At 62.6% G+C, this 186,202-nt stretch carries 174 protein-coding genes, 1 other RNA gene and 3 pseudogenes (1 of these 178 running past the window's edge); 101 read left to right on the top strand and 77 right to left on the bottom strand.

What is annotated here, in order from left to right; all coding sequences use genetic code 11:
- Positions 1–116: 116 nt before the first annotated feature.
- The 6 genes from recC (at position 117) to MFF34_RS01375 (ending at position 11,748) form a co-directional block, all read left to right on the top strand.
- Positions 117–3,599 (top strand): exodeoxyribonuclease V subunit gamma, encoded by a 3,483-nt coding sequence (recC, locus tag MFF34_RS01400; protein WP_238209747.1) that lies wholly within the window; start codon positions 117–119, stop codon positions 3,597–3,599.
- Positions 3,596–7,273, top strand: coding sequence for an exodeoxyribonuclease V subunit beta (gene recB / locus MFF34_RS01395; protein WP_238209745.1), 3,678 nt, complete (start codon positions 3,596–3,598; stop codon positions 7,271–7,273). Before recC ends, recB begins: the two co-directional genes overlap by 4 nt.
- The gene (gene recD / locus MFF34_RS01390) at positions 7,270–9,345 is read left to right on the top strand and encodes an exodeoxyribonuclease V subunit alpha (RefSeq protein ID WP_238209737.1); all 2,076 of its coding nucleotides are present in this window, start codon (positions 7,270–7,272) and stop codon (positions 9,343–9,345) included. The genes recB and recD overlap by 4 nt, the downstream gene beginning before the upstream one ends.
- A gap of 78 nt (positions 9,346–9,423) precedes the next feature.
- Positions 9,424–9,990 (top strand): YfiR family protein, encoded by a 567-nt coding sequence (locus tag MFF34_RS01385; protein WP_099430460.1) that lies wholly within the window; start codon positions 9,424–9,426, stop codon positions 9,988–9,990.
- Entirely contained in the window at positions 9,987–11,255 is a 1,269-nt protein-coding gene (locus MFF34_RS01380) for a diguanylate cyclase domain-containing protein (RefSeq protein WP_238209735.1), read from the top strand. The genes MFF34_RS01385 and MFF34_RS01380 overlap by 4 nt, the downstream gene beginning before the upstream one ends.
- 4 nt (positions 11,256–11,259) lie before the next feature.
- Positions 11,260–11,748, top strand: coding sequence for an OmpA family protein (locus MFF34_RS01375; protein ID WP_238209726.1), 489 nt, complete (start codon positions 11,260–11,262; stop codon positions 11,746–11,748).
- Between the two features lie 141 nt (positions 11,749–11,889).
- On the opposite strand, the gene MFF34_RS01370 is transcribed toward MFF34_RS01375, so the two are convergent.
- Positions 11,890–12,840, bottom strand: coding sequence for a LysR family transcriptional regulator (locus MFF34_RS01370; RefSeq protein ID WP_238209724.1), 951 nt, complete (start codon positions 12,838–12,840; stop codon positions 11,890–11,892).
- Between the two features lie 132 nt (positions 12,841–12,972).
- On the opposite strand from MFF34_RS01370, the gene MFF34_RS01365 reads away from it, so the two are divergent.
- A complete protein-coding gene (locus MFF34_RS01365) occupies positions 12,973–14,499 on the top strand; it encodes a CoA-acylating methylmalonate-semialdehyde dehydrogenase (protein WP_085273919.1) in 1,527 nt (508 codons plus the stop codon).
- A 10-nt stretch (positions 14,500–14,509) separates the two neighbouring features.
- Positions 14,510–15,397: a 3-hydroxyisobutyrate dehydrogenase gene (mmsB, locus tag MFF34_RS01360; RefSeq protein WP_027595454.1), complete on the top strand. Its 888-nt coding sequence runs from the start codon at positions 14,510–14,512 to the stop codon at positions 15,395–15,397.
- Positions 15,398–15,632: 235 nt separating this feature from the next.
- On the opposite strand, the gene MFF34_RS01355 is transcribed toward mmsB, so the two are convergent.
- Complete coding sequence (locus tag MFF34_RS01355; protein ID WP_003251579.1) at positions 15,633–15,977, bottom strand: cupin domain-containing protein; 345 nt, start codon at positions 15,975–15,977, stop codon at positions 15,633–15,635.
- Positions 15,978–16,222: 245 nt separating this feature from the next.
- Here MFF34_RS01355 and MFF34_RS01350 point away from each other — a divergent pair.
- From MFF34_RS01350 to MFF34_RS01340, 3 genes and pseudogenes are all read left to right on the top strand, one after another.
- Positions 16,223–16,486 (top strand): annotated as a pseudogene (locus tag MFF34_RS01350) (type II toxin-antitoxin system HicB family antitoxin); the annotation flags it as partial.
- Positions 16,487–16,888: 402 nt separating this feature from the next.
- Entirely contained in the window at positions 16,889–17,107 is a 219-nt protein-coding gene (locus MFF34_RS01345) for a hypothetical protein (RefSeq protein ID WP_238209722.1), read from the top strand.
- Positions 17,098–17,385, top strand: a complete 288-nt coding sequence (locus tag MFF34_RS01340; protein ID WP_238209720.1) for a DUF3077 domain-containing protein — start codon at positions 17,098–17,100, stop codon at positions 17,383–17,385. Before MFF34_RS01345 ends, MFF34_RS01340 begins: the two co-directional genes overlap by 10 nt.
- Before the next feature lie 104 nt (positions 17,386–17,489).
- On the opposite strand, the gene MFF34_RS01335 is transcribed toward MFF34_RS01340, so the two are convergent.
- The 7 genes from MFF34_RS01335 to MFF34_RS01305 form a co-directional block, all read right to left on the bottom strand.
- A complete protein-coding gene (locus tag MFF34_RS01335; RefSeq protein WP_027595453.1) occupies positions 17,490–18,422 on the bottom strand; it encodes a phosphatidate cytidylyltransferase in 933 nt (310 codons plus the stop codon).
- Between the two features lies 1 nt (position 18,423).
- The gene (locus tag MFF34_RS01330) at positions 18,424–19,047 is read right to left on the bottom strand and encodes a lysophospholipid acyltransferase family protein (protein ID WP_238209718.1); all 624 of its coding nucleotides are present in this window, start codon (positions 19,045–19,047) and stop codon (positions 18,424–18,426) included.
- A 10-nt stretch (positions 19,048–19,057) separates the two neighbouring features.
- Complete coding sequence (locus MFF34_RS01325) at positions 19,058–19,489, bottom strand: hypothetical protein (RefSeq protein ID WP_238209715.1); 432 nt, start codon at positions 19,487–19,489, stop codon at positions 19,058–19,060.
- On the bottom strand, positions 19,486–20,808 hold the full coding sequence (locus MFF34_RS01320) for a phosphatase PAP2/dual specificity phosphatase family protein (protein ID WP_238209713.1): 1,323 nt from the start codon (positions 20,806–20,808) through the stop codon (positions 19,486–19,488). The genes MFF34_RS01325 and MFF34_RS01320 overlap by 4 nt, the downstream gene beginning before the upstream one ends.
- Complete coding sequence (locus MFF34_RS01315; RefSeq protein WP_238209711.1) at positions 20,805–22,562, bottom strand: bifunctional alpha/beta hydrolase/class I SAM-dependent methyltransferase; 1,758 nt, start codon at positions 22,560–22,562, stop codon at positions 20,805–20,807. The genes MFF34_RS01320 and MFF34_RS01315 overlap by 4 nt, the downstream gene beginning before the upstream one ends.
- A gap of 30 nt (positions 22,563–22,592) precedes the next feature.
- Positions 22,593–23,198 (bottom strand): CDP-alcohol phosphatidyltransferase family protein, encoded by a 606-nt coding sequence (locus tag MFF34_RS01310; protein ID WP_238209709.1) that lies wholly within the window; start codon positions 23,196–23,198, stop codon positions 22,593–22,595.
- A gap of 78 nt (positions 23,199–23,276) precedes the next feature.
- Positions 23,277–24,188 carry a LysR substrate-binding domain-containing protein gene (locus MFF34_RS01305; protein ID WP_238209708.1) on the bottom strand — a complete coding sequence of 304 codons (912 nt, stop codon included), beginning with the start codon at positions 24,186–24,188 and terminating at the stop codon, positions 23,277–23,279.
- Positions 24,189–24,265: 77 nt separating this feature from the next.
- Here MFF34_RS01305 and MFF34_RS01300 point away from each other — a divergent pair, with 77 nt between their 5' ends.
- Positions 24,266–25,030 (top strand): sulfite exporter TauE/SafE family protein, encoded by a 765-nt coding sequence (locus MFF34_RS01300; protein WP_238209700.1) that lies wholly within the window; start codon positions 24,266–24,268, stop codon positions 25,028–25,030.
- On the opposite strand, the gene MFF34_RS01295 is transcribed toward MFF34_RS01300, so the two are convergent.
- The gene (locus tag MFF34_RS01295) at positions 25,020–25,334 is read right to left on the bottom strand and encodes a putative quinol monooxygenase (RefSeq protein WP_238209698.1); all 315 of its coding nucleotides are present in this window, start codon (positions 25,332–25,334) and stop codon (positions 25,020–25,022) included. The two genes, MFF34_RS01300 and MFF34_RS01295, sit on opposite strands and share 11 nt — an antisense overlap.
- 195 nt (positions 25,335–25,529) lie before the next feature.
- Here MFF34_RS01295 and MFF34_RS01290 point away from each other — a divergent pair, with 195 nt between their 5' ends.
- The 3 genes from MFF34_RS01290 to ggt all read left to right on the top strand — a co-directional run bounded on the left by MFF34_RS01290 (position 25,530) and on the right by ggt (position 28,986).
- Positions 25,530–26,120, top strand: coding sequence for an NAD(P)H-dependent oxidoreductase (locus MFF34_RS01290; protein WP_099455311.1), 591 nt, complete (start codon positions 25,530–25,532; stop codon positions 26,118–26,120).
- A 184-nt stretch (positions 26,121–26,304) separates the two neighbouring features.
- Complete coding sequence (locus MFF34_RS01285) at positions 26,305–27,201, top strand: LysR family transcriptional regulator (protein ID WP_027595444.1); 897 nt, start codon at positions 26,305–26,307, stop codon at positions 27,199–27,201.
- A gap of 117 nt (positions 27,202–27,318) precedes the next feature.
- Complete coding sequence (ggt, locus tag MFF34_RS01280) at positions 27,319–28,986, top strand: gamma-glutamyltransferase (protein ID WP_238209696.1); 1,668 nt, start codon at positions 27,319–27,321, stop codon at positions 28,984–28,986.
- Positions 28,987–29,133: 147 nt separating this feature from the next.
- On the opposite strand, the gene MFF34_RS28210 is transcribed toward ggt, so the two are convergent.
- From MFF34_RS28210 to MFF34_RS01270, 3 genes and pseudogenes are all read right to left on the bottom strand, one after another.
- A complete protein-coding gene (locus MFF34_RS28210; protein WP_371098230.1) occupies positions 29,134–29,997 on the bottom strand; it encodes a methyl-accepting chemotaxis protein in 864 nt (287 codons plus the stop codon).
- Positions 29,989–30,918 (bottom strand): annotated as a pseudogene (locus MFF34_RS28205) (methyl-accepting chemotaxis protein); the annotation flags it as partial. The gene MFF34_RS28210 and the pseudogene MFF34_RS28205, both read right to left, overlap by 9 nt.
- Before the next feature lie 317 nt (positions 30,919–31,235).
- The gene (locus MFF34_RS01270) at positions 31,236–32,126 is read right to left on the bottom strand and encodes a neutral zinc metallopeptidase (RefSeq protein WP_099430441.1); all 891 of its coding nucleotides are present in this window, start codon (positions 32,124–32,126) and stop codon (positions 31,236–31,238) included.
- Between the two features lie 199 nt (positions 32,127–32,325).
- Here MFF34_RS01270 and pcaH point away from each other — a divergent pair, with 199 nt between their 5' ends.
- Both pcaH and pcaG read left to right on the top strand, forming a co-directional pair.
- Positions 32,326–33,045 carry a protocatechuate 3,4-dioxygenase subunit beta gene (gene pcaH / locus MFF34_RS01265; protein ID WP_027595440.1) on the top strand — a complete coding sequence of 240 codons (720 nt, stop codon included), beginning with the start codon at positions 32,326–32,328 and terminating at the stop codon, positions 33,043–33,045.
- Positions 33,046–33,055: 10 nt separating this feature from the next.
- Positions 33,056–33,661: a protocatechuate 3,4-dioxygenase subunit alpha gene (gene pcaG / locus MFF34_RS01260; RefSeq protein WP_099430440.1), complete on the top strand. Its 606-nt coding sequence runs from the start codon at positions 33,056–33,058 to the stop codon at positions 33,659–33,661.
- Positions 33,662–33,698: 37 nt separating this feature from the next.
- On the opposite strand, the gene trmA is transcribed toward pcaG, so the two are convergent.
- From trmA to MFF34_RS01245, 3 genes are all read right to left on the bottom strand, one after another.
- Complete coding sequence (gene trmA, locus MFF34_RS01255; RefSeq protein WP_238209694.1) at positions 33,699–34,784, bottom strand: tRNA (uridine(54)-C5)-methyltransferase TrmA; 1,086 nt, start codon at positions 34,782–34,784, stop codon at positions 33,699–33,701.
- Positions 34,781–36,076, bottom strand: a complete 1,296-nt coding sequence (locus MFF34_RS01250; protein ID WP_085273929.1) for an NCS2 family permease — start codon at positions 36,074–36,076, stop codon at positions 34,781–34,783. The genes trmA and MFF34_RS01250 overlap by 4 nt, the downstream gene beginning before the upstream one ends.
- 168 nt (positions 36,077–36,244) lie before the next feature.
- Positions 36,245–37,465: an MFS transporter gene (locus MFF34_RS01245; protein WP_027595436.1), complete on the bottom strand. Its 1,221-nt coding sequence runs from the start codon at positions 37,463–37,465 to the stop codon at positions 36,245–36,247.
- Between the two features lie 354 nt (positions 37,466–37,819).
- Here MFF34_RS01245 and MFF34_RS01240 point away from each other — a divergent pair, with 354 nt between their 5' ends.
- The 3 genes from MFF34_RS01240 to MFF34_RS01230 are packed head-to-tail and all read left to right on the top strand — an operon-like array spanning position 37,820 to position 40,432.
- Entirely contained in the window at positions 37,820–39,256 is a 1,437-nt protein-coding gene (locus MFF34_RS01240) for a cytochrome ubiquinol oxidase subunit I (protein ID WP_027595435.1), read from the top strand.
- Between the two features lie 3 nt (positions 39,257–39,259).
- Positions 39,260–40,267, top strand: a complete 1,008-nt coding sequence (gene cydB / locus MFF34_RS01235) for a cytochrome d ubiquinol oxidase subunit II (protein ID WP_027595434.1) — start codon at positions 39,260–39,262, stop codon at positions 40,265–40,267.
- 9 nt (positions 40,268–40,276) lie between these two features.
- The gene (locus MFF34_RS01230; protein WP_081717522.1) at positions 40,277–40,432 is read left to right on the top strand and encodes a DUF2474 domain-containing protein; all 156 of its coding nucleotides are present in this window, start codon (positions 40,277–40,279) and stop codon (positions 40,430–40,432) included.
- Positions 40,433–40,587: 155 nt separating this feature from the next.
- On the opposite strand, the gene MFF34_RS01225 is transcribed toward MFF34_RS01230, so the two are convergent.
- Both MFF34_RS01225 and MFF34_RS01220 read right to left on the bottom strand, forming a co-directional pair.
- Positions 40,588–41,712 carry a methyltransferase gene (locus MFF34_RS01225; RefSeq protein WP_238209692.1) on the bottom strand — a complete coding sequence of 375 codons (1,125 nt, stop codon included), beginning with the start codon at positions 41,710–41,712 and terminating at the stop codon, positions 40,588–40,590.
- A gap of 96 nt (positions 41,713–41,808) precedes the next feature.
- The gene (locus MFF34_RS01220) at positions 41,809–42,516 is read right to left on the bottom strand and encodes an autoinducer binding domain-containing protein (protein WP_238209690.1); all 708 of its coding nucleotides are present in this window, start codon (positions 42,514–42,516) and stop codon (positions 41,809–41,811) included.
- Between the two features lie 213 nt (positions 42,517–42,729).
- On the opposite strand from MFF34_RS01220, the gene MFF34_RS01215 reads away from it, so the two are divergent.
- Positions 42,730–43,506, top strand: a complete 777-nt coding sequence (locus MFF34_RS01215) for a ferredoxin--NADP reductase (protein WP_085273933.1) — start codon at positions 42,730–42,732, stop codon at positions 43,504–43,506.
- A gap of 32 nt (positions 43,507–43,538) precedes the next feature.
- Here the strand turns inward: MFF34_RS01215 and mscL are convergent, their stop codons facing one another.
- Positions 43,539–43,958 carry a large-conductance mechanosensitive channel protein MscL gene (gene mscL, locus MFF34_RS01210; RefSeq protein WP_027595230.1) on the bottom strand — a complete coding sequence of 140 codons (420 nt, stop codon included), beginning with the start codon at positions 43,956–43,958 and terminating at the stop codon, positions 43,539–43,541.
- Between the two features lie 176 nt (positions 43,959–44,134).
- Here mscL and radA point away from each other — a divergent pair, with 176 nt between their 5' ends.
- Complete coding sequence (gene radA / locus MFF34_RS01205; RefSeq protein ID WP_027595231.1) at positions 44,135–45,505, top strand: DNA repair protein RadA; 1,371 nt, start codon at positions 44,135–44,137, stop codon at positions 45,503–45,505.
- A 157-nt stretch (positions 45,506–45,662) separates the two neighbouring features.
- Here radA and MFF34_RS01200 read toward each other — a convergent pair whose 3' ends face one another.
- The gene (locus tag MFF34_RS01200) at positions 45,663–47,180 is read right to left on the bottom strand and encodes a nucleobase:cation symporter-2 family protein (protein WP_033694267.1); all 1,518 of its coding nucleotides are present in this window, start codon (positions 47,178–47,180) and stop codon (positions 45,663–45,665) included.
- Between the two features lie 265 nt (positions 47,181–47,445).
- Positions 47,446–47,811, bottom strand: a complete 366-nt coding sequence (locus tag MFF34_RS01195) for a PilZ domain-containing protein (RefSeq protein ID WP_238209688.1) — start codon at positions 47,809–47,811, stop codon at positions 47,446–47,448.
- A gap of 164 nt (positions 47,812–47,975) precedes the next feature.
- Here MFF34_RS01195 and MFF34_RS01190 point away from each other — a divergent pair, with 164 nt between their 5' ends.
- The 3 genes from MFF34_RS01190 (at position 47,976) to yjiA (ending at position 51,313) form a co-directional block, all read left to right on the top strand.
- Positions 47,976–50,042, top strand: a complete 2,067-nt coding sequence (locus tag MFF34_RS01190; RefSeq protein ID WP_238209686.1) for a carbon starvation CstA family protein — start codon at positions 47,976–47,978, stop codon at positions 50,040–50,042.
- A gap of 17 nt (positions 50,043–50,059) precedes the next feature.
- Entirely contained in the window at positions 50,060–50,257 is a 198-nt protein-coding gene (locus tag MFF34_RS01185; protein WP_027595234.1) for a YbdD/YjiX family protein, read from the top strand.
- Between the two features lie 78 nt (positions 50,258–50,335).
- Positions 50,336–51,313 (top strand): GTPase, encoded by a 978-nt coding sequence (gene yjiA / locus MFF34_RS01180; RefSeq protein WP_027595235.1) that lies wholly within the window; start codon positions 50,336–50,338, stop codon positions 51,311–51,313.
- Here the strand turns inward: yjiA and MFF34_RS01175 are convergent.
- The gene (locus MFF34_RS01175) at positions 51,273–52,760 is read right to left on the bottom strand and encodes a methylenetetrahydrofolate reductase C-terminal domain-containing protein (RefSeq protein WP_238209685.1); all 1,488 of its coding nucleotides are present in this window, start codon (positions 52,758–52,760) and stop codon (positions 51,273–51,275) included. The two genes, yjiA and MFF34_RS01175, sit on opposite strands and share 41 nt — an antisense overlap.
- Before the next feature lie 340 nt (positions 52,761–53,100).
- Here MFF34_RS01175 and MFF34_RS01170 point away from each other — a divergent pair.
- A pseudogene (locus tag MFF34_RS01170) lies at positions 53,101–54,153 on the top strand (5-methyltetrahydropteroyltriglutamate--homocysteine S-methyltransferase); the annotation flags it as partial.
- A gap of 71 nt (positions 54,154–54,224) precedes the next feature.
- Positions 54,225–54,944 (top strand): SDR family oxidoreductase, encoded by a 720-nt coding sequence (locus tag MFF34_RS01165; protein ID WP_238209683.1) that lies wholly within the window; start codon positions 54,225–54,227, stop codon positions 54,942–54,944.
- A gap of 48 nt (positions 54,945–54,992) precedes the next feature.
- Here the strand turns inward: MFF34_RS01165 and MFF34_RS01160 are convergent, their stop codons facing one another.
- The gene (locus tag MFF34_RS01160) at positions 54,993–56,171 is read right to left on the bottom strand and encodes an acetyl-CoA C-acetyltransferase (protein ID WP_238209674.1); all 1,179 of its coding nucleotides are present in this window, start codon (positions 56,169–56,171) and stop codon (positions 54,993–54,995) included.
- A gap of 210 nt (positions 56,172–56,381) precedes the next feature.
- On the opposite strand from MFF34_RS01160, the gene MFF34_RS01155 reads away from it, so the two are divergent.
- Positions 56,382–56,648, top strand: a complete 267-nt coding sequence (locus tag MFF34_RS01155) for a PepSY domain-containing protein (RefSeq protein ID WP_099430430.1) — start codon at positions 56,382–56,384, stop codon at positions 56,646–56,648.
- The gene (locus MFF34_RS01150) at positions 56,645–57,184 is read left to right on the top strand and encodes a cytochrome b/b6 domain-containing protein (protein ID WP_238209672.1); all 540 of its coding nucleotides are present in this window, start codon (positions 56,645–56,647) and stop codon (positions 57,182–57,184) included. The genes MFF34_RS01155 and MFF34_RS01150 overlap by 4 nt, the downstream gene beginning before the upstream one ends.
- A 22-nt stretch (positions 57,185–57,206) precedes the next feature.
- Here MFF34_RS01150 and MFF34_RS01145 read toward each other — a convergent pair whose 3' ends face one another.
- Genes MFF34_RS01145 through MFF34_RS01130 form a run of 4 tightly spaced genes read right to left on the bottom strand, consistent with a single transcriptional unit; the run spans position 57,207 to position 61,356 of the window.
- Complete coding sequence (locus MFF34_RS01145; protein WP_238209764.1) at positions 57,207–58,316, bottom strand: agmatine/peptidylarginine deiminase; 1,110 nt, start codon at positions 58,314–58,316, stop codon at positions 57,207–57,209.
- Between the two features lie 18 nt (positions 58,317–58,334).
- Positions 58,335–59,420: an extracellular solute-binding protein gene (locus tag MFF34_RS01140; protein WP_238209670.1), complete on the bottom strand. Its 1,086-nt coding sequence runs from the start codon at positions 59,418–59,420 to the stop codon at positions 58,335–58,337.
- A gap of 2 nt (positions 59,421–59,422) precedes the next feature.
- Positions 59,423–60,319 (bottom strand): N-carbamoylputrescine amidase, encoded by an 897-nt coding sequence (gene aguB / locus MFF34_RS01135; protein WP_238209669.1) that lies wholly within the window; start codon positions 60,317–60,319, stop codon positions 59,423–59,425.
- Positions 60,316–61,356, bottom strand: a complete 1,041-nt coding sequence (locus tag MFF34_RS01130) for an agmatine/peptidylarginine deiminase (RefSeq protein WP_238209667.1) — start codon at positions 61,354–61,356, stop codon at positions 60,316–60,318. The genes aguB and MFF34_RS01130 overlap by 4 nt, the downstream gene beginning before the upstream one ends.
- Positions 61,357–61,491: 135 nt before the next feature.
- On the opposite strand from MFF34_RS01130, the gene MFF34_RS01125 reads away from it, so the two are divergent.
- The 3 genes from MFF34_RS01125 (at position 61,492) to MFF34_RS01115 (ending at position 64,771) form a co-directional block, all read left to right on the top strand.
- Positions 61,492–62,355, top strand: a complete 864-nt coding sequence (locus tag MFF34_RS01125) for a LysR family transcriptional regulator (protein WP_238209665.1) — start codon at positions 61,492–61,494, stop codon at positions 62,353–62,355.
- 119 nt (positions 62,356–62,474) lie between these two features.
- On the top strand, positions 62,475–63,686 hold the full coding sequence (gene fabV / locus MFF34_RS01120; RefSeq protein WP_238209663.1) for an enoyl-ACP reductase FabV: 1,212 nt from the start codon (positions 62,475–62,477) through the stop codon (positions 63,684–63,686).
- Between the two features lie 176 nt (positions 63,687–63,862).
- Positions 63,863–64,771, top strand: coding sequence for an alpha/beta fold hydrolase (locus MFF34_RS01115; RefSeq protein ID WP_238209660.1), 909 nt, complete (start codon positions 63,863–63,865; stop codon positions 64,769–64,771).
- Positions 64,772–64,810: 39 nt separating this feature from the next.
- Here MFF34_RS01115 and MFF34_RS01110 read toward each other — a convergent pair whose 3' ends face one another.
- The 4 genes from MFF34_RS01110 to MFF34_RS01095 are packed head-to-tail and all read right to left on the bottom strand — an operon-like array spanning position 64,811 to position 66,790.
- Complete coding sequence (locus tag MFF34_RS01110; RefSeq protein ID WP_238209658.1) at positions 64,811–65,152, bottom strand: HopJ type III effector protein; 342 nt, start codon at positions 65,150–65,152, stop codon at positions 64,811–64,813.
- Entirely contained in the window at positions 65,145–65,441 is a 297-nt protein-coding gene (locus tag MFF34_RS01105) for a DUF1244 domain-containing protein (RefSeq protein WP_027595249.1), read from the bottom strand. Before MFF34_RS01105 ends, MFF34_RS01110 begins: the two co-directional genes overlap by 8 nt.
- Positions 65,442–65,450: 9 nt before the next feature.
- The gene (gene folM, locus MFF34_RS01100) at positions 65,451–66,197 is read right to left on the bottom strand and encodes a dihydromonapterin reductase (protein ID WP_238209656.1); all 747 of its coding nucleotides are present in this window, start codon (positions 66,195–66,197) and stop codon (positions 65,451–65,453) included.
- A gap of 32 nt (positions 66,198–66,229) precedes the next feature.
- Positions 66,230–66,790, bottom strand: coding sequence for an antibiotic biosynthesis monooxygenase (locus MFF34_RS01095; protein WP_099455299.1), 561 nt, complete (start codon positions 66,788–66,790; stop codon positions 66,230–66,232).
- A 218-nt stretch (positions 66,791–67,008) separates the two neighbouring features.
- Between MFF34_RS01095 and MFF34_RS01090 the strand changes: the two genes are divergently transcribed.
- Positions 67,009–67,959 (top strand): MerR family transcriptional regulator, encoded by a 951-nt coding sequence (locus MFF34_RS01090; protein WP_238209654.1) that lies wholly within the window; start codon positions 67,009–67,011, stop codon positions 67,957–67,959.
- On the opposite strand, the gene MFF34_RS01085 is transcribed toward MFF34_RS01090, so the two are convergent.
- Both MFF34_RS01085 and MFF34_RS01080 read right to left on the bottom strand, forming a co-directional pair.
- Positions 67,944–68,561: a hypothetical protein gene (locus MFF34_RS01085; RefSeq protein WP_027595253.1), complete on the bottom strand. Its 618-nt coding sequence runs from the start codon at positions 68,559–68,561 to the stop codon at positions 67,944–67,946. The two genes, MFF34_RS01090 and MFF34_RS01085, sit on opposite strands and share 16 nt — an antisense overlap.
- 59 nt (positions 68,562–68,620) lie before the next feature.
- The gene (locus MFF34_RS01080) at positions 68,621–69,049 is read right to left on the bottom strand and encodes a PAS domain S-box protein (RefSeq protein WP_027595254.1); all 429 of its coding nucleotides are present in this window, start codon (positions 69,047–69,049) and stop codon (positions 68,621–68,623) included.
- Positions 69,050–69,164: 115 nt separating this feature from the next.
- Here MFF34_RS01080 and MFF34_RS01075 point away from each other — a divergent pair, with 115 nt between their 5' ends.
- Entirely contained in the window at positions 69,165–69,620 is a 456-nt protein-coding gene (locus tag MFF34_RS01075) for a flavodoxin (protein WP_099430420.1), read from the top strand.
- A gap of 36 nt (positions 69,621–69,656) precedes the next feature.
- On the opposite strand, the gene MFF34_RS01070 is transcribed toward MFF34_RS01075, so the two are convergent.
- Positions 69,657–70,544, bottom strand: coding sequence for a LysR family transcriptional regulator (locus MFF34_RS01070; RefSeq protein ID WP_238209652.1), 888 nt, complete (start codon positions 70,542–70,544; stop codon positions 69,657–69,659).
- A 98-nt stretch (positions 70,545–70,642) separates the two neighbouring features.
- On the opposite strand from MFF34_RS01070, the gene MFF34_RS01065 reads away from it, so the two are divergent.
- The 3 genes from MFF34_RS01065 to MFF34_RS01055 all read left to right on the top strand — a co-directional run bounded on the left by MFF34_RS01065 (position 70,643) and on the right by MFF34_RS01055 (position 72,778).
- Positions 70,643–71,029 carry a CidA/LrgA family protein gene (locus MFF34_RS01065; RefSeq protein ID WP_186702479.1) on the top strand — a complete coding sequence of 129 codons (387 nt, stop codon included), beginning with the start codon at positions 70,643–70,645 and terminating at the stop codon, positions 71,027–71,029.
- A complete protein-coding gene (locus MFF34_RS01060) occupies positions 71,019–71,705 on the top strand; it encodes an LrgB family protein (protein WP_238209650.1) in 687 nt (228 codons plus the stop codon). Before MFF34_RS01065 ends, MFF34_RS01060 begins: the two co-directional genes overlap by 11 nt.
- A gap of 176 nt (positions 71,706–71,881) precedes the next feature.
- Positions 71,882–72,778, top strand: coding sequence for an alpha/beta fold hydrolase (locus tag MFF34_RS01055; RefSeq protein ID WP_238209647.1), 897 nt, complete (start codon positions 71,882–71,884; stop codon positions 72,776–72,778).
- 327 nt (positions 72,779–73,105) lie between these two features.
- Here the strand turns inward: MFF34_RS01055 and MFF34_RS01050 are convergent, their stop codons facing one another.
- Complete coding sequence (locus MFF34_RS01050) at positions 73,106–73,888, bottom strand: IclR family transcriptional regulator (RefSeq protein ID WP_027595260.1); 783 nt, start codon at positions 73,886–73,888, stop codon at positions 73,106–73,108.
- 164 nt (positions 73,889–74,052) lie between these two features.
- On the opposite strand from MFF34_RS01050, the gene hmgA reads away from it, so the two are divergent.
- Genes hmgA through maiA form a run of 3 tightly spaced genes read left to right on the top strand, consistent with a single transcriptional unit; the run spans position 74,053 to position 77,295 of the window.
- The gene (gene hmgA / locus MFF34_RS01045; RefSeq protein ID WP_085273948.1) at positions 74,053–75,354 is read left to right on the top strand and encodes a homogentisate 1,2-dioxygenase; all 1,302 of its coding nucleotides are present in this window, start codon (positions 74,053–74,055) and stop codon (positions 75,352–75,354) included.
- Between the two features lie 3 nt (positions 75,355–75,357).
- A complete protein-coding gene (gene fahA / locus MFF34_RS01040) occupies positions 75,358–76,650 on the top strand; it encodes a fumarylacetoacetase (protein ID WP_238209646.1) in 1,293 nt (430 codons plus the stop codon).
- 12 nt (positions 76,651–76,662) lie between these two features.
- Entirely contained in the window at positions 76,663–77,295 is a 633-nt protein-coding gene (gene maiA / locus MFF34_RS01035) for a maleylacetoacetate isomerase (RefSeq protein ID WP_085273950.1), read from the top strand.
- On the opposite strand, the gene MFF34_RS01030 is transcribed toward maiA, so the two are convergent.
- Positions 77,289–78,095, bottom strand: a complete 807-nt coding sequence (locus tag MFF34_RS01030) for a SirB1 family protein (protein WP_238209644.1) — start codon at positions 78,093–78,095, stop codon at positions 77,289–77,291. The genes maiA and MFF34_RS01030 overlap by 7 nt on opposite strands.
- Before the next feature lie 124 nt (positions 78,096–78,219).
- On the opposite strand from MFF34_RS01030, the gene MFF34_RS01025 reads away from it, so the two are divergent.
- Entirely contained in the window at positions 78,220–79,239 is a 1,020-nt protein-coding gene (locus MFF34_RS01025; RefSeq protein WP_238209642.1) for a Glu/Leu/Phe/Val dehydrogenase dimerization domain-containing protein, read from the top strand.
- Between the two features lie 104 nt (positions 79,240–79,343).
- Here MFF34_RS01025 and MFF34_RS01020 read toward each other — a convergent pair whose 3' ends face one another.
- Positions 79,344–79,604: a YebG family protein gene (locus tag MFF34_RS01020; protein WP_027595266.1), complete on the bottom strand. Its 261-nt coding sequence runs from the start codon at positions 79,602–79,604 to the stop codon at positions 79,344–79,346.
- A gap of 232 nt (positions 79,605–79,836) precedes the next feature.
- Here MFF34_RS01020 and MFF34_RS01015 point away from each other — a divergent pair, with 232 nt between their 5' ends.
- Complete coding sequence (locus MFF34_RS01015; protein WP_027595267.1) at positions 79,837–80,307, top strand: phosphate-starvation-inducible protein PsiE; 471 nt, start codon at positions 79,837–79,839, stop codon at positions 80,305–80,307.
- A 3-nt stretch (positions 80,308–80,310) separates the two neighbouring features.
- Here the strand turns inward: MFF34_RS01015 and MFF34_RS01010 are convergent, their stop codons facing one another.
- The 5 genes from MFF34_RS01010 to MFF34_RS00990 all read right to left on the bottom strand — a co-directional run bounded on the left by MFF34_RS01010 (position 80,311) and on the right by MFF34_RS00990 (position 85,157).
- A complete protein-coding gene (locus tag MFF34_RS01010; protein ID WP_238209634.1) occupies positions 80,311–80,601 on the bottom strand; it encodes a DUF3509 domain-containing protein in 291 nt (96 codons plus the stop codon).
- 122 nt (positions 80,602–80,723) lie between these two features.
- Positions 80,724–81,071 (bottom strand): HPF/RaiA family ribosome-associated protein, encoded by a 348-nt coding sequence (locus MFF34_RS01005; RefSeq protein WP_027595269.1) that lies wholly within the window; start codon positions 81,069–81,071, stop codon positions 80,724–80,726.
- A 180-nt stretch (positions 81,072–81,251) separates the two neighbouring features.
- Positions 81,252–83,576 carry a TonB-dependent Fe(3+) dicitrate receptor FecA gene (fecA, locus tag MFF34_RS01000; RefSeq protein ID WP_238209632.1) on the bottom strand — a complete coding sequence of 775 codons (2,325 nt, stop codon included), beginning with the start codon at positions 83,574–83,576 and terminating at the stop codon, positions 81,252–81,254.
- 163 nt (positions 83,577–83,739) lie between these two features.
- Positions 83,740–84,666: a FecR domain-containing protein gene (locus MFF34_RS00995; protein ID WP_099430411.1), complete on the bottom strand. Its 927-nt coding sequence runs from the start codon at positions 84,664–84,666 to the stop codon at positions 83,740–83,742.
- On the bottom strand, positions 84,663–85,157 hold the full coding sequence (locus MFF34_RS00990; protein ID WP_085273953.1) for a sigma-70 family RNA polymerase sigma factor: 495 nt from the start codon (positions 85,155–85,157) through the stop codon (positions 84,663–84,665). The genes MFF34_RS00995 and MFF34_RS00990 overlap by 4 nt, the downstream gene beginning before the upstream one ends.
- Positions 85,158–85,353: 196 nt before the next feature.
- Between MFF34_RS00990 and MFF34_RS00985 the strand changes: the two genes are divergently transcribed.
- From MFF34_RS00985 to MFF34_RS00960, 6 genes are all read left to right on the top strand, one after another.
- The gene (locus MFF34_RS00985) at positions 85,354–85,659 is read left to right on the top strand and encodes a DUF3649 domain-containing protein (protein ID WP_238209630.1); all 306 of its coding nucleotides are present in this window, start codon (positions 85,354–85,356) and stop codon (positions 85,657–85,659) included.
- Positions 85,656–87,239 carry a PepSY domain-containing protein gene (locus tag MFF34_RS00980; RefSeq protein ID WP_027595274.1) on the top strand — a complete coding sequence of 528 codons (1,584 nt, stop codon included), beginning with the start codon at positions 85,656–85,658 and terminating at the stop codon, positions 87,237–87,239. Before MFF34_RS00985 ends, MFF34_RS00980 begins: the two co-directional genes overlap by 4 nt.
- A complete protein-coding gene (locus MFF34_RS00975) occupies positions 87,233–87,559 on the top strand; it encodes a DUF3325 domain-containing protein (RefSeq protein WP_238209623.1) in 327 nt (108 codons plus the stop codon). Before MFF34_RS00980 ends, MFF34_RS00975 begins: the two co-directional genes overlap by 7 nt.
- A gap of 22 nt (positions 87,560–87,581) precedes the next feature.
- A complete protein-coding gene (locus MFF34_RS00970; protein WP_238209621.1) occupies positions 87,582–88,139 on the top strand; it encodes an RNA polymerase sigma factor in 558 nt (185 codons plus the stop codon).
- Positions 88,136–89,119, top strand: a complete 984-nt coding sequence (locus MFF34_RS00965; protein WP_238209619.1) for a FecR domain-containing protein — start codon at positions 88,136–88,138, stop codon at positions 89,117–89,119. Before MFF34_RS00970 ends, MFF34_RS00965 begins: the two co-directional genes overlap by 4 nt.
- A 171-nt stretch (positions 89,120–89,290) precedes the next feature.
- A complete protein-coding gene (locus MFF34_RS00960; protein WP_238209617.1) occupies positions 89,291–91,681 on the top strand; it encodes a TonB-dependent receptor in 2,391 nt (796 codons plus the stop codon).
- Here the strand turns inward: MFF34_RS00960 and MFF34_RS00955 are convergent.
- Positions 91,678–92,553 (bottom strand): helix-turn-helix domain-containing protein, encoded by an 876-nt coding sequence (locus MFF34_RS00955; RefSeq protein ID WP_238209615.1) that lies wholly within the window; start codon positions 92,551–92,553, stop codon positions 91,678–91,680. The two genes, MFF34_RS00960 and MFF34_RS00955, sit on opposite strands and share 4 nt — an antisense overlap.
- Positions 92,554–92,804: 251 nt before the next feature.
- Here MFF34_RS00955 and MFF34_RS00950 point away from each other — a divergent pair, with 251 nt between their 5' ends.
- Positions 92,805–93,710, top strand: a complete 906-nt coding sequence (locus tag MFF34_RS00950) for a DMT family transporter (RefSeq protein ID WP_238209607.1) — start codon at positions 92,805–92,807, stop codon at positions 93,708–93,710.
- A gap of 41 nt (positions 93,711–93,751) precedes the next feature.
- Here MFF34_RS00950 and MFF34_RS00945 read toward each other — a convergent pair whose 3' ends face one another.
- From MFF34_RS00945 to MFF34_RS00935, 3 genes are all read right to left on the bottom strand, one after another.
- Complete coding sequence (locus tag MFF34_RS00945; RefSeq protein ID WP_238209605.1) at positions 93,752–94,462, bottom strand: hypothetical protein; 711 nt, start codon at positions 94,460–94,462, stop codon at positions 93,752–93,754.
- Positions 94,463–94,684: 222 nt separating this feature from the next.
- Positions 94,685–95,659, bottom strand: a complete 975-nt coding sequence (locus MFF34_RS00940; protein WP_238209603.1) for a D-glycerate dehydrogenase — start codon at positions 95,657–95,659, stop codon at positions 94,685–94,687.
- A 202-nt stretch (positions 95,660–95,861) separates the two neighbouring features.
- Positions 95,862–96,809 carry a LysR family transcriptional regulator gene (locus MFF34_RS00935; protein ID WP_027595283.1) on the bottom strand — a complete coding sequence of 316 codons (948 nt, stop codon included), beginning with the start codon at positions 96,807–96,809 and terminating at the stop codon, positions 95,862–95,864.
- 191 nt (positions 96,810–97,000) lie between these two features.
- Here MFF34_RS00935 and MFF34_RS00930 point away from each other — a divergent pair, with 191 nt between their 5' ends.
- The 4 genes from MFF34_RS00930 to MFF34_RS00915 are packed head-to-tail and all read left to right on the top strand — an operon-like array spanning position 97,001 to position 101,780.
- Positions 97,001–98,530 (top strand): efflux transporter outer membrane subunit, encoded by a 1,530-nt coding sequence (locus MFF34_RS00930; protein ID WP_027595284.1) that lies wholly within the window; start codon positions 97,001–97,003, stop codon positions 98,528–98,530.
- Positions 98,527–100,704: an FUSC family protein gene (locus tag MFF34_RS00925; RefSeq protein ID WP_238209601.1), complete on the top strand. Its 2,178-nt coding sequence runs from the start codon at positions 98,527–98,529 to the stop codon at positions 100,702–100,704. The genes MFF34_RS00930 and MFF34_RS00925 overlap by 4 nt, the downstream gene beginning before the upstream one ends.
- Before the next feature lie 4 nt (positions 100,705–100,708).
- Entirely contained in the window at positions 100,709–100,909 is a 201-nt protein-coding gene (locus tag MFF34_RS00920; RefSeq protein WP_027595286.1) for a DUF1656 domain-containing protein, read from the top strand.
- Between the two features lie 10 nt (positions 100,910–100,919).
- Positions 100,920–101,780 carry an HlyD family secretion protein gene (locus tag MFF34_RS00915; RefSeq protein WP_238209599.1) on the top strand — a complete coding sequence of 287 codons (861 nt, stop codon included), beginning with the start codon at positions 100,920–100,922 and terminating at the stop codon, positions 101,778–101,780.
- A 107-nt stretch (positions 101,781–101,887) separates the two neighbouring features.
- Here MFF34_RS00915 and MFF34_RS00910 read toward each other — a convergent pair whose 3' ends face one another.
- The gene (locus MFF34_RS00910) at positions 101,888–102,337 is read right to left on the bottom strand and encodes a universal stress protein (protein WP_238209597.1); all 450 of its coding nucleotides are present in this window, start codon (positions 102,335–102,337) and stop codon (positions 101,888–101,890) included.
- A gap of 273 nt (positions 102,338–102,610) precedes the next feature.
- On the opposite strand from MFF34_RS00910, the gene MFF34_RS00905 reads away from it, so the two are divergent.
- The 4 genes from MFF34_RS00905 (at position 102,611) to MFF34_RS00890 (ending at position 107,709) form a co-directional block, all read left to right on the top strand.
- Positions 102,611–103,516 (top strand): LysR family transcriptional regulator, encoded by a 906-nt coding sequence (locus MFF34_RS00905; protein ID WP_099430398.1) that lies wholly within the window; start codon positions 102,611–102,613, stop codon positions 103,514–103,516.
- 114 nt (positions 103,517–103,630) lie between these two features.
- Positions 103,631–105,172, top strand: coding sequence for an MFS transporter (locus MFF34_RS00900; protein WP_238209595.1), 1,542 nt, complete (start codon positions 103,631–103,633; stop codon positions 105,170–105,172).
- A gap of 27 nt (positions 105,173–105,199) precedes the next feature.
- Entirely contained in the window at positions 105,200–106,261 is a 1,062-nt protein-coding gene (locus tag MFF34_RS00895) for an HlyD family secretion protein (RefSeq protein WP_099430396.1), read from the top strand.
- Positions 106,258–107,709 (top strand): efflux transporter outer membrane subunit, encoded by a 1,452-nt coding sequence (locus MFF34_RS00890; protein ID WP_238209593.1) that lies wholly within the window; start codon positions 106,258–106,260, stop codon positions 107,707–107,709. The genes MFF34_RS00895 and MFF34_RS00890 overlap by 4 nt, the downstream gene beginning before the upstream one ends.
- A 131-nt stretch (positions 107,710–107,840) precedes the next feature.
- Here MFF34_RS00890 and MFF34_RS00885 read toward each other — a convergent pair whose 3' ends face one another.
- Complete coding sequence (locus MFF34_RS00885) at positions 107,841–108,665, bottom strand: SDR family oxidoreductase (RefSeq protein WP_238209592.1); 825 nt, start codon at positions 108,663–108,665, stop codon at positions 107,841–107,843.
- A gap of 89 nt (positions 108,666–108,754) precedes the next feature.
- The gene (locus tag MFF34_RS00880) at positions 108,755–109,219 is read right to left on the bottom strand and encodes a multidrug transporter (RefSeq protein ID WP_238209589.1); all 465 of its coding nucleotides are present in this window, start codon (positions 109,217–109,219) and stop codon (positions 108,755–108,757) included.
- A 170-nt stretch (positions 109,220–109,389) separates the two neighbouring features.
- Between MFF34_RS00880 and MFF34_RS00875 the strand changes: the two genes are divergently transcribed.
- The 3 genes from MFF34_RS00875 to MFF34_RS00865 all read left to right on the top strand — a co-directional run bounded on the left by MFF34_RS00875 (position 109,390) and on the right by MFF34_RS00865 (position 111,591).
- Entirely contained in the window at positions 109,390–110,175 is a 786-nt protein-coding gene (locus MFF34_RS00875) for a hypothetical protein (RefSeq protein ID WP_238209587.1), read from the top strand.
- 262 nt (positions 110,176–110,437) lie between these two features.
- Complete coding sequence (locus tag MFF34_RS00870; protein ID WP_238209586.1) at positions 110,438–110,896, top strand: hypothetical protein; 459 nt, start codon at positions 110,438–110,440, stop codon at positions 110,894–110,896.
- Positions 110,897–111,168: 272 nt separating this feature from the next.
- Complete coding sequence (locus tag MFF34_RS00865; protein ID WP_238209584.1) at positions 111,169–111,591, top strand: hypothetical protein; 423 nt, start codon at positions 111,169–111,171, stop codon at positions 111,589–111,591.
- Between the two features lie 59 nt (positions 111,592–111,650).
- Here MFF34_RS00865 and MFF34_RS00860 read toward each other — a convergent pair whose 3' ends face one another.
- The 12 genes from MFF34_RS00860 to MFF34_RS00805 all read right to left on the bottom strand — a co-directional run bounded on the left by MFF34_RS00860 (position 111,651) and on the right by MFF34_RS00805 (position 127,930).
- Positions 111,651–113,105 carry a mannose-1-phosphate guanylyltransferase/mannose-6-phosphate isomerase gene (locus tag MFF34_RS00860; RefSeq protein WP_238209582.1) on the bottom strand — a complete coding sequence of 485 codons (1,455 nt, stop codon included), beginning with the start codon at positions 113,103–113,105 and terminating at the stop codon, positions 111,651–111,653.
- A gap of 37 nt (positions 113,106–113,142) precedes the next feature.
- Complete coding sequence (locus MFF34_RS00855; protein ID WP_027595301.1) at positions 113,143–113,790, bottom strand: alginate O-acetyltransferase AlgF; 648 nt, start codon at positions 113,788–113,790, stop codon at positions 113,143–113,145.
- Between the two features lie 20 nt (positions 113,791–113,810).
- Positions 113,811–114,968 carry an alginate O-acetyltransferase gene (locus MFF34_RS00850; protein WP_238209574.1) on the bottom strand — a complete coding sequence of 386 codons (1,158 nt, stop codon included), beginning with the start codon at positions 114,966–114,968 and terminating at the stop codon, positions 113,811–113,813.
- Between the two features lie 11 nt (positions 114,969–114,979).
- Positions 114,980–116,437, bottom strand: a complete 1,458-nt coding sequence (locus MFF34_RS00845; RefSeq protein WP_238209572.1) for an MBOAT family protein — start codon at positions 116,435–116,437, stop codon at positions 114,980–114,982.
- A gap of 196 nt (positions 116,438–116,633) precedes the next feature.
- A complete protein-coding gene (locus tag MFF34_RS00840) occupies positions 116,634–117,737 on the bottom strand; it encodes a mannuronate-specific alginate lyase (RefSeq protein WP_238209571.1) in 1,104 nt (367 codons plus the stop codon).
- 7 nt (positions 117,738–117,744) lie between these two features.
- Positions 117,745–119,184, bottom strand: a complete 1,440-nt coding sequence (locus MFF34_RS00835; protein ID WP_085273970.1) for an alginate O-acetyltransferase — start codon at positions 119,182–119,184, stop codon at positions 117,745–117,747.
- Positions 119,185–119,197: 13 nt separating this feature from the next.
- The gene (gene algG / locus MFF34_RS00830; RefSeq protein ID WP_238209569.1) at positions 119,198–120,757 is read right to left on the bottom strand and encodes a mannuronan 5-epimerase AlgG; all 1,560 of its coding nucleotides are present in this window, start codon (positions 120,755–120,757) and stop codon (positions 119,198–119,200) included.
- 22 nt (positions 120,758–120,779) lie between these two features.
- Positions 120,780–122,258, bottom strand: coding sequence for an alginate export family protein (locus MFF34_RS00825; RefSeq protein ID WP_085273971.1), 1,479 nt, complete (start codon positions 122,256–122,258; stop codon positions 120,780–120,782).
- On the bottom strand, positions 122,255–123,814 hold the full coding sequence (gene algK / locus MFF34_RS00820; RefSeq protein WP_238209762.1) for an alginate biosynthesis TPR repeat lipoprotein AlgK: 1,560 nt from the start codon (positions 123,812–123,814) through the stop codon (positions 122,255–122,257). Before algK ends, MFF34_RS00825 begins: the two co-directional genes overlap by 4 nt.
- Positions 123,815–123,847: 33 nt before the next feature.
- Entirely contained in the window at positions 123,848–125,014 is a 1,167-nt protein-coding gene (locus MFF34_RS00815; RefSeq protein WP_027595309.1) for an alginate biosynthesis protein Alg44, read from the bottom strand.
- Positions 125,015–125,050: 36 nt separating this feature from the next.
- The gene (locus MFF34_RS00810; RefSeq protein WP_172960386.1) at positions 125,051–126,532 is read right to left on the bottom strand and encodes a glycosyltransferase family 2 protein; all 1,482 of its coding nucleotides are present in this window, start codon (positions 126,530–126,532) and stop codon (positions 125,051–125,053) included.
- A gap of 81 nt (positions 126,533–126,613) precedes the next feature.
- The gene (locus tag MFF34_RS00805) at positions 126,614–127,930 is read right to left on the bottom strand and encodes a nucleotide sugar dehydrogenase (RefSeq protein WP_027595311.1); all 1,317 of its coding nucleotides are present in this window, start codon (positions 127,928–127,930) and stop codon (positions 126,614–126,616) included.
- A 1,281-nt stretch (positions 127,931–129,211) separates the two neighbouring features.
- On the opposite strand from MFF34_RS00805, the gene MFF34_RS00800 reads away from it, so the two are divergent.
- Positions 129,212–130,030, top strand: coding sequence for an RHS repeat-associated core domain-containing protein (locus MFF34_RS00800; protein ID WP_238209567.1), 819 nt, complete (start codon positions 129,212–129,214; stop codon positions 130,028–130,030).
- A gap of 122 nt (positions 130,031–130,152) precedes the next feature.
- Here the strand turns inward: MFF34_RS00800 and yaaA are convergent, their stop codons facing one another.
- Positions 130,153–130,932: a peroxide stress protein YaaA gene (yaaA, locus tag MFF34_RS00795; RefSeq protein ID WP_238209565.1), complete on the bottom strand. Its 780-nt coding sequence runs from the start codon at positions 130,930–130,932 to the stop codon at positions 130,153–130,155.
- A gap of 136 nt (positions 130,933–131,068) precedes the next feature.
- On the opposite strand from yaaA, the gene MFF34_RS00790 reads away from it, so the two are divergent.
- The 5 genes from MFF34_RS00790 (at position 131,069) to moaE (ending at position 135,152) form a co-directional block, all read left to right on the top strand.
- Positions 131,069–132,205 (top strand): polysaccharide deacetylase family protein, encoded by a 1,137-nt coding sequence (locus MFF34_RS00790; RefSeq protein WP_238209563.1) that lies wholly within the window; start codon positions 131,069–131,071, stop codon positions 132,203–132,205.
- Between the two features lie 266 nt (positions 132,206–132,471).
- Positions 132,472–133,866, top strand: a complete 1,395-nt coding sequence (locus MFF34_RS00785) for a PhoH family protein (protein WP_027595314.1) — start codon at positions 132,472–132,474, stop codon at positions 133,864–133,866.
- Between the two features lie 121 nt (positions 133,867–133,987).
- Positions 133,988–134,458, top strand: a complete 471-nt coding sequence (gene moaC, locus MFF34_RS00780) for a cyclic pyranopterin monophosphate synthase MoaC (protein WP_027595315.1) — start codon at positions 133,988–133,990, stop codon at positions 134,456–134,458.
- On the top strand, positions 134,458–134,703 hold the full coding sequence (gene moaD / locus MFF34_RS00775; RefSeq protein ID WP_238209760.1) for a molybdopterin converting factor subunit 1: 246 nt from the start codon (positions 134,458–134,460) through the stop codon (positions 134,701–134,703). The genes moaC and moaD overlap by 1 nt, the downstream gene beginning before the upstream one ends.
- 2 nt (positions 134,704–134,705) lie before the next feature.
- Entirely contained in the window at positions 134,706–135,152 is a 447-nt protein-coding gene (gene moaE / locus MFF34_RS00770; protein ID WP_238209562.1) for a molybdopterin synthase catalytic subunit MoaE, read from the top strand.
- Between the two features lie 129 nt (positions 135,153–135,281).
- Here moaE and rhlB read toward each other — a convergent pair whose 3' ends face one another.
- Both rhlB and MFF34_RS00760 read right to left on the bottom strand, forming a co-directional pair.
- Positions 135,282–136,745: an ATP-dependent RNA helicase RhlB gene (gene rhlB, locus MFF34_RS00765; protein ID WP_238209553.1), complete on the bottom strand. Its 1,464-nt coding sequence runs from the start codon at positions 136,743–136,745 to the stop codon at positions 135,282–135,284.
- A gap of 101 nt (positions 136,746–136,846) precedes the next feature.
- The gene (locus tag MFF34_RS00760) at positions 136,847–137,503 is read right to left on the bottom strand and encodes an alpha/beta hydrolase (RefSeq protein ID WP_099455253.1); all 657 of its coding nucleotides are present in this window, start codon (positions 137,501–137,503) and stop codon (positions 136,847–136,849) included.
- A 331-nt stretch (positions 137,504–137,834) separates the two neighbouring features.
- Here MFF34_RS00760 and MFF34_RS00755 point away from each other — a divergent pair, with 331 nt between their 5' ends.
- From MFF34_RS00755 to MFF34_RS00740, 4 genes are all read left to right on the top strand, one after another.
- Positions 137,835–138,863, top strand: a complete 1,029-nt coding sequence (locus MFF34_RS00755) for an amino acid ABC transporter substrate-binding protein (RefSeq protein ID WP_238209551.1) — start codon at positions 137,835–137,837, stop codon at positions 138,861–138,863.
- Positions 138,864–138,930: 67 nt separating this feature from the next.
- Complete coding sequence (locus MFF34_RS00750; RefSeq protein WP_099455252.1) at positions 138,931–140,109, top strand: amino acid ABC transporter permease; 1,179 nt, start codon at positions 138,931–138,933, stop codon at positions 140,107–140,109.
- A 10-nt stretch (positions 140,110–140,119) separates the two neighbouring features.
- Complete coding sequence (locus MFF34_RS00745; protein WP_027595322.1) at positions 140,120–141,217, top strand: amino acid ABC transporter permease; 1,098 nt, start codon at positions 140,120–140,122, stop codon at positions 141,215–141,217.
- Positions 141,218–141,227: 10 nt separating this feature from the next.
- Positions 141,228–141,992 (top strand): amino acid ABC transporter ATP-binding protein, encoded by a 765-nt coding sequence (locus MFF34_RS00740; protein ID WP_003251792.1) that lies wholly within the window; start codon positions 141,228–141,230, stop codon positions 141,990–141,992.
- Between the two features lie 116 nt (positions 141,993–142,108).
- Here the strand turns inward: MFF34_RS00740 and algW are convergent, their stop codons facing one another.
- A complete protein-coding gene (gene algW / locus MFF34_RS00735) occupies positions 142,109–143,269 on the bottom strand; it encodes a Do family serine endopeptidase AlgW (protein WP_027595323.1) in 1,161 nt (386 codons plus the stop codon).
- A 214-nt stretch (positions 143,270–143,483) separates the two neighbouring features.
- Between algW and MFF34_RS00730 the strand changes: the two genes are divergently transcribed.
- From MFF34_RS00730 to cysN, 3 genes are all read left to right on the top strand, one after another.
- The gene (locus tag MFF34_RS00730; protein ID WP_027595324.1) at positions 143,484–144,242 is read left to right on the top strand and encodes a Nif3-like dinuclear metal center hexameric protein; all 759 of its coding nucleotides are present in this window, start codon (positions 143,484–143,486) and stop codon (positions 144,240–144,242) included.
- Between the two features lie 267 nt (positions 144,243–144,509).
- Positions 144,510–145,427, top strand: a complete 918-nt coding sequence (gene cysD, locus MFF34_RS00725) for a sulfate adenylyltransferase subunit CysD (RefSeq protein WP_003251799.1) — start codon at positions 144,510–144,512, stop codon at positions 145,425–145,427.
- A 15-nt stretch (positions 145,428–145,442) separates the two neighbouring features.
- Positions 145,443–147,344 (top strand): sulfate adenylyltransferase subunit CysN, encoded by a 1,902-nt coding sequence (cysN, locus tag MFF34_RS00720; RefSeq protein WP_027595325.1) that lies wholly within the window; start codon positions 145,443–145,445, stop codon positions 147,342–147,344.
- A gap of 129 nt (positions 147,345–147,473) precedes the next feature.
- On the opposite strand, the gene MFF34_RS00715 is transcribed toward cysN, so the two are convergent.
- The 3 genes from MFF34_RS00715 to MFF34_RS00705 all read right to left on the bottom strand — a co-directional run bounded on the left by MFF34_RS00715 (position 147,474) and on the right by MFF34_RS00705 (position 150,689).
- Complete coding sequence (locus MFF34_RS00715) at positions 147,474–147,737, bottom strand: bacteriocin immunity protein (protein WP_238209550.1); 264 nt, start codon at positions 147,735–147,737, stop codon at positions 147,474–147,476.
- Positions 147,734–150,097 carry an S-type pyocin domain-containing protein gene (locus tag MFF34_RS00710; RefSeq protein WP_238209547.1) on the bottom strand — a complete coding sequence of 788 codons (2,364 nt, stop codon included), beginning with the start codon at positions 150,095–150,097 and terminating at the stop codon, positions 147,734–147,736. The genes MFF34_RS00715 and MFF34_RS00710 overlap by 4 nt, the downstream gene beginning before the upstream one ends.
- A gap of 112 nt (positions 150,098–150,209) precedes the next feature.
- Entirely contained in the window at positions 150,210–150,689 is a 480-nt protein-coding gene (locus MFF34_RS00705; protein WP_238209545.1) for an Lrp/AsnC family transcriptional regulator, read from the bottom strand.
- A gap of 127 nt (positions 150,690–150,816) precedes the next feature.
- Between MFF34_RS00705 and MFF34_RS00700 the strand changes: the two genes are divergently transcribed.
- The gene (locus MFF34_RS00700; protein ID WP_238209544.1) at positions 150,817–152,013 is read left to right on the top strand and encodes a methionine gamma-lyase; all 1,197 of its coding nucleotides are present in this window, start codon (positions 150,817–150,819) and stop codon (positions 152,011–152,013) included.
- Positions 152,014–152,070: 57 nt separating this feature from the next.
- Here the strand turns inward: MFF34_RS00700 and MFF34_RS00695 are convergent, their stop codons facing one another.
- Together MFF34_RS00695 and MFF34_RS00690 are read right to left on the bottom strand one after the other, a co-directional pair.
- The gene (locus tag MFF34_RS00695) at positions 152,071–152,769 is read right to left on the bottom strand and encodes a hypothetical protein (protein WP_238209542.1); all 699 of its coding nucleotides are present in this window, start codon (positions 152,767–152,769) and stop codon (positions 152,071–152,073) included.
- A 181-nt stretch (positions 152,770–152,950) separates the two neighbouring features.
- Positions 152,951–153,388, bottom strand: a complete 438-nt coding sequence (locus MFF34_RS00690; protein WP_027593992.1) for a YhcB family protein — start codon at positions 153,386–153,388, stop codon at positions 152,951–152,953.
- Between the two features lie 135 nt (positions 153,389–153,523).
- On the opposite strand from MFF34_RS00690, the gene MFF34_RS00685 reads away from it, so the two are divergent.
- The 3 genes from MFF34_RS00685 (at position 153,524) to zapE (ending at position 156,714) form a co-directional block, all read left to right on the top strand.
- On the top strand, positions 153,524–154,159 hold the full coding sequence (locus MFF34_RS00685) for an alpha/beta hydrolase (protein ID WP_238209540.1): 636 nt from the start codon (positions 153,524–153,526) through the stop codon (positions 154,157–154,159).
- Between the two features lie 25 nt (positions 154,160–154,184).
- Positions 154,185–155,534, top strand: a complete 1,350-nt coding sequence (locus MFF34_RS00680; protein WP_238209530.1) for a tryptophan--tRNA ligase — start codon at positions 154,185–154,187, stop codon at positions 155,532–155,534.
- Between the two features lie 85 nt (positions 155,535–155,619).
- A complete protein-coding gene (gene zapE / locus MFF34_RS00675; protein WP_027593995.1) occupies positions 155,620–156,714 on the top strand; it encodes a cell division protein ZapE in 1,095 nt (364 codons plus the stop codon).
- A gap of 112 nt (positions 156,715–156,826) precedes the next feature.
- Here the strand turns inward: zapE and MFF34_RS00670 are convergent, their stop codons facing one another.
- Both MFF34_RS00670 and MFF34_RS00665 read right to left on the bottom strand, forming a co-directional pair.
- Positions 156,827–157,747, bottom strand: a complete 921-nt coding sequence (locus tag MFF34_RS00670; RefSeq protein WP_172960431.1) for a GlxA family transcriptional regulator — start codon at positions 157,745–157,747, stop codon at positions 156,827–156,829.
- Between the two features lie 213 nt (positions 157,748–157,960).
- Positions 157,961–159,001, bottom strand: coding sequence for an NADP(H)-dependent aldo-keto reductase (locus tag MFF34_RS00665; RefSeq protein WP_238209528.1), 1,041 nt, complete (start codon positions 158,999–159,001; stop codon positions 157,961–157,963).
- 257 nt (positions 159,002–159,258) lie between these two features.
- On the opposite strand from MFF34_RS00665, the gene rplM reads away from it, so the two are divergent.
- The 7 genes from rplM to MFF34_RS00630 all read left to right on the top strand — a co-directional run bounded on the left by rplM (position 159,259) and on the right by MFF34_RS00630 (position 164,123).
- Entirely contained in the window at positions 159,259–159,687 is a 429-nt protein-coding gene (gene rplM, locus MFF34_RS00660; protein ID WP_008097538.1) for a 50S ribosomal protein L13, read from the top strand.
- A 14-nt stretch (positions 159,688–159,701) separates the two neighbouring features.
- Positions 159,702–160,094: a 30S ribosomal protein S9 gene (rpsI, locus tag MFF34_RS00655; protein ID WP_009404633.1), complete on the top strand. Its 393-nt coding sequence runs from the start codon at positions 159,702–159,704 to the stop codon at positions 160,092–160,094.
- Positions 160,095–160,356: 262 nt separating this feature from the next.
- On the top strand, positions 160,357–160,950 hold the full coding sequence (petA, locus tag MFF34_RS00650; RefSeq protein ID WP_027593998.1) for a ubiquinol-cytochrome c reductase iron-sulfur subunit: 594 nt from the start codon (positions 160,357–160,359) through the stop codon (positions 160,948–160,950).
- On the top strand, positions 160,950–162,161 hold the full coding sequence (locus MFF34_RS00645; protein ID WP_027593999.1) for a cytochrome bc complex cytochrome b subunit: 1,212 nt from the start codon (positions 160,950–160,952) through the stop codon (positions 162,159–162,161). The genes petA and MFF34_RS00645 overlap by 1 nt, the downstream gene beginning before the upstream one ends.
- Positions 162,161–162,940, top strand: a complete 780-nt coding sequence (locus tag MFF34_RS00640; protein ID WP_027594000.1) for a cytochrome c1 — start codon at positions 162,161–162,163, stop codon at positions 162,938–162,940. Before MFF34_RS00645 ends, MFF34_RS00640 begins: the two co-directional genes overlap by 1 nt.
- Positions 162,941–163,057: 117 nt before the next feature.
- Positions 163,058–163,681 (top strand): glutathione S-transferase N-terminal domain-containing protein, encoded by a 624-nt coding sequence (locus MFF34_RS00635; protein ID WP_027594001.1) that lies wholly within the window; start codon positions 163,058–163,060, stop codon positions 163,679–163,681.
- 10 nt (positions 163,682–163,691) lie between these two features.
- The gene (locus MFF34_RS00630; RefSeq protein ID WP_238209526.1) at positions 163,692–164,123 is read left to right on the top strand and encodes a ClpXP protease specificity-enhancing factor; all 432 of its coding nucleotides are present in this window, start codon (positions 163,692–163,694) and stop codon (positions 164,121–164,123) included.
- A 50-nt stretch (positions 164,124–164,173) separates the two neighbouring features.
- On the opposite strand, the gene MFF34_RS00625 is transcribed toward MFF34_RS00630, so the two are convergent.
- The 5 genes from MFF34_RS00625 to MFF34_RS00605 all read right to left on the bottom strand — a co-directional run bounded on the left by MFF34_RS00625 (position 164,174) and on the right by MFF34_RS00605 (position 167,977).
- Positions 164,174–164,392 (bottom strand): YgdI/YgdR family lipoprotein, encoded by a 219-nt coding sequence (locus MFF34_RS00625; protein ID WP_099430372.1) that lies wholly within the window; start codon positions 164,390–164,392, stop codon positions 164,174–164,176.
- A gap of 141 nt (positions 164,393–164,533) precedes the next feature.
- A complete protein-coding gene (locus MFF34_RS00620) occupies positions 164,534–165,112 on the bottom strand; it encodes a BON domain-containing protein (RefSeq protein ID WP_027594004.1) in 579 nt (192 codons plus the stop codon).
- Entirely contained in the window at positions 165,109–165,702 is a 594-nt protein-coding gene (locus MFF34_RS00615) for a phosphoheptose isomerase (protein WP_012274070.1), read from the bottom strand. Before MFF34_RS00615 ends, MFF34_RS00620 begins: the two co-directional genes overlap by 4 nt.
- Before the next feature lie 86 nt (positions 165,703–165,788).
- Positions 165,789–166,160 (bottom strand): YraN family protein, encoded by a 372-nt coding sequence (locus MFF34_RS00610; protein ID WP_027594005.1) that lies wholly within the window; start codon positions 166,158–166,160, stop codon positions 165,789–165,791.
- On the bottom strand, positions 166,160–167,977 hold the full coding sequence (locus MFF34_RS00605; protein WP_238209524.1) for a penicillin-binding protein activator: 1,818 nt from the start codon (positions 167,975–167,977) through the stop codon (positions 166,160–166,162). Before MFF34_RS00605 ends, MFF34_RS00610 begins: the two co-directional genes overlap by 1 nt.
- A gap of 187 nt (positions 167,978–168,164) precedes the next feature.
- On the opposite strand from MFF34_RS00605, the gene rsmI reads away from it, so the two are divergent.
- From rsmI to ftsZ, 17 genes are all read left to right on the top strand, one after another.
- Positions 168,165–169,040, top strand: a complete 876-nt coding sequence (gene rsmI, locus MFF34_RS00600; RefSeq protein WP_027594007.1) for a 16S rRNA (cytidine(1402)-2'-O)-methyltransferase — start codon at positions 168,165–168,167, stop codon at positions 169,038–169,040.
- A gap of 67 nt (positions 169,041–169,107) precedes the next feature.
- Positions 169,108–169,481: RNase P RNA component class A (rnpB, locus tag MFF34_RS00595), an RNA gene on the top strand.
- A gap of 308 nt (positions 169,482–169,789) precedes the next feature.
- The gene (gene mraZ, locus MFF34_RS00590) at positions 169,790–170,245 is read left to right on the top strand and encodes a division/cell wall cluster transcriptional repressor MraZ (protein ID WP_004575120.1); all 456 of its coding nucleotides are present in this window, start codon (positions 169,790–169,792) and stop codon (positions 170,243–170,245) included.
- Positions 170,242–171,189: a 16S rRNA (cytosine(1402)-N(4))-methyltransferase RsmH gene (gene rsmH, locus MFF34_RS00585; RefSeq protein WP_027594008.1), complete on the top strand. Its 948-nt coding sequence runs from the start codon at positions 170,242–170,244 to the stop codon at positions 171,187–171,189. Before mraZ ends, rsmH begins: the two co-directional genes overlap by 4 nt.
- Positions 171,186–171,479: a cell division protein FtsL gene (gene ftsL / locus MFF34_RS00580; RefSeq protein ID WP_027594009.1), complete on the top strand. Its 294-nt coding sequence runs from the start codon at positions 171,186–171,188 to the stop codon at positions 171,477–171,479. Before rsmH ends, ftsL begins: the two co-directional genes overlap by 4 nt.
- Entirely contained in the window at positions 171,479–173,215 is a 1,737-nt protein-coding gene (locus tag MFF34_RS00575; protein WP_172960429.1) for a penicillin-binding protein 2, read from the top strand. The genes ftsL and MFF34_RS00575 overlap by 1 nt, the downstream gene beginning before the upstream one ends.
- The gene (locus MFF34_RS00570) at positions 173,212–174,702 is read left to right on the top strand and encodes a UDP-N-acetylmuramoyl-L-alanyl-D-glutamate--2,6-diaminopimelate ligase (RefSeq protein WP_238209522.1); all 1,491 of its coding nucleotides are present in this window, start codon (positions 173,212–173,214) and stop codon (positions 174,700–174,702) included. The genes MFF34_RS00575 and MFF34_RS00570 overlap by 4 nt, the downstream gene beginning before the upstream one ends.
- On the top strand, positions 174,695–176,062 hold the full coding sequence (murF, locus tag MFF34_RS00565) for a UDP-N-acetylmuramoyl-tripeptide--D-alanyl-D-alanine ligase (RefSeq protein ID WP_238209520.1): 1,368 nt from the start codon (positions 174,695–174,697) through the stop codon (positions 176,060–176,062). Before MFF34_RS00570 ends, murF begins: the two co-directional genes overlap by 8 nt.
- Positions 176,062–177,144 carry a phospho-N-acetylmuramoyl-pentapeptide-transferase gene (gene mraY / locus MFF34_RS00560; protein ID WP_027594013.1) on the top strand — a complete coding sequence of 361 codons (1,083 nt, stop codon included), beginning with the start codon at positions 176,062–176,064 and terminating at the stop codon, positions 177,142–177,144. The genes murF and mraY overlap by 1 nt, the downstream gene beginning before the upstream one ends.
- 6 nt (positions 177,145–177,150) lie before the next feature.
- On the top strand, positions 177,151–178,497 hold the full coding sequence (gene murD, locus MFF34_RS00555; protein WP_238209518.1) for a UDP-N-acetylmuramoyl-L-alanine--D-glutamate ligase: 1,347 nt from the start codon (positions 177,151–177,153) through the stop codon (positions 178,495–178,497).
- Positions 178,494–179,708: a putative lipid II flippase FtsW gene (gene ftsW / locus MFF34_RS00550; protein ID WP_027594015.1), complete on the top strand. Its 1,215-nt coding sequence runs from the start codon at positions 178,494–178,496 to the stop codon at positions 179,706–179,708. Before murD ends, ftsW begins: the two co-directional genes overlap by 4 nt.
- Entirely contained in the window at positions 179,698–180,777 is a 1,080-nt protein-coding gene (gene murG / locus MFF34_RS00545; protein WP_099430365.1) for an undecaprenyldiphospho-muramoylpentapeptide beta-N-acetylglucosaminyltransferase, read from the top strand. Before ftsW ends, murG begins: the two co-directional genes overlap by 11 nt.
- The gene (gene murC, locus MFF34_RS00540) at positions 180,770–182,218 is read left to right on the top strand and encodes a UDP-N-acetylmuramate--L-alanine ligase (protein WP_238209517.1); all 1,449 of its coding nucleotides are present in this window, start codon (positions 180,770–180,772) and stop codon (positions 182,216–182,218) included. The genes murG and murC overlap by 8 nt, the downstream gene beginning before the upstream one ends.
- A complete protein-coding gene (locus MFF34_RS00535; protein WP_099430364.1) occupies positions 182,215–183,171 on the top strand; it encodes a D-alanine--D-alanine ligase in 957 nt (318 codons plus the stop codon). The genes murC and MFF34_RS00535 overlap by 4 nt, the downstream gene beginning before the upstream one ends.
- A gap of 5 nt (positions 183,172–183,176) precedes the next feature.
- A complete protein-coding gene (locus tag MFF34_RS00530; RefSeq protein ID WP_027594019.1) occupies positions 183,177–184,046 on the top strand; it encodes a cell division protein FtsQ/DivIB in 870 nt (289 codons plus the stop codon).
- Positions 184,047–184,060: 14 nt separating this feature from the next.
- The gene (gene ftsA, locus MFF34_RS00525; RefSeq protein ID WP_027594020.1) at positions 184,061–185,323 is read left to right on the top strand and encodes a cell division protein FtsA; all 1,263 of its coding nucleotides are present in this window, start codon (positions 184,061–184,063) and stop codon (positions 185,321–185,323) included.
- A 55-nt stretch (positions 185,324–185,378) separates the two neighbouring features.
- Positions 185,379–186,202: the 5' portion of a cell division protein FtsZ gene (ftsZ, locus tag MFF34_RS00520; protein WP_003251871.1), read on the top strand. It continues 373 nt past the right edge of the window; only the first 824 of its 1,197 coding nucleotides appear in the window; its start codon is at positions 185,379–185,381; its stop codon lies beyond the right edge, outside the window.

The raw sequence follows: 186,202 nt of genomic DNA, 5'->3' as shown, positions 1-186,202 counted from the left end.
AGGTAGGGGTTTTGTCTTTTGGGCTGGAAAAGATTTGTCGCCATGCCCGCCATAACCCCGGGCATGCCCCGTGATATGGTTCCGCATCAGAACCCACCGCTTCCAGGGAATGCTCAATGGTCAACACCACCGCCCTCCATCCCGGCTTCATGATCGTACATGGCAACCGCCTCGACGATTTGCGCAGCTTGGTGGTGAGCTGGATGCGGCGTTACCCGTTAGCGCCACTGGAAAATGAAATCGCCCTGGTGCAGAGCAACGGCATCGCCCAGTGGCTAAAACTGGCGCTGGCTGAAGACCCTGAAGAAGGTGACCTAGGCGGCTGTGGTATTGCCGCCGCGATCGATGTGCAACTGCCCGGTAGCTTCATGTGGCAGCTTTACCGACGAGTGCTGGGCCGCGATGAGATCCCCGAAGTTTCCCTGCTCGACAAGGCGCCGTTGACCTGGCGCCTCATGCGCCTGCTTCCGGCGTTGATCGAGCGCCCGCATTTCGAGCCCCTGCGCCGTTTTCTCACCGACGATAGCGACCTGCGCAAGCGTTACCAGCTTGCCGAGCGCCTGGCCGACCTGTTCGACCAGTACCAAGTTTACCGAGCCGACTGGCTCAAGGACTGGGCTGCTGGCGAGCACATCCTCAATACCGCCCGTGGCGAGCGTAAACCCTTGCCCCCTGGCAATCGCTGGCAGGCCGAATTGTGGCGGGCGCTGCTGGATGATGTCGGCGAGCAGGGCATGGCGCAAAGCCGTGCAGGTGTGCATCAACGGTTCATCGAGCGTATCAACAGCCTGGAGCAGGCACCTGTCGGCCTGCCATCGCGCGTGATCGTGTTCGGTATCTCCTCCCTGCCAGCGCAAGCATTGGAGGCTTTGGCGGGGCTTGCCCGGTTCAGCCAGGTATTGCTTTGCGTCCACAACCCGTGTCGCCATCACTGGGCTGATATCGTCGCCGACAAAGACCTGCTGCGGCATCAGTACAAACGCCAACAACGCAAGCAAGGCATGCCGCTCCTGCTGGATGACCAATCGCTTCACCAGCATGCTCATCCGCTGCTGGCCGCCTGGGGCAAGCAGGGCCGTGACTACATCAACCTGCTCGACAGCTATGACGACCCTGGCAGCTACCGCGGCGTATTCAGCGAAGGGCGCATCGACCTGTTCAGCGAAGCTTCGCCGACCACGCTGCTCAACCAACTGCAGGATGACATCCTCGAACTGCGTCCACTTGCCGAAACCCGCGAACGCTGGCCGCAAGTCGACCTCGCGCAGGACCGTTCGATGCGCTTCCATGTCGCGCACAGCCCGCAACGCGAGGTGGAAATTCTCCACGACCAGTTACTGGCCCGCTTCAGCGCCGACCCTACGCTGCGCCCGCGCGATGTGATCGTGATGCTGCCGGCAATCGACACTTATGCACCCCATATCCGCGCCGTGTTCGGCCAATTGCAGCGCAACGACCCGCGCTACATCCCGTTCACCCTCACCGACCAAGGCCAGCGCGGTCGAGAGCCCTTGCTGATTGCCCTGGAGCACCTGCTCAAGCTTCCAGACAGTCGCTTTGCGGTCAGTGAAGTGCTCGACCTGCTGGACGTGCCGGCAGTACGGGCCCGCTTCGGTATCCGTGAAAGCGATTTGCCCACGCTTCATCGCTGGATCGAAGGTGCCGGTATCCGCTGGGGCCTGAACGCCGAGCAACGGGCCAGCCTCGGCTTGCCTGAAGGCCTGGAACAGAACAGCTGGCGTTTCGGCCTGCGGCGCATGTTGTTGGGTTATGCCGTAGGCGTGGGTGAGGGGTGTGATGGCATTGAACCCTATGACGAAATCGGTGGCCTCGATGCGGCACTGATCGGCCCCTTGGTAGCCCTGCTGGACGCCCTTGAGGTGGCCTGCCAGGCACTGTCACAGCCTGCGACCGTCACCGAGTGGGGCGAGCGCTTGAATGCCTTGCTGCAGGTGTTTTTCCTGGCCGAAGGTGAGCACGACGAGTTTCTGCTGATGCAGTTGCAGGACCTGCGCGACGCCTGGCTGGAAGTGTGCGAAACCGTCGGCCTGCAAGACGCGCTACCGCTGACGGTGGTCCGGGAAGCGTGGTTGTCGGGTCTTGACCAAGGCAAGCTGTCGCAGCGTTTTCTGGCGGGGTCGGTGAACTTCTGCACCCTCATGCCCATGCGCGCCATCCCGTTCCGCGTGGTCTGCCTGCTGGGCATGAACGATGGTGACTACCCCCGCGCCCAGCAGCCGCTGGACTTCGACCTGATGGCCAGCGACTACCGCCCCGGTGATCGCTCGCGTCGTGAAGATGACCGTTACCTGTTGCTCGAAGCGCTGCTGTCGGCACGTGATCAGCTTTATGTCAGTTGGGTCGGGCGCAGCATCCGCGACAACAGCGAGCGCCCGGCCTCGGTGCTGATCGGCCAGTTGCGTGATCATGTGGCTGCCGGCTGGCGGTTGGCCGGTGCAGAGGACGGGTCAGGCCAAGGGCCGGATGAGCGCTTGCTGCACGCCTTGACCCAGGAGCACCCGCTGCAACCGTTCAGCCCGCGCTACTTCCAGAAGGGCAGCCCGTTGTTCAGCTTCGCCCATGAATGGCAGCTGCTGCATCGGCAAGTGCAGGACGCCACGCAGGTCGAGCCGGCTTTGCCTCCTTATGCCGACGACGAAGCACTGAGCCTGACGCAGCTGAACGATTTTCTTCGCCACCCGGTGCGGCACTTCTTCAGCCAGCGCCTGAAGGTGTTCTTCGAGGCCCTGGAGGCGCCGACGCCGGATGAAGAGCCGTTCGTCCTCGATACGCTGCAACGCTACAGTGCCAGTGAAACCCTGTTGAATGCCGCGCTGGCCGACCCGGCGAATGCCGAGCAGGCCTTGCAGGTGCAGGCACGCCGCCTGCAAGCGTGTGGCGTGTTGCCGCTTGCCGGTTTTGGCGCACTGTTGCAGGCCGATCTGATTCAGCCGCTGCCTGACCTGCTGCAACGCCATCGTCAGTTGTTGCAGCGTTGGCCACACCTGGTCGAAGGCGCATTGCCTGTGCATTACGAACAGGGCACACACCGGTTGGAAGGCTGGCTAGGCCGGGTTTACCAGGCTGATGATCAAAGCCTGCTAAGCATCACGACCGTCCCGAACACCATCAGTGCCGGGCGCAACAACTATAAATGGCACCGGTTGATCGCACCCTGGGTCATGCACCTGGCTGCCTGCGCTGCGGGTTATCCGCTGAACAGTGCGCTGGTGGCCAGTGACCTGACCTTGCTCCTGGCACCTTTACCGCAAGACCAGGCGGCGCAATTGCTCGGCGACCTGTTGGTTGCCCGCCAGGCCGCCATGAATGCGCCGCTGCCGGTGGCGGCCAAAACGGCCTTCGCCTGGCTGGCCCAAGACGATGCCGACAAAGCGCTGGCCGCGGCTGCTCGCGCCTATGAAGGCTATGAGCGCAACAGTTTTGGCGAGCGCAGCGAGAGCATTGCCCTGGCGCGGCAGTTCCGTGACTTCGCCGCGCTCACCGCCGACGAAACCTTTGAAGGTTGGTGCGAAACCCTGTACCGCCCCTTGTTCAACGCACCCTGGCAGGCCCTGGGCAACCCGGAGAGTGGCGCATGACCCAGGACCGTCCCCTGGCACTGAGTTTCCCCTTGCACGGCAGCCAGCTGATTGAAGCAAGTGCCGGTACCGGCAAGACGTTTACCATCTCGGCGCTGTACCTGCGGCTCATCCTCGGGCACGGGGGCGAACAGGCCTTCGGCCGTGAACTGCTGCCCCCGCAGATTCTGGTGGTGACCTTTACCGACGCCGCCACCAAAGAGCTGCGCGAACGTATCCGCGCCCGCTTGGCCGAGGCGGCGCGGTTCTTCCGTGGCGAGCTTGACGCTGCTGACCCACTGCTGCACCAGTTGCGCGACGATTACCCGCAAGAGGCTTGGCCACGTTGCGCCAGCCGCCTGGAAATCGCCGTGCAATGGATGGACGAAGCCGCGGTGTCGACCATCCACGGTTGGTGCCAGCGCATGCTTCGCGAGCACGCGTTCGACAGCGGCAGCCTGTTCACCCAAACACTCGAGACCGATCACAGCGATTTGCTGGGCCAGGTCATGCGCGATTACTGGCGCCGGTTCTGCTATGGCATGCAAGGTGAGGCCCTGGCCTGGGTACGTGGGCATTGGGGCAGCCCCGACGCGCTGTTGCCGCGGATTCGCCCGCTGTTCGGCCGGGTACGGGCACAGCAGGACGAGCAAGCGCCCGAAGCGTTGATTCAAACCGCGCTTGGGCAACGCACCGAACAGTTGGCTGCGCTCAAGGCGCCCTGGGCACAATGGGCCGATGAGCTGCGGCAGATCTGCCGCGATGCCGTGGCCGCCAAGCGGGCCGACGGGCGCAAGATGCAGGCACGCTATTTCGAACCTTGGTTCGACAAGCTGTGCGCCTGGGCCGTCGACGAGCAGGCCGTGGAGCTCGATCTCGGCACCGGGTTCACCCGCCTGACGCCAGCGGGCATGGCCGAGGCCTGGAAGTCTGGCGAGCCACCCGATCACCCCGGGCTGCACGCCATGCAGACGCTGCAGCAGCAATTGCAGGCCCTGGCTAGCCCGGATGCGCAGTTGCTTGAACACGCTGCTGGCTGGGTGTCGGCGCGCTTCGAAGTGGAAAAGCGCCGCCGCGCCGAGATGGGCTTCGACGACATGCTGCTGCGGCTGCAACATGCCTTGGCCAGTGAGGCCGGCGAGCGCCTGGCCGGGTTGATTCGTGAGCAGTTCCCGGTAGCGCTGATCGACGAATTTCAGGACACCGACCCGGTCCAGTACGGGATTTTCGAGCGGATCTACCAGATCAGCGAGAACCGCCCTGAAACCGGGCTGTTCATGATTGGCGACCCCAAGCAGGCGATCTATGCCTTCCGCGGTGCCGACATCTATACCTACCTCGCCGCCCGGCGCGCCACCACCGGGCGCCTGCACAGCCTGGACACCAACTACCGTTCGAGCCAGGCCATGGTCGCGGCGGTCAACCAGGTGTTTCTCCAGGCCGAGGCCCGAAGCCAGGGGCGAGGGGCGTTTCTGTTCCGTGAAGCGCAAGACAACCCGTTGCCCTTCATCGAGGTCCGCGCCAAAGGCCGTAGCGAGCACCTGCTGGTGGACGGCCAGCCAAGCGCAGCCCTGCAATGCTGGCACCTGCAGAGCGAAGAGCCGGTATCGAGCAGCGTTTACCGCCAGCACCTGGCTGCCAGCTGCGCCAGCCATATCGTCGCCTTGCTCAACGGTGGGCAGCAGGGTACGGCGGGTTTCCGCAACGGCGAAGGTGAACTGCGCCCCTGCCTGCCTTCAGATATCGCCATTCTCGTGCGCGACGGCCACGAGGCACAGATGATCCGTGCCGAACTGGCCGCGCGTGAGGTGCGCAGCGTGTACCTGTCCGACAAGGACTCGGTGTTCGCCGCCCAAGAGGCGCATGACCTGCTGGCCTGGCTCAAGGCCTGCGCCGAGCCGGATTCGGAGCGCCTGCTCAAGGCCGCGCTGGCCAGCCTGACCCTCGACCTGTCACTGGCGGCGCTGGACAAGCTGAACCAGGACGAACGGGTGTGGGAAGACTGGGTCATGCGTTTTCGGCGCTATCGCGATACCTGGCAGCGCCAAGGCGTGCTGCCGATGCTGCGCCACCTGCTGCACGACTTCCAGTTGCCGCGCACGCTCATCGCCCGCAGTGACGGCGAGCGTGTGCTAACCAACCTGCTGCACCTGGCCGAGCTGCTGCAACAGGCGGCGGGCGAGCTCGATGGCGAGCAAGCGTTGATCCGTCACCTGGCCGAACACCTGGCCAGCTCCGGTCAGGCCGGTGAAGAACAGATCCTGCGGCTGGAGAGCGATGAGCAACTGGTCAAAGTGGTGACCATCCACAAGTCCAAGGGCCTCGAATACCCCTTGGTTTACTTGCCGTTCATCTGCACCAGCAAGCCCGTGGACGGTACCCGCCTGCCCTTGGCTTGGCATGACAGCCAAGGCAACGCGCACCTGACGTTAACCCCTGACCAGGAGCAGATCGCCCGCGCCGACGACGAGCGCCTGGCCGAAGACCTGCGTCTGCTCTACGTGGCCCTGACCCGCGCCCAGCATGCGTGCTGGCTTGGCGTCGCCGACCTCAAGCGCGGCAACCAGAAGAGCTCGCAACTGCACCGCTCAGCCCTCGGTTACCTGCTTGGCGGTGGCCTTGCGTTGACGGGGTCCGGGCAATTGGCGGACTGGCTGCAGGCGTTGGCATCAAGCTGCTCGTACATTGAGTGCCCACCGCTGCCGCTGGCCGACGAGCAGCTGTATCGCACGCCACATGCCGAGCGTGAGCTGCTGCCCGCGCGCAAGCCACGGCGAGCGGCCGCCGAGCACTGGTGGATTGCGTCCTATAGTGCCTTGCGCGTCGGTGACCAGACCCTCGGTGCCGACAGCTCACAGGCTCAGCAGCTGCTGGATGACGAAGTCCTCGATGCGCAACTGCTGCGCGAGGTGCCGGCTGAAGGGGGGGATATCCACCGCTTCCCACGCGGGCCAAACCCCGGCACCTTCCTGCACGGCCTGCTGGAATGGGCCGGCCGAGAAGGCTTCGCCGAAGTCAGCGGCAACCCCGAGCTGATCGAGCGCACGGTCGGCCAGCGCTGCAATCGCCGTGACTGGACTGGCTGGATCCCGACGCTGACGCCGTGGCTGCGCCAGTTGCTGAACGAACCGCTGCCTGTCCTGGCCCACGACGTAAGCCTCACCCTGGCGCACCTGCGTCACTACCAGATCGAAATGGAGTTCTGGTTCGCCAGCCATCAGGTAGACGCCGAACAGCTCGATCAACTGGTGGCGCGTTATACGCACCCCGGCCAGGCGCGGCCGGCGGCACAGCCGACGCTGCTCAATGGCATGTTCAAGGGCTTCATCGACCTGGCCTTCGAGCTGGACGGGCGCTATTACGTGGCTGATTACAAATCCAACTGGCTGGGCCCGGACATCCAGTCCTACGACAGCCAAGCCATGGAAAAGGCCATCCTCGAGCATCGTTACGACTTGCAGTACGTGCTCTACCTGCTGGCCCTGCACCGCCAACTGCGCGCCCGCTTGCCTGACTACGATTACGACCGCCATGTCGGCGGCGCCTTGTTCATCTTCCTGCGCGGTGCCAACAGCAGCGGTCATGGCGTGTACTTCGTCAAGCCGCCGCGGGCACTGATTGAAGCCCTCGATGCGCTGTTCCGTGGCGAGTATGCACCCACGCAGCAGGACCTGTTTGCCGGAGCCGCACCATGAGCCGAACCCTCACCGACCTGCTGCCCACGCCGCTGCACGCCGAACACCTGCTGGCCCTGGCGCCGCAGCGTGTCAGCGCTGACCTGCTGCAACTGCTGGACCGTTGGGTCGAGCGTGGCTGGCTGCGAGCCCTCGACCGCGCGTTCGTGTCGTTTCTCGAAGAGCGTGCCCCGGGCAGCGACCCCTTGCTATTGCTGGCGGCTGCCCTGGCGAGCCATCAGCTGGGCCACGGCCATGTCTGCCTGGACTTGCAGCAAACCCTGGCCGAACCGGACTTTGCGCTGTCGCTGCCGCCAGAAGGCGATGCCTTGATCGGCCCCTTGCTGCTGCCTTCGCAACTGCTTGCAGACCTGGACCTTCAGGCCTGGCGCCAGCGCATCGCTGCCAGCCCACTGGTGGCCGCTGGCGACACGCCAGGCCAGCAGGCACGGCCGCTGGTGCTCAGCGGCGAGCGCCTGTACCTGCGCCGCTATTGGAACTACGAACGGCGCATCGACCAGAACTTGCGGCAGCGCCTGAACCAGGATGAAGCCGCACCGGCTGACTTGCCGGCGCGCCTGGCACAGCTGTTCGACGCGGGTGCCCTGGCCGGTCAGGTTGATTGGCAAAAGCTGGCGTGCGCCCTGGCGACCCGCGCCGGCTTCAGCATCATCACCGGCGGCCCTGGCACCGGCAAGACCACCACGGTGGTGCGCCTGCTGGCCTTGCTGCAGGCCCCGGCGGTGGAGCAGGGCAGGCCTCTGCGTATTCGCCTGGCCGCGCCGACCGGCAAGGCCGCTGCGCGCTTGACCGAATCCATTGGCCAGCAGGTCGAGCGCCTGCAAGTCAGCGCCGCCGTGCGCGGGCAGATCCCCACCGAGGTCAGCACCGTGCACCGGCTGCTGGGCAGCCGCCCCGGGTCGCGGCATTTCCGTCATCACGCGGGCAACCCGTTGCCATTGGACGTGCTGGTGGTCGACGAAGCCTCGATGATCGACCTGGAGATGATGGCCAACCTCCTCGACGCCCTGCCACCCCGCGCACGGCTGATCCTGCTGGGTGACAAAGACCAGTTGGCCTCGGTCGAGGCGGGGGCGGTATTGGGCGACCTGTGCCGGGATGCCGAAGAGGGCTGTTACTCACCCGCGACCCAGGCGTGGCTGGAGCAGATTGGTGGCCAGTCGCTGGAAGGCAGCGGTCTCAAAGCCGGTGATGCGCAGCGCAATCCGCTGGCCCAGCAGGTAGTGATGCTGCGTTTCTCCCGGCGCTTCGGCGAAGGCAGCGGGATTGGGCAGTTGGCGCGGCTGGTCAACCGTCAGGAATCCCATGCCGCGCGTAATCTGCTCGCGATGCCTCCGCCGGATGTCAATGGCCTGGCGCTGAAGAACGAACACGATCGAGCCTTCGACCGTCTACTGCTCGACGGCCTCAACCGCGGCGCAGAAGGGCCTCAAGGCTATCGCAGCTACCTTCGAACACTGGGCCGCTATCGGCCGGCTCCGGCTACCGCGTTCGATGACCCGCTCTGGGAACAATGGGCAAGCAAGGTGCTGCACAGTTTCGAGGACTTCCAGCTGCTCTGCGCGGTACGCAGGGGCGCATGGGGTGTCGAGGGTCTTAACGAACGGGTGGCGCGGGTGCTGCACAACGCCGGGCTGATCGACGCTCAGCAGCCTTGGTATGAGGGCCGGCCGGTGCTGGTGACCCGTAACGATTATGGCCTGGGCCTTATGAACGGCGACATCGGCATCGCCTTGCGCCTGCCCGACGAGCGGGGCGAGCCCCTGCTACGGGTTGCCTTCCCGCGTAACGACGGCAACGGTGGGGTACGTTTCGTCTTGCCAAGCCGGCTCAACGAAGTGGAAACCGTGTTCGCCATGACGGTGCACAAGTCCCAGGGCTCGGAGTTCAGCCATACCGCCCTGGTGCTGCCGGACGCCCTTAACCCGGTGCTGACCAAGGAGCTTGTGTACACCGGCATCACCCGCGCCAAGCATTGCTTCAGCCTGATCGAACCACGGCAGGGCATCTTCGAGGAGGCGGTGTCGCGCAAGGTGCGGCGCATTTCCGGCCTGATGCTCGAACAGGTCTGACACTGGCCGCCAGGTACGGTTGGCGGCCATGTGCTATCGTTGCGCCAACATCTGAAAGGACTTCGAGAGATTTCCCACATGACCGTGGCCGGAAGGCGAGTGACACGCTGTACGCTTTCGCTGTTGCTGGCGGTCCTGTTACTACTGGCAGGCCCTGCCTGGGCGGAAACCTCAGCAACCGCTGTGCAGGCCCAGCAACGTGCCAAGGCTGTCACCCAGGTGGTGTTGGGGATCTTCAGTTACGCCCGCTGGCCCGTCGAGCCTACGCCCCTGCGCCTGTGCCTGATCGGCCCCACCGAATACGCAGACGACCTGATCAAGGGCCACGTGCAGGAGTCCGGGCGGCCGCTGCAGGTGCGTCGGCTGCTGGCTGACGATGCGCAGGTTGCCCAGGCCTGTGATGCCATCTACATCGGTAAACTCGATCAGGGCCAGCGCGACCGGTTGTTCCAGCGTGTCAGCGGTCACCCGGTGCTGAGCATCAGCGAGGCCGACGACCCGTGTACGGTCGGCAGCCTGTTCTGCCTGCGGGTCAGCGATCAGCAGGTGGCCTTTGAAGTGAACCTCGATTCCGTGGCCCGTTCCGGCGTACGCATCCACCCCAGCGTGCTGCAATTGTCGCGGCGCCGAGGTGCGCAGCCATGAAAACGACCAACAGGCGTATTCGCCCGACCCTGCGTTCGGTGCTCGGCCGTGGGCACCTCAGTGTCGCCCTGCTCGCCGTGGGCCTGGTCGGTATTTCGCTGACCGTGCTGGGCGTGCTTGCCCTGCAGGTCTATGCCAACCACAACCTGCACCTGATCGCCCGCTCGATCACCTACACCGTCGAAGCCGCCGTGGTGTTCGACGACAGCGTTGCGGCCAGTGAGGCGCTGGCACTGATTGCCAGTACCGAAGAGGTGGCCGACGCCAAGGTCTTCAACAATGAAGGCGAGCAACTGGCCCACTGGCAACGCAACGACAGCGGCATGCTCGCGCACCTGGAAACCCGGGTCGCCACCGCGCTGCTGGACGAGCCGGTCAACCTGCCGATCATTCACCAGCAGCAAAAGGTCGGGCATATCGAACTGATTGGCCAAGGCCGTAGCCTGTTGTTGTTCCTGCTCGGCGGGTTGGGCGGGATCCTGTTGTGCATGGTACTCAGCGCCGTCATCGCCCTGTACTTGTCGCGGCGCCTGCTCGGCGACATCGTTCGCCCATTGCGCGCCCTGGCCAGCGTTGCCCATGCAGCCCGCCGTGAACGTCGTTTCGACCGCCGCGTGCCAGAAGCCCCGATTGCCGAGCTCAACGAGCTGAGTAACGACTTCAACGCCTTGCTCGATGAACTGGAGGTGTGGCACAGCCACCTGCAGAGCGAAAACCAGACCCTCGCTCACCAGGCCAGCCACGACAGCCTGACCGGCCTGCCCAACCGCGCCTTTTTCGAAGGCCGCCTCAGCCGCAGCCTGCGCAACGCTGCGCGGCAGCAGGATCATCTGGCGCTGCTGTTCCTCGACAGTGACCACTTCAAGCAGATCAACGACAGCCTTGGCCATGCCGTGGGCGATGAAGTGCTGATCAGCGTGGCCGACCGCATTCGCGCCCAACTGCGTGAGCATGACCTGGTGGCGCGCCTGGGCGGCGATGAGTTCGCGGTGTTGCTGACACCGCTGCAGTCGCGCTCAGACGCCGAACTCATCGCCGAGAAAATCGTCGCCAGCATGAAACTGCCGGTACAGCTGGACAGTGGCAGCAGCATTGCCACCTCGCTGAGTGTCGGCATCGCCTTTTACCCCCAGGATGGCACTGACCCTGCCAGCCTTCTCGACGCCGCCGATGCGGCAATGTACCAGGCCAAGCGTAAGCACCGTGGCCATTGGCAAGTGGCGCAGACGGAACGGTCCGCCACCGAAATCAAGAACAGGAGTTGAACCCGTGATTCATCGTTTGCGTTTTCCCCTTTTGGCGTTGCTGCTCGCCATGCTGGCACTTACCGGTTGCCAGACCACACCCAAGGGGCTGACTGCTGAGCAAATCGCTGTGCTCAAGCGTGAAGGTTTTGCCCCGACTGATGAAGGTTGGGCGTTTGACCTGTCCGGCAAGGTACTGTTTGGCAGTGACCTGGACAGCCTCAATGGCCAGAGCCAGGCGATCGTCGAGCGAATTGGCAAAGCGTTGCTGGGCGTAGGTCTCCAACGCGTGCGGGTGGATGGCCACGCGGATGCGTCGGGCAGGGCCACCTATAACCAGCAATTGTCCGAGCGCCGCGCACAGAGCGTGGCCAGAACGCTGATCGGGGTCGGCATGCCCGCGCAGAACATCCAGACCCGCGGCCTGGGCAGCACCCAGCCGGTGGCGGACAACCGCAGCAGCGCCGGGCGCACCGAAAATCGACGCGTATCGATCATCGTGGCGTCCTACTGAACAGACCCACCCAACCCAGGTAGGCGCTGGCCTGCCTGCGATCGAGGGCGCAGCCCTTGGGCCGCGTTGCGGCCGATCGCAGCGGTTCGTTGCCACTACAAGCCAGCGCCGACCTGTACGGGGTTGTGGCTGAGGGCGGCGTCAGCCCTGAGCAAACTGCACTTCGCGGGTCTCGCCCATCAACAACGGCGCATTCGCCTCGGTCACCTCGCGAATGTAATCCCACAACAGGGTTATCCGCTTCAGCTTCCTCAAGTCCTCCCGGCAATACATCCAGAACTGCCGCGTCACCTCGATCTCCGCCGGTAACACCGTCACCAGCCGCGGGTCCTGCGCCGCCAGAAAACACGGCAAGATTGCCAGCCCACGCCCCTGCAATGCCGCGGTGTACTGGGCAATCACGCTGGTACTGCGCAAATGCGCGTTGGCATTGGGAATCAGGTTGGCCAGGTACAACAGCTCCGAACTGAACGCCAGGTCATCCACATAACTAATGAACGGGTGCTTCGCCAAGTCCCCGACCTGCCGAATCGGCGCGTGGTTATCCAGGTATGTCTGGGTTGCGTACAGCCGCAGCCGGTAGTCGCACAGCTTGCAGCACACATAGGGGCCGTGTTCAGGGCGTTCCAGGGCGATGACGATATCCGCCTCGCGCTTGGACAGGCTGATGAAGTGCGGCAACGGCAAGATATCCACCGAAATGGCCGGATACGCATCGACGAAGTGGCTGAGTTGCGGCGTGACAAAGAAGCTGCCAAAACCTTCGGTGCAGCCCATGCGCACATGCCCCGACAACGCCACGCCCGACCCCGAAACCTGCTCGCACGCCATGTGCAAAGTGCTTTCGATCGACTCGGCATAGCCCAGCAGGCGCTGGCCTTCGGCGGTCAGGACGAAGCCGTTGGTCCGGGATTTTTCGAACAACAACGTGCCCAGCGCACCCTCCAGCGAGGTGATGCGCCGTGACACCGTGGTGTAGTCGACGCTCAGGCGCTTGGCGGCGCTACTGGCTTTGCGGGTGCGGGCCACTTCGAGGAAGAACTTCAGGTCGTCCCAGTTGAGCGCGCTCAAGGATGTGAGGTCTTTTTGCATGATGATCCGGTTTTTTTGTGCGTTCTTGTTGGATGTTTGCACATCTATACTCGAAAAAAGCCCCAGGACGCCACCTCGCGTTTGCACGGCGCTGGCGATCTCGACCCGACAATAATTCCAAGGAGAACCCAGATGAACGCACCTCAATCCCCCGACCAGACCAAGGTCGCGCAGGTCAAGCTGCTGATCGATGGCCAATGGGTCGAATCCAAGACCACCGAATGGCGCGACATCGTCAACCCGGCCACCCAAGAGGTGTTGGCGCGGGTGCCGTTCGCCACCGTCGAGGAAGTCGACGCTGCCGTGGCCGCTGCCCATCGCGCCTTCAAGACCTGGCGTGACACCCCAATCGGCGCGCGCATGCGCATCATGCTCAAGCTGCAGGCGCTGATCCGCGAACACACCAAACGCATCGCCCAAACCCTCAGCGCCGAGCAGGGTAAAACCCTCGCCGATGCCGAAGGCGACATCTTCCGCGGCCTGGAAGTGGTCGAGCACGCCGCTTCGATCGGCACCCTGCAGATGGGCGAGTTCGCCGAGAACGTTGCCGGCGGCGTCGACACCTACACCTTGCGCCAGCCGATCGGCGTGTGCGCGGGCATCACCCCGTTCAACTTCCCGGCCATGATCCCGCTGTGGATGTTCCCCATGGCCATCGTCTGCGGCAACACCTTCGTGCTCAAGCCTTCCGAGCAGGACCCGCTGTCGACCATGATGCTGGTGGAGCTGGCGCTGGAAGCCGGCGTGCCGGCCGGTGTGCTCAACGTGGTGCATGGCGGCAAGCAGGTAGTGGATGCGATCTGCACCCATCAAGACATCAAGGCGATCTCGTTCGTCGGCTCTACCGAAGTCGGCACCCACGTCTACAACCTGGGCAGCCAGCACGGCAAGCGCGTGCAGTCGATGATGGGCGCGAAGAACCACGCCGTGGTGCTGCCTGACGCTAACCGCACCCAAACCGTCAACGCCTTGGTCGGCGCGGCCTTTGGTGCTGCCGGCCAGCGCTGCATGGCAACCTCCGTGGCGGTGCTGGTGGGCAAGGCCCGCGAGTGGCTGCCGGACATCAAAGAGGCCGCGAGCAAGCTCAAGGTCAATGCCGGCTCCGAGCCGGGCACCGATGTCGGGCCGGTGGTGTCCAAGCGGGCCAAGGAGCGGGTACTGGGCTTGATCGAAAGCGGCATCAAGGAAGGCGCCAAGCTCGAACTCGATGGCCGCGGCGTCACTGTGCCGGGCTATGAGCAAGGCAACTTCGTTGGCCCCACCCTGTTCTCTGGGGTGAAAACCGACATGCAGGTCTACACCCAGGAAATCTTCGGCCCGGTGTTGGTGACCTTGGAAGTCGACACCCTCGATGAAGCCATCGCCCTGGTGAACAGCAACCCGTTCGGCAACGGCACTGGCCTGTTCACCCAGAGCGGTGCGGCTGCACGCAAGTTCCAGAGCGAGATCGACATCGGCCAGGTCGGCATCAACATCCCGATCCCGGTACCGGTACCGTTCTTCAGCTTCACCGGCTCGCGCGGCTCCAAGCTGGGTGATCTCGGCCCTTACGGCAAGCAAGTGGTGCAGTTCTACACTCAGACCAAGACCGTCACCGCCCGCTGGTTCGATGATGACAGCGTCAATGACGGTGTGAACACCACCATCAGCCTGCGCTAAGGAGTTCGCCATGCGTATTGCATTCATCGGCCTGGGCAACATGGGCGCGCCAATGGCCCGCAACCTGATCAAGGCCGGGCATCAGCTGAACCTGTTTGACCTGAACAAGACCGTGCTGGCTGAGCTCGCCGAACTGGGCGGGCAGGTCAGCCCATCGCCAAAGGAAGCGGCGGCCAACAGTGAGCTGGTGATCACCATGCTGCCGGCCGCAGCCCATGTGCGCAGCGTCTACCTGAACGATGACGGCGTGCTGGCGGGCATACGCCCTGGCACGCCGACCGTGGACTGCAGCACCATCGACCCGCAGACCGCCCGCGAGGTGTCCAAGGCCGCAGCGGCCAAGGGCGTCGACATGGGCGATGCGCCGGTGTCCGGTGGTACGGGCGGCGCGGCGGCCGGCACCCTGACCTTCATGGTCGGTGCCAGTGCCGAGCTGTTTGCCACGCTCAAACCGGTGCTGGAGCAGATGGGCCGCAACATCGTGCACTGTGGTGAGGTCGGCACAGGGCAGATCGCCAAGATCTGCAACAACCTGCTGCTGGGCATCTCGATGATCGGCGTGTCAGAGGCCATGGCCCTGGGTAACGCACTGGGCATCGACACCAAGGTGCTGGCCGGCATCATCAACAGCTCGACCGGGCGTTGCTGGAGTTCGGACACATACAACCCGTGGCCCGGCATCATCGAGACCGCACCGGCCTCACGCGGTTACACCGGCGGCTTTGGCGCCGAATTGATGCTCAAAGACTTGGGGCTGGCTACCGAAGCTGCACGCCAGGCGCACCAACCGGTGATTTTGGGTGCCGTGGCACAGCAGCTGTATCAGGCAATGAGCCTGCGCGGGGAGGGGGGTAAAGACTTCTCGGCCATCGTCGAGGGGTACCGCAAGCAGGATTGACGAGCGAGGTGTATTTCATCGCGGGCCAGGCGGCCTTCCCTCTGTAACTGCGCACCAGAGGGAAGGGCACCTGCTCCGCGATTTTTTTTTGCCCTGAACGTGCAGGCTTGAATGCCTCTTGTAGGAGCAGCCTTGTGCTGCGAAGAGGCCAGCCAAGGCAACACAATTGCTATGCCTGGTTTGGCCCTTTCGCAGCGCAAGGCTGCTCCTACAGGGGGATTTGCAGCCTAAGGAATCAGGCGAACACGAAGTACTTGCGCACGGTTTCGACCACTTCCCAGGTGCCTTTCATACCAGGTTCGATCACGAATACATCACCGGCCTTCAGGTGCTTCGGCTCTTCGCCTTCTGGGGTGATGATGCAGTAGCCGTCGAGGAAGTGGCAGAACTCCCACTTGTCATAGTTGACCTCGAACTTGCCCGGGGTGCAGATCCAGGTACCCATGATCTTGCTACCGTCGGCCGACAGGTAGGCGTTCAGGTTGACGGTGTGCGGATCGCCGCCGATGCGCTTCCACTTGGTGGCGTCCACGACCGGCGTCGGGCAGGTTTCGCGCAGGACGGTGATGAAATCGGACATGGCACAACTCCTGGTGACTGGCTGAATGACTCGACACCATAGGGCCATTGGCCGCGCCGCAGTTGCCTGGGCTCGACGTCCAGGTGCCTGACTGCGCTATATGTGCTTTTTCGCCGGTCTTCGCGGCATCCTGTTTTTCCTACACTTTGAATCGTAGATTCCGCAACGTATGGAGTGAAGTGGCCGCTAGTTTTTTCCTGCGCGCCCGAGTCTAGTGGACGTTGTGCAATCAGCGAGTACGTGCCGTGAAGTTTCTGGTGGTGTTACACAAAGACAATGATTCGGACTATGGAGTGACCGTTCCTGATGTGCCTGGCTGTTTTTCAGCTGGTACGAGTGTCGGCCAGGCGCTGGAGAATGTTCAGAAAGCACTGGTCATGCATTTTGAAGGTCTGGTCGCTGATAACGAAGCGCTACCGCAAGCGCAGGCAGTCGAAGTTCATGTTGCAAACTCCGATTACAAAGGTGGGCAGTGGGCTTTCGTGGAGTTAGACCTACCCCCTTACTTAGCCGCATGAATCGGAACGTCCAACCGCTGGGATGGGTCGTGAAGCGGCCCCAAAAGTGTCAGATCCCACAAAAAATCTTCAGAATTTCCCCCTTCCTTGTAGTCCATTTCCCAAAGATACTCTCGCAGCGCTTAAGCCATTGCGATGGGTATGTGTCGCGCTCTAGTCTCGGCGGGCTGTTGCAAATTCAACAGCCGGGTTTAGCCACCTGAGTTCAAGACGAATGCATTTCCCTGTGCACTCCGATGTCGAGCAATCGGCGTTGGTGCTTCATGGCGGCTGTGCGCGGTGCACCTTCGGGTGAGCCGGGTTCGTCTTCCCGGTTGGCTAACCCGCGTACAGCTGCCTCCCTTTCGTTTAGCCACGGATCTGCGGCAGCTCAACCAAGACGGAGCTGTAGCCATGCTGAAAATCGTCCCCGACCCACCCCTCAACACCCTCGAAGACTCCCTCGCCGTCATATCTGAATACTTGGTATGCGCGCATACCATCACCCAGCAATTAGTATTCCTCAACCCACAGCAGCCCATGCAGGCTATGGGGTTGGCGGTAATGCATGAGCTCGAGGCCGCCCGCGGTCTGGTCGAGCAGACGTTGGCCCAGGTGAATACATGCCACTGAATAGCGAGCAGAAAGCCATGGACAAAGAATTCATAACGCCTGGGCTCGCTAAAGTGCGCGTGAGCGAATCGATCCCGGAACTGATGCGGGTGCTGCCCGGCATTCCAGTGAGCCTGGCGTTGGAGCAGGCTTCGATCATCCAGGATTGTGTGCGTCATCTAACACTGGAGTCGGCCCTGGCGGAGCAGGGCGGGGGCAACTTGATGTGGGCGGCGCACTACCTGAGTGGTATGGCCAAAGCATTGCTGGATGATGCGGCGCAGGGGTTACAAGGCTGAGCTATGTGTCGGCTGGGCCGGCCTCTTCGCGGGTAAACCCGCTCCCACAGGGATTGGCGTTGCACCTGTGGGGGCAGGTTTACCTGCTAAGAGGCGCATCTTTCTCAAGCCCACCAATACCGCACAAAGTGGAAAAACACCGGCGCCGCAAAGCACACCGAGTCCATCCGGTCGAGCATGCCGCCGTGGCCTTCGATCATGTGCCCCCAGTCTTTCACCCCGCGGTCACGCTTGATCGCCGACATGACCAGCCCGCCGAAGAAGCCCATGGCGTTCACGGTCAGGGCCATCAGTGCCGCCTGCCAGAAGTTGAACGGGGTGATCCAGCACAGCAGGGCGCCGATCAGTGTGGCCAGTGCCACGCCACCGACGAGGCCTTCGAGGGTTTTCGAGGGCGACAGGTTGGGCGCCACCTTGCGTTTGCCGAACAGCTTGCCGCACACGTATTGCAGCACGTCGCTGATTTGCACCACGAGGATCAGCCAGGCGATCAGCAGCAGGTTGCGGCCCTCGAACCCGGGGATGTCGAGGGTCATCAGCGCGGGCACCGAAGACACGCAATACACCGCGATCATCAGCCCCCATTGCACCTTTGATGCGCGCTCGAGAAAACGCGTGGTGTCGCCGCCGAAACTGGCAAGGATCGGCAGCAGCAAAAACAGATACACCGGGATGAAAATACTGAACAAGCCATACCAGTCCATGGCGATCAGCACGTACTGCACCGGCAGCGCCACATAGAACGCCGCCACCAACGCCGGGTAGTCGCTGCGCCGGGTCGGGGTGAGGGTCATGAACTCGCGCAGCGCATAGAACGACACGCCGTAGAACAGCACGATCACGCCGTACTTGCCGAACAGGAAGGCGATGCCGATCACCAGCACCATCACCCACCAGGCGTTGATGCGGGCGTTGAGGTTGTCGATCACCGCATGCGGCGCGGGGCCGGCACGCCACTTGAGCAGGCGGCCGATCACGCTGGCGAGCAGCAGCAGGGCGCCGATGCCGGCGAACAGCGAAAGGGTATTGTCGTCCATGTCAGGCATCCTTCGGCGCCAGGTTCAGCAGGGCCTGGCTGGCCCGCTCGAGAAAGGCCTGCTTGTTTTCATCAGCCTGCAGGTGGAGAGGTTCGCCAAAGCTCAGCGTGCACAGCAGCGGCAATGGCAGGGCGCGGCCCTTGGGCATGACCCGGTTGAGGTTGGCGATCCACACCGGCACCAGCTCGACGTCGGGGTTGGCCGCAGCCAAATGGTACAGGCCGCTTCTGAATGGCATGAGCGGCTCATCGCCCAGGTTGCGGGTGCCTTCGGGGAAGAAGATCAACGAATCGCCCTGGGCCACGGCCTCAAGAATCGGCTGCAGGGGGCTGCCTTGGCCTTCTGCGCGCTGGCGGTCGATCAAGACGCCGTTGAACACCTTGCGGATGAGAAAGTCGCGAATCCCGGGCTTCGCCCAGTAGTCGGCCCCGGCCACCGGGCGGGTGCGCCTGCGCAAAGGTTCTGGCAGCGAGGCCCAGAGCAGCACGAAGTCGCCGTGGCTGCTGTGGTTGGCGAAGTACAGGCGTTGCACCGGCTGCGGTGTGCAGCCGAGCCATAACGCACGGGCGCCAGTGATCAGCCGGGCGGCCGAGGTGATGACGAAAGCGGTCAAGGTCGCAAGCATGGGGCGGTGGTCATCCGGTAAAGGGCAGTGTCAGCAGGGTAGCCAAGGCCAGCAACAGTTGCAGGCCCAGGCACATGGCTTGGCGGCGCAGCAGGGCTAATGCGGCTTGGCTGCGAGCGGGCCAGTCGCGGCTATCCTTGGCGTGCGGTTTCAGGTTGAGGTCGAACAAGGCACGGTCCAGCGCTTGCGTGTCTGCAGGTAGGTCTTGGCTGGCGCCAAGGTGGGCGAACAGTTCGGCGTCCAGGGCCACGCGGATGGCCCAGTACTTGTGCAGCACGCCGAGCGCCAGCAGCAGCGCGCACAGCAGGCTGCCCAGTGGCGGCAGCGCGGCGCCCAACAAGGGTGCCAGGCCAACGCCCAGGGCGAGCAGCGTGATGCCGTCCGACAGGCGCTCCAGCTGTCGGCCCCGGGCCAGTAGGCTGGCAGTCAGTTGCAGGTTCATCGCTGTGCGCCAAGTTGTTGCAGGGCCTGTCGATGGGCCGCGTGCAAGACCACGCCAGCGCGTGCGCTGCGTATCCGCTGTTCAGCGTGGTCGGCATTTGTGCAACGCCCCGTGAGTACCAGCCAGGCCGCCACGGCGCTGGCGCTGCGCGAATATCCCAGGGCGCAACAGACCAGCAGAGGGCCTTGCTGGCGCAACTGCTCGATAGCGTTTGCAGCTTCGTGCAACAGGTTGCTGTCTGGCACGATCAAGTCCAGGGTGGGAAGCGAGCGGTAGTTCTGAGCGGTGAGAGCGGCCCCAGTGCGGCACGGCAGCTCTGCGCAAAGGTCGACGATGGCAGCGAACTGCGCGCCCTCACCACGGCCAGGAATCCGCCCCAGGAATACCCCGTCACACACCTCATCCGCCTGCGGATGGCGCCGTGTCCAGACCCTGGAATTGATCCACGCCCCGATCAGATAGGGCAACAGCAGCCAGGTCGCGGCGCTGGACAAGCGCCCATCGGCGCCCTTCTGAAAACCACCCGCGCCGAACAAGCCGTAGTTCAGTGCCACCCACAACAGCGCCACGGCTGGCCATGACAGCCACAACCCGGCACCGCCCACCGCATACGCCAGCCCCGCGCACAGCAAGGCCCCAACGCCATAACACAGCGCCAGCCGCTGGCATTTGCCATCGTGCGCAAGGCGGGCCTGCTGCCATGGCAGGCGACCTTGCCACGGCCATAGCCATAAGCACACAAACCCTGCCAATGCCCCGGTGGGCACGTCGATGAAGTGATGCTGCCAGGTGGTCAGCACCGACACGCCGATCAACGCCATCCAGCCATGCACCACCCAGCGCCAGGGCTGGCGCTGCACGTGCCGGGCGAACATCGTCCAGATGATCACCAGCAACGCGATGTGCAGCGAAGGTGCCTGATTGTAAGGCTTGTCGAAGCCCATCAGCACATCGAACAGCCAGCCGAACAGCCCAGCCATTTCTGGCCGTTCGAAGGTGAACCGCAGCGGCCAGAGCAGGAAGCAACTGACGCTGATCACCTGTGCCGTAAGCAGCGCCAGGGCATGCCGGTCCATCTCTTGGCGCGTGCGTGGCAGCAGGAAGGACAACCCGTACAGCAGGTCGATCGACCAGTACGGGATGATCGTCCAGGGCCACAGCGGCATGCCGTGCTCCCAGCCGAACACCAGGCTGCCGACATCACTGCGGCTGGCGGTGTGGGTGTTCACCAGCCCATAGCTGAGGAAGAAGAACGGCCCCAGCAGCAACAGCCAGAACACGCCCCGCCGAATCAGCCCGGGCTCACGCGTTGGGTTCATTCACGCACCCGTTGCGCCAGGCTGACGCTGAAGATGCCCCATTCGTCGATGCGCTGGGCCAGCTTGCGGAAGCCCGCCGCCTCGACCAGTTGGTCCATCTCTGCCTGGCTGCGCCGGCGCATCACCCACGCCTCGCCGCCGCGATGGCTGGTCAGGGCACGCGCGATCATCTCCAGTTGAGGGTGCCAAGGTTGGCCTGTGTAGACCAGGTAACCGCCTGCTTCGACGGCATCGGCAAGGCCGGCCAGGGAATTGCTCACCAACGCGTTGCTGGGGAACAGTTCGTACAGGCCAGACACCACGGCCAGCGTAGGCCCAGGCTGCAGCGCCGCGAGGCTGGCGCGGTCGAAGGCATCGCCTTGGACGAAGCGGGCAATCTCGGCCAGGCCTTTTTCGGCGATCAATGCGCTGCCTTGTTGCACGTTCAGTTCGCTGTAGTCGCGCAGCAGGATGGAGTCGGGCCGTTGTTCGAGTTCCTCCAAGGCTTCGAGGATGTAACGGCCGTGGCCGGCGGCGATGTCGACGATATGCACCGGCCGCTGCTCGGCGCGCAGGCGGGCAATGGCCTCGCGCAGCAGTTCTTCGACGTGCAGTTTGCGCTGACGAATGCCGCGCCAGCCGATGGCGTTGAGGTAGTTCTGGTCGACCATGCGGCCCAGCTTGCCTTTGCCCGTCGGCTGGTTGCGGTAGACGTAGTCGAGGGTGCTGCCAGAGTCGAAGCCGGTGTCGAACCCCAGCTTCACGCCTTCGGCCAGCCCTTTGCCCAGGCGCAGGCTTGCACGGGTGGCGCGCCAGTAGAGGTCGCGGGGCGAGTTGCGTGGCAAGGGCGCGGCCAGGCTTTCGGCTTCGGCGCAGCTGGCGCCGACCTTGTCGGCATCGAGCAGCGAAGGCGCGGTAACAGGGCTGTCGAAGCAATGTGCGACGAAGCGCTCGATGCGCTTCAGCGCATGGGCGCGGTCGCGTTCACCGAGGGTGTCATGGAAAAAGCCCGGGAGGATGTGCATTTCTTTACGTGCACTGCCCAGACGCTCGAAAAAGCGCTCCTGCGGTTTGCGCTCGACCACAAGGTCCGCGCCAGAGACCAGCAACTGCGTCGGTACCTGAATAGCCTGGGCGTCAGCCACCACACGGTCGGCTGCTTCGTACAGGCCCAGCAGCATGGTCACCGAAATCGGCCGGCTGATCAGCGGGTCGGCCACGTACGACATGACCCGCTCGGGGTCATGGGTAAGCAGGCGCGGCTTGACGTAACTGTTGACGAAGAAGTTGCCGCGCACGGCCTTGAGCAGCTTCAGGCCGGGCCGTGCGAAGGGCACATACAGCTTGACCTTGAACGCCGGCGAGGCCAGCACCAGGCAGCGTACCTTGGGCGCGTAGTCGTGGGCCCAGGTGGCGATCAGCACGGCGCCGACGCTTTGCGCCAGCACCACCATGTCGTGCTCGGCGATGCCGTGCACGGTCTGCAGATGCTCGATGAAGGTCTGCACGTCGCGCACGCTGGTGGCAAACCCTGGGCTGTCGCCGCGGGCGCCCGGCGACTGGCCGTGGCCGCGGGCATCCCAGGCGAAGAAATCGTAGCCGGGCATGTCCAGTTCGTCGGCCAGGTGGGCCATGCGCCCGCCGTGTTCGTGGCCACGGTGGAACATCACCACGGCGCGGCGCGGCTGGTGTTCATTGCGTGTCGCGGGCCAATGACGGTAGTGCAGCTCGACACCATCATGGGTAGAGAAATGCAGCGATTGCGCTTGGCGCATGGCGAGAATCCTTGTCCGGCGGCGATGGGCTCAGCGGGCTTCGACCAGCCCTTGGCGAACCCGGTTGTAGAGGGTATAGAGCGAGAGCGCGAAGATGACCAGCAAGAGGCTGTTGAGCCAGGTGGCGTTGAGCAGGCCGAACGCAACGCCGGTGCCCAGTACGCCAAAGGCGAATGCCCGGTCGCTTTTGCCCATCGGGCCGTCGTAGCGGCGCGAGGCGCCTGCCAGCGGGCCCATGACGCCGGCGTATTCGCTGAAGGTCGCACTCAGCACCACCAGCACCACCAGGCTGGGCCAGACGCCAGCCAGCAGGGCGAATGGCAAGTACAGCGCGGCGTCGGCGATCACGTCGCACAGTTCGTTGAGGTAGGCACCGAGCCTGGATTGCTGGCCGAATTCCCGCGCTAGCATGCCGTCCACGGCGTTGAGCGCCATGCGCAGCAACATCCACAGCGGGATCAGGATGAACAGCCAGGTGATGTGGCTGAACCCGGCCAGCAGCAGGCCCAGCAGGACCGAGACCAAGGCGGCGGCGACGGTGACCTGGTTGGCGGTGACGCCACGGTCGTAGAGGCGCTTGACGCCGGGCCGGAGCAAGGCCTGGAAGCGGGGCTTGAGCTGGTAGATCGAGGGCACTTGGAACTCCTTTTCGTGGTGCAGCGTGATTGTGGGCAAAGAGCCCCAGTGGCCGCAAGCGGGTTGGTGAGAGATGGCTCACATCTGAACGGGGTGTAAGGGTGTTGTTCCGCCAACCAAGCGCTTGACCAAGCCCGACGCATAGCCGGGCAACGCTGCAAAGTCCCGCGCGCACACCATCAATCGGCGGTTGGCCCAGTCCTCGCGAAGCGCCACCCAGTGCAGCGGCAACAGCCCTTGCCAGCGTTGCACCGAAGCCAAGGGCACAACGCCGACCCCGGCGCCCCCCGCGACCATGCGCAGCACCCCATCGAAGCCATCGGCTCGTACCCGTACGCGCATCCGCAAGCCTTCACGCAGGGCCTGTTCCTCCAGGTACAAGGCCAATGCGCTGTCTGCTCCCAGCCCGACATGACCATGGGCCAGGCTGTCAATGAAGCTCGGCGCAGGGTATGCCGCCAGCGGATGCGCAAGGGGGGTCACCAACACCAGTGGGTCATCGCGAAAGGGCAGGGTCTGCAAATGCTCGCTGGGCGCCGCAGTCGAAATGATCCCCAGGTCGGCGATGCCTTGGGTAATCGACTGCACGATGCGCAAGCTTGGCAGCTCTTGGACATCGACACTGACGCCGGGGTTCTGTGCCAGATAACTGGCCAGCAATTCGGGCAGGTACTCGGTCAGCGCCGCGGTGTTGCACAACAGCCGCACCTGGCCCTGCAGCCCCTGCGCGTACTGGCTCAGGTCGAACTGCAGGCGCTCCACTTGCTGCGCGATCAGGCGGGCATGCTGCAACAGCGCCTGCCCGGCAGGCGTCGGCTGTACGCCGCGTCGATTGCGCGCTAGCAATTGCGTGCCCAGGGACGCTTCCATCGCGCGGATGCGCGCACTCGCAGCCGGCAGCGACAGATGGCTGCGCCGGGCGCCGGCAGTGATGTTGCCGCATTCCAAGGTGTGCCGGAAAAGCGCGAGGTCGATTAGGTCGAAATGCATGTGCCTCTGTCCTGGCAATAGTCAGGCTGAGTATATGGCAGATTTTCAGCCAGCCTGGCGCACGCCATCATGGCCCTATGAATACCTTGATCGCGTTCTATCAACACATCGGCCCGGCACTGACGCTGCTGGTGGTCATCACCTTTCTGCTGGCCGGCACCGTCAAAGGCGTCATCGGCCTCGGCTTGCCGACCATCGCCATGGGCCTGCTGGGCCTGGCTATGCCGCCAGCGCAGGCTGCCGCTTTACTCATCGTGCCGTCGACACTCACCAACCTCTGGCAGTTGGCTGCCGGTGGTCATCTGTGGGTGTTGCTGCGTCGCCTGGGGCCGATGCTGGTGATGATCTTTGTCGGCACCCTGGTCGGCAGCGCATGGTTGGGCATCAACAGTGGCGCGTGGGCCGCGCATGCGCTGGGCGCCACGTTGCTGGTGTATGCGGTGTATGGGCTGATGGGGCCAGGGTTGCGCGTGGCGCAAGCGCGGGAAGGGTGGCTGGGGCCGCTGTGCGGGTTGGTGACGGGCGTGGTGACGGCCGCTACCGGCGTATTCGTGATGCCGGCAGTGCCGTACCTGCAAAGCCTTGGCCTGAACCGCGACGAGATGATCCAGGCTTTGGGCCTGTCGTTCACGGTTTCGACCCTGGCGCTGGCCCTGGGCCTGGCCGGGCAAGATGCCTTGGGCGGCCAGGCGCTGGGTGCTTCATTGCTGATGCTGGCGCCAGCACTGGTGGGCATGCTGGCAGGGCAGTGGTTGCGTCAGCGCATCAGCGCCGCGCTGTTCAAACGCTGCTTTTTCATTGGCCTGGCCGTACTCGGCGGCCATCTGCTGATCAACGGTTAGCAGACGAGGCGCTGAGCATGTCGATCAACTGGATATCGAACTCGCGCTCCAGGTAGTCCATGCGCTTTTCGAAGAACGCGACCATGTGCGGCAGGGCCGAGTGCACATTCAGTGCGGCTTTGTCCGCCCACACTTCGTAGAACACGAACAGGCTCGGGTCAGCCTTGTCGCGCAGCATGTGGTACTCGATGCAGCCCGGTTCCTGGCGGCTGGGTTCGACATAGGCGCGGAACAGGGTTTCGAAGGCTTCGGCCATTTCCGGGCGGGTCTTGGCTTTGAGGATAAAAGCGTACTGCTCGCTCATGGATCGCTACTCGCTGGTGAATGATGAACCGATTCTAAGGCAATAATTAGCTGGCTATTCGTGATTTGAAGGCAATTGTATTTTGACTCATGGCCGCTGTTTCCCCTGCCGCTGAGTCTCTAATCTGCCGGTCATCCAATTTGACTCGATCCAGGCAGCACGCCCTCGGATCGACATCGCCAAATCGAGGCCAGCATGAAAAACATCCTTCTGCTCAACGGTGGTAAACAGTTCGCTCACTCCGATGGCCGCCTTAACGCGACCCTGCACGAAGCGGCCCTCGCTCACCTGGACCGTGCCGGTTTCGACGTGCGGCAGACCTTCATCGATGGCGGCTACGATGTGCGGGAAGAGGTCGAGAAGTTTCTCTGGGCTGACGTGGTGATCTACCAGATGCCAGGTTGGTGGATGGGCGCACCGTGGACGGTGAAGAAGTACATCGATGACGTCTTCACCGAAGGCCATGGCAGCCTTTACGCCAACGACGGCCGGACCCGTTCGGATGCCTCGCAGAAGTACGGCAGCGGTGGCCTGATCCAGGGCAAGCAATACATGTTGTCGCTGACCTGGAACGCCCCGCAGCAGGCGTTTGACGACCCCAGCGATTTCTTCGAGGGCAAGGGTGTGGACGCCGTGTATTTCCCATTCCACAAGGCTAACCAGTTCCTTGGCATGACCGGCTTGCCGACCTTCCTGGCGGTGGATGTGATGAAGCGCCCGGATGTGCCAGCGGCGTTGGCAGCGTATGAAGCGCACCTGGACAAGGTGTTTGGCAAGGCTGTGTAAGTGCCTTTGACTGGGGCTGCTGCGCAGCCCAATCGCGGCGCAAGGCCGCTCCCACAAATGCCCTGCGTACCCCGCTCAATGTGGGAGCGGCCTTGCGTCGCGATTGGGCCGCGCAGCGGCCCCCCTTGCACAGACCCCACCGACCCGCTATGAATCACGGCACACTCCAGCCAAGGCCAAGCGCGTGAAAACCCGATCCGAAGAACTCCAGGTATTCGTCGCTGTGATCGACTGCGGTTCGATCTCTGCTGCTGCCGAGCAGGTGGGCCAGACCCCGTCAGCCGTCAGCCGCACCTTGTCGCGCCTGGAGGCCAAGCTTGGCACCACCCTGGTCAACCGCACCACCCGGCGCATGGACCTGACCGAAGAAGGCCGCTTCTTTCTTGAACGCTCGCGCCTGATCCTGGAACAGATGGACGCGATGGAAGAGCGCCTGTCGATGAACCACCAGACCGCCACCGGGCGCCTGCGCATCAACGCCGCCGCGCCGTTCATGCTGCACGCCATCCTGCCCTGGATCGGCGAGTTCCGCCGCCAGTACCCCGGCATCGAGCTGGAGCTCAACACCGACGACCTGATCATCGACCTGCTCGAACAGAGCACCGATGTGGCGATCCGTATCGGCGAGCTGGCCGACTCCAGCCTGCACGCCCGCAACCTGGGGTGCAGCCCGGTGCAGGTGCTGGCCAGCCCCGCCTACCTGGAACGCCACGGCACCCCGCAGCGCGTCGAAGACCTGGCCAACCACTGCTTGCTTGGCTTCAGCCAGCCCGAGTCGCTCAACCACTGGCCCTTGCGCCATGCCCAGGGCGACCGCTGGGCGATCCGCCCCGCGCTGATCGCCTCCAGCGGCGAAACCCTGCGCCAGCTGGCGCTGGCCGGGGAGGGCATCGTCAGCCTGTCGCATTTCATGACCCACGAAGACATCCGCAGCGGCCGCCTGCAGGTGCTGTTGGGCGACGCCAACAACGGCTATCGCCAGCCGATCCATGCGGTGTACTACCGCAACACTCAGTTGGCGCTGCGCATCCAGTGCTTCCTCGATTTTATCCAGCGCAAGCTGGCGATGTACGCCTGCTGAGTTGCCTGAACGCGACACATCCTGCCCAAAGGCGGCGCAACTTCCTACATTGGATTGCACAGTCGACACGCTTCGGCCTTACTGAGTGATCAACAAAAACAACACCAAGGAAGTGTCATGCGTATTGTCCTGTTCCCGACCATGGCCCTCGGAGCCGCGATCCTGACCTGTTCCTCGGCCTATGCAGCCGCCCTGGAAGGTGGCGCGGTGGCTGCGCCCGATCAATATGGTGCACAGGTTGCTGCCGATATCCTGAAAAAAGGCGGCAACGCCGTGGACGCCGCCGTGGCAACGGCATTCACCCTGGCGGTGACCTACCCAGAAGCCGGCAACATCGGCGGCGGTGGTTTCATGACCCTGTTCGTCGACGGCAAGCCCTACTTCCTCGACTACCGCGAAGTGGCGCCCAAGGCTGCCAGCCGCAACATGTACCTGGACGACAAAGGCGAGGTGATCGAGAACCTCAGCCTGGTCGGTGTGCGTGCAGCAGGTGTACCCGGCACGGTGATGGGCCTGTGGGAGGCGCACCAGAAGTTCGGCAAGTTGCCGTGGAGCGAGCTGCTGACGCCGGCCATCGGCTATGCCAAAAACGGTTTCAAGATTGCCGAAAAACAGTACCAGTACCGCAACGATGCCCAGGGCCTGTTCAAGACGGCGACCAACTTCAACGACTACTTCGGCAACATGAAGGTCGGCGAACTGTTCAAGCAGCCAGAAATGGCCCAGACCCTCGAGCGCATTGCCGACAAGGGCGTAAGCGAGTTCTACCAGGGCAAGACCGCCGACCTGCTGGTGGCGCAGATGCAGGCCGACAAAGGCCTGATCACCAAGCAAGACCTCAAGGACTACAAGGCGGTCTGGCGTGAGCCGATGGCCTTGAGCTGGCGCGGTAATGTGGTCTACACCGCGCCACCGCCAAGCTCCGGCGGCGTCGCTCTGGCCCAGTTGCTGGGCATCAAGGAAGACCGCGCGGCAGACTTCAAGGGCGTGGCGCACAACTCGGCGCAGTACATTCACCTGCTTGCCGAGATTGAGAAACGCGTGTTTGCCGACCGCGCCGACTACCTGGGCGACCCGGCCTTCACCAAGGTGCCGGTCGATCAGTTGATTGCCAAGGATTACCTGGCCAAGCGCGCCGCGCAGGTCAACCCCAAGGCCATTTCGGTCACCGATGACGTCAAGCCGGGGCTGGAGCCGCACCAGACCACGCACTTCTCCATCGTCGACAAACAGGGCAACGCGGTCAGCAACACCTACACCCTCAACCTCGACTACGGCAGTGGCGTGGTGGTCAAGGGCGCCGGCTTCCTGCTCAACGACGAGATGGACGACTTCAGCGCCAAGCCGGGTGCGGCCAATGCCTTTGGCGTTGTCGGTGGGGAGGCCAACGCCATCGAGCCGGGCAAGCGCATGCTGTCATCCATGAGCCCAAGCCTGATGACCCGTGATGGCAAGGTCGAACTGGTGATCGGCACACCAGGTGGCTCGCGCATCTTCACCTCGATCTTCCAGGTGATGAACAACCTGTACGACTATGACATGCCGTTGGAAAAGGCAGTGGCGGCGCAGCGTGTGCACCATCAGTTGCTGCCTAAAGACACCATCTACTTCGACAGCTATGCACCGCTGACCGGCGCGGTGGCGGATGACTTGAAGAAAATGGGGTATGTGCTGGAGGACCAGGGCTGGGAGATGGGCGATATCCAGGCGATCCGGGTGAACGGGGACAAGCTGGAAACGGCGTCCGATCCACGTGGGCGTGGGGTGGGGATGATCGTCAAGTAACGATCGCACCTGTGTAGGAGCAGCCTTGTGCTGCGAAGAGGCCAGTGGCAGCCCAGTAAATCTGCGGTGCTGCCACTGGCCTCTTCGCAGCACAAGGCTGCTCCTACCTGGTTTTGGCGCACGGAGTGTGCGCCCGCCGTGGTTGAATCAAACGCGGAACTGGCTCACCAGCATCTGCAACTGCCCGCCCAACCGCGCCAGCTCAACGCTGGACGCCGCCGTCTCGTTATTGGCCGCTGCCGTCTGCTCGGACACATCCCGCACATTCAGAATGCTCCGGCTGATTTCTTCGGCCACCGCGCTTTGCTCTTCCGCCGCCGCCGCAATCTGCTGGTTCATCGACTGAATGCTCGACACCGTGCCGGTGATGCTTTCCAGCGAGGCGCCGGCCTTGCGCGCCAGTTCGACACTGCTGTCGGTCAGGGTCCGGCTACCCTGCATGGCCGTCGCCACTTGCTGGGTGCCGTGCTGCAGGCTGGCAATCAGCTCTTCGATCTCTTCGGTGGACTTCTGCGTGCGCTGGGCCAACCCACGCACCTCGTCAGCGACCACGGCAAAGCCACGGCCTGCCTCGCCGGCACGGGCCGCTTCGATCGCGGCGTTGAGTGCCAGCAGGTTGGTCTGGTCGGCGACCGACTTGATCACGTCCATCACGCTGCCGATCTTCTGGCTTTCCTGTTGCAGCAGGTTCATGGCCTCGGTGGAGCGGTGCATTTCTTCGGCCAGGCGTTCGATTTGGCTGATCGCCTCACCGACCACCTGATCACCCGCGCGGGCTTCGTCGTCGGCACCGGTGGCGGCATGCGAGGCCTGCTCGGCGTTGCGCGCGACTTCCTGAACCGTGGCCGCCATTTCGTGCATTGCAGTGGCGACTTGGTCGGTCTCGACTTTCTGGCTGTTGGCCCCTGCGCTGGTTTGCTCGGTGACCGCCGACAGCTCTTCGGCAGCGCTGGCGATCTGGGTGACGCCGTCGCGGATGCCGCTGATCAGCTCGCGCAGGGTGGTGCCCATGCGGGCGATGCCCTGTTGCAATACGCCCAGTTCATCACGGCGGGTGACGCGCAGGTCGTGCGTCAGGTCGCCGCCCGCGATGCGCTCCACCGCTTGCAAGGTTTCCTGCAGCGGGCGGGTGATCTGCCGGGTGATGAGTACCGCAGCCAGTACGCCGACCAGCAACGCCAGCAAGGTCGCGATGGCCTGCAGGCTACGGGCCTGCGCACTCTCGATGTCGCGGCGCTCCAGCTGGATTTTGTACAGCGCGTCGCTGGTCTTGACGATGTCGGCGCCTTGGACAGTCATTTCAGCGCGTGCGCTGGTAATGCTGGCCAGCGCATCACGGAACTGGCGAACAGCGTCACGGTAGGCCAGCACTGACTGTTCGAACTGCTGCAGACGCGCGTCGGCGGCCGGCAGCCGGCGCTTGAGGTTGTCGGCCTCGGCCAGCGCCGCTTCGAGCTGGCGCAGGGCGGCCTGTTCATTGGTCGCGCTGTTATCGGCCATGTAGCCGCGCACGTCGATGCGTACCTGCAGCAGTTGCTGGCGGGCCTTGCTGATCAGCTGGTACTGGGCCAGGCGCACGCTGTCGGTTTCGGGGCGTGCCATGACTTCCTGGCTAAGGGCGTCCATGGCCTGGTCGGCCTTGGCCCCCGACGCATTCATGGCATCACGCGCGGCCCGGGTGGCGTTGTAGCCCGTGCGCATGGTGGCCAGCGAGACCTTGTACTGGCTGATGGTCTGCCCCAGTTCGTGCAGCAGCTTGACGTTGTCCGGGCTCTTGAAGGTGCTGACCAGGCGTTGTTGCTGGTTACTGAAGGCATCGAGCTTGTTCAGCGTGTTGGCCGCCGCCGCATCATCGCCGTTGGCAATCATGTACTGCAGGCGCGCGATGCGCAGGTCAGTCAGGTCCTTGTTGAGCTGACTGATATCGCTCATCCAGTTGCTGCGGTCGATCAGGCTGCCCAGGCTGGTCCAGCCGGTCAGGGCCAGCAGGCCGGTGAGGATCAGCACCAGGCCGAAGCCCAGGCCGAGTTTGAGGTTGACGCTGATGTTGGCAAACCAGCTGTTCATGCACGCACTCCAGAAGTTGTTTTCGCTCTCTTGATCGTCGATCGCAAGGCGTTGTTGTTCTGGATGCCCGCTGATTCGTGCAGGGGTTATCGGCAATGATCAGGGAAGCTGAAACGCTTTTTCAGCAGATTTGTAACTTGTCGTTAGGGTGAGGCTGGGGCTGCCAGGCAGCCCCAGGCGTGTCAGAGGTTACGGGCACTGAAGGTATCGCAGCTGTTCACTTCGCCCTCGGCAAACCCCGCCTTGAACCAGCGCACACGCTGCGCCGAGGTGCCGTGGGTGAAGGAGTCGGGCACCACGCGGCCCTGGCCTTTTTGCTGCAGGCGGTCATCACCGATGGCATTGGCCGCGTTCAGCGCTTCCTCGACGTCACCCGGCTCCAGCCAGTTCAGGCGTTTTTGCGCTTGGTAGGCCCACACCCCTGCCAGGCAGTCGGCCTGCAGCTCCTGGCGCACCAGCAAGCCGTTGTCGCCTTCCATGCGCTGGCCATTGCGGCGGGCGGCATCGACCTTGGCCGACACGCCGAGCAGGGTCTGCACGTGGTGGCCAATCTCGTGGGCGATGACATAGGCCTGGGCAAAGTCACCCGCGGCGGCGAAACGGGTTTCCATCTCGCGGAAGAACGACATGTCCAGGTACACCCGCTGGTCGGCCGGGCAATAGAACGGGCCGACGGCCGCCGAAGCGAAGCCGCAGGCCGAGTTGACCTGGCCGCTGAACAGCACCAGTTTGGGGTCGCGGTACTGCTTGCCCGCCTGGGAGAACAGCGCTTTCCAGGTGTCTTCCGTGTCACCCAGCACCGAGGCGACGAAGTCGGCCTGCTGGTCATTGGCCGGCGGCGCCTTGCCGCCTGCGCCACTGGGCGCCTGTTGCTGCTGCTGGGTCATCTGCCCGGTGAGCTGGCCGAGTATCTGCAGCGGGTCTTGCCCGGTCAGCCAGCCAATGCCCACGATCAGCAGGATCGCCCCCAGCCCGAGGCCCTTGCCGCCGCCGAAGCGCATGCCGCCACCACCGCCACCTTCACCTCGGGCATCGACCACGTTGTCGCTGCGTCGGCCTTTTCGCCATTCCATGAATGCTCTCCGGAGCGTGAAACAAGAAGACAAAGATTAGTTCACCAACGGGGAGGGTGTCAGACAAAGGTGTTAACCCATAACCATATGGTTATGTATGTGAGGGCTGATTTCAGTATTCATCCCGCGCGGCTTATCTGAAACTGTAAGTCCGCCTGCCCTGCAAGGCGTCCAGATAATTCCAAGAGAGGAAAACGGCATGCCCGCCCAGGACACCAGCCGCTTCGTGATCCGTGATCGCAACTGGCACCCTAAAGCCCTGACCCCCGACTACAAGACCTCCATTGCCCGCTCGCCGCGCCAGGCATTGGTCAGCATCCCGCAGTCGATCAGCGAAACCACCGGCCCGGACTTCACCCACCTGGGTTTCGGCGCCCACGACCATGACCTGCTGCTGAACTTCAACAACGGTGGCCTGCCGATTGGTGAGCGCATCATCGTTGCCGGCCGCGTGGTCGATCAATACGGCAAGCCTGTGCCCAATACCCTGGTGGAAATGTGGCAGGCCAACGCTGGCGGCCGCTACCGCCACAAGAACGACCGCTACCTGGCACCGCTGGACCCTAACTTCGGTGGCGTCGGCCGTTGCCTGACCGACCGCGACGGCTACTACAGCTTCCGCACCATCAAGCCGGGCCCATACCCATGGCGCAACGGCCCGAACGACTGGCGCCCGGCGCACATCCACTTCGGCATCAGCGGCCCATCGATTGCGACCAAGCTGATCACCCAGCTGTACTTCGAGGGTGACCCGCTGATCCCGATGTGCCCGATCGTCAAGTCGATCGCCAACCCAGAAGCCGTGCAGCAGTTGATCGCCAAGCTCGACATGAGCAACGCCAACCCGATGGACTGCCTGGCGTACCGCTTTGATATCGTGCTGCGCGGCCAGCGCAAGACCCACTTCGAAAACTGCTGAGGACCCCGCCATGCCAATCGAACTGCTGCCGGAAACCCCTTCGCAGACTGCCGGCCCCTACGTGCATATCGGCCTGGCCCTGGAAGCGGCCGGCAACCCGACCCGCGACCAGGAAATCTGGAACCGCCTGGCCAAGCCAGAGGCGCCGGGTGAACACATCCTGTTGATCGGCCAGGTCTATGACGGTAACGGGCACCTGGTGCGCGATTCGTTCCTGGAGCTGTGGCAGGCCGATGCCGCCGGCCAGTACCAGGATGCATACAACCTGGAAAACGCCTTCAACAGCTTCGGCCGCACTGCTACCACTTTCGATGCCGGTGAGTGGACCGTGCAAACGGTGAAGCCGGGTGTGGTGAAGAACGCTGCCGGCGTGCCGATGGCGCCGCACATCAACATCAGCCTGTTTGCCCGTGGCATCAACATCCACCTGCACACGCGCCTGTATTTTGATGATGAAGCCGAGGCCAACGCCAAGTGCCCGGTGCTTAACCTGATCGAGCAGCCGCAGCGCCGTGAGACGTTGATTGCCAAGCGTTGCGAAGTGGATGGGAAGACGGCGTACCGTTTCGATATCCGTATTCAGGGGGAAGGGGAGACGGTGTTCTTCGACTTCTGAGTTATTGGGGCTGCTAAGCAGCCCCAATTTCTAACAATCAACGCCGAACCAGCAAAACCCCACTTTCCATGTGATGGGTATACGGGAACTGGTCAAACAACGCACAACGCTCGATGCGGTGTGTGTCCTGCAACTGCTCAATGTTCGCCGCCAGCGTTTCCGGATTGCACGAGATGTACAAAATCCGCTCGAAGCGCCGGGTCAGCTCGCAGGTATCCGGGTCCATCCCCGCACGCGGCGGGTCGACGAACACGGTACCGAACGCGTAACTTTTCAGGTCGATGCCTTCCAGCCGACGGAACGGGCGCACGTCATTCAGCGCCTGGGTCAGCTCCTCAGCCGACAGCCGCACCAAGCGCACGTTATCCACACCGTTCTCATCAAGGTTGCTCAGCGCAGCATTGACCGAGGTCTTGCTGATCTCGGTGGCCAGCACTTGGCGCGCACGGGTGGCCAGTGGCAGGGTGAAGTTGCCGTTGCCGCAATACAGCTCCAGCAGGTCATCCTCGCGCTCGCCCATGGCGTCGAACGCCCAGCTCAGCATCTTCTGGTTCACCGCGCCGTTAGGCTGGGTGAACGCGCCTTCCGGCTGGCGATAGCTGAACACACGGCCCGCCACGTCCAGTTTCTCTACCGCGTAATCACGGCCAATCACCAGGCGCTTGCCCTTGGAGCGGCCGATCAGGCTTACCCCCAGTTCTTCGGCCAACTGCCGCGCGGCCACTTCCCAGGCCTCGTCCAGCGGGCGGTGGTAGCACATCGTGACCATCGCATCGCCGGCCAGGGTGGTGAGGAACTCCACCTGGAAGAGACGATTACTCAGTGCCTCGCTGGCCTGCCAGGCCGCCTTCAGGCGCGGCATCAAGTCATTGATGCGCGCGCTGGCGATGGGGAAGTCGTCGATCAGGATAGCGTTGTGCTTCTCGCCCGGGGCGAACATCGCGTAGTGGCGCTGGCCGTCCTCGCGCCACAGGCGGAACTCGGCGCGCAGGCGATAGTGCTCGCGCGGCGAATCGAAAACAGCCGGTTCCGGCGCGCCGAACGGCGCCAGCAGCTCGCGCAGCCGGGCAACCTTGGCGTCCAGCTGGGTGGCGTAGGAGGAGGGGTCGAAAGCAGCACTCATGCGTTGAACCAGCCCAGCTTGATGACGAACAGGATGGAAAGGATCACCAGGGCCGGGTTCAGGTCGCGGTGGCGACCGGAGATCAGCTTGACGGCGGTCCAGGAAATGAAGCCGAAGGCGATGCCGTTAGCGATCGAGTAGGTCAGCGGCATGGCCAGGGCGGTCACCACCACAGGTGCGGCTTCGGTGACGTCGTCCCAGTTTATTTCCGCCAGGCCCGAGGCCATCAGCACGGCGACGAACAGCAGCGCTGGCGCCGTGGCGAAGGCCGGGACGCTACCGGCCAGCGGTGCGAAGAACAGCGCCAGCAAGAACAGCACGGCCACCACGATGGCGGTCAGGCCGGTGCGCCCGCCCGCGCTCACGCCGGCAGCCGATTCGATATAGCTGGTAGTGGTCGAGGTGCCCAGCAGCGAGCCGGCCATGGCGGCGGTGCTGTCGGCAATCAGGGCGCGGCCCATCTTCGGCATGTGGCCGTCCTTGCCCATCAGGCCGGCGCGTTTGGCCACGCCGATCAAAGTGCCGGAGTTGTCGAACAGGTCGACGAACAGGAAGGCGAAGATGACGCTGACCAGGCCCACATCCAGGGCACCGGCGATGTCCAGCTGGAGGAAGGTCGGTGCCAGCGATGGCGGCATGGACACGACGCCGGCGAACGGCGTCACGCCCATCGCGATCGCGGCGATGGTCACGGCCAGAATGCCAATCAGCACCGCGCCGCGAACCTTCAGCGATTCGAGGCCGACGATCAGGAAGAAGCCCAGGGTGGCGAGGATCGGCGCCGGCTGCTTGAGGTCGCCCAGGCCAACCAGGGTGGCCGGGTTATCGACGACGATGCCGGCGTTATGCAGGGCAATCAGCGCCAGGAACAGACCAATACCGGCGGCGATGGCCGAGCGCAGCGGCAGCGGGATGCTGTTCACGATCCATTCGCGGATGCGGAAGATCGACAGCAGGAAGAACATCACCGCCGACAGGAACACCGCGCCCAGCGCGACCTGCCAGGTGTGGCCCATGTGCAGGACCACGGTGTAGGTGAAGAAGGCGTTCAGGCCCATGCCCGGCGCCAGGGCGATCGGGTAGTTGGCGATCAGGCCCATGGTCGTCGAGCCGATGGCCGCGGCCAGGCAGGTGGCGACGAAGATCGCACCTTTGTCCATGCCGGTCTCGCCGAGGATGCTCGGGTTGACGAACAGGATGTAGGCCATGGCCAGGAAGGTGGTGACGCCCGCAAGAATCTCGGTGCGCACATTGGTGTTGTGTGCTTTTAGTTGAAACAGCCTTTCCAGCATGCCCGCTCCCCAAGGCGCCCCCGGCGCCGTGATTTGTATCGACCCCATCAGCAAAGCACAGACCGTACCGGTTGCCGTGGTTTTATCTGGGGCGGAAAAAAGCCGCGCATCATACCAGCATGCATGGCGGGGGCCTATGGCCATTGGGGAATGGGTTTTCCCCAGTGATCAGCCGCTGTGCAACCGATCGCGTTTGGCCAACGTTGGGAACAGTTTTATCCACACCCCAGTCACCACCAGCGTGCCCACGCCACCGAGCACCACCGCCGGCACTGTGCCAAACCAGTGCGCCGTGACCCCCGATTCGAACTCGCCGAGCTGGTTCGAGGCACCGATGAACAAGCCGTTGACGGCGCTCACCCGCCCGCGCATTTCATCTGGCGTCTCCAGCTGAACGAACGAACTGCGAATGACCATGCTGATCATGTCCGCTGCACCCAATACCACCAGCACCGCCAGCGAGAACCAGAACGACGTCGACAGGCCAAACGCGATGGTCGCCACGCCAAATACGCCCACCGCTGTGAACATGGTGCGCCCGACCTTGCGCTCGAACGGGAAGCGCGCCAGCCACAGCGACATCAGCAACGCGCCCACCGCCGGTGCCGAGCGCAGCAGGCCCAGGCCCCAGGGGCCGGTGAGCAGGATGTCCTTGGCGAACACCGGCAACAGCGCGGTCGCGCCGCCCAGCAGCACGGCGAACAGGTCGAGCGAAATGGCCCCGAGAATGTCTGGCCGGCTGCGGATAAAGCGAATACCGGCCAATAGCGACTCCAGGCTGGCACGGCCGCGTTGGGCCACTTGCTGGCGCGCGTCCAGGCTCAAGGTCAGCACGCAAGCGATGGCGTACAGCCCTACGGTCGGCCCATACACCCAGATGCTGCCAAAGGCATACAGCAAGCCGCCCACCGCCGGGGCGACGATGGTGGCGGCCTGGGTCGCCGAGGCCGAGGCTGCCACTGCCCGGGGGAACAACCCCGGCGGCACGACGTTGGGCAGCAGGGCCTGGGTCGCCGGCATCTCGAACGAACGTGTCGCGCCCAGCAGGAAGGCCAGGGCGAAAATCAGCTCGCGGCTGACGTTGTCGGTGGCGCTGCCCACCGCCAGCGCCAGGGCAATCAACCCCTGCAGGCTCTGGCACAGGGCGGCGACCTTGCGCCGGTCATAGCGGTCGGCAACATGCCCGGTGTGCAGCATGAACAGCACGCGCGGGGCAAATTCGACCAGGCCGACCAGGCCCAGGTCGAGCACATTGCCGGTGAGCTGGTAGAGGTGCCAACCGATGGCCACGGTAAGCATCTGGAAGCCGCTGGCGGTAAACACACGGGCCAGCCAGAAGGCGATGAAGGGGCGATGATGACGCAACAACTGCGGTGCGGAATCGGACATCGGAAACCTGTGGCCTCGGCGCAGTAGAGGGGGCGGCAGATTATCATCTGTTTGTAACAAGCAGTTACTGTTTGCCGTAATCGGCACTTTTTCACGGTTTATGAAAGTGGGTGGGGCAACGGGTCACGCGGCAATCAACCACACGGCCCGCCTGGCCATTCAGGACTATGCTTCCAGTCAGTCGTTGACCTGGATCAATCGTTGCAAATGCAACGATCAGCCGACGATGTGGCCTTTGGGCCGGAATCCCTGCGATTGCACAGAACAATTCCAACTCGCCGCACTCGATACCGTGGGGGCAGTAGGCGCCAGGGCCACGAGCCCAAACGCCGGATTATCTGAAGAGGAAGCACTATGTTCGGTTTAGAGGCCCTAGATCTCGCCCGAATCCAGTTTGCATTTACCGTGTCCTTTCACATCCTGTTCCCGGCCATCACCATTGGCTTGGCGAGCTATCTGGCGGTCCTCGAAGGCCTTTGGCTGCGGACCCACAACCAGGTCTACCGTGACCTCTACCACTTCTGGTCGAAAATCTTCGCCGTCAACTTCGGCATGGGCGTGGTCTCTGGCCTGGTCATGGCCTATCAGTTCGGCACCAACTGGAGCCGCTTCTCCGATTTCGCCGGCGCCGTCACTGGCCCCTTGCTCACCTATGAGGTGCTGACGGCGTTCTTCCTCGAGGCAGGCTTCCTGGGCGTCATGCTGTTTGGCTGGAACCGTGTCGGCCGCGGCCTGCACTTCTTCGCCACAGTCATGGTGGCGCTCGGCACGCTGGTTTCGACCTTCTGGATCCTGGCCTCCAACAGCTGGATGCAGACCCCGCAAGGCCACGAGATCATCGATGGCCGCGTGGTGCCGGTGGACTGGCTGGCGGTGATCTTCAACCCCTCGTTCCCCTACCGGCTGATGCACATGGCCACGGCCGCGTTCGTTGCCACAGCCTTCTTCGTCGGCGCCTCGGCGGCCTGGCACTTGCTGCGCGGGCGTGACAACCCGGCCGTGCGCAAGATGCTGTCTATGGCCATGTGGATGGCGCTGATCGTTGCGCCGATCCAAGCGGTGATCGGTGACTTCCACGGGCTCAACACGCTCAAGCACCAGCCGGTGAAAATCGCCGCCATCGAGGGCCATTGGGAGAACGTGCCGGGCGAGCCGACCCCGTTGATCCTGTTCGGCATCCCTGACATGAAAGCCGAGACCACGCGCTTCAAGGTCGAGATCCCAGCCCTCGGCAGCCTGATCCTGACCCACAGCCTGGACAAGCAAGTGCCCGCGATGAAGGAATTCCCGGCAGCGGACCGGCCCAACTCGACCATCGTGTTCTGGTCGTTCCGGGTCATGGTCGGGCTTGGCTTCCTGATGATCTTCGTGGGCCTGTGGAGCCTGTGGCTGCGCAAGCGCGGCACGCTATACAGCTCCCGGCCGTTCCTGTACCTGACCCTGTGGATGGGGCCTTCCGGCCTGATCGCCATCCTGGCCGGCTGGTTCACTACCGAAATCGGCCGCCAGCCGTGGGTGGTGTATGGCCTGATGCGCACCTCCGAAGGGGTCTCCAACCACAGTTACGTTCAGCTCGGCTTTACCTTGGTGGCGTTCGTGGTGGTGTACTTCGCCCTGTTCGGCACCGGCCTCGGTTACATGATGCGCCTGGTGCGCAAAGGGCCGAAGACGGGCGAGGGGGATGAACCCAACCCAGGTGGCCCAGGCCAGAAACGCACGCCGGCGCGGCCGCTGTCCGCCGCCGATGATGGCCATGAGGCCAACACCGTCAGCCTGAGCAAGGGGAACTGAGCCATGGGTATCGACCTTCCGCTGATCTGGGCCGTGATCATCATCTTCGGCGTCATGATGTACGTTGTGATGGATGGTTTCGACCTGGGCATCGGCATGCTCTTCCCCTTCGTCAAGGGCGAGCGTGACCGTGATGTGATGATGAACACCGTCGCCCCCGTGTGGGACGGCAACGAGACCTGGCTGGTGCTGGGCGGCGCCGGGCTGTTCGGGGCTTTCCCGATGGCCTATTCGGTGGTACTCGAAGCCTTGTACCTGCCGCTGATCCTCATGCTGATTGGCCTGATCTTCCGCGGCGTGGCCTTCGAGTTCCGTTTCAAGGCCAAGGATGACAAGCGGCACATCTGGGACAAGGCGTTCATTTGGGGTTCGTTGATCGCGACCTTCTTCCAGGGCGTTGCGCTGGGCGCGTTCATCGAGGGCTTCAAGGTGGTTGACCGCCACTATGCCGGTGGCACCCTCGACTGGCTGACCCCGTTCAGCGTGTTCAGCGGGTTGGGCCTGATCGTCGCCTACACCCTGCTGGGCTGCACCTGGCTGATCATGAAGACCGAAGGGCCGCTGCAATTGCAGATGCATGACCTGGCCAAGCCGCTAGCGCTGGTGCTGCTGGTGGTGATAGGTATCGTCAGCCTGTGGACGCCGATCGCCTACCCGCAAATCGCCGACCGCTGGTTCAGCATGCCTAACCTGATCTGGTTCATGCCGGTGCCTATCCTGGTGCTGGTGACCTTCTACGGGTTGCTCAAGGCGGTCGCGCGCAATGCCAACTACACGCCGTTCCTGCTGACCCTGGTGCTGATCTTCCTTGGCTACAGCGGCCTGGGCATCAGTGTGTGGCCGAACATCATCCCGCCGTCGATCTCGATCTGGGATGCCGCGGCGCCGCCGCAGAGCCAAGGGTTCATGCTGGTGGGTACGTTGTTCATCCTGCCGTTCATCCTGGGGTACACCTTCTGGAGCTACTACGTGTTCCGCGGCAAGGTGACCCATGAAGACGGCTATCACTAGGAGGCGCGCATGATGACCGGCAAGCATGGCTTGGAAGAGAAGAAGCCACTGTGGCAGCGCCTGGGTTGGCTGGTGCTGATCTGGGCAATGAGTGTGGCGGCCCTGGGTGTGGCGGCCTATGTGATGCGCCTGTTCATGGGCGCAGCTGGCCTCACCACCCATTGATCAAAAGGGTTTAGCCCTTCTTTGTAGGAGCAGCCTTGTGCTGCGAAGAGGCCAGTCGCAGCACGTAGATTTTCGTTGCTGTCACCGGCCTCTTCGCAGCACAAGGCTGCTCCTACCTGGGTTGCGCAGGCCTGGATTTAGGCAGTCGCAGCGTGTTACTTACGGGCCTTAAGGATCACGAACTTCGGCGTCGCGGCCACTTGTTCAACCCCGCGGAACAGCCGCGCCAGCTTGCTGTGGTAACCCAGGTGGCGGTTACCGACGATGTACAGCGCCCCCCCCACCACCAATGCCTCGCGGGCCTGCTGGAACATGCGCCAGGCCAGGAAGTCACCGACCACTTGCTGCTGGTGGAACGGCGGGTTGCACAGCACCACGTCCAGCGATTGTTTTTCCACCCCGGCCAAGCCATCGGCCGCCAGCATCACTGCCGGGCGCTCGCCCAGCGCTGCCTGCCAGTTTTCGCGGGCCGATTGCACCGCCATGTACGACTCGTCGACCAGCGTGTAATGGGCCTCAGGGTTGTCCAGGGCGCTGGCGATCGCCAACACGCCGTTGCCACAGCCCAGGTCCGCAACACGGGCGGCGCCCAGGTTGCGCGGCAGGTGCGGGAGAAACGCACGGGTGCCGATATCCAGGCCATCGCGGCAGAACACATTGGCGTGGTTGACCAGTTCCAGCGCCGGCGATTCGAGCTGATAGCGGCTAGGGTAGGGCGAGCGAGCAGTCGGGCGCTCGGCAACGGTGGCCGTCAGCAGGCGGGCCTTTTTTTGCGCCAGCGAGGCCTGTACCGGGCCGATGTACTTCTCCATCAGGTCACCCGCCGCGCGTGGCAGGTGCTTGATCATCGCCCCGGCGATCACCTGCGCGCCGGGCGCCAGGTGACCCTGCAGGCGGATGAGTTGCTCTTCGAGCAAGGCCAGGGTCTTGGGCACGCGCACCAGTACCCGGTCGAACGGGCCCTGCCACGCCTCACTGGCGGGCACGAACGGCACGCTGTCGAACGGCTTGCCGTTGCGGGCGAGGTTTTTTTCCAGGGCCAGGTGCGCCAGGTGCGAGTCGCCGCTGCTGACCACTTTAAGCTGCCCGGCGAGGCTGGCGGCCAGGGCGCCGAAGCTGTCATTGAGCACCAGTACCCGGCAGTTCGCGTCAGGCGCCTGCTCATGCAGTTGCGCGAGCAGGTACTCGTCGGCGGCATCGAAGGCCTGCAGCGGGTCGTTGGCCTGGTCCGGCTGGCGGATCAGGTCGAGTTCGGCGTAGGGGGTGGTCAACAAGGGCATGGCGTCTGGCTCGGGTACGAATCTGCCCGTTGCGGATCGCCACGGGCTTTGCCGCGCAATTCTACAGGGCTTTGCCGATGGTCGCAGAAATGGCTATCAGATCCACCCACGCAGGGCGGCAATGGCGATGGCGCCGGCCTTGTTGGCGGCGTTGGTCTTGGTGATCACGCTGCGGATGTGGAAGTTTACCGTGCTTTGCGACAGCGACAGGATGCAGGCGACGTCGGCGGCAGTCTTGCCGGCGGCTGACCATTTCAGCACTTCCAGTTCCCGCTCGCTCATTTTCGGCTGGGGTGGGCAGAGGGCGTTCAGGTGGTGCTCGCACAGCACGGCGTGCAGGGTGTGGCACAGCCACTGCACGTTGCCGCCTTTTTCGTACAGTTCGTTGATCGTTATTTTTTCTGCGGGCCTGGCGACGCTGACCTGGCTCTCGTTGTGTTGCAAGTCATGCAGTGATTGTGTCCAGCCATGACGCAAGCCGTGCTCACAGGCCGCCTGGCGAAAATGCGGCGCTTCACGGTACAGCTCGTCGCTCCAGAGCACGGGGGTGGTCTGGCAATGGCTTACGCGTGCGGCAGGGTCCTGCTTGTAGAACTCATCGCGCTGATAGCACTCGATCCACTCGGCGGGGTAGTTGCTATAGAGGTACACCCGGGGCGTCTGGGTGGCGATTTGGATGCGGATGTTCAGCCCGAGGTGTTGCATGCCCAGGTCCTGCACCAGGTGCACAGCGATGTCGAACAGCTTCCGTGGGGATCGCTCGCTGACAAAATGATGAAGATGCTCAGGCTTCCAGTGATGCATCCGTAACACTCCGAAGGGGCAACAGGATCCAATCCGTTTGCATACCCGCATCATTGTAGGAAAAGACCTAGTGTGGCGTTGGGATTTTTTGTTATAGCGATCAGGCTTATCTGCGTCATCGGCAGCATCGGCGTGGTGAGGCCTTACAAACCGGTGGTTTTTATCCAGGCCGCTTTGCGCGACACTGTGCGCACGTCAACCTTGGAGCCCGATATGACCGCCAGCGCCGAAAAGTTCACCCGCCAGACACTGCTCGATGTTCAGCCATTGACGCCGAACCTCTTCAGCCTGCGGGTCACGCGCGATTCGGGTTTTCGCTTCCGTGCGGGCCAGTTCGCTCGCCTTGGCGTGACCAAGGCCGATGGCAGTGTAGTCTGGCGCGCCTACTCCATGGTCAGCGCGCCCCATGACGAGTTCCTCGACTTCTTCTCGATCGTGGTGCCTGGCGGGGAGTTCACCAGCGAACTGAGCCGGTTGGGCGCAGGTGACAGCTTACTGATCGACCGGCAGGCCTTTGGTTTCCTGACCCTCGATCGCTTTATCGGCGGCCGCGACCTGTGGCTGCTGGCCACCGGCACCGGCATCGCACCGTTCATGTCCATCCTGCAGGACTTCGAGGCCTGGGAGCGGTTTGACAGCATCAAGCTGGTGTATTCGGTACGCGAGGCGAAGGAGCTGGCCTACGTGGACGACATCGCCGGGTTGGAGCAACGTGATTACCTGGCCGAGTTTGCCGGCAAGTTGCAGTTCATTCCGGTGGTCACGCGCGAGCAGCACCCAGGTGCGTTGAATGCGCGTATTACCACGCTGATCGAGAATGGCGAGCTGGAGAAGGCGGCGGGGCTGGAACTGTCGCCCGAGCATTCGCGCATTATGCTCTGCGGTAACCCGGAGATGATCGATGAAACCCGAAAGGTGCTCAAGGCGCGTGACCTGCAGTTGAGCTTGAGCAAGCGGCCGGGGCAGGTGGCGGTGGAAAACTACTGGTAACGCACGGGGCCGCAATGCGGCCCCAGTACGTTTCAGGGCAAGCGATTCTGGTTCTGCGTCTTGAGCAGGTCACGAATCTCGGTCAGCAGCGTTTCTTCAGCGCTTGGCACGGGCGGCGCGCTCGGTGCCACGGCTTCTTCACGCTTCAGGCGGTTGATCGCCTTCACACCCATGAAGATGGCAAACGCAACGATCACGAAGTCGATCACGGTCTGGATGAACTTGCCGTAGGCCAGCACCACCGCTGGAATGTCACCTTCTGCAGCCTTCAAGGTAATCGCCAGGTCACTGAAGTCCACGCCACCGATCAACAACCCCAGTGGCGGCATGACCACGTCACCCACGAAGGACGAGACGATCTTGCCGAAGGCCGCGCCGATGATGATACCGACCGCCATGTCGACGACATTGCCTTTGACCGCGAAGGCCTTGAACTCACTGATCATGCCCATGTTCGATTCCTTTGTAACAAATGGTGATGTAAACGCAGTGTAAGCCACTTAAACGCTTCATGCGTTAGGTACAGCCCTAATGACTGTGGTTAGAACGAATAGTTTTGTCGCATCTCGAAGCGTTCGAGACACGTCTCGCTCGGCTATCATGGCGGTTTTTCCAGGAGAATCCGCCCATGGCCAAGGCCAAGCGCTTGTACGGCTGCACCGAGTGCGGCGCGACCTTTCCCAAATGGGCCGGCCAGTGCGGTGAATGCGGGGCCTGGAACACCCTGGTCGAAACCATGATCGAAAGCGGCGGCGCGGCCGCGCCCAGCAGCGGCCGTGCCGGCTGGACCGGACAGCAGGCGCAGATCAAGACACTGGCCGAAGTCAGTGTGGAAGAAATCCCGCGTTTTACCACCAGCAGCACCGAACTGGACCGCGTACTGGGCGGCGGCTTGGTAGACGGCTCGGTGGTGCTGATCGGGGGGGACCCAGGCATCGGCAAGTCGACCATCCTGCTGCAGACGTTGTGCAACATCGCGGTGCAGATGCCCGCGCTGTATGTCACCGGCGAAGAGTCGCAACAGCAGGTGGCCATGCGCTCGCGCCGCCTGGGCCTGCCCCAGGACCAGCTCAAGGTGATGACCGAAACCTGCATCGAGACCATCATCGCCACGGCCCGTGTGGAAAAACCCCGGGTCATGGTCATCGACTCGATCCAGACCATTTTCACCGAACAACTGCAATCGGCGCCCGGCGGCGTGGCCCAGGTGCGCGAGAGCACTGCACTGCTGGTGCGCTACGCCAAGCAGAGCGGCACGGCGATTTTCCTGGTCGGCCACGTCACCAAGGAAGGCTCGCTGGCCGGGCCGCGCGTGCTCGAGCACATGGTCGATACGGTGCTGTATTTCGAAGGTGAGTCCGATGGCCGCCTGCGGCTACTGCGGGCGGTGAAGAACCGTTTTGGCGCGGTCAACGAACTGGGCGTGTTCGGCATGACCGACCGCGGCCTCAAGGAGGTCTCAAACCCCTCGGCTATCTTCCTCAACCGCACCCAGGAAGAAGTGCCGGGCAGTGTGGTGATGGCCACCTGGGAGGGCACGCGGCCGATGCTGGTCGAGGTACAGGCGCTGGTCGATGACAGCCACCTGGCCAACCCGCGCCGGGTGACCCTGGGCCTGGATCAGAACCGGTTGGCCATGTTGCTGGCGGTGCTGCACCGCCACGGCGGCATTCCCACCCACGACCAGGACGTGTTCCTTAACGTGGTGGGCGGGGTGAAGGTACTCGAAACCGCGTCTGACCTGGCGTTGCTGGCTGCGGTGATGTCCAGCTTGCGTAACCGGCCGTTGGCCCATGGGCTGCTGGTGTTTGGCGAAATTGGCCTGTCGGGTGAGGTGCGGCCGGTGCCCAGCGGCCAGGAGCGGTTGAAAGAGGCGGCCAAGCACGGCTTCAAGCGGGCCATCGTGCCCAAGGGCAATGCGCCGAAGGAGCCGCCTGCGGGGTTGCAGGTGATTGCCGTGACCCGGCTGGAGCAGGCTTTGGACGCCCTGTTCGAGTAATCCTGCACCGGCCGCTCCCACAGGTCTTGCGCAGCCCACAGAGGCAGCGGGGTCTCTGTGGGAGCGGGCTTGCCCCGCGAAGAGGCCGGTGCAGGCAAACAAAAAGGGGAGCCGACGATGCGCATCGGCTCCCCCCGCGTAACCGCTCAATCAGCGGTCAATGCTCGGCAACCGCACTGCGCCTGGGCGCCTCGTTGCCATGCTCGTCCAGTTCCATCATCGGCACTTCATTACCCTCGGCATCGAACAGCTTGCCCTCCTTGAAGTAGTCGCCATCGCGCAGTGCGGAGATGTCCGAATACTGGATGGTGCGCTCGTAGGCCGCGGCGAACACCGACTGCTGGTCCGAATTACCGGCTGTGAAGTGGTTGAAGATCAGGTTCAGCAGGATGGCCATGATCGCCGCCGAGCTGATGCCGGAGTGGAAGATGGTCTCGAACCAGTTCGGGAAGTGGTGGTAGAAGGTCGGTGCGGCAATCGGGATCATGCCGAAGCCCAGCGAAGCGGCGACGATGATCAGGTTGACGTTGTTCTTGTAGCTGACCTTGGACAGGGTCCGGATGCCGCTGGCCGCCACGGTGCCGAACAGCACGATGCCCGCGCCACCCAGTACCGGGGTGGGTACCGCGGCAATCACCCGGCCCATGATCGGCAGCAGGCCGAGCACCACCAGAATCACGCCACCAGTGGCCACCACATATCGGCTCTTGACCCCGGTCACGGCCACCAGGCCGACGTTCTGGGCGAAGGCACTTTGGGTGAACGAGCCGAAGATCGGCGCCAGGATGCTCGACGCCATGTCGGCACGCAGGCCATTGCCCAGGCGCTTGGAGTCGACCTTGGTTTCAATGATGTCGCCCACCGCAAGGATATCGGCCGAGGTTTCCACCAGGGTCACCATGATCACGATGCACATCGACAGGATCGCGGCGATGTGGAATTCCGGCATGCCGAAGTGGAATGGCGTGGGGAACGCGAACATCGGGCCTTGGGTAACCTTGCTGAAGTCGGTCATGCCCAGCGCCCAGGCAATCAGGGTGCCCACGACCATGGCCAGCAGAATCGAAAGACGAGAGATGGTCGCGCTGCCCAGCTTGCTCAGCAGCAGGACGATGGCGAAGGTCAGCGCCGCGAGGCCGATGTTGGCCATGCTGCCGAACTCCGGCGAGGCGCTGTTGCCGCCCATCACCCAGCGTGCGGCCACTGGCATCAGGGTCAGGCCGATGGTGGTGATGACGATGCCGGTCACCAGCGGCGGGAAGAACTTGGTGATGCGCGAAAACACGGGGGTAATCAGGAAGCCGATGAACGAGGCCGCCATGACCGCGCCCAGCACACCTGGCAGGCCACCGCCGCCCTCGCTGCTGAGGATCGCGCCCATGGTTGCCACGCCAGCGAACGACACGCCCTGCACCAGCGGCAGCTGACAGCCGAAGAACGGCAGGCCCAGCGTCTGCAGCAAGGTGGCCAGGCCACCGGCAAACAACGAGGCGGCGATCAGCATGCCGATCTCGGCACCGTTCAGGCCTGCGGCCTGCCCCAGAATAAGGGGTACCGCGACAATCCCTCCATACATGGTCAACACATGCTGCAGACCATAGGCCAAGTTGGCCCCAAGGCCGAGGTTTTCATCCTCGGGGCGCTTGGCGGGAGACGTGCTAGGGGACGTAGTCATGGAGCAGGCTCTCTGCGTTTATTGTTGTGCCGCTACTGTAGACACTTCCTACAAATGATTGCCACAACAATTGTATACAATATTTTGATTGGAGCGCGAACAAGCAGGCTTGCAAGGTGTGCTAAAGCCCAATGCAGAACGCGTACCAAGTCGACAGAGGCTGTACTAGAGGGGTGTGTACAAAGCACTGCTACCCAGGCTTAAAGCTGTCTGGGTAGACAGGAAACACGGGGTGGGGAGGATGTTAGCTAGCTAAAAGATCCCATTATTCGATGAGTTCACGCAGCTCACGCATCATTTCGGTGCTGTCGGCCACGTTCAATTCCACAAGACGGTGCAAATGGGTCATCGAATCGATGTCGATGTAGAGGCAAACAAAGCCCAGGCGGTCCGGTTCTTCGTGGCGCAGTTCGACCTGCATCTGCACCTCGGTCACTTCATCGTTGAGCACGATGTAGGCTTCGAAATCCTGGCTCAGGTCGGGATCCCAGGTTTGCGGGCTTTCGACCAGCAGGCCTTTGAGGGACAGGTCGATCAGTTTCACCTCCCAGCAACGTTCGCCCTGGCACAGCCTGGTCGGGGCGTCGAACTGGAAACGTTGAAAACGGCGGCGTTCGTCGTGATCGCTCATGGGGGACTCTCCGGGTGACAACCTGACTATAGTGAGTATGGTAGGTACATCAGGTACCGCAATCTGGCCGCAGAGGCTCTAGACCAAAGCAAGTGTGGCAATGCGCGATGACTCGCCCTAGACTCGATAGGCGGTCTTTCCAATCCACTAGCTGGAAGCAAACCATGAACAACAATAATAGCCTGCTACGCCATATTCCGTGGCTGGCGCTGGCAGTCATAGGGGCCTGCGCGCTGGGTGTGGTTGCCCTGCGTCGCGGTGAGGCGATCAACGCCTTGTGGATCGTGGTCGCGGCAGTGGCCCTCTACTTGGTCGCCTATCGCTACTACAGCCTGTTCATCGCCACCAAGGTGATGCAACTCGACCCTCGCCGCGCCACGCCGGCGGTGCTCAACAACGATGGCCTGGACTACGTCCCGACCAACAAACACATCCTGTTCGGCCACCACTTCGCCGCCATCGCTGGCGCCGGCCCGCTGGTCGGCCCGGTACTCGCCGCGCAGATGGGCTACCTGCCCGGCACACTCTGGCTGATCGCCGGTGTGGTGCTGGCCGGTGCGGTGCAGGACTTCATGGTCCTGTTCATGTCCACCCGCCGCAATGGCCGCTCGCTGGGCGACATGGTGCGCGAGGAAATGGGCCGCATCCCGGGCACCATTGCCTTGTTCGGCTGTTTCCTGATCATGATCATCATCCTCGCGGTGCTGGCGCTGATCGTGGTCAAGGCCCTGGCCGAGAGCCCATGGGGCATGTTCACGGTGATGGCGACCATCCCGATCGCGATGTTCATGGGCATCTACATGCGCTATATCCGGCCGGGCCGCATTGGCGAGATCTCGGTGGTTGGCGTAGTGCTGCTGCTGGCGTCGATCTGGCTCGGCGGCGTGATCGCTGCAGACCCGGTCTGGGGCCCGGCGTTCACCTTCACCGGCGTGCAGATCACCTGGATGCTGGTGGGTTATGGCTTCGTCGCTGCCGTACTGCCGGTTTGGCTGGTACTGGCACCGCGTGACTACCTGTCGACCTTCCTCAAGATCGGCACCATCGTGGGCCTGGCCATCGGTATCCTGATCATCGCGCCTGAGCTGAAAATGCCGGCCCTGACCCAGTTCACCGACGGTACCGGCCCGGTCTGGAAGGGCACCCTGTTCCCGTTCCTGTTCATCACCATTGCGTGTGGTGCGGTATCGGGCTTCCATGCACTGATCTCTTCGGGCACCACGCCCAAGTTGCTGGACAACGAAACCAACGCCCGTTACATCGGCTACGGCGGCATGCTGATGGAGTCGTTCGTCGCCATCATGGCCATGGTCGCCGCCTCGGTGATCGAGCCGGGCGTGTACTTCGCCATGAACAGCCCGGCCGCTGTGGTCGGTGCCGACGTGGCGTCGGTGGCGCAGACGGTCAGCAGTTGGGGCTTCCTGATCACCCCTGAGCAGCTCGAAGCGGTCGCCCGCGACATCGGCGAGCACACCATCCTGGCCCGTGCCGGTGGTGCGCCAACCTTGGCGGTGGGTATCGCGCAGATCCTTCACCAGGTGCTGCCGGGTGAAAACACCATGGCCTTCTGGTACCACTTCGCGATCCTGTTCGAAGCGTTGTTCATCCTGACCGCCGTGGACGCCGGTACCCGTGCCGGCCGCTTCATGCTGCAGGACCTGCTGGGCAGCTTCGTGCCAGCCCTTAAGCGCACCGAATCGTGGGGCGCCAACCTGCTCGCCACCGCCGGTTGCGTGGCTCTCTGGGGCTACTTGCTGTACCAAGGCGTGATCGACCCGCTGGGTGGCATCAACACCTTGTGGCCGCTGTTCGGCATCTCCAACCAGATGCTGGCCGGTATCGCCTTGATGCTGGGTACCGTGGTGCTGATCAAGATGAAGCGCCAGCGCTACATCTGGGTGACCCTGCTGCCGGCTGTGTGGCTGCTGATCTGCACCACCGCTGCGGGCCTGATCAAGCTGTTCGACCCGAACCCGGCCGTGGGCTTCCTGGCCCTGGCCAAGAAGTACAGCACCGCCCTGGACGCTGGCCAAGTACTGGCTCCGGCCAAGGACATCGGCCAGATGCAGCACGTGATCTTCAACGCCTACACCAACGCGGGCCTGACGATTTTGTTCCTGCTGGTGGTCTTCAGCATCCTGTTCTTCGCCATCAAGGTCGGCTACGCCGCCCTCGGCCGCAAGGAACGCACCGACAAGGAAACCCCGTTCCAGGCGCTGCCTGACGCGTAAACGAGAGGACTGCAGCTATGTTCAACGACCTGGGTCGACTGGGTAAGTACCTGGGGCAGGCAGCCCGCCTGATGGTCGGCATGCCCGACTACGACAACTATGTCGAACACATGCAGAACAAGCACCCGGACAAACCGGTGATGAGCTACGAGGCGTTCTTCCGCGAACGCCAGGAAGCGCGCTACGGTGGCAAGTCCGGGCCCAAGTGCTGTTGAGCCTGCAACACCTGTGAACCTGTGGGAGCCCGGGCAACCGGGCTCCCACAGTCATTTTCAGCTTCAGGAGTACATCGCGTGCAAACGCCTATCCCCGTCACTGTACTGACCGGCTTTCTGGGTGCCGGCAAGACCACCTTGCTCAAGCACATGCTCAAGGCCGAGCACGGCCTGAAGATCGCCGTGATCGAAAACGAGTTCAGCGAGGCCGGTATCGACAGCCAACTGCTGGGTGACGAGCCGGTGCAAGTCATGACCCTGGCCAACGGCTGCGTGTGTTGCAGCATTCATGGCGACCTGACCCGTGCCTTGTACCTGCTGCTGGAACGCCTGGACGCTGGCGAGATCGCCTTCGACCGCCTGGTGATCGAGTGCACCGGCCTTGCCGACCCGGCACCGGTGGCGCAAACCTTTTTCATCGACGAGGACCTGCGTGACCGCTACATCCTCGACGGCATCATCACCTTGGTCGATGCCGCCCATGCCGAGCTGCACCTGACCCAGGCCATCGCCCAGGCCCAGGTCGGTTTTGCCGACCGGCTGTTGCTGAGCAAGACTGACCTGGTCGAGCCTGCGGCGGTGGAGGCCCTGCGCGAGCGGCTGTCGCGCATCAACGGCCGTGCCGCTGTGCGTGTGGTCGAGCACGGGCGCATCGATTTGGCCGAGCTGCTCGATGTGCGCGGTTTCAACCTCAATACCGACTTGGGCGCCAGCCTTAAACCCACCCTGCGCCCGGTGCTCAAACCGGCCACCCCGGACCGCATCTCCACCCTGGTGCTGCGCACCGACACCCCGCTGGACATCGACCGGCTCAGCGACTTCATGAACGAACTGCTGGAAACCCATGGCAAGCAGTTGCTGCGTTACAAGGGCGTGCTGAACATTGCCGGCGAAGACCGTCGCCTGGTGTTTCAGGGCGTGCTGAAACTGTACGGCTTTGACTGGGATGCCGAGTGGGCAGCAGGCGAGGCACGCGAAAGCGTGATGGTGTTCATTGCCGACGAACTGCCCGAGGCTACGATTCGGGCTGGGTTCGAGGCTTTGAGCAAGCCTTGAGCCGCTGAGGTGCCTGAGCCGCGAACCAGGCCGGCCATGAACTGCGGTGGCGGGTGTGCACCTCGATGCACGGGATCAGGCGCTCAGTCAGCACTGCAGTCTGCCGCACGGCCTTGGCGGTGCGGTATTTGACGCTGTGGATGCACTCGCGGTCGCCGAATTCGCAGCGGTTCAGCGAGGTGCCGCCGCAGGGGCCGTTGGCCAGGCCTTTGGGGCAGGTTTCCGGGCAGATGTAGAGGGTGTCTTCGAGGCGGCAGCGGCCGCAGGTGTCGCAGCCCAGCAACGGGCGTTTCACCGCACGTTCGACCCCATGCAGCACGCGGGCGCCTGGGGCCGAGGCCCACAGCGGTTGGCGAACGGCCCAGCCGAATGCCTTGCTCAACCAGTTGTTGCGGCTGAACAGCAGGGCATGGAAGGCGTGCAGCAGGTGGTAGCGCGCTTTTTCTGTGTTCGACGCGCTGACCTTCGACTCGCCCTGGCGCCAGCTGGCTGCTGGGGGGTGGAAGACCACGGCGGGCAGGCCGTGCACCTGCCAGCTGGCAGTCCAGGCGGGCGCCCATTGCTCCAGCGAATGGAGCTGTGCTTGCCAATATTCGAGGCGTTCTTCCAGGGCCAGCAACTGCTTGAGTTCGTGAATGCCCGACAGGTGCACACCGGCGTAACCCATCAACTTCACACCGATGACCTGCAGGGCCAGGCGGTCGACGCTGCGCGCCTGTGCGTACGCCTTGGACACGGCGGCCTCGGCTTCGAGCATGTCGCGCATGGACGGGGTGACCGTCACCCCGGCCACGTGATCGAGCATGGCGGCGCGCCCGTGGGTAAGGCTCATCAGGCACGCCAGCAAAGGTTTCGGGTTGGGCTGACGGTTCATCCACGTCTGGGCTTCCTGATGCTTGCTGGCATCGAAGCCCAGTTGCAGGGTCAGAAAATCGGCCCCTGCGGCGAGTTTTTTCTCGGCTTTGAAGTACTGCGCCCCCCCTTCTTCCTCGCAGTACTTGAACGGGTTGAGCGCGGCACCCAGCAGCCAGTGCGGGCAGGCTTGGCGCGCGATCTGCAGGGCGGCCACCGATTCCAGGTAGCGCACCGGGCGCTGCCCAGGTTGATGGCCGGGCAGGCGGTCGCCGGTGAGCAGCAGTAACTGGTCCAGCCCATCGGCGTCCATGCGTTGCAGTTGCGCAAGCAAGTGGTGGGGTTCGCGGTCCTTGCCCGAGAAGTGCGGCAAGGCCGGCACCGGCGAGCTGAAGCTGGCCAGGGCGTCGAGGGGCGACATGTCCAGCGGGCTGCCGACGCGATCACCGATGGCCACCGTCATCGGCCAGCCACACAGGTGCCCGCGGGCCATGATCGCTTGCATGGCGGCGAAGCGTTCCGACGACGGCTTGGGGACGAACTCCATGACGCAGACGAAGGTTTTTTCGTGCAGCGCCGTTTTCAGCAGGCTCATGGATCGGGCACCGAATTGGGGCAGGGTGGCATTGTGCGGCAAATGGCCGAGAGGGTCATGTCCGCATGCGTAGCGCGCTGCTCTGAACAAGACATCCCCGTGCTCTGCACCGGTGTTTTCGCGCGCTTCTGTGTAGGAGCAGCCTTGCGCTGCGAAGAGGCCCGTATGCCGGGTAGAGATGTATTAGCCGCAAGGGCCTCTTCGCAGCACAAGGCTGCTCCTACAGACCTCACATAAACATGAGGAAATCTTGATTTCATCTTAAATTAAATGAGTTTGTCTCAAGGCTCGGTTGCCACGAAAATTCCCGCATTCACTTTTGCGTTCAGAGGGGCAAGACATGGCACTGGCACACAACCTGGGTTTCGCGCGCATCGGCCACGATCGCGAACTGAAAAAAGCCCAGGAAGCCTTCTGCACCGGTGAGCTCGACGAAGCCGGGCTGCGCGCGGTAGGCCGTGATCTGCGTGCCACCCACTGGCAGGAACAGAAAGACGCAGGTATCGACCTGCTGCCCGTGGGCGACTTCGCCTGGTGCGACCAGGTGCTCACCCACTCGTTGACCTTCGGCGTTGTGCCCAAGCGTTTGCGCAGCCACGACGGTGCCAAGCCAACCCTGCAAACCCTGTTCGCCATGGCACGTGGCCAGGAAATGACCCAGTGGTTCGACACACACGCTCACTACCTGGCACCTGAGTTCAGCGCCGATCAGCAGTTCGCCCTGAGCTGGGAGCAGCTGTTCGAAGAGGTTGCAGAAGCCAAGGCCCTGGGCCACGCGGTCAAGCCGGTGGTGATCGGCCCACTGACCTACCTGTGGCTGGGCACCACCCAAGGCGCCGACTTCGACAAGCTGGACCTGGTGGATCGCCTGCTACCGCTGTACGACGAAATCTTCAATCGCCTGGCCGCGCAGGGCGTCGAGTGGGTGCAGATCGACGAGCCGATCCTGGTACTCGACCTGCCGCAGGACTGGAAAAACGCCTACGAGCGCGTCTACAACATCCTGCAGCGCGCACCGCTGAAGAAACTGATCACCACCTACTTCGGTGGCCTGGAAGAAAACCTCGGCCTGGCGGCCAACCTGCCAGTCGATGGCCTGCACATCGACCTGGTGCGTGCCCCAGACCAATACCCCACCATCCTCGACCGCCTGCCCGCCTACAAGGTCCTGTCGCTGGGCTTGGTCAACGGCTATGACGACACGGCCGGCGACCTGGAAAAAGCCGTTACCGTCCTGCAGCACGCCGCCGAACGCCTGGGTGACCGCCTGTGGGTCGCGCCGTCTTGCTCGCTGCTGCACAGCTCGGTGGGCCTTGCCGTGCAGAAGTGCCAGCAAGTGGCCGTGCTGGCCAACGCCGTCAAAGCGCCAGAGGCTTTTGACGTCGCGGCTGCCTAACGCCTCCTTGCCGTGTGATGAGGTGCTTATAATGCCGGCTCGAAACGTACTCGACAGGGAGTGATGCGATGAGAGTTCTGGTAGTCGGCGCCAGCAAGGGGCTGGGCAAGGCCTTCATGGAAGGGCTAGGCAAGCCGGGCGATACGCTGATAGGTGTGTCGCGCTCGCGCCCCGAAGGGGTGGTGGTCGGCAAGGGGGTTGAGGTGCAGTGGATTGCGGCCGACCTCGGTCAGCCGGCTGCCGCCGTCGAGGCCGTTGCCCAGGCGCTGGCCGAGGGAGGCGTGGATACCCTCATCTACAACCTCGGGCTGTGGGAGGCCGAGGCGTTTTCAGAACACTACAGCTTCCTGGACGATCACGACCCAGAGCTGCAACGTATGGTCGACTGCAACATCACGGCCACTATCCTGCTGATCAAGCGCTTGCTGCCGATGCTGCTGGAAAGCGAGAAGCCACGGATCATCCTTACCGGTTCCACTTCAGGCCTGCCGCAGAGCGGGCGCCCTGAAGTGACGTTTGCTGCGTCCAAGTTCGCCCTGCGCGGCATTGCCGAGGCTTTGCGCGAGGGGTATCGCGATCAGCGCCTGGGTGTGACGTGCCTGAACTTGGGTTACCTGAACACCGAGGATGGCTTAAATGTGCCAGTTGCCGACGCTGCGGCGCGGGGGGAGGGCGGGTTGATTCCGCTGCACGATGTGGTGCTGATGGTGCGGACGATGCTAGAGCTGTCGGCGGCAAGTTATGTGCGCGAGTTGACCTTGCCGGCCATTGCCGATGAGCGGTTCTGAGTAAGCAGGCCCGGCCTCTTCGCGGGGCCTGCTGGCATCAATGACTGATCAGCGCTCGATCGCCAACGCCACACCCTGGCCACCGCCAATGCACAACGTGGCCAGCCCTTTCTTCGCATCACGCTTGATCATCTCGTGCAGCAAGGTCACCAGCACTCGGCACCCCGATGCCCCAATCGGGTGGCCAAGCGCAATCGCCCCACCATTCACGTTCACCCGCGCCGCATCCCATTCCAGCGCTTTGCCCACCGCCAGCGCCTGCGCGGCAAAGGCCTCGTTGGCTTCGATCAGGTCCAGGTCCGCCAGCTGCCAGCCAGCCTTGTCCAGGCAGCGTTGGGTGGCCGAAACCGGGCCAATGCCCATGATCGCCGGGTCTACGCCAGCACTGGCATAGGCCGCGATCTTGGCCAGCACCGGCAGGCCCAGGGCCTTGGCCTTGGTGGCGCTCATCAGCAGCACGGCGGCGGCGCCGTCATTGAGGCTGGAAGCATTGCCAGCCGTGACGCTGCCGTCCTTTTTGAAGGCTGCGCGCAACTTGCCCAGCGATTCGGCGGTGGTGTCCGGGCGGGGCTGTTCGTCGCGTTCGAAGACCTTGGGCTCACCCTTTTTCTGCGGCATCACGATGGGGGTGATCTCGTCCTTGAAACGGCCCGCCTCGATCGCGGCCACGGCCTTGCGCTGGGACTCGGCGGCGAAGGCGTCTTGCTGCTCGCGGCTGAGGCCGTACTTATCCACAAGGTTCTCGGCGGTAATGCCCATGTGGTAGTCGTTGAAGGCATCCCACAGGCCGTCGGTAATCATGCTGTCGATCAGCTGGCCGTGGCCCATGCGCTGGCCCGTGCGCGCCGAAGGCATGACGTAGGGGGCCAGGCTCATGTTTTCCTGGCCGCCGGCAATCACCACCTCGGCGTCGCCGCAGCGGATGGCCTGGGCAGCGAGGTGCAGGGCCTTGAGGCCCGAGCCGCAAACCTTGTTGAGCGTCAGCGCGGGCACGCTGAAGGGCAGGCCGGCCTTGATCGCGGCCTGGCGGGCCGGGTTCTGGCCAGCGCCGGCGGTAAGCACCTGGCCGAAGATGACCTCGTCGACCTGGGCTGGGTCCAGTTGTGTCTGTTCCAGCAGGCGCTTGATCACGGCGGCGCCGAGGTCGACGGCGGGCACTGTTGCCAAGGCGCCCTGGAAGCTGCCGATGGCGGTACGGGTGGCGGCGACGATGACCACGTCGTTCATGTTGTTGTTCTCCGTGCAAGGGTGAGCGCCGCGAGGGCAGGATGCCGTCAGCATCGGTGGGTTTGGTTGATTTGTTAAGTTTGTTTTTCTTTTGGATTGATCTGGAAAACAAATGAATGACGCGGACACGCTTGCGCTTATGCAAGCCGCTGGCCCTGGGTCTAAGCTGGATGTCGTGCTGTTTCACTCAACGTAACGGAGCTCATGTCCATGCGCATCCTGATCGCTCTCACCCTCCTGATCGGCAGCAGCACAGCATTCGCCGCCACCCAATGCACCACAGCAGATAAAAGCACGTGGCAAGACCCGGAAAAATTCCAGGCCCAGCTCAAGGAACAGGGCTACAAGATCAATAAGTTCAAGGTCACCAAAGGCAACTGCTACGAAATCTACGGTTTCGACAAGGATGGCCGTAAGGTCGAGATCTACCATGACCCGGTCAGCGGCAAGGCAGTCAAGACCGAGTACGAAGATTGAAGGCTGATGCCACGGTGCAGCTGTGGGACCCCCTCCTGCGGCTGTGCCACCTGTCGTTGGCCACGGTGTTTTTCGCGGATTATTTTTTCAATGAAGAGGGCGACGACTGGCACCAGTGGCTGGGCTACTACGGGCTGGCGTGCGTGTTATTTCGCCTGGTCTGGGGCTTTGTCGGGCCGCAAAGCGCGCGCTGGGCCGACTTTTGGCCGACCCCGGCGCGCCTGGCCGCCCACACCCGGGCGCTGGTACGTGGGCAGCCTTACCATCGCCTGGGGCATTCGCCGATTGGCGCCCTGGTGATGCTGTTGATGCTGACCGGGATCGCGGGCCTGGGCCTGACCGGTTGGGCGTCGCAGGAGGTCGACGCCCTGTGGGGCGCCGACTGGCCGATGAGCCTGCACAGCTTCCTGGCCGACGCGGTGCTGGCATTAGTCTGCGTGCACGTGCTGGCGGCGATCGTCGAAAGCCTGCGCCTGCGCGAGAACCTGCCCTTTTCGATGCTGACCGGCAGGCGTCGATTGCCGGACGATCAGTGAGTGCTTGGCGCTGCGCGAGCACCTACACCGCCGGGCACTGGTGGGTCACGCAATGGATGCCGCCACCCCCTGCCGCGATGGCATCGATGTCCAACTGCACAATGTCCCGGTCCGGGTAGAGCGACGCCAGCAGCGCCCGCGCTTTCTCGTCGGCCTGGGCATCACCGAACTGCGGCGCAATGACCGCGCCGTTGATGACGAAGTAGTTGATATAGCCTGCCGCAAAGTCCGGGTTGCCCTTGCTGAACCTGTTGCGCCGGCCGCGCATCGGCGGCGAGACCACGTGGACTTGCAGTCGGCGGCCCTCGGCATCAGTGGCCTGTTTGAGAATCTCCAGGTGTTTGCGGGTTACGGCATGGTCGTAAGACTCAGGGTCGTTGTCGAGGTTGGCGATCACCACGCCTGGCCGTACGAAGCGCGCATAAAAATCCACATGGCCGTCGGTGATGTCCTCACCGGCGATACCCGGCAACCAGATGATCGTGCTCAACCCCAGGCGCGCCTTGAGCTCGGCTTCCACCTCGGCTTTGCTCCAGCCGGGGTTGCGGTTGGCGTTTACCCAGCTGCTTTCGGTCATGATCCCGGTGCCATGGCCATCGACCTCGATGGCGCCACCTTCACCCACCAGTTCACTGCGCTGGTAGTGGGCCTTGGCTAGCGTGGCGACGCGTTTGGCCAGCAGGGCATCGTTGCGGTGGCGCTGCTTGTTGCCCCAGCCGTTGAAGTTGAAATCGACCGCGGCCAAAGCACCGTCATCGTCGACAACGAAGTTGGCGCCGATGTCGCGCATCCAGATGTCATCCAGCTCGCAGGTCACGAATTGGGTGTGGGGGCTGGCGCAGTGTTGCTTGGCCAGCGCCAGTTCGCTGGGGCGGCAAAACACCGTCAGCGGCTGGTAGCGTGTAATGGCCTGGGCGATGCGGCCCAGAGCGGCCTGGACGTCGGTAGTGAAATCTTCCCAGATCGCCGGCTGGGCGCCGAAGGCGATAAAGGCGCGTTGCTGCGGCTCGCCCTCATCAGGCATGAACCAGCGCTCCGGCGCCTCGGCGCGGGCCAGGCCCAGCGGCAGGCCGAGGCTGGCCCCCAGCCCTGCGGCCAGCGACAGTTGCAGGAAGGTTCTACGGTTTGGCATGGCACTACGTGGCATGGTTCAGTCCTGTGCAGTCTTGAAGCGTGTCCACACCCGCATGCGCGCACGCATGTCGGCCTGGGGAATGTCCCGGCCGGGTATCAGCCGGGCATAGGTGGCTTCGTCGAGGTAGATGTCGGGGTTGTCGCGCATGCGTGGCTCGACGGCCTGGCGCGCCTTGGCACTGGCCGTGGGGTAGCCGGTGAAGTTGCTGATGGCCGCCATGTTCGCCGGGCGCATGACGAAGTTGATGAAACGATAGGCGTATTCCGGGTGTTTGGCATCGGCGGGGATGGCCATGGTGTCCATCCACACCGTGGTGCCTTGGCGCGGCACGCGGTATTGGAAGTCGATCGCCTTGCCGGCGGCCTCGGCCGTGCGCTGGGCCTGGATCACATCGCCGCTGTAGCCCAGTGACAGGCACAGGTTTTCGTTGACCAGCTCGGTCACCGGTTGCGACTGGAACTTGCGCACATAGGGGCGGATGGCCTTGAGCAGCTCGCTGGCGGCGGCCAGGTCTTCGCGTTTGGCGCTGCGCGGCTCCCGGCCCAGGTAGTTGAGGACCACGGCAAGCACTTCGTCTGGCGAGTCGATGATCGAGATGCCGCAGTCGGCGAACTTGGCCGCCAGCTCCGGTTTCAGCAACAGGTCGAGGTCGTCCAGCGGCGCGTTCGGCAGGCGTTGGCGGACCTTGTCGGCATTCACCGTCAGGCCGATGGTGCCCCAGGTGTAGGGCACTGTCGCCTGGCTGGCCTTGGGGTAGCGGGCATGCAGCGCGCGCAGGCCGGGCTCGATGTCATCCAGGGCCTCGAGGCGGCTGGGGTCGAGCGGCTGCAGGCTGCCGGCGCGCATCAGCCGCTCGGCCACGGTGTCGCCGGGGAACACCAGGTCATAACCGCTGCGCCCGGACATCAGCTTGGCTTCGAGCACCTCGCTGCCGTCCATGACGTCGTAGATCACCTGGATGCCCGTTTCGGCGGTGAATTGCTTGAGGGTGTCCTCGGCAAAATAATCGGCCCAGTTGTACAAGCGCAGGGTCGGTTGTTCAGCCTGTGCCTGGCTGGCGCAGAGCGCCAGGGCAAGTGCAGCCAGCGGTAGCAGCTTCATGTTCAGGCCCTCGTGACATGGGGGTGGTGGCCGTCCAGGGTCAGCAACGGCGCGTACATGTCCGGGCGGCGGTCGCGGTAGATGCCCCAGGTCAGGCGGTCTTCGCGCATGCGCCCAAGGTCCAGGTCGTGCAGCCAGATGCCGCTGCTGTCGCGGTCGGCTTCGGTGAGCAATGCGCCCTTGTGGTCGCAGATAAACGATGAGCCATAAAACTGCATCGCCAGGGTGTCATCGCTGGCGGCCACTTCGCGGCCCACGCGGTTGGCCGCGACCACCGGCAGCAGGTTTGCGGCAGCATGCCCGCGCATGGCGATTTGCCAATGATCGCGTGAGTCCAGCTCCGCGGCGCCGGGCTCGGAGCCGATGGCGGTGGGGAACAGCAGCACTTCGGCGCCCAGCAGGGCCAGGCAGCGGGCCGTTTCGGGGAACCACTGGTCCCAGCAGATACCGATGCCCAGCCGGCCGAACGCCGTATCCCAAACCTTGAAACCGGTATCGCCAGGGCTGAAGTACTCTTTCTCCTGATAGCCGATGGCATTGGGAATATGCGTCTTGCGGTAAACCCCGAGCAGGCGGCCGTCGGCATCGGCCACGGTCAGCGCGTTGAAAAAGGCATTGCCGGCCCGTTCGTACCAACTCAATGGCAACACCACGCCCAGCTCTCTGGCCAGCGCGGCGAAGCGCTGCAGGATCGGGCTGTCGGGGTAGGGCTGGGCCAATGCCAGGTGCCGGTGGTCCTGCTCGATGCAGAAGTACGGGGTGGCGAACAGCTCCTGCAGCAGAATCACCTGGGCGCCTTTGGCAGCGGCCTGGCGCACCAGCTGTTCGGCGCGGTCGAGGTTGGCGGGCAGGTCCCAGGCGCATGGCATCTGGGTGGTGGCGATGCGCAGCAGGCTCATGGTCGCACCTCGGGTTGCTGCTGGGTGATGCAGTGGATGCCGCCGCCGCCGTGGGCGATGTGGTCGATGCGTACCGGTACGATCTCGCGGCCGGGGAAGGCAACGGCCAGTTGCGCGGCAGCCTCCTGGTCGGCAGGGATGCCGTAGGCCGGCATGATGATTGCGCCGTTGGCAATGTAGAAATTGGTGTAGGACGCGCAGAACACTTCAGCGTCCTGGTCGACCGCAGCGCTGGCTTCGTAAAGGTCGAGCAGCTCGAAAGGCCGGCCTTGCGCGTCGGTGGCAAGCGCCAGGGCGCGGCGGTTTTCCCGCGCCACTTCGGCATACACCGAGCGTTGCTCATGGGTGGCATCGACCAGCAGCACGCCGGGGCGAGCGAAGGCGCACACGCCATCGACATGGCCGTCGGTCATGTCACCGGTGACGTACTGCGGGTCGCCAGGCAGCCAGATGGTTTTGCGAATGCCCAGGTAGCGGGCAAAGCAGGCTTCGAATTCGGCCTTGCTGATGCCGGGGTTGCGGTTGGGGTTGAGCAGCACCGATTCGGTGGTGATCAGGGTGCCTTCGCCGTCCACATGAATGGCACCGCCCTCATTGCACAGCGCAGTGCTGAAGCCATCGAGCCCCAGGTGATCGAGCATGCGCCGGCCCAGGCTGCGGTCGCGGCCGTGTTGCGACTTGCCGCCCCAGGCGTTGAAGCGCCAGCTCAGGCCGGCCAGGCCGTGCTGCGGATGGCAGATGAAGCTTGGGCCGCTGTCACGGCACCAGCTGTCGTCGACGGTCAGCTCGATCAGCTCGATGTTGGCGCCGCACAGGGCACGGGCGCTTTCAACGGCAGACGGGTCGACCACCATTTTCACCGGTTCGAAGCGGGCGATGGCGGCGGCCACACGGGCGTAATCCTGCTGCACATCGGCCAGGCGTACGTGCCAGCCGCTTTCCCACAGCGCTTGGTTGTGCGGCCAGATCATCCAGGTGGCTGCGTGGCGGGCCCATTCGGCGGGCATGCGCCAGCCGCTGTCGAGGGACAGGTCCATAGAGAACTCCGATCTATTAAGGATTTTTATCAACGAAGCCCGCCGTCGCGGGTGTTGGTTGTCATGCTATGGCTAGGAACGTTCAGCGACAAACGATAGATTTAGCGCACATCTGATTAGCAAGGCTTATCGATCATGCTCAAACACTGGCCACCCCTCAATGCCCTCAGGGGCTTCGAGGCCGCTGCGCGGCTTGGCAGCTTCCACAAGGCTGCCGAGGCCCTCAACCTCACTCAATCGGCGATCAGCCAGCAAATCCGCAGCCTGGAAACCTACCTGGAACAACCCTTGTTCCATCGCAGCGGCCGCAGTGTGAGCCTGACTGATGCCGGGCACGATCTGCTCAGTACCACCCAGTCGCTGCTGCAGCACCTGGCCGTGGGCATCCGCCGCCTCGAGCAGTACCGCAAGCCCAATCAGTTGGTGGTCAACACCAGCCCGGCCTTTGCCCGGCACTGGCTGCTGCCGCGGCTGGCCGACTTTCATCAGCGCTGCCCGGAGGTCGACCTGTGGCTGTTCACCAGTTTCGAGGTGCCGGACATGGCGACCGAGACCATCGACCTTGCCATCCGCGACGACCTGAGCGCCCAGGCCGAATGCAGTTTCAGCGTGTTGCACCAGGACACGTTGTACCCGGCCTGCCACCCTTCTCTGGTGTCTTCGACGGCACGCACTACCTTGCACGGTGAGCGGGAAATGGACTGGAGCCATTGGCAACTGGAGGGCGGTGAAGACGTGGGGCAGCAGGGCAAGGGGCTTAACTTCTCCGACCCGGGGTTGCTGTTGGATGCCGCCTGTGAAGGGCTGGGTATCGCGCTGGTCAGCCAGCTGCTGGCCCGGCGGGCGGTGGCGCAGGGGCGCTTGCAAGCGCTATCGCAACAGCAGGTGCGGGGGCCAGCGTGGGCCTGCCTGGTGCACCGCGACAGCCAGGACGATCCATTGGCGCAGCGGTTTTTGCAGTGGTTGCAAGGCCAGCTGACGCAGCAAGCGCCGTTTTGAATCCCCTCAAACACCCCGTAAGATGTGTCCGATAACCTGCGGGGGTAGTCTCACCCTCTGATCAATCGGAATCGCCCGTGGCGGCGCTTCCCTGGCATAAACCTGACGAGGTACAGACATTGGCCATCATTCATCCTAAGGTCCGCGGTTTCATCTGCACCACGACCCACCCGAAGGGCTGCGAGCTCAACGTCCGTGACCAGATCGAAGCCACCCGCAAGCTGGGCGTGCGCGAGGATGGCCCGAAGAAGGTCCTGGTGATCGGTGCTTCCAGCGGCTACGGCCTGGCAGCGCGCATTACCGCAGCGTTCGGCTTCAAGGCCGACACCCTGGGCGTGTTCTTCGAAAAACCAGGTACCGAGACCAAGGCCGGTACCGCTGGCTGGTACAACTCTGCCGCGTTCGACAAGTTCGCCAAGGCCGAGGGCCTGTACAGCAAGTCGATCAACGGTGACGCCTTCTCCGATGAAGCCCGTGCCAAGGTCATCGAGCTGATCAAGAACGAAATGGGCGGCAAGGTCGACCTGGTCATCTACTCCCTGGCGTCCCCGGTGCGCAAGCTGCCGCAGACCGGTGAAGTGATCCGTTCGGCGCTCAAGCCAATTGGCCAACCGTACAAGTCGACCGCCATCGACACCAACAAGGACACCATCATCGAGGCCAGCATCGAGCCGGCTACCGAGCAGGAAATCGCTGACACCGTCACCGTCATGGGTGGCCAGGACTGGCAGCTGTGGATCGATGCCCTGGCCGGTGCCGACGTGCTGGCCGAAGGCGCCCGCACCGTGGCCTTCAGCTACATCGGCAGCGACATCACCTGGCCGATCTACTGGCACGGCGCGCTGGGCCAGGCCAAGCAGGACCTGGACGACACCGCACTGCGCCTGGACCAGAAACTGGCCCGCGAAGTCAAAGGCGGCGCCAACGTGGCCGTGCTGAAGTCGGTGGTCACCCAGGCCAGCTCGGCCATTCCGGTGATGCCGCTGTACCTGTCGATGGTCTTCAAGATCATGCAGGAGAAAGGCGTGCACGAAGGTACCCAGGACCAACTGGACCGCATGTACCGTGATCGCCTGTACCGCGCCGATGGCGCTGCGGCTGAGGTCGACGAGAAAGGCCGCCTGCGCCTGGACGACTGGGAACTGCGTGACGACGTACAGACCGCCTGCAAGGCGCTGTGGCCGCAAGTCACCACCGAGAACCTGTTCGAGCTGACCGACTATGCCGGTTACAAGAAGCAGTTCCTCAACCTGTTCGGCTTCGAGCGCGCTGACGTCAACTACGACGAAGACGTGGCTACCGACGTACAGTTCGACTGCATTGAGCTGTAAGCAAGGCTGAAAAAAGTCGGGGGCTGTACCGGCCTCTTCGCGGGGCAAGCCCGCACAGGATATCCACTGAGCCAAAGAGCCGTGGAGACCTGTGGGAGCGGGCTTGCCCCGCGAAGAGGCCGGCACAGCCCCCGATTTTTTTGCTAGCGTTGGCGCACAACAACAGGATGTGCGCCATGAGCAGCCTCACCCAACCCGCCACCGCCTTTCGCCACACCGCAGCCGACGGCTACAGCCTCGGCGGCTTCTGCTGGCGCCACGCCCAGGCCAATCCCCAGCGCCCGCTAGTGATCATCAACGCCGCCACTTCGGTGCGTTGCCGCTACTACGCGCGTTTTGCCGACTACCTGTTTGCCCAGGGCTGCGATGTACTCACCTACGATTACCGCGGCATCGGCGAATCTCGGCCGCCAACACTGCGTGGTTTTCAGGCGTCCTGGAGCGACTGGGGGCAGTTGGACTTCGAAGCCATGCTGACACACGCCGAACAGGCATTCCCCGGCCAGCCCATCGACGTGGTGGGGCACAGCTTTGGCGGTTGTGCAGTGGGGTTGGCGCCGTCTGCTGGCCGGGTCAGGCGGGTAGTGATGGTGGGCGCGCAGTTCGCCTACTGGCGCGATTATGCGGCCGATCAGCGTTGGCGGCTGTTCGGCAAATGGCATGTGGTGATGCCCTTGCTGACCCACGCCTTCGGCTACTTCCCCGGCAAGCGCCTGGGCTGGATGGAGGACACCCCGGCGGGCGTGGTGCATGACTGGACTACCCGTACGCCACGCTACGAGCACCGGCCAAGCGGGCGCAGCTTGGAGAGGGTGCCGTTTGCGCACGTCCGGGCGGCGACGCTGGCGATCAGCCTCACCGATGACCCATTCGGCACCGTGGCGGCGACAGAGCGGTTGCTAGGGTATTTGCAGGGGGCAGAGCGTCAGCACCTGCGCATTGCGCCTGTGGATATCTCGGTCGAGGAAATAGGCCATTTCGCGTTTTTCCATGACCGCTTCCGCGAGCGCTTGTGGCCGATTGCGCTGGCGTGGCTGCAGCGCGGTGAGTTGCCGGGGCAGGTGGCCGGGAAGATCATCGAATGATGTTGAGATTTTTGGGGCCGCACAGCGGCCCCAGCAATCTCAACCCTTGCGCGAAAGCGGCTGCGCGGTAAATTTCACACCCGCCAGGCCATGCTCGATCAGCGCCCGGATATTGCCATGGTCACTGCCCTCTGGCGTGGCCACGACATCGCGATAATGCTCACCAAAGGCCAACAGGGCCTCTTCATCGCTCAAGCCTTCCAGCAGGGCCAGGCCCAGGGTCTTGCACGAGCCTTCGTTCTGCCCAGCGGCGTTTTCCACACCGCCGTTGTTGAAGGCCTGCGGCTGGTAGCTGTAGTGGGCGGTGATAAAGGCCAAGGTGTCGGCAAAGACGTGTTCGCCGCTGGCCAGGCTGGCGCGCAGGGTGTTCAGATCAGTCACGAGGTTTTCCTTTTTCGAACGCCGCTTGTTGTTCGGCGCTGGCTTCTTTCTGGTGTTGGGCTTTCCACTCGGCGTAGGGCATGCCGTACACCGCTTCGCGGGCGTCATCCAGGCTCAGGTCGACCTGGCGCTCGTCGGCCGCGGCCTTGTACCACTTGGACAGGCAGTTACGGCAGAAACCGGACAGGTTCATCAGGTCGATGTTCTGCACGTCGGTGCGTTTCTGCAGGTGTTCGACCAGGCGCCGGAACGCGGCGGCTTCGAGCTCGAGCTGTTGTTGCGGGGTCATGGGCTTCTCTCAGGTCATGCGATTCTTCAGGTGGCGGCCACCGTTGATGACCACCTGGCTACCGGTACTGTACTGGCTTTCGAGCAGGTATTGGACCGTCTCGATCAGCGGGCCGGCGCCGGGTTCGAATTCCAGCAGGGCCTTTTTCAAGGTCTGCTGGCGGTAGGCTTCATCGCCCCCTTCCTTGAGGATCAGCAGCCCAGGCAGGATACCGTTGACGTGCACCTTGGGCGCATATTTTTCGGCGAACGACAGCACCATGTTCTGCAGCGCGGCTTTGGTGGCGGCGTAGCCGATGTGGCTCTTGCTGCCACGCGAAGAGGTTTCGTCGCAGATGTGGATGATGTCGGCCTTGCCCACGCTGCCGGCCTTGCCGAGCATCTCGCCCAGGGCCAGGTTGAGGTGGTAGGGCGCTTCGACGTGCAGGCGGAACATGGTGTCGAGGTTGGCCAGGCCATCGTCGAGCCACAGCGATGCGTTGTGAATGATCGCGCGCAAGCCGTCGTAGTTGCCTTGCAGGTAGTCGATAAGCGCCTGGCGGTCGGCGGCCAGGCACAGGTCAGCCTGGAACTGCACGATGTTGGGGTGTGCGGACTGCGGCTGGAGGCTGCGGCTGGCACTGATCACGGTATGGCCGGCTTGGGCCAGGTCGAGGGCAAGGGCCAGCCCGACGCGCTGGCTGGCTCCGGTAACGAGAATTGGGCTGTTCATGTTCGGGGCGGTCAACTTGTCTGTCCTTTCGTTGCCGCCCAGCATACCCGAACTGTTTCCCTCTTGTAGACCAGCCCTCAGCGGCTGCGCAGCGCTGCAGGGGTGGGCGCGGCAGGGTTCAGCCAGCCGGCCAGCAAGCGGGTGGAGAGGGGGATGAACAGGTAGACCATCACTGGCGTCAGGGCCAGCGTACTGAGCATCACGCGGGGTACCAGGTCGAGGCCTGCCAGCCAATGGCCGAACAACAGGTTGAACAGCAATGACACGGGGAAAAAAGCCAGCCAGATGGCGACGGCCTGCTTCCAGCGCGGCGGTTTTTGCACTGTATGGGTGCCAAACCAGTCATCGATACCACTGACACGCGCTTCTTTGGGGCGCTCGAACAGCCCGTTGCCGCGTTGCAGCCAGGCCTTGCGCGAAGCGGAGTGCTCCCAGGCGTGCAGGGTAGGTTCGTCGCTGAAGCGGAAGATGATCTGGAATTCATCGCTGTCTTGCGGTGGTGCGAGGATGCCGGAGCCGAGGTAGCCGGGGAAGTCGGTGGCCAGTTGCTCGCCTTCATGGAGCCAGGTCAGCAGGTCCTGGTAGCGGCCGTGGGCGGCGCGGCGCGACACCATCAGGGTGACGGGTGGGGTAGACATCGTGTATCTCCTGGCGACGGGGCTGGCGGGTAGCTGGCCCCTTGGCTGCGTCGCCCGGGGTGGTGGGCGACGCCAGCGTGCATGCAAGAATCGGGCGCGAATTATCGCGATATTGCAGTGTTCGGCAAGTGTTGGCTGGCAAACGGTTGTTAACCGGCGGCCTATGCTGTCGTAGTAACATGCAGGTTCAACTTCGGCACACAGGGTACAAAGTGCAGATGAACAAACAGGGACGTAGCTCGGCAGTCGATGCGGGCCTGGAACACCAGGAGCTGTTCCCGATACGGGAAGTCTCCCGACTGACAGGCGTGAACCCGGTCACCTTACGCGCCTGGGAGCGTCGCTACGGCCTCATTCAGCCAACCCGCACCGACAGTGGCCATCGTCTGTACTCCCAGGCTGATATCGACGATATCCGCAGCATTCTGGGCTGGCTGGAGCGCGGCGTGGCGGTGAGCAAGGTGGGCAGCATCCTGGTGCGGTGCCAGGCGCAGGTGCAGCAGAGCAGCGACCTGATGGACGTGCGCCTGGCCTGGCAGCAGCAGATTCTCGAGGCGGTGCAACGCTTCGACAGCGCGAGCCTTCACCGTTTGTTCGATCAGGTGTTCGCTGGCCATACCCTGGATCAAGTGTTCGGCGACATCTTCATGCCGGTGTGGCACGACCTGGCAGCAGGCCAGGGTGGTTACGGTCCGCGGGCGTTTGGGCAGGCCAGCGCATGGCTGTTTCTGGATCATTTCTTGCGCGGGCGAGTGTTCGTGCGTCTTCAACTGGCGCGCATGGCCCGCAGCCGCACGGTGTTGCTGGCGCCCTTGCCGGGGCCGTGTCACGAACTGGAGCTGCTGGTAACCGCCTTGTTGCTGGGCAGTGACGAGGTGGGGGTAAGCTTGTTGGCGCCTGGGCAACCCCTGCAGGAGCTGACGCTGGTCTGCGAGCGACTCAAGCCTGATGCCTTGGTGTTGTTCTCCAACCAGGCGCCGACCGTGGAATTGAGCAAACGCCTCGAGCGCTTGGTGGTTGGCCTTGAATGCCCGTTATTGCTTGCCGGTGAAGTGGCCGAGCTGGCCCAGGACAGCCTGGCAGGCAGCCCGGTGGCCTGCCTGGGGGCAGAGAGCAGCGTGATGCGTCAGCGGTTGCGGCAGTTTCTGGCCGGTCAGCTCGACACCTGACTGTGCAGCTCTGGGTGCGCTTGACGATGGGCTTGCAGGATATAGCCGCGCAGGCGCTCGATTTCTTCGACCGGGCTGCGGCTTAAATCGTAGGCCGCAAGGTCAGGGCCAATGCGTCGGCGCAGCACCCCGTGCAGCTCGATGGGGGCAATGCCGGCCGGTGCGAAATGCAACTCGAAACGTGCAGGTGCTTGCGCCAGGTCGCGGATCTCGACCAGCGCGCCCTTGAACGAAATTTCGCGAACCCACAGGCCGCTCGGCTGATCGTGTGTATCCAGTAACGCGCTTGGTTGGTCCATGGACAAGCGCCATGGGCGTAGCATAGGGCCGTCTTCGTAGATTTCCGGTGAGCCCAGCTGCAGGTGCAGGGCATGGAACTCGTCTTCCACCAGTTGCAGCGGAAAGCTGATCTGCTGGTTGTTGAACTGCGCCTGCAAGGTTACCTGCTCGTTGGCCACCAAACGGGTGAGCAAGGTCTGGATCCGACGGTCGCCATTGACCAGCAGGCTGGACATCGAGTCAGCCAGGTTCAGCTGTGGCGAATGCTGCATGTTCTGTATGAAATCCAGCTCGTCCTGGGTCAGGAGCGCATCTGCTTGCATGATCGAACTCGGAGGTGGCGATTTCTTCAACGGGATTGACCGTGCGTAGCGCGTTTGGTTCAGGAGCGTAGGTCGTTTTTCGGACGTGCGCACATTTCGGCCAGTTCGCGTTCCAGCTCGACCTGGCGGCTGACGTCCTTCTGGATACCGATGAAGTAGGTGCGTTGGTCGGCGTCACTCTTAACCGGTGTGATCGACAACTCGTTCCAGAACGCGCTGCCGTCTTTGCGGTAGTTGCGCAGCACCTCTCGGCATGGCCGGCCTTCGGCCAAGGCTTTACGAATGCGCGCACGGCCGAGCTGGTCGCGGTCGCTGCCCTGCAGGAAGCGGCAATCCTGATAAAGAATGTCGTCACGGGTATAGCCGGTCAGGCGTTCGAAGGCAGCGTTCACGTAGATCAGGATGGTGTCTTCGCCTTCCTGTTCGGCGACCACGATCCCGTCGTTGGACGCATCGACCATGGATTGCAGCAGTTGCGCGTTGATCATGTTCGGGCCATTGGGCGAAGAGGGAGGGGGGCTGGTACTTAGGTAGGGGCGGCCTTTTGCCAGCGTTGAATGCTAGTATCCTACGTTTTCACTCAGTTTCGGAATCCTCTTCCCGATGAAAGTCGCCATTATTTCCGGGTCGGTGTACGGCACCGCCGAAGAAGTCGCCCGTCATGCCGAATCGTTGCTCAAGGCCGCAGGTTTTGAGGCCTGGCATGCTGTACGTGCCACCCTGCAGGACCTTGAAGGTTTTGCACCGCAGGCTTTTCTCGCGGTGACTTCGACCACCGGCATGGGCGAGCTGCCGGACAACCTCATGCCGCTGTACAGCACCCTTCGCGACACCTTGCCCGCCGCCTGGCGTGGCTTGCCGGGCGCGGTGATTGCGTTGGGCGACGCCAGTTATGGCGATACCTATTGCGGCGGCGGCGAGCAGATGCGTGAGTTGTTCGCTGAGTTGGGGGTACGTGAAGTGCAGCCGATGCTGCGCCTGGATGCCAGCGAAACGGTGACCCCGGAAGCCGATGCCGAACCGTGGTTGGCAGAATTTGCCCAGGCGCTGAAGGCCTGACGCCTGTAGGAGCGGCGCAAGGCCGCTCCTACCGCTTCAGCGCTGCACCTCACGCTCACGCAACAACGCCAGCCACGCCTGCGCCGCCCGTGACAGGTACGCCCCCCGCCGCCAGATGAATGCGATATCCCAACGCAGGTCTTCCGGCGACTGCAGTGGCAAGCGCACCACCCCAGGGCGCTCCAGCGCCTTTGCCACAACACGGGGCAGCAACACCACGCCTTGGCCGGCTGCCACCAACGCCACCAGGAAGTCGGCCTGGCCACTGCGCCCGCCTTCTTTCGGGGTAAAACCCTGCTGCTGGCAGGCCTTGAGCAGCCGGTCATTAAGCACGAAGCTGCGCTGATACAGCAGAAAAGGCGTATCGGCCAGTTGCCGCAAATGCACGCCAGCCTCACCCGCCAGCGCATGCCCGGCCGGCAGCAGGGCATCGAGTGGCTCGTTGCAAAATGGCTGGAACGCGAACGCTTCGTCACTGGGCGTCAGGCTGCCACCGAGCTCCAGCTCGCCGCTGCGCACCGCCTGCTCGACGCTGCGGCTGCCGCCTTCGAGCAATTGAATCGAGATGTTGGGGTAGCGTCGCCGGTATTCAGCGAACAGGCCGGCGAACAAGGCGTCACTGCCCAGTATCGGCAAGCCCAGGCGCAATTCGCCGCGTGCCATCTGGCCGAGGTCATCCAGTTCGCTGAGCAATGCCTGGCGCTGGCGCAACAACGCTTCGCCGCGCTCTAGCACGATGCGCCCGGCGGCGGTCAGGTGCAGCTGCGAGGCCTGCCGCTCAAGCAGCGGCTGGCCTACATCTTGCTCCAGCTGAGCCACTTGCTTGCTCACCGCCGACTGGCTGATGTGCAGGGTCTGCGCCGCTTGGGTAAAGCCCCCGCGGTGCACCACTTCGATGAAGCTGCGCAGTTGTTTGAATTCCATGGTCGCAATTCCGTTTTGGAATGCTGATCAGTCTAACAATTCGCTTCTGGCCTAGGCAGGCAAATCTTAAAATGAGGGCCTGTCGAGGAAGCACCCCCATGAAACCCGCGTTAGTGAAAAAAGCCCTGCGCCTGCTCGTCGAGCTGGCGATCCTGTTTGCCCTGTTCCTGCTCGGTGGCCAGCTGGCTGTGTGGCTCGGCTGGCCCATCCCCGGTGGCGTGATGGGGCTGGCGCTGCTTCTGCTGCTGTTCGCCAGCGGTGTGGTCAAGCCGGCCACGTTGCAGCTGGGCGCCGGCTGGCTGATGGCGGAAATGCTGCTGTTCTTCATTCCTGCGCTGATGAGCCTGCTCGATTACGGCACCCTGGTGCGCGAGGAAGGCTGGCGCATCCTGCTGGTGATTGCCGTGAGCACGCTGATGGTCATGGTGGTGACTGCGCTCACCGTCGAACTGGTGTGCCGCTGGAGGCTGCGCCATGAGCCTTGAACCCATGCCGCTGTTCTGGCTGGCGCTGACCCTGCTGGCCTACCTGGGCAGCCGCTGGCTGTACCGGCGCAGCGGGCGCTACCTGCTGTCGCCGCTGATCCTGGTCCCTGCGCTGCTGCTGACGGTGGCCGTGCCGTTGCACACCGCTTATGCCGAGTATGCGCGCAACACCCATTGGCTGATGGGCGTGCTGGGCCCGGTGACCGTGGCATTCGCGGTGCCCATCTGGCAGCAGCGGGCTATGTTGGCGCGCCACTGGCCGGCATTGCTGATGGGCATGCTGGCCGGCAGCACCGCTTCGATCGCCAGCTCCTGGGGGCTGGCTCACCTGTTGGCGCTGGACAATGCGATCAGCCTGTCGCTGGTGCCGCGCTCGATCACCACGCCGTTCGCCATGCCGCTGGCCCACGACCTCGGCGGCGTGCCGGAACTGACCGCGGTATTCGTGATGTTCACCGGGGTATTGGGCGCGATGTTCGGCGGGGTGCTGCTGCGTTGGTTGCCCTTGCGCACACCCTTGGCGCGGGGTGCGTTGTTCGGGGTCGGGGCGCATGGTGCTGGGGTCAGCAGGGCCCAGGAAGTGGGCCGCGAAGAAGGCTCCGTGGCCGGCTTGGTCATGGTCCTGACCGGGCTGCTGAACCTGTTCGCCGCACCGCTGCTGGCCATGCTCCTCTGACCGTTCGTGCCACTGACTCGCAAGGTCATCAAGCTGGCTGGCAACGCAAGTTTCAGCCCATGGGCGGCTGGCTAGACTCTGCCTCGACATAGAGAGCACATGTAAGTGCCGAGGTGACATGCAATGAGCGCAGCCTTGCCCTATTCCGTCAACACAACTCCACCGGGACCGATCTGATGCCTTTGGCCGAGATTCCATTGTGCGTCTGGCGTACCCGGGGACAGAGTTTTACCTTCCGGGGCCAGAGCATCCGCTACTGGACCGCAGGGCAAGGAGAGCCCCTGCTTCTGTTACATGGCTTCCCCACTGCCAGTTGGGACTGGCACTACCTGTGGGCGCCGCTGGCCCAGCGTTTTCGGCTGATCGCCTGCGACATGCTGGGCTTTGGCGACTCCGCCAAACCGGTCAATCACGCTTACAGCCTGATGGAACAGGCCGACTTGCAGCAAGCGTTGCTCGCCCACCTCAAGGTCAACCAGCCTGTGCACCTGATGGCCCATGACTATGGCGGCAGCGTGGCCCAGGAGCTGCTGGCACGGCACCACGAACAGCGCGCGAACATCGCCAGCTGCGTGTTTCTCAACAGTGGGCTGTTCCCCGAAAGCTGCCGCATGCTGCTGATCCAGAAGCTGCTGCTCAGCCGCCTGGGCTGGTTGGTAGGGCGCTCGTTCGGGCGTGACGACCTGGTGCGCAACGTGACCCAGGTTTATGGCCCCTGCACCCACCCCAGTGAAAGCGCACTGGACGATTGCTGGAGCCTGATCGCCGCCAACCGCGGCACGCGCATTTTGCACAAGCTGGCCAGCTACTGGCCGGAGCGCACCCTGCACCGCGAGCGGTGGGTGGGGGCGTTGCAACGTGAAGGGGTGCCCTTGCGCTTCATCAACGGTGTGGTCGACCCGGTTTCCGGTGCGCGCATGGTCGAGCGTTACCGGCAACTGGTGCCGGAGCCCGATACCGTGCAACTGCAGGGTATTGGCCATTACCCGCATACCGAAGCACCGGTGCAGGTGTTGCGGCATTACCTGGCCTTTCGTGAGCAGCCGCTGAGTTTTTTGCAGTGCATGGCATGAGTTTTCAGCGCCTATGAGATCGAGCGCCGCCTGCGCGGCGCTTTATCTCATAGGCGCTAAAAATCCACCTCCATATCCCTGGCGGCCCTAACGCTATCACCTAACAAACACCAGGCAAAAAAAAGGCCGCTGCAATCGCAGCGGCCAATCGAGACGTTAGATCAAGGAGCTTCAAAATCTACGTCGGTGAACCTCGCAGGCCTGAAGGGCGGGGGGGGAGTGCCCTTCATGCCGGCCAGTGAGTTAAGAATAAGCGCTTGATCCTGTAGGAAAAATAGCCGCTTACGACATTCACCTTTACGTTTCGGGCAACAGTGCCCATCCCGCTCACCCTTCAGCCGCGTACCCCATCCGCCAGCTGGTATCGCGCGCTGCAGCCAGCAGCCGCTGCGCCGCAGGCCCGTGCTCGTCGGCATGGAAAATCGACGTCGGGCCGACCACAGTCATCACCGCAGCGATCTGCCCCAGGGCATTGAATACCGGTGCAGACAGCGCATCCACACCCGGCATCAACAGGCCATGCACATGGTGCAGGCCACGTTCACGGATCCCCTCCAGCACGGCCGCATAATCGCTGGCGCTGTGCTGCAGCGCTGCCAGCTCCCGGTCGCGCAGCTCGTCAGTTTCGCGCGCCGGCAGGTAGGCGGCGAACACCAGGCCGGTGGACGAACTGAGCAGCGGCAGCACCGACCCGATCTGGGTCACCACCGTGACTGCCCGCACCGCAGGCTCGATGCTGACCACGGTCGCGCCCTGATTGCCCCAAACGGCAATGAAGCAGCTCTCGTTCAACTCATCGCGCAGCTGCGACAACGGCAGCGCCGCAATCTTCAGCACATCGATGCTGCCCAATGCCGCCAACCCCACGCGCAACGCCTCGCGCCCCAGGCCATAGTGGTTGGTGGCCGCATCCTGTTCGGCAAAGCCGCTGGCAATGAGCGCCTGCAGGTAGCGGTGCACCTTGCTGGCCGGCATCTGCACATGCTCCGCCAGGCGTGACAGGGACGTGGAGGGGGAGAGTTCGGCGAGTGCCTTGAGGATATCGGTGCCGACTTCCGCCGAGCGGACCTTCTGCTTGCCGTTATCGGTGGGTGAGCTGGCTTTGGCCATGGGCATAGGTATCCGGATTCGTCGAGTCGCGCCTTTATAGCTTGACGCCTTGCCCGTAGCAAATTACGTTATTCGTAATCTGATTACGATAAAAACAATGCAGACGTGCTGCCACCCCAGCAGCCAGCTGCCAGCAACGGCTCTGCCAGAGCCCGGAGGCATCGATGAACCGCGACACGTCCCCCGACCTTCACTACCTGAGCGGCTTCGGCAACGAGTTCGCCAGCGAAGCACTGCCAGGTGCATTGCCGGTCGGGCAGAATTCGCCGCAGAAAGCCCCCTACGGCTTGTATGCCGAACTGCTTTCGGGCACGGCGTTCACCATGACCCGCAGTGAGTTGCGCCGCACCTGGCTGTACCGCATCCGCCCGTCTGCACTGCACCCACGCTTCGAGCGCCTGGCACGTCAGCCGCTGAGTGGGCCGCTGGGCGCCGTCACCCCAAACCGCCTGCGCTGGAACCCGCAGCCCATCCCTGCCGAGCCCACCGATTTCATCGAAGGCTGGGTGCCGATGGTGGCCAACGCGCCCGCAGATAAACCGGCGGGCGTGAGCATCTACATCTACAGTGCCAACCGCTCCATGGAGCGGGTGTTCTTCAATGCCGACGGTGAACTGCTGCTGGTGCCGGAACAGGGACGCCTGCGCATCGCTACCGAGCTTGGGGTCATGGACGTCGAGCCGCTGGAAATCGCAGTGATCCCACGGGGCATGAAGTTTCGCGTCGAGCTGCTCGATGGCCAGGCGCGTGGCTACCTGGCTGAAAACCACGGCGCGCCGCTGCGCATTCCGGACCTCGGGCCCATCGGCAGCAACGGCCTGGCCAACCCGCGTGACTTCCTCACGCCGGTGGCGCATTACGAAGAAGCCGAGGGCCCGGTGCAACTGGTGCAGAAGTTCCTCGGCGAACACTGGGCCTGCGAGTTGCAGCATTCGCCGCTGGACGTGGTCGCCTGGCATGGCAGCAACGTGCCCTACAAATACGACCTGCGCCGCTTCAACACCATCGGCACGGTCAGCTTCGACCACCCGGACCCGTCCATCTTCACCGTGCTGACGTCGCCCACCAGCGTGCATGGCCTGGCCAACATGGACTTCGTGATCTTCCCGCCGCGCTGGATGGTGGCCGAGAACACCTTCCGTCCGCCATGGTTCCACCGCAACCTGATGAACGAGTTCATGGGCCTGATCCAGGGTGCCTACGATGCCAAGGCCGAGGGTTTCCTGCCGGGCGGCGCTTCGCTGCACGGGGTGATGAGCGCCCATGGTCCCGACGCCGAGACTTGCGACAAGGCCATCGCCGCCGACCTCGCGCCGCACAAGATCGACAACACCATGGCCTTCATGTTCGAGACCAGCCAAGTGCTGCGCCCGAGCCGCCATGCGCTCGAATGCCCGCAATTGCAGGCCGACTACGATAGTTGCTGGGCCACCTTGCCGAGCACCTTCAACCCGAACCGGAGATAACCCATGAACCAGACCGCCATTACCCGTAGCTGGGTCGAGCATGCCAACGGGCACAGCGATTTCCCGCTGCAGAACCTGCCGTTGGGCATCTTCAGCCGGCCGGGTGAAGCGCTGCGCTGCGGCGTGGCCATCGGCGATGCCATCCTTGACCTGGAAGCGGTGCTCGCTGCGGGCTTGTTCGACGGCGAGGCCAAGGCTGCGGTGGAGGCTACCCGTGGTGGTGCGCTGAACGCCTTCTTCGCCCTCGGCCGTGGCGCCCGTGTCGCCCTGCGTGAGCGCCTGCTGGCGCTGCTCGGCGAACACAGCGAACACCAGTCGGCGCTGAAAGCCGCGCTTTACCCCGCCGCGGATTGCCAACTGCATGTGCCCGCCAAGATCGGGGACTACACCGACTTCTATGTCGGCATCGAACACGCCAAGAACGTCGGCAAGCTGTTCCGCCCGGACAACCCGCTGCTGCCCAACTACAAGCATGTGCCGATCGGTTACCACGGTCGCGCTTCGACTATTCGCCCCTCCGGTACCGATGTGCGCCGCCCCAAAGGCCAAACCCTGCCGGCTGGGCACACCGAGCCAAGCTTCGGGCCCTGCGCGCGCCTGGACTACGAGCTGGAGCTGGGTATCTGGATTGGCCAGGGTAACGACATGGGCGAGTCGATCCCGGTGGGTGATGCCGCCGAGCACGTCGCCGGCTTCTGCCTGCTCAACGACTGGTCGGCGCGTGATATCCAGGCCTGGGAATACCAGCCACTGGGGCCGTTTTTGTCCAAGAGTTTCATTACCAGCATTTCGCCCTGGGTGGTGACGGCTGAGGCCCTGGAGCCGTTCCGCACTGCGCAGCCAGCGCGCCCGCAAGGCGATCCGCAGCCGCTGTCCTACCTGATGGATGCACGCGACCAGGCCAAGGGTGCGTTCGATATCGAACTGGAAGTGCTGCTGCTCACCGAGCGCATGCGCGAGCAAGGCATTGCGGCTCACCGGCTGACCCTGAGCAACACCCGCAGCATGTACTGGACCGTGGCGCAGATGGTTGCCCACCACAGCGTCAACGGTTGCCAGCTGCAACCGGGCGACCTGTTCGGTTCGGGCACGCTGTCGGGAGCAACGCCGGGCTCTTTTGGCAGCCTGCTAGAGATCACCGAGGGCGGCAAGCAGCCGGTGGAACTGGCCAGCGGCGAGGTGCGCAAGTTCCTCGAAGACGGCGACGAAATCATCCTGCGTGCCCGTTGCACGCGTGATGGCGTTGCCAGCATCGGCTTCGGCGAATGCCGCGGCAAAGTTATCGCAGCCAACTGAGGGGGCAGGGGTATGGAGCTGTACACCTACTACCGTTCCACCTCGTCCTACCGGGTGCGCATCGCGCTGGCGCTGAAGGGGCTGGGTTACCAGTCCTTGCCGGTCAACCTGCTCAAGGGCGAGCAGCGCGGTGCGGACTATGTTGCTGTGAACCCGCAGGGCCGTGTACCGGCCTTGCGCACCGACAGCGGTGCGCTGTTGGTGCAGTCACCGGCAATCATCGAGTACCTGGAAGAGGTTTATCCACACCCTGCGCTGCTGCCGGACACGGCCGAGGCGCGAGCCAAGGTGCGTGGTGTGGCAGCGATCATCGGCTGCGACATCCACCCGTTGCACAACGTCAGCGTGCTCAACCTGCTGCGCCAGGCAGGGCAGGACGAGCCTCAGGTCAACCAGTGGATCGCGCACTGGATCGGCCAAGGGCTGTCGGCGGTCGAGCAACTGATCGGCGACCACGGCTTCTGCTTTGGCGACACGCCGGGCTTGGCGGATGTCTACTTGCTGCCGCAGGTGTACGCTGCCGAGCGGTTCAACATCGACTTGGGCGGTTACCCGCGCATTCGTCGGGTCGCCGCCCTGGCAGCCCAGCACCCGGCGTTCATCCAGGCGCATCCTTCGCAGCAGCCGGATACCCCGGCTCAGTGAATCGAACGGTTCACCGTCGGGAGTTTGCCGATCCGCTCGGAAAGCTTCAGGCGCTGAACCGGGTCTTCTGTCAGTAGCAGGGCATGCTCCAGGTCGTAGCGTTCGGCCTGCGGGCAATCCAGAAACTGGTAGAGCGATGCGCGGGTGGTGTAGTCGCTGACCTGCACCGGGCCCAGCTGCATCACGCGTTCGGCGTCGATCAACGCAGCCAGGTGGTTGTCGTTGCTGATGTGCAATTGGCGCAGGTTGCGTGACAGGCGTTGCAGCATTTGCCGAGGGCTGGCCGTGCGCATGTGCTCCGCACTCAGCGGCACGTGTGGGCCGAACTGGCGGGCGAGCAGGTCGCGGCAATCGCTGGGGTACAAGCGCCTGCCGCCGCAAGGGTCGAGCAGGTGGTCGGCGCCGGGCACGCGCAGCAGGAAATGGCCGGGAAATGCAACGCCTTCCAGCGGGATCGACAGCCGCCCAGCCAGTTCCAGGGCCAGGATGGCCAAGGTCAATGGCTGGCCACGGCGGCGCTGCAGCACTTTGTCCATCATCGCCGCGTGCGGCCGCAACGGGTGATATTCATCTTGTTGAAAGCCCAGTGCATTGAGTTGGCGCAGCAGCGGCTGGGCCAGTTCGCACAGGGGCAGCATCGGCAGGTTGGCGCTGATCTCACGGTGCAGGTCGTGCAGCAGGGCAAGGCTGTTCGCGGGCTCGACACTTCGGTCGTGCTCGGCGGCCATCCACAATGCGGCTTCCAGCAGGGCGACAGGCTCGCGTTCCAGGCAGGCCAAGCAGGCTTGACGTGTCTTCATGGGGCTTCTCCACACACGTTTAACTATTAGCTGTGGCGTGCGGTTTCGTCCAGTGGTCTGACCGAGGCTCCCCGCACTTGGGCCTGCCTATACTGATAGGAGCACCTCGCTGGGGAGCCCGTCGATGTTCGCGCTAATGCAAAGCACCCGTACCCAATCGCTGCACCTGTTCATCGACCCGCCAACGGGGCTGAAGGCGGTGGTGGCGATCCACAGCGAGCAGCTGGGCCCCGCCATGGGCGGTTGTCGCTACCTGCCTTACGCCGATGACGAGAGCGCCATGGTCGACGCGATCCGCTTGGCCCAGGGCATGAGCTACAAGGCCGCGCTGGCCGGTTTGGCCTTGGGCGGCGGCAAGGCTGTGATCATGCGCAACCCCCATGTGGAAAACCGCGCTGCGCTGTTCGAGGCATTCGGCCGTTTCGTCGACACCTTGCAGGGGCGCTTCATCACGGCTGTGGACAGCGGTACCTCGACGGTGGATATGGACTGCATCGCGCAGAGCACGCCGCATGTGACCAGCACAACAGCCTCGGGGGACCCTTCGCCCCATGCCGCCATGGGCGTGTTCGCCGGCATCCGCGCCACGTCGAAAGCACGGCTGGGCAGTAACAACCTGGAAGGCTTGCGTGTGGCCGTACAAGGGCTGGGCAACGTTGGCTATGCCTTGGCCGAGCAACTGCACGCGGCGGGTGCAGAGCTGTTGGTGAGCGACCTGGACCCCGGGCGGGTGAGGTTGGCGGTCGAGCAGTTCAGTGCCCACCCGGTGACCAACGATGCCTTGATCAGCACCCCCTGCGACATCTTCGCCCCGTGTGGCGTAGGGCCTGTGCTAAACGGGCAGAGCGTGATGCAGCTGCGCTGTGCGGCGGTGGCGGGGGCGGCGAACAACCAGCTGACCACCCTGCAGGTTGCCGACCAGTTGGAATCGCGCGGGATACTGTATGCGCCCGACTATGTGATCAATGCCGGTGGGCTGATCTACGTAGCATTGACCCATCGGGGCGAAGACCTGGGGACCATCACCGCGCACCTGGCGCGCATTCCTACGCGGCTCACCGAAGTGTTTGGCCATGCCCAGGCAGAGAAGCGCTCGCCGGCGCGGGTGGCGCAGATGCTGGCAGAGCGGCTGCTCTACGGCTAAGCCTGACGCTTCCCCTGTAGGAGCAGCCTTGTGCTGCGAAAGGGCCGGTATGGCTAGCATTAATTGTTCGACTTCAAGGGCCTCTTCGCAGCCCAAGGCTGCTCTTACTGGGCTTGGCCTTCGAGCAACTCTGCCAACGCATCTGGCTGGCTCTTGAACGCCCGGGCGAACACGTCGCGGTTCTTGGCCATGTAAATACCGGCTTCCTCGACCTGTTGCTCGGTCAGCGATGGCACCGCCTTGTGCAGCACTTCTGCCAGGCGCTCGGCCAGTTCGAGCATTTTGTCGTGACGATCTGCTTCGGCCTTATCCATGAACAAGCGCTCCGGGTCGCGGCTGCTGCGGTACACCACTTCGACGGCCATTCATCACCTCTATGCCTTTTTGCTGGTTGGGTTGCGTTTTACTGTATCTTTATACAGTAATGGCATTGGGCATCGTTGCGCAACCAGAATCTTCCGGCAAAAGCGTAGCCCACAGGTGCCTTGCGGCAATCGGTCGCCTTCCAAGGCGAGGGCCTGGCCCTTTAACTGCATGGCACAAGCGTCACACAGGTGACGCATCATCCTTCATGGCGTATCGGGGAATGGGACAATCGTGAACATCAAATGGGCTGAAAAGCTGCGCAAGGGCCTGCACGGCTCGGCCGACTCGCTGGGCAACCTGTGCGTCGAGGCATTCCATTATCTGGCGCTGTTCGGCATTGGCGCCATCACCGCCTACGCGGCGGTGATGACCTTCCTGGACATGCTCGGCAAGGGCGGGGTCAGTGTCGATGACATCCTGCTGCTGTTCATCTACCTGGAGCTGGGGGCCATGGTCGGGATCTACTTCAAGACCAACCACATGCCCATCCGCTTTTTGCTGTACGTGGCGATCACCGCACTGACGCGCCTGCTGATCGGCGATGTCTCGCACCACAAGGCGCCGGACGAGGGGCTGTTGTACCTGTGCGGTGGCATCCTGTTGCTGGCGTTCTCGATCCTGGTGGTGCGCTACGCGTCGTACCGCTACCCCTCGACCAAGGTGCTGGATGCCAATGGCAAGGAAGTGGACGAGGGCAAGTAGCCCTCAGTTGGCCACGAAATGACGCGGTGCATGCTGCGCATCGCGGGTGAGTGCGGCGAGCACTTGCATCGGGTTCTGGCTCAGTTCGATGGCCAGGCCCAGGCGGATGCTGTCGATCACCCGCTGCAAGCGCACCGGGTCGTTGCGCTGGGCCTGGCTGATCAGGCGCTTGGCGACCACGCCAGCGTCGTCGGCAAGGGTGAGCATGATGCTGCCATCCAAGTCGACGATGCTCAGGTTGACCCGGTACTCGGGGGCGAAGGCGGCGCTGATCTGTGCGAAGGGGTTGTACATGGTCATGCGTTCTGCAGCGATTGAGTGCAGGGGTTGACCGGCATGAGCGCGCGTTGGTTCAGCGCCGTTGATCGACAGAAACGAAAACGCCCGGCACTAGGCCGGGCGTTTTGTTACCACCCTCAGGCGTCGGGGTCACTTAGCTCCAGCACGCCGCGCTTGCTGCGCAACTTGCCGTAGAAGTGTTCAAGCGCGTGGTTGAGCTTGGTGGCGGCGCCATCGACCGCCTGGTCCAGCGAGGTGGCGGTGTGGGTCACGGAAATCGGCTGGTGGCCTTTCGGGCGAGCCTCCATTTGGCAACGTTTGTCATGCGGTCCGGGTTTGGCGCCGTTCTCGTCACGCAGGTGCACCTCGATGCGGGTGAGGTCGTCCTCGTAACGTTCCAGTGAGCTTTCCAGCGTACTGCGGACCCACTCGTCGAGCCGGGCGTTACCTTCGATATGGTTGCTGCTGTTGACCTGGATTTGCATGATTCAATCCTTATTCAGCTTGCTCGCATGGAGGCGTGCCTAGGCCCTTGAGACCCTTGGAATTTCTGCGCCTCTTGACTCTAAGGTCAGGCAACGGCGGAATGATTTCAAGCCCTTTTTGAAAATAAATTTCTTGTTGCAACTGCAAGGCGAGGGCCGCGCAGCGACCCCCGGGTTTCGTCAGAAGGCTACCGAGGTCTGCACGTAGAGGGTCCGTGGTTCACCCACATACTTACCCTTGTTGTTGTCGTCGAACGAACGCGTGTAGTACTCGCGGTTGAACAGGTTCTTCACGCCTACCGCCACCTTCAGGTTCGACAGCTGCGGGCCAAAGTCATACCCGGCGCGGGTGCTGACCAGCATGTAGCCTGGGATACGCCCGGTACTGCCATCGGCACTTTCCTGGCCGGTATTGGCGTTGTCGGCATACTGGCTGCTCTGGAAACTGCTATCCAGGTCCAACTGCCACGGGCCTTCGGTGTAGCCGACGCCCAAGGTGCCCTTGTGCCGTGAAGAGAACGGCACCTGATTGCCCTTGTTCGGGCCGTCTTCGCGAATGGTGGCATCGACGAACGCGTAGCTGGCATGCACGTCGAAGCCGGCCAGTGCCGGGCTCAGGCCGTCGAGGGCATAGCGGATGCTGGTCTCGATGCCTTGGTGACGGGTCTCACCGCGTGCAATCACCGAATCGTTGGTCTGGTTGCTTTCATACTGGTTGTCGAAGTTGATCAGAAACGCGCCGATCTCCGCTTGCACGTCGCCATTGTCGTAGCGGGTGCCGACTTCCCAGGTGCGTGCTTTTTCGGGTTTTACTTCACCGCTGCTGACGCGGTTGGGCATCTGGCTGTACTGCACGCTGCCGAACGAACCCTCGGTGTTGGCATAGAGGTTCCAGCGGTCGGTGAGGTGGTACATCACGTTCAACGCCGGCAACGCGGTGTTGTAGCTGCCCTGGTAACGCTGGCCATTGAGCGTGTTGCTCTGTTCGGAGTCGATCATCTCGTAGCGTACGCCCGGGGTGATGGTCCAGCGGCCGATGTCGATACGGTCGTCCAGGTAGATGGCGTGGGCTTCGGTGCTGCCGCGGGTATCGCGGTCGTTGCGGCTGGCAGTGGTCGGCAGGTCGCCGTTGACCGGTTCGCGGAAGCGCAATTCGTGGCCGGCTTCGTTGACATAGCGGTAGCCGATGCCCAGTTCGTGCCAGCTGTCACCCAGCGCAACGCCTTGGGAGAACCGGGTTTCGATACCGCGCACCCAGTATTCGCGCGGCGACAGCGAAACGAAGCTGCCCTGGTCGAGGTAGCCACTGCGCAGGGTTTTGGTGAAGAAGCTGTTGACGCTGAACTGGCGGTCGTCCTGCTTGTAGTCGTAGCCGACGTTGACCAGCGTGCGACGGCCCCAGAACTTGTCCTTCAGGCGCGTCGACTGGTACGGGTCGGCATCGAAATCGGCGGTGCTCAGGCCGCCGGGCATGTCGGCTTCGCCTTCGTAGTATTGGGCCATGGCGTGCAGGCTGTTGGCCTCATCCAGTTGCAGCTTGCCCTTGAGGATCAGGTCATCGATCTGCGTGTCGCTGTGCTCGCGCCAGTCGCCGCCACGGGTGCCAGAGTAGAGCAGGGCGCCGCCCAGGCCGTTGGCATTGGTGCCGCCGACCAGCAGGTTGGCGCTGTTCTTGAAACCGTCGTGGCTCGAGGACGGGCTGATCTGGTTTTGCATGGCGGCCTTGAAGGTGGCCTCTTCAGGGATCGCACGGGTCACGAAGTTGACGATGCCGCCGACGTTCTGCGGGCCATAGCGCACCGCGCCGCCGCCGCGCACCACGTCCACGGCATCCATGTTGCCCATGCTGATCGGCGCCAGTGACAACTGAGGCTGCCCGTACGGCGCGAACGGCACTGGGATGCCGTCCATCAGCACGGTGGAGCGCGACGCCAGGCGTGGGTTGAGGCCGCGGATACCAAAGTTCAGCGCCAGGTCGTGGCTGCCGGTGCCGTTGTTGTCTGGCGCATTCACCCCAGGGATGCGGTTGAGCACTTCGCGCGCGGTGGTGGCGCCGCTGCGTTCGAAGGCTTCACGGCGCACGACGTCGCGGGCGCCGGGGTGTTCGAAGACGTTGTCTTGCTGGGCTTCAGCCAACCAGTCGCCGACCACCGTTGAGGCCCCTAGCTCTACGGCGGCGCTGGTGCTGGCGGCACTCAGCGGCTGCAGGCTGAAGGCGTTGTCGGTTTCTTGCCGGGCTTGCAGGCCACTGCCGCGCAGCAGCGCGTCGAGGCCCTGGCGCACGTCGTACTGGCCGTCCAGGCCTGGGGTGTTCATGCCTTGGGTCAGTTGCGAACCAAACGAAATCAATGCGCCGCTCTCGCGACCGAACTGGTTGAGGGCGTCTTCAAGGGAGCCGGCGGCGATGTGGTAAGTGCGCGCTTCGGCGTGGGCCGCGGGGCTGGCGAGGCCGAGGGTGGTGGCGAGCAGCAGGGCGTGGACGAGGGGGCTGGTGCGCAACGGCATGGGTGAGGTCCTGAGAGAAGGGGTTTGCCTTGTCTGTCACGCGAACGTTGGGAAATGGCTCAGGTGAATGCAAAAAATCTGCGGCTGCTGTGCAGCCTATGGCCGGCAAGCCCACGGCTGTAGTTATTGCGAGGGTGGCGCTGTAGGTGGGGGCCCGGCAACCTCACGTCAGGCTATCGACCGTCACCCAGTACCGGGTAAACCGTCGCACCCGCACCGGCAATGCCACCTCCAGCATCTGCAGAATTCGCTCACTGTCATCCAGCGGGTAAGACCCTGAAATCCGCAAGTCGGCAACCCGCTCGCTGCACCCCAGTTGCCCCTGCCGGTAGCGGCCGAGCTCGGCCAGGAAATCCCCCAGGCGCATCTGCGACGCTACCAGCATGCCGTCGACCCAGGCCCCGGCATTGCGGTCCAGCGCTGTGACCGCCCGCCAGCCGTTGCCCCCCAATCGGGCCTGTTGCCCTGCCAGCAAGGCCTCACCCGACACAGTGGCGACGCCACTGAACACCGACACCAGGCTGAACCCGTCGTACTGGCGCACGTTGAAACGGCCGCTGTCCAACTGCAGCGCAGCTTCGCCGGTGCGCAGCAGCAAGGGCCGGGCATCCTTGGCCACCTCCAGCGCCAGTTCGCCTTCGAGCAGGCGCACCACCCGCTGGTGCCCATCAAAGCGCACATCGGCGGCGCTACGGGTATTGAGTTGCAGCAGGCTGCCATCTTCCAGGTTCAACCGCCGACGCTGGCCGACCGGGCTGCGGTAGTCGGCCATTAGCCCTGGCAACGGGTTGTGCTGCTGCAGCCCCAACCCTGTGGCACTGGCCACACCGAGCAGCAGCAAGGCCTTGAGCGCACGCCGTCGAGCGGCCGATGGCGGCGCTTGCAGCGTCGCATGCACCACGGGCGAAGCCACCCCGCGTAGCCGCTGATTGACCTGCTGAATATGCGCCCAGGCGCGCTGGTGTTCGTGGTCGGCTTGTAACCAGTGCTCCAGCGCCAACTGCTGGGCCCGATCAAAATCATCACCCTGGGACTCGATCAACCAATGCACGGCCTGCTCGGCTACCTGCGGAGAAAACTGGGTATTCACAGGGCGAAGTAACAGCGCATGGCCGCCTTGTTCAGGTAGCGTTTTACCGTGGCCAGTGACACGTTCAGCTCACGCGCGATTTCGCCCTGGCCCAGGCCGTCGACCTGCGCCAGCAGGAAGGCACGCTTGACCAGCGCTGGCAGGCCATCCAGCAGGCGGTCTAGCTCCAGCAGCGTCTCGAAGATGATCGCTTTCTGTTCTTCGCTCGGTGCCACGTCTTCCGGCACCTGAGCCAAGGCCTGGAGGTAGGCGCGTTCCAGTTCCTGGCGCCGAAAGTGATTGCACAGCACCCGCTTGGCGACCGTGGCCAGGAACGCCCTAGGTTCGATCAATTGCGGTGTCTCGCGTGCCTGAAGCAGGCGTACGTAGGTGTCCTGCGCCAGGTCGGCGGCACTCTGCGGGCAGCCAAGGCGGCGGCGCAACCAGCCGGTCAGCCAGTTGTGATGGGCGTGATAGAGGCCTTCGACCGTGGAGGAAAGGGCGCTGGACACCGTGGATACTCCGGCGCCAAGATGCGCGATTGGAAGTAATAATTGTTCGCATTGTAATGGGCGACCCTGTGCTCGGCAATCCTCCAGGGGCGGATCGCCGGCCCGTCAGCGATGGGCGGCTAAGCAGCGGCAATATTTTGCTTATGCGAATTGAAATCATTATTATTGCAGCCCCAAAAATGCCCGGACCTCCGCCATGAAGCGCAACGCCGCCGGTATCCCGCTCAATTACCGCCTGGCCGTGGCCTCACGCTGCCTGGCTGCAACGCTGGGCGGTTATCTGCTGGCTTCCATGGCCAGTGTCAGCATCGCGCTGCTGGCGCCCTTGCCACGGGTCGACGCGACCCTCACGGGCTTGCTGTTGTCGTTCGTCTTCTACGTGCTGGCGTTCATCTGGTGCTTCGCTTGCCGTAGCGCCTGGCGTGCCTGGTGGGGCGTGCTGTTGCCAAGCGTGCTGCTGGGCGCGGTCAGCGGTTTTGCCTACTGGATGAAAAACCCATGAAAGAAGGCTTTCGCCAGGCCATGGCCTGGTTGCACACCTGGACCGGCCTGATCTTCGGCTGGTTGCTGTTCGCCATTTTCCTTACTGGCACGCTTTCGTACTTCAAGGACGAGATCAACCACTGGACCCAGCCCGAGGTGCGCAGCCATGCGCTCGACCCGGTAAACAGCCTGGGCTTGGCCCAGCGCTACCTGGAGGCCAATGCCGCGCACGCCAGCAATTGGATGATCCGCTTGCCCAACGCGCGCGAGGCGGCGCTGAACGTGGGCTGGCGCGACCCCGAGGCGGGGCGCCGCGGCTTTGTCAGCAAAAGCCTCGATGCGCAGACTGGCCAGCCAGTCGAGGCGCGCGATAGCCGTGGCGGCGAATTCTTCTACCGCTTCCACTTCCAGCTGGAGATGCCGTACCCGTTCGGCCGTTGGCTGTCGACGTTCTGTGCCTTCATCATGCTGCTGGGCCTGGTCACCGGGATCATCACCCACAAGAAGATCTTCAAAGAGTTCTTCACCTTCCGCCCTGGCAAAGGCCAGCGCTCGTGGCTGGATGGGCACAACGCAATCGGCGTGCTGGTGCTGCCGTTCCACCTGATGATCAGCTACAGCAGCCTGGTGCTGTTCATGTACATGGTGATGCCTGCCGGCATTCTGGCCAGCTATGGCGGCAATACCGGCGAGTACTTCAACGAGCTGTTCGGCCGCGACGATGCGCCCAAGGCTGCCAACGTCGCGACGCCCCTGGTGCCGTTGCCGACGCTGTACGCCAAAGTCGAGGAATTGGCGCCGGGTGCACGCATCGGTTTCATCCAGCTGCAAAACCCCGGTGACCGCAATGCCCGGGTCACCTTCACCCAGTCCTCGGCTGATAACGTCGCCTACCGGCGCAGCACCCACTGGACCTTCGATGGCGCCAGCGGGGCGCTGCTGACCCAAGGTGCACCGGAGAGTGGTGCGATGATGACGGCCTTCAGTTTTGCCGGCCTGCACATGGGCAATTTCGCCGGGCCCTGGCTGCGCTGGTTGTACTTTGTCTTCGGCGTGGCCGGCACAGCAGTCATCGGCACAGGGTTGGTGATGTGGCTGGGCAAGCGTCAGCTCAAGCATGCCAAGAGCGCGCACATGCCCGGCGAATTGCGCTTGGTCGAGGTGCTCAACATTGCCAGCATGAGTGGCCTGCTGCTGGCGGTGGCAGGGTTCTTCTGGGCCAATCGGCTGATCCCTGTGGCTGCCGAGGGCCGCGCCGATTGGGAGGTCAACACGTTCTTCCTGGTCTGGGCACTGTCGCTGGTGCATGCCGTGCTGCGTTCCGGGCGCCGCGCCTGGGGCGAGCAACTGGCGCTGGGGGCGCTGGCCTTCGCCTTGCTGCCGCTGCTCAATGGCCTCACCACAGGCCAGGGCCTCGATCAGTCATTGCGGTCTGGCGACTGGGCCATGGCCGGGTTCGATCTCACGGCGCTGGCCACCGGCGTGTTTCTGGCCTGGACGGCCAGCAAAATGCTGCGCCCGGCAAAGCCTGTTACCAAGCGCGCCTCACGCGCGGCCCAAAAACCGACGGTCGAGGGCGGCGAGGTGAGCGGATGCTAGGTAGTGCGCTGATCGGCTTCGCGGGCTTCGTCGCCCTGTGCCTGGCCATGGAAAAACACTTCAAGGAGCTGCTTGGGCGCAAACCGCAGGTGCAACAGTTGCGTGTGCTGCGCGTCGGTGGCTGGCTGCTGCTGGTGCTGTCGCTGGTACTCAGCGTGCACATGCGGGGGTGGGCGCATGGCCTGGTGGAATGGATAGCGGTGTTGATGGCGGGGGTGACCCTGTGGGTGTTCGCCCTGCCGTACCAGCCCCGCCTGTTGCTGGGCCTGGCCGCCGTCAGCGTGGTGCTCGGCCCGCTGTTGGCCGTGCTTGCTGTGTGACGCCTTGAGCGAGCCGGGTGACATGATCGAGCCAGATGCTGACAACACCGGCGGACGTGCGCGCTTTGTTCAGGTGTTTCTGGCGCAGCGTGCGCGCATGGAGGCATTGGTCAGCCGCCGGGTCGGTTGCCGGGCCACGGCATCGGACCTGGTCCAGGAGTTGTTCCTGCGCTTCTGGCGCCGCCCCGAGGTCAAGGTCGAAGCACTGGACACCTACCTTTTGCGCTGCGCCGGCAACCTTGCCATCGACCACCTGCGCAGCGAAGGCAGCCGCGAGCGTGTGGCCGAAGCCACGCACGCCGTGGATGAGCAGTCCAGCGCCGCAGAACCTGAGCAAGCCCTGGAGGTCGCTCACGACCTGCAACGCATCGAGGCTGCGTTGCGCGCCTTGCCCGATCGCACGCGGCAGATCTTCCTGCTCAATCGTATCCACGGCTGCAAGTACAGCGAGATCGCCACGGCCATGCAACTGTCCCAGAGCGCCGTTGAAAAGCATATGATGCGCGCCCTCGAAGCGTGCAAGGCGAGTGTCGCCGAGCCCGTTTCCACCCTACGCAGGCCAGGGAGCGCCCGTCGATGAGCCGTCCGAATCCGATCACTGCCGCGCAGTCACAGGCCGCGCTGCAGTGGCTGAGCCGCATCAACGAACAGCCTGAGCAAGCCCAAGGTGCGGCGTTCAAGCGTTGGTTGCTGGCCGACCCGGGGCATCGAGAGGCGTACGCACAGGCGCAGGCGCTGTGGCAGATGAGCGCGGCGCCAGCGGCGCGGTTGGCCGATGAAGAGCGCGGGGGCCTGCAACAGTACTTGGATGCCATGGCCAAGGCGCCTGCCCGAGGCCGTTGGCGTCAACGCGTCGCCGCCTTGGCGGTTGCAGCCTGCCTGGTGCTGGCGGTCGGCACTGTGGGTGGGTGGCACCCTGGCTACTGGCTGCAGGACCTGCAGGCCGACTACAGCAGCGCCGGGAACGTCCGCCAGGTGACCCTGGCCGATCAATCGCAGGTGACACTAGATGCAGGCAGCGCAATCACGGTCGACTTCGCCCAGGGCGAGCGCCGTGTGCGGCTGCTGCGCGGGGCGGCGTTCTTCCAGGTCACCCACACCGGCGAGCCGTTTCTGGTAGCTGCCGCAGGCGGTGAGGTGCGGGTGCTGGGCACCCAGTTCGAGGTGCGTGAGCAGGGGGATGGCGCGCAGGTGACGGTGCGCAGTGGGCGGGTCGCGGTGACACCGGGGCAAGGCGCGGTCGCCCGTGAACTGACGGCCAATCAGCAGCTGGCTTACGTTGACGGCCATGCGGGCAGTACCGTGAGCGTAGACAGCGAGAGCCGCCTGGCTTGGCGCCAGGGCTGGCTGAATTACTACCAGGTGCCGCTGGCGCAGGTGGTCGAGGACCTCGGGCGTTACTACCCGGGGCGCATCCTGCTGCTCAAGGGTGAGTTGGGGCAGCGCAAGGTCAGTGGCAGTTTCCCGGTGCAAGCGCCTTTGGCAGCGCTCGATTCACTTGGCAACGTGATGGGCTTTTCGCGCCAGACCGTCTTGGGGCGTTTGACGATTATCCGTTAGGCACCTGTACCAGAACCTGTGGGAGCGGCGGTGCGGCGGTCCGACTTGCCCGCGAAGAGGCCGGCCCAGGAAAAAATTCAAATAACGGATGAGGTAACAGGACGTGGCATCCGTGTAATGAGTGGAAGTGCGATTCATTCGCAATCAACACCCACTTACAGGTCAGCGTCCATGAAGTTCACCCCGTGTTGCGTCCCCCTCTGGCTCGGCCTTTCGGTGTGCCCGGTCATCGCCATCGCACCGTTGGCCGGGGCGGCCGAGCAGGTACAGGCGTACACGTTTGCCCAGCCAAGCCAACCCTTGGCCCAGGCGCTCAATGCCTTCAGCCGAGCCACCGGCCAGAGCGTGGTGTACACCCTCGAGCTTTCTGGCCAGCAGGCACCTGCCCTCAATGGCACCTTCAGCGCAGAGCAGGCGCTGCAGCAATTGCTGGGCACTTCCGGCCTGGCCTGGCGCCGCGTCGATGCCCGCACCTTCACCCTCGAAGCCGTGAGCAGCGACGGGGCACTCAACCTGCAGGCCACCACCGTGACCTCGCAGATGGACGCCTACAGCTATCAGCCCCCGGCCACGGCCTCGATCATGCGTGGCCAGGGCCCGAACCAGGACATCCCCCAGGCCATCAACGTGGTCCCGGCCCAGGTCATTCGCGACCAGGCCCCGCGCAACCTCGATGATGCCTTGACCAACGTCAGCGGCATTACCCAGGGCAACAACTTTGGCGGCACCTCCGACACCGTGATGAAGCGCGGCTTTGGCGACAACCGCGACGGCTCGATCATGCGTGACGGCATGCCCATCGTGCAGGGCCGCAGCCTCAATGCCAGCACCGAGCGGGTCGAAGTGCTCAAGGGCCCGGCCTCGCTGCTGTATGGCATCCAGGACCCAGGCGGGGTCATCAACGTGGTCAGCAAGCGCCCGCAACTGCAGCAGTACAACGCCCTGACGGTGCGTGGCTCGACCTACGGCAGCGGCAAAAATGGCAGCGGCGGTGGGTTCGACAGCACCGGCGCACTCGGCGACAGCAACTTCGCCTACCGCCTGATCGTCGACCACGAAGATGAGGACTACTGGCGTAACTTCGGTGTGCACCGCGAATCGCTGGTAGCGCCATCGCTGGCCTGGCTGGGCGAGGACACCCAGGTGGTGGTGGCGTACGAGCACCGTGAGTTTCTTTACCCGTTCGACCGCGGCACGGCCTTTGGCAGCAACGGCCACCCCTTGGACATTCCGGCCACGCGTCGCCTGGATGAGCCGTTCAACGACATGGAAGGGCGCTCTGACCTGTATCGCCTGGAGGTCGACCACCAATTGGCCGACGACTGGAAGCTGCACTTCGGCTACAGCTTCAACCGCGAGACCTACGACGCCAGCCAGGTCCGCGTGACGGGCGTCAACGAAGCCAAGGGCACGCTGACGCGCAGCATCGACGGCACGCACAACGCCATGAGCCGCGACCAGTTCGCCACCCTGAGCCTTGCGGGCAACGTCGAGCTGGGTGGCCTGCAGCATGACCTGTTGTTCGGCCTCGATCACGAAGACCGCAAGGTGTTTCGTGGCGACCTGATCCGCCAGACGGCGCAGTCTACCTTCAGCTATGAAAACCCAGTCTACGGCCAGGAAGTGGAGGGCAGCAGCGTGCGCGCCAGCGACAGCGACCAGACCGACAAACTGCGCACCGACGCGCTGTTCGTGCAGGACGCCCTGCACCTGGATGAGCACTGGATTCTGGTGGCCGGTGCGCGCTTCCAGCAGTTCGACCAGTACGCCGGCCGCGGTCGACCGTTCAAAGCCAATACCGACACTAGCGGCCAGGCCTGGGTGCCGCATGCCGGCATCGTCTACAAGGTCGATGACCAGCTGTCGTTCTATGGCAGCTACAGCGAGTCGTTCAAGCCCAACTCCAGCATTGCACCGTTGACCGGCGGTGTGGTGCTGGATGCGTCGGTAGCGCCCGAAGAGGGTAAATCGTGGGAGCTGGGGGCCAAGCTCGACATGCCTGGCAGCCTGACCGGCACCTTGGCGCTGTTCGACATCACCAAGCGCAATGTGCTGGTCGCCAACTTCGACACGGGTACCGGCGAGACGGTCTACAGCAATGCTGGCGAGGTCAATTCACGCGGTGTTGAACTTGACCTGACCGGGCAGCTCAGCGAACGCTGGAGCCTGATCGGCAGTTATGCCTTTACCGATGCCAAGGTCACCAAAGACCCGGACCTTGAAGGCAACCGCCTGCAGAACGTGGCCAAGCACAGTGGCTCGCTCTCGGCGGTGTATGACTTTGGCCGCGTGTTCGGTGGCGACCGACTGCGCTTTGGTGCTGGGGCCCGCTATGTGGGCGAGCGTTCGGGCAACTCGACCAACACCTTCGACTTGCCCAGCTATACCGTCGCCGATGCGTTTGCCACGTACGAGACCCAGCTCGACGAACACAACGTGCGCCTGCAGTTGAACGTGAAGAACCTGTTCGACAAGGTTTACTACAGCTCGGCGGTGAACCAGTACTTTGTCGCAGTTGGCGATGCGCGGCAGGTGAGCCTGTCCAGCACCTTCGAGTTCTAAGGGCTGAAGGCTGTGCGATAGTCGCCAGGCGTCGCTCCGAGTGCCTGGCGGAAGCGGTTGCTGAAATGGCTGGCACTGGCAAACCCGCACAGCAACGCCACCTCTCCCAGCGGCAGGTGACCCAAGCGCAGCAACTGGCAAGCACGGTGCAGCCGTCGTGCCAGCAGGTACTGGTGTGGCGGCAAGCCGAAACTGGTGCGGAACATGCGCGCGAAGTGGTACTCGGAAAGGTTGCAGCGCAGGGCCAGTTCACCGAGGGTGATGGGCTGGTCCAGGTGCGCCTCGATGTACTCCACCAACTGCCGACGCAGGTTCGGCGCCAAGCCGCCTTTCAGGCGCAGACCCTGACGTAGCCCAACCTGGCTGAGCACTGCGTGGTCGACGATTTCATGCGCCAGGCTGCTGGCCAGCAGGCGCTCGCCGGGCTCGTCCCAGGCCAGGTTGATCAACTGGCGAAAGCGCGCCGACTGTTGCGGGTCATCGAGGAACGTCGCCTCCTGCAGCTGCAATTCCCGCGGCTCACGGTCCAGCAGGCGCACGCAACCCAGGGCGAACTGCGCCTCGCTGACGTACAGGTGTGCCAGGCGAATCGCGCCGTTGACCACCCAGTTCGACTCATGGCCGGCCGGCATGATGCACAGCTTGTTCGGTGCGCCCTTGTCGGCCGGGCGCTGGCGACGGAAGGTGCCGGTGCCATCGGCGATGTAGCACGACAGCGTGTGATGGCTGGGCGCCTGGTAATCGCGGGCATCGTCGCGGTTGCGCCACAGCGCCGCAGCCAAGCCGTCGCCCAGGTGCGCGCTCAGCTCCAGGCGGGCGTGGGGCGAGGCGTGCATGGCGTTGAAGACGTGCAGTTGGGAGAGTGGGGTCATGGGCGATTCCTCTGGGGCCATCGTACTGCGCTTGCGTTGCGCTGACAGCTACCTGGGTTGGAAAAGCGCAAGTTTGTGCAAGCGGGGAGGGCCAGGAGGGCGAACACTGAGGGCCTCGGCGAGGGCTGCGCCCTCTATTCGCGGGGCAAGCCCGCTCCCACAAGTACCGAGCAGTCTTCGATTTCTGTGGGAGCGGGCTTGCCCCGCGAAGCGTCGGGCACCGATTCTGAAAGGCCCAAGGAACCACCCACATGAACCTGTCCCTGTACCTGCTCACCGTCCTGATCTGGGGCACCACCTGGATCGCCCTGAAACTGCAACTGGGCGTGGTCGCCATCCCGGTGTCCATCGTCTACCGCTTCGCTTTGGCCGGCCTGATCCTGTTCGCCATCCTGTTGCTCACCCGCCGCCTGCAACCCATGAACCGCCGCGGCCACCTGATCTGCCTGGCCCAAGGCCTGTGCCTGTTCTGCGTCAACTTCATGTGCTTCCTCACCGCCAGCCAGTGGATCGCCAGCGGCCTGATCGCCGTGGTGTTCTCCACCGCGACCCTGTGGAACGCACTCAACGCCCGGGTGTTCTTTGGCCAGAAGATCGCTGCCAACGTGCTGGGTGGCGGTGCACTGGGGCTGCTGGGCCTGGGCCTGCTGTTCTGGCCCGAACTGTCCCACCATGCCGCCAGCCGCGAAACCCTGTACGGCCTCGGCCTGGCTTTGCTCGGCACGCTGTGCTTCTCGGCCGGCAACATGCTGTCGAGCATGCAGCAGAAAGCAGGGCTCAAGCCCATGACTACCAATGCCTGGGGCATGGTCTATGGCGCGGCGATGCTGACGGTTTATTGCCTGTTCAGCGGCATTCCCTTCGCCATGGAATGGAACACGCGTTACATCGGCTCGCTGATGTACCTGGTGATCCCGGGTTCGGTGATTGGCTTCACCGCCTACCTGACCCTGGTTGGGCGCATGGGGCCGGAGCGGGCAGCCTACTGTACGGTGCTGTTCCCGCTGGTGGCCTTGAACGTGTCGGCGTTTGTCGAAGGGTATCAATGGACGGCGCCGGCGCTGTTGGGGGTGGTGTTGGTGATGGGGGGGAATGTACTGGTTTTTCGCAAATTCAAAGCCATCCGCATTTCCACAGTCCCCTTACTCAGACAGTGATGCTGAAGTATCGGTTGGTGAAATACCGGCCGGTACGGATTTCACGAGGCGCTGAATGTGACTGTGACGGCCTCTGTATTGCTGGAATCGTTACCTGCGCGTGAGAGGGCCGTATACATAACCGTATACTTGCCATAAATGGGTTTGCCAGCAATGAAGAATGTATCTTTAGGAATTTTACCTGTGATGGGATCTTCATTCTCGCGTGCAGGCGTCTCCAGAGTCACGCTAATATTCTCGGGTCCGTTTATATTAACAATGCAGTGGTCTCCAACTCTGGTAGTGGTGAAAGTTGGGGCTTTAAAACCTAAGCCGTCATGGCTGTCGAGGTAGGCGAGGTCGAATTTTGTGGTGGCCATCTCCAAGGGAGGCGCTTCGATGGGGTTTTTTAAGTCGACGGTGAATGAGGTTTTGACATCCCATTCATCCCATCCATGATCGTCTCTTTTTGATTTTAAAATGTAACCCAGGGATTGTTTCTGGCTTTTTTTGAATCGACCCGAAGGAAGTTTGAAGTATAGTTTCTCTGGAAGCTGTGTACGGAAGCTTTCTGTATGGATTGGCCGGTCCGGGTGCTCACTGCTGTGCGTAATGTGAAAAACGGAGGGTACTGGCCATTCGCTTGTTTCGGAGATGGTTATATTTAAAAACTCTTCCATCTTGGCGGTCTTGATAAGATTTTCTTCAGTTCCCGGGATATCTACAACGTCATCAAATTGGATGTCATTAAGAATCGGGTCGGTCTTTTCCATTTTGGTAGTCCTCAGAATAGCGATGAAGGTAGTGTTCTTCTGCATTGTTAATCTGAGGTGTAGCGAGTGTCACCTAGCAAAAATGATAGGTGCGTAGCGTTGGCAATGGGCCAATAAGCGAGTTGTTTCAGAATGTTCGCTTATCGCAAGGGGTGTGTGCAGAGGGAGTGCGCCATTCGCCAGCAGCTTTGCGAATGGCGCGATAAAGTCAGTTGAAAACCCTCAATCCTTCCACACCTGCGGGTTCACCAAATCCTGCGGCCGTTCGCCCAACAGCGCCGCACGCAGGTTGTCCATCGCCCGGTTGGCCATGGCCTCGCGGGTTTCTGCGGTGGCCGAGCCGATGTGCGGCAGGGTCAGGGCGTTGGGCAGTTTGAACAGTGGAGAATCGCTCAGCGGTTCCTTCTCGTACACATCCAGGCCGGCACCGCGAATCGTGCCGTTCTGCAGGGCTTCGATCAGCGCTGCTTCATCGACCACCGGGCCGCGGGCGATGTTGATGAGGAAGGCGCTTGGCTTCATCAGCTTCAGCTCCCGTGCACCGATCAGCTTGCGGGTGGCGTCCGACAACGGCACCACGATGCAGACGAAATCGGCTTCGGCCAGCAGTTGCTCCAGGCTGCGGAACTGCGCCCCCAGCTCTTGCTCCAGTGCGGTCTTGCGGCTGTTGCCGGTATAGATGACCGGCATGTTGAACCCGAACCGGCCGCGGCGGGCAACGGCGGCGCCGATGTTGCCCATGCCGACGATGCCCAAGGTCTTGCCGTGCACATCGCTGCCGAAGTGCGCCGGGCCGACGGTGGCTTGCCACTGGCCGGCCTTGGTCCAGGCATCCAGCTCGGCCGTGCGCCGGGCGCAGCCCATGATCAGCGAGAAGCCCAGGTCTGCGGTGCTTTCGGTGAGTACGTCGGGGGTGTTGGTCAGGGCGATGCCGCGCTCATTGAAGTAGTCGACGTCATAGTTGTCGTAGCCGACCGAGACGCTGGAGACCACTTCAAGCTTGGCCGCGCCTTCGAGTTGCGCACGGCCAAGCTTGCGGCCGACGCCGATCAGGCCGTGGGCCTCGGGCAGGGCTTCGTTGAACTGGGCGTTGATGTCGCCGAGCTTGGGGTTCGGCAGGATCACGTTGAAGTCTTGTTGCAGGCGCTCGGCCATGGCCGGGGTGATGCGGCTGAAGGCCAGGACGGTCTTTTTCATCGGCAACTCTCTGCAAGGCTAGGGTGGACTGCCAGGCAGTTGACCGCGTTGCGGTCATTCGCAGCACTAGGCTGCTCCTACAAAGGTCGGTGTAGGAGCAGCCTTGTGCTGCGAATGGAGGGCATCGCCCTCCCATGGTCCTGGCGCTGGAAGCAATGGTTAGCAACCTACCATTGCTCCTCCCCTCAATGCAGCATGTTTCTCAGTTGGCGATCTGCACCTGATGGGTTTTCAGGTCTGCCTCATGCGCTGCCAGAATTTCCGGCAGCGAATTGCGCAGGTACTCAACCCAGGTCTTGATCTTGGCATCCAGGTACTGGCGCGACGGGTAGATGGCGTACAGGTTCAGCTCTTGCAGCCGATACTCGGGCAGCACCCGCACCAGGCTGCCGTCACGCAGCCCGTCGATGGCCGAATAGATCGGCAGCACGCCCACGCCCATGCCACTGCGGATCGCGGTTTTCATGGCGTCGGCAGTATTCACCTGGAACGGCGAGCTGGTGATGTTGACCATTTCCTGGCCTTCCGGGCCGTCGAACAGCCACTTCTCCAGCGGGATCACCGGGCTGACCATGCGCAGACAGGCGTGCTTGAGCAAGTCGGCAGGCTTGTGTGCGATGCCGTTGCGCACGATGTAGTCGGGCGAGGCGCAGACGATGCTGTAGGTGATCCCCAAGCGCTGCGACACGAAGCCCGAGTCCGGCAGCTCGGTGGCCAGCACGATGGACACGTCGTAGCCCTCGTCGAGCAGGTCCGGCACGCGGTTGGCCATGGTCAGGTCGAAGGTCACGTCCGGGTGCGATTCGCGGTAGCGGGCAATGGCATCGACCACGAAGTGTTGGCCCACCCCGGTCATGGAGTGAACCTTCAATTGCCCGGCCGGGCGGGCATGGGCGTCGCTGGCCTCGGCCTCGGCTTCTTCAACGTAGGTAAGAATCTGTTCGCAGCGCATCAGGTAGCGCTTGCCGGCCTCGGTCAGCGCGATGCGGCGGGTAGTACGGTTGAGCAGCCGAGTTTGCAGATGGGCTTCCAGATTGGAGACCGCCCGCGACACGTTCGCGGTGGTCGTATCCAGTTGCGCCGCGGCAGCCGTGAAGCTGCCAAGCTGGGCTACGCAACTGAAAGCACGCATATTTTGCAGGGTGTCCATGGGTCACTCTCAAGGTAGAGGACAAAATTGTGTCACGAAGTAACGACGAAGTTATTAAAAGATGCCTTCGACCAAAGGCTGATTATCGCGCGTTTGGTAACAAAGATTCGCAGGAATATGCGCTTATCGCCAGTCCTGCCGCCCCCTAGAATTGCCCGGCCCCTCCACCTCTTCCTCGGGAAATCGCAGCTGTGCCGCGTCGCATCATCAGAACGCTTCAAGTGTTCAGTGCCTGTGCCCTTACCCTCACCTTGAGCGGCTGTATCGGAACCTGGGGCATTGCCCCGCAAAGCAAGACATTACACGCCAATACCCTGACCACCGACGCGGCCATACGCGAAGCCGCCACCGACGCGCACTGGCCCGACCAGCAGTGGTGGCAGGCCTATCGCGACCCGCAGCTGAACCGCTGGGTCGCATTGGCCGTCGAGGGTAGCCCGAACCTGGCCATGGCCCTGGCGCGGGTGCGCGAGGCCAAGGCCATGGCCGGTGTGGTCGAGTCGGCAGAAAAGCTGCAAGCCAACGGCCAGGCCACACTCAAGCGCCACAACTGGCCCGAGGATCAGTTCTACGGCCCTGGCGCACTGTCGGGCGCCAATACCTGGGACAACAACGCCGCCATCGGCTTCAGCTATGCCCTCGACCTCTGGGGCCGCGAGCGCAATGCCAGCGAGCAGGCTGTGGACCAAGCGCACATGAGTGTGGCCGAGGCTCGCCAGGCGCAGCTCGAGCTGCAGAACAACGTGGTGCGTGCTTACATCCAGCTGAGCCTGCACTTCGCCCAGCGCGATATCGTCAAGGCTGAACTGGAGCAGCAGGAGCAGATCCTGGCCCTGGCCAAGCGTCGGCTGGACGCAGGCATCGGCACCCATTTCGAAGTCAGCCAGGCCGAAGCGCCGCTGCCCGAAACCCATCGTCAGCTCGACAGCCTTGACGAAGAGATCGCCCTGACCCGCAACCAGCTTGCTGCGCTGGCCGGCAAGGGGCCAGGGGAGGGCGCGCAGATCCAGCGCCCGACCCTGACCCTCGGCGCCCCGCTCACGCTGCCGTCGGCGCTGCCCGCCGAGCTGGTCGGCCAGCGCCCGGACGTGGTCGCCAGCCGTTGGCAGGTGGCCGCGCAAGCCCGTGGCATCGACGTCGCGCATGCCGGCTTCTTCCCCAATGTCGACCTGGTCGGCAGCCTCGGTTTCATGGCCACGGGCGGCGGCCCGCTGGAGTTTCTCACCGGGCGCAAGTTCAACTACAACGTCGGCCCGGCAATCAGCCTGCCGGTCTTCGACGGCGGCCGCCTGCGCTCGCAACTGGGCGTCGCTTCAGCGGGCTATGACATGGCCGTCGCGCGCTACAACCAGACCGTGGTCGGTGCATTGAAAAACATCTCCGATCAGTTGATCCGCCGCGAGTCGATGAAAGAGCAATCGCACTTTGCCGCCGAATCGGTCGCCGCCGCGCAGAAGACCTACGACATCGCCATGGTCGCCTTCCAGCGTGGCCTGACCGACTACCTCAACGTGCTCAATGCGCAGACCTTGCTGTTCCGTCAGCAGCAGGTACAGCAGCAGGTGCAGGCCGCCCGCCTGATCGCCCATGCCGAGCTGGTCACCGCCCTCGGGGGTGGCCTGCAAGCGGGCAAGGACGTGCCGGAGCAAGAGCGCCAGGCCGCACCGAAAACCCCGGCCACCCTGGCCATTTTCGACAAGCAGCCGGATAACGCCGAATGAGCACCTCAAGCCTGCCCGTGCGCTGGTTGCAGAGCCTGGAGTGGCGCCGGGGCTTCTTTGCCTGGGCGCGCACCGATGGCGTGACCTGGGTCTACATCTTCAAGGTGCTGGCCGCCGCCTTCATCACCCTGTGGCTGGCCATGCGCCTGGAACTGCCGCAGCCGCGCACGGCGATGATCACTGTGTTCATCGTCATGCAGCCGCAAAGTGGCCACGTGTTCGCCAAGAGTTTCTACCGGGTGCTCGGCACCCTGGCAGGCTCGGCGATGATGGTCGCGCTGATCGCCATCTTCCCGCAGAACACCGAGCTGTTCCTGCCCAGCCTGGCCCTGTGGGTCGGCCTGTGTTCGGCAGGCGCGATGCGCTACCGCACCTTCCGCGCCTATGGCTTCGTGCTGGCCGGTTACACCGCGGCGATGATCGGCTTACCGGTGCTGGAACACCCCGACCAAGCCTTTATGGCGGCCGTGTGGCGGGTGCTGGAAATCGCCTTGGGGATTTTGGTGTCAACGTTCGTCAGCGCCGCGATCCTGCCGCAGTCGGCCAGCGCCGCCATGCGTAATGCCCTCTACCAGCGCTTCGGTGTGTTCGCTGGCGTCGTAGTCGAAGCCTTGCGCGGTGATAGCCAGCGCGACCGTTTTGAAAGCAGCAACGTGCGCTTCATCGCCGAGGCTGTGGGCCTGGAAAGCCTGCGTAACGTCACCGCCTTCGAAGACCCGCACATGCGCAGGCGCAGTGGCCGGTTGGTGCGCATGAACAGCGAGTTCATGGCCATCACCACGCGCTTCAATGCCCTGCACCGGCTGCTCGAACGCCTGCGCGCCCGTGGCCCGCTGCAGATCGTCAGCGCCATCGAGCCGGGCCTGGACACCTTGGTCGAATTGCTTCAGCCCTACGTGGGCCGCGCCTTGACCGACTCCGACGCGCTGCGCCTGGCGCTTGAGCTGGCCGCCTACAAGGAGGGCCTGCAAGCCCAGGTGCGTGGCTTGCGCGCCGAGTATCAGCAAACCAACCCCAGCGAGTCCGACCTGCTCGACTTCCACACTGCCTTCGAGCTGCTGTATCGCTTTGTCGACGAGATGTTCAGCTATGCCGAGACCCATGCCTCGCTGGCCATGCACAAGCACGAGCGCGAGCAGTGGGACGAGCCCTATGTGGCGCAGACCAGCTGGCTGGTGTCGTTGGCTGCTGGCGTGCGCGCCTCGGCGGTGCTGTTGCTGCTGGGCAGTTACTGGTTGCTCAGCGACTGGCCCAGCGGTGCCATGATGACGCTGATCGCCACGGTCACCGTGGGCCTGTCGGCGGCCTCGCCCAACCCTAAGCGCATGTCATTCCAGATGGCCTGTGGCACGGCGATCGGGGCCTTCGTCGGGTTCTTCGAAACCTTCTTCGTGTTCCCCTGGATCGACGGATTCCCGCTGCTGTGCATGGTCCTGGCACCGGTCTTCGTGCTGGGGGCGTTCCTGTCTTCGCGGCCGGCGTATGCTGGTTACGGCATCGGTTTGCTGGTGTTTTTCGCCATCGGTTCGGTGCCCAACAACCTGACCGTCTACGACCCTTACACCTTCATCAACGACTACATCGGCATGGTCATCGGCATGTTCGTCTGCGCTGCGGCCGGGGCGATCATCTTGCCGCCCAACAGCCGCTGGCTGTGGAGCCGGCTGGAGCAGGAACTGCGTGAACAGGTGCTGTTCGCCATCAGTGGCCGCTTGCGCGGCCTGGGTTCGGCTTTCGAGAGCCGCACCCGCGACCTGCTGCACCAAGCCTATGGCCTGGCTGCCGGCAAGCCGAAGGTGCAGAGCGAGCTGATGGGCTGGATGTTCACCGTGCTGGAAATCGGCCACGCCATCATCGAGCTGCGCAAGGAACAGGCCCGCGCCCCGATCCACCCGGCCTACGCCGAGTCGCAGCCATGGCGCCAGGCCATCCGCGTCATGGGCCGCGCCCTGGCGCGTTTGTTCCTGCAGCCCAGCGCCAGCAACCACGAGCGCGCACTGGTGGCGGTGGACCATGCCATCAGCCGCGTGCAGGCCACCGACGAACCCTTCGCCCGGCACTTCGACACCTCGGTGCTGCGCCGCGCGCAAAGCTACTTGCACTTCATCCGTTCTTCCCTGCTGGACCCACAGTCGCCGCTGGCACCGGCGAAAGGACTGCACCATGCCCCGTGAAATCATGCCCCGTGAAATCGCCTTCCATGGCGTATACATGCCCACCATGACCTTGATGTTCCTGTTCGCCCTGGGCCTGGCCTGGGGCCTGGACCGCTTCATCGCCAGCCATGACGGCTACCGCTTTTTCTGGCACCCGGCGCTGCTTCGCCTGAGCCTGTTCGTCTGCCTTTTCGGCGCCCTCGCGCTGTCTGTCTACTGGTGAGAAACCTTCGATGAAAAAGTTCTTCAGCCTGATCGCCACCCTGCTGGTGCTGGTGGCCGCCGTGGCGATCGGCCGCCAGTTGTGGCTGCACTACATGACCACGCCCTGGACCCGCGACGGGCGTGTACGTGCCGACATCATCAACGTCGCTGCCGACGTGCCCGGCTACGTGGTGGGTGTACCGGTCAAGGACAACCAGCGGGTGAAGAAGGGCGACCTGTTGATCCAGATCGACCCTGAGCACTACCAAATGGCCGTCGACCAGGCCAAGGCGCTGGTTGCCTCGCGCAAGGCCACCTGGGAGATGCGCAAGGTCAACGCCAAGCGCCGCGCCGACATGGACAACCTGGTGATCTCCAAGGAAAACCGCGACGACGCCAGCAACATCGCCAACTCGGCCCAGGCGGATTATCAACAGGCCCTGGCCGAACTGGCGGCCGCCGAGTTGAACCTCAAGCGCACGCATATCGTGGCCACGGTGGACGGTTATGTGACCAACCTGAACATCCACAAGGGCGACTATGCCCGTACCGGTGAGCCGGTGATGGCGGTGGTCGACGAGAACTCGTTCTGGGTTTATGGCTTCTTCGAAGAGACCAAGCTGCCGCACGTGAAAGTGGGTGACCAGGCCGATTTGCAGATGATGAGCGGCGAGCGCATCAAAGGCCACGTAGAGAGCATTGCCCGCGGTATTTATGACCGCGACAACCCCCAGAGCCGCGAGCTGATCGCTGATGTGAACCCGACCTTCAACTGGGTGCGGTTGGCGCAGCGCGTACCGGTGCGGATCCACATCGATGAAGTGCCGGAAGGGTTTTTGCTGGCGGCGGGGACGACGTGTACGGTGGTGGTGAAGCCTAGCGAGGGGTGAGTTGGCACCACGTTTCCAGCGCCTATGAGATCAGCGCCCCCGGGGCGGCGCTCGATTTGATAAGCGCTACAAATGTCATGGCGAACACCGGGTGGCCCAAACGCTCTTTAACCCGCAGCCCCCACCAACACCGGCACCGCAACCTGATCAATCACCTTCGCGCTGATCGAAGGATCCAGCAACCGCCCCAATCGTGACAGATGGCGATGACCCATGATGATCAGTTCGCAACGCAGATCTTGCGCCTTGCTGACGATGGCCTCGACCGGCTGCCCGGCCACCATGCAGCCCTGGCTGGTGAAGCCGGCGTCCTGCAACTCGCGCACGGCCTTGGCTACGGCGTGGTCGGCATGCTGTTGCTCCTCGCAGGCGGCGGGGTATTCCTCCAGTTCTTCGGTGGTGTAGGGCGCGGGTTGCTCGTGCACGGCGAAAGTGCTGTCGATGGCCAGCAGCACATGCAGCTCGTGTTCGCCGGGGCGGCAGTAGCGGCGGGCGAGGGTGAGCAGGGCGAAGGATGCGGGGGAGGCGTCGATGGCGATGAGGACCGGGGTGGGCATGGGAATCCTTGTCGAAGCTAAATGATGTGCTGGCTGTACCGGCCTCTTCGCGGGGCAAGCCCGCTCCCACAGGTTGGCCGCACAAACCTCGGGCATTGCGGGGTACCTGTGGGAGCGGGCTTGCCCCGCGAAGAGGCCGGTACAGCCACTGCATCACTTATGGCCCATCCAAAGCCCAGAATAAATGCCCCACCACGCACGACCTTATTGCGTCAGACGCAATCCTCCAACCTGCTACCATCGCCTTTCCCACAATTGCCACGGAAAACGGCCATGCAACTCCCGGACATGAACCTGCTCGTCGCCCTCGACGCCTTGCTTGACGAAGGCAGTGTGGTGGGCGCCGCGCAGCGCATGAACCTGAGCCCGGCCGCCATGAGCCGGACCCTGGGGCGCATTCGCGATGCCTTGGGCGACCCGATCCTGGTACGCGCCGGCCGTGGCTTGGTGCCGACACCCCGTGCGCTGGCGCTGCGCGAGCAGGTGCATGGGCTGGTGGAGCAGGCCGGGCAGGTGTTCCGCAGCCGTGACGATGTCGACCTGGTCAACCTGGACCGGGCCTTCAACATCCGCACCAACGACCTGTTCATTGCCCTGTACGGCGCCCAGCTGTTGCGCATGATGCTGGCCCAGGCACCGCGTACGGTGCTGCGTTTCGTGCCCGAGGGCAGTGGCGACGATGATGCGGTGCTGCGCAACGGGCATATCGACCTGATCATCAGCTCGGCCGTCGAGCTGGGCCCGGAAATCAAGGTGCAGAGCCTGTTCAACACCTACTTCGTAGGCCTGGCGCGCGAGGGCCACCCAATCTTCGATGCCGAGATTACCCCTGAGCGGTTCGCCGCCTACCCGCAGATCAGTGTGTCGCGCCGTGGCCGGGCCAATGGGCCGATCGATGTGGCATTGGCCAACCATAAAGTGGAACGGCGGGTGGCGCTGATCACCACGAGCTTCCATTCGGCGATGTTTTCGCTGCCGGATTCGGACCTGATCCTGCCGATCCCGGCCAACATCCTCAACAGTGTGCAGCGTTTGAAACTGCCCCTGCGCTCATTCGAGATCCCGGTGCCGTTGGAGAAGGTCAACGTCAAGCAGGCCTGGCACCCGCGGTTCGACAACGACCCGGCACACCGTTGGCTGCGCCAGACGTTGAAGGCGTGTGGCAGCTTCGACCCGTAACAGAGGCCGATTGCGTTTGGCGCAATATAAACCTGCCAACAAGTCAGTTTTCGTAAGCATTCGACCTTCTTAGACTTGCTCCAGCCCTGAAATTGTTGCTGGAGATGTATTCCCATGAGTTCCCTGACCGCGCCTTCTGCTGCGCTGGCTGCCGCCCCCGCGCCGGCCGCCCCCGTGCAGACGGCATTCGGCCTGCAGGTGGTGGTGGGGTTGTTTGGGGTGTTGCTGGCAGTGCTCTGTGCCGGCCTCAACGAGGCGGTGACCAAGATTTCGCTGGCCGATATTCGCGGCGCCATGGGCATCGGTGCCGACGAAGGCGCCTGGCTGCTGGCCGCGTACAGCGCGGCTTCGGTGTCGGCGATGGCCTTTGCACCCTGGCTTGCCACGACCTTTTCCCTGCGCCGCTTCACGTTGTCTGCCATTGGCGTGTTCGCCGTGCTGGGCCTGCTGCAACCGTTCGCCCCCAACCTGCACAGCCTGATGCTGCTGCGGGTGCTGCAAGGCTTCGCCTCGGGCGCCTTGCCGCCGATGCTGATGAGCGTCGCGCTGCGTTTTCTGCCACCGGGCATCAAGGTCTATGGCCTGGCCTGCTATGCCCTGACCGCCACCTTCGGGCCGAACCTCGGCACACCGCTGGCGGGCCTGTGGACCGAGTACGTCGGCTGGCAGTGGGCCTTCTGGCAGATCATCTTGCCGTCGCTGCTGGCGATGTTCTGTGTCGGCTGGGGCCTGCCCCAGGACCCGTTGCGCCTGGAGCGCTTCAAACAGTTCGACTGGCGTGGCGTGCTGCTGGGCTTGCCGGCCATCAGTTGCATCGTCCTCGGCCTGTCGCTGGGTGACCGCTGGGGTTGGTTCGACTCGCCGCTGATCTGCTGGCTGCTGGGCGGCGGCCTGCTGTTGCTGGTGCTGTTCCTGTACAACGAGTGGTCTGAACCGCTGCCGTTCTTCCAGTTGCGCATGCTCTCGCGGCGCAACCTGAGCTTCGCCCTGGTGACCCTGGCCGGCGTGCTGATCGTGCTCTCCGGGGTGAGCAGCATTCCGTCGGCGTACTTGGCGCAGATCCAGGGCTACCGGCCGGCGCAGACCAGCCCGTTGATGATGCTGGTGGCCATGCCGCAACTCATCGCCCTGCCGCTGACCGCAGCGCTGTGCAACATCCGCGCGGTGGACTGCCGCTGGGTACTGGCGATGGGGCTCGCCATGCTGGCGCTGTCGTGCGTGGGCAGCAGCCTGTTGACCTCCGAGTGGATACGCGGCGACTTCTACCCGTTTTATCTGTTGCAGGTATTTGGCCAGCCGATGGCCGTGCTGCCGCTGCTGATGCTCTCCACCAACGGCATGACCCCGCAGGAGGGCCCGTTCGCCTCGGCCTGGTTCAACACGGTCAAGGGGCTGTCGGCGGTGATTGCCGGCGGCTTGCTGGATGTCTTGGGCACTGTGCGCCGGCATTTCCATTCCAACCACCTGGTCGACAGCCTGGGCAATGCGCCGCTGATCGATGACAGCGCCGCCGGCCTTGCCCGGCGCATTCATGAACAGGCCCAGGTACTGACCTCGGCCGACCAGTACCTGGTGATGGCGTGCATTGCCGTCGCGTTGATCTGCCTGATTCCCTTTGTGCCTACCCGGATCTTCCCGCCGCGTGCGGTGGCTTGAGCCCGTGACTGAATTCGAGACTTAGAAATGACCAACAACCGCAAAACACTTTTCATCGGCTCGGTGCTCGCCGTGGCCGTGCTGGCCGGTATCGTCGGGCCTTGGATGCTGGGCAGCGATCACCGCCAGCGCACCAACGACGCCTACGTGATCGCCGATTACACCGTGGTCGCGCCCAAAGTCGCAGGCTTTATCAAAGAGGTGCTGGTCGAGGACAACCAGCAAGTCACGGCAGGCCAGTTGCTCGCGACCCTCGATGCCCGCGACTACCAAGCCGCGCTCGACGCAGCCCAGGCGCAATTGCTGGTGGCCAAGGCGCAGAGCGCCGATGCCCGCGCCACGCTAGAGCGCCAGGCCGCCTTGATTGCCCAAGCCGAAGCCGCCGTGAAAGCCGCCCAGGCCGAAGCGGCGTTTGCCGATCATGAAGTCAACCGCTACAGCCGCCTGGCCGAGCAAGGTGCCGGCACCGTGCAGAACGCCCAGCAGGCGCGCAGCGGAGTCGACCAGGCCCGTGCGCGCCTGGCCAATACCCAGGCCGCGTTGGTGGCTGCACGCAAGCAGGTGGACATCCTCAGCGCCCAGGTGGCCAGCGCCGATGGCCAGCTCAAACGGGCCGAAGCGGGGCTGGAGAAAGCCCAGCTCGACCTGTCCTACACGCGCATCATCGCACCGGTGGATGGCATGGTCGGCGAGCGCGCCTTGCGTGTCGGCGCCTATGTCAATCCGGGGGCTCGGCTGTTGTCGGTGGTGCCGTTGCAGCAGGCCTATGTGGTTGGCAACTTCCAGGAAACCCAGCTGACCCATGTGCAGCCCGGCCAACCGGTCAGCATCAGTGTCGATACCTTCTCGGGCGAGCAACTGCATGGCCATGTCGAGAGCATCGCGCCGGCCACCGGTGTGACCTTTGCAGCGGTCAAGCCGGACAATGCCACCGGTAACTTCACCAAGGTGGTGCAGCGCATCCCCGTAAAGATCGTGTTCGATGACGGCCAGCCGCTGCTTGCACGGCTGCGTGTGGGCATGTCGGTGGAAGCCACCATCGATACCCGCGGCGACAAACTCGAAGGCAAAGAGGTGAGCGCGCGATGAAACCGGCCTTTCGCTTGAGCCCGGTGTTGCTGGCGTTGCTGATGGCCGGCTGTACCCTCGGGCCAGATTTCAAACGCCCGGACAGCCAGGCCCCGCAACAGTGGGCAGGCTTGCAAGGCGAGGCCGCGGCCAGTCAGCCGCAGGCCGAACCGCTGGAGCTGCGCTGGTGGGAGACCTTTCACGATGCCCGGCTCAGCGCGCTGATCCAGCGGGTCGCCGAACGCAACCTGGACTTGCAGATGGCCAGTGCGCGGCTGCTGCAAAGCCGTGCCTTGCGCAGTACGGTAGCAGCGGATGAAGCGCCTTCGGTCGATGTGAACGCTGGCTACAGCCGCGCTCGCAACAGCGCCGAAGGGCTGAGTGACCCCTCGGGCCACGCGGGCAAATCGGCATTCAACCTGTGGCAGGGTGACCTGGTCGCGGGGTGGGAGCTGGACCTCTGGGGCCGAGTACGACGGCAAGTGGAGGCTGCCGATGCGACGGTCGAAGTGGCCGAGAATGACCGCCGTGGCGTGTTGCTGGCGCTGTTGTCAGAAACCGCCGGTAACTACATTCAGCTGCGTGCGGTGCAGCACACCCTGGACGTCACCCGTGACAACCTGAAGGTGGCGCAGCACAGCCTGAAGCTGTCCGAGAATCGCCAGGCCGAAGGGGTCGCCACCCGCCTCGACGTGGCCCAGGCCAGTGCCCAGGTCGCCTCCATCGAAGCACGCCTGCCCAGCCTTGAGGCCAAGCGCGACGACTTGATCAACGCCCTCAGCCTGCTAGCGGCCGAGCCGCCCCGCAGCCTTCAGGCACAGTTGCTCGAAGGGGGTGAACTGCCCGCGCCCCAGCAGCAGTTCGCAATCGGCCTGCCGTCGGAGTTGGCCGAGCGCCGGCCGGACATTCGCCAGGCCGAGGCGCGCCTGCATGCGGCCACCGCCAGTATCGGCGTGGCCAAGGCCGACTTCTACCCGAGCATTCGGCTGTCGGGCAGCCTGGGCTTCCAGGCCATGCAGCTGTCTGACTTCGGCGGCTGGGACTCGCGCCGCTTCGCCTTTGGCCCGCAACTGTCACTGCCGATTTTTGAAGGTGGGCGGCTCAAAGGCACGCTGGAACTGCGTGAGGCGCAGCAGCAGGAAGCCGCGCTCAACTACCGCAAGGTGGTGCTCGGTGCCTGGCATGAAATCGACGATGTGCTGCGCCTGTATAACGCCAGCCAATTGCGTCGCGACCATTTGGCCGAGGCGGTGCGGCAGAACCGTATCGCCTTGGAGACTGCCCAGCGCCAGTATGTGGAAGGGGCGGTGGACTTTCTCAATGTGCTGACCGTGCAAGGTGCGTTGCTGGCCAGCGAAGAGCAGTGGATCGACAGCTCGGCGGCGGTTTCCCAGGCGCTGGTGGGGCTGTACAAGGCGCTGGGTGGGGGCTGGCAGGCGTTTGATACACAGCCTGCGAACAAGGTTTGATAGGTGTTGTGGCTGTACCGGCCTCTTCGCGGGTAAACCCGCTCCCACAGGTACCGCACAGATTTTGAGCACTGTGCAGTACCTGTGGGAGCGGGTTTACCCGCGAAGAGGCCAGTACAGCCACTCAAAAATCAAAGCGGCCGCAGCAACCCAAACCGCTTGCGCAACACCCAGTCCAGCAACCGCCGCGGCAACAGCCCGGCAATCAGCGGCAATGCCGTGCTGCCATTACCCAGCCTGACCACTGCAGGCACCGCTGTTTTGCGTGTAGCCGCCAACACCCCTTGGGCAAACACCGCCGCAGGCGTCGGCCGGTCCTGCGATGCCTGCGCCCGTGCCTGCACATATTCGCGCAGTGGCCACCACGGCGAATCCGCAGCCAACACCTGATCGGCCTGGCGCTGGGCATTGCTGGCGAACTGCGAGGCGATCGCCCCCGGCTGCACTTCCATCAGCCGAATGCCAAACGGCGCCAACTCCAGGCGCAGGGCATCGCTCAGGGCGTTGACGGCAGCCTTCGACGCGCAGTAGGCCCCAGCGAACGGCGTGACCAGCACCCCAGAAACGCTGCCGATATTCACCACTAGCCCACGCGCGCGGCGCAGCAGCGGGAACAACGCGCGGGTCACGCCGACCACGGCGAAAACGTTGGTTTCGAATTGCTGGCGCATGGCGTCCACACCCCCGTCGAGCAATGGGCCCATGGCACCGTAGCCGGCATTGTTGATCAGCATGTCGAGGCGGCCGTGGCTTGCTTCCAGCTCCTCGGCCAGTTGGGTCAGGGCTTGGCCATCATTGACGTCCAGTTGCCGGGCGGTGAAACCGGCGGCGGCTAAATGCGCGACGTCTTCAGGTTTGCGGGCGGTGGCCCAGACTTCATGGCCGGCATCGCGGAAGGCGTCGGCCAGGGCGCGGCCGATGCCGCTGGAACAACCGGTGATCAGGACGGTGGGCATGGGAGATGGCCTTGAGTCGGGTAAGTTTGTGTTGCCTGTACTGGCCTCTTCGCGGGCAAGCCCGCGAAAGGGCCCGACCAGGCGACAGATCAATTGGCAAATGTACCCTGCAGATGCTCAGCCCGAAACTCCAGCGTCTGCGGCCGATAGCCAGAACGCAGTGGCGGCAAGGGCAGGCAATCCTTCCACTCGGCACCTGGCTGCAGCTCACCCGGCCCCCGGTAACGCGGCGCGCTGTAGGTGTTCTCGGCCAGGTTGACGGTATCGCCCGGCGCATACGCACCCACCCGCCAACGCAGTTCGGTCAGCGGGGCCTTGTTGCCGTTCTTCATGTGAACCTGCAGCGCACGGTCGGCGGGGCATTGGTCCGGGGCATAGCTAAGGCGCAAGTCCAAGCGTGCCAGTTGCGCGGCTTCGCGGGTGTCTTGCCAGGCCACGAACAGGGTGACCAGGCCGATGCCGCAGACGGCGGCCAGGGATATCGGCAACGCCTTCGCTGGGTAACGCAGCAGCAGTACCAGCCAGGTGAGAATTAGCAGGGCGCCGATGATCATGGAGACAACCTTGATTGCACTGATCTGGCCATCCTAGCACTTCTGCGAGTACCGCCGCAGCGGCCCCCATCCTAATCTGAAAACGCATTAAAACTGGCTGCCTTAGTTGGCATCTGTGTGACAGGCAGCGTGTTATCACTCATTAAAATCATCAGTTTTCGGAGTCAATCATGAGCGTACTTAATACCAAGACCGGCAACGCATCGGGTGCGATGACTGCCACCCTGCCAACAGGCGAGCAGTTCATTGCTCAAGACGTCTGGTTCGACCCGCTCGGCGGTGTGCTGGGTATCCGCAACCCCGCGCAGGGCGTTGAAGAATTCATCTACATTGGCTTCCCGTTGGGCATCAAGGATGGCGACCATTCCCTCGGTGAGGGGGGCACATCGGCCTACTTGGGGAGTGACGTATCAGGCCATGCGCACAGTGGCGTCATTCAAAGCCTGGTATGGAACCGAGAGGAGTGTGGGGTCGCGGGTCAGTTTGAATTCAAAGGCAAAGATGAATATGCGCGTGACTTTCACGTCTCAAAGGGTGTGTTTGATATTGCCTATGAAAAGCCCTCCTCTACGCTGCAGCGCAACACCGCAAGTGCTGCCTCTGCGGTGATCGTTCCAGCACTGAAAGATAATGCCGAGTTCAACGCTAATGAACGGGGTTACAGCGGTGACCGTGAGCGCCCGACGTTTGTCGCGGTCAAGCAGTCCATCGGCCTTGAGGGGGGCCTGCTGGCCTTGGGGGCGGTGTTCCTTCTGGAGTACGATCAAAACAACCAACCTTCGGTCAAGCGCGCCTTTGCCAGCGTCAATCACGGCTTGATTGTGGCTGAAGATTACGCCATTACCCAGTTGGCATGGGAGCCAGGTAAAGCCTTGTCCTTCGCCTTCACGCTTGCATTCCACTACAACGCACAGCCTTTCACCTTTCAGGCAGGCCGTGTCGACCTGAAGCTGTAAAACAGCAAAGCGGTCACCCAAAAGCCCCGCCTCTTTGCAGGAGGCGGGGCGGCTTCGCATCACTGCTTGATGGTCTTCATGGAGCGCACGCTTAGCCGGTAAATATCGGCACTGCGCAGGTGTTTTGGGGCCGGTAGGCGGGTTTTTTCCTAGCATTTTTGCCAGTTGCGCGTTCTTAGTAGACGCCTACAGTAGTGTTGTGTGTGAGGTGCTGGGCCTCATTTTTGTTCACCCGTATGAGGCGTTATGAGGAGTGGTGGTTATGATTTCAACTGAACTTAAAGCTGTAGCGAAGCTGGAGGGTTTTACGTTTAGTGAGAAAAGTGAGGAGCGTTGGATAAAGGTTCATTTTGATGGTGTGGAGGTAAAGTTTGATGGTCAATTTCAATGGGGTTATCGGGATATTGATAAGGACAGGGTAATTGCCGGTCAGGTGATCAAGGCGTCAGGTGATAAAGAGTGGTTTATTATCAATATTCCACTAGGGCTTCTAGAACTTGGAGGGCCTAATGTCGATATTGGCGAACACGATAGTGGACTGCCATGGGTTTTGCTTCTACAGACCGCTTCATCAACTACGGGTAAAATGTCGAATTTCTATTGGGAGGAAAAGGTAGTAATAACGGGTGAATTTGAATGTCAGCTCGTGGGCAGCGAACCAAAAAAACAAGCGATCTCTGTGACGCATGGTTCTTTCCTGGTGATCAATCCGATCCCTTGACGTTTATCCACGTAGCGCTGAAAAGCGGCGGCTCAGTACATCTCGCCCCGCACGTTAGTCAACGGTGAGGCGCTACGTTCGTTTTCTGCGATGGTCTTCACCGAAACCCCGCGCTCGACCGGCGTCGAAGTGCGCCCATACACATCCTCAAAGCGCTCGATGCAGCAGCACGCTTGCGCCTTCTGGGAGCACGGCGGACCTGACATTTTTACCAGTAGAGCCAAGGGGTGAAAGGTCGTAATGTCTGCCGTACCTTCAACAGGAGTAGTGACATGAAATTTACAGCTAAAGAAAAATGGAATGAATTCCGCAAAAAGAAAATGATCCCTGCCAAGGGTGTAGTCAGGGCCTATATAGATTACAAAAGTGGACCGTTGGATTTTACTTCAGATAAAGTGGAGTATCATGTCAGCGAAGGTGTCGCAAACATATTTGGATATACGGGTGATGTTGTAGAGCCTACTGCCTTTGTCGTTCTGTCGGCCGAAGTGGCAGCCAATGGGGATGTTGAACTGGGTGGGGATAATTGGTTATTAATCGGCGGAAAGGGTGCTTTTTATGATGTTCATTCAGGTAGCATCCGCGAACTTCAGGCCTCCAATTTAGGTGCACAGGCTGCGGCGTCCAAATTCAAAGGAATGGACGGTGATCCAAAGTTCGAGATGAAAATCTTGGAACTTAACGTCAAGCTCTAATCCCTCTCCCCAGCGAACTAGCAGCCTCGCCCCTGGCCTGGCCAGGGGCGAGTCAGCCTTTACTGCGCGATGGTCTTCACCGACACCCCACGCTCGACCGGCGTGGACGTACGCCCATACACATCTTCGAAACGCTCAATGTCATCTTCGCCCAAGTAGCTGCCAGACTGCACCTCGATGATTTCCAGTGGAATCTTGCCCGGGTTGCGCAGGCGGTGCACCGAGGCGATCGGGATGTAGGTCGACTGGTTCTCGGTGAGCAGGAACACGTTCTCGTCGCAGGTCACCTCGGCGGTGCCGGACACCACGATCCAGTGCTCGGCGCGGTGGTGGTGCATCTGCAGCGACAGGCTGGCGCCTGGCTTGACGGTGATGTGCTTGACCTGGAAGCGGCCGCCCATGTCCACCGAATCGTACGAGCCCCATGGGCGGTACACTTCCAGGTGGTTCTGGGTCTCGCTGCGGCCTTGCTCGTCGAGGGTCTTGACCATCTGCTTGACGCCTTGGACCTTGTCCTTGTGGGCAATCATCATGGCGTCCTTGGTCTCGACCACGACGATGTTCTCCAGGCCGATCACCGACACCAGCTTGCCGTTGCCGTGGATCATGCAGTTGCGGCTGTCTTGCACCACCACATCGCCCTTGGTGACGTTGCCGTTGTCGTCCTTCTCGTGCACATCCCACAGCGATGACCAGCAGCCCACATCGCTCCAGCCAGCCGACATCGGCACCACGCAGGCGCGCTGGGTCTTTTCCATCACCGCGTAGTCGATGGAGTTGTCCGGGCAGCAGGCGAAGGTGGCTTCGTCGATGTTCAGCACATCGCCGTCTGCCTGGCTGCGCTCCAGGGCCAGCACGCAGGTGTCGTAGATGTCGGCGTCGTGCTTTTTCAGCTCTTCGAGGTAGCGGCTGGCGCGGAACAGGAACATGCCGCTGTTCCAGAAGTAGCCCCCGGCCTTGACGAACTCGGCGGCGCGTTTCTCGTCGGGCTTTTCAACGAACTGCGCCACCCGCGCCACACCTTCGGGCAGCAGTGCGTCTTGGCTGGAGCGGATGTAGCCATAGCCGGTCTCGGGTTTGGTCGCCGGTACGCCGAACAGCACCATCTCGCCACGCTCGGCGGCCACGGTGGCCAGGGCCAAGGCGCGCTGCAGGGCTTTCTGATCGTCGATCACGTGGTCGGCGGGCAGCACCAGCATCAGGTCGTCGCGGCCTTCGCTGACCAGCTTCATCGCGGTCATCGCCACGGCAGGGGCGGTGTTGCGGCCGAACGGTTCCATCAGGATGCCCTGGGTTTTCAGCTTCAGTGACGAGAGCTGTTCCTGAACGATGAACGTGTGGTCCTTGTTGCAGACCACGATCGGCGCGTCCATGCCTTCGAACACCAGGCGCTGGAGGGTTTGCTGGAACAGCGTGTGCTCACCGGTCAGGGCCAGGAACTGCTTGGGGAACTGCTTGCGCGACAGAGGCCACAGACGCGAACCGCTACCACCAGAAAGAATTACCGGGATCATGATGTTTCTCCAATAAGGTCGTTAATGAGGCAGGGGATCAGTTAGTGGACACTGGGCGGGTGACCCAGACCGGCGACAGGCTGCTGCCGGAACCGGTGACGTACAGCACGGCAGCTTCGCCGCGCTCCAGGGCAACGGGTTTGACGTCGCTGACTTTCTTGTCGCCGGCATACAAAGCGAGGTTGACCTTGACCGGGTTGATCTCACGCTCGCCACGGCCTTTGGCGGCGACCGGTGTTACCACTTCGGTCTTGCCATCGGCGGTCTTCAGGGTCAGCGACTGGTCGCTGAGGTTCTGTACGCGTACCAGGGCTTTCTGCTTGTTCTTGAACGGCGGTTCTTCGATCAGTTGCGGGTTGCCGCTGCCGCTGTTGACCAGGGTGTAGTACTTGTCCGAGGCCAGCTTGACCGGCACGCTCTTGCCGCCCACCTGGGCGGTGTAATCACCGCCTGGGAGGAAGCTGAAATCGCTGCTGGCCTGGGCGCCGACCTGCTTGATCTGGGTGTTGCCGACCGAGGCGGCGGCAGGCGCGCTGGCGGCGTTGTACAGGCGCACGAAGGTCGAACCTTTCGGTGCGGTCGGGCCGTACAACGCGGCGTCGGCACCGGCGAAGGCCTGCATCGAGGCAAGGGACAGGCCTGCTGCGAGGGTGAGGGCTTTGGCAATGGAAGTCTTGGTAGTCATGTGCATTTCCTCTCTTTCGATCAGTGGTTCGTCCGGGTGGACGACAGGGCCAGGTTTTCTTCGGATTTACGGGAGTTCTTCAGCTGGGCGATCCACTGCGGATCGAAGCTGCTGAGGTCGTTTTTCATGGGCAGATAACGTTCTGGGAATTCCCACACCACGACTTGTGGCGCGGCATTTTTGAAGGCATCGCTTTGCAGGTACTTGAGCATCGGCAGCAGTGGGCCGTGGCCGTCTTCGGCGTAGTTGGCGACGTCGCTGCGCAAGGCTTGCTGCAAGGCGCCGAGGAAGTTCCAGTGCGGGTTGGCGCTGTAGCTGGTGCCGACCAGTGCGACCGGGATCTGGCTGTCGGCGAACAGCGCGTCGCCCGCATCGCCAGTGGCTTCGGCTGGGCGCGTGGTGCGTTGCTGCAGGTTGTCCGGGCTCGGCAGCAGGTTGCTGAACAGCGGGTCCAGTGGCAGGAAGTTGGTCAGGTCGCCTTTGTAGGGCGCCGTGTTACCGGCTTCGGTGATGAAGGTTTGCGGGTCGCCATTGAGCAGGCTCTGACGGCTGACCGCTTCGGCCAGAGTTTGTGCGGCGACTTCGGCGCCCATCGGCGTCCAGTGCGTGTCGGTACGCAGGAACACCTGGCCGCGGGCCTTGGCCTGCTCCATGGGCGCCATCAGGTCTGGGGCGAACACGTTGGCCTGGCGGGCTTGGGCATGGAAGCGGTTGTACAGGTCGTCGTGCAGGCTGGCGGGCAACTCCTTGCCGACGTATTCGGAATAGACCCGCGCCTTGGCCGGCACGATTGCCAGCACCAGCTGGCTGCCGTGTTGTTGCAGGGTGTCGCGCACGCCACGGATCAGCGCCAGGTTTTCCTGCATCAGTTGCTCGGCACCGGCGGTGGGTTTGAACTCTTCATCGCTGAACAACCACTGGTCGCGGCCCAGCACCACGCCCGGGCGGCCTTCGTTGAACAGCTTGAAGTCCAGCGCCGCCCAGAGGTTGGTGCCCAGGCGCTTGATCGGGAACTGCTCGTCGTAGTGGGTCTCGGCAGCCTTGGCCAGCTTGCCGTTGAGCAGGGTCATCTGCGCAGTGCGCTGGAAGCTTTCCAGGCCGCCGGTGGACCAGGCGCCCATGCCGACCAGCAGGCCGATGAACGACAGGGAATAGGTAATGCGTAATGTCCGGGTCATGGTCATCAACCTCAGAACTGGAAGTAAAGGAACGGCGAGTAGCTCTGCGCCGAAAGCTTGAGGATCGAGGCCACGAACAGCAGCAGGACCAGGGCGCGGGTCATCACCCGGGTCCAGTCCAGGCCGATCGAGCCGTCGGCGTTGACCTGCACTGGGGTTGCCTTGGGTGTCGGCTTGGCATTGCGGTAGAAGTCGCGCAGGCCGAAGAACGCCAGGGTGAGGTAGGCGATGACCAGGGTGGCCACTTGCAAGCCGGTCAGCTGCGCGCGGTTGAGCTCCGACAGCTGCCATTCACCAAAGCTGAACATGGCGGCGTACATGCGCCCGGCCACGTGCAGGTTCTCGGCGCGGAAGATCACCCAGCCGACCACGACCAGCAGGAAGGTGAAGGCCCACTTGACCGGGTTGAAACGCTGCGGGTTGGTGTCGATGCCCAGCGCCCGCTCGATCGCCAGCCACATGCCGTGCCAGGCGCCCCAGAGGATGTAGGTGAAGTTGGCGCCGTGCCACAGCCCGCCCAGCAGCATGGTCAGGAACAGGTTGCGGTAGGTGTTGAAGGTGCCTTTGCGGTTGCCGCCCAGGGTGATGTACAGGTAGTCGCGCAGCCAGGTCGATAGGCTGATGTGCCAGCGGCGCCAGAACTCGGTGATCGACTGGCTGATGTAGGGCTGCTTGAAGTTCTCCATGAAGCGAAAGCCCATCATCAGGCCCAGGCCGATGGCCATGTCGCTGTAGCCGCTGAAGTCGAAGTACAGCTGCGCGGTGTAGGCCAGGGCGCCCAGCCAGGCATCGCCGGTGGTCGGGTTCTGCAGGGTGAAACAGTGGTCGGCCACCACCGCCAGGGTGTCGGCGATGAACACTTTCTTGATGAAGCCCTGCATGAAGCGGGTGCAGCCTTCGGAGAACTTGTCCAGGGTGTGGGTGCGGTTGTTGAACTGGTCGACCAGGTCTTTGAAGCGCAGCACGGGGCCGGCGATCAGGTGCGGGAAGATCGCCACGAACGCCGCGAAGTCGATCAGGTTGCGGGTGGCCGGGGTGTCGCCGCGGTACACGTCGATGATGTAGCTGATCGACTCGAAGATGTAGAACGAGATACCGATCGGCAACAGCACGTGGGTGAGGATGAACGGCTCCAGGCCGAACGAGGTGATGATCGCATTGAGGCTGTCGACGCCGAAGTTGGCGTATTTGAAATAGCCAAGGATGGCCAGGTCGACGCCCACGCCCAGCAGCAGCCAGCGCTGGGCCGGTTTGGTACGCACGCCGGCGGCGCCGACTTTCAGGCCGATCCAGTAGTTCCACAGGGTCACCCCTGCGAACAGGGCGAGGAAGTCCACCCGCCACCAGGCATAGAAGATGTAGCTGGCGATCAGCAGCAGCAGGTTGCGATAGCGTTGCCCGCTCAGGTAGTACAGGCCGAGAAAGATCGGCAAGAACAGGAACAGGAACACGTTGGACGAGAAGACCATCCCGGTTCTCCTAATTTGTTCACAGCATCCAGGGCAAAACGCCCCCCAAACCCCCCAGTCCATGACTGAAGAGCGATTCATTTCCTGTGGGAGCGGGCTTGCCCCGCGAAGGCGTCAGCACAGGCGACGCTTTTTCCCTTTCGGGCCCATTCGCGGGACAAGCCCGCTCCCACAGAGATCAGCCCACAGTGGGCTGTTACTTCTTGCTCTGTGCGCTCGGGTCATAGACCCGGGTCAGGTTGCCGCCGAGCCTGAAGCTGTCGAACGGCTGCATACCGTGCTTGCGATCAAGGGTGTCGCCGACGCACTGGTACAGCGCGCACCAGGGCTCGAGCCAGGCGTACTTGCTGTCGACCTTGAGGTCTTTCATGTCCTGTTTTGCACCGGCGCGTTCGGCGAAATGTCGCGGGTCTCGGGCGCCGGCCAGCACGCCTTCACCCAGGCGCTGCAGGGCGAAGTTGTTCTCACTGCGCAGGTCCACGCCATTGACCTTGGCGAAGCTGGCGATCATCGCCAGCGGTGGCAGGGCATAGTTGTGGTAAGCCAGGGCGCGCTGCTTGCGTTTGATTTCGTTGGGCAGGAAGCCTTGGTCGTCGATCTGGTTGGCGCCGACCTTGTATTCCTTCACGGCCCAGTCGAACAGGTCGCGACGGTCGGTGGCCACGGCGGTGGCCATCACCGACCAGGCCGCCCAGTAGCTGTGGTTGTTGATCTTCTCAAGCGGCAGGTCGCTCCAGTCGCGCACGGTCTGCTCGGCCAGGCGGGCGAACCAACGCTCGATCTGCTCGGCCTCGGCCTGGTGCGCGGCCAAGGGCTGCGCGTTGGAGAACTTCAGGCGCAGCCACGATCCACTCATGCTGCCCAGTGCCCATTTGCGCATCGACTTGCCGGTGTGGTTGTAGTCGGTGGACAGCAGGGCGTCGGCCCGCGCCCAGGTTTCGAGCCAGGTCAGCGTGCAGTCGAGCTGCGCTGGGCGGCCGTCACGCATGTACTGGCCGACCATCTTGCTGACGCCTTTCTCCAACGTGGTGATGTCGGCCGTGGAGTCGCGGAAGGCTTTTTCCGAGGCCACATTGAGGGTCGCCCGGGCCTTGTCGGAGCCTTCGTACTTGCTGCGAAACTGCAGCGCGCCGGTGTACGGCTTGGGGGCGGGTTCGCAGCGGAACTTGCCATCGCTGGTCTTGAGCTTTTCGATCCCCTCGTAGTAACCCAGGGGCGGTACCAGCGCGGCGTGCGCGGCGCCGCCGAACAGGGCCAGGCTGAGCAGGGCGGGGCTGATGAGTCGCTTGAATGGGGTCATGGTCGCCTCACTGGCCGGCTTGCGCGGTTTGCGCAGGCACGGCGAAGTTGTTGCGTTTGCAGAGTTTGGCCTCGACCTTCTGGGTGCCTTTCTCCGGCCCCTGGACCTCGAAGGCCAACAGGTTCTGGCTGGCCCAGTCTTCGTCTTCGCGCATCTGGAAGACGAAACGGCCGTCGGTGTCGGAGGTTTCCGGTTTCTCCAGCTTGATGTCCTCGTGGCGGCCGTTGAGGTACCAGAGGGTAGCCTGCAGCACCTTCACCGAGGGGTCTTCGAACTTGACGTCCATCTGCAGGTTGCGGTTGATCAGGTCTTTGATCACACCGCCCTTGCCGTTGACCATCAGCTCGTTCTTGCCGGGCTTGAGCGTGGTGCTGGCGCTCATCAGCGCCGGGCGTGCGTCACAGCCATCGTCGAGCAGGCCGAGGATCTGCCGCCAGATGGTTTCCTGGTCCAGGCGATACAGCGGGGAGAACTCCCAGATCAGAATCTTCGGCGGGTTTTTCTGGAACTCTTCGCTGCCCAGGTACTGGATCATCGAGCCTTCCAGGCCACCGCCAGGGAAGGCGACGTTGAGCACGTCGGCGCCGATGTACTGTTCGAGGAAGCCCGAGAAGTTGTAGTTCTTGCCGCTGTGGCTGGTACCGACCAAGGTGATCTGCGCGTTGCCGCCATCGCCGAACAGGTCGTCGCCGCCGCTCGCGCCTTTTGGCTCGGTGGCGAACTGGTCCATGTACTGCACGGCGTAACTGGTGCCGCAGAGCTGGCCGGCGACGTTGTGCAGGGTGCCGGTCTTGCCCATGCGCCCGGACTTCTTGGTTTCGAATTCCTTGCGTGGGATGCCTTCGAAGGCCGGCATGTGGTGCACGGTGTCGGCCACGATCTTGGCGGCGCGCTCGGCGCCATACGGCGTCCAGTGCTGGTCACCGCGGAAGTAGAAGTCTTTGCCCTGGTCGGCGGCGGCCAGTTGCTCGTTGGTCAGCGGCGACAGGTCGGGCACGTTGTAGCCCATCTTGCTGAAGCGCTGGAGCATGGCCTGGTAGTTGCCCAGGGCCTTCTGGTAGTCGAAGGCGGCTTTTTCTTCCGGCTTGAGCATGTTGCGGTTCACCAGGCCACGGGTCGGCTGGTAGACCACGACCAGTTCCACGCCGCGTTTTTTGAACGCGTCGTGCACCTGTTGCAGGCGCTTGTAGCCGGCGGGGGTGGTGTTGAACTCGGTGCGCAGGTCCTCGCGGGTACGGAACAGCCAGTCGCCCTGGGCCTGTACCAGCGTGGTGAAGTTCTGCTGGTAGCGGGTGGTGTAGCGGCTGGCGTCGTGCGCCTCGGGGCACAGTTGGCAGCAGGGTTCGGCGCTGAACGTCGGGGCTTTCACCTCGTCGGCGCGCACGCCCTGGCTGATCGCCAGAAGGGCGGCGGACAGGCCCAGCAGTTTCATCAGGTGTGGAGTCATGGTCTGGGCTTCCTTAATCGATCATTTCGGTCTGGCGTTCGACCGGGTCGATCAGCACAGCCTTTTGCTGGCGCACCAGCAGGTCGAGGATTTCGTCCTGGCGCTCGCCGAGGATGCCGTTGAGGCTGATGCCGTTGGCCTTGCGCGGCGCGAGCATCGACACCTTGTACAACTCGACCGACAGCGGCGAGTCGATCGACAGCGGCCCGGAGCCGTTGGCCGCCAGCTCACCGCCCACCACGATCAGCGAGACTTTGGTGTCGAACGGGTCGAGGGCGATGTCGCGGTCGGTGTCGGACAAGTCCTTGATGTGCCCGTAGACACCCACCAGGCCATTGGCCATGGCGACGTTTTCGTACAGGCGGATGTTCACGCTGTTGCGCACGCGGATGCCGTGGCGGCGGTTGTTGATCAGCTTGTTGCCCCAGATCAGGTTGTCGCCGCTTTCATACAAGGTGATGCCGTCGGTGTGGTTGCGGTAGATCTCGTTGTAGGCGATCAGGTTGTTGACGCTGTTACGGTCGATCACCACGCCCGAGAGCTTGTTGTCGTAGCTCTTGTTGTTGATGATCCAGCTGTCGTTGACCTCACGCGAGACGATGATCCCGTGCTTTTTCTTGGTGCCGTACACCGTGTTGCCGGCGATGATCAGGCGGTGCGAGCGGTCGTGCGGGTCGATGCCGTAGACGATGTTGTCACGGTAGGTGTTGTCCTTGACCACGAAGTCCTGCGTCTCGTAGCAGTAGAAGCCGTACCACATGTCACTGAACTCCGAGCCGATGATCCAGCCGGTCGGCTCCGGGCGGCCCATGCGCTTGGCCATGTTCGGCGTGTACTGCGAGATGCTCACACCGTACGACTTGGACTTGGCGTAGCCGAAGCTGGCCATCTTGGTGTTGACGATGTAGGTCTCGGTGCCGCCCCAGGACAGCAGGAACGGGCGGAATTCCTTGGGCGAGCGGAAGGTCGCCGGGCCGTTGTCCTTTTCGCGCCAGCCGGTGACCTGGGTGTCGCTGACGAACAGCTTGCCGTCGTTGACCAGAAACGCGCCGCCCTCCTGGGACAGGCGCAGTTGCTTGACCTTGCCGTTGATTTCGAGGATGCCCTTCTGCCCAACCACGATTGGCAGGCGCGCCAGGTACACCCCCGGCTCGACTTCGCTGAGGTACTGCTTGGGTACCTTTTTGCTCAGCTCGACCAGGTCGACATGGCCGTCATCGACGAAGATCGCCTGGGGGATGCCGTGCTGACGTTGCACCCATTCGGCGGCCTTGTTGTCGCCACCGATGAACTCCTTCAGCGACTCTTCCTGCAGCATGCGGCGCACGCTGACTTTGCCTTTGTGGCGGCGGTCGATCTTGTTCTGCACGGCCTCGGCAGTGAAGCCGGTGAGGTCGGGCAGTTTCGGTGGGTCCATGTGCAGCGGCTCGGTGGGCGCGCTGGACACGGTGTAGGTCTTGGCCTGCTGCAGTTCCTTGGCGATCACCGTGGGTTCTGCGGCGACGGCAAGGCCTGAGGCCAGCAGCAAGGCGCTGGCCAGGAGGCTGTGACGTAGGTGCGGGTGAAGGGGCATGACAAGAAATCCTCTACCGGCCTCAGAAGCGCCAGATCACGTCGACAAAGGCACGGTGCATGTACGAGTCCGCTTCCTTGCCATAGGCGTCACCTGGCTTGAACACACCGGCGCGCAGGCGCACCAGCGCGGACGGTTCGTCGATTGCCTGGCTCATCGAAGCGGGCAACAGGCCCTGCTTGAAGTACTTGGTGACGACCACGTCCATCTCCTGGCCGAGATCTTTTTCGCCATTGATCAGCGGGCGGTTCACGCCGTTGTCGTTGACCGCAGCGTTGATGCCGCTGGAGCCAATGTTCTGCTCGCCATCGACGCGCCAGAACTTGTGGTAGATCAGGCTGGCGTCGTAGTCGTCGCGCAGTTGCCACGAGGCAAACAGGGTGGCCGCCTGCAGGTTGCCCAGCTCGCCACGGAAGGCCTCGCCGAAGCGGTGCACGCGCGAGCGGGTACCGGTGAAGTTGGAGCGGTTGCTCTCAAGGCCGGTCTGCTCAAAGTTGTTCGAGCCGTCATCGCCACCGCCGCCGCTGCCACGGGCGTAGGCCGCACCGACTTGCCAGTTGGGGTCAAGGCGCAGGCGGATGCCGAGGTCGGTGGCCCAGGCGTTGACGTCGCCGCTCTGCTTGCCGGTGGCCACTTGATCGTCGCCCACCTGTTGGCTGCTGAGCTTGTCGCGGTCACCGGTCAGCCAGGTCAGGCTGCCCCAGTAGTTGACGGTGTGGTCGTTGCGCCAGTTGTAGGCGTCACTGTTGGCTTCCAGGCCCAGCCAGGTGAGGTCGCCGGTGCGGGTCTTGTCGAGCGCGTCGATCGTCTCGCCGGGGCTTTTCAGGCTGCCGCTGTCATGGGTGTGGTGGGCACGCAGGCCGACCCAGTGGCCGGGGGTCCATTGCGTGGCGACGTTACCGTAGAGGTGCGTGCGGTCTTTGTCTTCCGGGGCCAGTTCGGTGAGGTCGGTGCGGTACTCGCTGAAGCGCTGGGCCACGCCCAGGTCGGCCTTGAGCAGGGTGGTGTCGAAGGTCCAGTTGAGGGCTTCGATGTTGGTGTCGCGCCACATGCCGTCGTCGCTGCGCAGGCGCTGGCGGCCTAAGCGCAGTTGCTCGCCAGGGTACTGGGTGAGGCCGCTGTAGCCGACCCAGAACTCGCGCATCGCCAGGTAGCTTTTGTCCGGCTTGCGGCTGTCGTCACCGGTGTCGGTGGTGGTGCCGTCGTCGTTCTGGCGCAGGGTGTCGGTTTCGATGGTGTCGGTGGCCGCGACGGCCTGGCCCATGGCGTAGGCGCTCCAGTTGCCGCGCTCGCCGTACACCCAGGGGCGCAGGTCCAGGCCGAGGCCGTTGACGTCACCGCCGGGCCGAGTGCCGAGGTCGCGATCGTCTTCCGACTGGCCGGTGATTTTCACGTCCAGGCCGAAGTTTTTCTGCGCGGTCATGTCGGCCAGGGTCGGGCAGGACCACAGCAGGGCGAAGCTCAGGCCGATGCCGGCTTTCACGAAGGGATTGAGCGTCATAGCGAGTCCTCACCGTCTACTTCTTGTTCGTCGTCTTGCAGGGCTTCGAGGGCCAGGGTGCTGTTGGCGCCCTGGGCAATGCTGCCGCGCGCCTGTTTTTCCTGCGTCAGCAGGGTTTGCGCCTGGCTGCGCTGGTCTGGCGTGAGTTGCTGATCGAGTTGCTGCAGCAGTTCGGCCGACTGTGGCGTCGGGTTGGCCTGCGACAGTTGCGCGAACACCCAGGCGTTGCCAGGTTGCGGGCGGATGCCATGGCCTTCGCTGAACAGCTGGGCCAAGGCATAGTCGGCGCTGTTCTGGCCGCCACGGGCGGCAGCGAGCAGGTGGTCGACGGCCTTCTGTGGCTCGACATTGCCCAGGTAACCGCGGCGGTACAGCTGGCCCAGGTAGTAATGGGCGCTGACCTCGCCAGCGTCGGCGGCGGCCTGCAGGTGCTGTTCGGCTTTTGCCGCATCGGCGGGCAGCGTCTTGCCTTCGTAGTAGAGGCGGCCCAGCAGCAGTTCGGCGCGTGGCTGTTCGGCTGCGCGGCCTTTGTCGATGTAGGCCAGTAGCTGGTCGGTGTCGCCCAGCTCGGGGAAGTCGTAGACCAGTTGCGCAAGGCTCACCCACGACGCCGGGTTGGCCGGCGCCACCTGTTCGAGCAGGTCCTTGGCGGTTTTTTCGTCGGTCTGGCCGAGGCTGCGGTCAGCCAGCACCCGGGCGACGCTGTCGACCCGGGAGGCCGGTACGGCGCCGCGGGCATAGGCCGCCTTGAGCTGGCCGAGCAGGGCGGCTTGCTGGTCGGGCTGGCCGCGCTTCTGGTACACGGTGGCCAGTTCGACGTAGCAGATGTCGGTGGTATTGAGCGCGGCCTTGCAGATGCTCTCGACCTCGCCCAGGTGCTGGTCGTAGGTGCCCTGGGTGCGATACAGCAGCACCTGGGCCAGGCCCGCTTCCGGGTTGCCGGCGGCGCGCCACTGGTCGATCTGTTGCTGCGCGTTGACGTTGGGGAAGCTCTGCGGGTATTGCAGGTAGAGCATCGCCAGCGGGATCAAGGTATTGCTTTCGCCTTGCTGCGCGGCGCGTTTGAGCAGCGTTTCGGCCTCTTCACGTTCAGCCTGGGTGCTGTCGGGCTTGGCCACCAGCAGGCGGCCTAGCCGAGCCTGGGCCCGTGGCGACGTGGAGGCTGCGGCGCGGTAGGTGGCCTCGGCTTGCTTGATCTGCGCCGGGTCGCGGGTGGCGACCTTGATGTCGGCCAGGCCGACTTGCGCATCGCTGTAGCCGAGGTCGGCCAGGGCTTTGTAGTTGCGCTCGGCCAAGGCTGTGTCGCCGCGCTTGAGGGCTTCGTTGGCCAGGCGCTGGTCAGGCAGGCCGGCACAGCCGGCGAGCGTGATGGCCAAGGCAAGCGTGCCCCATGTGAATGGGCGAGCGCTGCGCGCCCGTTCGCGGCACAAGGCCGCTCCTACTGGTTTTGCGCCAGGCGACAGGTGGGGGAGCGACTCGGGCCTTGTAGGAGCGGCCTTGTGCCGCGAACGAGCGCGCAGCGCTCGCAAAACAGGCAACATTGATGCAATAGGCATGACGCGATCGGGCTCAGTCATCGGCTTGTCCTCTTACAGCCCACGGGCCACGGCTTTGTCGATCAGCCAGTTGAACGACGGCCCGCGGTCGCTGCTGACCGAAGCAGGGCGCCCGGCAAGTTCTGCTGGCAGGCCGCTGTCAGGTTTGATCTGCACACGGATGTCGGAGGCCAGGTCTTCGCTGTTGAGGCTGGCGCTGCTGACGATCTGGCCGGTGCGCACTTCGTCTTCGCCGGCCACCTGGAAGTTGACCCGGGTGCCGGGCGTGACCTCGTCGAACTGGCGGTAGCTGAAGCGCGCTTCGACCATCGGGTTGGTGGTGCGTGGGATCAGCTGGAAGATCGGTTGGCCCTTGGCGGCGTACTGGCCGTCATCCACCAGCTGGCGGGCGACCACGCAGTCGCAGGGGCTGGTGAGGGTGCCGGAAAGCTGCTTGCCGAACAGTTCCTCAACCTTGGCCGGCTCCAGTTGCGAGTCGTCCAGGTGGCCTTTGAGCATGTCTAGCATGCTGGTGCTGAAACTCGCCAGGGGCGCGCCCTTTACCACTTGGCCACCGCTCTCGACCAGGCTGTTCACGGTGCCGTCGCGGGGCATGGTGACGCTGGTGGTGGGCACTGCGACCACGCCAGCTTCGGCGTGGCTGACGAAGTACATGCCGTACAGCGACTTGGCAACGAAACCGAAGGCGGCCACGCCGATCACGAACACGCCGAGGGTCACGCTGACCGCTTTGAGGCGGCCGAAGGCGGTCAGGCCCGCACCGCCATCCTTCTGTTTGCGCGCCTTGGTGAAGTTGTCGCGCTGCAGCGTGCTGAGCACATCACCGATGCTGATCAGCTCACCCGACAGGTGGCTGGTAATGATGTGCCGCAGGGTGGCGATGTCGCGCGGCTCCAGGTTCTGGAACTGCGCGCCGGTACGGCCATTGCTGGGGTTGAAGGAGCGCACCTGGAACTCGATGTCGATCGACAGGCCCAGGTTGTCGACCACGAACTGCAGCCGCCCGCGCAGCACATCGCCCACCGACAGTTGCTGTTTGGTGTGGAAGCTCAGGCCACCGGCGGACAGGTCATCGACCTTCACTTCGTGGGTTTGGCGCTGGTTATCCAGAAAGCGCAGCTTGGCTGGAATGCGCACCCGGGCGTGTTGGCGCTGGGCTTCGGACTCATGCACGACGTTGACGTTCACGGCGGTATTCATGGTGGTTTGTTCCTGTTAGATCCGATCCGGTTGGGCTCACACGACCATGAACAGCACAGCAACGAAGATGCTGGCCGCCGAGAAGGTCATGGTCCGTGAGGACCAGGTGTTGAACCATTGTTGAAAGCTGGCGAGGTCACGTTTGAGGGCAGTGGGCTGGCGGGTCCAGGACTGCTTGTCGAGGCGGAAGAACACGTAGATCTTCATCATCGCGCCGACGATCTGGTTGTAATAAAGGATCAGCGGATAGGCCGGCCCGACCTTGTGCCCGGAGCACAGCAGCATCACGGTCAGGATCAGGCGAGTGATGCCGATCCACAGCAGGTACACCAGCAGGAAACCCAGGCCAAACTTGAGGCTGGCGATCACCGCCACGGTCAGGCCCAGCAGGCTGGTCCACATCGACACGCGCTGGTCGAACAGGACGATGCTGGTGAACAGCCCCAAGCGCCGCAGGCCCAGGCCCAGCGCGCGGGAGTTCTGCCGCAGGTTGTTGCCGTACCAGCGGTACATCAGTTTGCGGCTGGCCTTGAGGAAGCTTTTTTCTGGCGGGTGCTCGACGGTGTTGATGGCGGCATCCGGCACGTAGAAGGTGTCGTAGCCCAAGCGCATCAGGCTGAACCAGCTGGACTTGTCGTCACCGGTGAGGAACTTGAAGCGGCCCAGCCGCCAGTGCATCAGCGAGTCGCTTTCGACGTCGGCGATGAACTCGGGGTTGGTCACCACACTGGCGCGGAACATCGACATGCGCCCGGTCATGGTCAGCACGCGCTTGGACAGGGCCATCGAACACATGTTGATGTGGCGCTGGGCGAAGCGCAGCTTGTGCCACTCGCTCATGATGTAGCCGCCGCGCACTTCGCAGAATTCGTTGGTGGTCAGGCCACCGACATTGGGGTAGAGCTTGAACCACGGCACGGTCTTGCAGACCACGCCATCGGCCAGCACGGTGTCGCCGTCGATCACGGCCACCACGGCGTTTTCGTCTGGCAGCATCCGCGAGATGGCGCGAAAACCATAGGCCAGGCCGTCACGCTTGCCGGTGCCGGCGATGCGCACGATGTCCAGCTTGACGTGTGCCGGCGGGTTGTATTTGGCCCACAGGCTTTTCACCAGCAGCTCGTCCGACATCTCCACCAGCGAGCAGACCACGGTGGTGGGGAAGCCGCAGTTGATGGCTTCGCGGATCACCGAGCTGTACACCTGCGCGGTGGTCAGCGCATCGATACGAAAGCTGGTGACCATCAGGTACACGTGGGACGGGTCCGCAGCCTTGCCCAGCTTCTGCACTTTGCGGCGCAGGTACGGGTAGACGGCGTACAGGAAGATCATGCCGCGGATGAAATGGGTGGCGCCCATCGAATAGCGCCAGATGCCGACTGCGCCGACCAGGAAGATGAAGTGCTTCGACTGCGAGTCGAAGATATCGGCCGGCAGGGCCAGGGCGATCAACATGAGCAGGCTCATGTAGAGCAGCCACCCGGCGCACTGCAACAGCACTGTCTGGAGCCTTTGCATGTTCAGCATCCGTCGCGAAATCAGGGAAGGAAGGGCAGCGCGTGTTCCCTGAGGAGCACCTGCGCTGCCCGGCCAAGGGTGTTACCAGCAGATGCCTTCGGTACGGCTGGTGCCGCAGGTGGCTTTGCTCATGAAGCCCACCAGGTCGATCACCTGTTTGCCTTCCGGCGCTTGCTGGGCAAGGGCGCGGAACTGCTCGTCACGGTTGCCCAGGACGATGATGTCGGCGTTGTCGATGACCTGCTGGAAGTCGGCGTTGAGCAGCGAGGAAACGTGCGGGATCTTCGATTCGATGTAGTCCTTGTTGGCGCCGTGAACACGGGCGTACTGGACGTTCTCGTCGTAGATGCCCAGCTGGTAGCCCTTGCCGATCAGGCGCTCGGCCAGTTCCACCAGCGGGCTTTCACGCAGGTCGTCGGTGCCGGCCTTGAAGCTCAGGCCAAGCAGGGCGACCTTGCGCTTGTCGTGGGCTTCGATCAGCTCGAAGGCGTTCTGCACCTGCGACTCGTTGCTGGCCATCAGCGAATCGAGCAGTGGCGCTCGCACGTCGAGGCTGGCGGCGCGGTAGGTGAGGGCGCGCACGTCCTTTGGCAGGCACGAGCCGCCGAAGGCGAAGCCTGGGCGCATGTAGTACTGCGACAGGTTCAGTACCTTGTCCTGGCAGACCACGTCCATCACGTCGCGACCATCGACACCCACTGCCTTGGCGATGTTGCCGATCTCGTTGGCGAAGGTGACCTTGGTGGCGTGCCACACGTTGCAGGTGTACTTGATCATCTCGGCCACTTCGATCGGCTTGCGGATGATCGGTGCGTCGAGTTCTTCGTACAGGCTTTGCAGCACGTCGCCGCTGGCGCTGTCCAGTTCACCGATGACCGTCATCGGTGGCTGGTCGTAGTCCTTGATCGCGGTGCTTTCGCGCAGGAACTCAGGGTTGACTGCAACACCGAAGTCGACCCCGGCCTTTTTGCCCGAGCAGTCTTCGAGGATCGGGATCACCACGTTCTTCACGGTGCCCGGCAGCACGGTGCTGCGGACCACGATGGTGTGGCGGCGGGTGGTGTCACGCAGCACGTAGCCGATTTCGCGGCACACCGATTCGATGTACTCAAGGCCCAGGTCGCCGTTCTTCTTGCTGGGCGTACCGACGCAGATCATCGACACATCGCTGGCGCGGATGGCCTCGGCGAAGTCGGTGGTGCCGCGCAGGCGGCCATTGGCGATGCCCTGTTGCAGCAGTGCTTCCAGGCCAGGTTCGACGATGGGCGACTTGCCCTGGTTGATCAGGTCGATCTTGGTGCTGGACACGTCCACACCAATCACTTCATGGCCTCGCGCCGTCAGGCAGCCTGCACAGACCGCCCCTACATAACCCAAACCAAAGATGCTGATACGCATCGCTATCACCTCATGTGTGTTTATCACGCCGGCTCCTTCGGAAAGAGCCGGGCCAGGTTGATTAACAACAGTTTTTGGGCGCACGGGTCCATGGCGAATGCACACTTCGCCGAGCGCAGGCAAAATTATTCCGGAGCGCGAAAAGTTATGCGCTCAAACTTGGCAGTAAAAAGCCATTATTAAAAAACGTGCCTTGGCGTGCAGCCGTCTTTATTGCAATGCGCTACGTGGCGCGCTGCTGTGCTTGTTTTTTCAAGTGGATAAATCCTTTGAAATCAACCACTAGGACGATTTGTAAGGGCGCGTCTCTCCTGCGTGGACAGGGCTCTTGGGGGGTGCCCGTTATACCTGTCGAAGTTGCTGTGGCGGGCAGTGGATACCTGCCGTTGTCATCTGTAAGTCATCTCTCACAGCCCAGGGGCAGGAAAATCGTTACGGCACTATGAGCGATCCGGTATGACAGAAGTTCCTGGCTGGGTTTTGCCCGGATGAAAGATTTCTAAATAATTCTTCAGTGATAAATAGTTTCAATCTGATAGCACTGGGGCGTTTCGTCCCGGTATATAAAGGGCGAGATTGAGGGGGGATGTTTTAATGCCAGTATCGAAAAATATTTTTCAAAAAACGTCAAAAAAGGTACGAACGGTCTTATGGCGTTTGGCGATAAAGGGTGGGTTGGTGGTTTTTTGGCGTCGGGAGTGTGACGTAGTGGCGGTTTGATTCGGGGCCGGTGTGGGGGCGGTTGGTGGCTATTTGCCGTGATGGATTGTGTGGGGGTTGGTGCCTGGCGGGGGATTTTCTGGGGTTTCGAGATCGAGCGCCGCCCGCGCGGCGCATCGCACCATAGAATCTCCTACGTTTGTTTCGGGCCAGTCACGCCTGTGAAGGCGGCGCGCGACCGCCTCCCACAAAGTTAATTGGCCCAAACAACTGGAGCAGCCTTGTGCTGCGAAGCGCCCCGGGGCGGCGCTCGGTCTTGAAGCCGCAGATGTCATGTCGGGCAACTGGCTGCCTCTGCCCCAATTTCGGATATGTACCCCCGTATCAAAATAATACAGCGATTACAGTCAGGTTTCGCTGAGCGCTGTAAGTTATTTCTCTGTACAGAGTAATCCTGTCCTTTACGCGAACGCGATACTTGCTCGCTAGCGCGCCAAATACCTGAGGCCGTTTGGTAAAAGGCTCTTACAAGCTATCAGATCTGTTAGTAGTTTCACGGGTAAAACTTATAAACACTGGCAGGCAATTCGGGGGTGTGCACTGTAAAAGAAGGAGTTAACGATGGAGCGTGATAAACGCACGGCACGGTATTTCTATCAAGGGAATAAGTTGGCTAGCGTAGAAAAGGCTACACAGGATTGTACAATTGTCCGCGTCGCGAAACAGCCGTTAGCAGAGTGTCGCTCCAGCGATAGCTTTGTAGGTTTGCTGGCGGTTGATAGGGCAGGGTCTGTAATTCAACACATGCAGAGAAGCGACGGGGAAAATTGTGCCTATTCAGTATATGGGTACGCCCCGCTGCCCAGAGCGCACCTGGCCCTGGGGTTCAATGGCGAGCAGCTGGAGCCGAGCACCGATCGCTATTGGTTAGGCCAGGGCTATCGGAAATACGATTCTCGGTTAATGCGATTTCTTTCGCCTGACCGAATAAGCCCTTTGGGCGCAGGCGGGCTGAATGCCTATGGTTACTGTACAGGCGACCCTGTTAATTATAGTGACCCTAGCGGGCGCATGAGAGATTGGGTCGCATTTTTGCTTTACAGGAAGAAGCTGGCGAGTATACGTAGTCATCTGAAAATGGTAAGGCGGAGGCTGGATGTTGAAAATGAAACTTATGCCAAGCGATTGAAGCGTTTCGACAAAGAGTCGACTACGGAAAACCACAGAAGGTTAACGAAAACAGAAGATAAGCGTGACAAGGCTCAGGGAGAGCTGGACTACTATCAAGAGCAAGAAAAACACTATAGGTATAAAAAGGCGAAGGCCCGATATGCGGGTCACACTGAAGAAGCACTGCATAAGAAGCTGCTAGATAAGAGAGGCTGGAATATCGGTGCTGCAGAGCTTCAGCGAATAGCTACAGCGGTACGTAGTTATTAGAGGTTGGGGTGAGTGTGCGTAGGTTTCGTGGTAATGGAACAGTGTGAGCGTATTGAGAGAAATGTCCGAGATTGTGACGAAAGGAGCAGCTAGGGGTTCTGCTCCTTGCATCAAATGTGTCTCTAGACGTCCGGCTGATCCCGCAAAAACACCAGATGATCCGCCTTCGACTGCTCGGCACTGTAGTAGTACCCCTGCACGTCGAACTGCTTCAACTGCTCCGGGTCGCTGATGCGCTGCTCGATCACGAAGCGGCTCATCATCCCGCGGGCTTTCTTGGCGTAGAAGCTGATGATCTTGTACTGGCCGTTCTTGAAGTCCTTGAAGTCGACGTTGATCACGCGGGCCTTCAGGGCGCTACGTTTTACCGCGCTGAAGTACTCATTGCTGGCCAGGTTCAGCAGCACGTCATCACCTTGGTCGGCCAGGGCCTGGTTCAGCCATTCGCTGATGCGCGTGCCCCAGAAGGCATACAGGTCCTTGCCGCGGGCGTTGGCCAGCTTGGTGCCCATTTCCAGGCGGTACGGCTGCATCAGGTCGAGCGGGCGCAGCAGGCCGTAAAGGCCAGAGAGCATGCGCAGGTGGTCCTGGGCGTAGCTGAAGTCGTCTTCGCCAAGGCTCTCGGCATCGAGGCCGGTGTACACGTCACCTTTGAACGCCAGCAACGCTTGCTTGGCGTTGGCCGGGGTGAAGTCTGGGGTCCAGCTGCCGAAACGAGCGGCGTTGAGGCCGGCGAGTTTGTCGGACAGGTGCATCAGTTCACTGATCTGGGCGGGCGACAGCTCGCGCAGTTGCAGGATCAGTGCCTGGGAGTCGTCCAGGAACTGGGGCAAGGTGAAACGCTCGGTCACCGGCGGGGTGTCGTAGTCGAGGGTCTTGGCGGGGGAAATCACCGTCAGCATCGGGTCGGCTCCTGGAATCGTTGCCGGGGATTCTACGGGCTGGGCCTGGCAAGTCCAAACTATGCCGACGATAGTCACAGACCATCGCCAAGCCAGGCGCTATAGTGCGCGTTTTGCTGTTGCGGAGCTTCCCACCGTGCGCATTGCATCGGCCTTGCTGGCCACGCTGTTGAGCCTGGCCGTGCAGGCCGCCCCATCACCCCAGGCAAGCCTGGACCGCAGCCTGTGGCCCGAGCAGTTGGACAGCCCGGCGCTGTTCGATGTGGCCTCGCGGGCCGAGATCCTCTCGTTCGCCCAGGTGCTGCACGAGAGCGAACTGCTGGACGATGGCGCACTGGCGGCCCGGTTAGGGTTGCGGCAGATCAACCTGCAAAAGGTCCGCTTGGTGCGGGCACGCCTGTGGCAGCGTTTGTGGCAGGGTTATCAACAGGCCCAGCGCAGTTGCGAACAGGATGCTTCATTCTGCTACCCGGTGACGTCCATGACGGAGTTGCGTACACAGGCTGCAACGTTCGCTGCAGATGTCGGCACGTTTTATACCGGCTGGATCGAGCCGAGCCATCAGTTCCATGTCCATTACCTAGATGAGCAACTGCGCAAGGCAGCCCTGTTGCCGAACACCAGCAGCGAGGTCGAGCGCCTTTCCAACCGGGAACGCAATGGCGATGAGCTCAACGATCGCATGTTCCTGCTGACCTTCGTGGGGGGGCCAGGGAACGACGGGGGCTATACCGATACCCTCACCCATTACCTGCGTCGGCAAAAGCTTGAAGGCACGTTCTTCGTGCTTGGCAATCGCCTGCAGCAACGCCGTGACGCTGCCACCGTGGAGGCCCTGCGACAGCTCTATCGCGGGCAATGCGTGGGTATTCAGGGCTGGGAGTACCGCTCTCATGCCCAGTGGCAGGGCTGGCAGGATTCGTTGCGGCGCAGCCAGGCGCGGGTGCAGGCTGACCTGCCGGCGCAGTACGTGCCGCTGTTCCGTCCGCCTTATGGCCAGCGTCGAGCCGATGGCGAAGCGTTCATGGCCAGCCAGCAGTTGCAGGTGTCGTTGTGGGATATCGATGCCCAGGATGAGGGCCCGTTGAGCGCAGAGGCCTCGGCGCAGCGGGTGCTGACCTTGATGCTGCTGTGGCGCAAGGGGGTGATCCAATTCCATGACAGCCTGCCCAAGGCACAGCCGGCGGTGGAATGGTTGTTGCGCAGCACCGCTCAGAGCGGCATTGGCTGGGAGGGCTGCCACGCTTATGGGCATCGTGAGCAGGGGGACTAATATCTGACTGTAGACCTCACTCGCCCCCTCGCCAACCCCTGTTCGTCAATCGGAAAAATAAACTTCACCTGCGCGTAAAAATGCTTTTTTTAGTCATCGTTTATGCGGTATGAAGAAACCAGACAGCCGAGCCCTGCAGCACAGGTGGCGTCATCCACCGTGTCAGGTTCGCTTCCCGCCCGTAGCAACGCGGATACGGGAAGACCGGCAGTCACTCTGCGGCGCAGCAGACCGCGCCGTGTGGCTTCGACATAAGGTGACCGAGTATGGATGACCAAGGACGCAACCCTTCCTCCAGCAAGCCAATCCTGTATGTGCTCGATACCAACGTCCTGATTCACGACCCCAACGCATTGCTCAACTTCGAGGAGCACCACGTCGCCATTCCGATGACGGTGCTGGAGGAACTCGACAAGCTCAAGACCGGTAAACAAAGCATCGCCGCCGAATGCCGCCAGGCCATTCGCCTGATCGACCAGACCTTAGGTAACGCCTCGCCCAGCGATGTCGAGCAGGGCGTGCCGATCCAGCGTAACAAGAGTGGGCCCAAGGGCTTCCTGTCCATCCTGATGACCCCGCGCAACGAGCCGAACAAGCTGCTGCCGGAAAACCTCAACGACAACATCATCATCAACCAGTTGCTCGAAGTACGGGCCCGGCGCACCGACCTTGACGTGGTGCTGGTCACCAAAGACATCAACATGCGCCTGAAGGCGCGCGCCTGCGGTATCGCGGCCGAGGACTACAGCACCGACCAGTTGGTCGATGACGTGTCGCTGTTGTCCAAGGGCTACCATTCGGTCACCGGCTCGTTCTGGGACCGGGTCAGCAAGGTCGACACCCGCCAGGAACGGGGCCGCACCTGGCATCGTGTGCAAATGATCGACAACCTGCCGGCAGTGCACATCAACGAGTTCATCATCGATGAACAAGGCTTCGTCGGCTGGATCAAGGGCATCCGCGATGATGAACTGCTGCTGCTCGACCTGCATCAGGAACCCCTGTTGCACCAGGAAGCCTGGGGCCTGAAACCGCGAGACATCCATCAGAGCCTGGCCCTGTTCGCCTTGCTCGACCCGGATATCCACCTGGTCAACCTGACCGGCGCCGCTGGCTCGGGTAAGACCATCCTGGCCCTGGCCGCGGCCATCGAGCAGACCATGGTCAGCAAGCGTTACCGGCGCATCATCGCTACCCGCAGCGTGCAGGGGCTGGACCAGGAGATCGGCTTCCTGCCGGGCACCGAAGCGGAGAAGATGGAGCCCTGGCTGGGTGCCATCACCGACAACCTCGAAGCCTTGCACATGGATGACGAGAGCACTCACGGCAGCGTCGAGTACATCCTTGAGCGGGTGCCGCTGCAGTTCAAGTCGCTGAACTACATTCGCGGTCGCAGCTTCCAGCAGAGCCTGATCCTGATCGACGAGTGCCAGAACCTCACGCCGCACCAGATGAAAACCATCATCACCCGTGCCGGTTCCGGTTCCAAGGTGGTCTGCCTGGGCAACCTGGCGCAGATCGATACCCCTTACCTGTCCGCGACCAGCTCGGGCCTGACTTACCTGACCGAGCGCTTCAAGGACTTCCCCCATGGCGTGCACATCACCCTGCAGGGTGTGCCACGGTCGGTGCTGGCCGAGTACGCCGAGTCGCATCTGTAACCCACCCAGCCGGGCGGTACGCCGCCCGGCCTCTTCGCGGGACAAGCACCGACAGTACATGCCACTGCTCAAACCTGACCCACAGGTTTACACTCTGTGTTCCCTTCACAGGAGCAGAGCAGTGCTGACACATCTTGATTCCCAGGGGCGGGCCAACATGGTCGACGTCACTGAAAAGGCCGTGACCGAGCGCGAGGCGATTGCCGAGGCGCGGGTGCGCATGTTGCCGCAGACCTTGCAGATGATCGTCGACGGTGAGCACCCCAAGGGCGATGTGTTCGCCGTGGCGCGCATTGCTGGTATCCAGGCAGCGAAAAAAACCAGCGACCTGATCCCGCTGTGCCATCCGCTGATGCTGACCAGCGTCAAGGTCGAGCTCAGCGCCGAAGGGCAGGACGCAGTGCGCATCGTCGCCCGCTGCAAGCTGGCCGGCCAGACCGGCGTCGAGATGGAGGCACTGACCGCTGCCAGCGTTGCCGCGCTGACGATCTACGACATGTGCAAGGCCGTGGACAAGGGCATGGTGATCGAGCAGGTGCGCCTGCTGGAAAAACTCGGCGGCAAGAGCGGCCACTACAAGGTGGACGCGTGATGAAGGTCAAGGTGATGTATTTCGCCCGTTACCGGGAATTGCTCGGGCTCGATGCCGAACGCGTGGAAGGTGACTTCACGGTGATCGACGATGTGCGCAAGGCGCTGGTGGCCAAAGGCGGGCACTATGAATTGCTGGCGGAGCAGAACCTGATGTGCGCGCGCAACGAAGAGCTGTGCCGGCTCGACGAGCCGCTGCAAGAGGGCGACGAAGTGGCGTTCTTCCCGCCGGTGACCGGAGGCTGAGCATGACGGTGAGAGTGCAGCACGAGGCGTTTGACCCGGGTGTCGAGGTCAATGCCATGCATGCCGCGAATGTCGGCGTGGGCGCGGTGGTCGGGTTTGTCGGCTACGTGCGTGATTTCAATGATGGCCGCGAGGTGGCCGGGATGTTCCTTGAGCACTACCCGGGGATGACCGAGAAGGCGTTGGCCAAGATCGTGGTCGAGGCCGAGCAGCGCTGGCCATTGCTCAAGGTCGAGGTGTTGCACCGGATTGGCGCGTTGGAGCCGGGCGAGCCGATCGTTTTCGTCGGTGTGGCCAGTGCCCATCGGCAGGCGGCGTTCGATGCCTGCAACTTCATCATGGATTACCTGAAGACCCGGGCGCCGTTCTGGAAGAAGGAAAATACCCAGGACGGGCCGCGCTGGGTGGAAGGGAAGCAGAGTGACCAGGATGCGGCGGGGCGCTGGTAGAACCGTTTTGGCTGGCCGGGGCTTTACCCCGGTTCGCGGGGCAAGCCCGCCCCCACAGGAATCTCGCAGACTTCAGGTCAGCACGATTTCTGTGGGAGCGGGCTTGCCCCGCGAAGAAGTCACCACCGATCAGTGGTGTTTTCGCGGCACCGGCTTGAGCAGCTCATCCGGCGGCATCTCGCATTTGATCTTGCGCCCCAGCAGCTCTTCGATCGCCGGCAGTTGGTAGGAATCGTCCTCGCCGGCAAAGCTGATCGACACGCCACTGGTCCCCGCGCGGCCGGTACGGCCGATGCGGTGAACATAGTCATCGGCATCTTCGGGCAGGGTGAAGTTGATCACGTGGCTGATGCCATCGATATGGATGCCGCGGCCCGCCACGTCGGTGGCCACCAGCACGGTAATACGGCCTTCGCGGAAGCTCTCTAGCGTACGAATGCGCTTGTGCTGCGGCACGTCACCCGACAGTTGGGCGGCGTTGATGCCGTCGCGCACCAGCTTCTCTTCGATACGCCGTACTTCATCCTTGCGGTTGGCGAACACCATCACCCGTTCCCACTTGTTCTGGGTCACCAGGTTGTACAGCAGCTTGTACTTGTCGCTGCCGGCCACCGCGTAGACGTGCTGCTCGACCGTCTCGCTGGCGACGTTTTCTGGCTCGATCTCGACGATGGCCGGGTTGGTGGTCCACTGCTTGGCCAGGTTCATCACGTCTTCGGTGAAGGTGGCGGAGAACAGCAGCGTCTGGCGTTCGCTTTTCGGCGGGGTCTGGCGAATGATCTGACGTACCTGGGGGATAAAGCCCATGTCGAGCATGCGGTCGGCTTCGTCCAGCACCATCACTTCGACCATGTCCAGGTGCACTTCACCGCGCTGGTTGAAGTCCAGCAGGCGGCCCGGCGTGGCCACCAGGATGTCGCAATGACGCGCTTCCAGGGCCTTGAGCTGCTTGTCGAAGTCCATGCCACCGACAAAGCTCATGACATTCAGGCCGGTGTACTTGGTCAGGGCGGCGGCGTCCTTGGCGATCTGCACCACCAGTTCGCGGGTTGGCGCGATGATCAGCGCGCGCGGTTCGCCCATGAAGCGTTCTTTGGGCGGCGGCGTCTGCTGCAGCTGGGAAATGATCGAGATCAGGAACGCGGCGGTCTTGCCGGTGCCGGTCTGGGCCCGGCCGATCGCGTCCTGGCCGCGCAGGGTGTAACCCAATACCTGCGCCTGGATCGGCGTGCAGTAGGGGAAGCCCAGGTCGTGGATCGCGTGCATCACTTCACTGGACAGCTTGAAGTCGTGGAAGCGGGTTTTACCTTCCTGCGGCTCTACCACGAAATCTTCCAGCTTCCACAGGCTGGCCTGCGGCTTTGGCTTGCGTTCGCGGCGCGGTTTGTCCTTGGCCGGTTTGTCGGTGGCGGCAGGCGCTTGGGCCTCAGGGCTGGCGTCGGCGGGTGTTGGGGCCGGCTGATGCGCTGGCTGAGACTGGGGCTGAGCCACAGCAGCGGGAGCAGGCGCGGGCGTTTTCACGCTGGCAGCGGGATCGACGGCCTGAGGCGCGGCGTCTCCTTTGCCGAATATTTTTTTGAGTGCCTTGAGCACGATCGTCTCATCAACTGGTTAAGGAATGTACGCCGGGCAGTGTAAAGCAAGAACTGGACACGGCGTAGCGGAATACACCTACAACGACGGGCGAGCCTGGCTTATTGCAATTGCTTGCTCAACCAGTCGTGGATATCGCTCAGTTCCTCGATGGCCACTTCATGCTCCATGGGGTACTCGTGCCATTGGGCGGCAACACCCCAGGTATTCAGGTATTCGAAGGCCGTGCGCCCCATCGAAGGGATCACCACCGGGTCGTGCACGCCATGCAGGCACAGGGCCGGGGTGCGTTGCTGGCAGGCGCTGAGCTCGTGGGCATCGTTGAAGGTTGGCGCATAGGTGGACAGCGCGATCACCCCGCCCAGGGCTTCTTGCCACTTTATATAGGCCGTGTGCAGCACCACGGCGCCACCTTGGGAGAAACCGGCCAGGAAAATCCGCGACAGATTGATGCCCTTGGCCTGTTCGGCCTTGATCAGGGCGATCACCTGGTCGGCCGATTCCTCCAGTTGCGCCTCGTCGATGGCGCGCGCCGGGGTCATGGCCTTGATGTCATACCAGCTGGGCATGGCATAGCCGCCATTGATGGTGACTGGGCGGGTAGGGGCCTGGGGCATGATGAACCGGGTACTGAGCAGTCGTTCCTGCATGAATTCGGCAACCGGTAGGAAGTCGTAACGGTCGGCGCCCAGGCCGTGCAACCAGATCACACAGGCGTCGGCGGTTTTCTGCGGTTCGAGAATCAGCGGGTTGGTCATGACTGCTCCGAAAGTGTGCGTGTCTTGTTTTCGTGTGCGTAAAAAGAAGGCGCTGCAAATGATTGTCGGAAAAAGAATGTCGCAACGATACAACTTTCCCTACTTGACGAGCGCTTAAACGCTTTAGCCGTCAACTGTGGTACGCCCTTTGCTATGAATCATCCGATGCAAGGGTCAGGCCGTGACGGTAACACCCTTTGCACGTGAAGGCTGTCATAGAACAGCCCATTGCGCCATTGACCCAATAACAAGCCAACACGGGTCGGATACGCCTCAAAAGGGTGCGGTGCAATTCCGGCTCGGTACAACAAGAGCGATTTGGAGGTTGTGAATGAAGATGTTGAAAACCACCCTGGCAGTCCTGACCGCTGCCGCTGCGCTGGGCGCTGTGACAACCGCCCAGGCCGGCGCCACGCTTGATGCGGTAAAGAAGAAGGGCTTCGTCCAGTGTGGCGTGAGCGACGGTCTTCCAGGCTTCTCGGTACCTGATGCGCAAGGCAAGATCATCGGTATCGACGCCGATGTCTGCCGCGCCGTTGCTGCCGCCGTGTTCGGCGATGCGACAAAGGTCAAGTTCAGCCAGCTCAACGCCAAGGAACGCTTCACTGCGCTGCAGTCTGGCGAAGTCGACGTGCTGTCGCGCAACACCACCTGGACCAGCTCGCGCGATGCCGGCATGGGCCTGGTGTTCGCCGGTGTCACCTACTATGACGGCGTCGGCTTCCTGGTCAACAAGAAGCTGGGGGTTTCCAGTGCCAAAGAGCTCGATGGCGCGACCATCTGCATCCAGGCCGGTACCACCACCGAGCTGAACGTTTCCGACTACTTCCGCGCCAATAACCTGAAGTACACCCCGATCACCTTCGACACCTCCGACGAAAGCGCCAAGTCGCTGGAATCCGGCCGTTGCGACGTGCTGACCTCGGACAAGTCGCAGCTGTTCGCCCAGCGTTCCAAGCTGGCCGCGCCGACCGACTACGTGGTGCTGCCGGAAACCATCTCCAAGGAACCGCTGGGCCCGGTGGTACGCAAGGGCGACGAAGAATGGTTCAGCATCGTCAAGTGGACCCTGTTCGCCATGCTCAATGCCGAAGAGGCCGGCATCACCTCGAAGAACGTCGAGGCCGAAGCCAAATCCACCAAGAACCCTGACGTCGCCCGCCTGCTGGGTGCGGATGGCGAGTACGGCAAAGACCTCAAGCTGCCCAAAGATTGGGTAGTCCAGATCGTCAAGCAAGTGGGCAACTATGGCGAAGTGTTCGAGAAGAACCTGGGCCAGAGCACTGACTTGAAGATCGACCGTGGCATGAACGCCCTGTGGAACAACGGCGGCATCCAGTACGCGCCACCTGTGCGCTGATGGCTGCACCCTGCGGCGGCATCCCGCCGCCGCAGGCTGTTCGAATCCCTACTGTCCGGGGCACTTCATGCAAAATCGAATCGGCGCACAAAAGGGGCTATCCCTGAACGATCCGCGTGTGCGCGCGTGGTTGTTCCAGGTTCTCACGATCGTCTTCGTGGTGGGCCTGGGCTGGTACCTGTTCCACAACACGCAAACCAACCTGCAACACCGGGGCATCACCTCGGGCTTCGACTTCCTCGACCGCAGTGCCGGCTTCGGCATCGCCCAGCACTTGATCCCTTATGTGGAATCCGACAGCTACGCGCGGGTGTTCGTCATCGGCCTGCTCAACACGCTGCTGGTGACGTTCATCGGCGTCATCCTGGCGACCGTTTTGGGGTTCATCATCGGGGTGGCACGGCTTTCACCGAACTGGATGATCAACAAACTGGCGACCGTGTATGTGGAGACCTTCCGCAACATTCCGCCTTTGCTGCAGATTCTGTTCTGGTATTTCGCGGTGTTCCTGACCCTGCCAGGGCCGCGGGGCAGCATCAACATCAACGACCTGTTCTTCATCAGCAACCGGGGCCTGAACATGCCCGGCGCCTCGATGGCCGATGGCTTCTGGCCGTTTGTCATTGCCCTGGCGCTGGCGATCGCGGCCATCGTGGTGATGGTGCGTGTTGCCAACAAACGCTTCAACGAGACCGGTGAGCCGTTTCACAAGTTTTGGGTGGGGCTGGCGCTGTTCATTGCCATCCCTGGGCTCTGCGTGCTGCTGTTCGGCAGCCCCGTGCACTGGGAAGTGCCGCAGTTGAAGGGCTTCAACTTCGTCGGTGGCTGGGTGCTGATCCCGGAACTGCTGGCATTGACCCTGGCGCTGACGATCTACACCGCGGCGTTCATTGCCGAAATCGTGCGCTCCGGCATCCGTTCGGTCAGCCATGGCCAAACTGAAGCTGCGCGTTCGCTGGGCCTGCGCGAGGGCCCGACCCTGCGCAAGGTGATCATCCCCCAGGCACTGCGGGTGATCATTCCGCCGCTGACCAGCCAGTACCTGAACTTGGCGAAGAACTCGTCGCTGGCGGCCGGTATCGGCTACCCAGAGATGGTCTCGCTGTTCGCCGGTACGGTGCTCAACCAGACCGGCCAGGCCATCGAGGTGATTGCCATCACCATGAGTGTCTATCTCGCCATCAGCATCAGCATTTCGCTGCTGATGAACTGGTACAACAAGCGCATTGCGCTGATCGAGCGGTGAGGATACGCCCGTGAATGCTCACGTTTTCAAACCTGACATGCCGCCACCGGTGAAGACCGTCGGCGTGCTCGCATGGATGCGTGCCAACCTGTTCTCCAGCTGGCTCAATACCCTGCTGACCCTGTTCGCCCTTTATTTGGTGTGGCTGATCGTACCGCCTTTGCTGCAGTGGGCGCTGATCGATGCCAACTGGGTCGGCACCACCCGCGCAGACTGCACCAAGGAGGGCGCCTGCTGGGTGTTCGTGCAGCAGCGCTTTGGCCAGTTCATGTACGGCTACTACCCGACGGAACTGCGCTGGCGCGTGGACCTGACCGTGTGGCTGGCCGTGCTCGGCGCCGCGCCGCTGTTCATCAAGCGCTTCCCGCGCAAGGCCGTGTATGGCCTGGGCTTCCTGGTGCTGTACCCGGTCCTTGCCTACACCCTGCTGCATGGCGGCTACCTGGGCCTGGAAAGCGTGCCGACTAGCCAGTGGGGCGGGCTGATGCTGACCCTGGTGATCGCCACCGTGGGTATCGTCGGTGCGTTACCGCTGGGCATCTTGCTGGCATTGGGGCGGCGTTCGCGGATGCCGGCGGTGAAAGTGGTCTGCGTGACCTTCATCGAGTTCTGGCGCGGCGTACCGTTGATCACCGTGCTGTTCATGTCCTCGGTGATGCTGCCGCTGTTCCTGCCCGAAGGCATGAGCTTCGACAAGCTGCTGCGGGCGATGATCGGCGTAATCCTGTTCCAGTCGGCGTACATCGCCGAGGTGGTGCGCGGTGGCCTGCAGGCCATCCCCAAGGGGCAATACGAAGCGGCTGCGGCCATGGGTCTGGGCTACTGGCGTGCGATGGGCCTGGTGATCCTGCCCCAGGCGCTGAAGCTGGTGATCCCTGGCATCGTCAACACCTTCATTGCCCTGTTCAAGGACACCAGCCTGGTCATCATCATCGGCCTGTTCGACCTGCTCAACAGCGTCAAGCAAGCGGCGGCCGACCCGGCCTGGCTGGGCATGGCCACCGAGGGCTACGTGTTCGCTGCGCTGGTTTTCTGGATTTTCTGTTTCGGTATGTCCCGCTACTCCATGCACCTGGAGCGCAAGCTGGACACTGGCCACAAGCGTTAGGAGTTTCGAAATGAGTGAAGCGATCAAGCAGCCTGCTGGCCCCGAAGGCATCATCCAGATGCAGGGTGTGAACAAATGGTATGGCCAGTTCCATGTGCTTAAGGACATCAACCTGAATGTGCGCCAGGGCGAGCGCATCGTGCTGTGCGGGCCATCCGGGTCGGGCAAGTCGACCACCATCCGCTGCCTTAACCGGCTTGAAGAGCACCAGCAGGGGCGCATCGTCGTCGATGGCGTCGAGCTGACCAACGACCTCAAGCAGATCGAGGCGATCCGCCGTGAGGTGGGCATGGTGTTCCAGCACTTCAACCTGTTCCCGCACCTGAGCATTCTGGAAAACTGCACACTGGCGCCGATGTGGGTGCGCAAGATGCCGCGGCGCAAGGCCGAGGAAATCGCCATGCATTATCTGGAGCGGGTGCGTATCCCTGAGCAGGCGCACAAGTACCCGGGGCAGTTGTCGGGTGGCCAGCAGCAGCGTGTGGCGATTGCCCGGGCGCTGTGCATGAAACCGAAGATCATGCTGTTCGACGAGCCGACGTCGGCGCTCGACCCAGAGATGGTCAAGGAAGTGCTCGATACCATGGTGGGCCTGGCCGAGGACGGCATGACCATGCTCTGTGTCACCCACGAGATGGGCTTTGCCCGCACGGTGGCGAACCGGGTGATCTTCATGGACAAGGGGGAGATTGTGGAGCAGGCGGCGCCGGATGATTTCTTCGACCGGCCGCGCAGTGATCGGACCAAGTTGTTCTTGAGCCAGATTTTGCATTGATGCTGGTGGGGCCGCTTTGCGGCCCATTCGCAGCACAAGGCTGCTCCTACAGGGCAATCGCATTGCCTGGTAGGAGCAGCCTTGCGCTGCGAATGGGCTGCAAAGCAGCCCCAGTGTTACTTCTCTTCCTGCGTCGTCGCCGGAGCAGGTGGCGGCCGCAGCCCCACCTCGGCAACCAGCTTCAGCTGCTGCCCATTGCGCATCACCTCGATGGTGATCTTCTCGTTGGGCTTGATCCGCGCCACCTGGTTCATCGACTTGCGCCCGTCACCCGCCGGCTCGCCGTTGATGCTCATGATCACGTCACCCAGCTGCAGCCCGGCTTTTTGCGCCGGCCCTTCGCGGAAGATCCCCGCCACGACGATGCCTGGGCGATTCTGCATACCGAACGACTCAGCCAGTTCCTGGCTCAGCGGCTGCACTTCGATGCCCAGCCAGCCACGGATCACCTGGCCATGTTCGACGATCGACTTCATCACCTCCAGCGCCAGCTTCACCGGGATGGCGAAACCAATGCCCTGAGAGCCGCCGGACTTGGAGAAAATGGCCGTGTTGATGCCGATCAGGTTGCCGTTGGCATCGACCAGTGCACCGCCGGAGTTACCCGGGTTGATCGCCGCGTCGGTCTGGATGAAGTCTTCGTAGTTGTTCAGGCCCAGCTGGTTACGGCCGGTGGCACTGATGATGCCCATGGTCACGGTCTGGCCGACACCAAAGGGGTTGCCGATGGCCAGCGAGACATCACCAATGTGGATGTTGTCGGAGCGGCCGATGGTGATGGCTGGCAGGCTCTTCAAGTCGATCTTCAGTACCGCCAGGTCGGTTTCGGGGTCGCTGCCGATCACCCGGGCCAAGGTTTCGCGGCCATCCTTGAGCGCTACCACGATCTGGTCGGCGCCACTGGTGACGTGGTTGTTGGTCAGCAGGTAGCCCTCGGGGCTCATGATTACCGCCGAGCCCAGGCTCGACTCCCAGCGCTTCTGCTTGGGCAGGTTGTCGCCAAAGAAGCGGCGGAACTGCGGGTCTTCGAACAGTGGATGGGCGCTCTTGTTGACCACCTTGGTGGTGTACAGGTTGACCACCGCCGGTGCGGCCAGGGTCACGGCGTCGGCATACGACACCGGGCCCTGCATGATCCGGGTGGTTTGCGGGGCCTGCTGCAGGTTGACGTCCTGGCTGGGCAGGCCGACCCATTGCGGGAAGCGCTGGATGATCAGCATGGCGATCAACACACCGGTGAGCAGGGGCCAGCCAAAGTAACGCAGAGCCTTGAACATGAACGAATCCTGGGAGTAGGGCGGGAGCCAGATAGCAGCGCCACGGGGCGCGAGCGCGCGCGATCATACACCTGAAACCGCTGATCGGCGAAGGCTTGTCTGGCCTGCACCCAGGCGGCTGACGCCGGTTTCCCCAAGGCCGGCGACGGCTCATAATGGCCGCCAGTATACGGGTGTTGAACCCGGCAAAAACGCAGATTTCGAGGAGATTTTCATGGCCGTCGCTCTGAACACCTTGGTCGAGGAAGCCGAGCGCTACCTGGGCAGTGCGAAGATCCAGGATTATTGCCCCAACGGGCTGCAGGTCGAGGGCCGCCCGCAGGTCAGCCGCATTGTCAGCGGTGTCACGGCCAGCCAAGCGTTGCTGGATGCCGCGGTCGAGGCCGAGGCCGACCTGGTGCTGGTGCACCATGGCTACTTCTGGAAGGGCGAGAACCCGTGCATCACGGGGATCAAGCAGCGCCGTTTGAAAACCCTGCTCAAGCACGACATCAGCCTGCTGGCGTTCCACCTGCCGTTGGATGTACACCCGGAGGTGGGCAACAACGTGCAGCTGGCGCGCCAGTTGGATATCACCGTCGAGGGGCCGCTGGACCCGGAAAACCCGAAAGTGGTTGGCTTGGTCGGTTCGCTGGCCGAGCCGATGACTGCACGGGATTTTGCCCGGCGGGTGCAAGAGGTGATGGGGCGTGAGCCGTTGCTGGTTGAAGGCGAGCAGATGATCCGCCGCGTGGGCTGGTGCACCGGGGGCGGGCAGGGGTATATCGATACCGCGATTGCCGCAGGGGTCGACCTGTTCATCAGTGGCGAGGCGTCGGAACAGACCTTCCACAGTGCTCGCGAAAACGGCGTCAGCTTCATCGCCGCCGGGCACCATGCCACCGAGCGCTATGGCGTGCAGGCCCTGGGCGACTACCTGGCCCGGCGCTTCGCCGTGGAACATCTGTTCATCGATTGCCCGAATCCGATCTAACCCTTCCGGATCTCCCACAGCCCCTGTAGGAGCAGCCTTGCGCTGCGAAGAGGCCGGTACAGGCCAAAGTGCCACCACTGGCCTCTTCGCAGCACAAGGCTGCCCCTACAACGGCTGGTGGTGGGTAGCCAGAGCCCAAACCCCCAGTCATATCGTTAGATTGTTTCGATCTAGCCCGCCTCCTAAATAGAATCAGCCGCTGTGATAAAGTGGCTCGCTCGAACACGGCCCGCAGGCCGTCCATAAGATCGTTTTTCGTGAGTAGCCATGGTCGACAAACTGACGCACTTGAAACAGCTGGAGGCGGAGAGCATCCACATCATCCGCGAGGTGGCCGCCGAGTTCGACAACCCGGTGATGCTGTACTCGATCGGCAAGGATTCCGCCGTGATGCTGCACCTGGCGCGCAAGGCCTTCTTCCCGGGCAAGCTGCCGTTCCCGGTGATGCACGTCGACACCCAGTGGAAATTCCAGGAGATGTACAGCTTCCGCGACAAGATGGTCGAGGAAATGGGCCTGGAGCTGATCACCCACGTCAACCCTGAGGGTGTGGCGCAGGGCATCAACCCCTTCACCCATGGCAGCTCCAAGCACACCGATATCATGAAGACCCAGGGCCTCAAGCAGGCGCTGGACAAGCATGGTTTCGACGCCGCCTTCGGTGGTGCCCGCCGTGACGAAGAGAAGTCGCGCGCCAAGGAACGCGTCTACTCGTTCCGCGACAGCAAACACCGTTGGGACCCGAAGAACCAGCGCCCCGAGCTGTGGAACGTGTACAACGGCAAGGTGAACAAGGGCGAGTCGATCCGCGTCTTCCCGCTGTCGAACTGGACCGAGCTGGACATCTGGCAGTACATCTACCTCGAAGGCATCCCGATCGTGCCGCTGTACTTCGCCGCCGAGCGTGAAGTCATCGAGAAGAACGGCACCCTGATCATGATCGACGACGAGCGCATCCTTGAGCACCTCTCCGAGGAAGAAAAGGCCCGCATCGTCAAGAAGAAGGTGCGTTTCCGTACCCTCGGTTGCTACCCGCTGACGGGTGCTGTCGAGTCCGAAGCCGAGACCCTGACGGACATCATTCAGGAAATGCTCCTGACCCGTACGTCCGAACGCCAGGGCCGTGTCATCGACCACGATGGCGCCGGCTCCATGGAAGACAAGAAACGCCAAGGCTACTTCTAATTTCAGGGTTACTCCATGTCGCACCAATCTGATCTGATCAGCGAGGACATCCTCGCCTACCTGGCCCAGCACGAGCGCAAGGAACTGCTGCGTTTCCTGACCTGCGGCAACGTCGACGACGGCAAGAGCACCCTGATCGGGCGCCTGCTGCACGACTCGAAGATGATCTACGAGGACCACCTCGAAGCCATCACCCGTGATTCGAAGAAGTCCGGCACCACCGGCGAAGAAGTCGACCTGGCGCTGCTGGTCGACGGCCTGCAGGCCGAGCGTGAGCAGGGCATCACCATCGATGTCGCCTACCGCTACTTCTCCACCGCCAAGCGCAAGTTCATCATTGCCGACACCCCGGGCCACGAGCAGTACACCCGTAACATGGCCACCGGTGCATCCACCTGTGACCTGGCGATCATCCTGGTCGATGCCCGCTACGGCGTGCAGACCCAGACCCGTCGTCACAGCTATATCGCCTCGTTGCTGGGCATCAAGCACATCGTCGTCGCCGTCAACAAGATGGACCTCAAAGGGTTCGACGAAGGTGTGTTCGAAGAAATCAAGGCCGACTACCTGAAGTTCGCCGATGCCATCAACCTGACGCCGAGCAGCCTGCACTTCGTGCCGATGTCGGCGCTCAAGGGCGACAACGTGGTCAACCGCAGCGAGCGTTCGCCGTGGTACACCGGCCCTGCGCTGATGGAAATCCTCGAGACCGTGGAAGTCGCGGCCGACCGCAACTTCACCGACCTGCGCTTCCCGGTGCAGTACGTCAACCGTCCGAACCTGAACTTCCGCGGCTTTGCCGGCACCCTCGCCAGTGGCGTAGTGCACAAGGGCGACGAAATCGTCGTGCTGCCGTCGGGCAAGAGCAGCCGGGTCAAATCCATCGTCACCTACGAAGGTGAGCTGGAAAATGCCGGCCCAGGCCAGGCCGTGACCCTGACCATGGAAGACGAGATCGACATCTCCCGTGGCGACCTGCTGGTGCATGCCGACAACGTCCCGCCGGTAACCGACCAGTTCGACGCGATGCTGGTGTGGATGGCCGAAGAGCCCATGCTCCCGGGCAAGAAATACGACATCAAGCGCGCCACCAGCTATGTGCCGGGCTCGATCGCTAGCATCACCCACAAGGTCGATGTGAATACCCTCGAAAAGGATGCGGCCAGCGCGCTGCAGCTGAACGAGATCGGTCGCGTCAAGGTGTCCCTGGACAGCGCCATCGCACTGGACGGCTATGACAGCAACCGCACCACCGGTGCGTTCATCGTCATCGACCGCCTGACCAACGGCACCGTTGGCGCCGGCATGATCATCGCACAGCCAGTGCTGCCGCACGGCAGCACCGGCCAGCATGGCAAGCAGGCTCACGTGTCCACCGAAGAGCGCGCCCTGCGCTTCGGCCAGCAGCCGGCCACCGTGCTGTTCAGCGGCCTGTCCGGTGCTGGCAAGAGCACCTTGGCCTACGCCGTGGAGCGCAAGCTGTTCGACATGGGCCGTGCAGTGTACGTGCTCGATGGCCAGAACCTGCGCCACGACCTGAACAAGGGCCTGCCACAGGACCGCGCCGGCCGCACCGAGAACTGGCGCCGCGCCGCCCATGTGGCGCGCCAGTTCAACGAAGCCGGCATGCTGACCCTGGCCGCCTTCGTCGCCCCGGATGCCGAAGGCCGCGAACAGGCCAAGGCGCTGATCGGCAAGGAGCGCCTGGTGACCGTTTACGTCCAGGCCTCGCCAATCGCCTGCCGCGAGCGCGACCCGCAGGGCCTGTATGCTGCCGGTGGCGACAACATCCCGGGTGAGAGCTTCCCGTTCGATGTGCCGCTGGACGCTGACCTGGTGATCGATACCCAGAACACCAGTGTCGACGAAGGCGTGAAGCAGGTGCTGGATGTGCTGCGTCAGCGTGGCGCGATCTAAGCGCTGAAGCTGCATGAAAAACCCCGCTTCGGCGGGGTTTTTTGTTTGTGTCCGGACGTGCAAATCTCACAATTCTGGGACGCACTAATTTTTTAAGGAGTAACACCCCGTATGAGCGGGGTGTTGGATTTACTCTGCTTTAAATCCTGGCTTGCCGTTAGCTGCGCGCCAGTCCTTAATGATGTTAAGCACGGCTTGAAGTTCACCTTGTGCTTCACTGTCTGGCCAATAGATTAAATCCGTTCCGCTAGGGTGTTCGGTAATGGTTGAGAAGTGGATTAGTAATGGGGCTAGCGTTTCGTCAGGCTCAATGGCGTTGGCGCGATAAAGCGCTTCAAGAAATTCTATAAACTCTGCTTCAGTGTAATCGTTGTAACTTTTTTTTAAGATCATGACTTGTCACCGTAATGAATTTTTTGATGCGCTATCGGTGTGACGACTCTTAGGTTGTCAACATCGTAAACTGCTCCACCCTCTCCAATTGGGCTGACGTGGTGTAGTATAAAGCTTCTTTGCAAACCGTATGCGTCAGCTTTTCGAGTGATTGGGGCGTTGCCATTTCTCATGCGGCTTAAGTTTTGTTGTGAAAATTGTTTGGATAACTCTGCGTCATGGGAGACAGACCTCCAGAACTCCATCCGAAAAGCATTGAAATTATTGAACTCCCTGCCTATGAGTTGGGCAGCGATTCGTGTTGGGATGAGGGCTCCTTCTTCACGGCTAGACTGGCCAAGCCAAACCTCGGTGATATCTGAGCCTACCCCACTAACCACCCCCGGTTCATATCGAGGACTCTTGAACACCACCAGAATAGGCGGCAAACCCGAATCCAGCGGAAAGGTGATGATCAGCCGTTCTTGATCCAGTAGCTCCAGAGCCGGATAACCGTCCTGCTCGGTGCTTACAGGATTAAGGCTGCTGCCGGTGTAAACGACAGTCCCAGGTGGTGCCGGCGGAAGACTGGTAGAGGTTCCTTGTTCATCCCCCGGTGCGCTGGCTGGGGTCCAGGTCAGAATTCGCTGAGGGTTCTCCAGTGCCAGGCTGTAAAGCTGGCGCTCGCTGTCGAACGTCGCGGCGCGAACGGGTACTGGCTTAGCGCCAGGGACCACGTAGAGATCCAGCCCATGTTGGTCTTCGGCCCCAGCAAGAAGGTAAGGTAAATCGATACTGGTTGATGAGAGGGCAAGGGCGACTAGATCCGGACCGTTCGGAGGTGAAAGGTTAGCGAGGGGCGTGCTGATGAGGTAGTGACGTTCGCTGTTGGCCAACGTCGACGGCCAGGCCATAGCCAGGGAGCCCACCGCTAGGGCGGGAGTGGAAGCCGCAATAATCCTGGTCAAAGCTGCAGATATTGCAGCCCCTAACGCTGTATAGGCGGTCTCGGCGATTGCGAACGTTGCAGCACCGATGGGGATGATTGCAGGGACCGATGCCGCCAGTCGGCCTTCGTGGTTGTAACTTATACGTTTGAGCAACTTCTCGAGCTGCTGCCGTTCCGCCTCGGCAGCTAAACGCTCAGTTTCGGCTTGCTGGCGTGCCGCTTCTTCTGCGGCCAATCGCTCAGCTTCGGCCTGCTGCCTCACCACTTCCTCGGCAGCCAGGCGCTCAGCCTCAGCCTGTAGCCGAGCGGCTTCCTCAGCCGCCGCCTGTTGCGCTGCAAACTGAGCTTGTAAGTGTTCAACCTCGGCCGCGCGCTGGTTAAGATTCTGCGTAGCACTTGTGAAGGTGTCGAGGAACCTGATCGATTCGCTCAATGCAAGGGCCTGGTGATATTCCTTCCAGCGCTGACCAGCTCGGCGCAATCTTTGCTCATCCACAAGATGCAACAGCCCTTCCAGTTGGGGTTTCGACAGAGGGCTGCTGATCCGCGGATTTTGATCTGGGTACTGCGGTATTTGCGATTGTTTGCTCTGCACCAGAGCAGAGGCGGTGGCCAAGTAAGCATTGAACGTTTGGGCGAGTGTGTACGCGTCCCCAATGACGGTTTGCCCGAGCTCATGCTGAATAACATTGGGCAAACATTCGAAGTGAATTTGCCGCTCTACGTGAATCTGCGCTGTTCTACGCGCAATCACCTTCAGCAGGTCTAAAGGCTGCTGGGTCAGCTCCTCTTGATCTACCTGTCCTGCCAGCCTTTTGAGTTCATCCGCTAGCGACTGATGCTTCTGGGCTAGCAGGTGTAAACGATAGGCGCCGTCCCACGACCTCTGCAGTTTTGTGGCCCATTCCGCACCCAAGGCTTCACCCGTTGTTGATTCGATGAAGCCAGGGTCGAGAAACCGACTCATCATTGAATCGCCGCGCTTATAGAACGCGGGTACGCCAAAATAGCTATTTGCGTCGGGTAAAATCTGCAGGTAGTTCTCACGCATCTGGCTGATACGTGAGGTCAAAACCTGTTGTTCAACTATTGCTTTTAAAGATTGGTTGGGTGTGTTCTGCGCGTCGGATCTGATTTGAGCTTTTAATGCGGCAATCGTTTCTGGGAGCTGGTTTATCTCTTGAGTATATTTTTCTTCGTGGTCTTTCTCGATGACCTGATATTCCTCTGTCAACACTCTCCGTGTTGAAATGACCCGCGCAATATCATTTTTGGTTGGGCTGGTACCGCGAGGGTAGCCTTCACTCAGCCCCCAGCCCCCTCCGCCTGGTCCGCCTCCACCGCCACCCAGTAACCTGAGTTCAGCACCCGTGGGGGCAGCGGCGCTAATCCAAAGCCCTTCGGTGAGATAATACGTTTTGTCCTGTGCCATGTAGGTTCTCCTGATCACTACATGGCAAAGCATTTCGTGTATTGAATGTGCAGTATGTCAGTTGCGGCCTATCCATCGGTAGGACCCTTCCTGCCGTTCGGAAAGGTCTGAATCAGATATGCTTTTCCGACACTGGAATCACGCGCCTCTCTTTCACTGCCTTGTACGAAAAGCTCGAATAAATTTCTTTAACTCCCGGCAACCGCTGCAGTACTTCCCGGGTGAATTCCCCAAACGATTCAAGGTCCCGCGCCAGTATTTCCAGCAAGAAGTCATAGCGCCCGGAAATATTATGGCAGGCAACGATTTCGGGTATTTCCATCAACCGCTTCTCAAAGGCCAAGGCCATGTCTTTGGTATGCGAATCCATCATGATGCTGACAAAAGCGGTGACGCCAAACCCCAATGACTTAGGGGAAAGAATGGCCTGGTACCCGGTGATATAGCCGTTATCTTCCAGCAATTTGACACGCCGCCAGCAAGGCGAGGTGGTCAGCGCTACTTGGTCGGCAAGTTCGGAGACGGTAAGGCGGGCGTTGTCCTGCAGGGCAGCGAGCAGGGCGCGGTCGGCGCGGTCGAGGTTCGAAGGCATGGTTTGCCCTCCTGATCGAATAATTGTTGTTTTTGTTCCAAAAAGTGCTCGGTTGAGTGGGCTATTTTGGAAAAATTCAGGCAGCTCAGTGGCATAAGCTTATAACAAACCACCAGAGGCTGTTGCCATGCGCGACTCCCATAACAACACCGGTTTTTCCACACGGGCCATCCACCATGGTTATGACCCGCTTTCCCACGGGGGCGCCCTCGTGCCGCCGGTGTATCAAACAGCGACCTATGCCTTCCCCACCGTTGAATATGGCGCTGCCTGCTTTGCAGGGGAGGAAGCGGGGCACTTCTACAGCCGTATTTCCAACCCGACGCTGGCCTTGCTGGAACAGCGCATGGCGTCCCTGGAAGGGGGCGAGGCCGGGCTGGCGCTGGCTTCGGGGATGGGGGCCATTACCTCGACGATCTGGACCCTACTGCGGCCGGGTGATGAACTGATTGTCGGGCGCACGTTGTATGGCTGTACCTTTGCCTTCCTGCACCATGGCATTGGCGAGTTCGGGGTGAAAATCCGTCACGTCGACCTTAACGACATCAAGGCACTCAAGGCGGCGATCACCAGCAAAACACGGATGATCTACTTCGAAACACCCGCCAACCCCAACATGCAACTGGTCGATATCGCGGCCGTGGCGGATGCCGCGCGTGGGCATGATTTGCATATCGTGGTCGACAACACCTACTGCACGCCTTATTTGCAGCGGCCCCTGGAAATGGGAGCCGACCTGGTGGTGCATTCGGCCACCAAGTACTTGAGCGGCCATGGTGATCTCACCGCAGGGCTGGTGGTGGGGCGCAAGGCGCTGATCGACCGGATACGCCTGGAAGGCCTCAAAGACATGACGGGCGCGGTGCTGTCGCCGCATGACGCTTCGCTGTTGATGCGCGGTATCAAGACCCTGGCGCTGCGCATGGACCGCCATTGCGCCAACGCACAGCAGGTTGCAGAGTTTATCGCGCGCCAGCCGCAGGTCGAGTTTATCCACTATCCAGGGCTGCCCTCGTTTGCCCAGTACGAACTCGCTCAACGGCAGATGCGCCTGCCGGGTGGCATGATCGCGTTCGAGCTCAAGGGCGGCATCGAAGCCGGGCGGCGCTTCATGAATGCCCTGCAGCTGTTCGCGCGGGCGGTGAGCCTGGGCGATGCCGAGTCGCTGGCGCAGCATCCGGCGAGCATGACCCATTCCAGCTATACGCCGAAGGAGCGGGCACATCACGGGATATCGGAGGGGTTGGTTCGTTTATCGGTGGGGCTTGAGGATGTGGAGGACCTGCTTGAGGATGTTGGCCACGCGCTGATGGTTTGCAGTTGAAGCGGCTGTAGGGGCCCTGACATTGGCATAGCCGCGTCAGGGCCTTACGCCTGGAGGTCAGACTTCATCAGGGTCGTTCAGATACGCGGCGTTTCTTTCCAGAATACTCAGGCGCAACTCAAGAGGAGACTGGCCTTGCGTGCAAACATAGGTGTATGGCACACCTTTGAACGTGCGCAACATCAAGGGCGTTTGCCGGCCTGCTGGGGCCAGACGCACAGTTACCTGGTCTTCAAGGCTGGCGAAAGTGATGGGTATGTTGTCGCAATCCAGCAACTCGAAGAGCGTTGGGTAGGCGTTATCGAAGGGGGAGGGTAAGGCGCATACGCAATTTTCCTTATGGATGTAAAGTGCGCGTGCGTAGCGAACGGAAGACCGAACGAACAACCGGTAGCCCTTTTCCACGCTGCGAAAGTAAAGGTGCAGCGGCGCGACATCGACTGCTTCAGCAACATACCCAAGGTAATTCGATTCGTCACGCTTGCTGGGTTCAACCGGTTTTACAACCGGCGTGGGATTCTGCTCATAGACAGGTGCTCGGCTTCCTCGGTTTCCACTGCTGGTTATCACGGTGTGGCGGAAAAAACGGCCGGCCCATCCCGCGTGGGCAATGCCAGCCATCGTCGGTTTTTGTGTGGTGGGGGTAGAAGTGCCGCCGATCTCGGCTGGTCCTCCCAGCAGTTCATCGAGGAAATTGAAGCTACCGTCCACGGCCTCAACAGTGGCAATGAATGAGCGTTGTCGGTGAGTCAGCATAAGAGTTCTCCTGGGTTGGATAGGCTTATGCAGGGTCCGCAAATACCAGGCCGAGAGGCACTCGGAAATGTGTGCTGAGTAAGTTGCGTGAATCTGTTGCCGGCTCGGTGTCGATTGCTGGGTAATGCTGCCCCTCAGAAAAACAAAAGGCCTCTTTCGAGGCCTTTTGCAACGCATCAGCTCAACGCTTGAGCCCGTAGCTCTCATCGAGCATACCCGGCGAGTTCGGCGTTTTTGGCGCGTAATCGCGTGGCACTTCGGCGGTGTCCTTCGGCGGGGTCAGACGGTCGCGTGGGCCTTGGGCCGCTTCGGAGTGCAGGGCGGCCAGCAGGCGCTGGCGGGTGACGTCGTCGAGGGCCAGGGTGTTGGCGCCATCGGCGAGGTGATCCTGGACATCCTGGTAGCTCTGGGTGAGTTTCTTGACCAGTACGGCGGTGCTGTTGAAGTGGGTGACCACTTCGTTCTGGTAGCTGTCGAAACGCTGCTGGATGTCATCCAGTTGACGTTGCGTGCTGCTCGGCGCGGCATTGGGCAGCAGGCGGGCTACGACGAAACCAACCACCACGCCGATGACCAGGGCCAGGGTCGGCAACAACCAAACAAGGAGCGAGAGTTCCACGAGTCCTTCCTCTATAAACGGCTTTGCTTTACGTTAACGGCTCAGACCTGCGCTGTATACCGCGAGCGATCGCAAATCAGAACAGAATTCCTCACCTAGACGAATCGACCCTTCCCGAGGTCACGGAGTAGTGCCTTGCTTGTCCGCGAAACCCCCTTGTTCATCGATGGCCCTTGTGGCCAGTTGGAAGCCTTGTACCTGGACGTGGCCGATGCCCGCGGCGTGGTGCTGATCTGCCACCCCAACCCGGTCCAGGGCGGCACCATGCTCAACAAGGTAGTTTCGACGTTGCAACGCACCGCGCGTGACGCCGGTTACGTGACCCTGCGCTTCAACTACCGGGGTGTCGGCCAAAGCGCCGGCAGCCATGATATGGGCGCGGGCGAGGTAGCCGATGCCGAGGCAGCGGCTGCCTGGTTGCGCGCGAAGCACCCTGAGCTGCCGGTGGTGCTGATGGGCTTCTCGTTCGGTGGTTTCGTCGCGACCAGCCTGGCAGGGCGCCTGGAAAGCGCTGGCGTTGAGTTGCAACACCTGTTCATGATCGCCCCGGCGGTGATGCGCCTGACAGCCGAATTCCCGTTGCCGCAACGCTGCCCGATCACCCTGGTGCAGCCCGACAGCGATGAGGTCGTCGATCCGCAGTTGGTCTACGAATGGTCTGACACCCTGTCGCGCCCCCATGAGCTGCTGAAAGTGGCAGAATGCGGACACTTCTTCCATGGCAAGCTGACCGATCTGAAGGATCTGCTGCTGCCGCGCCTTTCGAATTGAGCCAAGCCTGAATAAGCGAACACCCATGACCACGCGCATCCTTACCGGTATCACCACCACCGGCACCCCGCACCTGGGCAACTACGCCGGCGCCATTCGCCCGGCGATCCGCGCCAGCCAACAACCCGGTGCCGATTCGTTCTACTTCCTGGCCGACTACCACGCCCTGATCAAGTGCGACGACCCGCTGCGCATCCAGCGCTCGCGCCTGGAAATCGCTGCCACCTGGCTGGCCGGTGGCCTCGATCCGGACAAGGTAACCTTCTACCGCCAGTCCGACATCCCGGAGATCCCCGAACTGACCTGGTTGCTGACCTGCGTTGCTGCAAAGGGCCTGCTCAACCGTGCCCATGCCTACAAGGCCTCGGTGGACAAGAACGTCGAGAACGGTGAAGACCCGGACGCCGGCGTGACCATGGGGCTGTTCAGCTACCCCGTGCTGATGGCCGCCGACATCCTGATGTTCAACGCCCACAAGGTGCCGGTCGGCCGTGACCAGATCCAGCACGTGGAAATGGCCCGTGACATTGGCCAGCGCTTCAACCACCTGTTCGGCCAGGGTAAGGACTTCTTCGCCCTGCCGGAGGCGGTGATCGAAGAGAGCGTGGCGACGTTGCCGGGCCTGGACGGGCGCAAGATGTCCAAGAGTTACGACAACACCATCCCGCTATTCACCAGCGCGAAGGACATGAAAGACGCTATTTCGCGCATTGTGACCGACTCGCGCGCGCCGGGCGAAGCGAAAGACCCGGACAATTCGCACTTGTTCACCCTGTACCAGGCCTTCTCGACGCCGGAGCAATGCGCCGGGTTCCGCGAAGAGCTGCTGCAGGGCCTGGGCTGGGGCGACGCCAAGCAGCGTCTGTTCCAGCTGCTGGATGGGCAACTGGCCGAGAAGCGCGACCACTACCATCAACTGATCTCGCGTCCATCGGACCTGGAAGACATCCTGTTGGCCGGTGCCGCCAAGGCCCGCAAGATCGCCACGCCGTTCCTTGAGCAACTGCGCGAAGCCGTTGGCCTGCGTTCGTTCCGCAGCAGCGTGCAGGCCAACACCGAAGTGAAGAAAAAGGCCGCCAAGAGCGCGCGTTTCGTCAGCTTCCGTGACGAGGATGGCAGCTTCCGCTTCCGCCTGCTGGCCGCCGACGGCGAGCAACTGTTGCTGTCGCGCAGCTTCGCCGACGGCAAGAGTGCTGGCGCTGTAAGCAAGCAGCTGCAGCAAGGTGGCGAAGCCGATGTGCGTGCTGAAGGGCTGAGCTTCAGCCTGTGGCTGAATGGCGAGCAAGTGGCTGAAGGGCCGCAGTTCGACACGGCCGAAGCCCGTGATGCGGCTGTTCAAAGCCTGCACGAGGCCCTGGTGCCACAGCAGGACTGAGACAGTTTGACGCAAGTCTGATTGCCATTAAGCGGGCCTGTCGCTACAGTGACGGCCCGTTTTTTGTTGCCTCGCTAACGAAATCATGACGCCCCTAGAACGATATCAAGCAGATCTGAAACGTCCCGACTTCTTCCATGATGCGGCGCAGGAGACTGCGGTGCGTCACTTGCAGCGCCTGTACGACGACCTGGTGCACGCGCAGAACAACAAGCCGGGCGTGTTCGGCAAACTGTTCGGCAAGAAAGAGCAGACGCCGGTCAAGGGCCTGTACTTCTGGGGTGGGGTAGGGCGTGGCAAGACCTACCTGGTCGACACCTTCTACGAGGCGCTGCCGTTCAAGCAGAAGATGCGGACGCACTTCCACCGCTTTATGAAGCGCGTGCACGAGGAGATGAAAACCCTCAAGGGCGAGAAAAACCCGCTGACCCTCATCGCCAAACGTTTCAGCGACGAAGCCAAAGTCATCTGCTTCGACGAGTTCTTCGTCTCCGACATTACCGATGCGATGATCCTCGGCACTTTGATGGAGGAGCTGTTCAAGAACGGCGTTTCCTTGGTGGCGACGTCCAACATCGTGCCGGACGGCCTGTACAAGGACGGCCTGCAGCGTGCGCGCTTCCTGCCTGCCATCGCCATGATCAAGCAGTACACCGACGTGGTGAACGTCGACAGTGGCGTCGACTATCGCTTGCGTCACCTGGAGCAGGCCGAACTGTTCCACTTCCCGCTCAATGACGCCGCACACCAGAGCATGCGTGCCAGCTTCAAGGCACTGACCCCTGAGTGCACCCAGGCTGTCGAGAACGACGTGCTGATGATCGAAAATCGCCCGATCAACGCCCTGCGCACCTGCGATGACGTCGCCTGGTTCGACTTCCGCGCCCTGTGCGACGGGCCGCGTAGCCAGAACGACTACATCGAACTGGGCAAGATCTTCCATGCGGTATTGCTGAGCAATGTCGAGCAGATGGGCGTTGCCACCGATGATATCGCCCGCCGGTTCATCAATATGGTTGATGAATTCTACGACCGTAACGTCAAGCTGATCATTTCGGCTGAGGTGGAGTTGAAGGACCTGTACACCGGTGGCCGGTTGAGCTTTGAGTTCCAGCGGACTTTGAGCCGGTTGCTGGAGATGCAGTCGCACGAGTTCCTGTCGCGCGCGCACAAGCCTTGAATACTGGGGCCGCTTTGCGCCCCATCGCTGGCAAGCCAGCTCCCACAAGTACCGCGCGGTCCCTGTAGGAGCCGGCTTGCCGGCGATGGGGCGCGAAGCGGCCCCCTAGGCCTCAAGCCTCTTGCATGAACTGCTGCCGATACTGGTTCGGCGACAACTCCGTGTGCTGGCGGAACAACCGGGCAAAGAAGCTGGCGTCGTCGTAGCCCACTTCGTAGCTGATGGTCTTGATGCTCTTGCGCGTGCTCGACAACAAGCCCTTGGCGGTCTCGATCCGTAGCCGTTGCAGGTAATGCAGCGGCTTGTCGCCCGTCGCGCCCTGGAAGCGGCGCATGAAGTTGCGAATGCTCATGCCGTGGTTGCGAGCCACGTCCTCAAAGCGGAACTTGTCGGCGAAGTGCTCTTCCAGCCAATGCTGGATCTGCAGGATGATCAGGTCCTGGTGCAGTTTCTGCCCACCAAAACCCATGCGCCCCGGGGTGTAGTTGCGCTGCACTTCGTAAAGGATGTCGCGGGCCACGGCGCGGGCCACGTTGGCACCGCAGAAGCGCTCGATCAGGTAGATATACAGGTCACAGGCCGACGTCGCACCGCCCGCGCAATAGATATTGTCGGCATCGGTCAGGTGCTTGTCCTGGTTCAGGCGGATTTTCGGAAAACGCTCGGCAAAATTGGCGAAGAAACGCCAGTAGGTCGTCGCCTCCTTGCCGTCGAGCAGGCCGGACTCGGCCAGCCAGAACACGCCAGAGGCTTCAGCGCACAGCACGGCGCCACGGGCATGTTGCTCGCGCAGCCACGGCAACACCTGTGGATAACGCTGCATGAGGTTGTCGAAGTCGTCCCAGAACGCTGGGAGGATGATGATGTCGGCATCGTTCAGGCCGCCGTCGACCGGCAGTTGGACATTACTGAAGCTGTCCACGGGCTGGCCGTCTGGGCTCACCAGGCCAATTTCGAACATGGGCTGCAGGCCCAGGCCCAATTGCTTGCTATACCGCAGGCTGGCGAGGTGGAAGAAATCCTTGGCTTGCATCAAGGTCGAAGCAAACACCTTGTCAATGGCCAGGATGCTGACGCGCCGCAGCGACGCGGAGGGTTGGGTAAACATCATTGTCATTGTTCTTATAGGGTAGAGTGGTCAATCACCGGCTGGATCGTCTTATTTTTTGGCGATTGTGTCTACCCCGCAGAATTGCACGGTCCCTTTCGCGAGTTCACCCGCGAAAGGGACAGCGCTGCACTGGGTTCAGGGCGCCGGGTTGGGCTGGTCCTGATGAATCGCCTCGATCGCCGCCAGCAGCTCATCGCTCAGCTTCAGGTCCAGGCTCGCCAGGTTGCTCTCGAGCTGTTCGACGCTAGTCGCACCGATAATGTTGCTGGTCACGAACGGCTGGCGTGTCACGAACGCCAGGGCCATCTGCGCCGGGTCCAGCCCATGTGCCTGGGCCAGTTGCACATAGCGGCTGCAGGCCGCCACGGTCTGCGGGTTGGAGTAGCGGGCGAAGCGGCTGAACAGCGTCAGGCGGCCTTTTTCGGGCCGGGCGCCGTTCTCGTATTTGCCCGACAGCATGCCAAAGGCCAGCGGCGAATAAGCCAGCAGCCCGCATTGCTCACGGATGGCGATTTCCGCCAGGCCCACCTCGAAACTGCGGTTGAGCAGGTTGTACGGGTTCTGGATCGACACCGCGCGCGGCCAGCCGCGGGCTTCTGCCAACTGCAGGAACTTCATGGTGCCCCACGGCGTTTCGTTGGACAGGCCAATGTGGCGGATCTTGCCCGCGCGCACCTGCTCGTCGAGCACTTCGAGGGTTTCTTCCAGTGGGGTGAAGTGGTCTTGTGGCAGGTGCTGATAGCCCAGCTTGCCGAAGAAGTTGGTGCTGCGCTCCGGCCAGTGCAGCTGGTACAGGTCGATGCGGTCGGTTTGCAGGCGTTTCAGGCTTTCGTCCAGCGCCGCGACGATGTGCTGGCGGTTGTGCTTGAGTTGGCCATCACGGATGTGGCTGATGCCGTTGCCGGGGCCTGCGACCTTGCTGGCCAGGATCCAGTCGTCGCGATCACCCTTTTCGCGGAACCAGTTGCCGATGATGCGCTCGGTGGCCGCATAGGTCTCGGGGCGCGGTGGCACCGGGTACATTTCGGCGGTGTCGATGAAGTTGACCCCGGCGGCCTTGGCCATCGCAATCTGCTTGAAGGCCTCGTCCTGAACGTTCTGTTCGCCCCAGGTCATGGTGCCCAGGCACAGGGCGCTGACGTTGAGATCGGTACGGCCGAGCTGGCGGTATTCCATCGGGAAAACTCTCCTTGGTAAAGAAGCCCATAAAAGCAGGTTGAAATTTTTCGCGCAATCTGGATAATTCGGCACCTCTCCGTGTGGCGGAAGTGATGCACCACCACGCAGGAAGAACCCCGTCGAACATTGGCGTGCCCGACCCGAGCCCCCAAAAGCGTCTGTGTTCGGCTGCGCGCTTGCCCTTGGCAAGCTGTGCACTATCCAGTAAGATTCGCCGTCTATTTTTCGCTGGGCGGCCTCTGAGGCTTTAGAGAATGAAAACTTTTACTGCTAAACCGGAAACAGTAAAGCGCGAGTGGTTCGTAGTCGACGCCGCTGGCCAGACCCTGGGTCGTCTGGCTACCGAAATCGCTAGCCGTCTGCGTGGCAAACACAAACCAGAATACACCCCTCACGTTGACACCGGCGACTACATCGTCGTCATCAACGCCGAGCAAATCCGTGTAACTGGCGCCAAGTCTTCCGACAAAATGTACTACTCCCACTCCGGCTTCCCAGGCGGTATCAAGGAAATCAACTTCGAGAAGTTGATCGCCAAGGCCCCTGAGCGTGTTATCGAAACCGCGGTCAAAGGCATGCTGCCGAAGAACCCGCTGGGTCGCGACATGTACCGTAAGCTGAAAGTGTACGCGGGTGCTGCTCACCCACACACTGCTCAGCAGCCTCAAGAACTGAAGATCTAACGGGATAGTTCATTATGTCGGCGACTCAAAATTACGGCACTGGCCGTCGCAAGACCGCAACCGCTCGCGTTTTCCTGCGTCCGGGTACTGGTAACATTTCCATCAACAACCGTTCTCTGGACGTGTTCTTCGGCCGCGAAACCGCTCGCATGGTTGTTCGCCAGCCGCTGGAACTGACCGAGACCGTTGAGAAGTTCGACATCTACGTCACCGTTGCTGGTGGTGGTGTCAGCGGTCAAGCCGGTGCGATCCGTCACGGTATCACCCGCGCTCTGATGGAATACGACGAAACCCTGCGTGGCGCTCTGCGTCGTGCTGGCTACGTCACCCGCGACGCTCGTGAAGTTGAGCGTAAGAAAGTGGGTCTGCGTAAAGCGCGTAAGCGTCCTCAGTACTCCAAGCGTTAATTTCGCTTCGGCAGTCGAAAAAGCCCGGTTCCTTTGGAACCGGGCTTTTTTTATGTCTTGAACTAACCTGTCAGCATGTCCGTGACGGCTTACCGCATAGACGCAGATCAAGCAAAGCGAGGGTTGTAGCCCGCAACCGGGTAATCACCTTGTCAGTGTGTGGATTTGTTTCTTACCATGGCGGCCAATTTTTAGTGCCACAGACATTACCTAAGTACAGGCCTGATCCAACAGGCCAAGCAAGCTGATGGGAGAGGACTGAATGAGCAATGACGGCGTCAACGCAGGCCGGCGCCGCTTCCTCGTAGCCGCGACCTCTGTGGTCGGGGCGGCGGGGGCAGTGGGGGCTGCGGTACCGTTCGTGGGGTCATGGTTTCCCAGTGCCAAGGCGAAAGCCGCGGGTGCACCGGTGAAGGTGAATATCGCCAAGGTCGAGGCCGGGCAGCAGATGGTGGCTGAGTGGCGTGGCCAGCCTGTGTTCATCGTACGGCGAACGGAGGAGATCCTCGGGAACCTCAAGAAAATTACCGCAGACCTGTCCGACCCCGAGTCGAAGGCCTCGGTGCAACCCACCTACGTCGACCCGCAGGTGCGCTCGATCAAGCCGGAAATACTCATTCTTGTAGGCCTGTGCACCCACCTGGGCTGCTCGCCGACGTTCCGCCCTGAAGTGGCGCCCGCCGACCTGGGGCCAAAGTGGGTAGGGGGCTATTTCTGCCCGTGCCACGGTTCCCACTACGACCTGGCTGGCCGTGTCTACAAGTCGCAGCCGGCGCCTCTCAACCTGCCAGTGCCGCCGCACTCGTATGAGTCGGACGACATCATTGTCATCGGCGTCGATCAGGAGAACGCATGATGAGCAAGTTCATGGACTGGATTGATGCGCGCTTCCCCGCCACCAAGATGTGGGAAGACCACCTGAGCAAGTATTACGCGCCCAAGAACTTCAACTTCCTGTATTTCTTCGGCTCCCTGGCGTTGCTGGTGCTGGTCAACCAGATCGTCACCGGTGTGTGGCTGACCATGAGCTTCACGCCCTCGGCGGAAGAGGCCTTCGCCTCGGTCGAGTACATCATGCGTGACGTGGAATACGGCTGGATCCTGCGCTACCTGCACTCCACCGGCGCGTCGGCGTTCTTCATCGTGGTCTACCTGCACATGTTCCGCGGGCTGCTCTACGGCTCCTACCAGAAGCCACGCGAGCTGGTCTGGCTGTTCGGCATGCTGATCTACCTGGCGCTGATGGCAGAGGCCTTCATGGGCTACCTGCTGCCTTGGGGGCAGATGTCGTACTGGGGTGCCCAGGTGATCATCTCGCTGTTCGGTGCGATTCCGGTGATCGGCGACGACCTCACCCAATGGATTCGTGGTGACTACCTGATTTCCGGTATTACCCTGAACCGCTTCTTCGCCCTGCATGTGGTAGCCCTGCCGATCGTTATCCTGGGCCTGGTGGTGCTGCACATCCTGGCCTTGCATGAAGTGGGTTCGAACAACCCCGATGGCGTCGACATCAAGAAGAAAAAGGACGAAAACGGTATCCCGCTGGACGGCATTCCGTTCCACCCGTACTACACCGTCAAGGACATTGTCGGCGTGGTCGTGTTCCTCTTCGTGTTCTGCGCCGTGGTGTTCTTCTTCCCGGAAATGGGCGGTTACTTCCTGGAGAAACCGAACTTCGAGCAGGCGAACGCCTTCAAGACGCCTGAGCACATTGCACCGGTGTGGTACTTCACGCCGTTCTACGCGATCTTGCGTGCGGTGCCTGACAAGCTCATGGGTGTGATCGCCATGGGTGCCGCCATCGCCGTGCTGTTCGTGTTGCCTTGGCTCGACCGCAGCCCGGTGCGCTCCATGCGCTACAAGGGCTGGATCAGCAAGCTCTTCCTGCTGGTGTTCTGCGTGGCCTTCGTCATCCTCGGCATATTGGGCGTGCTGGCACCGACACCAGGGCGCACCTTGCTGTCGCAGGTGTGCACGGTGTTGTACTTCGCCTACTTCCTGCTGATGCCGTTCTACACAAGGCTCGAGAAGACCAAACCGGTTCCGGAAAGGGTGACTGGCTGATGAAAAAGTTGATTGCAGTATTTTTGCTGGCAGTGATGCCTGCCTTTTCCTTCGCTGCGGAACACGGCCTGGAGCTGGACAAGGTCGACATCGACCTGACCGACAAAGCGGCCATGCAGGATGGTGCGCGCACCTTTGCCAACTATTGCATGGGTTGCCACAGCGCCAAGTTCCAGCGCTACGAGCGGGTCGCCGATGACCTGGGTATCCCCCACGAGCTGATGCTTGAAAAGCTGGTGTTCACCGGTGCCAAGATTGGTGATCACATGAACATCGGCATGAAGCCAAGCGATGCCAAGACCTGGTTCGGCGCCGCGCCACCCGACCTGACCCTGGTCGCCCGGGTGCGGGGTACCGATTGGCTGTACACCTACCTGCGCAGCTTCTATGAGGACAAGTCGCGTCCTTATGGGGTGAACAACAAGGTGTTCCCTAACGTGGGCATGCCCAACGTGCTGGTCGGCCTGCAGGGCAACCAGGTGGTTGGCTGCAAGCAGGTACAGAGCGTGGTCGATGGCAAGAAGCAGTTTGACCCGCTGACGGGCAGCCCATTGACCCATGAAGCGTGCGACCAGCTGACCATCACGCCGAATTCCGGTACCCTGACGACCGAGCAGTTCGACGAGAAGGTCAAGAACCTGGTGACCTTCCTGGCCTATTCGGCCAACCCGGTCAAACTGGAAAGCCAGCGCATTGGTACCTATGTGTTGCTGTACCTGGCTTTCTTCTTCGTATTCGCCTATTTGCTCAAGCGTGAATACTGGAAGGACGTGCACTGATCACGCAGTAATTTCTGGTAGTTGAACGCGCCCGGGGGGCCCTAGCAGATTTGCCAGGGTGCCCCGGGCGCGTTTTCATTTAGAGTTTTACGAGCATCTCGTGCGAGGAGGCGCTACATGGGCGCAACCAACAGGTTAGCCTGCTATTCCGATCCCGCTGATCACTATTCTCATCGGGTACGCCTCGTTCTTGCCGAAAAAGGCATCAGCGTGCAGATCGTCGACGTCGATCCTGGCCGTTTGCCGCCCAAGCTGGTTGAGGTGAACCCCTATGGGAGCGTGCCGACCTTGGTCGACCGCGACCTGGCGTTGTATGAGTCGACCGTGGTGATGGAATACCTCGAAGAGCGTTACCCGCATCCACCCTTGATGCCGGTGTACCCTGTGGCGCGTGGCAACAGCCGCCTGCTCATACACCGCATCCAGCGCGACTGGTGTGCCCTGGCGGACACCGTGCTCGACGCGCGCAGCACTGACGCTGCCCGGGCCGAGGCGCGCAAGGCGTTGCGTGAGAGCTTGACCGGTGTGTCGCCGCTGTTCGGTGAGTTCGCCTGCTTCATGAGTGATGAGCAAAGCCTGGTCGATTGTTGTCTATTGCCCATACTCTGGCGTTTGCCGGTCATGGGTATCGAATTGCCGCGGCAAGCCAAGCCGCTGCTGGATTACATGGAGCGACAGTTCGCCCGCGAGCCTTTCATGGCGAGCCTGTCCTCCGTAGAACGTGAAATGCGCAAGCTTTAAGGAGCTGTTGATGAACTCCAGTCGCCCCTATCTGGTTCGAGCACTGTACGAGTGGATCGTCGACAACGATTGCACGCCCCATATGCTGGTCAATGCCGAATTCCCGGCAGTCCAGGTGCCGCAAGGTTTTGCCAGTGATGGTCAGATTGTCCTGAATATTTCGCCGAGCGCCGTGCGCAGCCTGCACATGGATAACGATGCGGTGAGCTTCGAGGGCCGCTTCGGCGGCGTCGCCCATACCTTGTACGTGCCGATTGGTGCGATCCTCGGTATCTACGCCCGTGAGAACGGGCAGGGCATGGTCTTCGAGCTGGAGCCGTCGTTGATGGAAGGCGATGAGCTGGAAGACGACGACGTCGAGCCGGATGATGACGGCCCACCTGAAGGGGGTGGCCAGCCGCCGCGTCCAACGGGTCGGCCAAGCCTCAAAGTGGTCAAGTAACAAAAAGGCGATCCAACCGGATCGCCTTTTTATTTGCGCTGCAGCTGCGACTAAAGGTCGCTGATGGTGCGCACTTGGTCTTTGTTGATGCGGGTGCGTTTGCCGTCGAGTTGCTGGAACTCGTAGAAGCCGGTGGCCTTCTCGTAGCGCGGCGCGTCGACGGCCTGGAACTCGCGGCCGTCGTTCAGGGTGATCAGGCTAGGGGTGGAGCAGCCGGCCAGGGTGGCGAAGGTGCCAATCAGCAGGGCAGGCAGCAGGAGCTTCTTCATGCGGTGTTTCCTGAATTTCTGAAGGGTAAAGCTTTGTGGTGGCCTGTACGCGCCTCATCGCCGGCAAGCCGGCTCTCGCAGGTGAACCACGAACCCTGCGAGAGCCGGCTTCCGGCGATGAGATCGGAAAAGGCCAATGAATCAGTCGATGTACTCGAACAGCTTGACGATCTTCTGCACGCCCGACACGCTCTGGACCACGCCGGTGGCGGCGTTGGCCTCTTGCTGGGTCACCAGGCCGAGCAGGTAGACGATACCGTTTTCGGTAATCACCTTGATGCGCGAGCTTGGCACGGCGTTGTCGGTCAGCATCTGGGTCTTGATCTTGGTGGTCAGCCAGGCGTCGTTGTTGCGCGCGAGGATGGAGGACGGCTGCATCACCTGCAGTTCGTTGTGCACCTTCTTCACGCGCTGCACTTGGCCCGCAGTCTGCTCGGCCAGGCTCTTGAGGTCGGCGCGCGGGGTTTGGCCGGCGAGCAGGACAATACCGTTGTAGCTGCTGACAACGATGTGCGAGCCCTTGTCCAGGTCTGGGCTGGCCTTGGAAATATTCACCGCAGCCTTGGTTTCGATCAGCGAGTCATCGATCTTGCTGCCGATGGTGCGCGTGCCGCGATCGTCCTCGATTGGCGAATTGCGGGTGGAGGTCAGCACCGAGCTGCAGCCGGTAACGCTCAGGCACAGGGTCAGGGCCATCAGGCCGAGGCGCATAGGGGTCATTCTTCACTCCCGAACAGTTGGCTGTCGATCAGGTCGCACAGGCAGTGGATCGCCAGCAGGTGGACTTCCTGGATACGCGCGGTGACTGTCGAGGGCACGCGGATTTCCACGTCCTCGGGCAGGAGCAGCGAAGCCATGCCGCCACCGTCACGTCCAGTCAATGCTACGACAATCATTTCGCGATCATGTGCGGCCTGGATCGCTTGAATCACGTTGGCCGAGTTGCCGCTGGTGGAAATCGCCAGCAACACATCGCCGGGCTGGCCCAAGGCGCGAATCTGTTTGGAAAAGACTTCGTTGTAGCTGTAGTCATTGGCAATCGAGGTCAGCGTCGAGCTGTCGGTTGTCAATGCGATGGCCGGCAGGCTCGGGCGCTCGCGCTCGAAGCGGTTGAGCAGCTCTGACGAGAAGTGCTGGGCATCGCCGGCCGAGCCGCCGTTGCCGCAGGCGAGCATCTTGCCCTCGTTGAGAAGCGCATTGACCATGACCAGGCTGGCCTGCTCGATGTGCGGTGCCAGGATGTCCATTGCCTGTTGCTTGGTATCGATGCTGGCCTGGAACAGCCGGCGAATTCGGGATTGCATGTCCATCTGGTGACCTTAAGTGGGGCGGTGGCCTTTGCTGCGCGCATCAACGACCAGCCCGCGAAACATAGAGCAAAAAATATGAAGTGGGTTCAGCATTCGAAGGCGTTTTTCAGCCATTGAAGCGGTCTGCCTGCGTGGTGGCTGCCCTGCAGGGCGACAACGTCGAAGCGGCAGGGGTGTGTGGCCCAGCGGCACTCCTTCTGCAGGAAAAGGCTGGCAGCCAGCACCAGCCGTTTCTGCTTGCGCCCGTCGATACTGCCGAGGGCGCCACCGAAGCTCGCGTGCAGCCGGTAGCGGACTTCGACGAATACTACTGTATCGGCGTCGAGCATGACCAGATCAAGCTCACCGCCTTTGCATCGCCAATTGCGTGTCAGCAGCTGCAAACCTTGCCCTTGGAGGTACTCAAGGGCTTGGTTTTCGGCTGCATGGCCGGCCTGGGTAGGCGATGCGTCGGGCATCAGCGGGCGGTGTCTGGCAGGCGCTTGACCTGGCCACCTGCGAACTCGGCCCACGGCAGTTGACGTTCGATGCGCTGGTTGGCGTTCATGCTCAGGCTGCCGGACAGGCCCTGGATGCGGTTATCCGGCAGGGCTTTCAGCTGGCCCAGGCGGGGTGCCAGGCTGTAGGCATCCACACCCATGGCGTACAGGCGGCCGAGGCTGCCGGCTGCTTGTGGCCATTGCTGGACCACTTGCTGGCGCAGGCTGTTGCTGGTGTCGAGCAGCCACGGTGTTTCGCAGAAGCGAATGCCGTTCATGTCGTTGTACTGGTTGACGTCACCGCTGGCGCTGTACAGGTTCGAGGTGGCGTAGACCGGCACGTCGCCCGCGTACTGGAAGTTCAGCGTCGGCTTGATCTGCTGGGCCTGCTGCGGCGTCGAGGCGAGGAAGATGAAGTCGATGTCCTGGCGGCGCGATGGCTGCGCGGCGATGTTGCCGCCTACCGTGCTTTGCAGGCTCTTGGCGCGGCCTTCGCTTTGGCGCAGTTGGAACAGGTCGGCAATTTGCTGGGCCAGGGCGACCGGTTGAGCGATGCGCTCGGCGGCGAGCAGGGTGCCGCCGTTGCTTTCCCAGTCTTTGCGGAAAGCGGCGAGCACGCGGTCGCCCCATTCACCGCTTGGCACCAGGGCAACGGCACGTACCTTGCCGTCGGCGCGGGCGCGGCGCGAGACTTCACGGGCTTCGTCTTCAGCAGCGAGGCCGAACTGGAAGAGTTGCGGCGGGGCTGTCTGGCCGGCGTCTGCATAGTTAAGTGCCAGCGTGGTGATTGGCAACTGCTGATTAGCAGCGAGCTTCTTCACCAGGGGTTTTTCCAGTGGGCCGACTACAAGTTGCACACCAGCGGCCTGGGCTTGGCGGTAGAAGTCGTCCAGCGAGGTGATGCGCGAGCTGTCGAATACCTGCACGGCTGGCGCCGGTTGGCCCGACTGCTGGGCCTGGAAGTGAGCGGCCATGAAACCATCGCGCAGCGCGCGGGCGACACCCGCCAAAGGCCCTTCCTGGGGCAGCAGCAGGGCGATCTTGGTCAATGGCTGGCTGGCCAGCTCCTTGAGCTTGACCAGCGCCACCGGCAGTTGCTGGGCGGCAGGGTGGTCCGGGTGCTGTTTGCGCCAGGCCTCGATGGCGGCTTGCTGTTGCTCCAGGGTGCCGGCGGTTTTCACCGCCAGGGCCAGGCTGGTCCAGCCGGCCAGGACCGGGTCGGTGGCGGGCTGCTGCAACTGCTCTGCCGGCAATGCGGCGACCAGTGCCCAGATGGCGTCATTGTTGGTGCTGGCGGCCTGGCCGCTGAGCAGCGGGGCGAGCAGGATGCGCTGTTGTGCCGCTGCCAACGACTGGCCGTCGGCTTCAAGGGCGGCCGCGTGGACGCTGTAGGTGCGTGCTTGCTGTTCTACCGGCAGTTCGCCAACGCGCTGCAGGCTGGGGTGCGACAGCGCGCTCAGCGCCGCTTTGGGCTGATTGCGGCTCATCGCCAGCTCGGCGCCAAGGGTGCTGGCGAAGACTTGCTGGGCGGGCTTGAGCGTGTCCATCGGGACCTGCTCGAGAATGCGTGCGGCGCGCGGGTAGTCCTTCTGCTTGTACGCAAGGTCTGCGGCGCTCAGGCGCAGCAGGGCGGCGTCTTCCGCGGACTTGCTGGAGGCGGCCTTTTCGAGCAGTTGCTCGATACTGGCGTCCGGAGTGCGCGGCAGCTCGCCCAGGCTGGATGAGGGCGAGCTGGCGCAGGCTGCCAGCAGGGTAGCGAGGCAGAGGGCTGAGAGCAGCCGCAGGCAAGCGATCATGTAAAGGTCCTGTTACTCGATCAAGTTGGCCGGCAATTGTACCCAAGCACTGGCCGGGGCGCGATGTTGCTGATGCTGATCCTTCACTATAGGCGGCTGGCCGGTGAACGCCTGCGAAGTTCTTTGCGCCCTGTTGCGGGCGCTCGGGCTACAATGGCGCCTTTGATCCGAAAGACAGGTGTGCGCAGTGACTGATGTGGCAGGGGCTTCGAAATCCACCGTGGGTACGCTGTATGTGGTCGCAACGCCCATCGGCAACCTCGACGACATGAGCGCCAGGGCGCTGAAGGTGCTGGCGGATGTCGCCCTGATCGCGGCCGAGGACACGCGTCACTCGATCCGCCTGCTGCAGCATTTCGGTATCGACACACCGCTGGCGGCCTGCCATGAGCACAATGAGCGTGACGAAGGTGGGCGTTTCCTGACCAAGCTGTTGGCCGGCGACAACGTGGCGCTGGTGTCCGACGCCGGTACGCCATTGATTTCCGACCCTGGCTACCACCTGGTGCGCCAAGCGCGTGCGGCGGGTGTGAATGTGGTGCCGGTGCCCGGTGCGTGCGCGCTGATCGCCGCGCTTTCTGCCGCGGGCCTGCCCTCCGACCGTTTCATCTTCGAAGGTTTTTTGCCGGCGAAGACGGCGGGGCGCCGGGCACGCCTGGAGCAGGTGAAGGAAGAGCCGCGTACCTTGATCTTCTATGAGGCCCCTCACCGCATCCTCGAGTGCCTCGAAGACATGGAGGCAGTGTTCGGTGCTGAGCGCCCGGCGCTGTTGGCGCGCGAGCTGACCAAAACCTTCGAAACCCTCAAAGGGCTGCCCTTGGCCGAGTTGCGTGCTTTTGTCGCGGCCGATAGCAATCAGCAGCGGGGAGAGTGCGTTGTATTGGTGGGCGGCTGGAGTGCGCCTGAGGGCGAGCAGGCCATCAGTGTCGAGGCGCAGCGTGTGCTGGACTTGCTGTTAGCGGAGTTGCCGCTCAAGCGGGCGGCGGCACTTGCGGCGGAAATTACCGGCGTACGTAAGAATCTGTTGTATCAACTTGCCTTGGAAAAGCAGAAAGCACAGTAGTGGCAATTTGATATAGTTTACGGTATCGCTTGTTCTTGAGCGCGGCTGCCGTTAACCTTGTCAGCGGAGAGTCGATTGGACAGTCGCTGCCTGCTTTTGTTCCGCAGCTTTTGTTGCGAAACGGCAGGGGGAGGAAAGTCCGGGCTCCATAGGGCAGAGTGCCAGGTAATGCCTGGGAGGCGTGAGCCTACGGAAAGTGCCACAGAAAATAACCGCCTAAGCACTTCGGTGCCGGTAAGGGTGAAAAGGTGCGGTAAGAGCGCACCGCGCGACTGGCAACAGTTCGTGGCTAGGTAAACCCCACTCGGAGCAAGACCAAATAGGGTTCCATTAGGCGTGGCCCGCGTCGGAACCGGGTAGGTTGCTAGAGGCGTCCAGTGATGGCCGTCGTAGAGGAATGACTGTCCTCGACAAAACCCGGCTTACAGATCGACTCTCCACCTCTCCCTCCCTGCTTGAATCGATAGCAGGCGCGCTCTGGTAATACCGAAAAAATCTTACTCTTAATAAATCACTTTAACTTCGAACTCCATACGCTTGCGTGGGTTTGATTTTTCTCGTGTTTTTTTCCCGCCTGAACTCTTTCCACATTCCTTTATCGCGCTAAATCTCGGTCCTGTAAGGCTTTTCCTTATGAACGTGCCTTGACGGTGCAGCGGGCGGATTCCTATAGTGTGCGCAAGTGGCAGAAAGTGGGATGAAGTGGGTTTTCTGGCACAAAAAAGCTACCATTGTGGGGAATCGCAGCCGTGTTCCGCGGAGCCAACGCCGTCAGCCTCGATGCCAAAGGCCGTCTCGCCATGCCGAGCCGGTACCGCGACGAGCTCGATTCGCGTTGCAATGGTCAGCTGATCGTGACCATCGATGCTGTAGACCCCTGCTTGTGTGTCTACCCCCTCGATGAGTGGGAACAGATAGAAGCCAAGTTGCGTGCCTTGCCGTCGTTGCGTGAGGAAAACCGCCGCCTGCAGCGTTTGCTGATTGGTAATGCGGTTGACCTGGAGCTCGATGGCAGTGGGCGTTTCCTGGTACCGCCCCGCCTGCGTGAGTACGCCAAGCTCGACAAGAAGGCGATGCTGGTGGGGCAACTGAACAAATTCCAGCTGTGGGATGAGGATGCCTGGAACGCGGTTTCGGCAGCCGACCTTGCAGCTATTCAACAACCGGGCGCCATGCCCGACGAATTGCGTGACCTGATCCTGTGACCATAGATAGCGGCTTCAACCACATCACCGTCCTGCTCGACGAAGCTGTCGAGGCATTGGCCCTGCGCGCCGACGGTTGCTATCTGGACGGCACCTTTGGCCGTGGCGGACACAGCCGTCTGATCCTCAGCAAGCTCGGGCCGCAAGGGCGGCTGCTGGGCTTCGACAAAGATCCACAGGCGATTGCCACAGGGCAAGCGCTGGCGGCCGAAGACGGCCGCTTTGTCATTGTGCAGCGCAGCTTTGCCGAGTTGGGGGCCGAGGTGGCCGAACGCGGCCTGGCTGGCAAGGTCAGCGGTATCCTGCTTGACCTGGGCGTTTCCTCTCCGCAGCTGGATGATCCTGAGCGCGGCTTCAGTTTCCTCAATGATGGCCCGCTGGACATGCGCATGAACCCTGACCAGGGCATCAGCGCGGCCGAGTTCATCGCTACCGCACCCGTGGAAGAAATTGCCCGCGTATTCAAAGAGTACGGTGAGGAGCGTTTCGCCGGGCGCATGGCGCGCGCCGTCGTGGAACGCCGCGAAAAGCAGCCCTTCACCCGTACTGCCGACCTGGCCGAAGTGCTCAAGGTCGCCAACCCGGCGTGGGAAAAGGGCAAGAACCCGGCCACCCGCGCCTTCCAAGGCCTGCGCATCCACGTCAACAACGAGTTGGGTGACCTTGAGGCTGGGCTTGAGGCCGCGCTCGATGCGCTGGAAATCGGTGGTCGCCTCGCAGTCATCAGCTTCCACTCGCTCGAAGACCGCATCGTCAAATTGTTCATGCGCAAGCTGGTCAAGGGCGAGGCAGACAACCTGCCGCGCAACCTGCCGGTACAGCACAAGGTCTTCGAACCGAAAATCAAGCTCATCGGCAAGGCGCAGTTCGCGTCCGAGGCTGAGCTCAAGGCCAACCCGCGGTCGCGCAGCGCCGTGATGCGGGTGGCGGAGAAGCTGCGGTGAGCAGGCTGTTTGCCAAGCCATTGCCAGGCGGAAGCTTCCTGATGCTTCTGCTGTTCGTCGGTGTCCTGGTTTCGGCCATCGCCGTGTCCTACAGCGCCCACTGGAACCGTCAGTTGCTCAATACCCTGTACGGCGAATTGAGCGAGCGCGACAAGGCCCAGGCTGAATGGGGGCGCTTGATCCTTGAGCAAAGCACTTGGACCGCCCACAGCCGTATCGAGAGCCTCGCTTCCGAGCAATTGAAAATGCGCGTCCCTGCGGCTGACGAAGTGCGGATGGTGGCGCCATGATGAAGCTCGAAGGCGCACTCTACCCCTGGCGCTTCCGGGTAGTGATCGGTTTGCTGGCACTGATGGTGGGTGCCATCTGCTGGCGCATCATCGACCTGCAGGTCGTCGACCGTGACTTCCTCAAGGGCCAGGGTGACGCCCGCAGCCTGCGGCATATTCCGATTCCTGCGCACCGTGGCCTGATCACCGACCGCAACGGCGAGCCGCTGGCGGTCAGTACGCCGGTCACCACCCTCTGGGCCAACCCCAAGGAAATGCAGGCTGCCAAGGACCGTTGGCCGCAGCTGGCGGCTGCATTGGGGCAAAACGCCCAGCAGTTGACCGAGCGCCTGACCCAACAGGCCAACAAGGAATTCATCTACCTGGTCCGCGGGCTGACCCCGGAGCAGGGCCAGCAGGTGCTCGACCTGAAAGTGCCGGGCGTGTATGGCCTGGAAGAGTTCCGCCGTTTCTACCCGGCCGGTGATGTCACCGCGCACATGGTCGGCTTTACCGACCTCGATGACCATGGGCGTGAAGGGGTAGAGCTGGCCTACGACGAATGGCTGGCCGGCGTGCCGGGCAAGCGACAGGTGATCAAGGACCGGCGTGGCCGGCTGATCAAGGACATTCAGGTCACCAAAAACGCCAAGGCCGGTAAGACCTTGGCGTTGTCGATAGACCTGCGCCTGCAATACCTGGCCACCCGCGAACTGCGCAACGCCATTGCCGAACAGGAAGCCAAGGCCGGCAGCCTGGTGATCATGGACGTCAAGACCGGTGAGGTCCTGGCCATGGTCAACCAGCCGACCTACAACCCGAACAACCGCCGCAGCATGTTCCCTGCCGCGATGCGTAACCGGGCGATCATCGACGTGTTCGAGCCAGGTTCGACCGTCAAGCCGATCTCCATGAGTGCGGCGCTGCAGAGCGGGCGCTGGAAAACCACCGACAAGGTCGAGGTTTACCCGGGCAGCCTGCAGATCGGCCGCTACACCATCAAGGACGTTTCCCGCAGCGAGGGCCCGATCCTCGACCTGACCGGCATCCTGATCAACTCCTCCAACGTCGGCATGAGCAAGATCGCTTTCGACATCGGTGGCGAGGCCATCTACCGGGTCATGTCCCAGGTTGGCCTGGGGCAATACACCGGCCTGGGCTTCCCGGGCGAGCGGGTGGGCAACCTGCCTAACCACCGTGAGTGGCGCAAGGCCGAGACCGCGACCCTGTCTTATGGCTATGGCGTATCGGTGACTGCTCTGCAGCTGGTGCATGCCTACGCGGCGCTGGCCAACGACGGCAAGATGGTGCCGCTGTCGATCCTCAAGGTGGACAAGGCGCCCGAGGCTGTTCAGGCGATTCCGAAAGAAACCGCCGAAACCGTTCAAGGCATGCTGCAGCAGGTGATCGAGGCGCCGCGCGGGGTATTCCGTGCGCAGGTGCCGTTCTATCACGTGGGTGGTAAGTCCGGTACGGCGCGTAAGGCGACCGTCGGTTCCAAGGGTTACACGGAAAACGCCTACCGCTCGCTGTTCGCAGGCTTCGGCCCGATGAGCGATCCGCGTTACGCCATCGTCGTGGTCATCGATGAACCGAGCAAGGGCGGCTACTTCGGTGGTCTGGTTTCGGCGCCTGTGTTCAGCAAGGTCATGTCGGGCACCCTGCGTTTGATGAACGTGCCGCCAGACAACCTGCCGCCGCCACCCACCGCACAACCACAAGTCACTGCAGCTGCCGCCAAGGGAGGGCGTGGATGATGACAATGCCATTGAGCAAGCTTTTCGCCCACGCCAGCCGCGATCCGCTGATCCGCGAGCTGACTCTGGACAGCCGCGCCGTGCGTCCAGGTGACCTGTTCCTGGCCGTCCCGGGTGCCAAGGTCGATGGCCGCGACCATATCGCCGACGCCTTGGCCCGTGGCGCTGCCGCCGTTGCCTATGAAGAGCAGGGCGCTACCGTGCTGCCGATCACCGACGTGCCGCTGATTCCGGTCAAGGGCCTGATCGCCCAGCTGTCGGATATCGCCGGTCGCTTCTATGGCGAACCGAGCCGCCAGTTGAACCTGGTCGGGGTTACCGGCACCAACGGCAAGACCAGTGTCACTCAGTTAGTGGCGCAGGCGCTTGATGTGCTGGGCCAGCGTTGCGGCCTGATCGGCACCCTGGGTACCGGCTTCTACGGTGAGCTGCAGAGCGGACGCCTGACCACGCCGGACCCGATCGCGGTGCAGTCGACGCTCTACGACCTGAAAAAGGCCGGTGCCAAGGCTGTAGCGATGGAGGTGTCCTCGCATGCCCTTGAGCAGGGGCGCGTCGCCGCGCTGGAATTTGATATCGCGGTCATGACCAACCTGTCCCGTGATCATCTGGATTACCACGGCAGCATGGAGGCCTATGAGGCCGCCAAGGCCAAGCTGTTCGCCTGGCGCAGCCTGCGCTGCCAGGTGGTCAACCTGGACGACGATTTTGGCCGACGCCTGGCGCTGGCGTATGCCCGCCGTCCGAGTGCCGATCATATCGAGCCCCGGCTGCTCAGCTACAGCCTGGAAAACCCGGAAGCGTCTTTGTATTGCCGTGAAGCCACCTTCGATGACGATGGCGTGCGCGCAATCCTCGTGACCGCCCAGGGTGAGCGCACTTTGCGCAGCCAGCTGCTTGGCCGCTTCAACCTGAGCAACATGCTCGCGGCTGTGGCCACGCTGCTGGCCCTGGATTACTCGCTGGACGAAATTCTCAAGGTCACCCCGCAGTTGCAAGGGCCGGTTGGCCGCATGCAGCGCTTGGGTGGCGGCGACAAACCGCTGGTGGTGGTCGATTACGCCCACACCCCGGATGCCCTGGAAAAAGTACTCGAGGCCCTGCGCCCGCATGCGCACGGCAAGCTGCTGTGCCTGTTCGGCTGCGGTGGCGACCGTGACCGTGGCAAGCGCCCGCTGATGGCCGGCGTGGCTGAGCGCCTGGCTGACCGCGTGCTGGTTACCGATGACAACCCGCGCAGTGAAGACCCGCTGCGGATCTTCGACGATATCCACCCTGGTTTTGCCAAGCCAGACAGCGTCGAGTTCGTCGCTGGCCGCAGCGAAGCCATCGCCCACCTGATCGCCACTGCCGCAGCCGATGACGTCATCGTCCTGGCCGGCAAGGGGCACGAGGATTACCAGGAGATTCGCGGCGAGCGCCACGATTTCTCCGATCTGGTCGAAGCCGAGAAGGCACTTGCAGCCTGGGAGGCTCCACATGCTTAAAGCCATGACACTCAGCCAGCTGACCACAGCACTGAGTGCTCGCCTGGTCAGCGCCGACGCCAGCTTCGACGGCGTCAGCATCGACAGCCGCAGCGTCACTGCCGGGCAGTTGTTCGTCGCGCTGACGGGGCCACGCTTCGATGGCCATGATTACCTGGCCGATGTAAAAGCCAAGGGCGCCGTTGCCGCGCTGGTCGAGCGCGAAGTTGCCGATGTCGACCTGCCGCAGTTACTGGTCGCCGACTGCCGTCTGGCCCTGGGCCAGCTCGGGGCGCTGAACCGTGCTGCGTTCGACAAGCCTGTCGTAGCCATCACCGGCTCCAGCGGCAAGACCACGGTCAAGGAAATGCTGGCCAGCATCCTGCGCACCCGTGGCCTGGTGCATGCCACGCGCGGCAACCTGAACAACGACCTCGGTGCCCCGTTGACCCTGCTGGAAATTGCCCCGGAGCACAGCGCGGCGGTGATCGAGCTCGGTGCTTCGCGCATCGGTGAAATCCGCTACACCGTCGGCCTGACCCAGCCCCAGGTGGTCATCATCAATAACGCCGGCACCGCCCACGTGGGTGAGTTTGGCGGCCCTGAGAAAATCGTCGAGGCCAAGGGCGAGATCCTCGAAGGCCTGGGCGAGGGCGGCACGGCCATCCTCAACCTGGACGACAAGGCCTTTGGCATCTGGAAGGCACGTGCAGGGGCGCACACGGTCATCAGCTTCGCCCGCACTAACGCTAGCGCCGATTTCCATGCCACTGACATTGGTCGTGATGCGCGTGGTTGCCCGTCGTTCAAGCTGCATGGCGCCGGTGAAACCGTAGACGTGCAACTCAACGTGCTGGGCGAGCACAACGTCAGCAACGCGTTGGCCGCCGCCGCCGCCGCCCATGCCGTCGGTCTGAGCCTGAGTGGCATCGCCGCTGGGCTGAATGCCGTGCAACCGGTCAAGGGCCGCACCGTGGCGCAGATCGCGCCGAACGGTGTGCGCGTGATCGACGACAGTTACAACGCAAATCCCACCTCCATGTGCGCGGCCATTGATATACTCGCCGGCTTTTCCGGACGCACCGTCCTGGTGCTCGGGGATATCGGCGAATTGGGCCAATGGGCGGAAGAAGGCCACCGTCAGGTGGGTGACTACGCGCGTGGCAAGGTCGACGCCCTGTACGCAGTGGGTACCAACATGACACACGCGGTCAAGGCGTTCGGCGCCAATGGCCGTCATTTCGCTACTCAAGCTGAGCTGATCGACGCGGTTAGCGCCGAAAATGCCAGCGACACCACAATCTTGATCAAGGGCTCGCGTAGCGCTGCGATGGAAAACGTCGTGGCGGCTTTGTGTGGTTCAAGCGGGGAGAAACATTAATGCTGCTGCTGTTGGCTGAGTATCTGCAACAGTTCCATAAAGGCTTCGCGGTCTTCCAGTACCTGTCCCTGCGCGGGATCCTGGGTGTACTGACCGCGTTGTCACTGGCGCTGTGGCTGGGCCCTTGGATGATCCGTACCCTGCAGATCCGCCAGATCGGTCAGGCTGTCCGTAACGACGGCCCGCAATCGCACTTGTCCAAATCCGGCACCCCCACCATGGGCGGCGCGCTGATCCTGTCCGCTATCGCCGTCAGCACCCTGCTGTGGGCTGACCTGTCCAACCGCTATGTGTGGGTCGTGCTGATCGTCACCCTGGCGTTTGGCGCCATCGGCTGGGTCGATGACTACCGCAAGGTGATCGAAAAGAACTCCCGTGGCTTGCCAAGCCGCTGGAAGTACTTCTGGCAGTCGGTGTTTGGCCTGGCTGCTGCGGTCTTCCTTTACAAGACCGCCCCGACCAGCGTCGAAACCACATTGATCCTGCCGTTCATCAAGGATGTCACCATCCCGCTGGGCGTTGGCTTCATCGTTCTGACCTACTTCGTCATCGTCGGCTCCAGCAACGCGGTCAACCTCACCGATGGCCTCGACGGCCTGGCCATCATGCCAACGGTCATGGTGGGCGGTGCATTGGGCATCTTCTGCTACCTGTCGGGTAACGTGAAATTCGCTGAGTACCTGCTGATCCCGTATGTGCCGGGTTCGGGGGAACTGATCGTGTTCTGCGGCGCATTGATCGGCGCCGGCCTGGGCTTCCTGTGGTTCAACACTTACCCGGCGCAAGTCTTCATGGGTGACGTTGGCGCGCTGGCGCTGGGCGCCGCGCTGGGCACCATCGCGGTGATCGTTCGCCAGGAAATCGTCCTGTTCATCATGGGCGGCATCTTCGTGGTGGAGACCCTGTCGGTGGTGATCCAGGTCGCCTCCTTCAAGTTGACCGGCAAGCGTGTGTTCCGCATGGCGCCGATCCACCACCACTTTGAACTCAAGGGCTGGCCTGAGCCACGGGTGATCGTCCGTTTCTGGATCATCACCGTGATTCTGGTGCTGGTCGGCCTTGCAACCCTGAAACTGAGGTAGATGAGCGTGTCACTGATCGCTTCCGACCAATTCCGCATCGTTGTCGGCCTCGGCAAGAGCGGCATGTCCCTGGTTCGCTTCCTGGCGAGCCGGGGCATTGCCTTTGCGGTCGCCGACACCCGCGAGCAACCGCCGGAACTGGACACCCTGCGCCGTGATTACCCGCAGGTGGAAGTGCGCTGTGGCGAGCTGGACGTGCACTTCCTGTGCCGCGCCAACGAACTGTACGTGAGCCCGGGCCTGGCCTTGTCCACCCCGGCGCTGCAACAGGCTGCGGCACGGGGTGTGGCCCTGTCGGGCGACATCGAGCTGTTCGCCCGTCATGCCAAAGCGCCGATCATCGCCATCAGCGGCTCCAACGCAAAAAGCACAGTCACCACCCTGGTCGGTGAAATGGCCGCCAAGGCGGGCAAGCGCGTGGCCGTGGGCGGTAACCTCGGCACGCCAGCCCTGGACCTGCTGAGCGATGAGGTGGAGCTGTATGTGCTGGAGCTGTCCAGCTTCCAGCTGGAAACCACAGACCAGCTCAACGCCGAAGTCGCCACCGTGCTGAACATCAGCGAAGACCACATGGACCGCTACAGCGGCCTGCCGGCTTATCACCTGGCCAAGCACCGCATCTTCCGGGGCGCTCATCAGGTGGTGGTAAACCGCCAGGACGCGCTGAGCCGGCCATTGCCGGTCGAAGGCCGGCCGTGCTGGAGCTTTGGCCTTAACCAACCGGACTTCAAGGCCTTCGGCCTGCGTGAGGTCGACGGCGAGAAGTACCTGGCGTTTGAATTCCAGAACCTGATGCCCGTGCGCGAACTGAAAATTCGCGGTTCGCACAACCACAGCAACGCCCTCGCAGCCCTGGCTCTCGGCCATGCCGCAGGCTTGCCGTTTGCACCGATGCTCGACGCGCTGCGCGAGTTTGGCGGCCTGGCCCATCGTTGCCAGTGGGTGCGCGAGCGCAATGGTGTCAATTGGTACGACGACTCCAAGGCCACCAACGTCGGTGCTGCGCTGGCGGCCATCGAAGGTCTGGGCGCGGATATCGCCGGCAAGCTGGTGTTGATCGCCGGCGGTGACGGCAAAGGTGCTGACTTTGCCGCGCTGCGTGAGCCAGTGGCGCGCTTCTGCCGTGCGGTGGTGCTGTTGGGCCGTGATGCCGAGCGCCTCGCCGAAGCGTTGGGCGAAGGTGTACCGCACGTGCGGGTCAAGACCCTGGAAGACGCCGTCGAGCAGTGCGCCGACCTGGCTCAGCCGGGTGATGCCGTGCTGTTGTCGCCGGCCTGCGCCAGCCTCGACATGTTCAAGAACTTTGAAGAACGCGGGCGCCTGTTCGCCCAAGCGGCGGGAGGGCTGGCATGATCTTCGGCATCTTCAAGCCGTACCCGTCGCCGCTGATCAGCGGCCGTGGCATCGACCTCGACTTCGCCATGCTTGCCGGCTGCCTGGCATTGCTGGGCCTGGGCCTGGTGATGATCACCTCGGCGTCCTCGGAAGTGGCCGCGGTGCAGTCGGGTAACCCGCTTTACCACATGTTCCGTCACCTGGTGTACGTGGTCATCGGCCTGGTCGCCTGCGGCGCCACCATGCTGGTGCCGATCGCCACCTGGCAGCGCATGGGCTTCATGATGCTGCTGGGCGCTTTCGGCCTGCTGGTGCTGGTGCTGGTGCCGGGTATCGGCCGGGAAGTGAACGGTTCCATGCGCTGGATCGGTTTCAGCTTCTTCAACGTGCAGCCGTCGGAGATCGCCAAGGTCTTCGTGGTCATCTACCTGGCCGGTTACCTGGTGCGCCGGCAGACCGAGGTGCGCGAAAGCTGGATGGGCTTTTTCAAGCCGTTCATCGTGCTGCTGCCAATGGCTGGCCTGCTGCTGATGGAGCCGGACTTCGGTGCCACCGTGGTGATGATGGGCGCTGCGGCGGCCATGTTGTTCCTCGGCGGGGTGGGGTTGTTCCGCTTCAGTTTGATGGTGGTGCTGGCGGTGGTCGCGGTGTTTGTCCTGGTACAGGCCCAGCCGTACCGGATGGCACGTTTGATCACCTTTACCGACCCCTGGTCCGACCAGTTCGGCTCGGGCTACCAGTTGACCCAGGCCTTGATCGCTTTCGGCCGCGGTGAGTGGCTGGGCGTTGGCCTGGGCAACAGCGTACAGAAGCAGTTCTACCTGCCTGAGGCGCACACAGACTTCGTGTTCTCGGTGCTGGCTGAAGAGCTTGGCGTGGTCGGCTCGCTGGTCACCATCGCGCTGTTCGTTTTCGTCACCGTGCGCGCCTTGTACATCGGCCTGTGGGCCGAAAAGGCCAAGCAGTTCTTTGCCGCCTACATGGCGTTCGGCCTGGCCTTCCTGTGGATCGGCCAGTTCCTGATCAATATCGGCGTGAACGTCGGCCTGCTGCCGACCAAGGGCCTGACCTTGCCGTTCCTCAGTTACGGGGGCAGCTCGCTGGTGATCTGTTGCGCCTGCGTGGGCTTGCTGCTGCGTATCGAGTGGGAGAGCCGCACGCACCTGGGCAGCGAGGAACACGAATTCAATGAAAGCGATTTTGCCGAGGAGACCAGTCATGGCCGCTGACGGCAAGAACGTACTGATCATGGCAGGCGGTACCGGGGGCCACGTGTTCCCGGCCCTGGCCTGCGCCCGGGAATTCCAGGCACGGGGTTACAGCGTGCACTGGCTGGGCACGCCGAAAGGCATCGAGAACGAACTGGTGCCCCAGGCCGGTCTGCCGTTGCACCTCATCCAGGTCAGCGGCCTGCGCGGCAAGGGCAAGCTGTCGCTGCTCAAGGCGCCGTTCACCCTGGTCAAGGCGGTGCTGCAGGCACGGCGCATCATTCGTCAGCTCAAGCCTGTGTGCGTGCTGGGCTTCGGCGGCTACGTGACCGGGCCGGGCGGTGTGGCCGCGCGGCTGTGCGGTGTGCCGCTGGTCATTCACGAACAGAACGCGCGCGCGGGTACCGCCAATCGGTTGCTGGTGCCACTCTCGGCACGCGTCTGCGAAGCTTTCCCGAACACCTTCGCGGCCAGCGGCAAACGCCGCACCACCGGCAACCCGGTGCGCCCGGAGCTGTTCATGGACGCGCAACGCGCACCCTTGGCCGAACGCCGTGCACGCCTGCTTGTGCTCGGGGGCAGCCTGGGTGCGGAACCATTGAACAAATTGTTGCCTAAGGCCCTGTCTGAAGTGCCTGCAACACTGCGGCCAGAGGTGTTCCACCAGGCTGGCAAGCAACACGCGCCGATCACCGCCGAGCGTTATCACGAGGCGGGCGTCGAGGCTCAGGTAGAGCCTTTCATCAAGGACATGGCCCAAGCCTATGGCTGGGCCGACATCGTGGTGTGCCGGGCCGGTGCCCTGACCGTCAGCGAACTCGCGGCGGCGGGCCTGCCTTCGATGCTGGTGCCGTTGCCCCATGCGATCGACGATCACCAGACCCACAACGCCCACTATCTGGCTCGGGAAGGCGCTGCCTTCCTGATGCCACAAGCGACAACTGGCGCAGCGCAGCTCGCTGAACGCCTGAACGAGGTGCTGATGCAACCCGAGAAACTCAACACCATGGCTGGCACCGCACGGCGCCTGGCCAAACCTGCCGCAACCAGCACCGTGGTCGACATCTGCCTGGAGGTGGCCCATGGTTGAAAGCCAGAAAGCCATGCCGCAGCCAAAAATGGGCCGCATCCGTCGCATCCACTTCGTCGGTATCGGCGGCGTGGGCATGTGCGGCATCGCCGAAGTCCTGCTGAACCTGGGCTATGAAGTGTCCGGTTCCGACCTCAAGGCCTCGCCGGTTACCGAGCGGCTGGAGTCGTTCGGCGCAGAGATCTTCGTTGGCCACCGTGCCGAAAACGCTGCCAACGCCGACGTACTGGTGGTGTCCAGTGCCATCAATCCGGCCAACCCGGAAGTCGCCACTGCCCTGGAACGTCGTATTCCCGTGGTGCCGCGCGCCGAGATGCTCGCCGAGCTGATGCGCTACCGCCATGGCGTGGCCGTTGCCGGCACGCACGGCAAGACCACCACCACCAGCCTGCTGGCCTCGGTGTTCGCCGCTGGCGGCCTGGACCCGACGTTCGTCATCGGCGGGCGCCTGACCGCAGCGGGCACCAATGCCCAGCTGGGCACCAGCCGCTACCTGATCGCCGAAGCGGACGAGAGCGACGCCAGCTTCCTGCACCTGCAACCCATGGTCGCCGTGGTCACCAACATCGACGCCGACCACATGGCCACCTACGAGGGTGACTTCAACAAACTGAAGAAAACCTTCGTCGAGTTCCTGCACAACCTGCCGTTCTATGGGTTGGCAGTGATGTGCCTGGACGACCCGGTGGTGCGCGAGATCCTGCCGCAGGTCAAACGCCCGACGGTCACCTACGGCTTCAGCGAAGAGGCCGATATCCGCGCCATCAATGTGCGCCAGCAGGGCATGCAGACGCACTTCACCGTGCTGCGCCGCGACTGCGAGCCGCTGGAGGTGTCGGTGAACATGCCCGGCAACCACAACGTGCTCAATGCCCTGGCAACCATTGCCATCGCCTCTGACGAAGGCATCAGCGACGAGGCCATCGTCCAGGGGCTGTCCGGCTTCCAGGGCGTTGGCCGACGCTTCCAGGTCTACGGCGAGCTGCCGGTCGAGGGCGGCAGCGTGATGCTGGTCGACGACTACGGCCACCACCCGACTGAAGTCGCTGCGGTGATCAAGGCCGTGCGCGGGGGCTGGCCAAGCCGCCGCCTGGTGATTGTCTACCAGCCGCACCGTTACAGCCGCACCCGCGACCTGTACGACGACTTCGTACAAGTGCTGGGCGACGCCAACGTGCTGCTGCTGATGGAAGTCTACCCGGCCGGTGAAGAGCCGATTCCGGGTGCGGACAGCCGTCAGCTGTGCCACAGCATCCGCCAGCGCGGCAAGCTCGACCCGATCTACATCGAACGTGGCGCCGAGCTTGCGCCCCTGGTCCAGCCGCTGCTGCGTGCCGGCGACATCCTGCTGTGCCAGGGTGCCGGTGATGTTGGTGGCCTGGCCCCGCAATTGATGAAAAGCCCGCTGTTCGCTGGCGCCAAGCAGGAGAAGTCGAAATGACCAGCGCCTACGACAAGCTGCACTCGACCCTGGACGTCAAGGCGTTCGGCCGCGTCGCTGTGCTGTACGGCGGCAAGAGTGCCGAGCGTGAAGTCTCGCTCAAGTCCGGCGCCGCCGTGATCGACGCCTTGACCCGCGCCGGTGTCGACGTGGTTGCCATCGATGTGGGCGACGATCTGCTCGACCGCTTGCAAAGCGAGAAGATCGACCGCGCCTTCATCATCCTCCACGGCCGTGGCGGTGAAGACGGCAGCATGCAAGGCCTGCTCGAGTGCCTGGGCATCCCTTACACCGGCAGCGGCATCCTCGCGTCGGCCCTGGCCATGGACAAACTGCGCACCAAGCAGGTGTGGCAGAGCCTGGGCATTCCGACCCCGCGCCACGCGGTATTGGCCAGCGAAAGCGATTGTTTGAAGGCCAGTATGGAACTGGGCTTCCCGCTTATCGTCAAACCCGCCCATGAAGGCTCTAGCATCGGCATGGCCAAGGTGAACAGCGAGCAGGAACTGGTCGCCGCCTGGCAGGACGCCGCCAAATACGATTCCCAGGTACTGGTGGAACAGTGGATCCACGGGCCGGAGTTCACCATCGCGGTCTTGCGCGGCCAGGTGCTGCCGCCGATCGCCCTGGGTACGCCGCACGTGTTCTACGACTACGACGCCAAGTACATCGCCAACGATACCCAGTACCGCATTCCGTGCGGCCTGGACAGCGTCAAGGAACAGGAACTCATCGACCTGACCGCGCGCGCCTGCGATGCCATCGGCATCGAAGGCTGGGGGCGGTTGGATGTGATGCAGGACGAGCAGGGCCGGTTCTGGCTGCTCGAAGTCAACACCGCACCCGGCATGACTGATCATAGCCTGGTGCCCATGGCGGCCCGCGCGGCCGGCTTGGACTTCCAGCAACTGGTGCTGGCAATCCTGGCTGCCAGCGTCGAGACGCGAGGTTAATAGCCATGCAAGGCGCGATGTTACGTCATCAGCAACCCGCCACCGGCCGTAACAAGCCGGTGCCGCGCGGTGCCAGTCGAATGGTGGCCAAAGAGCCCATGTCGGCGCGCCTGCCCAAGGCCAACTTCAGTGGACTCAAGCGCCTGCTCTGGCCGGTGCTGCTGGTGGCAGCAGGCTTCGGCGCCTATGAAGGTGCCATTCGCCTGATGCCCTACGCCGACCGGCCGATCACCAAGATCGCGGTGCAGGGCGACCTCAGCTACATCAGCCAGCAGGCGGTGCAGCAGCGGATCGCCCCGTTCATGGCGGCGAGCTTCTTCAGTGTCGACCTGCCGGCGATGCGCGCAGAGCTCGAGCAGATGCCGTGGATCGCCCACGCCGAGGTGCGGCGCGTGTGGCCGGACGAGGTGGTGATCCGCCTGGAAGAACAGCTGCCAGTGGCACGCTGGGGTGACGAAGCCTTGCTCAATAACCAGGGCCAGGCCTTTACCCCGCGTGAGCTGGCCAACTATGAGCACCTGCCGCAGCTGTTCGGGCCGCAGCGTGCTCAGCAACAAGTCATGCAGCAGTATCAGGTATTGAGCCAGATGCTGCGCCCCATGGGCTTTTCCATCGCTCGCCTGGAGCTGCGCGAGCGAGGCAGCTGGTTCCTGACCACCGGTGCGGGCAGCACCGGGCCAGGCATCGAACTGCTGTTGGGGCGCGACCATCTGGTGGAGAAGATGCGCCGTTTCATTGCCATTTACGACAAGACGCTTAAAGAGCAGATCACCAACATCGCCCGCATCGATCTGCGATACGCCAACGGACTTGCCGTTGGTTGGCGGGAACCGATTGCACCGACGACGGCCCAACCCGCCGTTGCGAAGAATTAGAGAGAGGCAGGACCATGGCAAACGCGCATAGCGGCAAAATGATCGTCGGGCTGGACATTGGCACCTCCAAGGTGGTGGCGCTGGTCGGCGAAGTGGGCGAAGACGGCACCCTGGAGATCGTCGGGATCGGTACCCATCCGTCCCGCGGCCTGAAGAAGGGCGTGGTGGTGAACATCGAGTCGACCGTGCAGTCGATCCAGCGCGCGGTGGAAGAAGCGCAGCTGATGGCCGGCTGCCGGATCCACTCGGCGTTCGTCGGTGTGGCCGGCAACCACATCCGCAGCCTGAACTCCCACGGCATTGTCGCCATTCGCGACCGTGAGGTCAGCGTTGCCGACCTCGAGCGCGTGCTCGACGCCGCCCAGGCCGTGGCCATCCCTGCTGATCAGCGCGTGCTGCACACCCTGCCGCAGGACTACGTGATCGACAACCAGGAAGGCGTGCGCGAGCCGCTGGGCATGTCCGGCGTGCGCCTGGAAGCCAAGGTCCACGTGGTCACCTGTGCGGTCAACGCAGCGCAGAACATTGAGAAGTGCGTACGCCGCTGCGGCCTGGAAATCGACGACATCATCCTTGAGCAGCTGGCTTCGGCCTACTCGGTGCTGACCGACGACGAAAAAGAGCTCGGCGTGTGCCTGGTGGACATCGGTGGCGGTACCACCGACATCGCCATCTTCACCGAAGGCGCGATCCGCCACACCGCGGTCATCCCGATTGCCGGCGACCAGGTGACCAACGACATCGCCATGGCCCTGCGCACTCCGACCCAGTACGCCGAGGAAATCAAGATCCGCTACGCCTGCGCCCTGGCCAAGCTGGCCGGCGCCGGCGAAACCATCAAGGTGCCGAGCGTGGGTGATCGCCCACCGCGCGAGCTGTCGCGCCAGGCCCTGGCCGAGGTGGTGGAGCCGCGTTACGACGAGCTGTTCACCCTGATCCAGGCCGAACTGCGCCGTAGCGGCTACGAGGACCTGGTGCCGGCCGGCATCGTCCTGACCGGCGGCACCGCGAAGATGGAAGGCGCCGTTGAACTGGCGGAGGAAATCTTCCACATGCCGGTACGCCTGGGCGTACCGCACAGCGTTCGGGGGCTGAGCGACGTGGTGCGCAACCCGATCTATTCCACCGGCGTGGGCCTGCTCACCTACGGCCTGCTGAAGCAGTCCGAGGACATGGTCCTGACCGGTAACAGCAACAGCAGCAGCAACAGCTATGGCGATGAACCGAAGGCCCCAGTGCTTGAGCGCTTCAAGCGGTGGGTCCAGGGCAATTTCTAAGTTTCAAAGCAGTAGTGGTAGGCGCAACAACTAGAGAACTGTAAGGAGAGGGAAAATGTTCGAGCTCGTAGACAACGTCCCGCAAAGTCCGGTCATTAAAGTGATCGGCGTTGGCGGTGGTGGCGGCAACGCCGTCAACCACATGGTCAAGAGCAGCATCGAAGGCGTGGAATTCATCTGCGCCAACACGGATGCTCAGGCGCTGAAAAACATCGGCGCGCGCACCATCCTGCAATTGGGCACTGGCGTGACCAAAGGCCTGGGTGCAGGTGCCAATCCAGAAGTCGGCCGTCAGGCCGCGCTGGAAGACCGTGAGCGCATCGCCGAGGTGCTGCAGGGCACCAACATGGTGTTCATCACCACCGGCATGGGTGGCGGTACCGGTACCGGTGCAGCCCCGATCATCGCCGAAGTGGCGAAGGAAATGGGCATCCTCACCGTCGCCGTGGTGACCCGTCCGTTCCCGTTCGAAGGTCGCAAACGTATGCAGATCGCCGATGAAGGCATCCGCATGCTGGCCGAGAGCGTCGACTCGCTGATCACCATCCCCAACGAGAAGCTGCTGACCATCCTGGGCAAGGATGCCAGCCTGCTGTCCGCCTTTGCCAAGGCTGACGACGTGCTGGCCGGTGCCGTGCGCGGTATCTCCGACATCATCAAGCGCCCTGGCATGATCAACGTCGACTTCGCCGACGTGCGTACCGTGATGGGTGAAATGGGCATGGCGATGATGGGTACTGGTTGCGCCAGCGGCCCGAACCGTGCGCGTGAAGCCACCGAAGCGGCGATCCGCAACCCGTTGCTCGAAGACGTCAACCTGCAGGGCGCCCGCGGCATCCTGGTGAACATCACCGCCGGCCCTGACCTGTCGCTGGGTGA

It is taken from the genome of Pseudomonas sp. PAGU 2196, assembly GCF_022179005.1.
Classification (GTDB): Bacteria; Pseudomonadota; Gammaproteobacteria; order Pseudomonadales; family Pseudomonadaceae; genus Aquipseudomonas; species Aquipseudomonas kermanshahensis.
This window is presented reverse-complemented; position numbering and strand designations above follow the sequence as displayed.

Coding starts and splice junctions, on each gene's coding strand:
- MFF34_RS00620 (WP_027594004.1), bottom strand. CDS start 165,112: ATGACCCCTATGCGCCTCGGCCTGATGGCCCTGACCCTGTGCCTGAGC.
- MFF34_RS01215 (WP_085273933.1), top strand. CDS start 42,730: ATGACCGCCAGCGCCGAAAAGTTCACCCGCCAGACACTGCTCGATGTT.
- ftsA (WP_027594020.1), top strand. CDS start 184,061: ATGGCAAACGCGCATAGCGGCAAAATGATCGTCGGGCTGGACATTGGC.
- MFF34_RS01270 (WP_099430441.1), bottom strand. CDS start 32,126: ATGGAATGGCGAAAAGGCCGACGCAGCGACAACGTGGTCGATGCCCGA.
- MFF34_RS01020 (WP_027595266.1), bottom strand. CDS start 79,604: ATGGCCGTCGAAGTGGTGTACCGCAGCAGCCGCGACCCGGAGCGCTTG.
- MFF34_RS00695 (WP_238209542.1), bottom strand. CDS start 152,769: ATGCTGACTCACCGACAACGCTCATTCATTGCCACTGTTGAGGCCGTG.
- MFF34_RS00870 (WP_238209586.1), top strand. CDS start 110,438: ATGATTTCAACTGAACTTAAAGCTGTAGCGAAGCTGGAGGGTTTTACG.
- MFF34_RS01145 (WP_238209764.1), bottom strand. CDS start 58,316: ATGCCAAACCGTAGAACCTTCCTGCAACTGTCGCTGGCCGCAGGGCTG.
- MFF34_RS01055 (WP_238209647.1), top strand. CDS start 71,882: ATGCCTTTGGCCGAGATTCCATTGTGCGTCTGGCGTACCCGGGGACAG.
- murF (WP_238209520.1), top strand. CDS start 174,695: ATGCTTAAAGCCATGACACTCAGCCAGCTGACCACAGCACTGAGTGCT.
- MFF34_RS01010 (WP_238209634.1), bottom strand. CDS start 80,601: ATGTACAACCCCTTCGCACAGATCAGCGCCGCCTTCGCCCCCGAGTAC.
- recB (WP_238209745.1), top strand. CDS start 3,596: ATGACCCAGGACCGTCCCCTGGCACTGAGTTTCCCCTTGCACGGCAGC.
- MFF34_RS01370 (WP_238209724.1), bottom strand. CDS start 12,840: ATGCAAAAAGACCTCACATCCTTGAGCGCGCTCAACTGGGACGACCTG.
- mraY (WP_027594013.1), top strand. CDS start 176,062: ATGCTGCTGCTGTTGGCTGAGTATCTGCAACAGTTCCATAAAGGCTTC.
- MFF34_RS00755 (WP_238209551.1), top strand. CDS start 137,835: ATGAAGATGTTGAAAACCACCCTGGCAGTCCTGACCGCTGCCGCTGCG.
- MFF34_RS00535 (WP_099430364.1), top strand. CDS start 182,215: ATGACCAGCGCCTACGACAAGCTGCACTCGACCCTGGACGTCAAGGCG.
- murG (WP_099430365.1), top strand. CDS start 179,698: ATGGCCGCTGACGGCAAGAACGTACTGATCATGGCAGGCGGTACCGGG.
- MFF34_RS00815 (WP_027595309.1), bottom strand. CDS start 125,014: ATGAATACCGCCGTGAACGTCAACGTCGTGCATGAGTCCGAAGCCCAG.
- MFF34_RS00610 (WP_027594005.1), bottom strand. CDS start 166,160: ATGCCCGACGCATCGCCTACCCAGGCCGGCCATGCAGCCGAAAACCAA.
- MFF34_RS00855 (WP_027595301.1), bottom strand. CDS start 113,790: ATGACTACCAAGACTTCCATTGCCAAAGCCCTCACCCTCGCAGCAGGC.
- MFF34_RS01065 (WP_186702479.1), top strand. CDS start 70,643: ATGAAACCCGCGTTAGTGAAAAAAGCCCTGCGCCTGCTCGTCGAGCTG.
- MFF34_RS00950 (WP_238209607.1), top strand. CDS start 92,805: ATGAACCTGTCCCTGTACCTGCTCACCGTCCTGATCTGGGGCACCACC.
- MFF34_RS00680 (WP_238209530.1), top strand. CDS start 154,185: ATGACCACGCGCATCCTTACCGGTATCACCACCACCGGCACCCCGCAC.
- MFF34_RS01245 (WP_027595436.1), bottom strand. CDS start 37,465: ATGTCCGATTCCGCACCGCAGTTGTTGCGTCATCATCGCCCCTTCATC.
- MFF34_RS00530 (WP_027594019.1), top strand. CDS start 183,177: ATGCAAGGCGCGATGTTACGTCATCAGCAACCCGCCACCGGCCGTAAC.
- moaE (WP_238209562.1), top strand. CDS start 134,706: ATGACGGTGAGAGTGCAGCACGAGGCGTTTGACCCGGGTGTCGAGGTC.
- MFF34_RS00840 (WP_238209571.1), bottom strand. CDS start 117,737: ATGACCCCATTCAAGCGACTCATCAGCCCCGCCCTGCTCAGCCTGGCC.
- MFF34_RS00635 (WP_027594001.1), top strand. CDS start 163,058: ATGGGCGCAACCAACAGGTTAGCCTGCTATTCCGATCCCGCTGATCAC.
- MFF34_RS01050 (WP_027595260.1), bottom strand. CDS start 73,888: ATGGCCAAAGCCAGCTCACCCACCGATAACGGCAAGCAGAAGGTCCGC.
- MFF34_RS01060 (WP_238209650.1), top strand. CDS start 71,019: ATGAGCCTTGAACCCATGCCGCTGTTCTGGCTGGCGCTGACCCTGCTG.
- MFF34_RS00845 (WP_238209572.1), bottom strand. CDS start 116,437: ATGGTCTTCTCGTCCAACGTGTTCCTGTTCCTGTTCTTGCCGATCTTT.
- recC (WP_238209747.1), top strand. CDS start 117: ATGGTCAACACCACCGCCCTCCATCCCGGCTTCATGATCGTACATGGC.
- MFF34_RS01290 (WP_099455311.1), top strand. CDS start 25,530: ATGAAAAACATCCTTCTGCTCAACGGTGGTAAACAGTTCGCTCACTCC.
- MFF34_RS00860 (WP_238209582.1), bottom strand. CDS start 113,105: ATGATCCCGGTAATTCTTTCTGGTGGTAGCGGTTCGCGTCTGTGGCCT.
- MFF34_RS00575 (WP_172960429.1), top strand. CDS start 171,479: ATGAAGCTCGAAGGCGCACTCTACCCCTGGCGCTTCCGGGTAGTGATC.
- rplM (WP_008097538.1), top strand. CDS start 159,259: ATGAAAACTTTTACTGCTAAACCGGAAACAGTAAAGCGCGAGTGGTTC.
- MFF34_RS00925 (WP_238209601.1), top strand. CDS start 98,527: ATGAGCACCTCAAGCCTGCCCGTGCGCTGGTTGCAGAGCCTGGAGTGG.
- MFF34_RS00900 (WP_238209595.1), top strand. CDS start 103,631: ATGAGTTCCCTGACCGCGCCTTCTGCTGCGCTGGCTGCCGCCCCCGCG.
- MFF34_RS00730 (WP_027595324.1), top strand. CDS start 143,484: ATGGCCGTCGCTCTGAACACCTTGGTCGAGGAAGCCGAGCGCTACCTG.
- folM (WP_238209656.1), bottom strand. CDS start 66,197: ATGCTGGGCGGCAACGAAAGGACAGACAAGTTGACCGCCCCGAACATG.
- moaD (WP_238209760.1), top strand. CDS start 134,458: ATGAAGGTCAAGGTGATGTATTTCGCCCGTTACCGGGAATTGCTCGGG.
- MFF34_RS00945 (WP_238209605.1), bottom strand. CDS start 94,462: ATGGAAAAGACCGACCCGATTCTTAATGACATCCAATTTGATGACGTT.
- MFF34_RS01230 (WP_081717522.1), top strand. CDS start 40,277: ATGATGACCGGCAAGCATGGCTTGGAAGAGAAGAAGCCACTGTGGCAG.
- MFF34_RS01385 (WP_099430460.1), top strand. CDS start 9,424: ATGACCGTGGCCGGAAGGCGAGTGACACGCTGTACGCTTTCGCTGTTG.
- MFF34_RS00970 (WP_238209621.1), top strand. CDS start 87,582: ATGATCGAGCCAGATGCTGACAACACCGGCGGACGTGCGCGCTTTGTT.
- MFF34_RS00980 (WP_027595274.1), top strand. CDS start 85,656: ATGAAAGAAGGCTTTCGCCAGGCCATGGCCTGGTTGCACACCTGGACC.
- rpsI (WP_009404633.1), top strand. CDS start 159,702: ATGTCGGCGACTCAAAATTACGGCACTGGCCGTCGCAAGACCGCAACC.
- MFF34_RS00825 (WP_085273971.1), bottom strand. CDS start 122,258: ATGACGCTCAATCCCTTCGTGAAAGCCGGCATCGGCCTGAGCTTCGCC.
- MFF34_RS01085 (WP_027595253.1), bottom strand. CDS start 68,561: ATGCAAGCAGATGCGCTCCTGACCCAGGACGAGCTGGATTTCATACAG.
- MFF34_RS00910 (WP_238209597.1), bottom strand. CDS start 102,337: ATGCCCACCCCGGTCCTCATCGCCATCGACGCCTCCCCCGCATCCTTC.
- MFF34_RS01095 (WP_099455299.1), bottom strand. CDS start 66,790: ATGTCTACCCCACCCGTCACCCTGATGGTGTCGCGCCGCGCCGCCCAC.
- MFF34_RS00760 (WP_099455253.1), bottom strand. CDS start 137,503: ATGACCAACCCGCTGATTCTCGAACCGCAGAAAACCGCCGACGCCTGT.
- mscL (WP_027595230.1), bottom strand. CDS start 43,958: ATGGGCATGATCAGTGAGTTCAAGGCCTTCGCGGTCAAAGGCAATGTC.
- MFF34_RS00935 (WP_027595283.1), bottom strand. CDS start 96,809: ATGGACACCCTGCAAAATATGCGTGCTTTCAGTTGCGTAGCCCAGCTT.
- algW (WP_027595323.1), bottom strand. CDS start 143,269: ATGTTCAAGGCTCTGCGTTACTTTGGCTGGCCCCTGCTCACCGGTGTG.
- MFF34_RS01155 (WP_099430430.1), top strand. CDS start 56,382: ATGCGCATCCTGATCGCTCTCACCCTCCTGATCGGCAGCAGCACAGCA.
- MFF34_RS28210 (WP_371098230.1), bottom strand. CDS start 29,997: ATGGGCACCACCCTGCGCGAGCTGATCAGCGGCATCCGCGACGGCGTC.
- MFF34_RS00890 (WP_238209593.1), top strand. CDS start 106,258: ATGAAACCGGCCTTTCGCTTGAGCCCGGTGTTGCTGGCGTTGCTGATG.
- cydB (WP_027595434.1), top strand. CDS start 39,260: ATGGGTATCGACCTTCCGCTGATCTGGGCCGTGATCATCATCTTCGGC.
- MFF34_RS00880 (WP_238209589.1), bottom strand. CDS start 109,219: ATGATCATCGGCGCCCTGCTAATTCTCACCTGGCTGGTACTGCTGCTG.
- MFF34_RS01130 (WP_238209667.1), bottom strand. CDS start 61,356: ATGGACCTGTCCCTCGACAGCGGCTGGCGCATGCCCGCCGAATGGGCC.
- MFF34_RS01225 (WP_238209692.1), bottom strand. CDS start 41,712: ATGCCCTTGTTGACCACCCCCTACGCCGAACTCGACCTGATCCGCCAG.
- MFF34_RS00940 (WP_238209603.1), bottom strand. CDS start 95,659: ATGAAAAAGACCGTCCTGGCCTTCAGCCGCATCACCCCGGCCATGGCC.
- trmA (WP_238209694.1), bottom strand. CDS start 34,784: ATGAGTGCTGCTTTCGACCCCTCCTCCTACGCCACCCAGCTGGACGCC.
- MFF34_RS01220 (WP_238209690.1), bottom strand. CDS start 42,516: ATGCATCACTGGAAGCCTGAGCATCTTCATCATTTTGTCAGCGAGCGA.
- MFF34_RS00800 (WP_238209567.1), top strand. CDS start 129,212: ATGGAGCGTGATAAACGCACGGCACGGTATTTCTATCAAGGGAATAAG.
- MFF34_RS00975 (WP_238209623.1), top strand. CDS start 87,233: ATGCTAGGTAGTGCGCTGATCGGCTTCGCGGGCTTCGTCGCCCTGTGC.
- mmsB (WP_027595454.1), top strand. CDS start 14,510: ATGCGTATTGCATTCATCGGCCTGGGCAACATGGGCGCGCCAATGGCC.
- MFF34_RS01115 (WP_238209660.1), top strand. CDS start 63,863: ATGAGCAGCCTCACCCAACCCGCCACCGCCTTTCGCCACACCGCAGCC.
- MFF34_RS01345 (WP_238209722.1), top strand. CDS start 16,889: ATGCTGAAAATCGTCCCCGACCCACCCCTCAACACCCTCGAAGACTCC.
- MFF34_RS00605 (WP_238209524.1), bottom strand. CDS start 167,977: ATGATCGCTTGCCTGCGGCTGCTCTCAGCCCTCTGCCTCGCTACCCTG.
- murC (WP_238209517.1), top strand. CDS start 180,770: ATGGTTGAAAGCCAGAAAGCCATGCCGCAGCCAAAAATGGGCCGCATC.
- MFF34_RS00850 (WP_238209574.1), bottom strand. CDS start 114,968: ATGACCCGGACATTACGCATTACCTATTCCCTGTCGTTCATCGGCCTG.
- MFF34_RS01005 (WP_027595269.1), bottom strand. CDS start 81,071: ATGCAAATCCAGGTCAACAGCAGCAACCATATCGAAGGTAACGCCCGG.
- MFF34_RS01160 (WP_238209674.1), bottom strand. CDS start 56,171: ATGAACGACGTGGTCATCGTCGCCGCCACCCGTACCGCCATCGGCAGC.
- MFF34_RS00740 (WP_003251792.1), top strand. CDS start 141,228: ATGAGTGAAGCGATCAAGCAGCCTGCTGGCCCCGAAGGCATCATCCAG.
- MFF34_RS01305 (WP_238209708.1), bottom strand. CDS start 24,188: ATGCATTTCGACCTAATCGACCTCGCGCTTTTCCGGCACACCTTGGAA.
- recD (WP_238209737.1), top strand. CDS start 7,270: ATGAGCCGAACCCTCACCGACCTGCTGCCCACGCCGCTGCACGCCGAA.
- MFF34_RS00630 (WP_238209526.1), top strand. CDS start 163,692: ATGAACTCCAGTCGCCCCTATCTGGTTCGAGCACTGTACGAGTGGATC.
- petA (WP_027593998.1), top strand. CDS start 160,357: ATGAGCAATGACGGCGTCAACGCAGGCCGGCGCCGCTTCCTCGTAGCC.
- MFF34_RS01295 (WP_238209698.1), bottom strand. CDS start 25,334: ATGAGCGAGCAGTACGCTTTTATCCTCAAAGCCAAGACCCGCCCGGAA.
- MFF34_RS01200 (WP_033694267.1), bottom strand. CDS start 47,180: ATGACTACGTCCCCTAGCACGTCTCCCGCCAAGCGCCCCGAGGATGAA.
- algG (WP_238209569.1), bottom strand. CDS start 120,757: ATGCCCCTTCACCCGCACCTACGTCACAGCCTCCTGGCCAGCGCCTTG.
- MFF34_RS01335 (WP_027595453.1), bottom strand. CDS start 18,422: ATGGACGACAATACCCTTTCGCTGTTCGCCGGCATCGGCGCCCTGCTG.
- MFF34_RS01070 (WP_238209652.1), bottom strand. CDS start 70,544: ATGGAATTCAAACAACTGCGCAGCTTCATCGAAGTGGTGCACCGCGGG.
- MFF34_RS01300 (WP_238209700.1), top strand. CDS start 24,266: ATGAATACCTTGATCGCGTTCTATCAACACATCGGCCCGGCACTGACG.
- MFF34_RS00960 (WP_238209617.1), top strand. CDS start 89,291: ATGAAGTTCACCCCGTGTTGCGTCCCCCTCTGGCTCGGCCTTTCGGTG.
- MFF34_RS00785 (WP_027595314.1), top strand. CDS start 132,472: ATGGATGACCAAGGACGCAACCCTTCCTCCAGCAAGCCAATCCTGTAT.
- hmgA (WP_085273948.1), top strand. CDS start 74,053: ATGAACCGCGACACGTCCCCCGACCTTCACTACCTGAGCGGCTTCGGC.
- MFF34_RS00640 (WP_027594000.1), top strand. CDS start 162,161: ATGAAAAAGTTGATTGCAGTATTTTTGCTGGCAGTGATGCCTGCCTTT.
- MFF34_RS01340 (WP_238209720.1), top strand. CDS start 17,098: ATGCCACTGAATAGCGAGCAGAAAGCCATGGACAAAGAATTCATAACG.
- maiA (WP_085273950.1), top strand. CDS start 76,663: ATGGAGCTGTACACCTACTACCGTTCCACCTCGTCCTACCGGGTGCGC.
- MFF34_RS00895 (WP_099430396.1), top strand. CDS start 105,200: ATGACCAACAACCGCAAAACACTTTTCATCGGCTCGGTGCTCGCCGTG.
- zapE (WP_027593995.1), top strand. CDS start 155,620: ATGACGCCCCTAGAACGATATCAAGCAGATCTGAAACGTCCCGACTTC.
- MFF34_RS01380 (WP_238209735.1), top strand. CDS start 9,987: ATGAAAACGACCAACAGGCGTATTCGCCCGACCCTGCGTTCGGTGCTC.
- MFF34_RS01325 (WP_238209715.1), bottom strand. CDS start 19,489: ATGAACCTGCAACTGACTGCCAGCCTACTGGCCCGGGGCCGACAGCTG.
- MFF34_RS01315 (WP_238209711.1), bottom strand. CDS start 22,562: ATGCGCCAAGCGCAATCGCTGCATTTCTCTACCCATGATGGTGTCGAG.
- MFF34_RS01195 (WP_238209688.1), bottom strand. CDS start 47,811: ATGAGCGATCACGACGAACGCCGCCGTTTTCAACGTTTCCAGTTCGAC.
- cysN (WP_027595325.1), top strand. CDS start 145,443: ATGTCGCACCAATCTGATCTGATCAGCGAGGACATCCTCGCCTACCTG.
- ggt (WP_238209696.1), top strand. CDS start 27,319: ATGCGTATTGTCCTGTTCCCGACCATGGCCCTCGGAGCCGCGATCCTG.
- radA (WP_027595231.1), top strand. CDS start 44,135: ATGGCCAAGGCCAAGCGCTTGTACGGCTGCACCGAGTGCGGCGCGACC.
- MFF34_RS01355 (WP_003251579.1), bottom strand. CDS start 15,977: ATGTCCGATTTCATCACCGTCCTGCGCGAAACCTGCCCGACGCCGGTC.
- MFF34_RS01140 (WP_238209670.1), bottom strand. CDS start 59,420: ATGAAGCTGCTACCGCTGGCTGCACTTGCCCTGGCGCTCTGCGCCAGC.
- MFF34_RS00805 (WP_027595311.1), bottom strand. CDS start 127,930: ATGCGTATCAGCATCTTTGGTTTGGGTTATGTAGGGGCGGTCTGTGCA.
- MFF34_RS01125 (WP_238209665.1), top strand. CDS start 61,492: ATGCTCAAACACTGGCCACCCCTCAATGCCCTCAGGGGCTTCGAGGCC.
- MFF34_RS00885 (WP_238209592.1), bottom strand. CDS start 108,665: ATGCCCACCGTCCTGATCACCGGTTGTTCCAGCGGCATCGGCCGCGCC.
- yaaA (WP_238209565.1), bottom strand. CDS start 130,932: ATGCTGACGGTGATTTCCCCCGCCAAGACCCTCGACTACGACACCCCG.
- pcaH (WP_027595440.1), top strand. CDS start 32,326: ATGCCCGCCCAGGACACCAGCCGCTTCGTGATCCGTGATCGCAACTGG.
- MFF34_RS00570 (WP_238209522.1), top strand. CDS start 173,212: ATGATGACAATGCCATTGAGCAAGCTTTTCGCCCACGCCAGCCGCGAT.
- MFF34_RS01365 (WP_085273919.1), top strand. CDS start 12,973: ATGAACGCACCTCAATCCCCCGACCAGACCAAGGTCGCGCAGGTCAAG.
- MFF34_RS00810 (WP_172960386.1), bottom strand. CDS start 126,532: ATGCAAAGGCTCCAGACAGTGCTGTTGCAGTGCGCCGGGTGGCTGCTC.
- MFF34_RS00875 (WP_238209587.1), top strand. CDS start 109,390: ATGAGCGTACTTAATACCAAGACCGGCAACGCATCGGGTGCGATGACT.
- MFF34_RS01320 (WP_238209713.1), bottom strand. CDS start 20,808: ATGAACCCAACGCGTGAGCCCGGGCTGATTCGGCGGGGCGTGTTCTGG.
- MFF34_RS01185 (WP_027595234.1), top strand. CDS start 50,060: ATGTTCAACGACCTGGGTCGACTGGGTAAGTACCTGGGGCAGGCAGCC.
- MFF34_RS00985 (WP_238209630.1), top strand. CDS start 85,354: ATGAAGCGCAACGCCGCCGGTATCCCGCTCAATTACCGCCTGGCCGTG.
- MFF34_RS00700 (WP_238209544.1), top strand. CDS start 150,817: ATGCGCGACTCCCATAACAACACCGGTTTTTCCACACGGGCCATCCAC.
- MFF34_RS00865 (WP_238209584.1), top strand. CDS start 111,169: ATGAAATTTACAGCTAAAGAAAAATGGAATGAATTCCGCAAAAAGAAA.
- aguB (WP_238209669.1), bottom strand. CDS start 60,319: ATGAGCCTGCTGCGCATCGCCACCACCCAGATGCCATGCGCCTGGGAC.
- MFF34_RS01025 (WP_238209642.1), top strand. CDS start 78,220: ATGTTCGCGCTAATGCAAAGCACCCGTACCCAATCGCTGCACCTGTTC.
- MFF34_RS00835 (WP_085273970.1), bottom strand. CDS start 119,184: ATGACTCCACACCTGATGAAACTGCTGGGCCTGTCCGCCGCCCTTCTG.
- MFF34_RS01030 (WP_238209644.1), bottom strand. CDS start 78,095: ATGAAGACACGTCAAGCCTGCTTGGCCTGCCTGGAACGCGAGCCTGTC.
- MFF34_RS00645 (WP_027593999.1), top strand. CDS start 160,950: ATGAGCAAGTTCATGGACTGGATTGATGCGCGCTTCCCCGCCACCAAG.
- fahA (WP_238209646.1), top strand. CDS start 75,358: ATGAACCAGACCGCCATTACCCGTAGCTGGGTCGAGCATGCCAACGGG.
- fecA (WP_238209632.1), bottom strand. CDS start 83,576: ATGCCGTTGCGCACCAGCCCCCTCGTCCACGCCCTGCTGCTCGCCACC.
- MFF34_RS01190 (WP_238209686.1), top strand. CDS start 47,976: ATGAACAACAATAATAGCCTGCTACGCCATATTCCGTGGCTGGCGCTG.
- MFF34_RS01165 (WP_238209683.1), top strand. CDS start 54,225: ATGAGAGTTCTGGTAGTCGGCGCCAGCAAGGGGCTGGGCAAGGCCTTC.
- MFF34_RS00715 (WP_238209550.1), bottom strand. CDS start 147,737: ATGATCTTAAAAAAAAGTTACAACGATTACACTGAAGCAGAGTTTATA.
- MFF34_RS01105 (WP_027595249.1), bottom strand. CDS start 65,441: ATGACCCCGCAACAACAGCTCGAGCTCGAAGCCGCCGCGTTCCGGCGC.
- MFF34_RS01330 (WP_238209718.1), bottom strand. CDS start 19,047: ATGCTTGCGACCTTGACCGCTTTCGTCATCACCTCGGCCGCCCGGCTG.
- MFF34_RS00955 (WP_238209615.1), bottom strand. CDS start 92,553: ATGACCCCACTCTCCCAACTGCACGTCTTCAACGCCATGCACGCCTCG.
- pcaG (WP_099430440.1), top strand. CDS start 33,056: ATGCCAATCGAACTGCTGCCGGAAACCCCTTCGCAGACTGCCGGCCCC.
- MFF34_RS01175 (WP_238209685.1), bottom strand. CDS start 52,760: ATGAGCCTGCTGAAAACGGCGCTGCACGAAAAAACCTTCGTCTGCGTC.
- algK (WP_238209762.1), bottom strand. CDS start 123,814: ATGCCTATTGCATCAATGTTGCCTGTTTTGCGAGCGCTGCGCGCTCGT.
- MFF34_RS01250 (WP_085273929.1), bottom strand. CDS start 36,076: ATGCTGGAAAGGCTGTTTCAACTAAAAGCACACAACACCAATGTGCGC.
- ftsW (WP_027594015.1), top strand. CDS start 178,494: ATGATCTTCGGCATCTTCAAGCCGTACCCGTCGCCGCTGATCAGCGGC.
- cysD (WP_003251799.1), top strand. CDS start 144,510: ATGGTCGACAAACTGACGCACTTGAAACAGCTGGAGGCGGAGAGCATC.
- MFF34_RS00920 (WP_027595286.1), top strand. CDS start 100,709: ATGCCCCGTGAAATCGCCTTCCATGGCGTATACATGCCCACCATGACC.
- MFF34_RS00705 (WP_238209545.1), bottom strand. CDS start 150,689: ATGCCTTCGAACCTCGACCGCGCCGACCGCGCCCTGCTCGCTGCCCTG.
- MFF34_RS00915 (WP_238209599.1), top strand. CDS start 100,920: ATGAAAAAGTTCTTCAGCCTGATCGCCACCCTGCTGGTGCTGGTGGCC.
- MFF34_RS01075 (WP_099430420.1), top strand. CDS start 69,165: ATGAAAGTCGCCATTATTTCCGGGTCGGTGTACGGCACCGCCGAAGAA.
- MFF34_RS00625 (WP_099430372.1), bottom strand. CDS start 164,392: ATGAAGAAGCTCCTGCTGCCTGCCCTGCTGATTGGCACCTTCGCCACC.
- MFF34_RS00670 (WP_172960431.1), bottom strand. CDS start 157,747: ATGCAAGCCAAGGATTTCTTCCACCTCGCCAGCCTGCGGTATAGCAAG.
- MFF34_RS01080 (WP_027595254.1), bottom strand. CDS start 69,049: ATGATCAACGCGCAACTGCTGCAATCCATGGTCGATGCGTCCAACGAC.
- MFF34_RS00750 (WP_099455252.1), top strand. CDS start 138,931: ATGCAAAATCGAATCGGCGCACAAAAGGGGCTATCCCTGAACGATCCG.
- MFF34_RS00665 (WP_238209528.1), bottom strand. CDS start 159,001: ATGGAATACCGCCAGCTCGGCCGTACCGATCTCAACGTCAGCGCCCTG.
- MFF34_RS01240 (WP_027595435.1), top strand. CDS start 37,820: ATGTTCGGTTTAGAGGCCCTAGATCTCGCCCGAATCCAGTTTGCATTT.
- MFF34_RS00615 (WP_012274070.1), bottom strand. CDS start 165,702: ATGGACATGCAATCCCGAATTCGCCGGCTGTTCCAGGCCAGCATCGAT.
- MFF34_RS00965 (WP_238209619.1), top strand. CDS start 88,136: ATGAGCCGTCCGAATCCGATCACTGCCGCGCAGTCACAGGCCGCGCTG.
- MFF34_RS01090 (WP_238209654.1), top strand. CDS start 67,009: ATGAACAAACAGGGACGTAGCTCGGCAGTCGATGCGGGCCTGGAACAC.
- MFF34_RS00905 (WP_099430398.1), top strand. CDS start 102,611: ATGCAACTCCCGGACATGAACCTGCTCGTCGCCCTCGACGCCTTGCTT.
- MFF34_RS00710 (WP_238209547.1), bottom strand. CDS start 150,097: ATGGCACAGGACAAAACGTATTATCTCACCGAAGGGCTTTGGATTAGC.